Source organism: Janthinobacterium sp. YR213 (assembly GCF_900099875.1).
GTDB classification, from domain to species: domain Bacteria; phylum Pseudomonadota; class Gammaproteobacteria; order Burkholderiales; family Burkholderiaceae_D; genus Janthinobacterium; species Janthinobacterium lividum.
Window position 1 is genome coordinate 114,611 of the sequence record NZ_FNDA01000005.1, and the last position, 221,267, is coordinate 335,877.

At 63.4% G+C, this 221,267-nt stretch carries 222 protein-coding genes and 1 other RNA gene (2 of these 223 running past the window's edge); 91 read left to right on the top strand and 132 right to left on the bottom strand.

Annotation, left to right across the window (positions count from 1 at the left end; translation table 11 throughout):
• From ggt to BLT98_RS21520, 3 genes are all read right to left on the bottom strand, one after another.
• Window positions 1-596 carry the 5' end (the start) of a gamma-glutamyltransferase gene (ggt, locus tag BLT98_RS21510; protein WP_092611314.1) on the bottom strand. Its footprint begins 1,180 nt before the window's first position, so 596 of the gene's 1,776 nt are visible here — the first part of the coding sequence; the start codon lies at window positions 594-596; its stop codon lies off the left edge, out of view.
• A gap of 84 nt (window positions 597-680) precedes the next feature.
• Window positions 681-1,439, bottom strand: coding sequence for a 3-hydroxyacyl-CoA dehydrogenase (locus BLT98_RS21515; protein WP_092611317.1), 759 nt, complete (start codon window positions 1,437-1,439; stop codon window positions 681-683).
• A 150-nt stretch (window positions 1,440-1,589) separates the two neighbouring features.
• Window positions 1,590-2,003: a hypothetical protein gene (locus BLT98_RS21520; protein WP_139179347.1), complete on the bottom strand. Its 414-nt coding sequence runs from the start codon at window positions 2,001-2,003 to the stop codon at window positions 1,590-1,592.
• 300 nt (window positions 2,004-2,303) lie between these two features.
• Here BLT98_RS21520 and BLT98_RS21525 point away from each other — a divergent pair, with 300 nt between their 5' ends.
• The gene (locus BLT98_RS21525) at window positions 2,304-4,361 is read left to right on the top strand and encodes a TonB-dependent receptor domain-containing protein (RefSeq protein ID WP_092611324.1); all 2,058 of its coding nucleotides are present in this window, start codon (window positions 2,304-2,306) and stop codon (window positions 4,359-4,361) included.
• 110 nt (window positions 4,362-4,471) lie between these two features.
• Here BLT98_RS21525 and BLT98_RS21530 read toward each other — a convergent pair whose 3' ends face one another.
• The 8 genes from BLT98_RS21530 to BLT98_RS21565 all read right to left on the bottom strand — a co-directional run bounded on the left by BLT98_RS21530 (window position 4,472) and on the right by BLT98_RS21565 (window position 11,510).
• Window positions 4,472-4,906, bottom strand: coding sequence for a hypothetical protein (locus BLT98_RS21530; RefSeq protein ID WP_092611327.1), 435 nt, complete (start codon window positions 4,904-4,906; stop codon window positions 4,472-4,474).
• Between the two features lie 190 nt (window positions 4,907-5,096).
• Window positions 5,097-7,220 carry a sodium-translocating pyrophosphatase gene (locus BLT98_RS21535; protein ID WP_092611330.1) on the bottom strand — a complete coding sequence of 708 codons (2,124 nt, stop codon included), beginning with the start codon at window positions 7,218-7,220 and terminating at the stop codon, window positions 5,097-5,099.
• A gap of 180 nt (window positions 7,221-7,400) precedes the next feature.
• Entirely contained in the window at window positions 7,401-8,057 is a 657-nt protein-coding gene (gene adk, locus BLT98_RS21540) for an adenylate kinase (RefSeq protein ID WP_034782090.1), read from the bottom strand.
• Between the two features lie 320 nt (window positions 8,058-8,377).
• Complete coding sequence (gene kdsB / locus BLT98_RS21545; RefSeq protein ID WP_092611333.1) at window positions 8,378-9,136, bottom strand: 3-deoxy-manno-octulosonate cytidylyltransferase; 759 nt, start codon at window positions 9,134-9,136, stop codon at window positions 8,378-8,380.
• Window positions 9,137-9,138: 2 nt separating this feature from the next.
• Window positions 9,139-9,315: a Trm112 family protein gene (locus BLT98_RS21550; protein ID WP_010395789.1), complete on the bottom strand. Its 177-nt coding sequence runs from the start codon at window positions 9,313-9,315 to the stop codon at window positions 9,139-9,141.
• Window positions 9,296-10,351 carry a tetraacyldisaccharide 4'-kinase gene (lpxK, locus tag BLT98_RS21555; protein WP_092611336.1) on the bottom strand — a complete coding sequence of 352 codons (1,056 nt, stop codon included), beginning with the start codon at window positions 10,349-10,351 and terminating at the stop codon, window positions 9,296-9,298. The genes BLT98_RS21550 and lpxK overlap by 20 nt, the downstream gene beginning before the upstream one ends.
• Window positions 10,352-10,464: 113 nt before the next feature.
• Window positions 10,465-10,908 (bottom strand): ExbD/TolR family protein, encoded by a 444-nt coding sequence (locus BLT98_RS21560; protein WP_092611339.1) that lies wholly within the window; start codon window positions 10,906-10,908, stop codon window positions 10,465-10,467.
• A complete protein-coding gene (locus tag BLT98_RS21565; RefSeq protein ID WP_092611342.1) occupies window positions 10,905-11,510 on the bottom strand; it encodes a MotA/TolQ/ExbB proton channel family protein in 606 nt (201 codons plus the stop codon). Before BLT98_RS21565 ends, BLT98_RS21560 begins: the two co-directional genes overlap by 4 nt.
• 869 nt (window positions 11,511-12,379) lie before the next feature.
• Between BLT98_RS21565 and BLT98_RS29260 the strand changes: the two genes are divergently transcribed.
• Both BLT98_RS29260 and xseA read left to right on the top strand, forming a co-directional pair.
• Window positions 12,380-12,523: a hypothetical protein gene (locus BLT98_RS29260; protein ID WP_161789562.1), complete on the top strand. Its 144-nt coding sequence runs from the start codon at window positions 12,380-12,382 to the stop codon at window positions 12,521-12,523.
• Between the two features lie 315 nt (window positions 12,524-12,838).
• Window positions 12,839-14,200 carry an exodeoxyribonuclease VII large subunit gene (gene xseA / locus BLT98_RS21570; RefSeq protein WP_034782083.1) on the top strand — a complete coding sequence of 454 codons (1,362 nt, stop codon included), beginning with the start codon at window positions 12,839-12,841 and terminating at the stop codon, window positions 14,198-14,200.
• Window positions 14,201-14,284: 84 nt separating this feature from the next.
• On the opposite strand, the gene BLT98_RS21575 is transcribed toward xseA, so the two are convergent.
• The 6 genes from BLT98_RS21575 to BLT98_RS21600 form a co-directional block, all read right to left on the bottom strand.
• Window positions 14,285-16,735: a TonB-dependent receptor gene (locus BLT98_RS21575; protein ID WP_092611345.1), complete on the bottom strand. Its 2,451-nt coding sequence runs from the start codon at window positions 16,733-16,735 to the stop codon at window positions 14,285-14,287.
• A gap of 107 nt (window positions 16,736-16,842) precedes the next feature.
• Window positions 16,843-17,883, bottom strand: coding sequence for an ABC transporter ATP-binding protein (gene ugpC / locus BLT98_RS21580; protein ID WP_092611348.1), 1,041 nt, complete (start codon window positions 17,881-17,883; stop codon window positions 16,843-16,845).
• A 1-nt stretch (window position 17,884) separates the two neighbouring features.
• Window positions 17,885-19,249: a GH1 family beta-glucosidase gene (locus BLT98_RS21585; protein ID WP_092611351.1), complete on the bottom strand. Its 1,365-nt coding sequence runs from the start codon at window positions 19,247-19,249 to the stop codon at window positions 17,885-17,887.
• Between the two features lie 41 nt (window positions 19,250-19,290).
• Entirely contained in the window at window positions 19,291-20,139 is an 849-nt protein-coding gene (locus BLT98_RS21590; RefSeq protein WP_070253512.1) for a carbohydrate ABC transporter permease, read from the bottom strand.
• The gene (locus BLT98_RS21595; protein ID WP_244517632.1) at window positions 20,136-21,134 is read right to left on the bottom strand and encodes a carbohydrate ABC transporter permease; all 999 of its coding nucleotides are present in this window, start codon (window positions 21,132-21,134) and stop codon (window positions 20,136-20,138) included. Before BLT98_RS21595 ends, BLT98_RS21590 begins: the two co-directional genes overlap by 4 nt.
• Before the next feature lie 7 nt (window positions 21,135-21,141).
• Window positions 21,142-22,431, bottom strand: a complete 1,290-nt coding sequence (locus tag BLT98_RS21600; RefSeq protein WP_092611357.1) for an extracellular solute-binding protein — start codon at window positions 22,429-22,431, stop codon at window positions 21,142-21,144.
• 458 nt (window positions 22,432-22,889) lie between these two features.
• On the opposite strand from BLT98_RS21600, the gene BLT98_RS21610 reads away from it, so the two are divergent.
• The 5 genes from BLT98_RS21610 (at window position 22,890) to BLT98_RS21630 (ending at window position 29,353) form a co-directional block, all read left to right on the top strand.
• Window positions 22,890-23,909 (top strand): LacI family DNA-binding transcriptional regulator, encoded by a 1,020-nt coding sequence (locus BLT98_RS21610; RefSeq protein WP_034751748.1) that lies wholly within the window; start codon window positions 22,890-22,892, stop codon window positions 23,907-23,909.
• 330 nt (window positions 23,910-24,239) lie between these two features.
• Complete coding sequence (locus tag BLT98_RS21615) at window positions 24,240-24,818, top strand: superoxide dismutase (RefSeq protein ID WP_034751750.1); 579 nt, start codon at window positions 24,240-24,242, stop codon at window positions 24,816-24,818.
• Between the two features lie 118 nt (window positions 24,819-24,936).
• Window positions 24,937-27,909: a sensor histidine kinase gene (locus tag BLT98_RS21620; protein ID WP_092611363.1), complete on the top strand. Its 2,973-nt coding sequence runs from the start codon at window positions 24,937-24,939 to the stop codon at window positions 27,907-27,909.
• 117 nt (window positions 27,910-28,026) lie between these two features.
• Complete coding sequence (locus tag BLT98_RS21625; RefSeq protein WP_034782071.1) at window positions 28,027-28,398, top strand: lysozyme inhibitor LprI family protein; 372 nt, start codon at window positions 28,027-28,029, stop codon at window positions 28,396-28,398.
• Window positions 28,399-28,477: 79 nt separating this feature from the next.
• Window positions 28,478-29,353, top strand: coding sequence for a Kdo hydroxylase KdoO (locus tag BLT98_RS21630; RefSeq protein WP_092611366.1), 876 nt, complete (start codon window positions 28,478-28,480; stop codon window positions 29,351-29,353).
• Between the two features lie 49 nt (window positions 29,354-29,402).
• On the opposite strand, the gene BLT98_RS21635 is transcribed toward BLT98_RS21630, so the two are convergent.
• Complete coding sequence (locus tag BLT98_RS21635) at window positions 29,403-30,992, bottom strand: CYTH and CHAD domain-containing protein (protein ID WP_092611369.1); 1,590 nt, start codon at window positions 30,990-30,992, stop codon at window positions 29,403-29,405.
• Between the two features lie 121 nt (window positions 30,993-31,113).
• Between BLT98_RS21635 and mgrA the strand changes: the two genes are divergently transcribed.
• Entirely contained in the window at window positions 31,114-32,154 is a 1,041-nt protein-coding gene (mgrA, locus tag BLT98_RS21640) for an L-glyceraldehyde 3-phosphate reductase (protein ID WP_034782068.1), read from the top strand.
• A 5-nt stretch (window positions 32,155-32,159) separates the two neighbouring features.
• Here the strand turns inward: mgrA and BLT98_RS21645 are convergent, their stop codons facing one another.
• The 3 genes from BLT98_RS21645 to BLT98_RS21655 all read right to left on the bottom strand — a co-directional run bounded on the left by BLT98_RS21645 (window position 32,160) and on the right by BLT98_RS21655 (window position 33,478).
• Complete coding sequence (locus BLT98_RS21645) at window positions 32,160-32,630, bottom strand: DUF2244 domain-containing protein (protein WP_092611372.1); 471 nt, start codon at window positions 32,628-32,630, stop codon at window positions 32,160-32,162.
• Between the two features lie 74 nt (window positions 32,631-32,704).
• Complete coding sequence (locus tag BLT98_RS21650; RefSeq protein WP_092611375.1) at window positions 32,705-33,022, bottom strand: hypothetical protein; 318 nt, start codon at window positions 33,020-33,022, stop codon at window positions 32,705-32,707.
• 123 nt (window positions 33,023-33,145) lie between these two features.
• Window positions 33,146-33,478, bottom strand: coding sequence for a hypothetical protein (locus BLT98_RS21655; protein ID WP_092611378.1), 333 nt, complete (start codon window positions 33,476-33,478; stop codon window positions 33,146-33,148).
• Between the two features lie 285 nt (window positions 33,479-33,763).
• Here BLT98_RS21655 and BLT98_RS21660 point away from each other — a divergent pair, with 285 nt between their 5' ends.
• The 7 genes from BLT98_RS21660 to BLT98_RS21690 all read left to right on the top strand — a co-directional run bounded on the left by BLT98_RS21660 (window position 33,764) and on the right by BLT98_RS21690 (window position 40,399).
• On the top strand, window positions 33,764-34,081 hold the full coding sequence (locus BLT98_RS21660; protein WP_034782066.1) for a DUF4148 domain-containing protein: 318 nt from the start codon (window positions 33,764-33,766) through the stop codon (window positions 34,079-34,081).
• Window positions 34,082-34,209: 128 nt separating this feature from the next.
• Window positions 34,210-35,622, top strand: coding sequence for an efflux transporter outer membrane subunit (locus BLT98_RS21665; protein ID WP_092611381.1), 1,413 nt, complete (start codon window positions 34,210-34,212; stop codon window positions 35,620-35,622).
• A 73-nt stretch (window positions 35,623-35,695) separates the two neighbouring features.
• On the top strand, window positions 35,696-36,202 hold the full coding sequence (locus BLT98_RS21670) for a MarR family winged helix-turn-helix transcriptional regulator (RefSeq protein WP_034782299.1): 507 nt from the start codon (window positions 35,696-35,698) through the stop codon (window positions 36,200-36,202).
• Window positions 36,203-36,212: 10 nt separating this feature from the next.
• Window positions 36,213-38,357: an FUSC family protein gene (locus tag BLT98_RS21675; protein WP_070282677.1), complete on the top strand. Its 2,145-nt coding sequence runs from the start codon at window positions 36,213-36,215 to the stop codon at window positions 38,355-38,357.
• Window positions 38,347-38,547, top strand: a complete 201-nt coding sequence (locus BLT98_RS21680; RefSeq protein ID WP_092611384.1) for a DUF1656 domain-containing protein — start codon at window positions 38,347-38,349, stop codon at window positions 38,545-38,547. The genes BLT98_RS21675 and BLT98_RS21680 overlap by 11 nt, the downstream gene beginning before the upstream one ends.
• Window positions 38,548-38,585: 38 nt before the next feature.
• A complete protein-coding gene (locus BLT98_RS21685; RefSeq protein ID WP_092611388.1) occupies window positions 38,586-39,482 on the top strand; it encodes an efflux RND transporter periplasmic adaptor subunit in 897 nt (298 codons plus the stop codon).
• On the top strand, window positions 39,479-40,399 hold the full coding sequence (locus tag BLT98_RS21690; protein ID WP_092611391.1) for a LysR family transcriptional regulator: 921 nt from the start codon (window positions 39,479-39,481) through the stop codon (window positions 40,397-40,399). The genes BLT98_RS21685 and BLT98_RS21690 overlap by 4 nt, the downstream gene beginning before the upstream one ends.
• A 10-nt stretch (window positions 40,400-40,409) precedes the next feature.
• Here BLT98_RS21690 and BLT98_RS21695 read toward each other — a convergent pair whose 3' ends face one another.
• The 5 genes from BLT98_RS21695 to BLT98_RS21715 all read right to left on the bottom strand — a co-directional run bounded on the left by BLT98_RS21695 (window position 40,410) and on the right by BLT98_RS21715 (window position 44,498).
• Window positions 40,410-40,949, bottom strand: coding sequence for an ester cyclase (locus BLT98_RS21695; protein ID WP_092611394.1), 540 nt, complete (start codon window positions 40,947-40,949; stop codon window positions 40,410-40,412).
• Between the two features lie 131 nt (window positions 40,950-41,080).
• On the bottom strand, window positions 41,081-41,827 hold the full coding sequence (locus BLT98_RS21700) for an SDR family oxidoreductase (protein WP_092611397.1): 747 nt from the start codon (window positions 41,825-41,827) through the stop codon (window positions 41,081-41,083).
• An 80-nt stretch (window positions 41,828-41,907) separates the two neighbouring features.
• Entirely contained in the window at window positions 41,908-42,132 is a 225-nt protein-coding gene (locus BLT98_RS21705) for a hypothetical protein (protein WP_034782054.1), read from the bottom strand.
• 12 nt (window positions 42,133-42,144) lie between these two features.
• Window positions 42,145-42,816: a thiol:disulfide interchange protein DsbA/DsbL gene (locus BLT98_RS21710; protein WP_034782052.1), complete on the bottom strand. Its 672-nt coding sequence runs from the start codon at window positions 42,814-42,816 to the stop codon at window positions 42,145-42,147.
• A gap of 146 nt (window positions 42,817-42,962) precedes the next feature.
• Window positions 42,963-44,498, bottom strand: coding sequence for a TonB-dependent receptor domain-containing protein (locus tag BLT98_RS21715; RefSeq protein ID WP_092611400.1), 1,536 nt, complete (start codon window positions 44,496-44,498; stop codon window positions 42,963-42,965).
• 245 nt (window positions 44,499-44,743) lie between these two features.
• Between BLT98_RS21715 and BLT98_RS21720 the strand changes: the two genes are divergently transcribed.
• Window positions 44,744-47,032, top strand: coding sequence for a M1 family metallopeptidase (locus BLT98_RS21720; protein WP_170846460.1), 2,289 nt, complete (start codon window positions 44,744-44,746; stop codon window positions 47,030-47,032).
• Window positions 47,029-47,913, top strand: coding sequence for a hypothetical protein (locus tag BLT98_RS21725; protein WP_092611403.1), 885 nt, complete (start codon window positions 47,029-47,031; stop codon window positions 47,911-47,913). Before BLT98_RS21720 ends, BLT98_RS21725 begins: the two co-directional genes overlap by 4 nt.
• On the opposite strand, the gene BLT98_RS21730 is transcribed toward BLT98_RS21725, so the two are convergent.
• A complete protein-coding gene (locus tag BLT98_RS21730; RefSeq protein WP_092611406.1) occupies window positions 47,914-48,804 on the bottom strand; it encodes a LysR family transcriptional regulator in 891 nt (296 codons plus the stop codon).
• Between the two features lie 116 nt (window positions 48,805-48,920).
• Here BLT98_RS21730 and BLT98_RS21735 point away from each other — a divergent pair, with 116 nt between their 5' ends.
• The gene (locus BLT98_RS21735) at window positions 48,921-49,736 is read left to right on the top strand and encodes a DODA-type extradiol aromatic ring-opening family dioxygenase (protein WP_092611409.1); all 816 of its coding nucleotides are present in this window, start codon (window positions 48,921-48,923) and stop codon (window positions 49,734-49,736) included.
• Window positions 49,737-49,848: 112 nt separating this feature from the next.
• On the opposite strand, the gene ylqF is transcribed toward BLT98_RS21735, so the two are convergent.
• Entirely contained in the window at window positions 49,849-50,796 is a 948-nt protein-coding gene (gene ylqF / locus BLT98_RS21740; protein ID WP_071653691.1) for a ribosome biogenesis GTPase YlqF, read from the bottom strand.
• A 200-nt stretch (window positions 50,797-50,996) separates the two neighbouring features.
• Here ylqF and BLT98_RS21745 point away from each other — a divergent pair, with 200 nt between their 5' ends.
• Both BLT98_RS21745 and BLT98_RS21750 read left to right on the top strand, forming a co-directional pair.
• Window positions 50,997-51,794, top strand: coding sequence for a hypothetical protein (locus tag BLT98_RS21745; protein WP_092611412.1), 798 nt, complete (start codon window positions 50,997-50,999; stop codon window positions 51,792-51,794).
• A gap of 155 nt (window positions 51,795-51,949) precedes the next feature.
• Complete coding sequence (locus tag BLT98_RS21750; protein WP_092611415.1) at window positions 51,950-52,276, top strand: hypothetical protein; 327 nt, start codon at window positions 51,950-51,952, stop codon at window positions 52,274-52,276.
• 29 nt (window positions 52,277-52,305) lie between these two features.
• Here the strand turns inward: BLT98_RS21750 and BLT98_RS21755 are convergent, their stop codons facing one another.
• Complete coding sequence (locus BLT98_RS21755) at window positions 52,306-53,232, bottom strand: histone deacetylase family protein (RefSeq protein WP_034782036.1); 927 nt, start codon at window positions 53,230-53,232, stop codon at window positions 52,306-52,308.
• A 219-nt stretch (window positions 53,233-53,451) separates the two neighbouring features.
• Here BLT98_RS21755 and BLT98_RS21760 point away from each other — a divergent pair, with 219 nt between their 5' ends.
• From BLT98_RS21760 to BLT98_RS21780, 5 genes are all read left to right on the top strand, one after another.
• The gene (locus BLT98_RS21760; protein WP_092611417.1) at window positions 53,452-54,360 is read left to right on the top strand and encodes an AAA family ATPase; all 909 of its coding nucleotides are present in this window, start codon (window positions 53,452-53,454) and stop codon (window positions 54,358-54,360) included.
• Window positions 54,361-54,365: 5 nt separating this feature from the next.
• On the top strand, window positions 54,366-55,364 hold the full coding sequence (locus BLT98_RS21765) for a DUF58 domain-containing protein (protein ID WP_092611420.1): 999 nt from the start codon (window positions 54,366-54,368) through the stop codon (window positions 55,362-55,364).
• Complete coding sequence (locus tag BLT98_RS21770; RefSeq protein ID WP_092611423.1) at window positions 55,361-57,382, top strand: transglutaminase TgpA family protein; 2,022 nt, start codon at window positions 55,361-55,363, stop codon at window positions 57,380-57,382. The genes BLT98_RS21765 and BLT98_RS21770 overlap by 4 nt, the downstream gene beginning before the upstream one ends.
• An 8-nt stretch (window positions 57,383-57,390) precedes the next feature.
• Window positions 57,391-58,551 (top strand): lytic murein transglycosylase B, encoded by a 1,161-nt coding sequence (mltB, locus tag BLT98_RS21775; RefSeq protein WP_092611426.1) that lies wholly within the window; start codon window positions 57,391-57,393, stop codon window positions 58,549-58,551.
• 439 nt (window positions 58,552-58,990) lie between these two features.
• Complete coding sequence (locus BLT98_RS21780; RefSeq protein ID WP_034751784.1) at window positions 58,991-59,323, top strand: hypothetical protein; 333 nt, start codon at window positions 58,991-58,993, stop codon at window positions 59,321-59,323.
• 97 nt (window positions 59,324-59,420) lie between these two features.
• On the opposite strand, the gene cysM is transcribed toward BLT98_RS21780, so the two are convergent.
• Entirely contained in the window at window positions 59,421-60,323 is a 903-nt protein-coding gene (gene cysM / locus BLT98_RS21785; protein WP_034782030.1) for a cysteine synthase CysM, read from the bottom strand.
• A gap of 252 nt (window positions 60,324-60,575) precedes the next feature.
• On the opposite strand from cysM, the gene BLT98_RS21790 reads away from it, so the two are divergent.
• The 4 genes from BLT98_RS21790 to BLT98_RS21805 all read left to right on the top strand — a co-directional run bounded on the left by BLT98_RS21790 (window position 60,576) and on the right by BLT98_RS21805 (window position 65,943).
• Complete coding sequence (locus tag BLT98_RS21790) at window positions 60,576-62,339, top strand: FAD-dependent oxidoreductase (RefSeq protein ID WP_070282653.1); 1,764 nt, start codon at window positions 60,576-60,578, stop codon at window positions 62,337-62,339.
• A 125-nt stretch (window positions 62,340-62,464) separates the two neighbouring features.
• Window positions 62,465-64,030, top strand: coding sequence for a phospholipase D family protein (locus BLT98_RS21795; protein WP_092611429.1), 1,566 nt, complete (start codon window positions 62,465-62,467; stop codon window positions 64,028-64,030).
• 230 nt (window positions 64,031-64,260) lie between these two features.
• A complete protein-coding gene (locus tag BLT98_RS21800) occupies window positions 64,261-65,019 on the top strand; it encodes a PEPxxWA-CTERM sorting domain-containing protein (RefSeq protein WP_092611432.1) in 759 nt (252 codons plus the stop codon).
• 78 nt (window positions 65,020-65,097) lie between these two features.
• A complete protein-coding gene (locus BLT98_RS21805) occupies window positions 65,098-65,943 on the top strand; it encodes a sterol desaturase family protein (RefSeq protein WP_092611436.1) in 846 nt (281 codons plus the stop codon).
• 86 nt (window positions 65,944-66,029) lie between these two features.
• Here BLT98_RS21805 and BLT98_RS21810 read toward each other — a convergent pair whose 3' ends face one another.
• The 15 genes from BLT98_RS21810 to gyrA all read right to left on the bottom strand — a co-directional run bounded on the left by BLT98_RS21810 (window position 66,030) and on the right by gyrA (window position 83,007).
• Window positions 66,030-66,737, bottom strand: a complete 708-nt coding sequence (locus BLT98_RS21810; protein ID WP_092611439.1) for a ComEA family DNA-binding protein — start codon at window positions 66,735-66,737, stop codon at window positions 66,030-66,032.
• Window positions 66,738-66,903: 166 nt separating this feature from the next.
• On the bottom strand, window positions 66,904-67,857 hold the full coding sequence (rfaE1, locus tag BLT98_RS21815) for a D-glycero-beta-D-manno-heptose-7-phosphate kinase (RefSeq protein WP_052140095.1): 954 nt from the start codon (window positions 67,855-67,857) through the stop codon (window positions 66,904-66,906).
• Window positions 67,854-69,221 carry a UDP-glucose dehydrogenase family protein gene (locus tag BLT98_RS21820; protein WP_092611441.1) on the bottom strand — a complete coding sequence of 456 codons (1,368 nt, stop codon included), beginning with the start codon at window positions 69,219-69,221 and terminating at the stop codon, window positions 67,854-67,856. Before BLT98_RS21820 ends, rfaE1 begins: the two co-directional genes overlap by 4 nt.
• Window positions 69,222-69,300: 79 nt before the next feature.
• The gene (gene lapB / locus BLT98_RS21825) at window positions 69,301-70,476 is read right to left on the bottom strand and encodes a lipopolysaccharide assembly protein LapB (protein WP_034782020.1); all 1,176 of its coding nucleotides are present in this window, start codon (window positions 70,474-70,476) and stop codon (window positions 69,301-69,303) included.
• Window positions 70,477-70,522: 46 nt separating this feature from the next.
• Window positions 70,523-70,825: a LapA family protein gene (locus tag BLT98_RS21830; RefSeq protein ID WP_034751796.1), complete on the bottom strand. Its 303-nt coding sequence runs from the start codon at window positions 70,823-70,825 to the stop codon at window positions 70,523-70,525.
• A 254-nt stretch (window positions 70,826-71,079) separates the two neighbouring features.
• Entirely contained in the window at window positions 71,080-71,385 is a 306-nt protein-coding gene (locus BLT98_RS21835; RefSeq protein WP_008446215.1) for an integration host factor subunit beta, read from the bottom strand.
• Between the two features lie 17 nt (window positions 71,386-71,402).
• Entirely contained in the window at window positions 71,403-73,115 is a 1,713-nt protein-coding gene (rpsA, locus tag BLT98_RS21840; RefSeq protein WP_071650172.1) for a 30S ribosomal protein S1, read from the bottom strand.
• A gap of 141 nt (window positions 73,116-73,256) precedes the next feature.
• Window positions 73,257-73,925, bottom strand: coding sequence for a (d)CMP kinase (cmk, locus tag BLT98_RS21845; RefSeq protein ID WP_092611444.1), 669 nt, complete (start codon window positions 73,923-73,925; stop codon window positions 73,257-73,259).
• A 15-nt stretch (window positions 73,926-73,940) separates the two neighbouring features.
• Complete coding sequence (gene aroA / locus BLT98_RS21850) at window positions 73,941-75,296, bottom strand: 3-phosphoshikimate 1-carboxyvinyltransferase (protein WP_034782013.1); 1,356 nt, start codon at window positions 75,294-75,296, stop codon at window positions 73,941-73,943.
• A gap of 18 nt (window positions 75,297-75,314) precedes the next feature.
• Window positions 75,315-76,223, bottom strand: a complete 909-nt coding sequence (locus BLT98_RS21855; RefSeq protein ID WP_170846462.1) for a prephenate dehydrogenase — start codon at window positions 76,221-76,223, stop codon at window positions 75,315-75,317.
• A 4-nt stretch (window positions 76,224-76,227) separates the two neighbouring features.
• Complete coding sequence (hisC, locus tag BLT98_RS21860; protein WP_092611447.1) at window positions 76,228-77,334, bottom strand: histidinol-phosphate transaminase; 1,107 nt, start codon at window positions 77,332-77,334, stop codon at window positions 76,228-76,230.
• A gap of 44 nt (window positions 77,335-77,378) precedes the next feature.
• A complete protein-coding gene (gene pheA, locus BLT98_RS21865) occupies window positions 77,379-78,449 on the bottom strand; it encodes a prephenate dehydratase (protein ID WP_092612019.1) in 1,071 nt (356 codons plus the stop codon).
• An 82-nt stretch (window positions 78,450-78,531) separates the two neighbouring features.
• On the bottom strand, window positions 78,532-79,623 hold the full coding sequence (gene serC / locus BLT98_RS21870; RefSeq protein WP_092611450.1) for a 3-phosphoserine/phosphohydroxythreonine transaminase: 1,092 nt from the start codon (window positions 79,621-79,623) through the stop codon (window positions 78,532-78,534).
• A gap of 24 nt (window positions 79,624-79,647) precedes the next feature.
• A complete protein-coding gene (locus BLT98_RS21875; protein WP_070257570.1) occupies window positions 79,648-80,232 on the bottom strand; it encodes a DUF2059 domain-containing protein in 585 nt (194 codons plus the stop codon).
• A gap of 105 nt (window positions 80,233-80,337) precedes the next feature.
• Window positions 80,338-83,007 (bottom strand): DNA gyrase subunit A, encoded by a 2,670-nt coding sequence (gyrA, locus tag BLT98_RS21880; protein ID WP_092611453.1) that lies wholly within the window; start codon window positions 83,005-83,007, stop codon window positions 80,338-80,340.
• 655 nt (window positions 83,008-83,662) lie between these two features.
• On the opposite strand from gyrA, the gene ompA reads away from it, so the two are divergent.
• The 5 genes from ompA to BLT98_RS21905 all read left to right on the top strand — a co-directional run bounded on the left by ompA (window position 83,663) and on the right by BLT98_RS21905 (window position 87,198).
• The gene (ompA, locus tag BLT98_RS21885; protein ID WP_034782001.1) at window positions 83,663-84,373 is read left to right on the top strand and encodes an outer membrane protein OmpA; all 711 of its coding nucleotides are present in this window, start codon (window positions 83,663-83,665) and stop codon (window positions 84,371-84,373) included.
• Between the two features lie 127 nt (window positions 84,374-84,500).
• Complete coding sequence (gene ubiG, locus BLT98_RS21890) at window positions 84,501-85,196, top strand: bifunctional 2-polyprenyl-6-hydroxyphenol methylase/3-demethylubiquinol 3-O-methyltransferase UbiG (protein WP_092611456.1); 696 nt, start codon at window positions 84,501-84,503, stop codon at window positions 85,194-85,196.
• Between the two features lie 68 nt (window positions 85,197-85,264).
• The gene (locus BLT98_RS21895) at window positions 85,265-85,969 is read left to right on the top strand and encodes an HAD family hydrolase (protein WP_070257568.1); all 705 of its coding nucleotides are present in this window, start codon (window positions 85,265-85,267) and stop codon (window positions 85,967-85,969) included.
• Between the two features lie 82 nt (window positions 85,970-86,051).
• Window positions 86,052-86,412: a transfer-messenger RNA gene (ssrA, locus tag BLT98_RS21900) on the top strand.
• 483 nt (window positions 86,413-86,895) lie between these two features.
• Window positions 86,896-87,198, top strand: coding sequence for an HNH endonuclease (locus tag BLT98_RS21905; protein WP_070257596.1), 303 nt, complete (start codon window positions 86,896-86,898; stop codon window positions 87,196-87,198).
• A 242-nt stretch (window positions 87,199-87,440) separates the two neighbouring features.
• On the opposite strand, the gene BLT98_RS21910 is transcribed toward BLT98_RS21905, so the two are convergent.
• From BLT98_RS21910 to BLT98_RS21920, 4 genes are all read right to left on the bottom strand, one after another.
• Window positions 87,441-87,953 (bottom strand): hypothetical protein, encoded by a 513-nt coding sequence (locus tag BLT98_RS21910; protein WP_092611459.1) that lies wholly within the window; start codon window positions 87,951-87,953, stop codon window positions 87,441-87,443.
• Window positions 87,954-88,028: 75 nt separating this feature from the next.
• Window positions 88,029-88,439 carry a hypothetical protein gene (locus tag BLT98_RS28915; protein WP_139179348.1) on the bottom strand — a complete coding sequence of 137 codons (411 nt, stop codon included), beginning with the start codon at window positions 88,437-88,439 and terminating at the stop codon, window positions 88,029-88,031.
• Between the two features lie 43 nt (window positions 88,440-88,482).
• Entirely contained in the window at window positions 88,483-88,917 is a 435-nt protein-coding gene (locus BLT98_RS21915; RefSeq protein WP_170846463.1) for a hypothetical protein, read from the bottom strand.
• 160 nt (window positions 88,918-89,077) lie between these two features.
• A complete protein-coding gene (locus BLT98_RS21920; RefSeq protein ID WP_139179350.1) occupies window positions 89,078-89,350 on the bottom strand; it encodes a hypothetical protein in 273 nt (90 codons plus the stop codon).
• 44 nt (window positions 89,351-89,394) lie between these two features.
• Between BLT98_RS21920 and BLT98_RS21925 the strand changes: the two genes are divergently transcribed.
• Window positions 89,395-89,814: a hypothetical protein gene (locus BLT98_RS21925; RefSeq protein ID WP_070282632.1), complete on the top strand. Its 420-nt coding sequence runs from the start codon at window positions 89,395-89,397 to the stop codon at window positions 89,812-89,814.
• A 45-nt stretch (window positions 89,815-89,859) separates the two neighbouring features.
• Here BLT98_RS21925 and BLT98_RS21930 read toward each other — a convergent pair whose 3' ends face one another.
• Together BLT98_RS21930 and BLT98_RS21935 are read right to left on the bottom strand one after the other, a co-directional pair.
• On the bottom strand, window positions 89,860-90,309 hold the full coding sequence (locus BLT98_RS21930) for an HD domain-containing protein (protein ID WP_092611468.1): 450 nt from the start codon (window positions 90,307-90,309) through the stop codon (window positions 89,860-89,862).
• 12 nt (window positions 90,310-90,321) lie between these two features.
• Window positions 90,322-91,161, bottom strand: a complete 840-nt coding sequence (locus BLT98_RS21935) for a hypothetical protein (RefSeq protein ID WP_139179351.1) — start codon at window positions 91,159-91,161, stop codon at window positions 90,322-90,324.
• Between the two features lie 174 nt (window positions 91,162-91,335).
• Here BLT98_RS21935 and BLT98_RS21940 point away from each other — a divergent pair, with 174 nt between their 5' ends.
• Entirely contained in the window at window positions 91,336-92,490 is a 1,155-nt protein-coding gene (locus BLT98_RS21940; RefSeq protein ID WP_092611473.1) for a sensor histidine kinase, read from the top strand.
• 48 nt (window positions 92,491-92,538) lie between these two features.
• On the opposite strand, the gene BLT98_RS21945 is transcribed toward BLT98_RS21940, so the two are convergent.
• Window positions 92,539-92,781 carry a hypothetical protein gene (locus BLT98_RS21945; RefSeq protein ID WP_070282617.1) on the bottom strand — a complete coding sequence of 81 codons (243 nt, stop codon included), beginning with the start codon at window positions 92,779-92,781 and terminating at the stop codon, window positions 92,539-92,541.
• Window positions 92,782-93,053: 272 nt separating this feature from the next.
• Here BLT98_RS21945 and BLT98_RS21950 point away from each other — a divergent pair, with 272 nt between their 5' ends.
• The 3 genes from BLT98_RS21950 (at window position 93,054) to BLT98_RS21960 (ending at window position 95,129) form a co-directional block, all read left to right on the top strand.
• A complete protein-coding gene (locus BLT98_RS21950) occupies window positions 93,054-93,803 on the top strand; it encodes a hypothetical protein (protein WP_092611477.1) in 750 nt (249 codons plus the stop codon).
• A gap of 5 nt (window positions 93,804-93,808) precedes the next feature.
• Window positions 93,809-94,051: an Imm32 family immunity protein gene (locus tag BLT98_RS21955; RefSeq protein WP_092611480.1), complete on the top strand. Its 243-nt coding sequence runs from the start codon at window positions 93,809-93,811 to the stop codon at window positions 94,049-94,051.
• A 76-nt stretch (window positions 94,052-94,127) separates the two neighbouring features.
• Window positions 94,128-95,129, top strand: a complete 1,002-nt coding sequence (locus tag BLT98_RS21960; protein WP_244517634.1) for an SMP-30/gluconolactonase/LRE family protein — start codon at window positions 94,128-94,130, stop codon at window positions 95,127-95,129.
• On the opposite strand, the gene BLT98_RS21965 is transcribed toward BLT98_RS21960, so the two are convergent.
• Window positions 95,116-96,183 (bottom strand): SDR family oxidoreductase, encoded by a 1,068-nt coding sequence (locus tag BLT98_RS21965; protein ID WP_092611482.1) that lies wholly within the window; start codon window positions 96,181-96,183, stop codon window positions 95,116-95,118. The genes BLT98_RS21960 and BLT98_RS21965 overlap by 14 nt on opposite strands.
• A 98-nt stretch (window positions 96,184-96,281) precedes the next feature.
• Between BLT98_RS21965 and BLT98_RS21970 the strand changes: the two genes are divergently transcribed.
• Window positions 96,282-97,193 carry a LysR family transcriptional regulator gene (locus BLT98_RS21970; protein WP_092611484.1) on the top strand — a complete coding sequence of 304 codons (912 nt, stop codon included), beginning with the start codon at window positions 96,282-96,284 and terminating at the stop codon, window positions 97,191-97,193.
• Between the two features lie 28 nt (window positions 97,194-97,221).
• Here BLT98_RS21970 and BLT98_RS21975 read toward each other — a convergent pair whose 3' ends face one another.
• From BLT98_RS21975 to BLT98_RS22035, 13 genes are all read right to left on the bottom strand, one after another.
• Window positions 97,222-98,184 carry an ABC transporter substrate-binding protein gene (locus BLT98_RS21975; RefSeq protein ID WP_070257550.1) on the bottom strand — a complete coding sequence of 321 codons (963 nt, stop codon included), beginning with the start codon at window positions 98,182-98,184 and terminating at the stop codon, window positions 97,222-97,224.
• 54 nt (window positions 98,185-98,238) lie between these two features.
• The gene (locus BLT98_RS21980) at window positions 98,239-99,213 is read right to left on the bottom strand and encodes an ABC transporter permease (RefSeq protein ID WP_052140093.1); all 975 of its coding nucleotides are present in this window, start codon (window positions 99,211-99,213) and stop codon (window positions 98,239-98,241) included.
• 19 nt (window positions 99,214-99,232) lie between these two features.
• Window positions 99,233-100,765 (bottom strand): sugar ABC transporter ATP-binding protein, encoded by a 1,533-nt coding sequence (locus tag BLT98_RS21985; protein WP_244517636.1) that lies wholly within the window; start codon window positions 100,763-100,765, stop codon window positions 99,233-99,235.
• Window positions 100,766-100,846: 81 nt separating this feature from the next.
• Entirely contained in the window at window positions 100,847-101,713 is an 867-nt protein-coding gene (locus tag BLT98_RS21990; protein ID WP_092611488.1) for a fumarylacetoacetate hydrolase family protein, read from the bottom strand.
• Window positions 101,714-101,734: 21 nt separating this feature from the next.
• Complete coding sequence (locus tag BLT98_RS21995) at window positions 101,735-102,490, bottom strand: SDR family oxidoreductase (protein WP_092611490.1); 756 nt, start codon at window positions 102,488-102,490, stop codon at window positions 101,735-101,737.
• Window positions 102,491-102,586: 96 nt separating this feature from the next.
• Window positions 102,587-102,916 (bottom strand): L-rhamnose mutarotase, encoded by a 330-nt coding sequence (locus BLT98_RS22000; protein ID WP_092611492.1) that lies wholly within the window; start codon window positions 102,914-102,916, stop codon window positions 102,587-102,589.
• Window positions 102,913-103,755 carry an amidohydrolase family protein gene (locus BLT98_RS22005; protein ID WP_211615066.1) on the bottom strand — a complete coding sequence of 281 codons (843 nt, stop codon included), beginning with the start codon at window positions 103,753-103,755 and terminating at the stop codon, window positions 102,913-102,915. The genes BLT98_RS22000 and BLT98_RS22005 overlap by 4 nt, the downstream gene beginning before the upstream one ends.
• Window positions 103,752-104,780, bottom strand: a complete 1,029-nt coding sequence (locus BLT98_RS22010; protein ID WP_170846464.1) for an aldo/keto reductase — start codon at window positions 104,778-104,780, stop codon at window positions 103,752-103,754. Before BLT98_RS22010 ends, BLT98_RS22005 begins: the two co-directional genes overlap by 4 nt.
• A gap of 11 nt (window positions 104,781-104,791) precedes the next feature.
• Window positions 104,792-106,015 carry a UxaA family hydrolase gene (locus tag BLT98_RS22015; RefSeq protein ID WP_034781960.1) on the bottom strand — a complete coding sequence of 408 codons (1,224 nt, stop codon included), beginning with the start codon at window positions 106,013-106,015 and terminating at the stop codon, window positions 104,792-104,794.
• Complete coding sequence (locus tag BLT98_RS22020; protein WP_034781958.1) at window positions 106,012-106,347, bottom strand: UxaA family hydrolase; 336 nt, start codon at window positions 106,345-106,347, stop codon at window positions 106,012-106,014. The genes BLT98_RS22015 and BLT98_RS22020 overlap by 4 nt, the downstream gene beginning before the upstream one ends.
• A gap of 25 nt (window positions 106,348-106,372) precedes the next feature.
• Complete coding sequence (locus tag BLT98_RS22025; RefSeq protein WP_034781954.1) at window positions 106,373-107,290, bottom strand: GntR family transcriptional regulator; 918 nt, start codon at window positions 107,288-107,290, stop codon at window positions 106,373-106,375.
• A 114-nt stretch (window positions 107,291-107,404) separates the two neighbouring features.
• Window positions 107,405-108,541, bottom strand: coding sequence for a mannitol dehydrogenase family protein (locus BLT98_RS22030; protein ID WP_092611496.1), 1,137 nt, complete (start codon window positions 108,539-108,541; stop codon window positions 107,405-107,407).
• Window position 108,542: 1 nt separating this feature from the next.
• Entirely contained in the window at window positions 108,543-109,553 is a 1,011-nt protein-coding gene (locus BLT98_RS22035; protein WP_092612025.1) for a zinc-binding alcohol dehydrogenase family protein, read from the bottom strand.
• A gap of 338 nt (window positions 109,554-109,891) precedes the next feature.
• Between BLT98_RS22035 and BLT98_RS22040 the strand changes: the two genes are divergently transcribed.
• Together BLT98_RS22040 and BLT98_RS22045 are read left to right on the top strand one after the other, a co-directional pair.
• On the top strand, window positions 109,892-110,926 hold the full coding sequence (locus BLT98_RS22040; RefSeq protein WP_092611498.1) for a MerR family transcriptional regulator: 1,035 nt from the start codon (window positions 109,892-109,894) through the stop codon (window positions 110,924-110,926).
• Between the two features lie 67 nt (window positions 110,927-110,993).
• Entirely contained in the window at window positions 110,994-112,073 is a 1,080-nt protein-coding gene (locus tag BLT98_RS22045; RefSeq protein WP_092611500.1) for a hypothetical protein, read from the top strand.
• Here the strand turns inward: BLT98_RS22045 and BLT98_RS22050 are convergent.
• The 4 genes from BLT98_RS22050 to BLT98_RS22065 all read right to left on the bottom strand — a co-directional run bounded on the left by BLT98_RS22050 (window position 112,070) and on the right by BLT98_RS22065 (window position 115,546).
• Window positions 112,070-112,759, bottom strand: a complete 690-nt coding sequence (locus tag BLT98_RS22050) for a M24 family metallopeptidase (protein ID WP_034781944.1) — start codon at window positions 112,757-112,759, stop codon at window positions 112,070-112,072. The two genes, BLT98_RS22045 and BLT98_RS22050, sit on opposite strands and share 4 nt — an antisense overlap.
• A gap of 133 nt (window positions 112,760-112,892) precedes the next feature.
• Window positions 112,893-113,870 carry a GlxA family transcriptional regulator gene (locus BLT98_RS22055; protein ID WP_092611502.1) on the bottom strand — a complete coding sequence of 326 codons (978 nt, stop codon included), beginning with the start codon at window positions 113,868-113,870 and terminating at the stop codon, window positions 112,893-112,895.
• A 3-nt stretch (window positions 113,871-113,873) separates the two neighbouring features.
• A complete protein-coding gene (locus BLT98_RS22060; protein ID WP_092611504.1) occupies window positions 113,874-115,097 on the bottom strand; it encodes a D-amino acid dehydrogenase in 1,224 nt (407 codons plus the stop codon).
• Window positions 115,094-115,546, bottom strand: coding sequence for a winged helix-turn-helix transcriptional regulator (locus tag BLT98_RS22065; RefSeq protein ID WP_092612028.1), 453 nt, complete (start codon window positions 115,544-115,546; stop codon window positions 115,094-115,096). Before BLT98_RS22065 ends, BLT98_RS22060 begins: the two co-directional genes overlap by 4 nt.
• Window positions 115,547-115,637: 91 nt before the next feature.
• Between BLT98_RS22065 and BLT98_RS22070 the strand changes: the two genes are divergently transcribed.
• Entirely contained in the window at window positions 115,638-116,828 is a 1,191-nt protein-coding gene (locus BLT98_RS22070; protein ID WP_092611507.1) for an MFS transporter, read from the top strand.
• Here BLT98_RS22070 and BLT98_RS22075 read toward each other — a convergent pair.
• The 4 genes from BLT98_RS22075 to BLT98_RS22090 form a co-directional block, all read right to left on the bottom strand.
• A complete protein-coding gene (locus BLT98_RS22075) occupies window positions 116,825-117,520 on the bottom strand; it encodes a Crp/Fnr family transcriptional regulator (protein WP_034781930.1) in 696 nt (231 codons plus the stop codon). The two genes, BLT98_RS22070 and BLT98_RS22075, sit on opposite strands and share 4 nt — an antisense overlap.
• 155 nt (window positions 117,521-117,675) lie before the next feature.
• Window positions 117,676-118,323, bottom strand: a complete 648-nt coding sequence (locus BLT98_RS22080) for a response regulator (RefSeq protein ID WP_231958435.1) — start codon at window positions 118,321-118,323, stop codon at window positions 117,676-117,678.
• A gap of 33 nt (window positions 118,324-118,356) precedes the next feature.
• A complete protein-coding gene (locus tag BLT98_RS22085; RefSeq protein ID WP_092611510.1) occupies window positions 118,357-119,589 on the bottom strand; it encodes a GAF domain-containing sensor histidine kinase in 1,233 nt (410 codons plus the stop codon).
• Between the two features lie 64 nt (window positions 119,590-119,653).
• The gene (locus BLT98_RS22090) at window positions 119,654-120,235 is read right to left on the bottom strand and encodes a DJ-1/PfpI family protein (protein WP_034781925.1); all 582 of its coding nucleotides are present in this window, start codon (window positions 120,233-120,235) and stop codon (window positions 119,654-119,656) included.
• Between the two features lie 195 nt (window positions 120,236-120,430).
• Between BLT98_RS22090 and BLT98_RS22095 the strand changes: the two genes are divergently transcribed.
• Together BLT98_RS22095 and BLT98_RS22100 are read left to right on the top strand one after the other, a co-directional pair.
• On the top strand, window positions 120,431-120,769 hold the full coding sequence (locus tag BLT98_RS22095) for a hypothetical protein (RefSeq protein WP_092611513.1): 339 nt from the start codon (window positions 120,431-120,433) through the stop codon (window positions 120,767-120,769).
• Between the two features lie 67 nt (window positions 120,770-120,836).
• Entirely contained in the window at window positions 120,837-121,136 is a 300-nt protein-coding gene (locus BLT98_RS22100) for an antibiotic biosynthesis monooxygenase family protein (protein WP_034781921.1), read from the top strand.
• A gap of 8 nt (window positions 121,137-121,144) precedes the next feature.
• Here the strand turns inward: BLT98_RS22100 and pncB are convergent, their stop codons facing one another.
• The 3 genes from pncB to BLT98_RS22115 form a co-directional block, all read right to left on the bottom strand.
• Complete coding sequence (pncB, locus tag BLT98_RS22105; RefSeq protein WP_092611516.1) at window positions 121,145-122,335, bottom strand: nicotinate phosphoribosyltransferase; 1,191 nt, start codon at window positions 122,333-122,335, stop codon at window positions 121,145-121,147.
• Window positions 122,336-122,412: 77 nt separating this feature from the next.
• Window positions 122,413-123,276 (bottom strand): cysteine hydrolase family protein, encoded by an 864-nt coding sequence (locus tag BLT98_RS22110; protein ID WP_092611519.1) that lies wholly within the window; start codon window positions 123,274-123,276, stop codon window positions 122,413-122,415.
• 123 nt (window positions 123,277-123,399) lie between these two features.
• Complete coding sequence (locus BLT98_RS22115; RefSeq protein WP_034781908.1) at window positions 123,400-123,654, bottom strand: hypothetical protein; 255 nt, start codon at window positions 123,652-123,654, stop codon at window positions 123,400-123,402.
• Window positions 123,655-123,790: 136 nt separating this feature from the next.
• Here BLT98_RS22115 and BLT98_RS22120 point away from each other — a divergent pair, with 136 nt between their 5' ends.
• Window positions 123,791-124,090 (top strand): YciI family protein, encoded by a 300-nt coding sequence (locus BLT98_RS22120; RefSeq protein ID WP_092611522.1) that lies wholly within the window; start codon window positions 123,791-123,793, stop codon window positions 124,088-124,090.
• A gap of 17 nt (window positions 124,091-124,107) precedes the next feature.
• Here the strand turns inward: BLT98_RS22120 and BLT98_RS22125 are convergent, their stop codons facing one another.
• On the bottom strand, window positions 124,108-124,614 hold the full coding sequence (locus tag BLT98_RS22125) for a Cif family virulence factor (protein WP_167468637.1): 507 nt from the start codon (window positions 124,612-124,614) through the stop codon (window positions 124,108-124,110).
• Between the two features lie 153 nt (window positions 124,615-124,767).
• Window positions 124,768-125,373 (bottom strand): FMN-dependent NADH-azoreductase, encoded by a 606-nt coding sequence (locus tag BLT98_RS22130; RefSeq protein ID WP_092611525.1) that lies wholly within the window; start codon window positions 125,371-125,373, stop codon window positions 124,768-124,770.
• A 133-nt stretch (window positions 125,374-125,506) separates the two neighbouring features.
• On the opposite strand from BLT98_RS22130, the gene BLT98_RS22135 reads away from it, so the two are divergent.
• Window positions 125,507-126,421, top strand: a complete 915-nt coding sequence (locus BLT98_RS22135; protein ID WP_034781899.1) for a LysR family transcriptional regulator — start codon at window positions 125,507-125,509, stop codon at window positions 126,419-126,421.
• Between the two features lie 174 nt (window positions 126,422-126,595).
• Window positions 126,596-126,823: a hypothetical protein gene (locus BLT98_RS22140; RefSeq protein ID WP_034781896.1), complete on the top strand. Its 228-nt coding sequence runs from the start codon at window positions 126,596-126,598 to the stop codon at window positions 126,821-126,823.
• Window positions 126,824-126,826: 3 nt separating this feature from the next.
• On the opposite strand, the gene BLT98_RS22145 is transcribed toward BLT98_RS22140, so the two are convergent.
• From BLT98_RS22145 to BLT98_RS22170, 6 genes are all read right to left on the bottom strand, one after another.
• Window positions 126,827-127,138, bottom strand: coding sequence for a chaperone modulator CbpM (locus BLT98_RS22145; RefSeq protein ID WP_034759737.1), 312 nt, complete (start codon window positions 127,136-127,138; stop codon window positions 126,827-126,829).
• Between the two features lie 3 nt (window positions 127,139-127,141).
• Complete coding sequence (locus BLT98_RS22150) at window positions 127,142-128,062, bottom strand: DnaJ C-terminal domain-containing protein (RefSeq protein ID WP_092611527.1); 921 nt, start codon at window positions 128,060-128,062, stop codon at window positions 127,142-127,144.
• A gap of 132 nt (window positions 128,063-128,194) precedes the next feature.
• Window positions 128,195-128,884: a beta/gamma crystallin-related protein gene (locus tag BLT98_RS22155; RefSeq protein WP_070282568.1), complete on the bottom strand. Its 690-nt coding sequence runs from the start codon at window positions 128,882-128,884 to the stop codon at window positions 128,195-128,197.
• Between the two features lie 159 nt (window positions 128,885-129,043).
• Window positions 129,044-130,021 carry a beta/gamma crystallin-related protein gene (locus BLT98_RS22160; protein ID WP_170846466.1) on the bottom strand — a complete coding sequence of 326 codons (978 nt, stop codon included), beginning with the start codon at window positions 130,019-130,021 and terminating at the stop codon, window positions 129,044-129,046.
• A 102-nt stretch (window positions 130,022-130,123) separates the two neighbouring features.
• Entirely contained in the window at window positions 130,124-130,996 is an 873-nt protein-coding gene (locus tag BLT98_RS22165; protein ID WP_092611533.1) for a beta/gamma crystallin-related protein, read from the bottom strand.
• A 168-nt stretch (window positions 130,997-131,164) separates the two neighbouring features.
• Entirely contained in the window at window positions 131,165-131,842 is a 678-nt protein-coding gene (locus tag BLT98_RS22170; protein ID WP_092611537.1) for a beta/gamma crystallin family protein, read from the bottom strand.
• Window positions 131,843-132,044: 202 nt separating this feature from the next.
• Between BLT98_RS22170 and BLT98_RS22175 the strand changes: the two genes are divergently transcribed.
• The 3 genes from BLT98_RS22175 (at window position 132,045) to BLT98_RS22185 (ending at window position 136,696) form a co-directional block, all read left to right on the top strand.
• The gene (locus BLT98_RS22175) at window positions 132,045-133,439 is read left to right on the top strand and encodes an MATE family efflux transporter (RefSeq protein ID WP_092611540.1); all 1,395 of its coding nucleotides are present in this window, start codon (window positions 132,045-132,047) and stop codon (window positions 133,437-133,439) included.
• Window positions 133,440-133,457: 18 nt separating this feature from the next.
• Window positions 133,458-134,297, top strand: a complete 840-nt coding sequence (locus tag BLT98_RS22180) for a PhzF family phenazine biosynthesis protein (protein WP_092611543.1) — start codon at window positions 133,458-133,460, stop codon at window positions 134,295-134,297.
• A gap of 191 nt (window positions 134,298-134,488) precedes the next feature.
• Entirely contained in the window at window positions 134,489-136,696 is a 2,208-nt protein-coding gene (locus BLT98_RS22185; protein WP_092611547.1) for a S9 family peptidase, read from the top strand.
• 72 nt (window positions 136,697-136,768) lie between these two features.
• On the opposite strand, the gene BLT98_RS22190 is transcribed toward BLT98_RS22185, so the two are convergent.
• The 3 genes from BLT98_RS22190 to BLT98_RS22200 form a co-directional block, all read right to left on the bottom strand.
• Entirely contained in the window at window positions 136,769-136,954 is a 186-nt protein-coding gene (locus BLT98_RS22190) for a CsbD family protein (protein WP_034759763.1), read from the bottom strand.
• Between the two features lie 175 nt (window positions 136,955-137,129).
• On the bottom strand, window positions 137,130-137,765 hold the full coding sequence (locus BLT98_RS22195) for a class I SAM-dependent methyltransferase (RefSeq protein WP_092612031.1): 636 nt from the start codon (window positions 137,763-137,765) through the stop codon (window positions 137,130-137,132).
• A gap of 68 nt (window positions 137,766-137,833) precedes the next feature.
• Window positions 137,834-139,918: a M13 family metallopeptidase gene (locus BLT98_RS22200; protein WP_170846467.1), complete on the bottom strand. Its 2,085-nt coding sequence runs from the start codon at window positions 139,916-139,918 to the stop codon at window positions 137,834-137,836.
• A gap of 288 nt (window positions 139,919-140,206) precedes the next feature.
• Here BLT98_RS22200 and BLT98_RS22205 point away from each other — a divergent pair, with 288 nt between their 5' ends.
• Entirely contained in the window at window positions 140,207-140,458 is a 252-nt protein-coding gene (locus tag BLT98_RS22205) for a flagellar protein FliT (protein WP_306508864.1), read from the top strand.
• A gap of 417 nt (window positions 140,459-140,875) precedes the next feature.
• Here BLT98_RS22205 and BLT98_RS29270 read toward each other — a convergent pair whose 3' ends face one another.
• On the bottom strand, window positions 140,876-142,003 hold the full coding sequence (locus tag BLT98_RS29270; protein WP_170846468.1) for a type IV pilus assembly protein FimV: 1,128 nt from the start codon (window positions 142,001-142,003) through the stop codon (window positions 140,876-140,878).
• A gap of 172 nt (window positions 142,004-142,175) precedes the next feature.
• On the opposite strand from BLT98_RS29270, the gene fumC reads away from it, so the two are divergent.
• The 3 genes from fumC to BLT98_RS22235 all read left to right on the top strand — a co-directional run bounded on the left by fumC (window position 142,176) and on the right by BLT98_RS22235 (window position 144,297).
• The gene (gene fumC / locus BLT98_RS22225; RefSeq protein WP_092611559.1) at window positions 142,176-143,570 is read left to right on the top strand and encodes a class II fumarate hydratase; all 1,395 of its coding nucleotides are present in this window, start codon (window positions 142,176-142,178) and stop codon (window positions 143,568-143,570) included.
• A 96-nt stretch (window positions 143,571-143,666) separates the two neighbouring features.
• Window positions 143,667-143,888, top strand: a complete 222-nt coding sequence (locus BLT98_RS22230) for an RNA-binding S4 domain-containing protein (RefSeq protein ID WP_034781865.1) — start codon at window positions 143,667-143,669, stop codon at window positions 143,886-143,888.
• A gap of 124 nt (window positions 143,889-144,012) precedes the next feature.
• On the top strand, window positions 144,013-144,297 hold the full coding sequence (locus BLT98_RS22235; protein WP_034781863.1) for a hypothetical protein: 285 nt from the start codon (window positions 144,013-144,015) through the stop codon (window positions 144,295-144,297).
• Window positions 144,298-144,426: 129 nt separating this feature from the next.
• Here the strand turns inward: BLT98_RS22235 and BLT98_RS22240 are convergent, their stop codons facing one another.
• The 8 genes from BLT98_RS22240 to BLT98_RS22275 form a co-directional block, all read right to left on the bottom strand.
• On the bottom strand, window positions 144,427-146,049 hold the full coding sequence (locus tag BLT98_RS22240; RefSeq protein ID WP_092611562.1) for an MNIO family bufferin maturase: 1,623 nt from the start codon (window positions 146,047-146,049) through the stop codon (window positions 144,427-144,429).
• Between the two features lie 17 nt (window positions 146,050-146,066).
• The gene (locus BLT98_RS22245) at window positions 146,067-146,360 is read right to left on the bottom strand and encodes a BufA1 family periplasmic bufferin-type metallophore (RefSeq protein ID WP_092611565.1); all 294 of its coding nucleotides are present in this window, start codon (window positions 146,358-146,360) and stop codon (window positions 146,067-146,069) included.
• 241 nt (window positions 146,361-146,601) lie between these two features.
• Entirely contained in the window at window positions 146,602-146,802 is a 201-nt protein-coding gene (locus tag BLT98_RS22250) for a YjfB family protein (RefSeq protein ID WP_034781856.1), read from the bottom strand.
• Window positions 146,803-146,859: 57 nt separating this feature from the next.
• The gene (gene mobB, locus BLT98_RS22255; RefSeq protein WP_070282542.1) at window positions 146,860-147,384 is read right to left on the bottom strand and encodes a molybdopterin-guanine dinucleotide biosynthesis protein B; all 525 of its coding nucleotides are present in this window, start codon (window positions 147,382-147,384) and stop codon (window positions 146,860-146,862) included.
• A 95-nt stretch (window positions 147,385-147,479) separates the two neighbouring features.
• Complete coding sequence (locus BLT98_RS22260) at window positions 147,480-148,940, bottom strand: alkaline phosphatase family protein (RefSeq protein ID WP_092611568.1); 1,461 nt, start codon at window positions 148,938-148,940, stop codon at window positions 147,480-147,482.
• A 101-nt stretch (window positions 148,941-149,041) separates the two neighbouring features.
• A complete protein-coding gene (locus BLT98_RS22265) occupies window positions 149,042-149,749 on the bottom strand; it encodes a general secretion pathway protein GspB (RefSeq protein WP_092611571.1) in 708 nt (235 codons plus the stop codon).
• Window position 149,750: 1 nt separating this feature from the next.
• Window positions 149,751-151,385, bottom strand: coding sequence for an ExeA family protein (locus BLT98_RS22270; protein ID WP_092611574.1), 1,635 nt, complete (start codon window positions 151,383-151,385; stop codon window positions 149,751-149,753).
• Window positions 151,386-151,436: 51 nt separating this feature from the next.
• On the bottom strand, window positions 151,437-151,961 hold the full coding sequence (locus tag BLT98_RS22275; protein WP_092611577.1) for a hypothetical protein: 525 nt from the start codon (window positions 151,959-151,961) through the stop codon (window positions 151,437-151,439).
• A gap of 413 nt (window positions 151,962-152,374) precedes the next feature.
• On the opposite strand from BLT98_RS22275, the gene BLT98_RS22280 reads away from it, so the two are divergent.
• A complete protein-coding gene (locus BLT98_RS22280; protein ID WP_139144179.1) occupies window positions 152,375-152,647 on the top strand; it encodes a hypothetical protein in 273 nt (90 codons plus the stop codon).
• Between the two features lie 51 nt (window positions 152,648-152,698).
• Here the strand turns inward: BLT98_RS22280 and BLT98_RS22285 are convergent, their stop codons facing one another.
• A complete protein-coding gene (locus BLT98_RS22285) occupies window positions 152,699-152,986 on the bottom strand; it encodes a hypothetical protein (protein ID WP_034759823.1) in 288 nt (95 codons plus the stop codon).
• 336 nt (window positions 152,987-153,322) lie between these two features.
• On the opposite strand from BLT98_RS22285, the gene BLT98_RS22290 reads away from it, so the two are divergent.
• From BLT98_RS22290 to BLT98_RS22340, 11 genes are all read left to right on the top strand, one after another.
• Window positions 153,323-154,195, top strand: coding sequence for a glucosamine kinase nucleotide-binding domain-containing protein (locus BLT98_RS22290; protein ID WP_092611580.1), 873 nt, complete (start codon window positions 153,323-153,325; stop codon window positions 154,193-154,195).
• Between the two features lie 2 nt (window positions 154,196-154,197).
• Window positions 154,198-154,932, top strand: a complete 735-nt coding sequence (locus tag BLT98_RS22295; RefSeq protein ID WP_052140116.1) for a GntR family transcriptional regulator — start codon at window positions 154,198-154,200, stop codon at window positions 154,930-154,932.
• Entirely contained in the window at window positions 154,929-156,041 is a 1,113-nt protein-coding gene (gene nagA / locus BLT98_RS22300; RefSeq protein WP_034781839.1) for an N-acetylglucosamine-6-phosphate deacetylase, read from the top strand. Before BLT98_RS22295 ends, nagA begins: the two co-directional genes overlap by 4 nt.
• Window positions 156,031-157,044, top strand: a complete 1,014-nt coding sequence (locus BLT98_RS22305; protein WP_034781837.1) for an SIS domain-containing protein — start codon at window positions 156,031-156,033, stop codon at window positions 157,042-157,044. Before nagA ends, BLT98_RS22305 begins: the two co-directional genes overlap by 11 nt.
• 131 nt (window positions 157,045-157,175) lie before the next feature.
• Window positions 157,176-158,435, top strand: coding sequence for an ABC transporter substrate-binding protein (locus BLT98_RS22310; protein ID WP_092611583.1), 1,260 nt, complete (start codon window positions 157,176-157,178; stop codon window positions 158,433-158,435).
• A gap of 7 nt (window positions 158,436-158,442) precedes the next feature.
• Window positions 158,443-159,312 (top strand): carbohydrate ABC transporter permease, encoded by an 870-nt coding sequence (locus BLT98_RS22315; protein WP_034781832.1) that lies wholly within the window; start codon window positions 158,443-158,445, stop codon window positions 159,310-159,312.
• A gap of 13 nt (window positions 159,313-159,325) precedes the next feature.
• The gene (locus BLT98_RS22320) at window positions 159,326-160,162 is read left to right on the top strand and encodes a carbohydrate ABC transporter permease (protein WP_070257507.1); all 837 of its coding nucleotides are present in this window, start codon (window positions 159,326-159,328) and stop codon (window positions 160,160-160,162) included.
• 26 nt (window positions 160,163-160,188) lie between these two features.
• On the top strand, window positions 160,189-161,517 hold the full coding sequence (locus tag BLT98_RS22325) for an MFS transporter (protein ID WP_052140085.1): 1,329 nt from the start codon (window positions 160,189-160,191) through the stop codon (window positions 161,515-161,517).
• A 14-nt stretch (window positions 161,518-161,531) separates the two neighbouring features.
• A complete protein-coding gene (ugpC, locus tag BLT98_RS22330; RefSeq protein WP_092611586.1) occupies window positions 161,532-162,665 on the top strand; it encodes an ABC transporter ATP-binding protein in 1,134 nt (377 codons plus the stop codon).
• Between the two features lie 159 nt (window positions 162,666-162,824).
• Window positions 162,825-164,132 (top strand): tetratricopeptide repeat protein, encoded by a 1,308-nt coding sequence (locus BLT98_RS22335; RefSeq protein ID WP_070257505.1) that lies wholly within the window; start codon window positions 162,825-162,827, stop codon window positions 164,130-164,132.
• Between the two features lie 81 nt (window positions 164,133-164,213).
• Window positions 164,214-165,416, top strand: coding sequence for a DUF5009 domain-containing protein (locus BLT98_RS22340; RefSeq protein WP_092611589.1), 1,203 nt, complete (start codon window positions 164,214-164,216; stop codon window positions 165,414-165,416).
• Between the two features lie 2 nt (window positions 165,417-165,418).
• Here the strand turns inward: BLT98_RS22340 and BLT98_RS22345 are convergent, their stop codons facing one another.
• From BLT98_RS22345 to BLT98_RS22355, 3 genes are all read right to left on the bottom strand, one after another.
• On the bottom strand, window positions 165,419-166,531 hold the full coding sequence (locus tag BLT98_RS22345) for an acyltransferase family protein (RefSeq protein ID WP_092611592.1): 1,113 nt from the start codon (window positions 166,529-166,531) through the stop codon (window positions 165,419-165,421).
• Window positions 166,528-167,841: a glycoside hydrolase family 18 protein gene (locus BLT98_RS22350; protein ID WP_092611595.1), complete on the bottom strand. Its 1,314-nt coding sequence runs from the start codon at window positions 167,839-167,841 to the stop codon at window positions 166,528-166,530. The genes BLT98_RS22345 and BLT98_RS22350 overlap by 4 nt, the downstream gene beginning before the upstream one ends.
• 123 nt (window positions 167,842-167,964) lie before the next feature.
• A complete protein-coding gene (locus tag BLT98_RS22355) occupies window positions 167,965-170,616 on the bottom strand; it encodes a TonB-dependent receptor (RefSeq protein ID WP_170846469.1) in 2,652 nt (883 codons plus the stop codon).
• A 459-nt stretch (window positions 170,617-171,075) separates the two neighbouring features.
• Between BLT98_RS22355 and BLT98_RS22360 the strand changes: the two genes are divergently transcribed.
• Window positions 171,076-171,816, top strand: coding sequence for a GntR family transcriptional regulator (locus tag BLT98_RS22360; RefSeq protein WP_034781815.1), 741 nt, complete (start codon window positions 171,076-171,078; stop codon window positions 171,814-171,816).
• A 192-nt stretch (window positions 171,817-172,008) separates the two neighbouring features.
• Here BLT98_RS22360 and BLT98_RS22365 read toward each other — a convergent pair whose 3' ends face one another.
• The 10 genes from BLT98_RS22365 to rpsP all read right to left on the bottom strand — a co-directional run bounded on the left by BLT98_RS22365 (window position 172,009) and on the right by rpsP (window position 179,398).
• Window positions 172,009-173,478: a carbon-nitrogen hydrolase family protein gene (locus BLT98_RS22365; RefSeq protein WP_092611601.1), complete on the bottom strand. Its 1,470-nt coding sequence runs from the start codon at window positions 173,476-173,478 to the stop codon at window positions 172,009-172,011.
• On the bottom strand, window positions 173,475-174,293 hold the full coding sequence (locus tag BLT98_RS22370) for an AraC family transcriptional regulator (protein WP_092611604.1): 819 nt from the start codon (window positions 174,291-174,293) through the stop codon (window positions 173,475-173,477). Before BLT98_RS22370 ends, BLT98_RS22365 begins: the two co-directional genes overlap by 4 nt.
• Before the next feature lie 78 nt (window positions 174,294-174,371).
• Window positions 174,372-174,821, bottom strand: a complete 450-nt coding sequence (locus tag BLT98_RS22375) for a CBS domain-containing protein (RefSeq protein WP_035825422.1) — start codon at window positions 174,819-174,821, stop codon at window positions 174,372-174,374.
• 81 nt (window positions 174,822-174,902) lie between these two features.
• The gene (locus tag BLT98_RS22380) at window positions 174,903-175,238 is read right to left on the bottom strand and encodes a DUF3579 domain-containing protein (protein ID WP_029496213.1); all 336 of its coding nucleotides are present in this window, start codon (window positions 175,236-175,238) and stop codon (window positions 174,903-174,905) included.
• 225 nt (window positions 175,239-175,463) lie between these two features.
• Window positions 175,464-176,423: a CobD/CbiB family protein gene (locus BLT98_RS22385; protein WP_034759859.1), complete on the bottom strand. Its 960-nt coding sequence runs from the start codon at window positions 176,421-176,423 to the stop codon at window positions 175,464-175,466.
• 97 nt (window positions 176,424-176,520) lie between these two features.
• On the bottom strand, window positions 176,521-177,180 hold the full coding sequence (locus BLT98_RS22390) for a CoA pyrophosphatase (protein ID WP_034781809.1): 660 nt from the start codon (window positions 177,178-177,180) through the stop codon (window positions 176,521-176,523).
• An 81-nt stretch (window positions 177,181-177,261) separates the two neighbouring features.
• Window positions 177,262-177,645: a 50S ribosomal protein L19 gene (gene rplS / locus BLT98_RS22395; protein ID WP_010395528.1), complete on the bottom strand. Its 384-nt coding sequence runs from the start codon at window positions 177,643-177,645 to the stop codon at window positions 177,262-177,264.
• 133 nt (window positions 177,646-177,778) lie between these two features.
• Window positions 177,779-178,525 (bottom strand): tRNA (guanosine(37)-N1)-methyltransferase TrmD, encoded by a 747-nt coding sequence (gene trmD / locus BLT98_RS22400; protein WP_092611607.1) that lies wholly within the window; start codon window positions 178,523-178,525, stop codon window positions 177,779-177,781.
• Window positions 178,526-178,575: 50 nt separating this feature from the next.
• Window positions 178,576-179,133 (bottom strand): ribosome maturation factor RimM, encoded by a 558-nt coding sequence (rimM, locus tag BLT98_RS22405; RefSeq protein WP_092611610.1) that lies wholly within the window; start codon window positions 179,131-179,133, stop codon window positions 178,576-178,578.
• A 13-nt stretch (window positions 179,134-179,146) separates the two neighbouring features.
• Window positions 179,147-179,398, bottom strand: coding sequence for a 30S ribosomal protein S16 (gene rpsP / locus BLT98_RS22410; protein WP_010395524.1), 252 nt, complete (start codon window positions 179,396-179,398; stop codon window positions 179,147-179,149).
• Window positions 179,399-179,686: 288 nt separating this feature from the next.
• On the opposite strand from rpsP, the gene BLT98_RS22415 reads away from it, so the two are divergent.
• Both BLT98_RS22415 and BLT98_RS22420 read left to right on the top strand, forming a co-directional pair.
• Complete coding sequence (locus BLT98_RS22415) at window positions 179,687-180,121, top strand: NINE protein (RefSeq protein ID WP_092611613.1); 435 nt, start codon at window positions 179,687-179,689, stop codon at window positions 180,119-180,121.
• A gap of 137 nt (window positions 180,122-180,258) precedes the next feature.
• Entirely contained in the window at window positions 180,259-180,885 is a 627-nt protein-coding gene (locus BLT98_RS22420) for a glycine zipper 2TM domain-containing protein (protein ID WP_034781786.1), read from the top strand.
• Window positions 180,886-181,018: 133 nt separating this feature from the next.
• Here BLT98_RS22420 and BLT98_RS22425 read toward each other — a convergent pair whose 3' ends face one another.
• The 6 genes from BLT98_RS22425 to BLT98_RS22450 form a co-directional block, all read right to left on the bottom strand.
• The gene (locus BLT98_RS22425) at window positions 181,019-182,809 is read right to left on the bottom strand and encodes an acyl-CoA dehydrogenase (protein ID WP_070282497.1); all 1,791 of its coding nucleotides are present in this window, start codon (window positions 182,807-182,809) and stop codon (window positions 181,019-181,021) included.
• A 92-nt stretch (window positions 182,810-182,901) separates the two neighbouring features.
• Window positions 182,902-183,834 (bottom strand): electron transfer flavoprotein subunit alpha/FixB family protein, encoded by a 933-nt coding sequence (locus BLT98_RS22430; protein ID WP_034781780.1) that lies wholly within the window; start codon window positions 183,832-183,834, stop codon window positions 182,902-182,904.
• Between the two features lie 42 nt (window positions 183,835-183,876).
• A complete protein-coding gene (locus BLT98_RS22435) occupies window positions 183,877-184,626 on the bottom strand; it encodes an electron transfer flavoprotein subunit beta/FixA family protein (protein WP_034759884.1) in 750 nt (249 codons plus the stop codon).
• A 256-nt stretch (window positions 184,627-184,882) separates the two neighbouring features.
• Complete coding sequence (locus tag BLT98_RS22440; RefSeq protein WP_225317265.1) at window positions 184,883-185,140, bottom strand: sulfurtransferase TusA family protein; 258 nt, start codon at window positions 185,138-185,140, stop codon at window positions 184,883-184,885.
• Window positions 185,141-185,347: 207 nt separating this feature from the next.
• Window positions 185,348-187,960, bottom strand: coding sequence for an alanine--tRNA ligase (alaS, locus tag BLT98_RS22445; RefSeq protein ID WP_092611616.1), 2,613 nt, complete (start codon window positions 187,958-187,960; stop codon window positions 185,348-185,350).
• Between the two features lie 119 nt (window positions 187,961-188,079).
• The gene (locus BLT98_RS22450) at window positions 188,080-188,553 is read right to left on the bottom strand and encodes a Fur family transcriptional regulator (protein ID WP_034781775.1); all 474 of its coding nucleotides are present in this window, start codon (window positions 188,551-188,553) and stop codon (window positions 188,080-188,082) included.
• A gap of 157 nt (window positions 188,554-188,710) precedes the next feature.
• Here BLT98_RS22450 and BLT98_RS22455 point away from each other — a divergent pair, with 157 nt between their 5' ends.
• On the top strand, window positions 188,711-190,768 hold the full coding sequence (locus BLT98_RS22455; protein ID WP_170846470.1) for a TonB-dependent receptor domain-containing protein: 2,058 nt from the start codon (window positions 188,711-188,713) through the stop codon (window positions 190,766-190,768).
• A gap of 89 nt (window positions 190,769-190,857) precedes the next feature.
• Here the strand turns inward: BLT98_RS22455 and ugpQ are convergent, their stop codons facing one another.
• Window positions 190,858-191,595, bottom strand: coding sequence for a glycerophosphodiester phosphodiesterase (gene ugpQ / locus BLT98_RS22460; RefSeq protein WP_092611619.1), 738 nt, complete (start codon window positions 191,593-191,595; stop codon window positions 190,858-190,860).
• Between the two features lie 197 nt (window positions 191,596-191,792).
• Here ugpQ and BLT98_RS22465 point away from each other — a divergent pair, with 197 nt between their 5' ends.
• Both BLT98_RS22465 and BLT98_RS22470 read left to right on the top strand, forming a co-directional pair.
• Window positions 191,793-192,911, top strand: a complete 1,119-nt coding sequence (locus BLT98_RS22465; protein WP_092611622.1) for a sensor histidine kinase — start codon at window positions 191,793-191,795, stop codon at window positions 192,909-192,911.
• Entirely contained in the window at window positions 192,908-193,777 is an 870-nt protein-coding gene (locus BLT98_RS22470; RefSeq protein ID WP_092611625.1) for a LytR/AlgR family response regulator transcription factor, read from the top strand. Before BLT98_RS22465 ends, BLT98_RS22470 begins: the two co-directional genes overlap by 4 nt.
• Before the next feature lie 19 nt (window positions 193,778-193,796).
• Here the strand turns inward: BLT98_RS22470 and BLT98_RS22475 are convergent, their stop codons facing one another.
• Window positions 193,797-194,123 carry a hypothetical protein gene (locus BLT98_RS22475; protein ID WP_034781762.1) on the bottom strand — a complete coding sequence of 109 codons (327 nt, stop codon included), beginning with the start codon at window positions 194,121-194,123 and terminating at the stop codon, window positions 193,797-193,799.
• A 167-nt stretch (window positions 194,124-194,290) separates the two neighbouring features.
• Between BLT98_RS22475 and BLT98_RS22480 the strand changes: the two genes are divergently transcribed.
• A complete protein-coding gene (locus BLT98_RS22480) occupies window positions 194,291-194,944 on the top strand; it encodes a hypothetical protein (RefSeq protein WP_092611628.1) in 654 nt (217 codons plus the stop codon).
• A gap of 5 nt (window positions 194,945-194,949) precedes the next feature.
• Here the strand turns inward: BLT98_RS22480 and BLT98_RS22485 are convergent, their stop codons facing one another.
• Complete coding sequence (locus BLT98_RS22485; RefSeq protein ID WP_244517638.1) at window positions 194,950-196,227, bottom strand: MFS transporter; 1,278 nt, start codon at window positions 196,225-196,227, stop codon at window positions 194,950-194,952.
• A gap of 108 nt (window positions 196,228-196,335) precedes the next feature.
• Between BLT98_RS22485 and BLT98_RS22490 the strand changes: the two genes are divergently transcribed.
• Window positions 196,336-197,238 (top strand): LysR substrate-binding domain-containing protein, encoded by a 903-nt coding sequence (locus BLT98_RS22490; RefSeq protein ID WP_070282479.1) that lies wholly within the window; start codon window positions 196,336-196,338, stop codon window positions 197,236-197,238.
• A 31-nt stretch (window positions 197,239-197,269) separates the two neighbouring features.
• Here BLT98_RS22490 and BLT98_RS22495 read toward each other — a convergent pair whose 3' ends face one another.
• From BLT98_RS22495 to BLT98_RS22510, 4 genes are all read right to left on the bottom strand, one after another.
• The gene (locus BLT98_RS22495; protein WP_034781756.1) at window positions 197,270-198,142 is read right to left on the bottom strand and encodes a hypothetical protein; all 873 of its coding nucleotides are present in this window, start codon (window positions 198,140-198,142) and stop codon (window positions 197,270-197,272) included.
• A gap of 19 nt (window positions 198,143-198,161) precedes the next feature.
• Complete coding sequence (locus BLT98_RS22500; RefSeq protein ID WP_034781755.1) at window positions 198,162-198,962, bottom strand: hypothetical protein; 801 nt, start codon at window positions 198,960-198,962, stop codon at window positions 198,162-198,164.
• The gene (locus BLT98_RS22505) at window positions 198,952-199,464 is read right to left on the bottom strand and encodes a hypothetical protein (RefSeq protein WP_035828715.1); all 513 of its coding nucleotides are present in this window, start codon (window positions 199,462-199,464) and stop codon (window positions 198,952-198,954) included. The genes BLT98_RS22500 and BLT98_RS22505 overlap by 11 nt, the downstream gene beginning before the upstream one ends.
• Before the next feature lie 105 nt (window positions 199,465-199,569).
• Window positions 199,570-199,863 carry a DnaJ domain-containing protein gene (locus BLT98_RS22510; RefSeq protein ID WP_010395442.1) on the bottom strand — a complete coding sequence of 98 codons (294 nt, stop codon included), beginning with the start codon at window positions 199,861-199,863 and terminating at the stop codon, window positions 199,570-199,572.
• A gap of 161 nt (window positions 199,864-200,024) precedes the next feature.
• Here BLT98_RS22510 and BLT98_RS22515 point away from each other — a divergent pair, with 161 nt between their 5' ends.
• The 3 genes from BLT98_RS22515 (at window position 200,025) to BLT98_RS22525 (ending at window position 204,788) form a co-directional block, all read left to right on the top strand.
• Window positions 200,025-201,791 (top strand): glutamine--tRNA ligase/YqeY domain fusion protein, encoded by a 1,767-nt coding sequence (locus BLT98_RS22515; RefSeq protein WP_092611631.1) that lies wholly within the window; start codon window positions 200,025-200,027, stop codon window positions 201,789-201,791.
• Window positions 201,792-201,992: 201 nt separating this feature from the next.
• Window positions 201,993-203,852: a CHASE domain-containing protein gene (locus tag BLT98_RS22520; protein ID WP_244517640.1), complete on the top strand. Its 1,860-nt coding sequence runs from the start codon at window positions 201,993-201,995 to the stop codon at window positions 203,850-203,852.
• Window positions 203,853-203,996: 144 nt separating this feature from the next.
• Window positions 203,997-204,788: a glycine-rich domain-containing protein gene (locus BLT98_RS22525; RefSeq protein WP_244517641.1), complete on the top strand. Its 792-nt coding sequence runs from the start codon at window positions 203,997-203,999 to the stop codon at window positions 204,786-204,788.
• A gap of 87 nt (window positions 204,789-204,875) precedes the next feature.
• Here BLT98_RS22525 and BLT98_RS22530 read toward each other — a convergent pair whose 3' ends face one another.
• From BLT98_RS22530 to BLT98_RS22545, 4 genes are all read right to left on the bottom strand, one after another.
• Window positions 204,876-205,115 (bottom strand): hypothetical protein, encoded by a 240-nt coding sequence (locus tag BLT98_RS22530; RefSeq protein WP_029496207.1) that lies wholly within the window; start codon window positions 205,113-205,115, stop codon window positions 204,876-204,878.
• A gap of 242 nt (window positions 205,116-205,357) precedes the next feature.
• On the bottom strand, window positions 205,358-205,627 hold the full coding sequence (locus BLT98_RS22535; protein WP_139179352.1) for a hypothetical protein: 270 nt from the start codon (window positions 205,625-205,627) through the stop codon (window positions 205,358-205,360).
• A gap of 205 nt (window positions 205,628-205,832) precedes the next feature.
• Complete coding sequence (locus BLT98_RS22540) at window positions 205,833-206,093, bottom strand: hypothetical protein (protein ID WP_070257479.1); 261 nt, start codon at window positions 206,091-206,093, stop codon at window positions 205,833-205,835.
• An 84-nt stretch (window positions 206,094-206,177) separates the two neighbouring features.
• Window positions 206,178-207,095 (bottom strand): SDR family oxidoreductase, encoded by a 918-nt coding sequence (locus tag BLT98_RS22545; RefSeq protein ID WP_070282475.1) that lies wholly within the window; start codon window positions 207,093-207,095, stop codon window positions 206,178-206,180.
• A 12-nt stretch (window positions 207,096-207,107) separates the two neighbouring features.
• Between BLT98_RS22545 and BLT98_RS22550 the strand changes: the two genes are divergently transcribed.
• The 5 genes from BLT98_RS22550 to BLT98_RS22570 all read left to right on the top strand — a co-directional run bounded on the left by BLT98_RS22550 (window position 207,108) and on the right by BLT98_RS22570 (window position 211,981).
• A complete protein-coding gene (locus tag BLT98_RS22550) occupies window positions 207,108-208,133 on the top strand; it encodes a CDP-6-deoxy-delta-3,4-glucoseen reductase (RefSeq protein WP_092611637.1) in 1,026 nt (341 codons plus the stop codon).
• A gap of 80 nt (window positions 208,134-208,213) precedes the next feature.
• The gene (locus tag BLT98_RS22555) at window positions 208,214-209,485 is read left to right on the top strand and encodes an MFS transporter (RefSeq protein ID WP_092611640.1); all 1,272 of its coding nucleotides are present in this window, start codon (window positions 208,214-208,216) and stop codon (window positions 209,483-209,485) included.
• Window positions 209,486-209,523: 38 nt separating this feature from the next.
• The gene (locus BLT98_RS22560; RefSeq protein WP_092611643.1) at window positions 209,524-210,189 is read left to right on the top strand and encodes a DUF1345 domain-containing protein; all 666 of its coding nucleotides are present in this window, start codon (window positions 209,524-209,526) and stop codon (window positions 210,187-210,189) included.
• Between the two features lie 189 nt (window positions 210,190-210,378).
• Window positions 210,379-210,756, top strand: a complete 378-nt coding sequence (locus BLT98_RS22565; RefSeq protein ID WP_092611646.1) for an HPF/RaiA family ribosome-associated protein — start codon at window positions 210,379-210,381, stop codon at window positions 210,754-210,756.
• Window positions 210,757-211,015: 259 nt separating this feature from the next.
• Window positions 211,016-211,981 carry a GGDEF domain-containing protein gene (locus BLT98_RS22570; RefSeq protein ID WP_092612043.1) on the top strand — a complete coding sequence of 322 codons (966 nt, stop codon included), beginning with the start codon at window positions 211,016-211,018 and terminating at the stop codon, window positions 211,979-211,981.
• A gap of 106 nt (window positions 211,982-212,087) precedes the next feature.
• On the opposite strand, the gene BLT98_RS22575 is transcribed toward BLT98_RS22570, so the two are convergent.
• The gene (locus BLT98_RS22575; RefSeq protein WP_244517642.1) at window positions 212,088-212,702 is read right to left on the bottom strand and encodes a DUF5610 domain-containing protein; all 615 of its coding nucleotides are present in this window, start codon (window positions 212,700-212,702) and stop codon (window positions 212,088-212,090) included.
• A 146-nt stretch (window positions 212,703-212,848) separates the two neighbouring features.
• Between BLT98_RS22575 and sbcB the strand changes: the two genes are divergently transcribed.
• Window positions 212,849-214,297, top strand: a complete 1,449-nt coding sequence (sbcB, locus tag BLT98_RS22580) for an exodeoxyribonuclease I (protein WP_092611649.1) — start codon at window positions 212,849-212,851, stop codon at window positions 214,295-214,297.
• A 135-nt stretch (window positions 214,298-214,432) separates the two neighbouring features.
• On the opposite strand, the gene pyrF is transcribed toward sbcB, so the two are convergent.
• Window positions 214,433-215,257 (bottom strand): orotidine-5'-phosphate decarboxylase, encoded by an 825-nt coding sequence (gene pyrF / locus BLT98_RS22585; protein ID WP_034781724.1) that lies wholly within the window; start codon window positions 215,255-215,257, stop codon window positions 214,433-214,435.
• Between the two features lie 167 nt (window positions 215,258-215,424).
• Here pyrF and BLT98_RS22590 point away from each other — a divergent pair, with 167 nt between their 5' ends.
• From BLT98_RS22590 to BLT98_RS22610, 5 genes are all read left to right on the top strand, one after another.
• Complete coding sequence (locus BLT98_RS22590) at window positions 215,425-216,039, top strand: LemA family protein (protein WP_092611652.1); 615 nt, start codon at window positions 215,425-215,427, stop codon at window positions 216,037-216,039.
• A 1-nt stretch (window position 216,040) separates the two neighbouring features.
• Complete coding sequence (locus BLT98_RS22595) at window positions 216,041-216,871, top strand: TPM domain-containing protein (RefSeq protein WP_092611655.1); 831 nt, start codon at window positions 216,041-216,043, stop codon at window positions 216,869-216,871.
• Window positions 216,871-217,392 carry a TPM domain-containing protein gene (locus BLT98_RS22600; RefSeq protein WP_070282463.1) on the top strand — a complete coding sequence of 174 codons (522 nt, stop codon included), beginning with the start codon at window positions 216,871-216,873 and terminating at the stop codon, window positions 217,390-217,392. Before BLT98_RS22595 ends, BLT98_RS22600 begins: the two co-directional genes overlap by 1 nt.
• 84 nt (window positions 217,393-217,476) lie before the next feature.
• Window positions 217,477-218,241, top strand: coding sequence for an SDR family NAD(P)-dependent oxidoreductase (locus BLT98_RS22605; RefSeq protein ID WP_034784486.1), 765 nt, complete (start codon window positions 217,477-217,479; stop codon window positions 218,239-218,241).
• Window positions 218,242-218,800: 559 nt separating this feature from the next.
• Window positions 218,801-219,226 carry a VanZ family protein gene (locus BLT98_RS22610; protein ID WP_244517643.1) on the top strand — a complete coding sequence of 142 codons (426 nt, stop codon included), beginning with the start codon at window positions 218,801-218,803 and terminating at the stop codon, window positions 219,224-219,226.
• A gap of 22 nt (window positions 219,227-219,248) precedes the next feature.
• Here BLT98_RS22610 and BLT98_RS22615 read toward each other — a convergent pair whose 3' ends face one another.
• Window positions 219,249-219,536, bottom strand: coding sequence for a hypothetical protein (locus BLT98_RS22615; protein ID WP_034784487.1), 288 nt, complete (start codon window positions 219,534-219,536; stop codon window positions 219,249-219,251).
• A gap of 221 nt (window positions 219,537-219,757) precedes the next feature.
• Between BLT98_RS22615 and BLT98_RS22620 the strand changes: the two genes are divergently transcribed.
• Complete coding sequence (locus tag BLT98_RS22620) at window positions 219,758-220,237, top strand: hypothetical protein (RefSeq protein WP_092611658.1); 480 nt, start codon at window positions 219,758-219,760, stop codon at window positions 220,235-220,237.
• Window positions 220,238-220,278: 41 nt separating this feature from the next.
• On the opposite strand, the gene BLT98_RS22625 is transcribed toward BLT98_RS22620, so the two are convergent.
• On the bottom strand, window positions 220,279-221,267 hold the 3' portion of the coding sequence (locus BLT98_RS22625; protein WP_034784489.1) for a M24 family metallopeptidase. It continues 139 nt past the right edge of the window; 989 of the gene's 1,128 nt are visible here — the last part of the coding sequence; the start codon falls outside the window, past its right edge; its stop codon occupies window positions 220,279-220,281.

The window sequence follows — 221,267 nt, forward strand, 5'->3', positions numbered from 1 at the left end:
TCGCGCTTCAGGGCCTGGTCCCAATTCAACAGGCCGTTGAGGCGCTGGCTGACGGGAAAGCCGCCGTGCGCCAGCTTGATGGCAGGGCCGAACAGGGTCGCCCACGGCAGCTTGCCGTGTTCCTTGTGCGCCAGTTCCAGCATGCGCAGCACGCCAGGCGCGCCCACGGAACGCCCGCCCACCACGCCCGTGGCGCGCGAGACGGGGCTGCCGTCCGCATTCTGGAACAGGTGTTCATCGGCGCTAGCAGGGGCCGTTTCGCGTCCGTCGAACGCCTGCACGCCCTTGGCCGTGGAATACAGCAGGAAGGCGCCGCCGCCGATACCCGACGACTGCGGTTCGACCAGGGTGAGGACCAACTGCGTGGCGATGGCCGCGTCGATGGCGCTGCCGCCCTTTTTCAGCATCTGGTAGCCGGCATCGGCGGCCAGCGGATTGGCGGCGGCGACCATGAATTTCTGCGCTGCCCAACCCGATTTTTCCGCATACGCGGTAGCGATTTCCGGCGCCTTTTGCGGCACCTCGGCAAATACGGGACTGGCAGCCAGGGCTCCCAGCAAGGTCAGGCTCAGCGCCAGCGGCTTCAATGTGATCATGGATTCTCCGATAAAAAAAGGGCGCACAGCCAGGCAAGGCTGTACGCCCCATACGGGGGTATCCTACATCAAATCACGCCAGGCTTATTTCGGTTGCATGCGGATCGCGCCGTCCAAACGAATCGTCTCGCCATTGAGCATGACGTTTTCCATGATGGCTTTCACCAGTTGCGCGTATTCGCCGGGCTTGCCCAGGCGCGAAGGGAACGGCACCATCTTGCCCAGCGCATCCTGCACTTCGGCCGGCATGCCGAGCAGCATCGGCGTTTCGAAAATGCCGGGCGCCACCGTCATCACGCGGATGCCGTTGCGCGACAGGTCGCGCGCCATCGGCAGGGTCAGTCCCACCACGGCCGCCTTCGACGACGCATACGCGGCCTGGCCGATCTGGCCATCGTAGGCCGCCACGGAAGCCGTGTTGATGATGACGCCGCGCTCGCCTTCAACGGTGGCATCCTGCTTGGCCATGGCGTCGGCCGCCAGGCGGCACATATTGAAGGTACCCACCAGGTTGATGTTGACGACCTTCTGGAACAGGGCCAGCGGATGCGGGCCGTCCTTGCCCACGGTTTTCACGGCCGGCGCCACGCCGGCGCAGTTGACCAGGCCGCGCAAGGTACCCAGCTGGGTTGCCGCGGCCACCACGGCCAGGCCGTCTTCTTCCGACGTCACGTCGCACTGCACGAACACACCGTCCAACTCAACGGCCAGCGCCTGGCCCGCCTCCGTCTGCACGTCGGCCAGCACGACCTTGCCGCCGGCTGCCGTCAGCATGCGCGCCGTGGCCGCGCCCAGGCCCGATGCGCCGCCCGTGATGATGAATACATTGTCCTGAATCTGCATGAAATCTCCTGAGTGATAAGGGCCGTGTTCCCGGCGCCTGATGAGTGCATGGTGTCATGCATTACGTTTACGTAAACGTAATGTCGGCGACAATTGTAGCCATTTTTGCGGGCACCGAGCGAAAACTTGCAGCGCTGGCGTATGGAAAGGCTAAAAACACTGGATGAAAGCGCCGTTGCGGTGGCAGATGCGCCCGTTAGCATCGAGCGTGGCATTGCCCGCGCCGTTATAGCGCGCGCCGGCAGAGTCGCGGCAACCGCCTGTGTCGCATGCACCGATGGGCTGCGGCGCGCGCGGCATCGGTACGGCCGGGCTGGGCGGCAAGGGCGCCATGGGCACGACGGGCGGCACGGATTGCGCCGGCATGCGGCCGATCACCTGCGCCACGGAACGGCGCGGCTGCACGGGCGGCGCCGGGCGGCACGGTTCCACCGCCAGCTTGCTGCTGTCGCGCGGGTCGAGCTGGCACACGGGCAAGGACTCGGGCGCCTGCTGCTGCGCCCAGGCATGACCGCCAGCCGATACCGACATGCCGCAAGCCAGCACCACTATGCTTTTTGTCATCCGCTTCATGCCCTCTCCCAACGCTTCCATCGCCCGGTTTTCATTATTGGCACATGCCGCGCCAGATGCCAGCAAGGTAACAATTACTCACGCTTGCTGGTGCCGCACACCGCCGATGCGCGTCCTGTAACGGTGTTTTATTTCCTTTCAGTACTTTCTTTCTTGCCAGCATGGCATTACAATAAGAACGATTCTTATTCTCATTAGTGGAGTGAGAGCGCAATTTATTATCTTTTCACTCATTTATACCCGAGCCACCCGGAAGGCAGCCAGGAAATAACAATATCCGGAAAGTTCATCATGACCCAGCGTAGTTCCGTCTTCGTAGCCCCCGTCGCCACTCCCGCCCGCTCCATTCATTCCGCCGCCCTGCTCCTGCCCTGCCTGCTGTCGCTGGCCGTCAGCAATGCCTGGGCCGAAGGCAATGTGGCCGCCGATCCCACCATGAATACGGTGGTCGTCACCGCGTCGGGCACGGCCATCGATATCAAGGATGCGCCGGCCAGTATCAGCGTCATCACGCGCGAGGAAATCGAACGCCAGCCCGTGTATGACTTGAACACGCTGCTGCGCCGTATCCCCGGCGTGACGGGCGGCACCAGCCCTGAAGGCGAAGCGTCGAAGATCAAGCTGCGCGGCTTGCCCGATAAATACACGCTGATCCTGGTCGATGGCAAGCGCGTGGGCAGCTCGGCCGACACGGCTTACCGTCCCGACCTGGGCCGCCAGGACTTGAACTGGATTTCGCCCGACATGATCGAGCGCATCGAAGTGGTGCGCGGACCCATGTCCTCGCTGTACGGCTCGGACGCCATGGGCGGCGTGATCAACATCATCACGCGCAAGGTGCCGGGCAAGTGGAACGGTTCGGCCACGGCCAACTACACGCAGCCGCAGGACAGCGACCGCGGCACGGCGCACCAGCTGGGCGTGAATCTGGCCGGCCCCCTGTCGGACACGGTGGGCATGCGCCTGGGCGTGAGCCAGTCGCGCCAGAACGCCGATAAAAAATTCGACAAAGCGGGTGGCATGGGCGGCGAACGCAACCAGACTGTCTCGGGCCAGCTGAGCTGGGCGCTGGACAAGAAACAGAACCTGTCGCTGGACGCCAGCTATGGCAGGCAGGAAGCCAGCGATTCGAGCGCGCATGATGCGGATGGCGAGCCGCTGGTCTACAGCTGGGGCGCCAACAAACTGATACGCAAGAGCGTCAGCCTCGGCTACGAAGGCCGCTGGGACTTCGGCAAGGCGACGGTCAATTTGTACCACAACGATTTCGACAACGAAGTCGTCGGCACGGTGGCGAAATCCAAGGACAGCACCCTGGACGCCAGCCTGGAGAAACGGGTCGGCTGGGGCGGCATCGAGCAAATGCTGGTGATGGGCGGCCAGTGGAAGCACCAGGAGCTGACGAACACGGACACCATCGGCACCGTGCCCACCGATTACCTGGGCAATCCCGTAAGCGGCGCGACCCTGTCGGGCACCACCTCGGCCCTGTTTGCGGAAGACCAGCTGTTCCTGCGCGAAAACCTGACGGCCACGGCTGGCCTGCGCCTCGACCACCACAGCAAGTTCGGCAACCACTACAGCCCGCGCCTGTACCTGGTGTACCACCCTGCCCCGGCCTGGACCATCAAGGGCGGCATTTCGCAAGGCTTCCGCGCCCCGAGCCTGAAGGAAAACTCGCCGGCGGCAGCGACCAACTCGGGCGGACGCGGTTGCGGCAGCCTGAAACCGCTGGGCTACATCACCGGCTCCTGCTACATGGCTGGCAATGCGGACTTGAAGCCGGAAACGAGCACGGCCGGCGAGATCGGCGTGGCGTGGGAACAGAATGGCTGGGATGTGGGCCTGACTTACTTCCACACGGATTTCAAGAACAAGATCGACTATGCGCCGCTGGGCTTTTACCAGAAACGCTGGTGGACCAAGATGACGAATATCCAGAAGGCGCGCACCAGCGGCCTGGAAGCGACGGCCACCATCCCGCTGACGAAAAACCTGAACTGGCGTAACAACGTCACCTACATGGCGGAAGCGAAGAACCTGACCACGGGCGCCAACCTGCTGTCCACGCCAAAACTGTCGTGGTACTCGGCGCTGGGCTGGCAAGTCAACGACCAGCTGTTCGGCGAAGTATCGGCCCAGTACACGGGCAAGGAACTCGATGCCGGCAAGCTGGCCGAAAAAGCCTACACCATCGTCGACACCGTCGTGTCGTACAAGGTCACGCCACAGTGGACCGTGCGTGGCGGCGTGCAGAACCTGCTCAAGAAAGGCCCCATGGCCGATGGACTGGTCGACTATTACGTGCCGGGACGCCGCATGTTCGTCGGCCTGACGTCGCGTTTTTAAGGCCTGGTTGTAAGACTTGATGGCGGCAGCGTGCCGGCGTTGGCCCGCACGCTGCCAGCATGGGCGCCGCCCTTCACCACCCGTTCTTGTTCATGTCGACCTCCCGCGTCTCAGCGTCCGCCCAAGGACGTCACTGCGCGCCATGGAGTCAGGCAATTTTTCACATACGGATAATAGCCCTGCGGCCGCGCGCAGTAATACCACATCTGCGCCGTCGGTACGCCGCCCTGCTCGATATACACGGGCGGCAGCGGCACGATGAGCGTGCGGCCATACGGATAACGGTAGGGATAGCCATACCACGGGTCGCCATACCAGCCCGGCCCATAGCCCCACGACGATCCCAGCCATACGCCCACCTGCGGGCGGCCGTGAAAGTGGCCGTGATGACCATGGTGGCCATGGAATTGGCCGTGCCCGATGTGCGCGCCATGCCCGCCCCGTCCACCGTGTCCGCCAGGCCCGGCCGCGGCGGCGCCGCTGAGCGCCAGTCCCACCACCAGCAGCACCAGCCCCACGCCACGTCTCTTGTACTTGCTGTCCATGACATCCTCCCGCCATGCACCATCAACGGTGACTATCACTCCATTATTGGTCGCTGCGGCCGGAAGTCAAAGGCAGGGTAACAAATGCTCACCGTTGATACGCGAGGGATACGGATGGCAGGAAAGTTTCGCGTGTGCACAGAAAAACAGCCCCGCTGGCTGCGGGGCTGTCGAGCGTGAGTGCGCTGCCTTACTGCGCCGGCAAGACCTGCGCCGGTGTCGCCGGCGCCAGGATGGGTGGCACGGGCGCATGGATGGGTGCCGGCGCCTTGACCGCCAGCCAGCCCGTGGCCGGCAGCAACGGCACCAGCAGCAGGGCCACGATATTGATGATCTTGATCAAGGGATTGACTGCCGGACCGGCCGTATCCTTGTACGGATCGCCCACCGTGTCGCCCGTGACGGCCGCCTTGTGCGCATCGGAACCCTTGCCGCCGAAATGGCCATCCTCGATGTATTTCTTCGCATTGTCCCAGGCGCCGCCGCCCGTCGTCATGGAAATGGCCACGAACAGGCCAGTGACGATGGTTCCCATCAAGAGGCCGCCGAGCGCTGCTGGACCCAGCAGCATGCCCACCACGATGGGCACCACCACGGGCAGCAGCGAGGGCACGATCATTTCGCGGATGGCCGACGCCGTCAGCATGTCGACGGCCTTGTCGTATTCGGGCCGCGCCGTGCCTTCCATGATGCCCTTGATGTCGCGGAACTGGCGCCGCACTTCCACCACCACGGCGCCGGCCGCGCGGCCCACGGCTTCCATCGCCATGGCGCCGAACAGATACGGTATCAGGCCGCCGATGAAGAGGCCAACGATGACCATGGGGTTCGACAAATCAAAGGTGATGTGCTGGCCCACCGATTCGAGCGCATGCGTGTAGTCGGCAAACAGCACCAGCGCGGCCAGGCCGGCCGAGCCGATGGCATAGCCCTTGGTGACGGCCTTGGTGGTGTTGCCGACGGCGTCCAAAGGATCGGTGATGGCGCGCACGGAGTCGGGCAGCCCCGACATCTCGGCGATGCCGCCCGCGTTATCCGTGATGGGGCCATATGCGTCGAGCGCGACGATGATGCCCGCCATCGACAGCATGGCAGTAGCCGCAATGGCAATGCCGTACAGCCCGGCCAGCTGGTACGAAACGAGGATGGCGACGCAGACGGCCAGCACCGGATACGCCGTGGATTTCATCGACACGCCCAGGCCGGCGATGATATTCGTGCCGTGGCCCGTCGTCGACGCTTCGGCGATGTGGCGCACGGGCTTGAAATCCGTGCCCGTGTAGTACTCGGTGATGTACACCATCAGGCCCGTGAGGACGATGCCGACGACGGTGGCGCCCAGCATCTTGTAGCGCATGGCGTCATCGGGCCACAGCAGCCACGTGACGACGGCAAAGCCGACCAGCGACAGGCCGGCGGCCCACCACAGGCCCGTGTACAGGGCCGACATGATTTTCGCACCCGGCTTGGTCTTCACCATCGAGCAGCCGACGATGGAGGCGAGGATGGAGACAGCGCCCAGCAGCAGCGGGTAGATGATGGCCGTGCCGCTGGCCTCGGCCATCAGCAAGGCGCCCAGCAGCATGGTGGCGATCAGGGTCACGACATAGGTTTCGAACAAGTCGGCCGCCATGCCGGCGCAGTCGCCCACGTTGTCGCCCACGTTGTCGGCGATGACGGCGGGGTTGCGCGGATCATCCTCGGGTATGCCCGCCTCCACCTTGCCCACCAGGTCCGCGCCCACGTCGGCGCCCTTGGTGAAGATGCCGCCGCCCAGACGCGCGAAGATGGAAATGAGCGAGGCGCCGAAGGCCAGGCCGATCAGGGGCTTGATCAGGTCGTGCTGGGTCAGGCCGGGCGCGCCCGTCGTCACCAGCAGCCAGTAGAACAGGGTCACGCCCAGCAAGCCCAGTCCCACCACCAGCATGCCCGTGATCGCCCCGCCCTTGAAGGCCACGTTCAGCGCCTGGTTGATGCCCAGGGTGGCCGCCTGCGCCGTGCGCACATTGGCCCGCACGGAGACATTCATGCCGATGAAGCCGCAGGCGCCCGACAGCACGGCGCCGATCAGGAAACCCAGCGCCGTATGCAGGCCAAGCAACGCATAGATGGCGATCAGGAGGACCACGCCGACGATGGCGATGGTGCGGTACTGGCGCGCCAGATAGGCGGCCGCGCCCTGCTGGATAGCCAGGGCGATTTCCTGCATGCGCGCGTTGCCGGGATCCTGCCTCAGGATCCAGCTGCGCGACACCAAACCGTAAATGACTGCGACCACGCCGCAGGCTACCGCAAACCACAAACTGGCTGCCATATCGTCCCCTTCTGTTTTTATCCGACGTCATTGCCAACAGCTGCAGACCGCACCGGGTAGGCACGCGCAGCCAGGAAAACACGACCTGCAAAAAACCTGAACTACGAAAACGATGTGGCACCGCTGCTGAAAAGCGGGCACAAAAAAAGCGGACACTCAGGTCCGCTTTTCATAAACTGCTTATTCCGCCAGGGCGGCAAATGCGCTGTCGCGGATTTGCTCGACCGGACCGACGCCGGCGATGCGGCGGTATTTCGGTGCGCCTGGCAGGCCGGACTTGGCCCAGTCATTGTAGTATCCCAGCAAGACCTTGGTCTGGTTGTGGTACACGTCCAGGCGCTTCTTGACCGTTTCCGCCTTGTCGTCGTCGCGCTGGATCAGCGGTTCGCCGGTGATGTCGTCGATGCCGTCGACCTTGGGCGGATTGAATTTGACGTGGTAGACGCGGCCCGAACCCGGGTGGCTGCGGCGGCCATCCATGCGCTCGATGATCGACGCGTCAGGCACGTCGATTTCCAGCACGTAGTCGACATTGATGCCGGCATCTTTCATGGCATCCGCTTGCGCGATGGTGCGCGGGAAGCCGTCGAACAGGTAGCCATTGGCGCAATCGGCTTCCTGCAGGCGGTTCTTGACCAGGCCGATCATGATGTCGTCCGACACGAGGCCGCCCGCATCCATGACTTTTTTCGCAGCCAGGCCCAGTTCCGTGCCTTCCTTGATCGCCGCGCGCAGCATGTCGCCCGTGGAGATTTGTGGAATGTTGTATTTTTCTTTGATGAAATTAGCTTGGGTGCCCTTGCCGGCACCGGGTGCTCCTAAAAGTATCAGACGCATTGAAAAGTTCCTAAAAAACAGATTTTGGATGGTGGTATGTGTAATTATTTTTAGATGGTGTTGCTAAGGCTATCTTTCCCTACGAAACTTACCACAAAAAAACCCCGGAACGCCAGTTTGCTATCGAATTGCTATGCCCTGATTGATCAAAGCCAGCAATTCGCGCGACGCACGTTTCAAAATGTGGTTTTTTGTGGCAAGCCCCGCATAAAATTTTTCACGCGCACACACGGCGCCTGAAAAACGTTCAGGGCAAGGCGCCCCGCCGCAGACAGTACGCATGTACGGCAAGGCGGGGCAACGCAGCCATGGACGTTTTCTCAGGTGGCGTGACGGTAGTGCGCCTGGACCCTGGCAAGATCTTCCGGCGTGTCGACACCGGCGGCTGGCGCCAAGTCCGTGACATGCACGGCGATGGCCACACCGTGCCACAGCACGCGCAACTGCTCCAGCGCCTCGATGGCTTCCAGCGGCGAAGCGGACAATTGCGGATATTCTTGCAAGAACGCATTGCTGTACGCATACAGGCCGATATGGCGCAGCGGCACGTAGCCAGCCGGCAGGCTGTCTTTCGATTGCGCGAAACCGTCGCGGTGCCACGGGATGGTGGCGCGCGAGAAATACAAGGCGCGGCCATTCTTGTCCAGCACGACCTTCACCACGTTCGGGTTGAACGCATCCTGCACATCGTGCAGCGGATGGGCGCAGGTGGCCATGGGGACGGCAGCGCTGATCTGCGCCGCGCAGGCGGCCAGCAGGCCCGGATCGATCAGGGGTTCGTCGCCCTGCAGGTTGACGACGACGGCGTCCAACGGCAAATCGAGCGTGCGCGCCACTTCGGCGATGCGGTCCGTGCCCGACGGATGATCGCTGCGCGTCATGCACACTTCCACGCCATGCGCGGCGCAGGCGGCGCGGATGCTGTCATGGTCGGTGGCGACGATGACGCGCGCGGCGCCAGACAAGGCTGCCTGCTCGGCCACGCGCACCACCATGGGCTTGCCGCCCAGGTCAGCCAGCGGCTTGCCCGGCAGGCGCGTCGAGGCCAGGCGGGCCGGGATGATGACGATGAACGCCATCGTTATTCCACTGCGTCTTGCAGGGTGCGCGCTTCGTCCGCCCACATGATGGGGATGCCATCGCGGATCGGATAGGCCAGGCGGTCGGCGCGGCAAATCAGTTCCTGCGCCTTCTTATCGTGTTCAAGCGGACCCTTGCAAACAGGGCAGACCAGGATATCAAGCAGTCGAGCGTCCACGACATTTCTCCACAATTTGTTGGGCCAGCGCGCTATCGATGCGCGCACTGACGGGGACGACCCACAGTCTCGGGTCATCTTTGAGATGTTCAATTTGCGCACATTTTACTGCATCCTTCTCGGTGATCAAGATCACATCCGTGTCGAGCGCCGCAAATGGCTGGTCGAGGAAGTCGTGATGGTCGGGCAGAGGCAATTCCATGAAGTCCAATCCGGCCCCGCGCAGCATGGCAAAAAAACGCTGGGGGTTGCCGATGCCGGCCGCCGCCACGATGCGCTGGCCGCCAGCCGCCAGGGTCGCCAAAGGCATGCGCTCGCTGCGGTCGAGCAGGCGCTCGGCCACGCCACCGGCCAGCAGCATCTGCACCACCAGCCCGCCCTGCGGCGCGGCCCTGGCCACCAGTGCTGGCGCCAGCTCGGGCGCATTGATCACCGTCACATCGCGCCGGCGGCGCGGCGATTCGCGCAAAGGCCCCGCCGGCAGCAGCCAGCCATTGCCTGCGCCGCGGCCGTCGAACAGCACGATTTCCACGTCGCGCTGCAAGGCGTAATGCTGCAAGCCGTCGTCCGTCACCAGCACGTCGACGTCGGGATGCGCGGCCAGCAGCGCCCGGCCCGCTTGCGCGCGGTCGCGCCCCACCATCACGGGGCAGCCGCCGCGCTGGAAGATCAGCAGCGGCTCGTCGCCCACCTGCTGCGGCGTGGAAGCGGCGCTGACGGCGCGCGGCGCACGGTCGGCGCTGCCATGGCCGCGCGAAATGACGCCCGGGCGCATGCCCGCCTCGCGCAATGCTTGCACCAGCCAGATCGTCAGCGGCGTCTTGCCCGTGCCGCCGATAAAAATATTACCGACGACGACGACGGGCACGGGCAGGCGCGCGGATTTCAGGAGCTTGGCGCGGTACAGGCCGCGCCGCACGGCGCTCAGGGCGCCGAACAGCAGGGATACGGGCCACAGCGCGCACGCCAGCGGACCGCGCGTCAGCCAGGCGCGGGTAAGAGTGGTTTCAAGCTTGGCGGGAGAGGATGTGGGCATGAAGGAAGACGTAAAAATAGTGTAGGTCGGATTAGCGGCGCCGTCAGGCGCAGCGTAATCCGACATGCTCGGCTGCGGCTTTTGTCGGCTTACGCCGTTCCGGCTAAGCCGACCTACTTGCTACCACCCGCCTGCGCCGCAAACGTCAGCTTTTCATAGCCGGCCAGGCGCGCCGCTTCCATCACGTGGATGACCATCTGGTGCATGGCGAACTGGTCGGCGTTGACCACCACCACGGGCGTCTGCGCGGGTGCCTTGCCGCCATTGGCCGCCTTGGCCGCACTTTGCAGGGCGTCGGCCAGGCCGGCCACGTCGCGGAACGAGACGGGCTCGCGGTTGACCGTGTAATTGCCCTTGGCATCGATGGTGACGTCGATCTGCTGCGGCTTGTCCTTGGCTTGCTCGGCGTCGGCCGTCGGCAAGGTGATCTGCAGCTCCGTAAACTTGCTGTAGGTGGTGCTGACCATGAGGAAGATCAGGATCACCAGCAGCACGTCGATGAACGGGATCAAATTGATTTCGGGGTCTTCACGCCCCTTGCCTTTGCGGAAGTTCATTTGCGGCCACTGTGGACGATGTCGACGAACTTGACCGCTTGCTGCTCCATGTCAATGACGAAGCTGTCGACGAGGGCGCGGAAATGGCGGTAGAAGACCAGGGTCGGCATGGCGATGGCCAGGCCAAAGCCCGTGTTATACAGGGCCACCGAGATGCCGTGGGCCAACTGTGCGGGATTGGAGCCGCTGGCGTTTTGCGAGCCGAAGATTTCGATCATGCCCACCACCGTGCCAAACAGGCCCATCAGTGGAGCCAGGGTGGCGATGGTGCCCAGGGTCGTCAGGAAACGCTCCAGCGTGTGGGCCACGCCGCTGCCCGCCTCTTCGATCGATTCCTTCATCACATCGCGTGGCGCGTCGACGTTGCGCAGGGCGGCGGCCAGCACCACGCCCAGCGGCGAATTGTCTTCCAGCTTGGCCACCGTGTCCGGCGTGATCTTGCCGCTACGATACACCTGCACCACTTCATCAAACAGCTTGCGGGGCAGGATCTTGGCGCGTCGCAAATACAGCAGGCGCTCGATGATCAGGGCCAGGGCGACGATGGAAGCGATCAACAACAGCCAGATGGGCCAGCCAGCGGCTTGAAATATAGCGAGCAAAAGAAACTCCTGGAAAAGGGAAGGCGATGGACCGCCCGAACAGCCTGTATTGTACCGAGCGCCGAAGACCGATTGTACGTCCGCGCAGGAATGGCGCAATGTAGCGCGTTGCCGCGCCGGCGGCAAGTGGCGCCCGCATGGCAGTTGTCCACACGGCGCAGCGGACGCCCACCGCCAGTACCCGGTTTTGCACATTTTATGTGGATAAGATTGTGAGCAAGCATGAAGTCCATCAGGCAAGTCATTGATTTATATGCAGATTATAGAACTGCGCAAAATACAGGCATAGCAGCTTAACGGCAGTAGTCAATATCAATAAATCAACACCTGAAGAGTTCTGCACATTTACTGTGGACAAGATTGTGCGCAAAGCCCGGGAATTCAATTAAGCCATTGATTTTAAATGAAATTAAATCAATGAGTAAAAAAGTGGCAGCGGGCGTGCGATACGCGGCATAGTGGCCGTAAAAGTTCTGCACACAATCTGTGGACAAGATTGTGCGCAAGCTCAAAGATAGGCGCCAAGTACATTGATTTATATCGTTTTTATTGCCATGCATAAAAATGTAGCACGGCCTGAAAAGCAGGGTTTTCGGCGTCCGATTTCACTTCAACACGGCAGTTTTTAAGCGTGAAGGCAGTTCCACACATAAAGTGTGGATAAGATTGTGAGCAAGCGGATTGACTCCATGTAAGAGCATTGATTTTAAAGGAGTTTTTTTCAATGCTGAAAAATGAGGCAGAGGAATGCTCTGGTCGTGCAGTGGAAAAGCAGGTGAAAAGGCGAAACGGTTTATGCAGTTTTGCACACATTCTGTGGATAAGATTGTGAGCAAGGCGTACGGCGTGATGCTATACCCTTGATTTATATGGCTATTTTTATGCTGCGCAAAATTCAGGCAAGCCATGCCATGGGCGTTCCGGTGGATAAATCCGGCGCTGTGCCAGAGTTCTGCACATTTTTTGTGGATAAGATTGTGCGCAAGGCCATGCATGGCATACTAAGCGCTTGATTCCTATACACTTTATTTCCGTGCGCAAAAATGTAGCACGGCACTTTTATCGCTCAATGCTGGCTTGTCAGGCAACGTTTGTCCAAGGCAAAAAGTTCCGCACACTTTCTGTGGATAACTTTGTGCGTAAGTGGCAGAGGCTTTACTGATGTGCTTGATATTAAAGGTTTTTTTCCCTGTGCACGCAAATCAGGCATACAGGAATTCATCATGAAATCAAATACTTAGAAATAGAACTTGTTGTTTTGCACGATATATGACATAAGCATGACCTCGCCGATAATATGTGGACAGTTCCCTCCCCCATAGCACCAGATGATGACCGATACTCCAACTGACAGCGGCTTTGCCGCCCCGCCCGTGCTGACCGTCAGCGCCCTGAACCAGGCCGTCGCGCGCCTGCTCGAGCGCTCGTTTCCCCTGACGTGGATCGCCGGCGAGATTTCCAACTTCACGCGCGCCGCGTCCGGCCACTGGTATTTCACATTAAAAGATGATGGCGCCCAGGTGCGCGCCGTGATGTTCCGCGGCCGCGCCCAGTTTGCCGGCTTCACGCCGCGCGAAGGCGACAAGGTGGAAGTGCGCGCCCTCGTCACCCTGTACGGCGCGCGCGGCGATTACCAGATCAACGTGGAAGCCATCCGCCGCGCCGGCGTGGGGGCCCTGTATGAAGCGTTCCAGCGCCTGAAGGAAAAGCTGGCCGCGCAGGGACTGTTCGACCAGGAACGCAAGCGCGCCATCCCCATGTTCGCGCGCAGCATCGGCATCGTCACCAGCCCGCAGGCGGCCGCCCTGCGCGACGTGCTGATCGCGCTCAAGCGCCGCGCGCCGCACGTCTCCATCATCCTCTACCCCACGCCCGTCCAGGGCCAGCAGGCGCCGGAAAAGATCGCGCACGCCATCCGCACGGCATCCACAAGGGCCGAGTGCGACGTGCTGCTGGTGTGCCGTGGCGGCGGCAGTATCGAAGATTTGTGGTCGTTCAACGATGAAGCCGTGGCCCACGCGATTGCCGATTGTTCCATGCCCGTGATCAGCGGCGTGGGACACGAGACGGATTTCACCATCGCCGACTTCGCGGCCGACCTGCGCGCTGCCACGCCGACGGCGGCAGCCGAACTGGCGGCCACGCCGCGCGCCGACTGGATGGCTTCCCTGCGCGCCGATGCGGCCGACCTGCGCCGCGCCATGCGCCGCAGCCTCGACGATGCGGCGCAGACCCTGGACCGCCACAGCCGCCGCCTGCTCAACCCGAAGGCGCAGCTGCAGCAGCAGCGTTTGCAGCTGCTGGCCCTGTCGACAGCCATGACGCATGCGGCGCGCGCGCCCGTGAACCAGTCGCAGTACGCACTCGAACGCCTGCGTGCGCGCTGGGCGGCCTTGCGGCCCGACGTCGCGGCGCCGCGCGCGCGCCTGGAAGAAATGCAGCGGCGCGGCGGCGCGGCCATGGCGCAACAGTTGGGACAGCGGCGCCACCGCCTCGACGGCCTGGCGGCGCAGCTGGAGCTGTTGAATCCCCAGCGCACCCTGGAACGCGGCTACGCCATCCTGCGCGATGAAAAGGGAAATATCGTCCGCTCACCGGCGCAACTGCAGGCGCGCCAGAACGTCAATGTGCGCCTGGCCGAAGGCAGCGCGCAGATCGGCATCGCCAGCGTGCAAGCCACCCTGGAATAATAAAAAAGGCCGGGGAAGCTCCCCGGCCTAACACCTACCCTACTGAGTGGACTGCTACTGCGACTGCTCTTTCACCCTACGCCATCAGAACTTCATCGACACGCGCGCGCCAAAGGTGCGCGGCGCGTTGTAGAAGGCGCCGTATATCTGCTGCGTGGGCTGGCACGGCATGCCGACGTCCGTGCAGATTTCATTGACGTCAAGCTTGACCGCCTTGTCCGTGGCGTTCTGCACGAACGCTTCCACCGTATAGGCCTTGTTCGCCGGCTGGAAGCGCAGGCTCAGGTCCAGGGTCGTGTAGGCTTCCTGGCGCTTGACGCCGGCATGGCCCGGCACGTCGCCGTTGAACGCGCCCGCGCCCACATACGACATGGTTTCATAATGCACCGAGGCGCGCGGCGTGAGCTGGCCGCCGGCGACATTGAAATCATGCTCGTACTGGACGGTCGTGGAAAACTTCGGCGCATGCTTCATGGTGCTGCCGCCCACGTTCACCAATGGCGCCGTCGAACCGCAGGACTGGCCATTCGCGCGCGCCGCATCGACGTCGCACGACATGAAGTCGTCATACACGGCTTTCAGCCAGGTGGCGTTGCCCGTCAGGCGGTCGACCTTCGTTGGCCGCCACACCCACTCCGCTTCCAGGCCCTTGACGGTGGCGCCGGCCGCATTGAAGTTGGCCAGCACGCTGTTGACCACCTGCGACTCGAGCTTGTCCTTGTACTTCATCAGGAAGGCATCGAGGTTCAGCGTCAGTTCGCGGTTCAGCAGGTCGGACTTGAAGCCGATTTCATAGCTGGTCAGCTTTTCCGGCTTGGTGGTGGCGCCGCCGTCGCCGATGGCAGGCGAATGGAAGCCCGTCGTCACGGAGCCGAACAGCAGGATATCGGAGCGCAGCTTGTACTCGATGCGGCCCAGCCAGGTGGCCTGGCCGTATTTCAGGTCGGCCGTATTGTCACCCGGCGTATTGCCGCAGGTGGCCGCCGTGATGGCGCCGCCAGGACCGATATTGTGCGTGTTGGCCAGGCCCGTGCCCGGCGTGACCAGCTGCGCCAGTTGATCGGGCGTGAGCACGGTGGTGCCCAGCGGCGTGTTGGCAGGCCAGTTCGGGCAAGCCCAGTTCTTGCCACCGACGTCGAATTTATGGTCTTTCGTGTAGCGCGCGCCGGCCGTCAGCTTGATCTGGTCCGTCAACTGCTGACTGACCTGGCCGAACACGGCCTTTGATTTGAGCTGGCGGTCGCCCTGGATGAAGGACATGGCCGAGGCATACTGGCCCACGGTCGGCTGCACGAAGATCACGGCGCCGTTGGCGATATCCTGCTGCACGGCGGCCTGCGAAATCTGGCTGCGGTCGATATCGAAGCGCACCTTGTTCTTTTCATTGAACAGGAACAGGCCGGCCACCCACTGGAACGGCGCATCGTCGTCCGAGCGCGCCTGCAGCTCGTGCGAATAGCTGTCGAACTGCGCCCAGTCGGTGCGGTTTTCCGACTTGAAGCCGGGGAACAGGCCCGCATCGGCATCGTTGCTGTTCTGGCGCTTGTAGCGGCTCCAGCTGCCCAGGTAAGTGAAGTCCAGCGCATCGGTCGGCTTGTAATTGAGCTTGCCCTTGTAGGTCAAAATCGACTGGTCGAGGGTGCCCGGCGTGTCGATCAGTGCCGAGCGTAGCTTCTCGCCCCGTTTCGGTTCGGCCGCTAGGTACACGTTGCCGGCGCCCTGGTCGAGAAAGTAGTCGGCGATGAACGTGCCGCGCAGTTGCGGCGTGAACTTCCACAGCAGCGAGGCGCGCACGCCCAACTGGTCGCCGGCGCCATACTTGGCCGTGCCCGGCATGACGTTCGAGCCGCGGCGGAAATCCACCGTGCCATCGTGGCTATCCTTGATGGCGGCGATGCGCAGCGCCACGTCGTCGGAAAACGGGATATTGATCATGCCCTGCGTCTGCAAATGGCGCTTGTCGCCCACCGTGATGCCGGCCGAACCCATGAACTTGGCCGTGCTCGGCGCGGCCGACACGAGATTGACGGCACCTGCCGTGGAATTGCGGCCGTTCAGGGTGCCCTGCGGTCCGCGCGCCACCTCGACGTGCGACAGGTCATACATCAGCGCCGTGGCGCCCTGCGGACGCGGCGAATACACGCCGTCGACATAAAAGGCGACGGCCGGGTCGCCCAGCTCCGTGTGATTGGCCGAGCCGACGCCGCGCATGTAGACGTGCACGCCGCCCGAGTCGCCATGCTGCTCGACGACGAGGCTGGGCACCATGGTCGCCAGCGACGCCAGGTCCTTGACTTGATTGTTTTGCAGGGTGTCCTGGTTGAAGGCCGTGACGGCCAGCGGCGTCTCCTGCACGAAGGTATTGCGGCGCGTGGCCGTGACGACGATGCGGTCCATCTGTTCTGAGGCCGGTTTTGCCGCATCCGTAGCTGCCGCTTCCTGGGCCATGGCGGCGCCGCTGCCCAGCAAGATGAACTGGGCGAATGTCGCATGCGCCAGGCTGAGGGCGATGGTATTGCGTTTGAGCTGTTGCATTGTTGTTGTCTCCTGTACCGCTGGTTGAATGATGATCACATAGCTCTTTGGCTACTGCTGCACATTTTTTGGGTGTCAATCTGAAGTCATGTCGCCTCCGTGCGGGGTCAATGGGTAGCCACGGCGCGCCCGGCCGTGTCGAATAGAAAGGCATGGCCTTCTTCCGGCGCGAAGCCGATGGCGCTGCCCTGCGCCAGCGCGTGGCGCGCCTCGCCGTGCAGCTTGATGGCCACCGCATGGGGGCTAGCGTCCAGTGTGGCGTGGATGATTTGCGCATCGCCCAGCTGCTCGATCAGGGTGACGGTGGCGCCGTAGCCCTCCTCGCGCGGCACCAGGCGCAGGTGTTCCGGACGTATGCCGACCAGCATGCCCGCCTCGCCACCGAGCTGGCTGGCCAGCGCCGGGACGGCGGCGCACGGCAAAAAATTCATGCGCAGCGCGCCGATGAAGCCGGCCACGAACTGGCTGGCCGGATGGCGGTACAGGTCCAGGGGCGCGCCCACCTGCTCCAGGTGACCGCCGTGGAAGACGGCGACCCTGTCGCCGAGGGTCATGGCCTCGACCTGGTCGTGCGTCACGTAGATCATCGTGGTGCCCAGTTCCTGGTGCAGCTTGGCCAGCTCGATGCGCGTCTGCACGCGCAGCGATGCATCGAGGTTGGACAACGGCTCGTCAAACAGGAATACCTTGGGCTGGCGCACGATGGAGCGGCCGATGGCCACGCGCTGGCGTTCGCCGCCGGACAAGGCCTTGGGTTTGCGGTCGAGCAGGTGCGTGATCTGCAAAATCTCGGCCACCTTGCCGACGGCCGCGCGCACTTCGGCTTCCCCCTTGCCCGCCAATTTGAGGGCAAAGCCCATGTTGTCGCGCGCCGTCATGTGCGGATACAGGGCGTAGCTCTGGAAGACCATGGCGATGCCCCGCTCTGCCGGCGCCACGTCGTTGGCCAGCAGATCGCCGATGCGCAGCTGGCCCGCGCTGATGTCTTCCAGTCCCGCGATCATGCGCAGCAGGGTCGACTTGCCGCAGCCGGACGGTCCCACGAAGACCATGAATTCGCCGTCATGGATATCAAGGTCCAGGCCCTTGACGATTTCCGGGCCGTCGCCGTAGGTCTTGCGGATGCCGCGCAGGGAAATGGCGGCCATGTCAGTGCTCCCCGGCCAGGACAGCCGCATCGGCATGCGCGGCGCGCTGCGCGGCGATGAAGTCGCGGTACCACAGGGCGCTGTCCTTGAAACTGCGCTGCTGCGTGGCGTAATCGACGTACAGCATGCCGAAGCGCTTGGCGTAGCCGGAGTTCCACTCGAAGTTATCCATCAGGCTCCAGTAGAAATAGCCGCGCACGTCGATGCCCTGCGCGATCACGGCGCGCAAGGCGTCCAGGTGCAGTTGCACGTACTCGATGCGCGGTTCGTCATGAATCTTGCAGTCGACGGGCTTGTCGGCAACCGCCATGCCGTTTTCCGTGATGTAGACGGGCGGCAGCCGGTATTCGCGGTGCAGGCCCACGAGCAGCTCCGTCAAGCCTTGCGGATAGGTTTCCCAGCCCATGTCGTTGACCCCGAGCTTGCATTCGGGCTTGCGCGGCGGCGTCTCGGCGCTCATGAAAGCGCGCGTGTAGTAGTTCACGCCAAGGAAATCGATAGGCTGTTTGATATCTATGAAATCGTTTTCAAATATGGATAAAGCAGAAGCGTCGGCGTGTTTCAGGGCCAGGGCCGGGTAGCGGCCCTTGAAGATGGCGTCCATATACCACTGCACCGAGCGTGCATATTCGAGTTCGGCCAGTTCGCGGTCCTGGGCGCTGTCGGTGGCCGGTGTGGCCGTCCATTGATTGAGCACGATGCCCAGCTTCGCCGGCGCATTCACCGTGCGCATGGCCTGCATGGCCAGGCCGTGCGACAGCAGCAAGTGGTGCGACACTTGCACGGCGGCGGCCGGATCGGCCATGCCGGGGGCGAACTGGCCCGTGCCGTGGCCCAGCACGGCCGTGCACCACGGTTCGTTATGGGTGGCGATGCTGGCGACCTTGTGGCCGAAGCGGCGCGCCACCTCGGCCGCGTAGGCGGCGAAGTGGTAGCAGGTGGCGCGATTGAGCCAGCCGCCCTCGTCCTGCAGCGCTTGCGGCAAGTCCCAGTGATACAGGGTCAGGTGGGCGTCGAGGCCCTTGGCGGCCAGGGCGTCGAGCAGGCGCGCATAGAAGTCGAAGCCCGCTTCGTTCCAGGCGCCGGAACCGGCCGGCTGCACGCGCGACCAGGACATGGAAAAGCGGTAGGCGTTCACGCCCAGGTTGGCGATCAGCTCCACGTCCTCGGCATAGCGGTGATAGTGGTCGCAGGCCACGTCGCCATTGCTGCCGTCGATGATCTTGCCATCCGTGTGGCTGAAGGTATCCCAGATGGATGGTCCGCGACCGTCGATGGCGGCGGCGCCCTCGATCTGGTAGGCGCTGGTGGCCACGCCCCAGGTGAAGGTGGCGGGAAAGTTGCTGTCAATGTCGTCGTTATGCATGGTGGTGGTATCAGTGTGAGGGGTTGAAATAAGTGAGTGCATCAGCCTTTGACGGCGCCCTGGGTCAGCCCTTCGATCAGGCGTTTGGAGGCAACAAAAAACATCAGCAGCAGCGGCAGCACGGCGATGGCGGCGCCCGTCATCAGCGCGCCCCACTCCGTGTTGTTGGGCGCCTGCATGCTGCGCAGGGCCAGCGGGATCGTGTAGTTCTCGACCGAGCGCATGACGACCAGCGGCGTGATGAAATTGTTCCACGAGTTGATGAAGGTGATCAGGCCCAGGGTGCCCATGGCGGGGCCGATCAGCGGCAGCACGACCCGCCAGTAGATGGCGAATTCGCCGCAGCCGTCGATGCGCGCCGCCTCGATCAGGTCCTTCGGTATCGCCGTGCCGATGTACTGGCGCATGAGGAAAATCCCCAGTGCGCCGGCCGCTCCCGGCACGTACAGGGCGCGCGGCTGGTCCAGCCAGCCGAGGAAATCCATCAGCATGAAGGTGGGGATCATGTTCATGAACGACGGGATGATCATCGACGCCATCACCAGGGTAAACAAGGGCCGCTTGAAGCGGAACTCGTACATGGCGAACGCATAGCCGCCCAGCGAGCAAAAGAACAGGGTCAGCGCCGTCGTCATCAGGGCCACATACAGGCTGATGCCGATATTGCGCCAGAATGGCAGGCGCTCCTGCAGCAGCTCGATGTTGTTGAGCAGGGCCGTGCCGAACCAGCGCGGCGGCGGCAGGCTGTAGATCTCGGCGCTCGTGTGCGTGGCGAAGACGAACATGAAGTAGAACGGCGCGACCATGATCAGGGCGCCTATGGCCACCATGGCGTAGGCCGTCCAGCGGGTGCTGGCCGCGCTGGCGCGGCGGTTTGTCAATGCGCTCATTTGGCCTCCTTGCCTTCTCTACGCTCGTTGCGGCTGAAGATGCGGTTATTCACCCAGGTGGTGCTGGCGATGATGAGGAACAGCAGCCAGGAAATAGCCGATGCCGTGCCGAAGTCGCCCGAGGAAAACGCCGTCTTGTAGACGAAGATGGCCGTCGTCATCACCGACTGGCTCACGCCGCTCGATTCGGCCACCAGCACGAACGGCTCTTCGAACAGCTGCAGGTTGCCCATGATGGTGAGGGTCACGGCCAGGTAGATCATGGGGCGCAGCTGCGGCAAGGTGATGTACCAGAATTGCTGGCGTTTCGAGGCGCCGTCGATGGTGGCCGCCTCGTACAGGTCCTTCGGGATGACCTGCAGCGCGGACAGGTACAGCACCAGGTTCCAGCCCAGGTAGCGCCAGAAGATGACGAAGGCGACGGCCGGCTTGATGAACAGCGAGCTGCCCAGCCAGTCGATCGATTCCGCGGGGAACAGGCCACCGATCAGCGGCAGGCTGGCGCACCATTGGATCAGCACATTGATCTGGCCATAGTCGCGCGAGAACAGGGTGTTGAAGACCATGGCGATGGCCACGCTGGAGGTGATGAACGGTAAAAAGTAGATGCCGATCACCAGGTTGCGTGAGCGCTTGAAGCTGTTGTGGATGAAGGCCGCCAGTGGAATGGCCACCAGGTGCTGCGGCACGCCCGAGGCCAGCGCCAGCCACACGGTATTGCCCAGCGAGCGCAGGAACCACGGGTCGCTCAAGGCATACTTGTAGTTGTCCAGGCCCACCCACTGCATGGCTTCCACGCCGCTGGCCGCTTCCCACTGGTTGAACGACAAATAGATGGAAAACAGCAGCGGGAACAGGCTGAAGACGGCGAACAAAATGAAGAAGGGGCTGATGAAGATGTACGGCGCCCACTGCTTCATGTTGAAGCGTTTTTTTGCGGGCCGCGCTGCCGCAGCAGCGGGCGCGCCCTCGGTACAAGGCATGGAGGTAGTCATGCTGCTCCTAGCGCCGCGCGCGATGGGTGATCAGGGCCTTGGCGTCGGCCAGGGCCGTCTTGATATCCTTGTTTTGCGCCAGCACGCTTTCCAGTTCCATGTTGACGATGTCGCGCGCCACGGCGTCGAACTTGTCGACGCGGATGACGGGGATCTTCGCCGCCGTGTCGCGCGCCAGCAGGCGCGTCTTCTGGCCGCCGAAATACGCCTGCGGCTCGTCCATCATCGGGTCCGCATAGGCTGCCTTGAGGGCCGGAAAGGCGCCGATCTCTTTCAGGGAATGCAGCTGGATATCCTTGTTGACGGTCATGAACTTGATGAATTCCCAGGCCTGGGTTTTATTCGCCGCCTTTTTCGGAATGCCGTAGAAGGAGCCGCCGTACGACGCCAGCGCGCCGGCCGGCAAGTTCGCCGCGCGCCACTGGCCGGACGAAGCCGGCGCCAGCCACTTGGCCAGGTGGCCGCTGAGCCACGATCCCATCATCTGGCTGGCCACCTTGTCGCGTTTGAAGCCTTCGGCCCACTCGCCCGTCCAGGCCACGGTGCGCGCATCGATGCCGGCCACCCGCGCCGCCTTGGCCAGCTCGAACGCCTTCACGAAGCGGGGCGAGTCGACCAGCACCTGGCCCTTGTCGCCAAAGTAAATGCCTTCGCCATCTTTCAAATTGGCGCGGATATAGATGTCGGCCAGGTCGCTGGCGCCGGCCAGCAGATAAGTGCCGGTGGCGGCCTTGAGTTTCTTGCCGGCGGCGATATACGACTCCCACGATTGCGTCAGGTCCGTTTCCTTGATGCCCGCCTTGTCCATCAGGTCCTTGCGGTAGAACAGGGTGCCCGGTCCCAGGTCGGCCGGCATGGCGCCCAGGGTGCCGCGCGAACTGGTCGCCTGCACGAAGGTGAACGGCACGAACTGGGCGCGGTACTGTCCTGCCCCGTATGGCGCTTGCAGCAAATCTTCCATGCCCTTCGATTCGGCGAAGCTGCCGACATAGCGGAAGTCGATGGCCATCACGTCGGGCAGGCGCGCGCCGGCCGCCAGCGCCGTCGTCATTGAGTTATGGTGGTCGTCGATCTGCAGGCTGACCAGCTTGACCTTCACTTGCGGATACAGTTTTTCCCACAGGGGCAAGGCCGTCTTGACGGCGCGGTCCAGGTCGGGGAACGAGGCGACGGTAATCGTGGCCGGGGCCAGCGTCGGCAGGGCGGCAGCCGGCGGAACGGCTGCGGGCGCGGCGGCCACACTGGCGGCCAGGGTCAGCGCTGCCAGCGGGGCGGCGCCAAGGATGCTTGACTTCATTATTTCATCTCCGTTTATTGAGCGTCTTCTATCTTGAAAACGTTTTCACAACATGTGTCCATTTAACACCGCAAAGAAAATCAAGTCAACCGAAAAAGTTGTCATTTTTATTGAAGGCAGCGTGGCAAGCGGCACGCCGTGGCGCGTTTTCTCCTATGAAAAAGCGCAAAAAATCGTCATTTGCGCTGCCGTTGTTTTTTGTGAAAACGTTTTCATATGGAGGTCTGATTAGCGGGCCGCCGAGGTGCGCGAGCGCGTCATCCGACGCATTGCTGGCGGCAAAGGCATGGTTCCAAGGCATTGCTTGGCCTTGATGTGTCGGCTTACGCCCTGCGGGCTAAGCCGACCTGCACCGACCTGCACCGACCTGCGGTTGCTCGTGGCCATTTATGGTAATCTTCCGATGAAAAGGTTTTCAGAGCACTGAGAACCAGCCATCTTGATACCCAGGAATCACCTTGAACGATAGCGCCCACGCTGCTCCCCCTTCCACCCTGCTCGACGTGGCACGCCAGGCCGGCGTGTCGCCCAGCACCGTCTCGCGCATCCTGAATGGCACGGCCAGGGTCTCCGACGACAAGCGCGACGCCGTGCTGGCGGCGATCGCCCACATGAAATTCGCGCCGAACCAGATGGCGCAGGGGTTGAAAAAAGGCCGCTCGATGACCATCGGCATCGTGGTACAGGATATTTCCAGCCCCTTCTTCGACGAAAGCCTGCGCGGCGTGGACGATGGCTTGAAGGACACGGGCTATGCGTCCGTCATCGTCAGCGGGCACTGGAATGCGCAGGAAGAGGCGGACCGCATCCGCCTGCTGCTGGCAAGAAAGGTTGACGGCATCATTTTGCTGTCGGGACGCATTTCGGACGAGAGCGTGCTCGATTTCTCGCAGCAGCGCCCCATCGTCTCGACGGGCCGCCTGCTGGCCACGAAAAGCGCCATCGGCTTCAAGCTCGACAACGAATACGGCGCCTACCTGGCCGTGCGCCACCTGGTGGAACTGGGCCACCGCCGCATCGCCTTCGTGGCCGGCCCCGCCAACAACACGGATGCGGCCGAGCGCCTGACGGGCTACCAGCGCGCACTGCGCGAAGCGGACATCGCCATCGACCCGAAGCTGATGGTGGAAGGCGATTTCCACGAAGCAAGCGGGATGCTGGCCATGAACCATTTGTTCGATACGCAGCAGCAGTTCAGCGCCGTCTTCGCCGCCAACGACCTGTCCGCCTACGGCGTGCGCCTGTGCCTGTACCGCAAGGGCATCCGCGTGCCCGACGATATCTCGCTCGTCGGCTTCGATGACTTGCCCGGCTCGTCCTACACGACGCCGCCGCTCACCACCATCCATCAGCCCCTGTACGACATCGGCCGCATCGCCACGGAAGCGCTGCTGGGCCTGATCAATGGCGAAGCCGTGCAGGCAGCCATTCCGCCGCTGGAACTGATCGTGCGGGAAACCACTCGCCGCATCCGCTGAGGATTGCACCATGATAAACCTACTGCGCAGCCCACTCTCGGGTCGGCGTTGCTCGCTGTACTTTTTGTACAGCTGCGCTACTCAAACCCGATATCGGGCTTGCTCGCTACGGTTTCTCAAGGTGCTGACGCTTCACCATATACCACTATTTTCCTGAACGAGAATCAATACGCTACCAGTATCCGCAACGCATGCGGGAATCTGCAGCAATGGCGCATCCGCTTTACAATAGTGGCTCGTTCAGCAAGAATGCCTGCTTCAAGCAAGCTTGGCTCAACCCTCCGGCCGCAGGCTGGAAGACTCCGAACATTCACCACAAAGGGACATCACATGGAACATACTCTGCCACCACTGCCGTATGAAATGGACGCTCTGGCGCCGCATATTTCGAAAGAAACCCTGGAATACCACTATGCCAAGCATCACCAGGCGTATGTCACCAACTTGAACAACCTGATCAAGGGTACCGAGTTCGAGAACCTGTCGCTGGAAGAGATCATCAAGAAATCGTCGGGCGGCATCTTCAACAATGCAGCGCAAGTATGGAACCACACCTTCTACTGGAACGGCATGAAGCCGGCCGGCGGCGGCGCGCCTGCGGGTGCCGTGGCTGACGCGATCAACGCCAAATGGTCGTCGTTCGACAAGTTCAAGGAAGAATTCACCAAGTCGTGCGTGGGCAACTTCGGTTCGGGCTGGACCTGGCTGGTGCAAAAAGCCGACGGCTCCGTCGACATCGTCAACACCTCGAACGCCGGCTGCCCGCTGACCACCGGCGACAAGCCGCTGCTGACCTGTGACGTGTGGGAACACGCCTACTATATCGACTACCGCAACCTGCGCGCCAAGTACGTGGAAACGTTCTGGGGCCTGGTCAACTGGGACTTCGTTGCCAAGAACTTCGCGTAAGCAGTTCCTGTCAACGTAAGGAGAAAAAGCCTGCGCCGCCCCGCGCGGGCTTTTTTTTGCCTGCTGAAAGGCGAGGCGCTGCGCTACAATCAGCATCTTCCCACCCCGCCCTGCCCCGATGTCCGCTCGCCTGCTGCGCCGCCTGTTGATTTTGCCCCTGCTGGCGTGCCACCTGCACGCGTGCGCGGCCGCCCCCTCGCCCCTGCTGTCCGACTACACCCACAACGCCTGGGGCGCCCTGCAAGGCGCGCCCGTCGACGTACTGAAATTCGCCCAGGGCAAGGATGGCTGGCTGTGGATCGCCACGGCCACCGGTTTGTACCGCTACGATGGCGTGCGCTTCGACCGCGTCGACAGCGTGTACGGCCACCGCCTGCCGTCGAGCAATGTGCTGGGCCTGGCCACGCCACCTGACGGCGCCGTCTGGGTCGGCTACCGCCTCGGCGGCGTCAGCGTCTTTCGCAAGGATGGCGCGCGCACGTACGGGGAAGCGGACGGCTTGCCGCCGGGCGCCGTGTTCCATGTCGAGGCAGCGCCCGACGGCGCCATCTGGGTCGGCACGCGCGATGGCGCGGCGCGCCTGGCGCCGGGCGCCGACCGTTTCGTCGCGCAGGCCGCCAACGTGGGCCTGCCCGACAAGCGCGTGTACCAGATCCTGTTCGGGCGCGATGGCACGCAGTGGATGGGCACCATGCACGGCGTCTTTTTCCGCAGGCCGGGCGAGACGCGCTTTTCCCATGCCTGGCCGCGCACCATGCTCACCAGCATGGATGAAGCGCCCGATGGCGCCATCTGGGCTGTGGACGCGCAAAGCAATTACTATCGCGTGCGCACCAGCGCGCCGCGCGGCGACGCGCCCATCGGGCCCGACGCCAGGGGCAACGGCATCCGCTTCGACCGCGCCGGCACCATGTGGCTGATGCAGCCCGATGGCATTGAACGCAAGTTCGATCCTTCCGGCCCCAGCCTGCCGGCCCAGCGCCTGACGCGCCAGAACGGCATCAGCGGCCCGCTGCCGCAAACGTCGTTCCAGGACCGCGAAGGCAATCTGTGGTTCGGTACCTCGACGGGCCTGGACCGGCTGCGGCCGAACCGCCTGAAGACCCTGGCCGTTGCCGTGCCCTTCGACCATCCCGGCATGCTGCCGGGACCCGATGGCGACGTGTGGATCGGCGACTACGTCGGCGACGTGCGCAGCTTTACCGCCGACGGGGTGAAGAAAGTGATACTGAAAGGGGCACTGGCGGCCAGCCACTGGGCGCCCGACGGCACGCTATGGCTGGGCAACGAGCAAGAACTGCACCATCGCGCGCGCAACGGCGCCATGACGCGCGTGGTGCCGCCCGTGCTGGGACTCGATCCGCAGGCGCTGCAGCAGGACCGCTCGGGCGCCCTGTGGGCCTCGTTTTCCGGCGGCGGCCTGTTTCGCCTGAGCGAAGGAAAATGGATCGCCGACGGCGGCCTGTCCAGCCTGCCGGCGGTGCTGACCACGGCCATGGCGATGGATAGCGCCGGCACCGTCTGGCTGGGCCATGCCGACAATACGCTCAGCCTGGTGGCCGATGGCCAGCGCGCAGGCGCCGTCAGGCGGCTCGGCGCGCCCGAGGGCTTGCAGGTGGGCACCGTGCTGCAGCTGTACCGCGATGGCGAGGCGATGTGGGCCGGCGGCGAAAACGGCGTGGCCCTGTACCGCGCCGGCCGCTTCCAGATGCTGCGCGGCGCGCACGGGGCGGCGTTTCGCGGCGTATCGGGCATCGTGCGCCTGCCGGACGGCGACCTGTGGCTGCATGGCGCGGACGGCATCGACCATATCGCTGCCGCCAGCCTGGCCGCGTGGATGCGGGACGGCAGCGCTGTTACCTCGGAGCGCTTCGACGCGCTTGACGGCTTGCAGGGCCATGCCTCGCAACTGCGCCCCGTGCCTTCGCTGATCCATGCGCCCGATGGCAAGCTGTGGTTCTCCACCTCGGCCACCATCGCCATGCTCGACCCGCGGCACATCCGCCGCAACGCCCTCGCGCCGCCCGTGCAGATCCACAGCTTGCTGGCCGATGGCGTGCGTTACGCGCTGGACGATGGCAAGCCGCAGCACTTGCCGCAAGGCAGCAAGACCCTGCAGATCGGCTTCACGGCCCTGAGCCTGTCGATGCCGGAACGCGTGCGCCTGCGCTACCGGCTGGCAGGCGTGGACACGGGCTGGCAGGAGGCGGTGGGACGCCGCGAGGCCTACTACACCAACCTTGCCCCCGGCAGCTACCGCTTCGACGTCACGGCCGCCAACGAAGACGGCGTGTGGAACACGCAGGGGACAGGGCTCGACATCGTCATCGCGCCCACCTTCGTGCAAACGCCGTGGTTCGTGGTGCTGCTGGCGCTGGGCGCCGCGCTGCTGCTGTATGGCGGCTACGTGCTGCGCATCCGCCACCTGACGCGCAATATGCAGGAACGGTTGCAGGAACGCTTGCAGGAGCGCCTGGCCGAGCGCTCGCGCATCGCCCGTTCGCTGCACGACACGCTGCTGCAAAGCGTGCAAGGCTTGATCCTGTCGTTCCATGCGCATGCGGACATGCTGCCCAAGGGCACGCGCGAACGGGCGCGCCTCGATGGCACCCTCAACCTGGCGGACCAGCTTCTGATCGAAGGCCGCGACCAGATCATGGACTTGCGCGCCTCGGCCGAACCCGACGAACTGCGGCTGGCGCTGCAGCAATTCGGCAAGGGCCTGGCCGAGCACCGCGCGCACGCCTTCACGGTGCATGTCAGCGGCATCTGCCGGCGCCTGCAGCCGCGCGTGCATGACGAAATCTATGCCATCGCGCGCGAAGCGCTGTTCAACGCCTCGCGCTACGCCGAGGCGGCAAACATCGTGCTGGAACTCGACTATGCGGAGCGGGCATTCACCCTGCGCGTGCGCGACGACGGCTGCGGCCTCGATGACGCCGTGGCGCAGGCGGGCCAGCGGCCCGGCCACTGGGGCCTGGTCGGCATGCGCGAGCGCGCCGCCGCCATCGGGGCCAGCCTGCGCATCGACAGCCGGCCCGGCGCCGGCACGCAGATCGAAGTGAGCGTGCCGGGCCGCCTGGCCTATTGACGGCACGCTTGCGGGCGCGCCCGCAAGCGTCTGCGGCCCGGATGGAAAATGTTATACGATGCGCAAGAGCGCTGCCGTGCTCGCCTATCCTGCCACACCACTTTCTGAAAGCACTCCATGAAAAAATGCCTGCTCGCCCTATTGCTCTGCGCCTCCGGCTCCGCCTTCGCCAACTCGGCCTGCGACACGCCGCGCAACGACTTCGATGGCCTGTATTGCCTCAACAAGGTGTACCAGGAAGCGGACAAGGAACTCAACGCCAACTACAAGAAACTTAGCTCCCAGCTCGATGCCGGCGGCAAGCAAAAGCTGAAATCGGGCCAGCTTTCCTGGATCAGCGAGCGCAACGAGCGATGCTCGAAAAAGGATGGCTCGGGCTTCTATGTGAACCTCGATTGCGCCACGCGCACCACCATCGAACGCGCGCAATTCCTGCAAGACCGCGTGCGCGAATGCGTGAGCGCCGGCTGCCAGAACAGCAAACTGTGAGCTGAACCTGCGCTAGCGCAAACGGGAGCGGGCGACAGGCGCCCATACTGGCCGCTCCGATGTCTTCCCCGTTTGTGCCATGAGCAAACTCATCGACATTTCCCTGAACCAGTGGGACGCCAGTGGCAGCGCCGTGCAGCAGGCGGCGGCGCTGCAGGCACTCGAAGATGGGCAAGTGCTGCTGTTGCCCCGCCTGGGTTTCTCCCTGCGACAGGAAGAGCATGCGCTGCTGAACGGCGCGGTGGGTAACGCCAGCAGCGCCAAGAATATCAGTTGGGAACCGGCGCGCGGCGTGCGCGGCCACGGCGGTGCCTACGATGCGGCCCTGCTGGCCGCGCTGATGCAGCGCTACGCGCGGCACACGCAGCGCTTGCTGGGCGGCTTGCTGCCTGGCTATTCCTCCCATCTGCAGCAAGGCAAGGGCAGCTTTCGCCCCGTGGAAATCGCCGGCCGGGCGAGTTCCTGGCGCAAGGACGATACGCGCCTGCATGTCGACAGCTTTCCCTCCTCGCCCACGCAGGGCCGGCGCATCCTGCGCGTCTTCACCAACATCCATCCGCGCGACGCACCCCGCGTGTGGAAACTGGGCGCGCCATTCGAGCAGGTGGCGCAGCATTTTTTACCCGTTGCGAAGCGTCCGCAACCCGTGCTGGCGGCCCTGCTGCAATGGCTGGGCATCACCAAGTCGCGGCGCACGCCCTACGACCACTACATGCTGCAGCTGCACGACGCCATGAAGGCCGACCTGGGCTACCAGGCGCAGGTGGAACAGCACACCCATGCGTTCGCGCCGGGCCAGACGTGGATCGTCTTCAGTGACGCCGTATCGCACGCGGCCCTGCGGGGACAGCATGCGCTGGAGCAAACCTGGCTGCTGCCGGTGCACGCCATGGCCGCCCCGCACAAATCGCCGCTGGCCATACTCGAACGCCGGTTGCAGCGCCCGCTGGCCTAGCCGCGCCTGATCTGGCTTGGCCTGGCCTGATACTGCGGCAAGAGCGGGCTCAGGCCGGCAAGCGGGCCGCCTTGAAGCGCCGCCAGGCCTTGTGCATGCGGCCATCGCTGCCCTGCGCCTGCGCGCGCGCCGCCAGATAGCCGCGCACGAAGGCCGCGTGCAGCCGCAAGCCATCCCGGGCGGACGGGGCCGACTGGTCAGCCTGGCCAGTCTGAACCTCGGGCAATTGCTGCAGCAGCCGGTCCGCCACCTGCACATCGTTGAGCCAACCCAGTTCATCCTGCAGCAGCGACAGCCGCCCCACATACGGCTGCACGGTGCGCGCGGCAAACAGCGAGGCAAAGAATTCCGTCGCATACCGCGTCTTCTTGGCCGCGATGCGCACCCGATGGCGCTGCTGTGGCGTGGCATGCAGCAGGCGCTTGCCGCGTTTCATCAGGCGGCGCTGGTCCTTGCGCAGGGTCGCGCGGGCAAACGGCGAGACGTGCGCGTCCAGGCGCCGCAATTGGCGCGCGGAGCAATTGTCGCGCCAGGCGCACGCCTGCAGCCAGCGCTGCAAGCCCAGCATGCAGGCCGTGTAGCGCGCCGAGGTGACGGCCTGGGCCGCTTGCACGTGCTTGAGCCGCGCCTGCGCATGCGCCGCCTCCGCCAGCGCCGCCGCATCCGCGGCCGCCTCGCCATCGAGCTGCGCCAGGGTATTGCCAGCCAACACATCCCAATCGCGCGCCTCGCCCAGCGCGCCGCCCAGCCAGCCGAGTTCGCCCTTCAAGGCGTCCGGCAGCGCCAGCAGGGACTTGAACATGCCCAGCGCCGAGCGCAAGCGGCGCAGGCCCACGCGCATCTGGTGCACGCTTTCCACGTCCTCGCCCGCCGCCACGCCATCCTGGTTGCCGCTGACTTGCTCCAGGCAATTGCCGGCGATAGCCAGGAATACCTGCTCCACGGACATGGCCGCGTCCAGCGCCAGGGGCTGCGCCTTGACGGCTTGCAAGGGATAGGATGCCGCCAGCCGGTAACCGCGTTCCGCCTTGCTCATGTGGCCCAGCTGCAGCGGCACGTCCTGCAGCAGAGCCAGCGCCACGTCGAACAGGCTGGCCGCCTGCCCCTGCTTCAACTCCAGTTCGATTTCGCTGACGGGCACGCTGCGGACGGCGCCATCCGCCCCATCCGCACCGCTTTCAATGACACCCTGGTCCAGCACGCATTCGATCTGGTCGCCCTGCGGCGTGCGCAGCAGCCATACGGTGCGCTCGATACGCGTGGTAAACACGGGCTGCAAGGCGTCGCGGATGGCGTCCTGGCGCAGCAGCGCGCGGATCGGCTGCTTGCGGCCGATGGCCGCATCGAGCGCGGCAAGGTCCGGTTGCGGCCCGGGAACTTCGCCTTCCCACTCGTGGCGGCTGTGCAAGCCGCCGCTGACAGTGCCGCCCGCCTTCAGGGTTTGCATCCAGTGTCCATCCACGTGCCGCACGCGCAAGCCCGCCTGCTGGCGGCACAGCTGCAAATCGGGCGTATCGACATAGATATCGTGCATCTGCAGCAGTTGCGGCTCGCCTTGCGCAGACTGCGCCAGCAGGGGGTGCGCGCGCAAACGCAATACATCTTCCTGCGCCAGCAACAATTTCAATTCGATTTCCATGACCGCTCCTTGCGAGACTTCTCAACGCTTATTGTAAGGCGCGTCCCTTCGCGCGCAAGGCGCACGCACGCACACTTTGATTTTGCGCGAAAATAAGCACTTCATTCAACCAGGAGATGCCATGACCTACCACGCCGCCGAGAACCGCTACGACAGCATGCAATACCGCACCTGCGGGCGCAGCGGGCTGAAACTGCCGCTGCTGTCGCTGGGACTGTGGCACAACTTTGGCGACAGCAACAGCCTCGCTTCCCAGCGCGACATGCTGCGCACGGCGTTTGACCTGGGCATCACGCATTTCGACCTGGCGAATAACTATGGCCCACCATATGGCAGCGCGGAAAGCAATTTCGGCAAGCTGCTGCGCGACGATTTTTTACCATACCGCGATGAACTGATCATTTCCACCAAGGCAGGCTGGGACATGTGGCCGGGCCCGTACGGCCAGGGCGGCGGTTCGCGCAAATATGTGCTGGCCAGCCTGGACCAGAGCTTGCAGCGCCTGGGCCTCGACTACGTCGACATCTTTTACTCGCACCGCTACGACGCCGACACGCCGCTGGAAGAAACCATGGGCGCGCTGGCCACGGCCGTGCAGCAGGGCAAGGCGCTGTACGTGGGCCTGTCGTCGTATTCTCCGCAAAAGACGGCCGAGGCGGCCGCCCTGCTGAAAGAGTGGAAAGTGCCGTGTCTGATCCACCAGCCGGCCTACAACATGCTCAACCGCTGGATCGAGGAAGACGGCTTGCTCGACACCCTGCAAGAGCAAGGCATGGGCTGCATCACGTTCACGGCGCTGGCGCAGGGCCTGCTCAGCGACAAATACCTCGATGGCGTGCCGCAGGATGCGCGCGTCAACCGCCCCGGCGGCGGTTCGCTGCTGCAAAAGCACCTGAGCGCGGAAAACCTGGCCCGCGTGCGCGCGCTGAACCAGATCGCCGCGCAGCGGGGGCAAACCCTGGCGCAGATGGCGCTGGCCTGGGTGCTGCGCGATCCCCGCGTCACCTCGACCCTGATCGGCGCCAGCAGCAGCGCGCAAATCCGCGAAAACGTGGCAGCGCTGCAGCAATTGTCATTCACGGCCGACGAGCTGGCCGCCATCGACGTGCAGGCGCGCGAAGGCCATATCAATCTGTGGGAAGGCCCGTCGCGGGCCGTGTAAGGCGATTACGCTGGCGGTGGCAGCAGGGTCAGCAGTTCCTGCGCCACTTGCCGGCGCCGTTCGGGCGTGGCGAACACGCCCACATCCACATGCGCGCCAGCCTGGCCGACATCCTGGATGCGTATCAACTGGCGCGGCCCTTGCGGCATGGCGATGCGCGTGCGCCACGGCGAAAAGTGGTGGCGCCGGCAGTGCCCGGCGCTGACCTGTTCGATGATCAGCTCGCCGTCGCGCAGGGCGATGTGTTCATAGTCGCGCGCATGGCGCAGATAATGCAGCAGTGCAATGGCCACCAGGCCCAGCTCGGCGAACGAAAAGACGGGAATGTACCAGAGGCCGCGCAGCGCAAAGGCGGCGGCAATCACGAGGGAGAACAGGCATAGCAAGCCATAGGCGCGCAGCAGCTGGCGCGCCGTCAAGGCACTGTGGCGCGCCAGCAGCCATTGCGGCTGCTCGCGCGAGTGATCGCGTGGCATGGCGCCTCCCGCACTATCGCTCCATCACCGCAGCGGCCCCCGCCGCCGCCAGGTTCAGCCAGATCGCGCCAAGATCAGGCGCCCATGCGCACCAGCGCGTGGCCCACGTGCTGCCACCAGTGATCGCGCGACTTGACCTGCTTCAGGCAAGCCGTGTCGATTTCCGTGGGGAACACGTGATCCTGGCAAGCCTTCGTTTCCAGGGCATAACGCTGGTTTTCCGCCGCCGCCAGGGCCACGACAAGCCAGAACGCCAACGCCAGCAAGACCACCAGCAAACTCCAGGCCAGGTGATTGGTGTTACTTTTTTCGCCAAAAAACTCGCGCGGCCGCGTCTCGCGGTACATCGACATCAAGTCTTTTTCTTTCTCTTCCGACATCTGCGTTTGCATCCTCTGACATCCTATCCTGTGCCGGCCGGCTGGCCATGGCGGCGCGCACGCCGCCTTGACCACATTTTACGCTGATGGCGCAGGAGAGACAGTAATTCGTGGCGACCGTGCCGCCAGCAGCCGTCAGGGGCGCGGCGCAGCCCCCCGCGGACCGCCGGGTTCGCCCTCGCCCTCCTCCTCTGCCGGCCGCACGGGCGCCACGCTTTCCACATGGTCGACGTCGATATCGCCGCCATCGGGCGCCGTATCCTGCGGCTCCACGCCAGCCCGCTCGCCCGTGCCGGCCGCATCGCTGTCGTTCTCGAGCGCTTCCGGGTCCTGGCCCGGCACGCCCTGCATGTCGCTGCCGCTGTCGGAACTGTCGCTGGGCCCAAGCGCGCCCTTGCCATGGCCGCTGCCCAGGATACGGTCGGGCGTGACGGGCAAATTGTCCGGATCGAGTGAACTGCTGCTCATGGCTGGCTCCCGTTGATAAAAAAACCAGCTTACTCCCCTGGCCTGGCCAGCGGCGCACGCCTGCACGGCATTTTCCCTGGGGAAATGCGGCGGCGCACAACTATTTTCAAAAATTACTTCACAAATGTACTATTCATTGCTATAGTTAATTCAAGTAAGCATCTTCTCATCCAGAAACTGCTTCATCGGCGGCAGGGCACCCACCAGCGCCCTGCCGCCGAACCGACCGGTACGTGGCGATCCGGCCCATCCACCCAGCCATCATGCACATTTTGGAGTCTTATCATGCAAGCCAAATCACTCATCGCAGCATTGTTTGCCATTACCACCGCTACCTCGGCCTTCGCCCAAAGCGCCGCCCCAGCCGCTGCCAGCCAGCAACTGACGCGCGCCGACGTCACGGCCGAATACATCCGTGCCCGCAACGCCGGCGAAATCGCCACCAGCGAAGTCGACTACCCGAAAACGCCGGCCACCGCCGCCAGCAACGTGACGCGCGAACAAGTCATGGCCGAGTTCTACGCCGCCCGCAAGGCTGGCCTGATCCCGCAAACGGAAGCGGACTTTGATGTCGCGCAAACGGCAAAACACGTCGTGAAATAAGAAACCAGTCAGCCGGTTTCAGTCAGTCAGTAACACACCTCAGTTGCGGCGCAGCACCCGGGCCACTCCCGGCGCTCACCGCGGCGAGCTGTCAGCATCACCCCAACCCCACCTTCCGGAGTTCCTGCATGTCCCTGCACCGCCGTTTGTTTGCCGCCAGCCTGATCCTTGCCTTGAGCGCTTGCGCCGACATGGGCCATATCGCGCCGCAATCGGCCATGCTCGACGCCAACAAGCTGCAAGCGAGCCAGGCCATGGATGCCGCCGCCAGCGCCGCCATCCAATGGCCGCGCACGCAATGGTGGCAAGACTTGCACGATCCCCAATTGAACCGCCTGATGGAGCAGGCGCTGGCCGACAGTCCCACCCTGCGCGGCGCCCAGGCGCGCGTGCGCCAGGCCGAGGCGCTGGCCGGCGCGGCCGAGGACAAGACCCGTCCGCAGGCGGACGCGAATGTCTCCATCAACCGCGAACTGTATTCCCAGCACGGCAGCACCCCGGCGCCGCTGGCCGGCAACTACGCCTGGCGCAACCAGGCCACCGTCACGGCCTCGTACGACCTGGACCTGTGGGGCCGCAACCGCGCCGCCCTGTCCGCCGCGCTGGGCGACGTGCAGATGGCGTCGGCCGAATCGCAGATGGCGCGCCTGGCCCTGGAAACGGCGCTGGTGCGCACCTACATCCAGCTGTCGTATGAATTCCAGCTGCAGGACGTGATCGAACGCAGCCTGGCGCAGCGCGCCCGCATCCTCGACATCACGCGCCAGCGCAAGGCCGCCGGCATCGGCACGGACATCGACGTGGCGCAGATCGAAACCACCTTGCCGGCGGGACGCCGCCAGCTGGAACAGTCGGCCGAATCGCTGGCCCTGCTGCGCAACCAGCTGGCGGCCCTGGCGGGCAAGGGCCCGGCAGCCGGTGCGGCGCTCACGCGTCCCGTGCTGCGCCTGGACCAGCCGCTGGCCATTCCCGCAGCGCTGCCGGCCGACCTGATCGGCCGCCGTCCCGACATCGCCGCCCAGCGCTGGAGAGTCGAAGCGGCGGCGCAGCGCATCGACGCCGCCAAGGCCGAGTTCTACCCGAACGTCAACCTGGTGGCCTTTGCCGGCTTCCAGGCCTTCGGCTTCAGCCACTTTCTCGACGCCAATTCGCAGGTGCGCGGCGCCTCGCCCGCACTGAGCCTGCCCATCTTCGCCGGCGCCCGCCTGCGCGCCCAGCTAGGCAGCCAGACGGCCGTGTACGACGGCGCCGTGGAGCAATACAACGCCACCGTCATCAACGCCATGTCGGACGTGGCCAATGCCGTCACCCGCGCCCAGTCGCTGGCCAAACAGCACCAGCTGACCGTGCAGGCGCTGGCCACGGCGCAGCGCGCGCGCGACCTGGCGGAAAAGGCCTACAAGGCGGGCATGAGCGACGCCATCAACATGCTCAACACGCAAGTGGCGCTGCTGGCGGAAGAACAGCAGCAGGCGCAGAATGGGGCACGCGAGCTCGATCTGTACGTTTCCTTGATGAATGCACTGGGAGGCGGCATCTGAGCTTGCAATCCTGGCATTGCCCTAGCCCAACAAGATACAATCGGAACTTTATTCACACATGAAGGAATATGACATGACCGCTTTTGACGCCACCTCCAAGCGGCTGCAAAACATCCGCACGCGCATGCCAGGCTTCCCCATGGAACTGATGCGCCTGTTGCGCATGACGTACCACATTCAAAAAGGCATGAAGGACCTGACCAACGCGGCGCTGAAAAAGCATGACCTGGTCGATGCCAGCTACATGGTGCTGGCCGTGCTGTACGGCACGGACGACGAAACCTCGAACGCCTGCACCCTGGGCATGGCCTGCCATGAAAAGCCGGCCAACCTGACGCGCGTGTGCAACGACCTGGAAACGCGCGGCCTGATCCACCGCGGCACGCGTCCCGGCGACCGCCGCTCGGTGATGATCTCGCTGACCGACAAGGGCCGCGCACTGATCGAAACGGCACTGCCCGATGTGTACCAGGAAACCTCGGCCCTGTATGAAGGGTTCACGGACGAAGAGCTGCAAGTGCTCGACAAGCTGTACATGCGCCAGTTGCGCAACCTGAACAATCTCAACAACCAGAACTGATAGCCTATCGATGACGCCAGCCACAGCAACCAAATTCACACACGGCCCCCTGACCCGGGCGGCCCACTGGCTGGCGCTGGCGCTGCAGGACTGGCGCGCAACGGAAGGCGAACGCTGGATCTACGTCGGCAAGACCCTCATCGCGTCCTTCTGCGCCCTGTGGCTGGCCTACCGCCTGGGCCTCGATTCGCCCAGCACGGCGATGACCACCACCATCATCCTGGCCCTGCCCAGCAGCGGCATGGTGCTGGAAAAAAGCTTTTACCGCCTGTGCGGCACCCTGCTCGGCTGCACGGCCGCGCTGACCCTGATCGGCCTGTTCCCACAGCAGCCCGTGCTGCTGTTCGCCGGCCTGGCCCTGTGGGTGGGCCTGTGCACGAGCGGCTCGGCTCTGCACCGCAATGCGCAATCGTATGTGTACGTGCTGGCTGGCTACACGGCCTGCATGATCGTCTTGCCCGCCATCGAGCAACCGATGCAGGTGTTCGCGCTGGCCGTCACGCGCGTGGCCGAGGTGAGCCTGGGCATCATCTGCTCGGCGGCCGTCTCCAGCGTACTGCTGCCGCGCCACCAGGGCACGCAGGTGATGCGCACGGTGCAGGCGCGCTACGGCAAATTCCTCACCTTTTGCCAGGACGTGCTGCAGCAAAAACTCACGCCAGCGCAGGTGGAACTGACGCATTTGCAGTTTGCCGCCGACGTCGCGGCGCTGGAACTGGGCCGCTCGGCCGCCCTGTTCGAAGTCACCAGCAAGGTCAGCCACGTGCGCGCGCAAAACCGCAAGCTGCACGCCTTCAACGCCACCTTCATGACGGCGCTGACCACTTTCTACACCTTTCACCGCCTGTTCGACCGCCTGCAGCGCGATGGCGAAACCCAAGTCATGCAGGCCTGCGCGCCCCTGTACGCCATCGTCGCCGAAGCGCTGCAGGCGACGCCTTCGCAAGACTCGCTCGACACCATGCAGCTGCATCTGCAGACGGCCCTGGCGCAGGCCCGCTCGGACATCGATGGCGCGACCATCGCGCATGCGCAGCGCATCGATTTCGACACCGTGTGCGAACTGCTGGAGCGCTTCGCGCGCGACATGAGCCGCTTTCACGAAGTGTATTTCAGCCTGGCCCACGACACGCCCCTGGAAATCAGCACGCCGCAAGCGTATGCGCCGAAGACGCCGCCCGCGCTGGTGATCGCCAGCGGCGCGCGCGCGGCCATCAGCCTGGCCCTGCTGGCGCTGGGCGCCTACTTCCTCGCCTGGCCCTACGCCAGCACGGCGATGCTGATGGCGGCCGTGTTCTGCGCGCTGGCCTCGTCCTCGCCGCGCCCCATCATGATGATCCGCCAGGTGCTGGCGGGCTTCCTCATCGCCATGCCGCTGTCGCTCGTGTGCGTGTACTTCGTGCTGGTGCACGGCGACGGTTTCCCCATGCTGGTGCTCAGTTTTGCGCCCTTCCTGGCCGTCGGCCTGTACCTGATGACGAATCCCGCCAAGCTGGGCGTGGGCCTGGGCGTGTCGACCTTCATCACGCAGATGGCGCCGACGAATCTGATGCATGTCGATGGCGCGGCATTTTTGAACACGGGCATGGCCCTGATCGTGGGCCTGATGCTGGCGGCCCTCGTGTTTGCCGTGCTGCTGCCCGAGCACACGATGGGCCACAAGGACCACATCGGCCGTGCCCTGTGGCGCGAAGCGCTGCATGCGTGCACGGCGCCCGCGCGGCGCGTGAAACACCGTTTCGACAACCGCGTGCGCGACTTGCTCAGCCAGCTCAATGCGGCGGCCGGACCGGCGCCGGGCGAGGCTGCGCGCGCCGTCGTGCGCCAGGCCTTGACCTTGCTGGAAATCGGCCACTCGGTGATCGAATTGCGCGAACTGATCGCGACGGCCCGGCCAGGCGCCACGCGCCACGCGCTGCAGCAGTGCGTGGACCACATCGCCGCCTGGCTGCGCACGCGCAGCGACACGGCACTGCAGGCGGCGCTGGCAGCCACCCTGCAGGCGGGCGCCGTGGTGCGCGCCGCGCAAAACGAAGCTGGCATTGCACCGGAACGTAGCGCGCGCCTGCACACGGCATTGGCCGACCTGCATTCGATCTACACCTCATTACTCGACCATATGGCGCCTGGCGCCGGAGACCACCATGCCGCGTGAATTCGCCCTGTTCGGAATTCTGATTCCTACCCTGCTGCCCCTGTTCATCCTCAGCATCGGCCTGCAAACCCTGCTCGACCGCCTGCTGGGCTGGCTGGGCGTGTACCGCATGGTGTGGCACCCGTCGCTGGCGCGGCTGTGCATTTTCATCGCCATCTTTGGCGCGCTGGCTTTATCGCTTTACAAATAAAAAAAACTGTTCAACCCCATCAAGGAAAGGCTGCCGTCATGGTAAGCAAACTGACCCGCTATGCAATCACCTTGCTGCTCCTGGCCGCCGCGCTGTGGATAGGCAAGACCGTCTGGGACCGCTACATGGAGTCGCCGTGGACGCGCGACGGCCGCATCAAGGCCGACATCGTCAACATCAGCGCCGACGTCGCCGGCACCGTCACGGACGTGCTGGTACGCGACAATCAGGTGGTGCAAAAGGGCGACGTGCTGTTCGTCGTCGACAAGGAACGCTACACGAGCGCACTGGCGCAAGCCGACGCCGTGCTGGCCGCGCAAAGGACGGAACAGGGACGCCGCGGCAAGGAAGCCCAGCGCCGCGCAGGCCTTGACGCCAGCATCATCTCGACGGAAAGCCGCGAAAGCGCGGCGTTTGCCGCCAGCTCGGCCTCGTCGCAGGTGCAGGCCGCCATGGCCGCGCGCGCGCTGGCGCAATTGAACCTGGAACGCACCACCGTGCGCGCCCCCGTCAGCGGCTACGTGACGAACCTGAACGTGCACAAGGGCGATTTCGCCGCCGTCGGCGCGGCCAAGCTGGCCGTCATCGACAGCGCCTCGTACTATGTCGTCGGCTATTTCGAAGAGACCAAACTGGGCATGCTGGCGCAGGACGACAAGGCGGAAATGAATCTGATGAGCGGCGGCACCCTGCACGGCCACATCGAAAGCATCGCGCGCGGCATCACCGACCGCGACGCCGCCACGGGCCGCGAACTGCTGGCCGACGTCAATCCCACCTTCAACTGGGTGCGCCTGGCGCAGCGCGTGCCCGTGCGCATCCACATCGACGAGCAGCCGAAAGGGCAATTGCTGGTGGCCGGCACCACCTGCACCGTGGTGATCACGCCCCATTCTGCGCCGGCGCCGAAGCCCGCGGCCGCGCACCCGGCATGATCCGCAGCGGCGGCGCCGGGCGCCTGGCGGAAATCGCCCTGTTCCTCGACGCCGCGGTGCTGGGCAGTTTTTCCGCGGCGGGCCGCAAGCACGGCCTGTCGCCGGCCGCCGCCAGCGCCGCCATCGCGCGCCTGGAAACGGCGCTGGGCGTCACCCTGTTCGAGCGCACCACGCGCCAGCTGCGCCTGACGGAAGAGGGTTTGCACTACCGCCATTACAGCGAGCAGGCGCTGGACTTGCTGGCGCAGGCCGAAGACGGCTTGCACGCAGGCGGCGCCGGCGTACGCGGGGTGGTGCGCATCTCGGCGCCGTCCGACATCGGCCGCCAGCTGCTGCTGCCGATGCTCGACCGCTTTGCCGCCCAGCACCCGCAGGTGCGCCATGCGCTGACCTTGACGGACGCCACGGCCAGGCTGCTGCAGGACGACATCGACCTGGCCATCCGCTACGGCGAACTGCCCGACAGCGACATGGTGGCGCGTTTGCTGCACCCTGGCCGGCGCGTCGTGTGCGTGTCTCCCGCGCTGGCCGCCAGGGTGGGCGTGCCGGCCACGCCGCGCGACCTGGCGATGCTGCCGGCCCTCGTGCTGACGGCGGGCGACGGCGCGCCGCAGGAGTGGCGCTACCGCGAGGACGGCAAGCGCCACAGCCTGCGCCCGCAAGGCGCCTGGCACAGCAACGACGGCGAAATCATCCGCCGCTGGGCCGTGGCCGGCCATGGCTATGCCTACAAATCCCTGCTCGACATCGGCGGCGACCTGTCCGCCGGACGCCTGCAGACGGTGCTCGACGATTACTTTGCCGATAGCGTCCCCCTGAACCTGCTGTACCGGCGCAGCCGCTTCCAGCCGCCGCGCGTGGCCCTGCTGATCGAATTCCTGCTGCAGCAGTTCGCGGCCCTCCCGGCGCAACGCTAGCGGGCCGTCATCAGGGCGCCAGCACGCCCAGCTGGCGCAGCAGGGTCAGATTATCTTCCAGGTGCCAGTTGTCGCTGATGCGGCCCTGCGCATTCACCTGGTACAGATCGAAGGCATGGAAATCGATGGCTTGCCCCTGTCCCTGCAAGGGTCCCTGCGGCGTGGGAAAGACGCCCGTGAAGCGGCCCGTGAAATGCAGGCGCAAGGTGACACGGTCGCCCGCCACCAGCATGTCCTCGATGGTCACCTGCAAATCCGGCACGGCCGCATGGAACACTTGCGATGCCTGCAGCGGGCCTGCCGGCCCCTGCGGACGACCGGCGGGCAAGGTGCGGTCAATAAAATCGTCGGCCAGCGCCTGGCGCGCCAGGGCCGGATCGCCGCTCTGCCAGAACGCGGCGTAGCGGCGCGCCGCCAGCACCACCTTGTCGGTGGCAGCGGCGCCGGCCAGGTGGGCCGGCATGGGCAGATTTACGGCGGCATGGGCTGGCGCGGCAGCGGCCAGCAGAGAAAGGGCCAGGATGGCGGGGGCAAGAACAGGTGCGGGCATAAGGAATCCAGGTGGGTTGATCGGTGTGCCTGCTGCAATGGCACCCCGCCATTCTGGACTCGCTTGCCGTGCTTGATAATTGGCCCCGCGCTTGAATCACTTGCTTGCAGAAGTTGAAAATTCGTTAAAAATCAGCGACCGCCCGCCACGTCGAGGATGCTGCCCGTCACATAGCTGGCGCCCGGTCCCAGCAGGTACAGGATGGCGTCGGCGATTTCTTCCGGCTGGCCGCCCCGCTGCATCGGCACGCCGGACGCCAGGCGCGCCACCCGTCCCGGTTCGCCGCCGGAAGCGTGGATATCCGTATAGATGATGCCAGGGCGCACGCCATTGACGCGGATGCCCTCGGCCGCCACTTCCTTCGCCAGGCCGAGGGTCAAGGTATCGACGGCGCCTTTCGAGGCCGCGTAATCGATGTATTCGCCCGGGGAGCCGAGGCGCGCGGCTGCCGACGAGACGTTCACCATGCGCCCGCCCTGCCCGCCATTGGCCGTCGACATGCGCCGCACGGCTTGCTGGCAACACAGGAAATAACTGATCACGTTGGTGCGCAGCACGCGTTCCAGGCGCTGCACGGAGATATCGGCCAGCCGGCATTTCTGCTCCAGCACGCCCACATTGTTGACCAGCGCCGTGAGCGTCCCCAGGCGCGCATCGACTTCCGCAAACAGCCGTTCCACGTCTTGCGCGTCGCTGACGTCGGCCTGCACGGCGATGGCTTCGCCCCCATCGGCGACGATGCGCGCGCACAGCGCGTCGGCCGCCTGCGCATCGCGCACATAGTTGACGCACACGGCATAGCCCTGGCGCGCCGCCAGCTGTGCCGTCGCCGCGCCGATGCCGCGGCTGCTACCGGTAATCAAGATCACTTCCTTCATCGTTCCTCCTGAATGGTTGTGGTTCCATCATACGCGGACGAAAAAAAACCCGCGCATGGCGGGTTTTTCTGCAGTCGTTTTCAGTTCCTGAAGTGCGTCATGGCGTAAGTCAAGTGCTGCCACCAGTGCTCGCGCGACTGCACGGACGCCAGGCATTTCGCGTCGACCTCGTTCTTGAACGCGGGGTCCACGCACGCCTTGGTGACCAGCGCATTGCGCTGGTTTTCCACGCTGACGACGGCAATCGCCAGCCACGCCACGAGGGCAAGAGCCAGTGCGCACAAGGTCCAGGGCAGCTGTTTCATGATGCGCTCCGCTTACTTCTTCGCTGGCGCCGGGGCGCGCTCTTTCAGCACGCGCGCCACCAGTTCATCCATCACGCGCAGGGTCGCTGTCTGGGTCTGCGGCTCGGACTGCCCCGGACGCGACAGCTGCGCCGGCGACGTCACGAAGCGGCCATCGATGACGATGGTCGGCGCGCTGTCGATCTTGCTGGCGGTGATCAGCTGTTCATTGCGTTTCAGCTTGGTCTGCACGCCGAAGGAATTGAACATGTCCAGGTATTTCGCCTTGTCGATGCCATTTTTGACCAGCAGGTCGAGGATCGCGTCATCGCGGTTCAGGCGGTTGCGCTCGACGTGGATGGCGCGGAAGATCTTGTCGTGGAACTGGTCCAGCTGGCCCATCGCTTCCAGGGTGGCATAGGCGTGCGCCTGCGGATCCTTCGGGCCATTGAAGGCCAGGTGGATGCGGCGGAAGGCGATCTTGTCGCCCTGCTTCTTGACCCAGTCGTGCATCAGCGGATCGAGCGCGTAGCAATGCGGGCAGGAATACATGAAGTACTCGACCACTTCCACCTTCTTGCCCGTGTCCGTGCGCACTGGCGTCGGGAGCGTGGTAAAGCCGGTATCGGCCGCCATGGCGCCGCCGGTGGCCGCCACCAGGGTGACGGCGGCAAGCAGGGGACGCAAGAAACGCAGAAAACGCATAATAATCCTTCATCATAAATGGTCGTGAACGGGGCGAGATTACCACTTTTTGCGCCGGGCGATGAAGCCCGGGCGGAAAAAAACCGTCTTTATCGCCCCGGTTTGCGCCCGCTTAAGCCGCATTTAAGCCCCGCCGCGCCCGCGCCTCAAAAATGGTAGCGCGCCGACACGCGCAGCTGGCGCGCATCCTTGAGATAAATGCTGGAGCGGCAGCCTGGCGCATCGCCGTAATGGCGGCGGTTGGCCAGGTTGCTGCCGGCCAGTTCCAGCTCCCAGGCGCCCAGCTTGCGCACATAGCGCCCGTCCACGGTGGCAAACGCAGGCACTTGCGCCAGGCAGCTGCTAGCGAAATCGGGACCGTAGCGCAGCGCGCGCAGCCATTGCACGCCCATGTCGGCACTGGCGCCGGCCTGCCCCGTCCAGTACAGGCGCAGGCTGGCCAGGGTTTTCGGCACGAGGGCGATATCCGGGCCGTCATAGGCGTAATCGTCATAGCGCGCATGCACTTGCCGCAGTTGCCCGTCGAGGCGCCAGTCGCGCGCCAGCGCCATGCTGGCCTCGATGGCGATGCCGTCGCGGCGCGAGGGGTCGAGGTTGCCCGCAAAGCCCAGCTGGCCCAGGCTCTGGTCGAAAACGATCTGGTTGCTCAGGCGCTCGCTGAACACGCGCACGGAAGCGCTGCGTGCCGCGTCGCCGAAGGTGGCGCCCACTTCCATTTCGCGCCGCAGCTGTCCCGCCAGGGGGCGGTAGCCGGCGCGGGTATAGCCATCGTCGTCGATGCGGTAGCTGCGCGCGGCCTTGGCGTACACGCTCAGCTGCGGGCGCAATTGCAGGCTGCCCTGCACGTCCCAGGCATTCTGGTTTTCCCAGTCGCTGCCGCCGGCGGGCATGTCGGCTGGATCGAGCTGGAACTGTTCATGCCGCAGTCCCAGCAACAGGCGCGGCGCATACAGGCCGCCGAAGGCCAGCTCCTCGCGCAGCAGCAGCGCGCGCGAATACTGGCGGCGCTGCCCATCGCCATCGCTACCCGAGCGCCGCTGCCACTGCATCAGGTCCAGGCCCACTTCCGTATCCGTGCCCACGCCGCCCACCTTGCCGTAATGGCGCAGGCGCGGCGCCAGCTGCCGGCGGCGGCTGCTGTATCTCGATTCGCTGCTGCCCTCCTCGCCCGCATAGTGGGCAGTGGCGCGCTTTTCCCGCTGCGAAAGTTCCACGCCCAGCTCGAAACTGCCCACATAGCGCTGCACGAAGGCGCTGGCGCGCCGCACTTCATAGCGGTACAGGTCTTCCGGGCGGGCCGCCAGCATGGCCAGGAACGGCGCCTCGGGCGCGGGATAGCTGGTGTCCTGGTTCAGCTGGTCGGCGCTGAAGCCGAAGCGGCCCTGCCGCACCTTCCATTCCGCGCCGCCATTGAAGCCGCGCTGGTGAAACACGCTGCCATCGCGGTAATTGCCATTGCGCAGTCCGTCCATGGCCACATCGAGCGTCATGCCGCCCTGCTCGCGCGACAAGGCGCCGCGCACGCTGTGCTGGCCGCCCTGCGCCAGCTCGGCGGACAAGTCGCCATGCGTGACGCCGGCCGTGACGCCATCCACGCCATCCTGCGCGCACGCCGGCATGGCCAGGGCGCACAGCAGCAAGGCACGCGCGGCAATGGTCAGGACGGGAGGGGCAGGCATCATGGCGGCAGGCTTGAGGCGTCATCGCGGCGCGGACGCACGCTGGTGGGACGGGGGGATGGCAAAAGCGAATCATTATACGCACGGCGCGCGGCGCCGCAAGCGCCGGCCCGATGGTACTTTCCTTATGCCAATATTTTATTGGTGATTTGGCATTTTTGTAGGTATATTAAGCTGCGCCCGGCGATCCTGGGCGCAGCCGACTGCATTTGAAAATCAACAATAAGAAGTCACTGTGGGAGTCACGCATGGAAAGTCGTAGCACAACGCGCCAGGGGCCGCCAAGTCCCCGCGGCACGCGCCGCAGCATTGGTTTTTTCCCCATCTCGGGCAAGCTCAAAGCCCTCTCCATCGCCGCCCTGCTGCTGGCCGGCCTGGCCCTGCAGGCCGACCTGTTCGCCCAGCCGGGCCAAGGCAAGCCGGCCAGCGCGCCCACGCCGCTGGCGCCGTCCGCCGACGGCATCGCCCTGGCGTCGCCGCACGCTTCCGCCGTCAGCACGCCCAGCGCCAGCAACGCCTGGGGCGGTGCGCGCACGGGCGCGCAAGCGACCCTGTCGGACCGCGTGGTCGATTACCAGATCGAAGCGACGCTCGATCCCGTCAAGCACACCATCGACGGCCAGCAGAAACTGCGCTGGCGCAACCGCAGCGCACAAGCCGTCAGCAGCGTCTACCTGCACCTGTACCTGAACGCGTTCGAAGGCGAGCATTCGACCTTCTTCACCGAGAAGCGCAAGCTCGATACGGGCTTCCGCTCGGGCGTCGACACGCGCGACGGCGAGTGGGGCTACATCGAACTGCGCAGCATGACGCAGAACGGCGCCAAGGCGCCCTGGCATTTCGTCCAGCCCGACAACGGCCCGGCCACCGACCGCACCGTGGTGCGCGTCGACTTGCCGCAGGCCGTCGCGCCGGGCGCCGAGACGACGCTCGACATCCGCTTCTTCGACCAGCTGCCGCGCGTCATCGCGCGCACCGGCTATTTCGGCAGCTTCCACCTGGTGGGCCAGTGGTTCCCCAAGATCGCGGTGCTGGAATTGCCCGGCGAACGGGGCGCCACCGCGCCGCGCTGGAATGCGCATGAATTCCACCTCAATTCGGAGTTCTACGCCGATTTCGGCAACTATGACGTGAAGCTGACCGTGCCCAAGGAGTACACGGTGGGCGCCACGGGCGAGCTGCAAGGCGCGCCGCAGGAAAAGAACGGCATGCTCACGCATCACTATGTGCAGGGCGACGTGCACGATTTCGCCTGGACGGCCGACAAGCGCAGCGCGCAGCCGTTGACGGGCAGCTGGAGCGGCCCCGGCAGTCCGCCGGTGGCCATCAAGGTGCTGTACCCGCCCGAATACGCATCGAACGCGGCGCCGGCGCTGCAGGCGGCCAAGGATGCACTCACGTATTTCTCGCGCACCCTGGGCCCGTATCCGTACAAGACCCTGACGGTGGTGATCCCGCCGTTCAATGCGGCCGAAGCGGGCGGCATGGAATATCCGACCTTCATCACGGCCTCGAGCTACGCCAACCTGCAGCCGAAGACCATACCCGAATTCGGCCTCGACTTCGTCACCATCCATGAATTCGGCCATGGCTATTTCTACGGCATCCTGGCGTCGAACGAGTTCGAGGAACCCCTTCTCGACGAAGGCTTGAACGAGTACTGGGACCAGCGCATGCTGCGCGCGCGCGGCCAGCACATCCACGCCACCACGCCCCTGCTCAAGCGCCTGGGTTTCGATCCCGTCTTCAAGGTCTTCGAATTCGAGCGCATGGCCGCACCGCGCCAGGATGCGGCAGATCCGCTGGGCCAGAATGCGTGGGACCGCCTGCAGGGCGTGGGGCCCGTCTACAGCCGCACGGCCATCACCATGCGCGACCTGGAAGCGCGCATCGGCAGCGAAGCCATGGAACGGGGCTTCAAGGCCTACTACGAACAGTGGAAATTCCGCCACCCGAGCGTGGCCGACCTGCGCGAAACGTTGGCCGAGGCGACGGGCCAGCGGCGCATCGTGGAACAGGTCTTCGCGCAGCAAGTCTATGCCAGCGCGAATATCGACGACCGCATCGGCACCTTCACCAGCGAAGAGCAGACGCCGCTGGCCGGCATGGCGCTGGTGAACGGCAAACGCGTGGAGCATACGGCCGAAGCGCTGGAAAAAGAGGAAAAAAAGGTACGCGATGCATGGGACAAGGCGCATCCGGACGCCAAGCCGGGCACGGGACCGTACCCTTATCTCACCAGCGTGGTCCTGCGCCGCCGCGGCGCGCCCGTGCCGCAGGTGCTGCTGGTGAAATTCGCCGACGGCAGCTCCGAACGCGTGGTATGGGATAACGAGCAGCTGTGGCAGCGCTACACCTGGAGCAAGCCCGTGAAGGCCGTCTCGGCCGAACTGGACCCCGACCGCGTGCACTATCTCGACGTCAACAAGCTCGATGACAGCCGCACCCTGAAGGCAGACAAATCCGCCTCGCAGCGCTGGAGCTTCGACCTTGCGGCCGCCTTCCAATACCTCCTTTCCCTGATTGCCATCGTATGAGCGCCACTTCCACGACACGGGCCAGCGGCCTGACCCTGACCACGCGCGCCAGCCGCGCCGCCCTGCAATGGCGCTTGCTGCTGCTGTGGGCCGGCCTGCTGCTGATCCCCGCTATCCTTGCCGTCATTCCCCTCTGGCGCACCTTGAGCGCCAGCCTCGATAACGCCGTGCATGCGGCGGCCCTGGCGCACAAGCTCGATCTGATGACCCTGGCCGACCTGGTGGCCAATGCGGGACGCAACGGCGCCGCCATCAGCCAGGCCGCCATCACGGGCATCGTGCTGGCCTTGCTGCTGTCGCCGCTGCTGAGCGGCCTGGTGGTGACGGCCGCGCGCGCGCCTGCGCCACCCGGCTTCGGTCCCCTGCTGACGGGCGCCTTCAGCGAATACGGCCGCATGCTGCGCATGCTGCTGTGGAGCATCGTGCCGCTGGGCCTGGCGCTAACGATCGGCGCCGGCGCGCTGAAACTGGCCGACAAGCACGCGGCGAAAGCCATCCTGGAAGCCGATGCGGACCTGGCCCGCCACCTGGCCTTGCTGTTGACGGGTTTGCTGTTCCTGCTGGCCTGCGCCACGCTCGACGCCGGCCGCGCGGCCCTGGCCGTCGACCGTCGCCGCACCTCGGCCGTCAAGGCATGGTGGCGGGGCCTCGGCATGCTGCGCCGGCGTCCGCTGGCCAGCCTGGCCATCTACCTCGTCATCACCGTGCTGGGACTGGCGCTGTATGCCCTGCTGGGCGTGGCGCGACTGAACCTGGCCGCGCCCGGTCCACTGGCCATCGTGGCCGGCTTCTTGGTGACGCAGCTGGCGGCGCTGGTGCTGGCGTGGATGCGCAGCGCCCGCCTGTTCGCGCTGATCGACGTCAAGCGCTCGCTCGTGTAATCAACTCCCCAGGCGCCCTTCATCGGCGAGAAAGTCGATGAAGGTGCGCACCTTCGACGACAGGTAGCGGCGGCTCGTGTAGACGGCGTACACCCTGCCGCCCGCCAGCTTGAAATCGTCGAAGAGGCGCACCAGCCGCCCCGCCGCCAGGTCCGCATCCGTCTGCCACGACGGCAGCAGGGCGATGCCCATGCCATCGAGCGCGGCCGCGTGCAGCAGGCTTTCGTTATTGCATTGCAGGACGGGCGAGAACTTCACCGTCTCGCGCCCCTGTACCCCGTCGAAGGCCAGCTCATTGCCGTTCGCCAACAAGGAATAGCTGATCATGGCGTGCCGCGCCAGGTCCTGCGGCAGGTGCGGATGGCCCGCGCGCGCCAGGTAGGCGGGCGCGGCCACCAGGTGGAATTCGATGCTGCCGATGGGCCGTGCGATCAGGGTCTGCGATGGCGCCTGGCTCACGCGCAGGGCCAGGTCGAAACCTTCTTCCACCAGGTTCACCACTCTTCCGCTCAAATCGATGTCGAACGTGACTTCCGGAAAGCGTTCGCGGTAGGCGGCCAGGGTGCGCGTAAAGATGGCGTTGGCGAACCAGACGGGGGCGCTCAGGCGTAGCATGCCGCGCGGCACCACCGTCGTGCGGCCGACCGTCGCTTCCACCTCGTCGAGATTGTCGAGCATGTCGCGGCACTGTTCAAAATACACCTTGCCGATTTCCGTCAGGCTCAGGTGGCGGCTGCTGCGGTTCAGCAGGCGCGCGCCCAGGTGGCGCTCCAGGTGCATCACGTGCTTGCTGACCATGGCCGGCGACAGGTCGAGGCGCTCGCTGGCGCGCACGAAACTGTCGAGTTCCACGACGGCGCGGAACACGCGCATGCTGCGCAAGGTATCCATGACTATCCAATCATCAACAAATTGGAAATGATATATCAATAATAGCGATCTTGATCAACTGACTGCGCATGACTATCATGGTCCCATCGTTAGCCATTCCCCCCCCAGGAGCCGCCATGCAAGAGCACACCTTCCCCACGTATTTCCTGTCGCACGGCGGCGGCCCGTGGCCATTCATGAAAGACCAGTTCGGCGGCCGCTACGACGTGCTGGAAGCATCGTTGCAGGATATTCCGCGCCAGATCGGCGCGCGGCCGACAGCTGTGCTGGTGGTCACGGCACACTGGGAAGGGCCGCAATTTCTCGTCTCGGCCAGCCCGCGCCCGGGCATGATCTACGATTATTCGGGCTTTCCGCCGCATACGTACCAGATCCAGTACCCGGCGCCCGGCGCGCCGGAACTGGCGGCGCAAGTCAAACAGTTGCTCGACGCGGCTGGCCATCCGGCGCGCCTGGACCACGAGCGGGGTTTCGACCACGGCACCTTCAGCGCCCTGTTCCCCATCTACCCGCAGGCCGACATGCCGCTGGTGCAGCTGTCGCTGAAACACGGCTACGACCCGCTCACGCACATCGAGGTGGGCCGCGCGCTGGCCAGCCTGCGCCGGCAAGGCGTGCTGATACTCGGCAGCGGCCTGTCTTACCATAACCTGCGCCAGTTCGGCCAGGCGGGCGCCGTCGCCTCGCACCAGTTCGACGCCTGGCTGCGACAGGCCATGGCCTTGCCGCCAGAACAAAGGCTGGAGCAATTGCTGGCCTGGGACCAGGCGCCTGGCGCGCGCCAGGCCCATCCGCAGGAAGACCATCTGCTGCCGCTGATGGTGGCGCTGGGCGCGGCCGAGCAGGAAGCGGCGCAGGTGGTGTACCACGAGGAGGATTTCTTTGGGGCGCTGGCGGTGACCAGTTTCAGGTTTGGCAACGCAGCCCAATGAAACCCGAACGCGGAAATGCCGGGGTCGGACGGGGACGCCGAGTCCCTCAGGGTCCGACCCCAGTCGTCGCTATTGGGTTAAAAAAAAAGCCGCTAACTAGCGGCTTTTTTACTTACGTGCCGCGCTTGCCGCGCGCCGCATTCTTCGCCTTCTCGGCGGCGATCTCCGCCGCCTTGGCCGCTTTTTCCGCCATCTCGGCCGCGTGCTGGGCCAGCAGGGCCGCGCGCGTGTCCGGCGTTTCCAGCGAAATGCGCCCCAGGATGCCGCTGCGATAGTCGAGCAGCAGGGTGTGCGACGCTTTCTCGAAATCGTAATCGCCGCCCTTGATGCGGAAACCGCGCTTGGCGGCGATGCCCTCGACCACGCCGATGGCGTCGACTTCATCGACCTTGGTGCCGTAGCGGGTTGCCAGCAAGTCCGGGTAGCGCTTGAGCAATTCCTCGGCAAGGAATACGGCCACTTCCTCTTCGATCAGCGCGTTCGAGCCGATCGCGTGGCTGGCCGCCAGCATCAGGCCGTCGCTGGGGATGGCGATCTTTGGCCACAGCATGCCGGGCGTGTCGACGAGAATGGTGTTCTTGTCCAGGTACAGCTTTTGCTGCATCTTGGTGACGGCCGGCTCGTCGCCCACCTTGGCCACGCGCTTTTTCAGCAGCGCGTTCATCAGGGTCGACTTGCCCACGTTGGGGATGCCCATGATCATGATGCGCAGCGGCTTCGTCGGCACGCCGCGGTGCGGCGCCAGCGATTTGGCCAGGTCCGGAATGCGCGCCACGTCACCCGGCTTCTTGGTCGTCATCGCATATGCGGTCACGCCTTCCTGGGCATTGAAATAGGCTACCCAGGCGGCAGTGGCGGCAGGATCGGCCAGGTCGGTCTTGTTGAGGATTTTCAGGCAAGGGCGCTGGCGGAACAGGCGCAGCTCGTCCACCATGGGGTTGCAGCTGGCTGCCGGCAGGCGCGCGTCCACCACTTCAATCACCAGATCGGTGTTTTCCATGGTCTCGGCCGCTTTCTTGCGGGCCGCGTTCATGTGTCCTGGGTACCATTGTATCGCCATGCTCTTGCTTTCAAAATCGTTCGGTCAATCCGCTATTTTACGTGGTTGCCGCCACGACGTCCCATTTTCCGCCGCCAGCGCCAGCCGTGCGACACGAACGAGACAATTGGTGATAATTTGGCAGTTACATGAATGATAATATTCGCAGTCCGTCCAGCCTGGCCGGTTCCCCATCGCACGCTTAACCTGACACGCATTCCATGCACTTTTCCCGCTTTTGCCTCCTCGCCTCCCTGTATGCCTGCCTGCCGCCCGCCATGGCCCAGGAAAAACCGGCGGCACCAGGCGAGGCGGCGAACCAGGAAATGCAGCAGATCGTCGACGTGCAAAGCACGCGCGATCCCGACCTGCGTCCCTACCGCACCATGCTCAAGGGGCTCGATGCGTATGCCGATCACCAGCGCCTGGCACCAGGCGCGCCGCTGCGCTTCATGCTGATTCCCGCCACGCCCCAGGCCAGGCTCGATGGCGTGACCCTGCACCTGTCGGCCGATAATCTGTCGATCCCCGTGCCGCTGGCGGCGGACGGCGGCTTCACCTTGTCGCGCGACAAGACCGCCTACGATGCGAATGCCGACTTGATCAGCAACAAGAAGCGCGACACCTTGCGCTGGCGCGCCGACATCCACACGCCGGGCCTGCCACAGAATGTGCGCCGCCTGGGCGACCTGCGCCTGGAATGTGAAATCCGCTGGGCCGTCGAGCAGGATGAATTGTCCTTTGTCCGGCGCAACCTGTTCCGCCTGGCGGGCGGACCGTGCCACTCGTCGCTGATCCACGTGCCGTTTCCCGTGGCCCGCAAGCTGCTTGCCGTGCAGGCGCGCTCGGGCGAACGCACGCTGGACATCCGCGTCACGGAAGACCGGCAGCGCTATGTGCCGCCGCTGCATGACGTGAATTGGGACGACAATACCCTGCTGACCCTGACCTACGCCGACGACGGCAAAATGGCCGGAGCAGCCCCAGCTGCGCCCTTGCAGGCAGCGCAGCGCCAGTAAGGCGCGCCCGGAAAGTCAGGTCAATTATTTCCACATGGATTCTTATATTTACTGAAAGAAACAAAAAAGTATGCTCTAATATCGCCTCTTAAATGAAAAGCAATTATTTCCAGGCTGGCTCCCGCCAGGGAAATATGCGATGGGGATAGTTCGATATGATGATGGAACACACTGGCACGGCGCCCAAGCGCGTGCCGCGCAATGACTGGAAGAAAGAATGCCGGCAATTGCAGGGACAAGTGGCCCAGCTGGAAGAGCGGTTGAAGCGCCAGAGCGCCGACAGCTATGGCTTGCAAGTGCTGTATGACCAGCTGGTCAATGAAATCAAGCACCATCGCGACATGTTGCAGCTCGACAGCTTCGACGCGGATAAATCATCGCTCGTCTACACGCAAGCCTGGCGCCGCTTCATGGCTGGCGACGCGCTCGACTACCAGACGCACCGCCACACGAATTCCCGCAACCGGCCCACCTTGCTGTAGGCCCACCTTGCTGCAGTAACCCTGCCCCCTTACAGCTCCGCCAGCGCCTTCACGTGCGCGGCCACGCTGCGGCCCAGGGACGACAGGTTGTAGCCCCCTTCCAGGCAGCTGACGATGCGGCCCTTGCCATACTGCCTGGCCACGGCCATCATTTGCTGCGTCATCCACGTGTAGTCGGCCTCCACCAGGCCCATGCCGCCCACGTCGTCTTCGCGGTGGGCATCGAAACCGGCGGAAATGAAAATCATCTGCGGCTGCTGCCGGTGCAGCGCGGGCAGCCAATGGTCGAGCACCAACTGGCGCACGGCATCGCCTTTCGAGCGGGCCGGCACGGGCACGTTGACGCGCGTGTCCGTATACGATTCCACGTCGCTGTACGGATAGAACGGGTGCTGGAAAAAGCTGACCATCAGGATGCGCGGGTCGTGCGCCACGGACTCGGCCGTGCCATTGCCATGGTGCACATCGAAGTCGACGATGGCGACCCGTTCCAGCCCGCGCACGTCGAGCGCATGCTTGGCGGCGATGGCGATATTGTTGAACAGGCAAAAACCCATGGGTTCGCTGGGCCGCGCATGGTGGCCAGGCGGGCGGATCGCGCAAAAGGCGTTGCTGATCTCGCCATCGATGACGGCATCCGTGGCTGCCACGGCCGAGCCTGCCGCCGCCAGCGCCGCGTCGTAGCTGTGCGCGTTGAGCAGGGTGTCGCCGTCGAGCGGGTAATAGTCGCCCGCCGGCGGCACGTTGTCGCGCACGAGGCCGATGGCCGTGGCGCTGTGGTTGCGCTCGATATCGGACAATTGCGCGCGCACGCCGTCGCGGTGCTCGACCAGGTCGCTGATATGCGCCAGGATCAATTGATCGTTGATGGCCTGCAAGCGGGCCGGCGATTCGGGATGCCAGTCGCCCATTTCATGGCGCTGGCAATCGGGATGGGTATAAATGGCTGTGCTCATGCGCTGTACTGGTTACCTCTGTCTCTGTCCATTCTCTGTGCATACTGGAACACTGCATGGCATTCCTGTTCGCCCTGCGCGTTCTCGCATAAAATCACTGGCTGGTCTGTGCCGCCGCTGCACTAATCTACCACGTGCGCGGCACGGGCGGGCGGCACGGCTTGACCTGGCCAAAGCGATTGTAAATTAAATAATCCGTCTTACTGTGATAGAAATAGCATGTTTTCGAAAATACACCAGGCCGCACGGCAGATTGGCGAAGTTCTCGTCGGCAAACACTTGCAGATCCGCCAGGCCCTCGCCTGCGTGCTGGCAGGCGGCCACCTGCTGATCGAAGACGTGCCCGGCGTGGGCAAGACGACCCTGGCCCACGCGCTGGCCATCTCGCTGGGCCTGCAATGGAAGCGCCAGCAATTTACCAGCGACCTGTTGCCTGCCGACGTGGCCGGCATGAGCGTGTATGACCGGGGCAGTGGCAGTTTCATCTTCCACCCTGGCCCCCTGTTTACCCAGGTGCTGCTGGCCGACGAGATCAACCGCGCCACGCCGAAGACGCAATCGGGCTTGCTCGAAGCGATGGAAGAGCGGCAAGTGAGTCTCGATGGCGTCACGCGCGCCCTGCCGCAGCCGTTTTTCGTCATCGCCACGCAGAACTGCGCGCACCAGCTGGGCACCTTCCCCCTGCCCGAGTCGCAGCTCGACCGTTTTCTCATGTGCGTCACCCTGGGCTACCCCGATGCGGCCGCCGAACGGGAACTGCTGCTGGGCGCCGACCGCCGCGCCATGCTGCAAACCTTGCCGGCCGTGATGAACGCGGAAGAATTGCTGCAGGCGCAAGCGAACCTGCGCGCCATCCACGCCTCGCCTGCCGTCGTCGACTACGTGCTGGCCCTCGTGCATGCCACCCGTGCGCCGGGCGTGTTTGCCGATGGCCTGAGCCCGCGCGCCGCGCTGGCCTTGCTGCAGGCGGCACGCGCCTGGGCCGCCTTGGCCGGACGCGACCACGTCACGCCCGACGATGTGCAAGCCGTACTCATTCCCGTCTGCGCCCACCGCCTGCATGCCGCGCAAGGGTCCACGGACAGCCGCAGCCTGCTGCAGCAATTGCTGCTGGCGACACCCGTCTGACAGCCGTGCGCCTGCGCAATATCCGATGGCTGCCGGCGCGCCCCTGGCTGGGCGCGCAGCGCGTGCACATCCGTCCCTCGCGCGCGGGCCTGGCCTTTGCCGCGCTGCTGCTGGCGCTGTGGATCGCCGCCGTCAATTACCATCTGGGCCTGGGCTACGCGCTGACGTATTTCGCGGCCGCCTGCGCCATCGCCGACATGCTGTTTGCCAGCCGCAACCTGGCGGGCCTGGCGCTGGCCGCCACGCCGGGCGAGCCCGTGTTCGCGGGCAGCCAGGCCACGTTCACCTTGCGCCTGATCAACCGCAGCACGCGCCCGCGCCATGCGATCCGGCTGGCCGTGATCAATTCCACTGCAGCGCCCAGTCAGGCAGATATCGCCGCGCACGGGGAAACGGCCGTCAGCATCGTCGTGGCGGCGCGGCAACGCGGCTGGCTCGATGCGCCCTCCATGCGCCTGTCCGGAAGTTTTCCGCTGGGCCTGTTTATTGCCTGGTGCCATTGGCAACCCGAAGCGCGCTTGCTCGTATATCCGCAGCCCGAGCAGAACGCGCCGCCGCTGCCCTTGCCGGCCGGCACGGTGCAACAGGCGCAGCAAACACAACAATCACGCTCCTCCGGCGGCGCCCTGGAACTGGCGGGCGTGCACGCCTACCAGCCAGGCGATCCCTTGCACCGCCTGGCCTGGCGCCAGATCGCCCGGCATGATGGCGAGCATTTATTCAGCAAGCAATTCCAGCCTGCCGCCGACGCACAGTCGGGCGCAGCCCGTGGCAGCATCGTGTTCGATCATGCCGCCCTGCACGCGCTGGCGCCGGAAGCGCGCCTGTCGCGCCTGGCCGCCTGGGTGCTGCAGGCGGAACGCACGGGCTTGCCGTATGGTTTGCACCTGGGCACGCTGACTCTGGCGCCGGCCTTGGGCGCCAGCCAGCGCGACGCCTGCCTGCGCGCGCTGGCCCTGCATGATGTGCCGCACGATTTGCTACAGGATGAGGCCATGGCATGAGGCAATGGCTGGCCAACTTGCCGCGTGACAAGGCCGACATCCTGCTGCTGTTGCTGGCCGCCGCCATGGTGCTGGCGCCGCACGCGCTGCACCTGCCCCCGTGGCTGTCGGCCGCCGCTGCCGCGCCGCTGCTGTGGCGCGCCGTCATCACCGTGCGGGGCCGGCGCCAGCCGCAGCTGGCCGTGCTCGCGCCGCTGGCTTTGCTCGGCATCGCCGCCGTCTACGCCAGCTATGGCACGCTGCTGGGACGCGATGCGGGCGTGGCCATGCTGGTCCTGCTGCTGGCCTTGAAATCGCTGGAAATGCATGGCCGGCGCGACATTTTCGTCTTTGTCTTCCTCGGTTTTTTCCTCCTGCTGGCAAACTTCTTTCATGCGCAAGGCATCCTCAGCGCCGCCTGGATGCTGGCCACCGTCATCGTCTTGCTGGCCTGCCTGTTGTCGGCCCAGTACGGCGCCGTGCAGCCGCGCCTGGCGCAAAGGCTGGGCTTGCTGGGACGCATGCTGGCGCTGGCCATTCCCCTGTCGGCCGTGATGTTTCTTGCCGTGCCACGCATCGACGGCCCCCTGTGGGGCACGGCACAAGAAGACGCGCAGGCGCGCACGGGCTTGTCCGACAGCATGCAGCCGGGCGCCATCGCCTCGCTGGCCCTGTCAAGCGAACCCGTCTTTACTGCCGATTTCAGCACAGCTATCCCGCAACAGGACCAGTTGTATTGGCGCGGCGTGGTGCTGGGCGACTACGATGGCGCCACTTGGACACGCAGGGGCGCCGGCCGGCGCACGCCTGCCGGCGACAGCCGGATAGACATCGCGCTGGAAGGCCAGCCCAGCCAGTACGAAGTGACGTTGCAAGCGAGCGGCCAGCGGCGCATCTTCGCGCTCGATGTGCCGCGCAGCATCGAGCGCTTGCCCGGCAATCCGTATGTCGTGTCGTCCGCGCTGGAAGTGCTGACCGTACAACCCATTACTTCGACCGTGCGTTACCGCGCCAGTTCCCAGCCCAGCTACCGGCTGCAGGCAGGCTTGTCGGTCGCGCAGCAACAGCCATGGCTGGCCTTGCCTGCTGGCAGCAATCCGCGCAGCGTGGCCTGGGCCCGCGCATTGCGCGGCCATGGCGCGCAGGCGCTGGCGCCCGCCGACGCCATCGCTGCCGTGTTGCAGCACTTCCGCCGCGCGCCCTTCCGCTACACCTTGCAGCCACCGCTGCTGGGCAAGCATGGCGTCGATGACTTCCTGTTCACCACGCAGGCGGGTTTTTGCGAACATTACGCCGGCAGCTTTGTCGTGCTGATGCGTGCCATGGGCATACCCGCGCGCGTCGTCACGGGCTACCAGGGCGGCCTGCGCAACGGGACAGGCAACAGCTTGAGCGTGCGCCAGTCAGACGCCCATGCCTGGAGCGAAGTGTGGCTGGCGGGCCGGGGCTGGGTGCGCATTGATCCCACCAGCGCCGTCGCGCCCCTGCGCACGGAGCGCAACCTTGATGCCGCCCTGCCGCCGGCCCCGTCGCCGCTGACGGCATGGCGTGCCCTGGCCGGCCTCGATGGCGGCGCGCACGGGGCGGTTGCCGCGTGGCGCCAGCAATGGCAGCAAGCCGAGCACGCCTGGAGCAGCTGGGTGCTCGACACCTCGCCGCAACGCCAGCGCGCCATCCTCGATGGCTTGAAAAACGTGCCGGCGAAAAAGCTGGCACTCGCTTGTGCCGTATTGGCCCTGCTGTGCGCCGTGGCGGGCGTACTGGTCTGGTGGTGGCAAGCCCGGCAAGGCGATCCGCTCGACATCCTGTACGCGCAATTTTGCCGCCAGCAGGCGCGGCGCGGCTACAGCCGTGCGCCGCATGAAGGCCCGCACGGTTATGCTGCCCGGCTGGCCGCGGGCAAGGCCACACAAGAGGCGCACGCCGCCATCGCACAGTTTCTGGCAATCTATGCCGCGATGAAGTATGGTAATGCCAACCCAGACGAACAACTCCGCGCGCGGCGCAGCTTGCGCCGCCTGTTAACCCAATGCCGATGAGACGCTCCTTGTTACCGATCAAATACTCCGCCCTGTCCCTGCTCCTCTCCCTTCCCCTGTGCCTGTCCACCGCGCACGCTGGCGAAAACAGCAACATTTCCGCTGCCGACCGCGCCCGTGCCGTGCGCGCGACCAAGGCCCAGCCCGTCAAGAAGGTGGCCGGCAAACCGGCGGCGAAGAAAGCACCGGCGAAATTCGACTTCGAAGGCGAATTTGTCGACTATGCCAATTGGAAAGAAGTACGCGCCTTCCTCGATGACATGTCCGCCAAGCACGGCTTTGACCGCGCCGAACTCGATACCCTGATCGGCAAGGTGCGCTATGTCGAGTCGACCGTGCAACTGATGAAACCGGCGCCGCCGGGCAAGCCGAAGAACTGGCAAGCGTACAGCGCCCGCTTCATCGAGCCGGTGCGCATCAATGCGGGCGTGAAATTCTGGGAAGAGAACGCGGAAGCGCTGGCGCGCGCCGAACGCGAATATGGCGTGCCGGCCGAGATCATCGTCGGCATCATCGGCGTGGAAACCGTGTACGGCCGCAATACGGGCCGCTTCCGCGTGCTCGACGCGCTGACCACCCTGGCGTTTTCCTATCCGGAAAGCCCGACGCGGGCCGCGCGCATGGAGTTTTTCAAGGGAGAACTGGAAAACGCGCTGCTATACGCGCGCAAGGATGGCATCGATCCCTTGACCCTGCTCGGTTCGTATGCGGGCGCCATCGGCCTGCCCCAGTTCATGCCTAGCAGCATCATGAAATATGCGGTGGACTTCGATGGCGATAGTCACATCGACCTGCGCAATTCGACGGCCGACGCCATCGGCAGCGTTGCGCATTTCCTCGTCGAACACGGCTGGCGGCGCGACGATCCGGCCATCAGCACATATCCCGTCACCGTTTCGGCCAGCCGCGCGTGGGAAAAGTTCATCGGCCAGGGCTTGCAGGCGAAGTACCGGCTGGCGGAATTGCAGGAAGCTGGCGTGAGTGCCGCCCCGTCCACGCCCCAGAACATGTTGTTTGGCTTGATCGACTTGCAAAATGGTTCAGAAGCAACTGAGTATCACTTGGCAACCAATAACTTCTTTGCTATAACTCAGTACAACAGAAGTTATTTTTATGCCATGTCAGTGATTGACTTGGGCAAGGCCATCAGTCAAGTGCGCGCACGCTAACCGAAAGTCAGTGTAAAGTTATAATATTACTTGTAAGAAAGCGTAAGCGATATTGAAGCGACCAGAAAACAGGTCTATGGTAAGGGCCGATAACATGTGCCAGCCTTGCTCGCCAGCCTTTGTGCGGCACGGAATACGGAAATGGTTTTATACTTAACTTTTGTCAAAGTACAATTTTTGTTCTATCATAGAGCATAATAAAGAATAAATAGGTGTTGCAACTAGACAACACCGATTCTGTACCAGGCAAGATTATCGGGCTTTCCCGCCTGAAATTGAATCCTGTTGTACAATTGTGTATATATCATGAAAAACTGTATCCCGGATCGTACCGTGTGTGAATTCGTTCCTTTTAGTAAAGAATGAACATGAACGCAGCAAGAGCGAGCTCCGAGTGTTTTTTACTTTGCAGTGCAACTACAGAAGGAACAATAACATCATGACAAACCAAGTCGGCATTGATATGAACAGCGATTCGGACTCCGACGATCTGCTTCAATACAACCCAAACAGATTGCTCGATACCCTGATCGAAAACCTGCGCCTGAAAAACGATGCAGCCCTGTCCCGCGCGCTGGAAGTAGCGCCACCAGTCATCAGCAAAATCCGCCACCACCGCCTGCCGGTCGGCGCATCGCTGCTGATCCGCATGCACGAAGTCAGCGACCTGAGCATCCGCGACCTGCGTTACCTGATGGGTGACCGCCGCAACAAATTCCGCATCAGCGACAAGCAATTCAAGCCAAAAGAAGGCGAAACGCCACAAGGCTGATCCTGCCAGTTTCGCAGGTTTTCCCTCCCCGCCATGGGGAGGGGGTATTTCCAGCAGTTCTCAGGCCGTTCTGGCCGATATCAATTCAATTACACCATTACGCAGGGAAAACACCTGTGGACAGATAGCGGTCGCCACGGTCGCAGACGACAAACACGATCGTCGCGTTTTCCACCGTTTGCGAGATGCGCAGCGCGATTTCGCAGGCGCCGGCTGCCGAGATGCCGCAGAACAAGCCCTCTTCCGCGGCCAGGCTGCGCGCCATGCGCTCGGCCACGCCCTGGCTCACGTATTCCACCTGGTCGACGCGCGACTTGTCGTAGATTTTCGGCAAGTACGCTTCCGGCCACTTGCGGATGCCGGGAATCTGCGAACCTTCCTCGGGCTGGGCGCCGATGATCTGGATGGCGGGATTCTGCTCTTTCAAATAGCGCGACACGCCCATGATCGTGCCCGTCGTGCCCATGGCGCTGACGAAGTGCGTGATCCGGCCTTCCGTGTCGCGCCAGATTTCCGGTCCCGTGCTTTCATAGTGGGCGCGCGAATTGTCTTCGTTGGCGAACTGGTCGAGGATCACGCCGCGGCCATCCTTCTGCATCTGCTCGGCCAGGTCGCGTGCATATTCCATGCCGCCCGTCCTCGGCGTCAATAAAATGTCGGCGCCGTAGGCAGCCATGCTCTGGCGGCGCTCCACGCTGAGGTTATCCGGCATCAAGAGCAGCATCTTGTAGCCGCGCAAGGCGGCGGCCATGGCCAGTGCGATGCCCGTATTGCCGCTGGTCGCCTCGATCAGGGTATCGCCCGGCTTGATGACGCCGCGCTCTTCGGCGCGCTTGAGCATGGACATGGCAGCGCGGTCCTTTACGGAGCCGGCCGGATTATTACCCTCCAGCTTGCCAAGGATGACGTTGTTGCGCGCAAGCGCATCGGCACCCGGCAAGCGCGTCAGCTGCACCAGCGGGGTATTGCCTATCGTATCTTCAAGTGTCTTGTAAGCCATCGTGTCTGTTTGAGTGGATTCAACAAAGACCCATTCTAATATGAGATGCTGGACGGTGTATCGCTCATCGGCGCCGGCATCCGGGCCCGCGGGCGCGTCCGGCTGCGCCGCCACATGCCGCATGACGCCTGCCGCGCAGCCATTTCCGGGCGTGCGCCAGGGATATTGCGGCAGGCGCGCGCCGCATGCGCTAGACTCGTCACTGTTAGTTATTTTTGTTATTTGCTTATTCAGTCTTCGAACGGACTCGCCATGGCCAGCAGCACACCCGAATTCATTCCCGAAACGACGCAGGACGATCCCGTCCAATTCGCCACGCTCGACTTGCAGGGCCGCAGCCACCAGATCTCGCCCGTCTTCAATGCGCCCGAACTGCAGCGCTTGCAGCGCTATGGCACGCGGCAACACTTTGCAGATGGCGATACGCTGTTCGAGGCGGGCAGCAGCAGTTTCGGCATGCTGGTGATACTGTCGGGGCGGGTCAGCATCAAGCGCCACGAGGTGCTGGGGCAGGCGTCGCAGCTGCGCGAAGTGGGTGTCGGCCACTTCATTGCCGAGGTGGCGCAATTGTCCGGCCGCCCTACCCTCGTTAACGGCAGCGCCGTGGGCGCGGTGGAATTGCTCGACATCAGTTCGGAATCCTTGCGCGCGCTGATCGTGGCCGAGGCGGAGATGGGCGAACGCATCGTGCGCGCCTTGATCCTGCGCCGCGTGGCGCTGATCGAATCCAATTCGGGCGGCCCCGTGCTGGTGGGACCGCGCGGCAATGGCAATCTGTTCCATCTGCAAAGCTTTTTATCGAGCAATGGCCATCCGCACACAGTACTCGACCCGGCCACCGATGCGGCCGCCGCCGCGCTGGCCGAGCGCTACCAGCCCACGCCGCAGGAATGGCCGCTGGTGGTCTGCCCTGATGGCAAGATCATGAAGAATCCCGGCAATGCGGAACTGGGACGCTGCCTGGGCATGCTGCCCGATTTGTCCGGCGACAAGATTTTTGACGTGCTGGTGGTGGGCGCCGGTCCTGCCGGTCTGGCCACGGCCGTGTATGCGGCATCCGAAGGCTTGAGCGTGCTGGCGTTGGAACAGCGCGCGTATGGCGGCCAGGCGGGCGCCAGCGCGCGCATCGAAAATTACCTGGGCTTTCCCACCGGGATTTCCGGCCGTGCGCTGGCGGGACGCGCCTACGTGCAGGCGCAAAAATTCGGCGTCGAGATCGCCACTCCGGCCAGCGCCGCCAACTTGCTCTGCGACACCTGGCCGCTGCGCGTCAATCTGTGCGACGGCACGCAGGTGCGCGCCCGCACGGTGGTGCTGTCCTGCGGCGCGCGCTACCGCCGTCCCTCGCTGGCGAACCTGAAAACGTATGAGGGACGGGGCGTGTATTACTGGGCCTCGCCCATCGAAGCCAAGCTGTGCCGGCAGGAAGAGATCATCCTGGTCGGCGGCGGCAATTCGGCCGGCCAGGCGGCCGTGTTTCTCTCCGGCCACGCCGCCAAGGTCCACATGGTGATCCGCGGCGAGGGGCTGGCGGCCAGCATGTCGAGCTACCTGATCGAGCGCATCGCCGCCACGCCCAACATCACCCTGCATACGCACACGGAAATCATCGCCCTCGAAGGCGACGACGATGGCTTGACGGAGGTGCGCTGGCGCAACAACCGTACGGGCGAGGAAGCCGATTGCGCCGTGCGCCGCGTGTTTCTCTTCGTCGGCGCCGATCCGAACACGGACTGGCTGCACGACTGCGCCGTGGCCGTCGACGAGCAGGGTTTCATCCGCACGGGATTCGACGTCACGCGCGCCGAATGCCGCGCCCATGGCCACGGCCACGTGGTGTATCCCCCCGACTTGCCGGACCGGGCCGCGCTGGAAACGAGCGTGCCGGGCGTGTTCGCCATCGGCGACGTGCGGGCCGGCTCGACCAAGCGCGTGGCTGCCGCCGTCGGCGAAGGGGCGGCCGTGGTGTCGCAGATTCACGGCTTCCTGGCGCGGCTGCCGGCGGGCTCGGCCTGAAAATCGTGCATTGTAGAAACTGCTACAATCGGCTGTTGCCATCCAGCTGAAAGAGTCCGCATGCCCCACACCGCCAAGCTTTCCTCGCGCCGCAGCATGTCCGCGGCCCGCTGACGGTGCGCCGCATGCTCGTCAAATTGCTGCTGCTGGCCACCTTGTTTGCCGTGCTCAGCATCGGCGCCCTGTACAGCTATGGGCGTTTCGCCGAGCGGTCGCTGGGCGCGCCTGGCACGGCCCTGCCGGTGGCGGCAGACGCCACCCTGCTCGACCGCGTGCTGGCGCCGCAACTGGCGCAACGCCCGGGCCACAGCGGCACGGCCCTGATCGACGACAATCTGGAAGCCTTCGCCCTGCGCGCCCTGAGCGCGCGCGAAGCGGGACGCAGCCTCGACCTGCAGTACTACATCTGGCATAACGACGTCACGGGACGCCTGCTGGTGCGCGAACTGCTGCGCGCGGCCGACCGCGGCGTGCGCGTGCGCGTGTTGCTCGACGATATCAACGCGCGCGGCCAGGACGCCGCCATCCTCGCGCTCGACAGCCACCCGCTGATCGACGTGCGCATCTTTAACCCGGGCCGCAACCGCGACGGCATCTGGTTGCGCGCCGTGGAAATGGCCTTGCGCGCCGTCAGCCTGAACCGGCGCATGCACAACAAGGCCTGGATCGTCGATGGCAGGGTGGCCCTCGTCGGCGGGCGCAATATCGGCGATGAATACTTTGATGCCGCCGAGCAAGTCAATTTCCAGGATGCGGACTTGCTGCTGGTGGGACCCGCCGTGCAGCAGACGAGCGATATCTTCGACCGCTTCTGGAACAGCCGCGCCGTCATCCCCATCAGCGCCTTGCATGCTGGCAAGGACGCGGGCGCGCCGGAATTGCAGGCTGTGCGTGCCCGCCTCGACGCGCTCACGGGCGAACTGGGCGCCTCGCCCTACCTGCGGCAACTGACGGATACGGGCCAGCTGCAAGCCCACCTCGACGGCCGGATACGCCTGCACTGGAGCGGGCAAGTGCAAGTGCTGTCGGACCCGCCGGAAAAAGCCGCGCCCGTGGCCAGTTTGCAACGCAGCGAGCACTGGCTCATGCACAGTTTGCTGCCCCTGTTGACGGACGCGCGCGAAGAAGCGCTGCTGACCTCGCCTTATTTTGTGCCCGGCACGGCGCTGACGCAGACCCTGGCCGAAAAAGTCGCGGCCGGCGTCAAGGTCCAGGTACTGACCAACTCGCTGGCCGCCACCGACGTGGCCCTCGTGCATGCGGGTTATGCGCGCTACCGCCAGGAGCTGCTGGGTGGCGGCATCGAGCTGTATGAATTGAAGACCCTGCACCGCAAGCGCATCAGCCTGATGGGTTCGAGCCGCGCCAGCCTGCATACCAAGGCCGTGGTGGTCGACGGCCAGAGGGGCTTCGTCGGCTCCTTCAACCTCGATCCCCGCTCGGCCCAGCTGAATACGGAGATGGGCGTGCTGTTCAGCGACGCCGCACTGGCGGCCGACATGCGCACGCTGTTCCTGCGCTCGACGGCTAGCGACACGAGCTATCGTTTGCTCCTCGACAACGGCGCCCTGCGCTGGTCCGACGCCACAGAAGAGCCAGCCAAGGTGTGGACGCACGACCCGGAAGCAGGCATCTGGCGCCGCATGCTGGTGTGCGTGATGCGCTGGCTGCCGATCGAGTCGCAGCTGTAGCCGCGCATGGCATGCAAAAACTTTAATCCTTGCAAGATTGCCATCTAAAAATATTTGTTGTTTTCGAAACATGTTAGATGCCGTTTTACCAAACGCTGCTATAATCGCTTCAACGAGACACCACCGCTGTCTCCGCAATACCTTTCTCGCCCTTCCGCGATTGAATCCAACGTTGGCCAAAAGCTCGCCGACAGACTGCAACACTACCCTGTCACTTTTGGAGCTTTATCATGCGTAAAACATCTATCTTGCTGGCGCTGGCCGCCGCTTCCCTGTGCGTCACTGCTGCACAGGCCGCCACAACCAACCTGGTCAAGAATGGCGATTTCGAACTGACCAGCAACGGCACCTCGAAACAGCTGAACGAAGGCAGCTACGCCCGCGCGGACCGCACCTACCTGAGCGACTGGTCCAGCAAGGGCTATAACTTCGTCTTGAACGGTAACAACATCGACGACACCAACGCCGCGACGGCGCTTGCCTTGTGGGGCCCGAATTCGTATAGCGGCGCGGGACCGAAAAACGGCCTGGGTGTCAGCCCCACGGGCGGCAATGTGCTGGCTGCCGACTGGGATTATTTCCCTGGTCCCGTCACGCAGCTGGTCAGCGGCCTGGTGGCCGGCCATGCCTACACCCTGAGTTTTTCGTATGGCGCGGGCCAGCAAGTGGGCTTCCGCGGCGATAACCTCGTCAATTACTGGGACGTTGCGCTGGGCAGCAGCAAGCAGCAGACGGCATCGCTGGCCAACGTCAGCCAAGGCTTCACGGGCTGGCACCGGGCCAGCATGACCTTCACGGCCACGAACAGCAGCGAATTGCTGTCGTTCATGGCCAAGGGCAGCCCGACGGGCGCGCCACCGTTCATGCTGCTCGATGGCGTATCGCTGGTGTCGGCCGTGCCGGAACCATCGACCTGGGGCATGCTGATCGGTGGACTGGGCTTGCTGGGCTTCATGGCGCGCCGCCGCAAGGCTGTTGTTGCAGTCTGAGCCGCCTGCGCGCATAACAGAATCCGGACCAGCCCAGCTTTGTCCGGATTTTTTTTTGTTCTTACCTGATGGAATGAAATGAGCCTGCTGCATACCTTGCAAACCCACTTGCCCGGCATCGCCATCGATGTGCTGCGCCTGGTCCTGTGGCTGGTGCTCCTGGCCGTGATTTTCGTGCCGCTCGAGCGCTTCTTTGGCGAGCGTCACGCGGGGCGTGCCCGCACGGAACTGTTCAGCGACCTGGGCTTTTATTTCATCAGCAGTCTGCTGCCGGCCGCCTTGCTGGCCGCGCCGCTGGCCCTGCTCGCCGTCGCTGGCCAGCGCTTGCTGCCGGATGCCATCCCCGCCGCCCTGTCTGCCCTGCCCCTGTGGGGCAAGATACTGCTGGGCTTGCTGATCGGCGAAGTCGGCACTTACTGGGGCCATCGGCTCAGCCATGAAATTCCATGGCTATGGCGCTACCATGCCGTGCACCACAGCACGGAACAGCTGTATTTCCTCGCCAATACGCGCACCCATCCAGTCGACATGGTCGTCACGCGCCTGTTCGGCCTGACACCCCTGTATCTGCTGGGCCTGGCCGGCCCAAGTGCGGCAGGCAGCGCCGCCCCCGTGCTGCTGTTGCTGATCGGCACCGTCTGGGGCTTCTTCATCCACGCCAACCTGCGCTGGCGCTTCGGCCCGCTGGAATGGCTGGTGGCCACGCCCGCCTTCCACCACTGGCATCACAGCAAATTCGAGCACATCAACCGCAACTACGCCTCTACCTTACCCGTGCTGGACCGGCTGTTCGGCACATATCACCTGCCGCGCGCCTGGCCGGCCGCCTGCGGCATCGAGGCCGCCATGCCGCGGACGCTGGCGGGGCAACTGGCTGCGCCATTCCGGCGCACTGGCAAGCCGGAAGTCCAGGCTGCGGAATAAAAAAAACCCCGCGCGGCCGGTACCACGCGGGGTTTTCTTCTCGTGCTGCGCGGCACCACCACGCAACACGCTTCACAACGACACGCTTACTTTTTCTCGGCTTCGGCCTTCTTCGCGTCGGCAGCAGCCAGTTTGGCTTCCTTCTTCGCAGCCGCTTCCGCAGCCTTGGCTTCTTTCTTGGCGGCCGTTGCCGCTTTCTTCGCGGCAGCGGCTTCCTTCTTCGTTTCGGCAGCCGTTTTCACGGGGGCGGCATCGGCCGCTGCAGCAGGAGCAACGGCTGCTGCAGGCACTACCTTGGCGGCGGCGGCTTCTTTTTTCGCGGCAGCGGCGGCGGCCTTGGCTTCTTTCTTGGCGGCAGCAGCTTCCTTCCTCGTTTCAGCAGCTGTCTTGGCTGGCGCCGCAGCGGTGTCGGTCGCAGCAGCTGGTTTCGGTGCGGCTTCTTTCGCTGCAACTTCCTTCACAGCAGCGTCCTTTTTTGCCGGGGCAGCTTTCGCCGCCGGAGCGGGCGCCGCTGGCGCGCCGGACTTGGCCTGGCCATTCACCTGCAAGCCCGCTTCCGACAGCTTCACGGAACTTTTCGGGCCGATGCCCTTCACGCGTGTTTCGAAATCAGCCCAATCCTTGAAGGCGCCGCCCTTGGCGCGTTCATCGATGATGGCTTTCGACGTGACGGGGCCGATGCCCTTGACGCTGTCGAGTGCCGCCTGATCCGCCTTGTTGACATCGACCTGGGCAAAGGCAAAGCCCATCGTCGCGATCAGGGTGGCGATGGCCAGCAGTATTTTTTTGAACATGGGTATCTCTCCGTGATGTGGTTTCAAGATGACTCGAACGCAAAGGAGGAACAGCGCCTTAACGGCTTTAACGGCTGTGGCGTGATACGGTTGACAAGACGGGACAGCGAAACGGCGGGGAAACCTGCGCCAGATCAAACAGGCCGGCGCAGGTGATACAGCATATTTACTGCGGGAACAGCTCTTCTCGGGTGACGGTGGCCGTGCCCAGCTTGCCGACGACGATGCCGCCGGCGCGGTTGGCCGTGCGCACGGCGTCGCCCAGGCTCATGCCGGCGCCCAGCATGGCCGCCATGGTGGCGATCACCGTGTCGCCGGCGCCCGAGACATCGAACACTTCGCGCGCATCGGTGGGCATGTGCACCACCTCATCGGCCGTGTACAGGCTCATGCCCTCTTCCGAGCGCGTCAGCAGCAAGGCGTCCAGGCCCAGTTGCGCGCGCATCTGCTGCGCGCGCTCCGTGAGCTGCTCTTCCGTGTTCCAGCTGCCGATCACGCGGCGCAGTTCCGACTTGTTCGGAGTGAGCACTGACGCACCCGAATAGCGGCTGAAATCATCGCCTTTCGGGTCGACCATGACGATCTTGCCGGCCTTTCTCGCCGCCTTGATCATCTCGGCCACGTTCACCAGGCTGCCTTTGGCGTAATCGGACAGGACCACCACATCGTAGTGCGGCAAGAGGGCATTAAACTGCGCCAGTTTGTCGCGCAGCACCGTATCGCTGGGCGCATCTTCGAAGTCGATGCGCAGCATCTGCTGCTGGCGGCCGATCACGCGCAGCTTGATGATGGTGGAAATGGCCGCATCGCGCTGCAGATAGCTGTGGATGCCGCCGCCTTCGAGCAGGCGCTCGACCTGGCTGCCGGCCTCGTCGTCGCCCACCACGCCCAGCAAGCTCGTCTTCGCGCCCAGCGCGGCCGCGTTGCGCGCCACGTTGGCCGCGCCGCCCAGGCGCTCTTCGCGCTTCTCGATGCGCACGATGGGCACGGGCGCTTCCGGCGAAATGCGGCTGACATCGCCGAACCAGTAGCGGTCCAGCATCACATCGCCCACCACCAGCAGGCGTACCTGGGCCAATGCGGCCGGCGCCGTCAAGGCGACCACCTCTTGGGCGCTCATGCGCGCGTCAGGATCGAGCGACCGATCCCGTGATATTCGATGCCATTCTCGGCCATGACGACCGGCTCGAACAGGTTGCGCCCGTCAAAGATCACGGCCTGCTTCAGGCGCGCCTTGATCTGCTCGAAATCGGGACTGCGGAAGGCTTTCCATTCGGTCACGATGACCAGCGCATCGGCGTCCTGCAGCGCATCCTTCGGACTGTCGGCAAAGCGCACCTTGGCCAGTTGCTCCGGCGTCAAGTCCAGTTGCAGCACGCGGCGCGCCTCGGCCATGGCGACGGGATCATACACGGCCACGGTGGCGCCGCGTCCCAGCAAGTCCGCCAGCAGGACACGGGCCGACGCTTCGCGCATGTCGTCCGTATTCGGTTTGAAGGCCAGGCCCCACACGGCGAAATGCCGGCCCGTCAGGTCGGCGCCGAAGCGAGTGACCACTTTGCGGCCCAGCACCTGCTTCTGCTGGTCGTTGACGGCTTCGACGGCGCGCAGGATCAGCAGTTCCTGGCCGTGGCCGCGCGCCGTGCGCTCAAGCGCCTGCACGTCTTTCGGGAAACAGGAACCGCCATAGCCGCAGCCGGCGTACAGGAAGCTGTGGCCGATGCGCGGGTCGGAACCGATGCCGTGGCGCACGGCCTCGATGTCGACGCCCACCTTGTCGGCCAGGTTCGCCAATTCATTCATGAACGAGATGCGCGTGGCCAGCATGGCATTGGCCGCATACTTCGTGAATTCGGCCGAGCGCACATCCATCCAGTAGGTGCGCTCGTGGTTGCGGTTGAACGGCGCATACAGGCTTTTCAGCAATTCGCGCGCGCGCTCGCCGTCCGGCGTCGCATCGACACCGATGACGATGCGGTCGGGGCGCATGAAATCTTCGACGGCGGCGCCTTCCTTGAGGAATTCCGGGTTCGACGCGACCGAGAACGTGGCGGCCACGCCGCGTGCATCGAGTTCGCCCTGGATGGCGGCGCGCACTTTTTCGGCTGTGCCCACGGGCACGGTGGACTTGTCGACGATGACCTTGAAGTCCGTCATGTACTTGCCGATGCCGCGCGCGGCCGCCAGCACGTATTGCAGGTCGGCCGAGCCATCTTCATCGGGCGGCGTGCCGACGGCGATGAATTGCATCACGCCGTGCGCGGCGGCGGCCTCGACGTCGGTGGAAAAGGTCATGCGGCCGGCGGCGCGGTTGCGCGCCACGACTTCTTCCAGGCCAGGTTCATGGATGGGGATGCCGCCGCTGTTGAGCAAAGCGACCTTCTGTGCGTCCAGGTCGAGGCAAAAGACGTCGTTGCCCAGCTCCGCCAGGCAGGCGCCGGTCACGAGGCCAACATAGCCGGTGCCGATAATGGTGATTTTCATGGATGTACCGTATGGATAAAAAGCAGGTCTTACATAGAAGTACACGCCACATTGCTCAGGGCAAGGTGACGTGTACGAATCAGTTCATGACATTGAGTTCTTCTGTGCGGCGTGGTGGGTAAGTCTCCCACTTGTTGCAGCCAGGGCAGTGCCAGTAGAACTGGCGCGCCTTGAAGCCGCAGTGGCTGCACTGGTAGCGGGCCAGCTTCTGCGTGTAGCCGTGCACGAGGTTTTTCACCATCGACAGCTCGGACCAGATGGCGGCCGGCGCATCCATCATGCGCGCTTCCAGCAGTTTATCCAGGCCCAGCAGGGTCGGCGTGCGGCGCAGCTCGGCGCTGACCAGCTGCTTCGCCGCTTCCACGCCGTCGAGTTCGATGACGGCCTTGAAGACGACTTCGATCAGGTCGATCGACGACGCCTCTTCCAGATAGGAGCGCAGCAGGTTGACGCCTTCCTGCGCACGGCCGACCTTGGTATACCCGTCCATCAGGCGCTGCGCCACCAGGGCCACGTGCGGCACGCTTTGCTGCTCCACGCGGCGCCAGGTGGTCAACGCGCCTTCCACGTCGCCGCGCGCCAGCAGCACGTCGCCCGTCAGGATGGTGGCACGCACGCTCTTGCGGTCCGTCTGCAAGGCTTTTTCCAGCAGCGGCATGGCGTCGTCCGGCTTCATGTGCACGAGGGCGTCATGCGCCAGTTCGCAATAGAACTGGGCGATTTCCTTCTGGCGCGCGCCGGCGCCCGATTCCTGCAAGCCCACGGCCGCTTCGATGGCGCGCGGCCATTCCTTTTCGCGCTGGTAGATTTCCAGCAGCGCGCGGCGAGCCTGGGCCGCATATTGCGTGTCGACCAGGCTGTTGAAGGTTTCTTCGGCGCGGTCCAGCAAGCCCGCCTTCAGATAATCCATGCCCAGCTCATAGGCGGCATGGCCCTGCTGTTCCAGCGGCAGGTCCGGGCGCGCCAGCAAATTCTGGTGCACGCGGATGGCGCGCTCCGTTTCGCCGCGGCGGCGGAACAGATTGCCCAGCGCGAAGTGCATATCGGCCGATTCCGGGTCCAGCTTGACGACTTCGATGAAGGCATCGATGGCCTTGTCATGCTGTTCATTGAGCAGGAAATTCAAGCCCTTGAAGTAATTGCGCGGCAGGCTGCGCGATTCGGACACCAGTTGATGAATGTCCACACGCGCGGCGATCCAGCCCAGCGCGAAAAACACCGGGATACCCAAGAGCCACCAGAGTTCAAAATCCATGCGATTGTTTTTATTCGAGTAAGAGAGATAGGAGCGACGGCGCCGCTTACTGCGCGCTCACGCTGTCCGGTTGCGGCTGGACATTGCTGGCCACGCCAACGGTCTGCAGCGCGGCAATGGTGGTTTTTTGCTTGGTCGCTTCGCGGCGGTGACGGAACACGGTCGGCGTCAGGGCCAGTACGCCCAGGCTCGCGCCAGCGACAAAAAAGCCCAGCAGCATCAGGACCAGGGGACCGCGAATTTCATAATTGAGGAATACATGCAAGTCGACAACCTGCGCATTCTTCAGCGCAAAACTGAAGAACAGGACGAAAAGAACACAGCCAACGATGGTGGAGATGATTTTCATCGATAGGTCCAGAGTGAACAAAAAAAATGCCCGTGCCACATGACACAAACGTAGAGCGCTGATCAAACCGTAGCGAGCGTCAGCGAGGCTCGGCGCCCCCTTTGGTCCGAGAAGCGCAACCGTACTGAAGTACGGTGAGCATCGCAGGCCGCAAAGCGCGACGCGCAGTAGCTGATGTCAGGCATTCTCAGCATATTAACAAAAAAAAGCGGCATCCAAGGACGCCGCTTTCTATGTCGCCTTCCAGCAGACGATTAATCCTCGATAATCGGTTGCCCGACCATCGCGTCCACCCGCTCGCGCAACTGTTTGCCCGGCTTGAAGTGGGGTACCCGTTTTTCGGGAACCATCACCTTGTCGCCGGACTTCGGGTTGCGGCCGATGCGCGGGGGCCTGCTGTTCAGGGCAAAACTGCCAAAACCGCGGATCTCGATACGCTGACCGGTCGCCAGGGCGTTGGTCATCGCATCGAGAATGGTCTTGACGGCATACTCCGCATCTTTCGCCACCAGCTGAGAATAACGCTCAGCGAGGCGGTTGATCAGCTCGGACTTTGTCATCTGCCGTATCCGCAGTCTTAGTTCTTGTTATCGAACTTAGCTTTCAACAAGGCGCCCAGGCTGGTGGTGCCCGAAGCTGCGTTGTTGTCGGTAGCTGCCATTTTTTGCATAGCTTCCTGGGTTTCAACATTGTCTTTCGCTTTGATCGACAGTTGGATACCACGGGCTTTGCGGTCGATGTTCAACACCATTGCTTCGACGGTGTCGCCGACTTTCAGGTGCGTACCGGCATCTTCAACGCGGTCGCGCGAGATTTCGGAAGCGCGCAGGTAGCCTTCAACTTCTTCGGACAGTTGGATCACGGCGCCTTTAGGCTCAACCGATTTAACGGTACCGGTTACCAGCGAGCCTTTGTCGTTCATGGCTGCGAAGTTGTTGAATGGGTCACCTTCCAGTTGCTTGACGCCCAGGGAAACGCGCTCGCGCTCAACGTCGATGGCCAGAACGATGGCTTCCAGTTCGTCACCTTTCTTGAAGCGACGCACGGCTTCTTCGCCGGTTTCGGTCCAGGACAGGTCGGACAGGTGCACCAGACCGTCGATGTTGCCGGCCAGGCCGATGAACACGCCGAAGTCGGTGATCGATTTGATCGCGCCGCGGACTTTGTCACCTTTCTTATGGGTAACACCGAAGTCGTCCCATGGATTGGCTTTGCACTGTTTCATGCCCAGCGAAATACGACGACGCTCTTCGTCGATTTCCAGAACCATTACTTCTACTTCGTCGCCCAGTTGGACAACTTTGTTAGGAGCAACGTTTTTGTTCGTCCAGTCCATTTCGGAAACGTGTACCAGACCTTCGATACCCTGTTCCACTTCAACGAACGCGCCGTAGTCGGTCAGGTTCGTTACTTTACCGAACAGACGGGTGCTTTGTGGGTAACGACGGGACAGACCGGTCCAAGGATCGTCGCCCAGTTGTTTCACGCCCAGCGAAACACGGTTTTTCTCTTGATCGTATTTCAGGACTTTGGCGGTGATTTCCTGGCCAACCGTCAGTACTTCCGACGGGTGACGTACACGGCGCCATGCCAGGTCGGTGATGTGCAGCAGGCCATCGATACCGCCCAGATCCACGAACGCGCCGTAGTCGGTGATATTTTTGACGACGCCGGTCACGACCGTGCCTTCTTTCAGCGTTTCCATCAGTTTCTGACGCTCTTCGCCCATCGAAGCTTCGATGACGGCGCGGCGGGACAGAACCACGTTGTTACGCTTGCGATCCAGCTTGATCACTTTGAATTCGAGGGTTTTGCCTTCGAATGGGGTGGTGTCTTTGACAGGACGGGTATCAACCAGCGAGCCCGGCAGGAATGCGCGGATGCCGTTGGTCAACACGGTCAGACCGCCTTTGACTTTACCATTGACGGTACCGACGACGATTTCGCCCGATTCCATCGCTTTTTCCAGAGCCAGCCACGAAGCCAGACGCTTGGCTTTATCGCGCGACAGGATGGTATCGCCGAAACCGTTTTCCAGCGATTCGATCGCCACGGAAACGAAGTCACCAACTTTGACTTCCAGTTCGCCGTGGTCGTTCTTGAATTCTTCGACAGGGATGAATGCTTCGGATTTGAGGCCGGCGTTCACGATCACGAAATTGTGGTCGAGGCGCACGACTTCAGCGGAAATAACTTCGCCGGAGCGCATATCTTGACGCGACAACGATTCCTCGAAGAGCGCAGCAAAACTTTCCATACCGGTAGATTCGTTAGTTGTAACAGTAGACATAGGGTTCACACAGGTTATCCAGCAGAGATCGCACGATGCGACTTAAACTGGGTTAGGTTTTTGACACACCCGGACAGGCCAGGAGCCGTCAACGGGCACCACATAGCATGCACTACACATCAATACACGCTATTTTGCTGCTTATTTTGCAACTGCGGCATACCATTTCAACACGGTTTCGACAGCTTCATCCGCTGTCATGGCCGAGGTATCGAGGACATGCGCCCCTTCCGCGGGGACCAGCGGCGCAATCGCACGGTGAGTATCACGTTCGTCCCGCGCCTGCAAATCCATCAGAAGGTCTTCCATATTAGCAGAAAACCCCTTGTCTATCAATTGCTTGTAGCGCCGTTGCGCGCGCGCCTCGACGCTGGCCGTCAGGAAGACCTTCAATTGCGCATGCGGGAAGATCACCGTGCCCATGTCGCGCCCGTCGGCCACCAGGCCCGGCGTCTGGCGAAAGCCCAGCTGCAAGCCCACGAGGGCATGGCGCACCGTTGGCAATACGGCAATCTTCGACGCCGTATTGCCCACCTCTTCGGCACGGATCTGCTCGGTGACGTTTTCATGCGCCAGCAGGATCTCGCCGCCCGCAAAATGGCAGGGCAAGTGTTCGGCCAGCTTGGCCAGCGCGTGCTCATCGCGCAAGTCCGTGCCGCGGCGCAGCGCGCTCAAGGCCGTCAGGCGGTACAGCGCGCCCGAGTCCAGGTAATGAAAGCCCAGCTTGTCGGCCACGCGGTGCGCCACCGTGCCCTTGCCGGAAGCGGTGGGGCCGTCGATGGCGATGACTGGGATGTGGGAGGTCGGCATAGTATGAGCAATCAATTAAATCAGGGTGTCTTTTGCAATCCCCGCAAACGCGGCGAAATACTCGGGGAAGGTCTTGGCCACGCATTTCGGATCGTTGATGCGCATCTCATTGCCGCGGCGCGCGGCGCCGTCCAGCGAGGCGAGCGAGAAGCACATGGCCATGCGGTGGTCGTCATACGTGTCGATGGTGGCGGCCTGAATCTGCGCCGGCGGCGTCACGCGCAGGTAATCGGCGCCCTCTTCCACTTCCGCGCCGAGTTTACGCAATTCCGTCGCCATGGCGGCCAGGCGGTCCGTTTCCTTGACCCTCCAGCTGGCGATATTGCGCAAAGTGCTGGTGCCGTCCGCGTACAGGGCGGCCACGGCGATCGTCATGGCCGCGTCGGGAATATGGTTGAAATCCATGTCGACGGCTTTCAATACGCCGTTCGAACGGGCTTCGATCCAGTTCTCGCCCATGGTGATGGTCGCGCCCATCTGCTGCAAGGCTTCGACGAAGCGCACGTCGCCCTGGATGCTGTCGCGCCCCACGCCTTCCACGCGCACGGGACCGCCGCCGATGGCGCCGGCCGCCAGGAAGTACGAGGCCGACGACGCATCGCCTTCCACGTGGATCGTGCCCGGGCTTTGATATTGCTGGCCCGGCTGCACGGTGAACGACTGCCAGCCGTCATGCTCGACCGTCACACCGAAACGGCGCATCAGGTTCAGCGTGATCTCGATGTACGGCTTCGAAATCAGCTCGCCCGTCACATCGATGGTGACAGCATGGTCGCGCGCCATCAGTGGCGCCACCATCAGCAAGGCCGTCAAAAACTGGCTCGACACGTTGCCGCGCACGGCGATGCGCTGCGCGTGGATGTGGCCACGGCGGATGCGCAGCGGCGGGAAGCCCTGCTCGCCCGTGTATTCGATCTGCGTGCCGACGGCGTTCAGCGCGTCGACCAGGTCGCCGATGGGGCGCTCGTGCATGCGCGACACGCCATGCAGGGTATAGTCGCCGCCGATCACGGCCAGCGCCGCCGTCAGCGGGCGGATCGCCGTGCCGGCGTTCCCCATGAACAGGTCCGCCTCGTGGTGCGGGAACACGCCGCCACAGCCTTCCACGTGGTGGATCTGATGCGCCGTGGCCGGATCGCCCGTCAGCTCGTCCTGCGTCCATTTCACGCCCAGCGACGTCAATGCCGTCAGCATGACGAAGGTGTCGTCGGAGGCAAGCAAGTCGACGATCTTCGTCGTGCCCTTGGCCAGCGCTGCCAGCAGCAGCACGCGATTGGAAATGCTTTTCGAGCCGGGCAAGCGCACCGTGCCTTCGGCATGCATCACCGGCTTCAAATCGATATGGTGGGGGTAGTGCTTGGTCTGGGTCATGCTGGAATCCTTGAGTATTTATCGTGAGGGCAAGGCTGGTACTTCCGCCGTTTCAATCGCCTCGATCCATTGCTGCCGCGCGTGCTGGGCGTTCGCATACACGCCTTCGATGGCGGCGCCGTCATTCGCGGCCAGATGGGCGCGCAAGGTCGTCAACTGCGCCAGGTAGGCGTCCAGTTCGTGCAGCAGCGCCGGCTGGTTGGCCAGGCTGATGTCGCGCCACATTTCCGGCGATGAGCCAGCGATGCGCGTAAAGTCGCGAAAGCCGCTGGCCGCGTATTGGAACAGCAGGCCCGCGTGCGGTTTGTTGGCGATGTCGTCGACCAGCGCAAAGGCCAGCAGATGCGGCAGATGGCTGACGGCGGCAAACACCTTGTCATGTTCTTCGGGACTCAAAGTGTGCAGGATGGCGCCGCAGGCGCGCCACGCGGCCGCCACGCGCGCCACGTCGGCCGCGGCGTTTTCCGCCAGCGGCGTGAGCACCACTTTCTTGCCCTGATACAGATCGATGATGGCGGCGTCGGGGCCATTCGTCTCGCGCCCCGCGATCGGGTGGCCGGGCACGAATTGCCCGACTTTTCCACCCAGCGCCGCGCGCGCGGCCGCCACCACGTCGCTTTTCGTGCTGCCCGCATCGGTGACGATGGTGCCCGGCTGCAGGTGCGGCGCGATGGCTGCCAGAATGGCGCCCGTTTGCGCCACGGGCGCGGCCAGCAGCACCAGATCGGCGCCATGCAAGGCTTGCGCCATGTCGCCGCCGATTTCATCGATGATGCCCAGTTCGAGCGCGCGCACCATCGACGCCTGCGAGCGGCCCATGCCGACCACGGTGGCCGCCACGCCCGCATGTTTCAGGGCGCGCGCGAACGAACCGCCGATCAGGCCTACGCCAAAGATGACTACCTTGTTCAGTGCAGGCGTCGTCATATCGTCAGGCCAGCGCTTTCGTCAGCGCGGCGATGAAGATGGCGTTTTCCTGCGGCAGGCCGATGGAAATGCGCAGCCATTGCGGCAAGCCATAGCTGCCCACGGGACGCACGATCACGCCCTGCTTGAGCAGCGCCAGGTTCACGCGCGCGCCGGCGCCATCGTCGTCGCCCACCTTGACCAGCACGAAATTGCCGTGCGACGGCACGTATTCCAGGCCCAGTTGCGTAAACGCTTCCGTAAACTGCTGGTAGCCGGCCGCGTTGTTGCGCGCGCTTTGCTCGAGGAAGTCCTTGTCGTTCAGGGCGGCAATCGCGGCCGCCTGCGCCAGCGAGTTGACGTTGAACGGCTGGCGGATGCGGTTCATCAGGTCCGTCAGCACAGGCTGGGCGATGGCGAAGCCGATGCGCAGGCCGGCCAGGCCGTAGGCCTTCGACAGGGTGCGTGAGACCACTAGGTTCGGATACTGGCGCACCCACGCCGTCGACTCGTACTGGTCGTCGGCCGACAGGAATTCGTTGTAGGCTTCGTCCAGCACGACGACCACATGCGCCGGCACTTTCCGCAGGAAGGCTTCGAGCTGCGCCGCCGTCAGGAAGGTGCCGGTCGGGTTATTCGGGTTGGCGATGAAAACCAGACGCGTGTCGTCGGCAATCGCCGCCGCCATGGCGTCCAGGTCATGGCCGTAGGCTTGCGCCGGGACGACGATGTGGCGCGCGCCCAGGCCTTGCGTGGCCAGCGCGTACACGGCGAACGAATACTGCGAGTACACGACGGATTCGCCATGCTGCACGAAGGCGTGCGCGGCGATTTCCAGGATGTCGTTGCTGCCATTGCCCAGGGTGATCCAGTCGGCCGGCACGTCATAGCGCTTCGACAGCACGGCTTTCAAGTCAAAGCCGTTGGCGTCCGGGTAGCGGCCCAGGTCATCGATGGCGGCGATCATCGCCTGCTTGGCCGATTCCGGCATGCCGTACGGGTTTTCATTCGACGCCAGCTTGACGATGGCTGCCTCGTCGAGGCCGAATTCGCGCGCGACTTCCGCGATCGGTTTGCCGCTCTGGTAAGGGGCGATGGCGCGGACGTATTCTGGACCGATATTTTTAGACATGGTGTTCTTTAAAAAAGTGGGTGATTGTAAGAATAGCTACAGTTTCACAGGCTGACCGGATACGACCCCAGCACCTTGAAAAACGCCGCATTGCTTTGCAGCTCGGCCAGCGCCTGGGCGACGGCTGCGTCGTGCACGTGGCCCTCCACGTCGACATAGAAATAATACTCCCAGCTGCCCATGCGCGCCGGGCGCGACTCGAAGCGCGTCATCGACACGCCGTGTTTCGCCAGGGGCGCCAGCAACTGGTACACGGCGCCCGCCTTGTTCGGCACGGCCAGCACCAGCGACGTCTGGTCCTTGCCCGACGGCGCCGTCTGCAGGGTGCCCACGACGGCAAAGCGCGTGCGGTTATGCGGGTCGTCCTGGATATGGCCCTTGACCACGCCCAGCTTGTACTGCGCGCCGGCCAGTTCGCTGGCAATCGCGGCCACCGTGCCGTCTTCGCCGGCCATGCGGGCCGCCTCGGCGTTCGATGCCACGGCATGGCGCGCGATGTGCGGGTAGTTCTGGTTCAGCCACACCTGGCACTGCGCCAGCGCCTGCGAATGGGCGCAGATGGACGTGACGCCGTCCATGTTGCCGCTCTTCGTCATCAGGCTGTGGTGCACGGCGATCGCCACCTCGCCGCTGATGATGAGGCTCGTCTGCAGCATCATGTCCAGGGTGCGGTTGACGGCGCCTTCCGAGGAATTCTCGATCGGCACCACGCCGAAGTCTGCCGTTCCCGCTTCGGCGGAACGGAACACTTCATCGATGGATGCGCACGGCAAGCCTTCGACGGCGCTGCCGAACTGCTGATACACGGCCTGTTCGCTGAAGGTGCCGGCCGGGCCCAGATACGCCACGGTGACCCGCTTTTCCAGCGAGCGGCAGGACGACATGATTTCGCGGAAAATGGTCTGTACTTCGCGGTCGCCCATGGGGCCGGGATTGCGCTCGGCCACGCCGCGCAGCACCTGCGCCTCGCGCTCGGGACGGAACACGGGCGCCTGCGTCTCGGCCTTCACATGGCCCACTTGCTGGGCGATTTGCGCGCGGCGGTTCAGCAGTTCGAGGATTTGCGCATCGATCGCATCGATCTGTTCGCGCAGCGGTTTCAATTTATCGGTCATGGTGGTTTGTTTCGTCAGCTGTACTTCAATCATGGCCGCGCGGCCTGCGCCGGCGGCGGGCCGGCGCGGTCGTCTAGGCGACTCAGCGTCCGGCAAACTCGTTCAAATAGTTGACCAGGGCTTGCACGCCCTCGATCGGCATCGCGTTATAGATCGATGCACGCATGCCGCCGACGGACTTGTGGCCCTTCAGTTGCAGCAGGCCGCGCTGCTTGGCGCCAGCCAGGAATGCATCGTTCAGACTTTCGTCGCGCAGATAGAACGGGATGGTCATGCGCGAGCGGTATGCGGGGTCGACCCGGTTCTGGTAGAAGTCGTCCGCATCGAGCGCCGCGTACAGCAGCGCCGCTTTCTCAATATTACGCTGTTCCATGGCTGCAACGCCACCCTGGCGTTTGAGCCACTGGAAAACCAGGCCGGCGATATAGATGCCGTAGGTGGGCGGCGTGTTGTACATCGACTCATGTTCGGCAACGATGGTCCAGTCGAAGGCCGACGGGCAGATCGGCAAGGCCTTGCCCAGCAAGTCTTCGCGCACGATGACCAGGGTCAGGCCGGCCGGGCCGATATTTTTCTGCGCGCCGCCGAAGATGACGCCGTATTGCGACACGTCGATCACGCGCGACAGAATGTGCGAGGACATGTCTGCCACGATGGTGGTCCCTGCCGGCACGTCTGGCGCCTGCTGGAATTCCACACCGTCGATGGTTTCATTGGTGCAGATGTGCAGGTAGGCGGCGCCTGGCGTCAGCTTCCATTCGGAGACTGGCGGCACGCCCGTGAAACGGGCAGCCTTGGACGACGCGGCCACGTTGACGTTCGCATACTTGGCCGCTTCCTGGATCGACTTGCCCGACCATGAACCCGTGTGCACGAAGTCCACGGTGGCCGGCTGCTGCGCGGCCAGGCCCGCCAGGTTCATCGGGATGATGGCGTTCTCGCCCAATCCACCGCCCTGCAGGAACAGGATTTTGTAGTTCGCGGGCACGGCCAGCAGCTCGCGCAGGTCGGCCACGGCCTGCTGGTAGATGGAAATGAATTCGGGACCACGGTGGCTCATTTCCATCACCGACATGCCACTGCCATGCCAGTCCTGCATCTCGGCGGCCGCTTGCGCCAGCACTTCCTTGGGCAGGACGGCGGGGCCGGCGGAGAAGTTGTAGATATGGGTCACGATACGGTCCTTAGTAAAATGAAATTATTGGGGCGACTGCGTGGCCGCCCGCATGACCTGGTCAAGCACGGCATTCACGCGGGGGATCAGCACGCGCTGGCTGATGGCCATCGATTCGGCGGACAGTTGCGGCATGGTGGCCAGCATCTTGCGGCCCAGCGGCGTCTTGTAGAAGGCCGTCAGCTGCTCGACTTCCGGCACCGTGTAAAAGCGCGCGTACAGGGGCACCATTTCATCGCCCAGTTCATCGATCAGGGTCGGGTCGGCCAGCACCTGCGTCAGGGTGGCGATGGCCAGGGGAATTTCCTCTTCGGCGCTGGCCAGCGCGCGCGCCTTGCGCTGCTCGTCCAGCTTCGGGTTGCCGTTGATTTGCTGCTGCGCCGACTGGCGGATCATGGCGGGCACCGATTGCAGCATCTGGTCGAAGATATTGCGCGTCAATTGCGGGAACTGCATCGCGTCGAGCATGCGCCGCACGGCCACTTTCATGGCGGGGCTGGGCGCCGCCTGGCGCGAAGGCGTGGCTTGCGTGCTCTGGGCCAGGGCCGGCAGGGTCGCAAGGAAGGCCAGCGAAAACGCGGCAAAGAAGGTGGCAACGATTTTTCTCATGGCATGCGGGACTTTATAAAAGCGGGGAACAAATGGGACACGCAGGCTGGCGTCGCAACTGGCGCGCCAATAGCAATTGGGGCTCCCGAAAGAGCCCCAATCATCTTACTCCGGCTGGGCCGGATCGACCGGATCGGCCGCCGCCGGCGCGGCCTCCGTGCCCGCCTCCGTCGTCAGTTCGACTTCGTCGATATCCGTTTCCACCACGCGCTGCAGGCCGGACAGCTTGGTGCCATCTTCCACGGCGATCAGGGTCACGCCCTGCGTCGCGCGGCCCATCTCGCGGATTTCCGACACGCGGGTGCGGATCAATACGCCACCGGTGGTGATCAGCATGATTTCATCGCTGGTATCGACCAGGGTCGCGGCAACCACTTTACCGTTGCGCTCGCTGGTCTGGATGGCGATCATGCCTTTCGTGCCACGGCCATGGCGCGTGTACTCGGTGATCGGCGTACGCTTGCCGTAGCCGTTTTCCGTTGCCGTCAGCACCGATTGCTGCTCGTTCTCGGCCACCAGCAGGGCGATCACGTGCTGGCCTTCTTCCAGGTTCATGCCGCGCACGCCGCGCGCCGTACGGCCCATCGGACGCACATCGTTTTCATCGAAGCGCACTGCCTTGCCCGAATCGGAGAACAGCATCACGTCGTGCTGGCCGTCGGTCAGCGCCGCGCCGATCAGGAAGTCGCCGTCGTCCAGGTCGACCGCGATGATGCCGGCCTTGCGTGGATTGCTGAAGTCCTTCAGCGGCGTTTTCTTGACGGTACCGAGGCTGGTCGACATGAACACGTAATGGTCTTCCGGGAACGTGCGGTTCTCGCCCGACAGCGGCAGGATCACGGTGATCTTTTCGTTGTCCTGCAGCGGGAACATGTTGACGATCGGCTTGCCGCGCGAATTGCGCGAGCCTTGCGGCACTTCCCACACCTTCAGCCAGTACATGCGGCCACGATCCGAGAAGCACAGGATGTAGTCGTGCGTGTTGGCGATGAACAGCTGGTCGATCCAGTCTTCCTCTTTCGTCGCCATGGCCTGTTTGCCGCGGCCACCGCGCTTCTGCGCGCGGTATTCGGTGATCGGCTGGGCCTTCATGTAGCCGGTGTGCGACAGGGTCACGACCATGTCCTGCGGCGTGATCAGGTCTTCCGTTTCCAGGTCGGTCGCGTTCAACTCGATCTGCGAGCGGCGCGCGTCCTTGTTGCCAATGCCGTATTCATTCTTCGCCGCCGTCATTTCATCGGTGATGATGACGGTCACGCGTTCAGGCTTGGCCAGGATGTCGAGCAAGTCGGCGATATGCTCCATCACGTCCTTGTACTCGTTGACGATCTTGTCCTGCTCCAGGCCGGTCAGGCGCTGCAGGCGCATTTGCAGAATTTCCTGCGCCTGGTCGTCCGACAGCTTGTACAGGCCATCCGTTTGCATGCCATAGTGTTTCGGCAGGTTTTCCGGACGGTAGGCATCGATGCCGCCTGGCGTCGTGCCGTCGCCCGTGCGGGCCAGCATTTCGCGCACGACGGACGAATCCCAGGCCTTGGCCATCAGCTCGACCTTGGCGATCGGCGGCGTCGGCGCAGCCTTGATGATGGCGATGAAGTCATCGATGTTGGCCAGCGCGACAGCCAGGCCTTCGAGCACGTGGCCGCGTTCGCGCGCCTTGCGCAGTTCAAACACGGTACGGCGCGTCACCACTTCGCGGCGGTGCGACAGGAAGCACTGCAGCATCTGCTTGAGGTTCAGCAGCTTCGGCTGTCCATCGACCAGGGCCACCATGTTCATGCCGAAGGTATCTTGCAACTGGGTCTGCTTGTACAGATTGTTCAGCACCACTTCCGGCACTTCGCCCCGTTTCAGCTCGATCACCACGCGCATGCCCGACTTGTCGGATTCGTCGCGGATGTCGGAAATGCCGTCGAGCTTCTTGTCGCGCACGTTTTCAGCGATGCGTTCCAGCAAGGACTTCTTGTTGACCTGGAATGGCAGTTCGTCGACGATGATGGCGATGCGGCCGCCGTCCTTGCCGTATTCTTCGAAGTGGGTCTTGGCGCGCATGACCACGCGGCCGCGGCCCGTGCGGTAGCCGTCGCGCACGCCGGACACGCCATAGATGATGCCGGCCGTCGGGAAGTCCGGCGCCGGGATCAGCTCGATCAATTCATCGATCGTGCAATCGGGGTTGCGCAGCACGTGCAGCGCGCCGTCGATGACTTCGGTGATGTTGTGTGGCGGAATGTTCGTCGCCATGCCGACGGCGATACCGGACGAGCCATTGATCAGCAGGTTCGGGATACGCGTCGGCAAGACCGTCGGTTCCTTTTCCTTGCCATCGTAGTTAGGCTGGAAGTCGACGGTATCCTTGTCGATATCGGCCAGCAGTTCGCCGGCGATCTTGTCCAGGCGGCACTCGGTGTAACGCATCGCCGCGGCGCCGTCGCCGTCGACGGAACCGAAGTTGCCCTGGCCATCGACGAGCATGTAGCGCAGCGAAAAATCTTGCGCCATGCGCACCAGCGTGTCGTAGATCGAGGCATCGCCGTGGGGATGGTATTTACCCATGGTTTCGCCGACCACGCGGGCGCACTTGACGTAAGGGCGGTTCCACACGTTATTCATTTCATGCATCGCGAACAAGACGCGGCGGTGCACTGGCTTCAAGCCATCGCGCGCATCGGGCAAGGCGCGACCGACGATCACGCTCATGGCGTAATCGAGGTAGCTCTTGCGCATCTCTTCTTCGAGGGAAATAGGAATTGTTTCTTTTGCGAATTGATCCATTGGCGGTTCGACTGATCTCAGGCTGTGGTTAACTTATCTGTTACGCAATGTATGACGCAATACTGCATATCCTGGGTGGCTGTCGTCGTGGACGCCGCGCCGCGCGCTGCTGGCGCGGCCCGGCTTCCATGTCGCAGAGTGCCAGACAAATCGGCGGGCTGGCGGCACGGCCAGTACGGGTACCGCAAGGGTACGTCCTGGCCATGCAGTGCCGCCGTGGGCATTTGCTCGACACTCTTAACAGTCAAGCGCACGATTTTAGCATGCGCGCCCAGCTACCTGTACAAATTGGCCATACCAACAAGATTGGCAGTTTGCACCGGGGACGTGCACGTTGACCTGTCGATAATGCACAATGGCAATATCAGTTCAAGATACCTGCCCTTAAAAGAGGCAAAAAAAGCGATCAATTGTTACAGGCGCGTTACAAATGGGCATTTTCGTTGCGCAAAAACAACGCACGGTCTAAAATCGGGCAAGCTTTGATTTAACCACGGTCGTGTGCCCCTGATGCGTGTGGCAAAATGACTGGGAAGTTAATTGCTAGTTTCGCAATCTGAAACGAGCGCATATGGTCTACATGATAAAATCTTGGCACGTAGCACCAGTAGCGCAGTGTTGTTCTGCGGATATCACCCCCCGAAAGGAAAAAAGAATGAATAAATTTGTAACGCTGTTTTTCGCTGCATCCGCAGTGATTGCTGGCTCGGCTTCGGCCCAAACCCCAACCTCCCCACCATTCGCGCCAGTTACCACTGACATCAAAGCACCAAGCCCAAAAAGCGCTTACGTGCAAGATGCCCGCGGCGTAATCGTGCGTGACCCATTCGGCCTGTGCTGGCGTACCGGCTACTGGACACCTGCTGACGCAGTGCCAGGTTGCGACGTGCCACTGTGCGTAGAGCCAGAAACCCTGCAAGACGGCAAATGCGTGGCTCCTCCAGCACCAGTCGTACCAGCACCGGCACCAGTCGTTGTCGTACCAGTACCAGTCGTCGTTGCTCCTACCTCGGAAAAAGTCAGCTTCGCTGCTGATGCATTCTTCGATTTCGACAAAGCTACGCTGAAGCCAGAAGGTAAAGCCAAGCTGGACGAGCTGTCCGCACAACTGGGCGGCATCAACCTGGAAGTCATCATCGCTGTGGGTCACACCGACTCCGTCGGCACCGATGCTTACAACCAAAAACTGTCGGTACGTCGTGCTGATGCTGTCAAAGCCTACCTGGTCACCAAAGGCGTTGAAAGCAACCGCGTGTACACCGAAGGCAAAGGCGAGAAACAACCTGTTGCTGATAACAAAACTGCCGAAGGCCGTGCGAAAAACCGTCGCGTGGAAATCGAAGTTGTTGGTACCCGCAACAAGTAATAGCTGATTCCCTGGACTTGCCGCAAGTCATCGCGCAAGTCAAGAACAGCATGAAAAACCCCGCTACGGCGGGGTTTTTTTTCGTCCGTGGCTGCCCAATTGTAAAATTGCCGCTATTATTCGACCTATGAACGCCGACCCTCTTGAAATCCAAAAATTCAGTGAGCTGGCCCACCGCTGGTGGGACCCCACTTCCGAGTTTCGTCCCCTGCACGAAATTAACCCCCTGCGCCTGGAATGGATCAACGCGAAAGTGCCGCTGGCCGGCAAGCGCGTGATCGACATCGGCTGCGGCGGCGGCATCCTGGCCGAATCGATGGCCCGCAAGGGCGCCGACGTGACGGGCATCGACCTGTCCGACAAGGCATTGAAAGTTGCCGACCTGCACAGCCTGGAATCGGGCGCCAAGGTACGCTACAAGCTAATCGCCGCCGAAGCCATGGCCGAGGAAGAGCCGGGCCAGTACGACGTCGTGACCTGCATGGAAATGCTCGAGCACGTGCCGGACCCCGCCGCCATCGTCAAGGCCTGCGCCGCGCTGGTGAAACCGGGCGGCCACGTGTTCCTGTCGACCCTGAACCGCAACCCGAAAGCGTACCTGTTCGCCATCCTGGGCGCCGAATACCTGCTGCGCCTGCTGCCGAAAGGCACGCATGACTATGACAAATTCATCACCCCGTCCGAACTGTCGCAATACGTGCGCAGCGCCGGCCTGGACGTCAACAGCATGCGCGGCATGGGCTACAATCCGCTGACCAAGATTTACTCACTTAATAGCGATACCAGCGTCAATTATCTGGTGGCCTGCACCCGGCCGCTGTAACCATCACGCACAATACAAGGCGGCTGCGGCCGCCATTTTTCATTCCTACTTGACACACTTTGTCCGCCATGATCACTGACCATCTGCCAGCCCCGCGCGCCATCCTGTTCGACCTCGACGGCACCCTGGCCGACACCGCGCCCGACCTGGCAGCGGCCATCAACCTGCTGCGCGCGCGCGCCGGCCTGGCGCCGACCCCGTATGACATCCTGCGCCCCACGGCCTCGGCCGGCGCGCGCGGCATGATAGGCGCGTCGTATGGCGTCCAACCGGGCGAAAGCGGCTACGAAGCCCTGAAAGACGGCTTCCTGAACAATTACGAAGCGGCCCTGGCCGTGGAAAGCCGCTTATTCGACGGCATCCCCGCGCTGCTGGAAGGCCTGCAAGCCCTGGGCCTGGCCTGGGGCGTGGTCACCAACAAGGCCGCCCGCTTCACCGACCCGCTGGTCGGCCAGATCGGCCTGGGCGCCGCCGGCTGCGTGATCTCGGGCGACACCATGGCGCACCCGAAACCCCACCCCGCCCCCCTGCTGGAAGCGGCGCGCCGCCTGGAGCTGGCGCCGGAAGACTGCTGGTACGTGGGCGACGACCTGCGCGACATCCAGGCCGGCCGCGCCGCCGGCATGCGCACGGTCGCCTGCGCCTGGGGCTACTGCGGCCCCGTCGAGCCGCAGCACTGGAACGCCGACCATTTGCTGGACACGCCGCAAGCGCTGCTCGAGCTGGTCAGCGCCGTGGTGAAGGCGGCGCAGGCGCGGCAGCTGGCGGCATAAATGGCCTGCGCTTGATCTGGCACGCCTGCAAGCGAATGCATCATGCAAGAGTGGGCAGATTGCGCTACAATGAAGGTTCTGTGGGGACGACCTGGTTTCGACGTGGGTTGCAAAGCAGCGCAGGGCATACCGAGGGCGGGCTACCTCGTAAATACAACCTGAAAAAACTTAACTGCAAACGATAACTCGTACGCACTGGCAGCTTAATCGCTGTTAGCTCTAGAACACCTCGTCCCTGGGGTGGGCCGTCAAAAGCTCTAGAGTCATTTACAGGGACTCGTCGTATGCTGGGTTACTTAGCGTCCGACTAAATAATAGGTAACTCGCTTGCCCATAACGTGCACATCCGTGCTGGCTGAGTTAAATTAAATGATAGTGCTAAGTATGTAGAACTGTCTGTAGAGTGCTTGCGGACGCGGGTTCGATTCCCGCCGTCTCCACCACTGAATAAATAAAAGGGCTTCCCCGTTTTTGCGGGGAGGCCCTTTTTATTTATTCCATGCATGCAGAACGCCGGCGTCAAATCCGCGTCCGGTACGGGCGCGGGGGTTTTGCGGGACGTCGGCGAGCGCAGCTCGGTGCCGCAAAACCGGGTTGCGCTTGCAAGCGCAACCCTCTCCGATTCCTCTGACTAGCTCTTGCGCCGCAGGCGGTCTCCTAGCAACAACATCAGCTGCTCAGGCCATGTGCCAATGACGGACCTGCCCCTCTATGTGGGAAGCAAAACAGATGAGGCATGCTGGACGATGATTGCCAGAATGATTGCCAGAATATATGGGCGTTGGATGCCGGCTGCAAATCAGGCGGCCGGATCAACAGCGGAAATTGTGTTCGGTCTTTACTGATTAAATCTGGCGGCTGTCTGTCCTGCAACATCAGGGGCCAATGATATAGTGGCGGGAATGTACTCACTGAAGAAAACTGCCATGAAAAACGACACAAACGCTCGCCCGCAAGCAACCCAAGCACCTGCCAGGCTCAGCAAAGGGGACTTCGTCACCGCACTGCGCAAGCTGCTGCAAGAAGAAGGAAAGGCCGGCAAGTCCAGCGTGGACGTACGCGCTGCGAACCTGCACACCGACGTTGGCGTTTATCCGGCGCGCGGCCACTCGATGCCGACCTGCTGCACGGTAATGTATGAAGAGATGCAACCGGGTGACGAGATACTGCTGACGCCACCCGGCGGCAAAGGACCTACGCTCCTGGTACGGTATAAATTCCCGCGCTGAGAATCGCGGCCTTAGGCTACTGATGGCGATTCGCAGCGCTAATCGGCTCCGTCCGCTTCCCCCCCTGCAGCGGACATGGAGCGTCCGAGCAGGCCGGGTTTCACAACAGCGACCTCGGCAGCCCAGTCTCATTGTGTTTTTGGGGCATGACGATTGATGCCGCCTGGACTGCGGCAGTTTCAGCGTCGTTACCGCCCTCAGTATTACTTGATACGGCCACTTGGACAGAAAAACCCCATGCATCAATGCAGCCGCGCTGAAGGCGTCGAATTGAACGGCTGAGATCTCTTATGGAACATGAAATACGCAAATGGCACAAAGTAGAACACTAGCCAGTGTCCGGAGAAACCACGCACTTGATTTACCTTGAAAGTGGAATACTCCACGGCGGTCAGTTCGCGAATGAAATTTCCACGGTTCAATAGCACAAATTTCCCGTCAACGATCGAAGGATTGCCGCCCGCCGCGTTCATCATGAAGAGTGCAAAATTCACCAATGCGTAAGCAGCTATACAGAGTCCCAGTCTGACCACCCACTTCGGAAAAGCTGCGCGTAGTTCAGCGAACGTTGGTTTGGGGCCGAGTGACTTTCGACTGGAGAAGACAAACGGAATGAACACAAGGAAAATGCCGCCGTGCAGCCACCAGATCGCAGGAAAATTATCAGATACATTGACTCCCATCAATGCCGCAATGTGCACAATTAGTGCGGTTGCAAAGCCAATTAGTGAGGCAAAGCCAAGAATTTGGTTCATAGAATCGGATTACATATATCGTAAAGATGTCGGTCTGCAACTAAATTCGTAAGTGATGCAACTTCACAAAGTATATTAACTGTCCGGCTTGCGCCCTGGGAAAAAAGGCCAGGCAAACACCACAATGCCTGCAACGACACATCCGGCCAGGCTAACGGCGACACCAAAAATGTACCACGCCACATCGACTCCGTGACTGTAGAGCGTTCCGACAAATAGTCCACTCACCAGCCAGACTAACACCGCTAATTTAAGCAGAAAATATTTTACTTTACCGGTGGGACGATTCAGCCGCATTTGTTGAATAGCGGCCATGCCCATGACTAAACACGCCACACCAGCCGCAATTATCAAGCGTGAAACCGAATGCTCCATGTCGCAACCTGACTTGTAGTTGAGCCAGCGGGCCCAGAGATTAAAAGATCGAGGGCTTAAATCCAGCAGCCAATTATCGCTTGCCACTACATCGCCGGCTTGATTCTGCACTACGGAACCCGTGCGGCCAGAGAGCGGAGGCGCAGCGTTCACTTTACAAATTCCCGTCCTTAGCGCCATGGGTCGAAGTACTCGCAAGCAGAAGCCTTGCCTCCCTTATTGGAGTACCAAACCGAAATACGGTACCTGACGTTGACAGCACCACAACCCAGCCAGCCTTGATTGTTATTTGATCAAATGGATTGGATTGATCCGAAACAAACGTCCAAACAGGTTCATGATTTTGCAGCGATTCCAAAACGACTACGCCGATTGAGCCGTGTTCCATAGCCTCTCCGCACTTGACTATGTACTGTCCACCATACAGCTCTTCTTGCGCCAGAATCGCGACATTGAGCCAACTGCCAAGCTCCTGTTCTTCATGTACTTTGGCCATCCAGGTTTCGTGTACTTCGTAGATATCACCGTTGGTGCACACGAGGCCATTGTAGCTTCGCACCTCTTGGTTCTTCCACTTTTTTGCCATCACTGTGATTGATTCCATATTTAGAAATGGGCGACTGCACGCCCTGAATTAAACAACTTGTATTCTTGCCCGTAACGGAATGCAAGAAGCAGCGCAAGCTTATTCCACATCCGCTCTTGGCCGGTTAATTGTCTGCACTTTGCCAGCAAAACTTTCAAGACGCCTAATGCGCTGCAGCGCGGCGGCTCCCCCCAGAATTAAAACCAGCCTTACCCGGGCACCAGCTTAACGCTAATTCAATTAGTGAATATGCTATATTTACTAACACTGAAAATCTAGACTCAAGTCTGCGTCCGTTGTTATCGGTCACGCCGACCAGGCCAACCCGAACATCAATGGCGGCGGCGAAAAAAATAGCGAGCAGGATTACAGGCATGGCCAGCGAGTTATCTTCAGCAAAGGCAAGATTATCCAAGTCACCAAGCAGAAGCGCCATCTGGCCGAACGCGATCTCGAAGCATTGGCAAAGAAATCCCAACCATGAAAATTGCTCGCCTGCTTTCCTCCAGTTTCCTCGTGCTGGCTGTGGCCCTCGTCGCTTATGGTCTTTTCGGCTTCTCCCGTTTTGCCTGGTACACCGGCGCATACTATGATGAGCGCATGATCTTGTTCGATCACGGCTTCTATCCTTTTGCGTGGGGTATCGCGCTGCTGCTGATGGGGCAAATCGCCCGCTTGCACCATCGTCGACCGGCGATGCTGCTCGCCGCTGGCGCCGCCCTGGTGCTGCTTCTCTGGAAGCGTGCAACAGTGCCCGCCCCTATCGCCAATCAGCAACTTTTTCCTGATCCAGCTTTACTGGAGGGACTGATTGTTACCGCTGTCGTGGTCATCGTCCTGGCGCTGATAGACCGCCCCGTCGAGCAAGCCATCCGCAAGGCTCTTGCCCGTACCCCGTGATCCCGGGGGCCAGAGCCACTCGGATACGCTCTCGGCATGAAAGAATCATTGCTGCGATATGAGCTGCTGAATAGCCCTCCGATACTTTGCCACCCGCTCCAAATCCTTCTGCGTCGGATTCTCTATCCTCGACAAGTCGCTATTCTCTGCCAGATCAGCCAGCTTGACGGCCTTGCCAACGGGGTTCAATGCCGCGCGGGCGATGAACGCATCGTAGGACTCGCCTTCGATCTTGGTCACGGCGCGCACGCCGTCGATGACTTCCCGGGAAAATCCTTCGCGCGCCAGGTCGCCGAAGGTGACTTTTCCGTCGCTGTCTTCCACCACATCATGCAGCACAGCAACAATCTGCTGGGCGCCGGGGGCGACGCGCAGCATGACGCGCAAGGGGTGGAGGATGTACGGCGCGCCGCCCTTGTCCGTCTGGCCGGCATGGGTGGTGGCGGCGATTTCAATCGCGCGCTCCAGGGTGGCGCGTCTTGCGTTTTCACTCATGTGCACTCCTTTTCATTCCACTTTGATCGGTGACCCCGTTGCGCGCCAGCCGCGGCGCTGCAAATGGCAAACGCTGGTGCACAGCACGGCTGGCAAGAATAAATTGAGGACCGGTACGAGCATCAGCAAGCACAGCAACAGTCCCAGGGCAAAAATCGCCGGGCGCTGTTCGCGGCGCAACGCCGCTTGCTGTTCCGCTCCGAGCACCTCTTCAGCTGCCGCGCCGTAGATCATGTGGACATTCCAGGCCAGCAAGTACGAGATCAGCACGCACATGGCCCACACGGGGATCAGCAGGGAAAGCAGCAGCAACAGGCGACGCCGCCAGGCGGGACGCGCGGCGGACAGCTCCAGGCCGGCCGGTGCTTGCCACGCTGCATAGCGGCGCGCCGCCACAACCTTGGCGCGCTCCAGCAACAGCCAGCGCAGCGGCAAGTGCGCCGTACCGATGGCGCCGACGATAAAAACCACGACATAGAACAAGGCAGCCAGCGCCAGCAAGGCCAGGGCGATCTGGCCGATCGACAGCATGGCCTTGGCGGCACTGCCCATGCCGCCGGCGATATTACCCATCTGCGAGAGCGTGGCAGGCCCATTGGCCAGTGTCCCGATGCCATCCATCACGCCCAGGCCCAGCAAGCCGGTAACGGATACCAGCGCCAGCATGGCGCTCGGCTCGACAAAGAAGCGGCCGAAATAGCCATACAGTCCCAGCCACAGGGCCACGACGGCCATGCACCACAGCGCGGAGCGCCACCACAGCCCCGCATGACGCGCATCGCGCAATCCCAAGCCGATGCAGGTGAAGGCTTCCCGCCAGGCCAGCAGCCAGGTTTGCAATGTTTGTGTCACGCTCAGGCGTACTCCGCAATGAAGGGGCGGATACGTCGATCCGGATGTTGCCGATTGTACATGGACAAAGCCGGCACCCGCGCCGCCGGGAGCAAAGGACAAGCATGCGCGATCCCCCATACCCCGCCGCAACGGCGTACACTGGCTCCTCTTCCATCAACGCATTGGTCCACCGTGAAACTATCACGCTTTATTACCGGCCATCTGGAGCCGATCCTGGAAGAGTGGGAACTCTTCGCCAGGTCGCTTCCCATTCCTGGCGCCGCCATCTCGAAAGCAGAATTACGCGATCATGCCAAGCAGATGCTGCAAACCATCGTGCACGACATGGACGTGATCGAGAACGCGGCGCAGCGAAAGAAGAAATCGACCACGGGCGTGTCGGAAATCACGGGCAAGGAAACGGCCGCCGCCACGCATGGCTCGCTGCGCCAGCAGATCGGCTTCACGCTGCCGCAGCTGACGGCGGAATTTCGCGCGATGCGGGCCAGCGTTCTGCGGCTGTGGATGGCACAGGTGTCGGTGACATCGAAAACGGCAACGGACGACATCTTGCGCTTCAATGAAGCGATAGACCAGGCGCTGCAGGAATCGGCCATACGCTATTCGCAGCAGAGCGACCGCACCCGCAATACCTTTCTCGCCATCCTCAGCCACGATCTGCGCAGTCCGCTAAGCACCATGACGATGGCAGGTGCGCTGCTAAGCCGGCCGAGCGCGACCTCGTCTTCCACGGTGCAGATCGGTGCACGGGTTGCCCGCAGCGCAGCGACCATGACAACCATGGTGAACGACCTGCTGGAATTCGCCAGGACGCAGCTGGGGGGCCACATGCCCGTTTCACCCACCTTGGGCGACCTGGGGGAAATCTGCAAGACGGCCGTCGAGGATGCCTCGGCGGCTCACCCGGAATGCAAGTTTGAACTGAGTACCACGGGCGAAATGATCGGCGACTTCGATGCGCCCCGCCTGGCCCAGCTGTTTTCCAATTTGCTCAACAATGCTGCGCAATATCGGACCGACGCCCAGCCCGTGACCATCACAGCCTGCGGCGATGCCGATACAGCCGTGGTGCAAGTCAAGAATTTCGGCCGCCAGATCCCGGAAGCCTCGCTGAAGAGCATTTTCGATCCCCTGGTGCAACTGGCCATTTCCGACGAACACAAAGCGCCGAATGCCACCAGCATCGGGCTGGGTCTGTTTATCGCGCGTGAAATCGCCAGCGCGCACGGCGGCACCATCGGCGCCGAGTCCAGCCTGGAATGCGGCACGGTGTTTACCGTGCGCCTGCCCAGGGTGTCGCTGAACGAGGGAGCGAACGGCGGCTAGCCGTGCCCCCCCGCAGAAGACGACCTCCCCTACCGGGACAAACCCGCCTTACCTGCGGCTGAGCGGCACATACTCGCCCGGCAAGCCCGCCGCCTCCAGCGCATCGGCAAAGGCCAGCAAGAACTTGGCCGGACCATGCTCCGACACCAGCAGGGAGGCGCCCTTGTGGCGCAGCAGTTTCAATACTTCCTGCTGGTGCGCCTGGTATTCGCTGGAGTGGCCGTAAAAGGTTTGATACATCTCAAGCGTTTCCATGGCCTTGGCGGCCAGGATGAATTCGGGTTTGTCCATGATGTCTCCTCGTTGTCATTGCTGCCAAAACCACGAAAAAAACCTGCAAGACGTGCGGCCCATGCCGGTCGCACTGCATTGCGGCAACCACATCCGTATTTCCATCATACGCCTCAACCCGGCCATTGCGCCGTCCTGTCGCGCATCTTTTTCTATCCCGCCTCTGCGGCATCGCCACCTTGCATCCAGACTTGCGCCATTCCTCGCGTGCGCGCTAGCCGCACGCTCCCGCACATGGCATCATGCGCGTTGCCCATTCACTCTGGCGACACATGGACCAATATCACTTCCTGGTAGGCGAATTCAAGAAAAATACCCCCTTCATTGCCGCCGCGGCCAGCGCCAAGCTGTTCGCCTGGTTCGCACACATCGGCGAACCCGTCGAGCGCTACGGCAACAAGCGCGGCAAGATCGTCAAGTTCTCACAGAGAAATTACGAGAAGATGCTGTTCGCGCCAGAGACCAACAGCATCGAACTGCTTTCGCCGCGTATCGTGCCACCCGACGAAGCCTACGAGGCCGTCAACTGCGACGCGCAGGCCATGTATTCATCGGACGCGTCGCTGATTCTGTCCATACGCGCCAGCAAGCTTGCGCTGGCGCCGTTCTTCGACGCCGCGCGGGCCATACCCGGCCTGTTTGAGCATTGCGAATATGTGTACTGCTACGCTGAAACGCAGGGCTATGGCACCGGCTACGCACTCGGCTACCGGCAGATCGATGAGGCCCATCCGATGACCTTTGGCACTCCTTGCCCCGCAAATAACTGGGCCGCCATCAAGCGGCGCGGGTTGCAAGATTCGCACCTGCGCGATGTATATCCCATCAATGGTTTCACGCAAGCCAGACTGGATACGCTGCCGCCCGAGCGCCGGCAAGCGCTGCGCGACGCGATGCAGGCGTATGGCCGCTGCGAAGAGCATGCCGGCTTGACTATCTGGTACCTGCCACCCGAGGAACTGGACGCCGCCCGCGCCGCACTGAACGCACACGCCATGCTGGGCGCCTACATCAACAATTGATACCCATGACCACACATTTATCGCTGCACTGCTATCTGCAAGACGAGGCCGCAGAACGCCCCAAACGCTGTTCCGACGTCACCATCCAGGCCGACCCGGCCACCCTGCGCGCCATCGCCCACTTCCTGCTGGCCAGCGCGGACACCTTTGATCAGGCGCAAGACCGGGCCGGCATGCACGCCCATCTGCAAGACGAATGGGACGGCTGGCAGGACGACTTCCCCGACCTCGTCGTGGTAGCGGCCTGAGGTGAGGCTTAGAATGGCGCCCCGGCTGGCGCGCGTCGGGTAACATACGCCACCTTTGCCATACAGAGAACACTCGATGCTCCATTCCCGATACGCCCTGCCGTCGCTGCGCACGGCCGTGCTGGCCGCCGCGCTGGCCAACCTGTCCGCCTGTGCCAGTCCCCCCGCGCACGAAACGCTGTTCCTCGCCACCACCTTGACGGCCCCGCATTCCTTCACCAAGGGCATCGAAGGCCCGGCCGTGGATGCGGATGGCAATATCTATGCCGTCAACTTTGCGCGCCAGCAAACCATCGGCAAGGTCGGTCCCGGCGGCATGGGCGAGGTGTACCTGACCCTGCCCGGCACCAGCATCGCCAACGGCATCCGCTTCGGCAGCCGCGGGCAGATGTATTTGGCCGACTACATGGAACACACGATCTACCTGGTCGACCCGGCCACGCGCGCGCTGACCATCCACGCGCGCGAACCGCGCATGACGCAGCCTAACGACATCGCCATCACGGCCGATGATGTGCTGTATGCGAGCGACCCGAACTGGAAGGAAAACACGGGCCGCGTGTGGCGCATCGCGGCCGATGGCACGGTGACCCTGGCGCTCGACACCATGGGTACGGCCAACGGCATCGAGGTCAGCCCCGACGGCAAGATTTTGTATGTGAATGAAAGCGTGCAGCGCAATATCTGGATGTATGACATCGCAGCAGATGGCAGCCTGAGCGGCAAGCGCCTGCTGATCAAGTTCGACGATTTCGGCATGGATGGCATGCGCGTGGATGTCGATGGCAACCTGTACGTGACGCGCTATGGCAAGGGCAGCGTGGTGAAACTGTCGCCACAGGGGCGCATCCTGCGCGAAATCAGCGTGCCCGGCGCCAAACCCAGCAACATCACCTTCGGCGGCCCCGATGGCCGCACGGCGTACGTGACGGAAGTGGTGCAGGGACGGCTGCTGCAATTTCGCGTCGACCGCCCGGGGCTTGAGTGGCAGCGGGCACAGCAGCATAAGGCAAATGCGGCCAATGCGGCAGCGGCAGCCGCGCCACCGGCCGCAGCGGAGCAGGTCAGCGCGGAATGACGCGCTCCGCCTTCAGGCGCTCGAACAGGGCGATGAAGGCATCCTGCGTATCCTGGTAATCGAGAAAACCCGCCTTGCGGCTCTTGCCCATGTCCGTCATCACTTCCATCGGCCGCCCCAGGTCCGCATCCGTATGCCACCAGGAAGCGAGGCGGCTGATATCGGCTTCCACCAGGCCGTGCTGCTGCGCGATGGCGCGCCACTGCGCGGGCGCGTCCTGCATGCGCTCGGCCAGCGGCGCCATCGTCCCGGGCAAGTCCTCCGCCTCGACGCCAAAGTAGGCGGCCAGGCGCGGCCACAGCCACTTCCAGCGGAACACGTCGCCATTGACGATATTGAAGTCTTCGTTGCGCGCGGCGGGACTGTCGGCCGCCCACGCCAGGTGGCGCGCGATCTGGCCCGCGTCCGTCATGTCGGACAAGCCGTGCCATTGGGCGCTTGAACCGGGAAAGACGAAAGGCTGGCCGCCGGCCTTGCACAGGCTGGCATACACGGCCAGGGTGAGGCCCATGTTCATGGCATTGCCCAGCGCGTAGCCGATGATGGTGTGCGGGCGGTGCACGCTCCACGTAAAACCGTACTGCGCGGCCGCGTCGAACAGCCGGTCTTCCTGCTCATAGTAAAAATTGTCAACGTCCTGGCGGCCCTGCTCTTCACGGAACGGCGTGACAGGAACGCTGCCCTTGCCATAGGCATCGAACGGTCCCAGGTAATGCTTGAGACCCGTCACCAGCGCCGCATGGCGCAAGTGGCCAGTGGGGCCCAGGGCAGCCAGCACATTGGCCACCATGGCGCCATTGACGCGAATGTTTTCCTGCTCGTTTGCCTGGCGTGCCCAGGCCGTGAAAAAGACGTGGCTGGCGTCAAAGCCCGCTAGGGCGGCGGTGACGGCCGCGCCATCCGTGGCATCGAGCGGCAAGCATGCGCAGCCTGCGGGGACTGGCGTGCGGCCGCGCGAGACGCCCGTCACCTGCCAGCCCTGCGCCAGCAAGTGCGTGGCCAGGCTGCTGCCGATAACGCCGCTGGCGCCGATAATCAATGCGTGCTTGTTCATGCGTACTCCCCTGCCTGTGTAAAAAACCATGATATATCGGACAGAAATTCTTATCCGCGATAGTATTTCACCCTATTCGTGAATAAAATTCCTCAATCATGTTTTCATCGGAACATTTGAAGGGCATCACGCCCTTTCTCGCCACGGCGGATGCTGGCAGCTTTACGAGGGCGGCCGAGCACCTGCACCTGAGCAGTTCAGCCGTCAGCAAGAGCGTGGCGCGGCTGGAGGAGCGGCTGGGCGTGATCCTGTTCGAGCGCAGCACGCGCCGCCTGAAATTGAGCGAGGCGGGCCGCGCCTACTACGCCACCTGCAAGCGCGTGCTGCAGGAACTGGCCGATGCGGAAGACGTCCTGGCCGAACACGCGACGGAACTGGCGGGCAAGGTGCGCATCGGCGTGCCCGCCTCGTACGGCCGCCTGCGCGTCATGCCGGCGCTGCTGGCCCTGTGCGCGCAATATCCCGGGCTGCAGCCATCGATCGCCTTCAGCGACCGCTTCGTCGACCTGTTCGAGGAGCGCATCGATATCGCCGTGCGCATCGGCGCGCCATCGCACTGGCCCGCCGCGCTGGGCCAGATGCAGCTGGGGGCGGAACGCCTGATCCTGTGCGCGGCGCCCGCCTACCTGGCGCGGCGCGGCACGCCCGCCGCCATCGGAGAACTGGAGCGGCACGACTGCATCGCCTATGGCCGTGGCGACGGTTCGCCCATGCCGTGGCTGTTCCCGGATGAGGACAAGGGCGGCCAGCTGGAATACCGCGTGGCCGCGCCGCGCATGACGGTGGGCGACGCCGAGGCGCGCACCGCCGCCGTGCTGGCGGGCTTGGGCGTGGCGCAGCTGGCCACGTGGCTGGTGGAAGAACACCTGGCGTCAGGCGCCATCGTCACCGTGCTGCCGCAGCTGGCCACGCCAGGCCTGCCGTTGTATCTGGCATGGCCGCTGGCGCGCCAGTTGACGCCGAAGACGGGCACCCTGCTGCAGGAGTTGCGCCAGCGCCTGACGATCTGAGGATATGAGGACCTGAAGACGTAAAAAATCAGTACAGCACGTTCTTCGCTTCCGGCAGTTCGACATTGGCCTTGGTGACGATCACCACGCCCGTATTGACGAACGGCGCGACCTTCTTGCCTTCGATCAGGCTGACGAGGGTTTTCACGCCCAGCGCGCCCATCGAGTACGAGCCTTGCACGGCCGTCGCATACAGGGTGCCGTCCTTGACGAAGTTTTTCAGGTCTTCATTGCCGTCGAAGCCCACGGCGATCACCTTGCCAGCCTTGCCCGCCTGCGCGATGGCGCGGCCCATGCCCACGGCCGTCGGCTCATTGGCGCCGAAGATGCCCTTCAAGTCCGGATTCGAGGCCAGCACGTCGGTCGTCTGGTTCAGCGCCGTGGCCATCTGCGACTGCGAGTAATACGTGCCGACGATCTGCAGCTGCGAGTTCTTTTCGATATAGCGCTTGAAGCCGCCCACCCTGCCCGTTTCGGAACCGGCGCCCGCCACATACGACATCACGGCGATCTTGCCCGTCTTGCCGACCTGCGAAATGAGGGCCTTGGCGCTTTGCTCGCCGGCCGCCTCATTGTCGGTCGAGAGGAAGGACTGGTAATAGCGCTTGCCGCTGTCGGCCACCAGCGAATCGATCAGCACCACGGGAATCTTCGCTTCCCACGCCTTCTTCAGGGCAGGCACCAGCGCGTCCGGGTCGGACGCGGCCAGCACGATGCCGGCCACTTTGCGCGTGACGGCATTTTCCACCATGCTGACCTGGTCGGCGATGGCCGATTCCGAGGCCGGCCCCTGGAAGGTCAGGCTGTAGCCCTTGGCATCGGCGGCGCTGGCCGTGGCGCCCTTCTTGACGTTTTGCCAGTAGTTGGAATTGGTCGTCTTGACGATCACGGCGATTTCGCCCGGGGCGGCGAAGGCGGCGCTGGAGCTCAGGGCAAATACTGCGGTCGACAGACCGAACAGGATGGTGTTGAAGGCTTGGATGGTTTTCATTGTCGTCCTCATTTAATTATAGATTTATAGGTAAGACTGCGTTGCTGCACTGCCTCAGGCGCGGTTGCGCTTCTGATCGATCCAGACGGTCAGCAAGATGACCAGTCCGATAATGATTTGCTGGATAAAGCTCGATACCCCGTTCATGTTCAAGCCGTTGCGCAGGATGCCGATGACGAAGGAGCCGATGACGGTGCCGGAAATGGTGCCGATGCCGCCGATCAGCGAGGCGCCGCCGATCACGGCGCTGGCGATCGCATCGAGTTCGTACATCACACCCTCGTTCGGCTGCGCAGTCACCAGGCGCGACATCAGCACGCAGCCCGTCAGGCCCGACAAGGCCCCGGACAAGGTGTACACCAGCAGGGTCACGCGCCCCACCTTCACGCCCGACAGGCGCGCCGCTTCCGCATTCGAACCGACGGCATAGATATGCCGGCCAAAAGTGGTGCGGCTGAGCATGATGGACACGGCCACGGCGATCACCACCATCAGCACCACCGGATACGGAATGCCAGGGAAGACGACTTCGGGAAAAGTGCCGCCCGTGTCGCGCTCGATGCGCCACAGCACGCCGTTGCCCAGTTCGCCGAACGAGTCGCCGAGGCCGGAAATGGCGCGCGCGCCCGTCACCTGCAGCGCCAGGCCGCGTGCGATCAGCATCATGCCCAGGGTGGCGATAAAGGGAGGCAGTTTCAATTGGGTGATGCAAAAGCCGTTGACGGCGCCGCACATGGCGCCCACCACGACGCCGCCCAGCATGGCGAGCGGCACGGGCACGCCGCTCTTGACGAGCAACGCGGCGGCCACGCCGGCCAGCGCCAACACGGAGCCGGAACTCAGGTCGATGCCGCCCGTGATGATGACGCAGGTGGCGGCAATGCCCAGGTAGGCGATCGACGTCACCTGCAAGGCCACGCTCATGCCGTTGCTGACGGAGAAAAAGGCGTTGCTGGTCAGGGAAAACACCAGCAGCAACAGCGACAGGCTGCCCAGCGCGGCAAATTTTTGTATCAGTTCTTTATTCATTTTTTTAAGCTTTCTGTTTTTAATGGGCTGCCGCCTGGCCAGGTGCGGGACTGGCTACGCGCCCCGACGCCAGTTGCATGATCTCTTCCTGCGACGACTCGCGCGTATTGACGATGCCGCTGATGCGCCCTTCATGGAACACGGCCACCCGGTCCGTCATGCCCATGATCTCGGGCAGCTCGGACGTGATCAGCACCACGCCGATGCCTTCCGACGCGAGCTTGTCGAGCAGCTGGTAGATGGCGAACTTGGCGCCCACGTCGATGCCGCGCGTGGGTTCGTCGAAGAAGATGATTTTCGATTCGCGGTACAGCCATTTGCTGATGACGATCTTTTGCTGGTTGCCGCCCGAGAGGTTGCGCGCGACCTGTTTCGAGGTCGGCGTCTTGATGCCCAGCGCCGCGATGTACTGCTGCGCCACCGCCTCTTCCCTGGCGAAATCGATGAAGCCGAAACGGTTCGCCAGCCCCGAGACATTCGTCAGTGTCAGGTTGGCCGCCACCGACATGCGGATCGCCAGGCCGTGGCTCTTGCGGTCTTCCGACAGGTAGGCGATGCCGTGGCCGATGGCGTCGATGGGGCTGGCGATCGTCACCGCCATGTCGCCCAGGTGGATCGCGCCGCCGGTGAGGGGATCGGCGCCGAAGATGGCGCGCGCCACTTCCGTGCGCCCCGCGCCCATCAGGCCGGAAAAGCCGAGGATCTCTCCGCGCCGCAAATCAAAGCTCAGCGGGCCGAAGACATCCTTGCGGTGCAAATCGGTCACGCGCAGCAGCACGTCAGCGGTCGGCGTCGAGACGCGGTCGGGAAATTTTTCATCGAGGGTGCGGCCCACCATCTTGGCCACGATGGCATCCAGGGTGGTGGCGGCAAAATCGTCGGTGCAGACGAATTTCCCGTCGCGCAGCACCGTCACCCTGTCGATGATGTGCTGCATCTCTTCCAGGCGGTGCGAGATGTAGACCACGCTCACGCCGTTGCGCTTGAGTTCATTGATGATGTCGAACAGCTGGCCCGTCTCGCTTTCCGTCAGCGATGACGTGGGCTCGTCCATGATCAGCACTTCCGTATTGAGCGACAGGGCCTTGGCGATTTCCACCATCTGCTGCTGTGCGCACGACAGGTTCTTGACCAGCTGGCGCGGGTCGATGCGCAGTTTCAAACGGTCCAGCAGCGCCTGCGCGTCGGCACGCATTTTTTTGCGGTCGATGAAGATGCCGCGCACCGGTTCGCGCGCGAGGAAAATATTCTCCGCCACGCTCAGGTGCGGGATCAAATTCAATTCCTGGTGGATGATGGCGATGCCTGCCGCCTCTGCATCCACGCTGCAGGCAAAACTGCATACCTTGCCCTTGTAGACCAGTTCCCCCTCGTCGGCCTGGTACACGCCGCTCATCACCTTCATCAGGGTGGACTTGCCGGCGCCGTTTTCGCCGCACAGCGCATGCGCCTCGCCCTTGCGCAGGCTGAAACTGACATTGTCGAGCGCCAGCACGCCGGGAAAGCGCTTGCTGACCTTGTTCAGCGCCAGTATCTCTTCGGATTCATTCATGGTGTGTCTCCTCCACTCCACTGCCATAGGCCGGCGCGCCGATGTCTGAGCATCTTGGCGGCGCGCCGGTCTGCTACTTCATTAACTGTCGATCAGCTGCGGATTCCAGGCATGCACGGTCTGGTTCTGCTCACCAAGGCCGTTGATCCCCAGGCGCATGGTGTCGCCCGGCTTCAGGTACACGGCCGCGGGTTTCTGGCCCATGCCCACGCCCGGTGGCGTGCCGGTGCTGATGATGTCACCCGGGTACAGGGTCATGAAGCGGCTGATATAGCTGACCAGATTGGCCACGCCGAAGACCATCGTCCTGGTATTGCCGTCCTGCACACGCTTGCCGTTGACTTCCAGCCACAGGCCCAGGTTTTGCGGGTCCGCCACTTCGTCGGCGGTCACCAGCCAGGGGCCGATCGGGCCGAAGGTATCGCAGCCCTTGCCCTTGTCCCACTGGCCGCCGCGCTCCAGTTGATACTCGCGTTCGGACAAGTCATTGACGACGCAGTAGCCGGCCACGTGCGACAGCGCATCCGCTTCGCTCACATAGCGGGCGGTGGTGCCGATCACCACGCCCAGTTCCACTTCCCAGTCGCTTTTCTTCGAGTCCTGCGGCATCACCACGGCATCGTTGGCACCGATGATGGCGCTGGTGGCTTTCATGAACAGCACCGGTTCGGCCGGCACGGCCATGCCCGATTCGGCGGCATGGTCGGCATAGTTCAGACCCACGCACAAAAACTTGCCCACGCCTTTCCACGGCGGCGCGATGCGGCCGGGATGGTCCACCACCGGCAGGCTGGCGATATCGATGGCGGCCAGGGTCGCCAGGCCATCCTTGCCCAGGGTCGCGCCGGTAATGTCGGACAGCACGCCGGAGAGGTCGCGCACGGCGCCGTCAGCATCGATCAAGGCAGGTTTTTCAGCGCCCTTGGCGCCATAACGCATCAGTTTCATGGGGTTCTCTCGTTGTAGTGATTAATTTGACCAGCCACCGTCGATCACATGGACCATGCCGGTGGTAAAGGCGGATTCGTCGGAAGCCAGATAGACGGCCAGGGCGGCGATTTCCTCTGCCCTGCCCACTCTTCCCATCGGCTGGCGTGCCACGAAAGCGGCTTGCACTTCATCGACGCTCACGCCCGTCGCTGCCGCCTGCGCGGCAATGCGTTCCTTCAGCGAAGGCGACTCGATGGTGCCGGGGCAGATCGCATTGCAGCGGATGCCGCGCGTGACAAAGTCCGCCGCCACCGATTTCGTCATGCCCACCACGGCCGCCTTCGAGGTACCGTAGATAAAGCGGTTCGGCGCGCCCTTCACGCTGGACGCCACGGACGACATATTGACGATGGAGCCGGCGCCCCTGGCCAGCATGCCGGGCAGCACGGCGCGCATCAGCCGGTACATGGAGCGCGCGTTGATGTCGAAGGAACGGTCCCAGGCCGCATCGTCGCAGTCGAGGATGGTGCCGCCGTCGACGAAGCCGGCGCAGTTGAACAGGATATCGACGGAGCCGATCTCGTCGGCCAGCGCGGCGATCGCCGCGCCATCGGTCACGTCGAGCCGGCGGATGGCGCAACCAGTCGCCTCCTTCAGCGCGTCGAGCTGGGACTGGTTGATATCGGTGGCGATCACGGTGGCGCCTTCGCGCACGAACGCTTCGGCCGTGGCGCGGCCGATGCCCTGGCCGGCGGCGGTGAGCAGGGCGATTTTGCCTTGTAGTCTGGCGGTCATGTTGTCTCCTTTGTTTTATATTTATTACCCCAACACCTGAACTGCCGGGGTCAGACCCTCAGGGTCTGACCCCAGTCTTCGCTTTGGGATCTACGACTAATCCATATGAAAAACCTGTTCCATCATCGCCCAGTGCTCCCCCTCGGCGCGCGAGGCCAGCGGCTGCTGGCACGGGGCGCAAAAGGTCCACCAGCGCCGCGTTTCGGGGTCGGCGGCGATGGCCGCCATGTCGGCTTCGAAGTCCTCGCCGTGGTATTCCCAGTAACCGAACAGCAGGTTTTCCGGCTGGCGCAGGAAGATCGAATAATTGCTGACATGCGCGGCTGCCAGTTTGGCCAGCACCTGCGGCCAGACGGCGGCGTGCAGGGTTTTGTATTCGGCGATACGCTCCGGCGCGATGCCGATGACCATGCCCATTCTTTTCATGGCGTTTCCTCGTTGATACCGTAAAAGCGCAGTGCGTTGAGGCCGAAGATATCGTTCCTGTCCGCTTGCCCCAGATGCGCCAGCAGCGCTTCGCTGGCGGCCAGCCACGCCGCATAGCCGCGGGCCAGGTCCACCACGGGCCAGTCGCTGCCCCACATCACGCGCCGAGGGCCGAATACTTGCAGCACATGTGCTGCATAGGGACGCAAATCGTCCACGCACCAGCCGGGCCGCGCTTCCGTCACCAGTCCGGACAGCTTGCAATGCACGTTCGGCAGCGCGGCCAGCTGCGCCAGGTCTTCGCGCCAGGTGCCGAAGGCCGCATCGGCTATCGGCGGCTTGGCCGCATGGTCGATCACGATGGGAAGCCGCGGATAGTCGCGCGCGCATTGCAGCAGCGCGGGCAGGTGGCGCGGCAGCACCAGCGCGTCCAGCCGCAAACCGTGTTCCACCATGGCGTTCAAAGCTGGCGCCAGCGCGGGATCGGCGATCCATGCATCGTCATCGAGATCCTGCAGCATGGGACGCAAGCCTTTGAGCTTGCCGTGCGACGCCAGGCGGGCGATATTGGCCGGCGCGTCGGGCGCCCGCAGCTCCGTCCAGCCCACGACGGCGCGGATAAAGCTGCTTTCTTCGGAGAGCGCCAGCAGCCCGTGCGTATCGTCTTCGGACGGCAGCGACTGCACCAGCACTGTGCCGGCGATGCCGTGCGCAGCCAGCAGGGGCGCCAGGTCGGCGGGCGCAAAATCGCGGTGGATGGCGGCCAGGGATGGCGGCGGCCAGCTGCCGGCACGCGCGGCCAGCTGCCAGAAGTGCTGGTGGGCGTCGATGCGCATCATGCGGCCACTCCCGCAGGCAGCGGCGCGCGCGCATCGAGCAAGTCCGCGTCCCGCAGCGCCAGCCACAGGGCGTCAGGCAGCGGCGTGGCGAACCAGTCCAGATTTTGCCGCAGCTGCGCCAGGTCCTGGCCGCCCGGGATGCAGGAAGCGACGGCGGGATGGGCGAGCGGAAACTGCAGCGCGGCAGCTTGCAAGGGCACGCCAAAGTCACGGCAGACGGCGTCCAGGCGCGCCACGCGCTTGAGTATCGCGGCCGGCGCATCGGCGTAATTGAATTTGCCGTTCCCGGCCAGCACGCCCGAGTTGAACGGGCCGCCGATCACGATGGCGTTGCCGCGCCCCACGCAGGCGTCCAGCAATGGCGACAGCGAGGCCTGTTCCAGCAAGGTGTAGCGGCCGGCCAGCAGGGTGCAATCGAGGTCGAATTCCACCATCGCGCGCAGCACGATCTCGCATTCGTTGACACCGAGGCCCACGGCTTTCACTTGGCCGCTGGCGCGCAGTTCATCGAGGGCGCGAAAGCCGCCGCCGGACGTTAGCTGGCGCCAGTAGTGCTGATCGCGTTCGCCATGCGTGGCCTTGCCGATATCGTGCACGAACAGGATGTCGATGCGATCGAGCCCCAGCCGCTGCAGGCTGTCGTCGTGCGAACGCAGCACGCCGTCATACGTGTAGTCGTAATGGGGGCGGAACGGCAGCGGCGCGGCAAAACCGTCATCGCCTGGGCGCACGGAGGCGTCGGGCCGCATCAACCGTCCCACCTTGGTGCTGACAACAAAATGATCGCGGGGCCGCCCGCGCAGCGCAGCGCCGAGACGGTGTTCGGACCGGGTGTAGCCGTAGAACGGCGCCGTGTCGAAGAAACGCACGCCGGCATCCCAGGCGCCATCGAGGGTGGCGCGCGCCTGCGCGTCGCTGACCGGCTGGTACAGGCCGCCCAGCGGCGCGCAGCCCATGCCGATGCAGGGCAGCGAGAGGCCGCCGCGCGGCAAGGTACGGCGTCGCGTGGTATCCATGACATCCATCGCCGTGGCCCTCATGCTGCGCGCAGCGGGAAGCAGCCTGGCCCCACCGCCTCGAATTGTTTATAGGTCAGCACGAATTCCTGGTGGCCCAGGTCTTCCGAGCGGCTCAGTGCTCCATTGGCCACGTTCAGCACGGCGGCGACGATCTCCGCACCCACTTCTTCCAGCGTGGCCTCGCCCGTGAGGATCTTGCCGGCATTGATATCCATGTCGTCGGCCAGGCGCTCGAAGGTCTGCGGATTGGCGCACACCTTGATGACGGGCGAAATCGCCGAACCGACCACGGAGCCGCGGCCCGTCGTGAACAAGGTGATGTGGGCGCCGCAGGAAATGAGTTCGACGATTTCCGCGTTGTCCGACACGTTAGGGAAACCGAAGCGCGGCTCGCCGTCCGGCACCACGTCGAGCAGGTACAGGCCGCCGCCGGCCGGCTGATCGCCCGGTTTCAGAATGCCGACGATGGGCGAGGAACCGCTCTTGGCGTAGGCGCCCAGCGACTTTTCTTCCTGCGTGGTGAGGCCGCCATCGGCATTCCCCGGCGAGAAGCTGCCATGGCCCATGATGGTGTAGTAGCGGGCCGCCTTGGCCACGGTGTCGACGATGGCGTTGCCCAGGTCCGGGCTGACGGCGCGCCGCTGCATGTGGTATTCGCAGCCGACCAGTTCACCCGTCTCCTCGAAGATGCAGGGGCTGCCGGCCGCGATCAGCGTGTCGAACGCCACGCCGACGGCCGGGTTGGCGCTGATGCCGCTGGTGCTGTCAGAGCCGCCGCAGATGGTGGCCACCACCAGTTCATCGATCCCCATCGGCACGCGCTCCTGCTGCGCCAGGTGCTCGAGGGCCCAGCTGATCCACTCGACGCCGCTGCTCACGCTGGGGCGCGTGCCGCTGTTTTCCTGGATGGTAATCGTATGCACGGGGCGGTCGCTGTCAGCCACGGCGCTGGAGAGGCCATATTTGTTGAAGCCCTCGCAGCCCAGGGACACCAGCAGCACGGCGCCCACGTTCGGATGCGTCAGCAGGCGGCGCATCACCTGGTCCGCGTATTCATTGGGGAAGCAGCCAGTAAAGCCGATCAGGTGCACGGGCTGGCCGGGAAAGGCGTTGACCATCAGGCGCGCCACGTGGTGCGCGCATTCGACCATATAGGCCACCACCACGATATTGCGGATGCCCTTGCGGCCATCGGCGCGCAGATAGCCCGACAGGGCAGGTGTCGTTACGGGAGCGTTCATGCTTGGTCGTCCTTGTCCAGGAAATGGTGGCCGTCCTGGCCCAGGGTAAACGTGGGGATGTAATCGCTTGCCAGGTTGTGGGTGTGGATATGCTCACCGATGGCGACGGGGGCCGTGATGCTGCCGATCAGGGCGCCGTAGCGCAGCACCTTGTCGCCCACGGCCAGCGCGCGGCGCGCCACCTTGTGGCCGATGTGGATGTTTTGCGCCAGGGTGACGGGCAAGCCATCGATGGCGACGACGTCGCCGCAGGCCAATGCCGTCCTGGCGATCAGGCAGTTATCCTCGGGCGACATCAGCAGCAGGCTGGCAGGCTGGGAAGCGAGGCTCATGGCGCACCCTCCCCGGCAAGGATGGCTAGGCGCCCGGCTGGCTCAGTTTTTCGCGCGTGCCGATCGAGGACAGCATGGTGCGGCGCGAGGAATCCAGGTGCGAGCGCATGCCCTCGAGCGCCTTCGGTATGTCGTGCTCCGCCAACGCGCGCAGGATCGCCAGGTGCTCCTGCACCGCGTACTGGTTGCGGCCTTTTTCCTCGCCCTTGTCCCACTGGTAGTGGTAGTGGAAGACAAACGAGACGATATCGTAGAAGCCCTGCGCGAAGCGGTTGTTCAGCAAGCCGATCAGAAAGGTGTGGAACTCGCGATCCAGCGCCGGAAAGGCATTGTGGCGCGTGTCGATCCTGGCCGCCAGCTTCTCGTGCTGCTTGATCAGCCGCGCCAGTTCCGCATACGCCGGATCGCCGTGCGGCAGGTGCGCAAACTGCTCCACGGCCGCCATCTCGAACATGCGCCGCATGTCCGCCAGTTCGGTGGCGAACGAGCGGTCGAACGCGCACAGGCGCCAGCCGCCGCGCGGTTTCTTTTCGATCAGGCCGAAGCGCGAAAAGCCGATCAGGAATTCGCGCACGCTGACGGTACTGGCGCCCGCCTCGCGCGCCAGCTCCGCTTCCGAGAATTCCGCGCCGGGCGGCATATCGCGCTGGTACACGCGTTCCATCAGCACTTGCTGGATGCGCTCCGCCCCCGACTGCAATTCGGAGATATCGAAGTAGTCGCCCGGTATGGGCTTCCTCAGCAAGCGCCGGTCCGCCGGGCTGGCGATCAGCCGCCGCGTCGACAGGTAGGCGATCGCGCTGCGGATCGCCGTGCGGCTGCCCTGGCAGATGGTGGTCAGGAACTGCTCCGTCGGCAGCATCTCGCCCACTGCGGCATTCTCGGCAAGAAATTGCAACAGCAGATTGGTACTGCGCTTGAAGACGGTGGCGGGTTTGGACATGGATGAATGAACGCGCTATGCCAGCGAAGGGGAAAGTGGATGAGTGGGCCATTTTAGTCGATATCGGATTGGATCGGCATGCCGAAAAAGAAACAACTGCGTTGACCGGGGCGTTCATGGCAGCGCTCCCGGCGCCAGCATGGCGCGCAGGCGCGGCTGCGCCAGGGAGGGACAGAGCTGCCGCGCCAGCGATGCCACGGGCGCCATGCGGCGCGCGATCTTGCCGGCGTGGTGCTGAGCGATGTCGGCCAGGCGGTGCGCGAGGAAGGGGTTGCCGAAGCGCTCCCTGACCTGCGCCACGTAGGCCAGCGCGGCGTCCCCGTGCTGCGCCCCCATGGCGGCAAACACGGGCAGCACTTCCTCGTGCCATACCGCTTCCAGCGCGGCGCGCATGGCGCCGTCGTCCATTGCCTCGCGCACCGTCATGCCGGCCGGGCTGCCCCGCTCCATCCACAGCTGCGCCAGATAGGTGTGGCCCAGGTTGAGCAAGAACAGCTTGCGCTGTTCATATTCGCGCAGGCTGCCCGTCACCACCAATTGCGGGTGGCGGCACGGCAGCAGCATGCCTTCCTGCGCCTCGATGGCCCACAGGGCATAGGGCTCGGCCACCGCGCCTATCGGTTCGATCGGTTCGGAAACGATGCGGTCGACCAGGGAATTGATCCACAGGCAGCCCGTTTCCAGGTAGCCGATGAACGCGGCAGCGCAACGCCACTGCCGCGCCAATGTCACGATCACCTGGCGCAGTACATGGCCGTTGTCGGCCACCAGTTCGCACGGAAAAATCGAGATGGGCGCGGCGCCGGCCAGGAAGCGCCCGTGCAGCAGCACCAGCAGCTTGGCGGGAAAGCTGGCGGGAACGGCCGCGCCGTCGAGCATGCCGGCGTGGTCGGCGTCATCGAGCTTGTAGCCCGTGTCGCCCGTATTCGAGATGATCACGCGCGCGGCCACGGCCGCATCGCGCACCTGCCGCCAGTCGCTGCCGGCTTGCCACGCCTGCGTGACGGCGTCGGCACGGCGCTCTTCATCGACTTGCGCGCCGTCCTGCCAGCCGCGGATGCGCACGGGGTAGCCGTCGCTGCGGCGAAACGCCGCCACCCTCGCCGCGCCCTGCGCGCTGTGCGTGGTCTGTACGATGGTGATATTGCCCAGCGCCTCGCCTGTCTTGGCCGCTTCGCTGACGAACAGGTCGGCGTGCGCCTGCAGGAAGCGGCTGGTGCCAAATTGAAGTATCGGGTTGATGTCGCTCATCTCAGACCTCGACGATGGCCTTGATGACGCCCGCTTCCGGCTGCATCCAGCGATCGAGCACGCCGGTAAATTCGTCGAGCGTGGTGCGGTGGGTATTGAGCAGCGCGGTGGGTACCTTCCCCGCCTTCATGGCCGCCACCACTTCCTCGAAATCGTCGACGGTGGCGTTGCGGCTGCCCAGCAAGGTCGTTTCGCGCTTGTGGAATTCAGGGTCGGAAAAGGACAGGCGGTCGCGCACGATGGACACCAGCACATAGGACCCGCCATGGGCGACAAAGTCCAGGCCCCGCTCCATGGCGGCGATATTGCCGGTGGCGTCAAACACCACGTCGAAGAATTCGCCGCCGGTGGCGTCCAGCAGCTGCTCCTTGTCGCCCTCGCCCAGCGCCACCGTGCGGGCGATGCCCAGCGCGTCGCGGCAGAACTGCAGACGGTCGGCGCGGCCATCGAGCACCGTCACGTCGGCGCCCTTCAACAATGCGAACAGCATCACGGCCATGCCGATCGGGCCGGCGCCGACCACCAGCACGCGCTTGCCGGCATCGACCGCGCCGCGCTTGACGGCGTGCGCGCCGATGGCGAGAAATTCGATCATGGCCGCGTCGTCGAGCGAGATGCCCTCCGTCTTGAAGACAAAGCGCTCTGGCAGCGCCAGGTATTCGGTCATGCCGCCGTCGCGGTGCACGCCCAGCACTTCGATGCGGGTGCAGCAGTTGGTCTTGCCTTGGCGGCAGGCCACGCAGCTGCCGCACGACAGGTAGGGCATCACGTAGACCTGGTCGCCCACGGCCAGGCGCGAGCCGGCTGGCGCGCTGTCGATATGGCCGGACAGTTCATGCCCCATCACGCGCGGGTAGCTGAGGAAAGGCTGGGTGCCGCGGAAGATATGCATGTCGGTGCCGCAGATGCCGACGCGGCGTATGCGCAGCAGCACTTCACCCTCGCCGGGCACGGGCACGGGGCGCTGCTCCATGCGCAAACTGCCGGGCGTATCGCAAACGATACTTTTCATCATGGTCGTCCCTCTCGCCGCCCGGATCTTGTCGGTGGCATATTATATTTAACGTACAAACCAACTGTGAAAAAAATCCGTCTGCGCGGATTGTCTTTCCAGTCCTGCCAAGGGCGCTTCTTGCTGCGCCGCACAACGATCCATTCGTCATTCCATGTGGCTCGAACGCGCCGTTCATGCTGCAGTCGTCGTCGGTTTTATAAATATACCGTACAAAAAAATGAAGGTCAACGGATTCTTTTATCGGCTTTTTCAGTTCCTCTGCTACATTTCTGCTTGACCCTGACGTCACGTCAGGCGCCATCGTGGTTGCACGCACTAGAGACAAGGAGAAGGCGATGCTGTTGAAAATCGGGGAACTGGCCAGGCTCACGGGCCTGACCGTCCGCACCCTGCACCACTACGACAGCATCGGCCTGCTCTCGCCTTCGGCGCGCACGCAAGCTGGCTACCGCCTGTACCAGCACGGCGACATGGACCGGCTGCACCGGATCATGGCGCTGCGCAAGTTCGGGCTGTCGCTGGCCGATATCGCCAACGCCCTCGCCGGCCCGGATCTTCCTTTGCATACCATCGTGGCGCAGCAGATCGCCATGCTGGAACACCAGATCGCGCAGGCTTCCACCTTGCGCGAACGCCTGTGCAGCTTGCAGGCGCAACTGGTGCAGGGACAGGCGCCGGAACTGGCCGAGTGGCTCACCACTATGGAGTTGATGACCATGTACGACAAATACTTTAGTCACGAAGAACTGCAACAACTGCCGCTGCTGTCCGATGCGGCCGTGGAAGAGGAATGGAAAGCACTGGTGGCGCGGGTGCGCGCCGCCATGGAGGCAGGCGCCAGCCCCGGCGATGCGCCGGCGCAGGCGCTGGCCACGGAATGGATGGTCAAGCTGGTGCGCGACACGGGCGCCCATCCGGGCCTGTTCGCCCGCCTGAACGACATGCACGCGCAGGAGCCAATGATGCAGGCCACGACCAGCATCGATGCGCAACTGATGCAGTTCATCCTCGCCGCCTTCAATGCCTCGCGCATGGCGCTGTACCGGCCTTTCCTCGACGAGCAGGAATACGCGTACTTACTCGCAAACTACGGCAAGCGTTCGGGCGAATGGCCGGCCCTGATCGCCGCCGTGCGCGCCGCCATGGATGCGCGCACGCCGCCCACCGATCCGGCCGTGCTGCAACTGGCGCGGCAGTGGCTGGAACTGTTCCGCTCGTATGCAGGCACGGACCCGGCCACGCAGCTGAAATTCCGCCAGGCGCACCAGCAGGAACCGCGTCTGATGGAAGGCAGCTTTGTCGACGCGACCATGCTGCAATACCTGGGCGCGGCGATGGCCGTGGTGGCGCAGGAGCGGCCCGCCAAATAAGTTGACGTGTGGCATCTCGTGGGCGGGGCCATGTAGAATCGGCCTTCGCCCACGAGAGGAAAAACCGATGCGCCGCTTTCTGTTTGCTTGCCTGACCCTGCCCGCCCTGCATGCCGCCATGGCTGCCGAGCCGCCCGTGCAAGGCGTGTGGCAAGGCACCGTGGGCAAGGCCAGTATCGTGGCCTGCTTCAACCAGCCCAGCCCCACGCAAGGGTCTGATCGCAGCGGCAATTATTACTACACCCGCTACAAGACGCCAATCATGCTGTCCAAGCCGAACGGCAAGGCGCTGTGGCAGGAACTCAACGCCAAGGGCGACACGACGGGCACCTGGTCCCTGAATGCCCCGCAAGACGGCAAGGTCACCGGCACATGGACGGACCCGCAAAGCGGCAAGACCCTGCCCGTGGCCTTGACCCTGCTGGAAGCGGCGGGCGACCGCGAACACCCATCCTGCGCCAGCGATGCCTACAACCTGGCGCTGGAAGCGTTTCCCGGCACCAAGGTGAGCAAACCGATTGCCTTCGAAGGCAAGCAATACCGCAACCTGCAAGTGGGCGACACCATCACCGTGGAATTGATCGCGCCCGGTGATGGCGTGACAAAAATCAATGCGCAGCTGCGCGCCGTGCTGGCAAAAAACAAGAAAGACCTGGCCGACTTCTATGCCACTCGCCGCGAATACCTGGGCCGCAACGGTTTCACGACGGAAGACGAAGTGTATGCGGAGCCCACCTACTGGTCGCCACGATGGGTAACGGTCAAATTCTACCGCTGGGCTGCCGGTTATGGCGCCAACGGCATTTCCATCAAATTCCGTACCTGGGACGTGAAAACGGGCCAGGAAACGGACGTGTGGAACTGGTTTGGCGCCAGCGCCAGCGATGGCGACGACAAGGCCGAATTGCCGGACCGTTTGCGCCAGGCCCTCTTCAAGAATGTGACGATCGATGCCGAGTGCAAGGGCACGGATTACGACGGCCGTGGCCGCTTCCACCTGTCATTGAAACCCGAAGGCGTGTCCTTCTGGGAAGACTCGAACGGTAGCGGCTGTGAAAACGATTTTTTACTGCCGTACAGCAAGGTCGGCCCCTTCCTCACCGTCAAGGGCCGCGCCGCACTCAGCGATCTGCTGCCGAAGCACTAAGCATAGTAGCTGTCATCGAGCAGCATGTCCTCGAAGAAAGCGCCATACGGCAAGGTCGGATGGCGCAGATGGATTTCCAGTATCCAGCGCATCGGTGACGGTGAAAAATCCGCGTCGGCCAGCGCGCCAGCGTAGATCGTCGCGTGCGGGAAATCCGACACGCGGTGGCCGCCCAGGTCAAAGTTCAATTCCCAGCCCAGCTTGCGCGCTTCCTCTTCTGCGTAGGCATACAGGGCTTGCCCCGTCAGCCTGTCGCGCTGCCACACGGCGCGCACCTGGTGGAACAGGCATTCCGCATCGCGCGCGCAGCGGGCATAGTCCGCCTGCTGTTCGCTGGCGCCCACCGTAAACGTGGCGCCGCCATCGCCTTCCCACGCCTGCACACGCGGTGCGATATCGAGGAAGAAAATATCGCTCTCTTGCAGGATCACGCCGGGCTCGGAGGCGCGTTTCATCGGTTTCGTGGTATTGCGCCCGAAGCGCACGCGGGTGGGGTGCCAGCTCAGCGCAAGCCCCATGTCCAGCAACACCTGCTTCGCCATGGCGACGGCGTCTTCTTCCAGCATGCCGGGGCGGATGCGCGCGGCGATGGCGGCAATCGCCTCGCGCGTCTTGCGGCGCGCCAGCAGCATGCCGTCCTCGGTATAGGCGGGGCCGACCCGCTCGGCGTCCAGTGTGGTGTGCATGTTTGACCTTCCTCAAGGGCGCGGCCGAAGTGGCGCGCCAGCAGGAAAAGTATAGATTTACGCCCGGCACAGCGGGGGGGCTGGCTGCCGCGCTTTCCGGACAGCATGGCGGGGATTCCTGCCATGCGCGATGTCAGGCTTGCCGGTAACTGGAGAAATGTTGCCGGTATTGCTTGGCCGATACGCCCAGGCGCCGCAGGAATACCGTGCGCAACTGGTCGGCCGTGCCGAAGCCGCAGCGCCAGGCGACGGTTTTCAGCGGATCGCTACTCGCTTCGAGCAGGGCGCGCGCCGCATCGAGCCGGGCGCTTTCGATGAACTGGGCTGGCGTCACACCCAGCTCGCGCACGAAGACGCGGGCAAAGTTGCGCGGACTCATGGCCACCAGCCGCGCCAGGGTGTCCACGTCGAGCGCTTCGCCCAAGTGCGCCAGCACGTATTGCTGCGCCTGCGCCACGGGAGAAGCCGCATCCACCACGGGCGTCAGATACGGACTGAACTGCGACTGCCCGCCCTGGCGCTGCGTGTACACCACCAGGCGGCGCGCCACCTGCAGCGCCAGCTGCGCCCCGCCCACCCCGCCTGCTTCGGCCAGCAAGGAGAGCGACAGGTCGATGCCTGCCGTCACGCCAGCCGAGCTGACCAGATTGCCGTCATGCACATAGATGCTGTCCGCATCGACCTGCGCCAGCGGAAAACGCGCGGCCAGCGCGGCCGCATCGTTCCAGTGCGTGGCCACTTTTTTACCATCGAGCAAGCCCGCATGGCCCAGCAAAAACGCGCCATTGCAGATGGAACCGTGGCGGCGCGCCTTGCCGGCCGCACTGGCCAGCCAGGCGCTCAGGTCCGCGTCAACCGGTTGCGCCGGCAAGCCGGGGCCGCCCGCCACCAGCAACAGGTCATAGGCGTCGTGCGCCTGCGCATAATGCCGGTGCGCGGCCAGGCATAAGCCGTTGGAGCAGCGCAGCAAGCCTTCCTGCGTGCCCAGCACCTCGATCCGGTATTGCCGTTCTGGCGGCAGAAAGCTGTTCGCCTCGGCAAACACGTCCATGGGTCCGCTGACGTCGAGCGCCTGCACGCCGGGAAAGATCAGGATGGCGATCGTTGGCATGGCTCAACCCCGCGCCACGGCAGCCACTTGCTGCGCCACCATCTCCGCCGTGGCCGCCGCCAGGGTCCAGCCCAGGTGGCCGTGGCCCGTGTTGTAGTACACGCCCGGCGCCTTGCCCGGCCCCACTTTCGGCAGCATGTCCGGCAGCATGGGACGCAAGCCCGCCCAAGGGACCACCTTGCGCGTATTGATACTAGGAAAGCACTGCTCCACCCACTGCAGCAGTGGCCGGATGCGGTCGGCGCGGATATCGTGGTTGATGCCGTTGAATTCGGCCGTGCCCGCCACTCTGAGCCGGTCTTCGCCCAGGCGGCTGCTGACCAGCTTGGTGGCATCGTCGAGCAGGCTGACGCACGGCGCCGCCGCGCGGCTGGCAAGGTCATCGAGCTGCACGGTAATCGAGTACCCTTTCACGGGATACACATTCACATGGTCGCCCAGCGATGCCGCCAAGGTGCGGCTGGCCGTGCCCGCGCAAATCACGACGGCGTCGAACAGGGTGCTGTCCTCGCCCACGCCGTCTCCCACGCTAATGCGCACCTTGCCGTGTTCGCGCGCCAGCGCCGTGACCTCTGCACCGTAGCGGCAAGCCACGCCACGGCGCACGCAGGCGTCGGCCAGGCCGCTGGTGAATTTGTGGATGTCGCCCGTGGAATCGCTGTCCGTGTAATAGCCGCCGTAAAACTCGCCCTGCAAGGTCGGCTCGATGGCGCGCATTTCCTGCCGCGTGACGGCGCGCCGCTGCAAGCCGCCCTGCGCCAGCAGGCGCGACACGCCTGCCGCCCGCTCGAAGCCGGCACGCTCCCGGTACACATGCAGGATGCCGGCGCGGCGGTGATCGAAAGCTATATTTTCCTCTTTCGCCCACGCAAACAAATGTTCGCGCGCGGCGATCGCCATGCGCGCCGTGGCGATGGTGTTGCGCTCGTAGGCGGGCATGGCGGCAAGAAACTCCGCAAACCAGCTCAGCTTGTGCCAGCTGGGCCATGGATGCAGCAGCAGCGGCGCATCGCGCCGCGCCATCCATTTCAAGGCGTTGAGTATTGTTGCCTTGTGATTCCACACTTCCGCATGCGAGGCCGACAATTGCCCGCCGTTCGCGTATGACGTTTCCATGGCGGCATAGCGGTGGCGCTCGATCAGGGTCACGTCCACGCCCCGTTTCGCCAGCGCATACGCCGTCGTCACGCCCGTGACGCCTCCGCCCAGCACGGCCACGCGGCTCATTGCGGCAACACCTTGTGCACGACCGTGTCACCCGCCTGCAACACGTGCCCATCCGCTGCCAGCACATCCATGCGGCGCACAGGCAAGCCTGAACCGCGTTGCAGCAAGGTGGAATGCGCCTCACCCGCCTCGAACAAGTGCGCCTCGCTCCACTGGCGCAAGCCTACGACGACGGGAAACAGGGCCAGCCCCTTTTGCGTCAGCACGTATTCCTGGTACGCCGTGCCGTCCGAGGCGGGGGCAACCGTAAAGATGCCCTCTTCCACCAGGGTGTGCAGGCGGTCGGCCAGGATGTTCTTCGCCACGCCCAGGCTTTTCTGGAATTCGCCAAAGCGGCGCATGCCGTCGAAGGCGTCGCGCACGATCAGGAGCGACCAGCGCTCGCCGATCGCGTCGAGCGCGCGCGCCACGGGACAGGGGTCGGTTTTCAGGCTCTTGCGCTTGGCCACGGGCATTCTCCAGGATTAACTGGTTGCATTTTAAAACTTCTCGACGTAGACTCCAACTAGTTTTAATTTGAAACCACTTACATACAAGCCCATGCGCGATACCAACCCACCCATCACGACAGCACTTCCCTCTTCCCTCGTCTGGCTGTTTGCCACGGCGGCCGGCCTCAGCGTGGCCAATGTGTATTACGCCCAGCCTTTACTCGCCACCCTGGCGCACGAATTCGGCATGACGGACGCTGCCAGCGGCATGGTCGTCACGGCCACGCAGCTCGGCTGCGCGCTGGCCCTGCTCTTGCTGGTGCCGCTGGGCGACATGCTGAACCGGCGCCGGCTGACCCTGTTCCAGCTGGGTTTGCTGGCGATGACCTTGGCGGCGCTGGGCTGCGCCCGTTCCACGGCCGGTTTGCTGGGCGGCATGCTGCTGGTGGGTCTGCTGGGCACGGCCATGACGCAGGGCTTGATCGCCTATGCGGCCAGCGCGGCAGCCAGCCATGAGCGGGGCAGAGTCGTCGGCATGGCGCAGGGCGGCGTGGTGATCGGCTTGCTGCTGGCGCGCACCCTGTCCGGCGTAGTGGCCGATCTCGCCGACTGGCGCGCCGTGTATTTTGTTTCGGCGGCCATCGCTTGCGCCCTGCTGTTGCTGCTGTGGCGCAAGCTGCCGCCGGCGCAGCCGGCCAATCGACGGCTGGGGTACGATGCCCTGCTCGCCTCGATGCTGGACATGCTGCTGCACCACAAGGTGCTGCGCGTAAGGGGCATGCTGGCCCTGCTGATGTTTGCCGTCTTCAATATTTTCTGGAGCGCCCTGGTGCTGCCGTTGACGGCGCAAGGCTATTCGCATGCGGCCATCGGCGCGTTTGGCCTGGTGGGCGTGATCGGCGCGCTGGGCGCGGCGCGCGCCGGGGCGCTGGCCGACGGCGGACGTGCGCAATGGACGACGGGGGCGGCCCTGTTGCTGCTGCTGGCCGCATGGCTGCCGCTGAGCTTTGCGGGCGCGGCCCTGTGGCCCCTGGTCGTCGGCATCATCGCGCTGGACCTGGCGGGCCAGGCCATCCACGTGACGAACCAGAGCCTGATTTTCAAGCAGGACAGCGATGCGCACAGCCGCCTGGTGGCGTGCTACATGCTGTTTTATGCGGTGGGAAGCGGACTCGGTGCGATTGCCGCCACCAGCGTGTATGCGCTGGCGGGCTGGCATGGGGTATGCGCGCTGGGCGCGGCGGTCAGCTTGCTCGCCCTGCTGTTCTGGCGGCTGACCTTGCCTGCTGAAAAAGCTTAGTTCAGCATGGCCGCGGTAGAACCATGGCGGTAGGTTTTCAAGGCATCCGGCTGGATCTGGATCAGCGAACCGCTGACTTTAATCAAATGCAAGTCCGTCAGCTGGTGCAGCACGCGCGACAGGGTGGCGGGCGCCAGGTTCAAAAACGATGCCAGTAAACTTTTCTTCAGGTCCAGCTTGACCTCGTTCGAACGCTGCTGGTCCGACGCCTGCAGCAGGTACTCAACCACGCGCTGGGTGGCGTTCTGCACGGAGCAGCGCTCCACGTTGCGGATAAAACCCATCAGGTGGTGCGACAGGCTGTTCATCATCTGGCGCGCAATGCGTGGCGACTGGTCCAGCAGGCGCAGCAGCGCGTGCGGCGGGATGCGCAGCAGCAGGCAGTGCTCGAGCGCTTCGGCGCAGAACGGATACGGTTCATCGAGGAAAATCATGGCTTCGCCGAAACTCTGGCCCGGACGGATCAGTTCCAGTACCTTGTCCGTGCCTTCCATGGAAAACACGCTCAGCTTGACGAGGCCGAAGACCACCACATAGGCGCCTTCCGCCACTTCGCCCTTGCGGAACAGCACTTTGCCTTTTTCCACTTCGACGCGCACGACATCCTGGCGCAATTGCTCTAATTGCGAAGGGGAAATATGGCGGAACAGAGCCTGGCTCGATAGCAAGCCATCGACGTTGACCTTATGCATGACACTCTCTTATTAGATTAGCGAATGACTAAGAGTGTAATGCGCAGGCACGGTCAAGGCCATACGTCAAAGGAACTAGGGTTGTCTAGGCCAGAACGCCATGCAGATCAAACAATCGCGGATTCCTTGCGCACTATTTGCGCGTTGTTTGATCTTTATTTACTCAATTCGCGCTCGACGGCGTAGACGGCGATCTGCACGCGGCTGCTGAGCTTAAGCTTTTTGAGGATGTTTTGCACGTGGATTTTCACCGTGCTTTCGGCCACGTCCAGCTGGCGCGCGATTTCCTTGTTGCTCAGTCCTTGCGCCAGGCAGGCCATGGCTTCGCGTTCGCGCGGCGTCAGTTTGTCATAGTCGGCCTGGGGCGCATTCTGTCCCGCGCGGAACTGCGACACGAGCTTGGCCGTCATGGCGTCGGCAATCACGGATTCGCCGGCGGCGGCCCGGCAAATGGCCTGGCCCAGCTGCTCGGCTTCGATATTTTTCAGCAAGTAGCCGCGTGCGCCAGCGCGCAGGGCCGCGCCCAGGTCGGCCGCATTTTCCGACACGGTCAGCATCAGCACGACCATCTGCGGCAGGTCCTGCAAGATCAGTTGCAGCGCCTCGACGCCGGACACGCCGGGCATGTTCAAGTCCATCAGCACCACGTCGGGCCGCAGTTCGGCCGTCAGGCGCACGCCGTCAAGCCCGTTCGATGCCTCGCCCACCACCTGGAATTGAGGATTGCGCTGCAACAGCAGCTTGACGCCGCTACGCAGCAAGGTGTGGTCATCGACCAGCAGGATTTTGATTGGTGCGTTCACTATGTTTGTTGCCTGATAGGGATAAGTCATCTGTTACGCGGCCTGACGCCGGGCTGCCGGCAAGGCCAGCGAGATCGTCGTGCCGGCGCCGGGCCGGCTGTCGATGGCAAATTGCGCACCGAGCCGCTCGGCCCGTTCCTGCATGATACGCAAGCCGATCTGCAATTCCGTTTTCTTGTCGCGCAGGTTGGCGGCAAAGCCTTCGCCATCGTCGCGCACCTGCAGCGCAAAATCGCGCCCGTTTTCCACGCGCAGCGTCACGCTGCCCGCTTGCGCGTGCTTGCGGATATTCGACAGCGCTTCCTGCACGATGAACAGGATCTGCAACTGCTGTTCCGGCGCCAGCGGCGCGCCATTGCCGCTCATCTCCAGGGTTCCCGTGACGCCCGTCTGCAGCTCGAACTTGGCCAGCACTTCCGTGAGCTTGCTTTCGAGGTCGCTGCCATGCCAGCGCGTGCGGAAATTGACCAGCAATTCGCGCACGTCCTGGTAGCTTTGCTCGACGCCCATGCGCATCAGCGGCAACACTTCGGCCGCTTCGTCGAGCTGCCCCCGGCGCACGGAATCGTCGAGCATCTGCACTTGCAGGCTGATGAAATTGAGGCTTTGCGCGATGCTGTCGTGCAAGCCTTCGGCCAGCAGGCTGCGTTCGCGCGCCACGGCAAATTCCTTTTCGCGCGCAATCAGGCGCTGGTTTTCAATGGCGATGCCCAGGCTCTGGCCCAGGGTTTCCAGCCAGCCCTGCTGCTGCGCATGCACGGCTTGCGGCTGTGCAAAGTGCAGCGAAAAACTGCCCACCACCTGCTCGCGCGCGAGGATGGGAAAGACGGCGATGGCGATAAACCCTTCGTCCTGGCAACGGTAGCGCTGCAAGGCATCGACCTGGCGGAAATCGCGGATCTGGATCACGCCCTGCGCCACGGCCGCACCGCACAGGCAATCGTTGTTGCGGATGCAGTGTTCCTCTTCCACCATGGCGTCGGAAATGCCCTCGTGCACGATGATATGCACGGTATCGTGCTGCGGATCAAGGATGCGCACGGTGCCCCCTTCCGCCTGCGCGAATTGCATCACGTGGCGCAGGAAGCCGCGGCACAGCGCATCGATGGCGTGCTGCCCCGCCAGCAAGGTGGAAATCTCGTGCAGGGTGGCCAGCTGGCGTTCCTGCGCGGCGCTCAGGCCCGATGCGGCTTGCGCCAGGCGGCGCTGGCGCCAGCGCGAGGCTGGAAGTTGTTTGCGGGAAGATTGACTGCGCAGCGCATGCATGAAGAACTCGAATCTGAAAAGTGGTGCGCCCGGCAAGCGCTGCGGCCTGCCGGGCTGGTAAAGGTTACAAACGGATCTCGGTACCGAGCAGCTTGACGAACTGCGCCAGCCAGGCCGGATGCGCAGGCCAGGCGGGGGCCGTGACGAACTGGCCATCCGTGACGGCGTCCGTGACGGCGATGTCGGCATACGTGCCGCCCGCCAGTTTCACTTCCGGCGCGCAGGCGGGATAGGCGGAAATGCGCTTGCCGCGGATGACGTCGGCGGCGGCCAGCAATTGCGCGCCGTGGCAGACGGCCGCGACAGGCTTGCCCGCCTCGGCGAAATGGCGCACGGCGGCGATGACTTTCTCGTTCAGGCGCAGGTATTCGGGCGCGCGGCCGCCGGCGATCATCACGGCATCATAGTGGGCCGGGTCGATCTCGTCGAAGCTGGCGTTCAGGGTGAACAAATGGCCCGGCTTTTCCGTGTAGGTCTGGTCGCCCTCGAAATCGTGGATGGCCGTCTTGATCGTCTCGCCGCTCTTCTTGCCGGGGCACACGGCATGCACGGTATGGCCGAGCATCAGCAGGGCCTGGAACGGCACCATCGTCTCATAATCTTCTGCAAAATCGCCGGTCAAAAACAGAATTTTCTTCGCTGCCATTTGGTTCTCCTATGAAAGATTGATCCCATATCCTTGCCTGCAGGACACACCGCAAAGCGTATCTTAGCGCGACTTGGCAGCCATACTGGATATTTATCAAACTTTTGCGCCTTGATCGAGGATTTTACAGGCTGAGGCAGAATTTTTTACAGGCTCGCCGGTCAAATTCAAACGACACCTTCCGAGAGCCAGACCATGAGCACCGCCACGCACCCCCTTGCCCCATCTGCCCTGATCCGTATCTTCGACCATTTTGCCGATGCGCAGCAGGCCCGCAGCGCCCTGCTCGACGATGGGTTCCCCGCATACGCCGTGCAGCTCGACACGGTCGACGACGAGGCCGTCCCCACCGTCCCCATACAGGGCAAGGCCGCATGGCGCGGCATGTTCCGCCTCGTCGTCGCCATCGGCACCCCGCAGGAACGGGAACGGGCGCACGCCATCGTGCAGGCGCATCACGGCTGCGATATCGAACAGCGCACGGCCAGCCACGCGGGCGGCCAGCGCGCAAGCGCACAGGCGCTTGCAGGCTGACGTCCTCCCCCTGCGCGGCGAAATTATGGCAAGATCAGCATTCCTTCATTCCTCAGTGGAACTTGCCATGATTTTTGAAATTGCCCACATCCAGATCAAATCGGCCACGCATGCTGCCTTCGAAGCGGCCGTGACGAAAGCCATCCCCCTGTTCCAGCGCGCACGCGGCTGCGAATCGATGCGCCTGGAGCGCTCGATCGAAAACGGCGATGCCTACCGCCTGGTGGTGGGCTGGACGACCCTGGAAGACCATACCGTGCATTTCCGCGGCAGCGACGACTTCCAGGCATGGCGCGGCCTGGTGGGTGAATTCTTTGCCGCCCCGCCCCAGGTCGAGCACATGAACACGGTAGTGACGGGCTTCTAGCCAGGCACCTACACTGCCGGGTGGTGAAACACTTGCCGTAAATACGCGAGGAAGGTTTCATCCTTGCACAGGGTCTTGCCCGGCGAATCGGACAGTTTCGCCACGGACTGGCCATTGCAGCGCACCAGTTTCATGACGATGTTGAGCGGCGTCAAACCGACATCGTTGGTGAGATTGGTGCCGATGCCAAAGCCCGTCATGATGCGGTCGGCGAAGTGCTGGTACAGGGCAAACGCCTTGTCCAGGTCCAGGCCGTCGGAAAACACGAGGCGCTTGGTATTGGCGTCGATGCGCAGGGCCGCGTAGTGGGCCAGCGCCTTCTCGCCCCACGCGACGGGGTCGCCCGAATCGTGGCGCAAGCCATCGAACAGCTTGGCGAAATACAGGTCGAAGTCGGCCAGGAAGGCATCCATGCCCACCACGTCCGTCAGGGCGATGCCCAGGTCGCCCCGGTATTCCTGTACCCAGTCTTCCAGTGCCGCCTTCTGGAAGTCGCGCAGGCGCACGCCGAAGGACTGGAACGATTGCATGTATTCATGCGCCATGGTGCCGATCGGCACGATGCCCAGCTTTTTCGCCAGGTAGACATTCGACGTGCCCTTGAAATATTCGGGCACCTCGCGCGCCAGCCGTTGCACCACCTCGTCATGCCAGGCGCCGGAAAAGCGCCGGCGCACGCCGAAGTCGGAAAACTCGAACGGATGCTTGCGCCGCGGCAGCTTGCCGAATTCCTTCACGGCCGCCACTTTCAAGCCCAAGCGGTGGCGCCCTTCGCGCATGGCCGCATCGAGGTCGAAGCGGCGGAAATACAGTTCGTTGATGATGTACAGCACGAAAATCTCGAAGCCCATCACGTGCACCTGCGGCCCGGCCGCATGCACGAGCAAGGTGTCGCCATCCGTGCTGACGTCGATGAATTTTCGCTGGAAGCGGAACACCGTCAAAAAGTCGACGAAATCGCTCTTCATGAAGCGCAGGGTACGCAGATAGGCCAGCTCGTCGTCGGCAAACGACATCGAGCACAGGTGGTCGAGCTGTTCTTCCAGTTCGCCCTTCAGTTCGGCCAGGGGAAAGGCGGTGGCGTTGCGGCAGACAAATTCGTATTCGGTATGGGTATTCGGATGACCGTGCAGCAACGCTTGCCACATTGTAAATTTATACAGATCGGTTTCCAGCAAACTGCGCACTATCGGGGTCATGTGTGTTTTCTCCAACTTCCTGAAGCCAGAATAGTACGCCACCGCAAGCATTTCAGCAGGGCACGATTAATAATGGCTCAGGCAGCCGCGTTGGCCAACAATTCGGGCAAGACGTCGGCGGAGGTGGCCAGCCGCGCGCCGCGCGCATGCATGGCGGCAAGGAAGTCGCGCTGCTGCGATGCAAAACCCGTGACGGGGCTCATGCAGTCCGTCAGCAATACCAGGCGCGACAGGGCCGGCTTGCCTTGCTGCGCTTCCAGGTAATCGGCGATGTGCTCGGTGCTGGCTTTCACGCAATGGCTGCCCGCCTCGCCGGTGACATAAATCTGCTGCGCCGGCAGCAAGGTGGCAAGGAAATCCAGGTTCAGCTGGGTAGCCGCATCCTGAGGATCGGGCACTTCCGCCATGACGGCCGAGTAATGCTCGGTCCACGGGTTGGAACCCTTGCTCAGCTTGGCCACCACTTGCAGGTGATCCACTTCCCAGGCGTTGTAGGCGGCGCGCACGGCCGCATGGATATTCTGGCCCCAGCTGCCGATCTCGCAATGCACGGGCCACACCATCAATTGATAGCGTCCCGCTTGCTGCAAGGCATCGAGGTAAGCCAGCGCGCGCGGCAAGGCGCCGCTGGCGGCGGTCAGGAACAGGCGGTCGCGCACCTGCTGCGCGCTGATCTGCGTAAATGGCGGCACGGCGCCGCCATCACCCGTGCGCCAGAAGGCGGGGTGGGCGATATCGTAGCGATGGTGGGCATCGAGGGTCACGCTGATCTGCGTCAGGCCGCTGCCCCCTTCGCGGATCAGTTGCGCCACGCGCAGCATGTCGGCGTGGGCGCCAGGCACGGCCAGCGCCGGTGCCGTATCTGGCGGCAGCCAGGCGGCGGGCAAGTCGCAAAAATCGTTTTGCGGATCGATGACAAGCAGGTGCAACTGGCGTTTCATGGCGGTCCTCTGGCGTGGCAATAGTTCGCATGATACGGGCAACTTCGCCGGCGCGCCTGCACCGGCTACGCCAGGACTGTGCTCACTCGCAATAACTTGCGTCGAAACAAGCCACGCGACGGTTCAGGGATGGAAGACGTAACGGCGCTGGCGCCGCTCGACCAGCTTGACGGCCACCTCGCCCGCTTCGGCCATGGCGTCCGCTTCCGTTGTAAACTGGTGGTCGGCCGACACCCGGCGCTTGCGAACCAGATTCATCCGGTGCATGGGATTGGGCGAAGGAGCATAGATGGCGACGTAGGCGCCCCATAGCTTGCAGCCCGGCAAGCGCTCTGCCGTGTAATTCACCTCATAAAAATCAACATACTTTATCGGCACGATGTTCGCTCCAAAAATGACATGGCCGGACAGCTTGTCTCTACGGACTGACGCGGTGAGGGTAAAACCATGCGCTCGCGATTGCTCAGGATACTCAATTCAGCTCTCTTTTTATAACGCGGCACAGGAGAAAAAGATGAATGACTACATTATCTTCATGCACGACGACACGGAAACACCGGTGGACGTCGCCACCTCAGCCTGGGAAGACTACTTCGCCATGCTCAGGGCCAGTGGCCGCTTCTGCGGTGGCAGTTCCATCGGGCCCGGTATCTGCGTGCACCAGTCCGGCCAAGCCAGGCCGGTCACGCCACACTTGTCAGGCTATCTACGTGTGCAAGCTGAAAGTATAGACGATGCAAAAAAATTGTTAATCGGAAACCCCGTACTGAACGCAGGGGGAACGGTGGAAATTCGCGAACTGCCGCGCGACTGACGCGGCCTGTCTGGCGCCTATTTTCCCGCCTCGGCCGCGGGATGCATGGACCAGACGACGCTGAGGATTTTCCATTCGCCATCGCGCTTGACCATCTGCCACGCTTCCACGCCATAGTTGGACAATTTGTCGCCGACGAGGAATTCGTAGTCGAAGTTGACCCACGCCACATGGCGGTCCTGGGTGATCTTGACGTTGTAGAATTTTTCTTCCGTGCGCTGCGGTTCGCGCTTGATGAAGTTGGCGAATGCAACATAGCCGGCCGCCCCGACGCCGTCGAAGTGGACGTCCGTCGTGTCGCGCATTTTCTTGATGAAACCGTCGTCGGCCGGCGAGGCGAAAAGGATGTTCGTATGCAGCAGCAGCGACGACAGCAGCTTGACATCCTTGGCGATCAGCGCCGCCTGGAAGTCGGCGACGACTTTTTCGATGGCGCGGATATCCTCGGGCGTGGAGGCGTGGCGCCCCACGTGAGGCGGCGCAGGGGGCGCGGTCTGCGCCAGCGCCATGCCTGCTGAAAACAAGGAACATCCGAACAATACCGCGCTTGCCAACTTGTGCATGAGGGACTTTCATGGCGAACGGCTCGCCAGGCTGGCACGGGGCGTGCCGCTGGCAAGCTTATGTCAACCATGGCAGATTGGCAATCCCTCTTTGGAACTAGAGGAGAGCCTGACTCAGGCAGCCAGCGCCTCGATCGAGGCACGGCCCTTGGCGATCGCGCTGCTGACGGCTTCCTCGCCCATGGCCACGCCTTCGGCTTGCACGAACTCGATATCGGTGATGCCGATGAAGCCCAGCGCCGTGCGCAGATAGGTGCTCAGGTAGTCATATGCGGCGCCCGGGCCTTCGCTGTAGACGCCGCCGCTGGCCGTGAAAATAACCGCTTTCTTGCCCATGGCCAGGCCGACGGGGCCCGTCGCCGTGTACTGGAACGTGCGTCCCGCGCGCGCCACGTGGTCGATCCACGCCTTCAGGGTCGACGGCACGGAAAAATTGTACATGGGCGCGGCCAGTACCAGCACGTCGGCGGCCAGCAATTCATCGACCAGGATATCGGACAATTGCACGGCCGCTGCCGCCTGCGCGCTGCGCTGGTCGGCCGGCGTGAAGAAGGCGCCCATCACTTCTTCCGTCAGGTGCGGCACGGGCTGCGCCGCCAGGTCGCGTTCAACGACACTGGCGCCTTGCGCGGCCAGTTTGGCGACGAATTCGCCGGACAATTGACGCGACAGGGAACCGCTGTTGCGCACGCTGCTATTGATGTACAAGACCTTGCTCATGAAATGCTCCTTCGAAAACGGTAGACTGGAATGCCGCATCACGGCCCTTGCACACAGCATAGTTCGGGTCTACCATCGATGAAACCGTATAAATATAAATGATTAGCATCGAATTTTTAGATATGGAGTCACCATGAGAGAACCGGGCCAGCCTTCGCTCGACCAGTTGCGCGTGTTTGTCGCCGTCATCGACGCGGGCGGCTTCGCCCACGCGGCGCGCCAGCTGCACCGCACGCAATCGGTGATCAGCTACACCATCGCCAACCTGGAAGAACAGCTGAACGTGGTGCTGCTCGACCGCGGCAAGCGCAAACCCACCCTGACTGACGCGGGCAAGGCCCTGCTGGCCGACGCGCGCGCCGTGGCCCTGAAGGTCGACGGCATGCGCGCGCGCGCCAAGGCGCTGGCGGGCGGGCTGGAAGCGGAAGTATCGGTCGTGGTGGACGTGATGTTTCCCACCTGCGTGCTGGTCCGCGTCCTGGAAGCGTTCCAGGCGCAGTTCCCCACCGTCGCCCTGCGCCTGCGCATCGAAGCCATGGGCGCCGTGGCGCAGCTGGTGATGGATGGCAGCTGCCACATCGGCCTCGGTGGCTGGATGACGGCCACGGCCAGCGTCTTCGAGCGCCTCGCCGTCGGCCATGTGCGCCTGATTCCCGTGGCAGCCCCCAGCCACGCGCTGGCGCAGCAGGCAGGGCCGATTGCCTCCAGCGTGGCGCGCGAACACGTGCAACTGGTGCTCAGCGACCGCAGCGTGCTGACGGAGGGCCAGGATTTTGGCGTGCTGGGATTGCGCAACTGGCGCCTGGGCGACCTCGGTTCCAAGCACGCGCTGCTGCGCGCGGGCTTGGGCTGGGGCAACATGCCCGAAGCGATGGTGCGGGAAGACCTGGCCGAAGGCCGCCTGGTGCACCTGCCGCTGGCCGTCGACAATGGCGAGAATTACCCGATTTACCTGATCCAGCGCGCCGACACGCCGCCGGGCCAGGCTGGCAAGTGGCTGACGGAGCGGTTTGCGGAGCAGTTGCCGTTGCTGGCCCAAGGGTTTTAAACGCCAAACAAAACCTACTGCGCGTCGCGCTTTGCGGCCTGCGATGCTCACCGTACTAAAGTACGGTTGCGCTTCTTAGCCACAAATCGCTGCCGCTCGCTACGGTTTTGTTAGGCGTTGTGAGTTCACAATTGACACAGGTATGATGCGGGTAACACTTTAATAAGGAACCACATGGCCGGCATCGACGACTTCGTCAACAAACAAAAACCTGGCGCGCGCTTCGTCATCACGGCGCAGATGCTGCGCATGACGCCGCAGCAGTTCGACTCGCTGGCGCAGGAATGGATGGAAGACGGCGGCCCCGGCTTCGACGTGGCCGGCATCCCGCACCGGGTCGTCGTCAATGGGCAATTCTATATCGGCAGGCTCACCGTGCAGCGGCACGGCGAGCCTGCATAAGGGCTACTCGACACCCAGCACGTGCAGGCGGCGGCGCAAACGCGCCACTTCTTCCGACAGGTCGACCACCAGCGCGGCCAGTTCGGCGTTCGCGTCGAACACGGATTCGATTTCGTGCAGGCGGCGCGCGCGCACCAGGTCCAGGCTGGTGAAGCGCCAGGCCGTCAGCTGCCCCGCCGGCGGGCCATCCTGCAGCAGCACGCCCGTCTGCACGTGCTGCACCACCCAGTCCGGTTCCACGGCGCAGGCGCGCGCCAGTTCTTCCAGGCTCAGGGCACGGTCTTCGAGCAATTCGCCAATTACCTTGTTTGTCATGATTTACCCTCCCAGCTTCTGGCGCGGATTGAAAGCCATCTCGCGCGCCATGGTTGCATACAGTTCCCGCGCCTTGTCGTCGTTCGCCGGTGGCAGCACCACTTCCAGCAGCAGATACAGGTCGCCCGGCTGGGCGGCGGGAATGCCGCGCCCTTTCAGGCGCAGCTTGCGCCCCGTCTGCGAATTGGGCGGCACGCTGACGGACACCGTGCCAGATGGCGTGGGCACGTCGATCTCGCCGCCCAGCGCCGCTTCCCATGGCGTGACGGGCACCGTCTCGAACACGTCGCGCCCTTCCACCTTGTAGCGCGCATCGGGCCGGAAGCGGATCTCCAGGTACAAATCACCGGCGGGAGCGCCGCCACTGCCGGGATTGCCCTGCCCTTTCATGCGCAGCTGCTGTCCTTCCGTGACGCCTTTCGGTATCGTCACTTCCAGGGTACGCTCGCGCGTTACCACGTGGCCTTGCGCATCCGCTTCGGGCACGCGCATGACGATGTGGCGCTTGGCGCCCTGGTAGCTGTCCCGCAGGTCGATGGTGATGGCCGCGTGGCTGTCCTCGCCCTGCATCTGGAAGGTGCTGTTGGCGCGGCGCCGGCCGCCCACGTGGGCGAACAGGTCGGCAAAGAAATCGCTGTCGTCGGCGCCCGACGATTCGTAGCCCGAACCCCAGTCCGGCGGCGGACGGAAGGGCTGGCCCTGCGCGCCCTGGTTACGGCCCAGTTCATCGTAGGCGGCGCGCTTTTCCGCGTCGCCCAGCACGCCGTAGGCCTCGTTCAGGGCCTTGGTGCGCTTGTCGGCGTCCGGCTCCTTGCTCACGTCGGGATGGTATTTGCGCACCAGCTTGCGGTACGCCTTCTTGATCTCGGCCTCGGTCGCCGTCTTCTCGACGCCCAGCTCCTTGTAGTAGTCCTTGTATTCCACCGTGCTTGCTCCCCATGGTTGAACTGCCTATGGGAAGAGTACACGAATTGGCGCCGACAGCGCGTGCGCACAATACAACACCGCCCGCGGGGCACGGGGCGCGCGGGCGGTGAAAATGGCAGCGGAAAATGCCTAGCGCACGCGGCGCACCGAGGAAATGCGGCGGTCCAGGCCTCCATGCAGGCGGCCATAGCTGCCTGGCCCCATCACCACGCAGCGGCCGCGGAAATTGGCATCGACGCAGAACTCCCAGCGGCCGTAATTGACGACGATCGATTCGGCGCGGTCGTTGAAGCCATAGCGGTTCAAGTCATGCACTTCGCGGTCCAGGCGCACGGGCCGTCCGCGCATGCCGGCGTCAGGGAACATCAGCACGGCGCCATTCATGTCGGGACGGTGGCCGCCGCCGTGGCCGGGATAACCTGGATGGCCGGGGTAAGGACGCTCCGGCTCCGGACGCGGAGGGCGCGGCGGGTAGGGACGGTGGTGGTCGCCGCCATGGCCCGGGCGGCCCGCTTCGCGCACCGAAGAGATGGCGTCGTTCATGCCCGGCATGCTGCTGTAGCGGCCCGGTCCCAGGGTGCGGCAGTTGCCCCGGTAATTGGCGTCCTTGCACACTTCCCAGGTGCCCGAGCGCACGATCACGCTGGAGGTCTTGTCGTTAAAGCCCATGCGCGACAAATCTCCCGCATCGGAACGCAGGGTGACGGGACGGCCGCGGAAACCGGCGTCCTCGAACAGGGTGATTTCGCCCGCGGATGCGGCAAGGGGGGCGAGGAAGGTGGCGGCGCACAGCAGCGCGGGGCGGAAAGATCGAACCATGACAACTCCAATACTGAGACATTTTCGCCAGTGTAGTCCAGGCGGCAGGCGGCGAGTGTAACAAAGGGCAAGCAAATGTCAGCACACGGCTGGGAATGTAAAAGCCGCCTGGCGGGGCATTCCCGGCAGGCGGCCTGTCAGCACGGCGTCAGGACGCGGTCAGCGCACGCGGCGCAGCGAGGAAATCTGGTTTTCCATGCCATTCAGGCGGCCATATTCGCCCGGCCCGATCACTTCGCAGCGGCCGCGGAAGTTCGAATCGCTGCACACTTCCCACTGGCCCTCGTTGACGACGATGGACGAGGCGCGGTCATTGAAATTGAGACGCACCAGGTCTTCCGTGCTGCGATCCAGCGCCAGCGGTTCGCCGCGCATGCCCGCCTCGGGGAACAGCAGGACGGCGCCGCGCTGCTGGTACTGCGGCTGCTGGTATTGCGGATACGGCTGCTCGTACTGCGGCCGCTCATACTGCTGCTGGCGGCGCGCTTCGCGCTCGTCGACCATGCGCGCCGAGGAGACGCGCCCGTCAAGGCCGCGCCCCAGGTCGTCGTGACGGCCCGGGCCGAAAATGCGGCAAGTGCCCTGGTAGTTCGAGTCGCTGCACAGCTGCCAGTAGCCGTTATAGATGACGATGCTGCTGGTGCGGTCGTTGAAACCGATGCTGACGAAATCGTCCGTGTCGCGGTTCAGGCGCGCCGAGCCGCCATTCTGGCCCGCGCCCGAATACACTTCCAGGCTGCCGCCACGGCCATAGCCGCCATGGCCACGGTCTGGATCGCGCCCGGGGCGTCCCGGATTGTAGCCATCGCCGCGCCCCGTTTCGCGCACCGAGGTGATGGCGTCGTTCATGCCAGGCATCGAGCGGTATTCGCCTGGCCCCAGGCTGCGGCAATTGCCGCGAAAACCGGAGTCCGTGCACACATCCCAGGTACCCGAACGCACCATGATGCTGGACGCCTTGTCGTTGAAGCCCATGCGCGACAGATCGTCCGTCGTTTCGCGCAGGGTCACGGCGCGGCCACGGAAATTATCATCCTCGAACAGGGTGATTTCGCCCGCATGGGCGCCGGCATGGGCCGCCAGCGACAGCAGCAAGGTTGCGGTGCATGCCGCAGCATGTTTGAAAGGGCCCGTCATGATTAACTCCATTCTTCATTCTTTGGTGATGATTTGCCTGGCGCTTGCGCCAGGATGCTAGTGTAACAAATACAAGGCCACGGGCAAAACTCGATCACACGCTCAATACAGGCGGCGCAGCGAGGAAATGCGCTTGTCCAGCGTCGTGCCCAGGGTTTCATACTTGCCCGGGCCCATGCGCTCGCAGGTGCCGTTGAACTGCGAGTCCGTGCACACTTCCCAGGTGCCTTCATTGATGACCATGGAGCCGGCCTGGTCGTTGAAATTCAGGCGCACCAGGTCGCTGACGTCGCGGTTCACCTGCAGCCCCGGGCCCTTCAGGAAGGCGCGGCCGTACAGCACCACCAGGCCTTCGTCGTTTTGCGGCCGGTTTTCTTCGCGCGGATCGACCAGGCGCGCCGACGATACGCGCCCGTTCAGGCTGCCCAGGTCATCGTGGCTGCCAGGCCCGAACACGCGGCAGCTGCCACGGTAGTTCGAATCGCTGCACAGCTGCCAGTAGCCATGCTCGATGCGCGCGCTGCTGGCGCGGTCATTGAAGCTGATGTCGACCAGGTCGTCGCGGTCCGCATTCACGCCGGCCGAGGCGCCGCGCTGGCCACCGTCGGCATACAGTTCCAGCGCCGCGCGGCGACCACCGCTGCTACCGCTACCCTGCCCGCCGCCGATTTCGCGCACGGACGAGATCTTGTCGTTCATGCCCGGCAGCGAGCGGTAGTCGCCCCGTTCCAGCGTCTTGCAATCGCCCTTGAAATCGGCGTTCGTGCACACTTCCCAGCTGCCCGCATCGACCTGGATGCTCGACACGGTGTCATTGAAGCTGACGCGCGACAGGTCATCCGTCGTATCGCGCAAGACGACTACGCGTCCCTTGAAATTATCATCGGTGTACAGGCGGATTTCGCCGGCCTGCGCCGCGAGATGGACAAACAGCGAGCTGGCGCACAGCAGTGCAAAGGCGAATGGGCGATTCATGGGGCGGTCTCCGGTGGCGGCAAAGCTTAGTGATCGACATGACAACTGATGTCAGTGTAGCCATCCGTAGAAAAAACGGTGTAACAAAGTATGGGAAAAGCACAATAAATTGTTACCAAAAGCAATAACCGGCCCCGGCAGGGACCGGCCGTTCCTGCCCGCTTGGCGTCAGCGCACTTCGCGCACGGACGAGATGCGGTTGCTCATGCGCTCCAGGCTCGCGTATTCACCGGGGACCAGTGTCCGGCAACGGCCGCGGAAATCCACGTCCTCGCACACTTCCCAATAGCCGGAGCGCACGCGCACGCTTTGCACCGTATCGTTGAAATCGCGCTCGCGCAAATCGGCCGAGGCGTTGCGCACGGTCAAACTGCGGCCGGCGAAATCGTCGCGCGTATAGAAGGTCAGTTCACCGCCCAGCGAGCGCCCTGGCAAATGGCCGTGCTCACGGTCGCGGTCGCGGCGGCCGTCCCAGTCGCGCCCACGGTCACGATCACCGTCGCGATCGCGGCCCGGATGACCACCCCAGCCGCCGCGCACTTCGCGCAGCGAGGTGATTTTGTTGGCGCGGCCATCGAGCGAGGGATACTCGCCCGCCTCCAGCAGGAAGCAGGCGCCGCGGAAATCGGCTTCCTCGCATGCCTCCCAACGGCCCGAGCGCACGCGGATGCTTTGCGTCGTGTCGTTGAAACGGAGGTCTTCAAGGTCGGCGACGGCGTCGCGCACGGTCTGCGAGCGGCCGTGATAATCGTCGCGCGAATACAGGGTCAGTTCGCCGGCGCCGGCCAGTTCGGCCGTCATGGCGGCGCCCAGCAACAGGGCGCAATTCAAGGCTTTCTTCAACATGGTCTTACTCCATAGTCAGGGTACTGCGGTTGACTATTTGGTCATTTTGCCAAATAGAGCACGCAGTCTATCCGCGACCGGTCCACTTAGCTGTAACAAATGATTACCGCGCCCGGCGCCCCTCCGGACATCTCCCGGGAGCGGCGGCGGACAAGCACGGCGAATGCCGGTAGAATCTTGTGTTTAGTCAAGCTTGCCGCCCATGCCACACACTACCTCGTTCACCCTGCCCGCCATCCGCACTGAAGTCTCGTCTCTGTGGAAGCTGGCCTGGCCCATCCTGATCGGCCAGCTGGCCACCGTCGGCATGGGCGCGGCCGACGTGGCGATGACGGGGCATACGAATCCCGAGGAACTGGCCGCCGTGTCGCTGGGCGCGGCCATCTGGTCCATCGTGCTCGTTACCGTGAGCGGCATCATGATGGCGATCAATACCCTGGTGGCGCATGAAATCGGCGCCGCGCGCCACGACCGGGTGCCGCACATCGTGCGCCAGTCGCTGTGGAAGGCGCTGCTCGTGGGCCTGGTGGCTTGTTTGCTGACGAACATGGCGGCGCTGGTGTTCGACCACCTGATGCTGGAACCCGCCGTCGCGGCCAAGGCCAAGCTGTTCGTGCACATCATCAGCTGCGCGCTGCCGCCGTTCGCCGCCTACCGCGCGCTGTACGGCTACAGCACCAGCATCAACCAGACCAAGCCCGTGATGGTCATCGCGCTGGCCGCGCTGGGCCTCAATATCCTCGTCAACTACCTGCTGATCTACGGCCACTGGGGCATGCCGAAGATGGGCGGCGTGGGCTGCGCCGTGGCAACCACCTGCTGCGTGTGGATGATGCTGCTGGCCATGCTGGCCTGGATCAGGATCGCGCCCGCCTACCGCGCCACGTATCCGTTCACGCACTGGGAAGGGCCGCAGCTGTCGTCCATCGGCCCCATGCTGCGCCTGGGCCTGCCCATCGGCGTGACCTATTTTGCCGAAGTGAGCGCCTTTGGCGTCATCAGCCTGCTGGTGGCGCGCTTCGGCGTGATCCAGGTGTCGGCGCACCAGATCGCCCTGAATTTCTCGTCCGTCGTCTTCATGGTGCCGCTCACGTTCGGCATCGCGCTGGTCACGCGCGTGGGCCACGCCGTGGGCGAAGCCAATCTGCGCAAGGCCCGCTTCATTTCGTGGGTGGGCGTGGCCATGTCGCTGACGGCGGCCATCGTCTCGGCTGCAGTCATCACCATCTTCCGCCACCAGATCGCGCAAGCCTACACGTCCGACCCGCAGGTGCAGGCCCTGTGCGCGCAGCTGCTGCTGTTCGCCGCCCTGTTCCAGCTGTCCGACGCCACGCAGGTGGCCACTTCCTGCGCCATCCGCGGCTACAAGGTGACGCGCCAGCCGATGCTGATCCAGTTGCTGGCGTTCTGGGGCTTCTCGCTGCCGATCGGCTACGTGCTGGGCCTGGCGCCATCCGGCTTCATCTGGTCGCCGGCCGAGCCGATGGGCGCCGCCGGTTTCTGGATCGGCCTCGTCACGGGCCTGACGGTGGCGGCCGTGCTGCTGACCTGGTATTTGAACCGCTTGTCGCTGCAGCGCCTGCGCACAGCCCGATAAGCCAGCGAGGAAGCCACCATGCCGCAACAACGCCCCTTCAGACAAGTCGATGTCTTCAGCGCGGTGCCCTTCCTGGGCAATCCGCTGGCCGTGGTGCTCGACGCGAATGGCCTCGATGACGCGCAGATGCAGGCGATCGCGCGCTGGACGGGCCTGTCGGAAACCACCTTCGTGCTGGCGCCGTGCGATCCCGCCGCCGATTACCGCGTGCGAATCTTTTCGCCCGAGATGGAATTCCCGTTCGCCGGCCACCCGACCCTGGGCACGGCGCATGCCCTGCTCGATGCGGGCATGCAGCCCAAGGGCGCGCGCATCGTGCAGGAATGCGGCGTCGGCCTTGTGCAGATAGAACGCGGTGCCGGCGGCATGCTGGCGTTCCAGGCGCCGCCCTGCACCGCGCGCACGCTCCCCTCTGCGCTGCTGCCGCTGCTGCAAACGGCGCTGGGCGACGCGGCGGCCGCTGGCGGCACCATCGTCGACATGGGCATCCGCTGGCTGTGTGTGCCGCTGCTGGACGCCGCGGCCTGCCTGGCCGTCCATGCCGACATCGCGGCGCTGACGGCATTGCTGGCCGCGTCAAGCGCTGACGGACTGGCCCTCTACGGCGCGCACGGCGCCGGCGGGCCGGCCGATTACGAAGTGCGCGCTCTGCTCAGCGAGCACGGCGCACTGGTCGAGGATCCCGTCACGGGCAGCGCCAACGCCTGCATCGCCCACCTGCTGGCGGGTGCCGACTACCGCGTGCGCCAGGGTACCTGCCTGCAGCGCGACGGCCGCGTGTCCGTCAATTTCCGCGATGGCCACGCCTGGATAGGCGGCGCATGCCTGACCGTGGTCGCAGGGTCGATATTGGCCTGACCAGGCAAAGCGCCATGGAATGAGTGGCGATCGGATATTTCCATCGAAGGAAATACGGCCAGGAACGCCTTATTCCGTGGCCGGAGCTATCGCATAAACAGGCACGCTCTGGTATCGTCTTACGCTTAGGCAACGCTCAAGCGCGCCTTTTGCATGCAGAGCCATTCATTCCTCCAACTACCGAGACATCCATGCGTTTTATTCTTTGTTTTCTGGCCGCGATGGCCAGCGTTCCCGCATCGGCTGAAAAGCTGACCCTGGAACGCATCCACGCCGATCCGGCGCTGGCCGGCCCCGGCGTGCGCAACCTGAAGGTCTCGCCCGACGGCGAGCGCGTCACGTTCCTGCGCGGCCGCGCCGACAACCAGTTCCAGCTCGACCTGTGGGAATTCAAGCTGAAGGACAAGAGCACGCACCGCCTGGTCGACTCCAAGGCGCTGGTGCCGAATGAAACGATTTCGCCCGAAGAGCAGGCGCGCCGCGAACGCGAGCGCACGGCCAGCCTGAACGGCATTCTCAGCTACAGCTGGTCGCCCGATGGCAAGCAGCTGCTGGTGCCGCTGGCCGGCAATCTGTACCTGGTCGACGCGGCCCACCCTGACAAGGCGCGCCTGGTCGCCAAGGGCAATGTGCTCGACCCGAAAATCTCGCCGAAAGGCCGCTATGTGTCGTTCGTGCGCGACCAGAATATCTATGTGATCGACCTGAAGTCGGGCCAGGAACGCCAGCTGACGACGGACGGCAAGGGCACCATCCGCAACGGCGAAGCCGAATTCGTGGCGCAGGAAGAAATGGGCCAGCGCACCGGCTACTACTGGGCTCCCGACGATTCCGCCATCGCCTATAAACGCTATGACGAAGCACCCGTGCCCGTCGTGCGCCGCTTCGAAATCTTCGCCGACCGCACCGACGTCGTCGAGCAGCGCTACCCGGCTGCCGGCGACCCGAACGTGCTGGTGCAACTGCTGATCGTCTCGCCGGAAACGGGCGCGCAGCGCCAGGTGGACCTGGGCACGAACCCGGACATCTACCTGGTGCGCGCCGACTGGAGCGCGGACAGCAAGTCGCTCGTGTACCAGCGCCAGTCGCGCGACCAGAAGACCCTCGACCTGGTCGCCGTCGATGCGGCCACCCTGGCGCAGCGCACCCTGCTGACGGAAACGTCGAAGACCTGGGTCAGCATCCATGACGACCTGCGCTTCCTGTCGAACGGCACCTTCCTCTGGTCGTCCGAACGCACGGGCCGCAACCACCTGTACCTGTACAACATGGGCGGCAAGCTGCTGCACCCGGTCACTTCGGGCGCATGGGGCATCGACAGCGTGCTGGCCGTGAACCAGAAGACGGGCAAGGTGTTCGTCTCGTCGAACCGCGACGCGGTGATCGACAAGCAGACCTACGCGCTGGCCCTCGATGGCAGCACGGCCGACAAGCCGCTGCGCGTGACGAAAGCCGATGGCTGGCACGACACGACGTTCTCGCGCAATGGCGAAGTGTTTGTCGACACGTATTCCGACCCGGCCACACCGCCGCAAGTGAGCATCCGCCGCCCGGACGGCGCCATGGTGGGTTGGCTGGAAGAAAACGCGCTGAACGCCAGCCACCCATACGCGAAATACAAGGCGGACCACCTGCCGACGGAGTACGGCACCCTGAAAGCCAACGATGGCCAGACGCTGCATTACTCCATCGTCAAGCCGTCGAACTTCGACGCTGCCAAACGCTACCCCGTCTACCTGTCGACGTATGGCGGCCCGCACTCGCAGCACGTGGCTCGCCGCTGGGGCAACAACTTCGACCAGTACATGGCGCAGCAGGGCTTTGTCGTCTTCCGCCTCGATAACCGCGGTTCGTCGCGCCGCGAGCGCGCATTCACGGACGCCATCTACCACAACCTGGGCGCGGCCGAAGTGGCGGACCAGCTGGTCGGCATCGACTGGCTGGGCAAGCAAAGCTTCGTGGACGCGAAACGCATCGGCGTGTTCGGCTGGAGCTATGGCGGCTTCATGACCCTGCGTTTGCTGTCGGCGGCATCGGACAAGATCGCCATGGGCGTCTCGGTGGCGCCCGTCACCGACTGGTCGCTGTACGACACCCACTACACGGAGCAATTCCTCGGCATGCCGAAGGAAAACGTCGATGGCTACAAGGCCAGTACCGTGTTCGCCCACCTCGACGGCCTGAAGTCGCCGCTGCTGCTGGTGCACGGCATGGCCGACGACAACGTCCTGTTCAGCAACAGCACGCGATTGATCGACGCGCTGGTGAACCGCGGCGTGCAATTCGACCTGATGACGTATCCGGGCGCCAAGCACGGCATCTCGTCGCGCGCGGGCCAGCGCCACGTGTACAAGAAAATTGAAATGTTCTTCAAGCAGAACCTGGGCGTAGCGAAGTAAAACGTACCCACAAATAAAAACCGCCGCCTGTCTCGCGACAGGCGGCGGTTTTTTTATTGAGCGTGCGTCAGCTTAAGGTTTGCGCGTGACGGTTTCCACCGCGTCTTTCACATCGCCAACCTTCTTCTGCACTTTGCCTTCGACCTGGTTTGCCAGGCCCTTGGCTTGCTGTTCTTCGCTGCCGACGACTTTGCCAGCGGCTTCCTGGATTTTACCGCCGACTTCCTTCAGTTTACCTTCGACTTGATCTTTGTTCATGATGGATCCTCACTGTAGTTGGTACATCTGTTGTCCGGCCCCGAAGGGCCGGTACTGCGGCTCACACGCTGTTGCAAACTGCTTGCTGCGTGTCGATGTGTCCATACTACGGGGTGGGGGATCAAAGGCTCTGTACGGTTCCTAACACATGCTCAATTTGCGCCAATATCGGCGATCACACGGGCTTGCGCCACACGGTGGCCAGCCACGGCTGCTGGTCGCGCGGCAAGCCGGGCGGGCGGTAGTACTGCTCGACCAAGGTAAAACCGGCCGCCTGCACGTAGGCGGCCCACGTCGCTTCGTCGTGATAGCTGCCATAGCGCGCGCCATTCCAGCCTTCCTGATTCTGCCCGCGCGGGTTCGAGCTGAACAGCACGCCACCGGACTTCAGGCACGCGTACAAAGCGCGCAGCACGCCGGGCAAGGCGGCGCTGGGCACGTGGAACAGCACTGCATTCGCGAACACGCCGTCGAAGTGCGCTGCGGGCAGATCGAGGTCGACGAAATCCTGCTGCCATACGGTGCAGCCGCTGTAGGCGCGCGCCATCTCGACGAAGCGGGGACAGCCATCGACGCCGGTGGCATGGTGGCCCATGGCCGTGAACGCTTTCAGATCGCGGCCAGGGCCGCAGCCCAGGTCGAGAATATCCAGGGGCGCCGGCTTGCCGATGGCCCCCAGCAGCGCGGCGATGTTCTGGCTGACGTCGTGGTCACGCGTGCCTTCGAAAAACTGCTCGGCGCTGGCGTCGTAATGAGCCAGGGTGCGATGGGTGATGGCGTGGATGGGGTCTTGCGGTGGGGTTGGCTTCATGGCGGTCCTGTCGATATGTGCCGCCATTTTACGGTGCCAGCGCACTGCGCGCTGGCACCGCTTTATAACTACCAGACGCGCACGCGCTGTTCCGGCGCCAGGTACAGCTGCTGCCCCGGCTGGACGTCGAAGGCCGGGTACCAGGCGTCGAGGTTGCGCACGGTGGCGGCCCGGTATTGCGCCGGCGCATGGCCATCCGTGAGGATTTGCTGGCGCGCCGCCGCTTCGCGCGCCTTGCTGCGCCAGCTGACGCCATAACCCGTGAAGAAATCGCGGTCCGCATCCGCCTGCGCCGGCTTGCCCTGCTGCGACAAGGTGAACGCGTCATGCGCGGCCGCCACGCCGGCCAGGTCGGCCAGGTTTTCGCTCAGGGTCAGCTGGCCATTCACGCTCAGGTCGGGAAACGGCTTGTAGGCCGCGAACTGCGCCACCAATTGCTTGGATGCGGTCTGGAAATGCGCCAGGTCGGCTGGCGTCCACCAGTCGCGCAGCTTGCCCTGGGCGTCGAACTGGGCGCCCTGGTCATCGAAGCTGTGGCTGATCTCGTGGCCGATGGTGGCGCCGATGCCGCCATAGTTGGCCGCATCGGATGCCTGCGGGTCGAAGAATGGCGGCTGCAGGATGGCGGCCGGAAAGTTCAGCGCATTTTGCAGCGGCAGGTTGACGGCATTGACCAGCTGTGCCGGCATGGCCCAGGCCTTGCGGTCAGGCGACTGGCTCAGCTTGGCCAGCTCCTGCCGGTAATGGAACTGTTCCGCCCGCTGCACATTACCCAGCGCATCGCCGCGCACCACGCGCAAGCCCGCATAGTTGTCCCAGCGTTCCGGATAACCGACGCCCACGTACAGGGTCTTGAGTTTTTCCTGCGCCTGCGCCTTGGTGGCCGGCGCCATCCAGTCCAGCTTGTCGATGCGACGCGAGAAGGCGGCGACGATATTCGTCACCATGTCTTGCACGCGGGCTTTCGATTCAGGCGGGAAATAGCGCTCCACGTACAGCTTGCCGACGGCGTCGCTCAGGGCCGCGTTGGTTGCCGCCAGCGCGCGCTTGCTGCGCGGCGACTGCTGCGGCGTGCCGCTCAAGGCGCTGCCGTAGAAGGCGAAGCGCTGGTCGGCGGCGGCCTTCGGCAAGGTCGTGCTGAAATGGTTGATCGCGTGGAAGGCGAGGAAATCCTTCCATGTGGCCAGCGGCACGCTCGCCACCAGCGCCGCGCTGCCCGTCATGGCCGTCGGGTGCCAGACGATGAAATCCGTCTGCTTGCCCAGGCCCGCCGCCTGGAAGAAGGCCTTCCAGTCCAGGCCCGGCGCCTTGCTGGCGAAGTCGGCTGCACGCCACGCGTTATTGCCCTTGGCGACATCGGCCGAATCTTCGCGGCTGGCATGGCTGGCGGCAATTTGCTGCTCCAGCGCAAACACGCGCGCGGCGCGGGCCGGCGCATCGCGGTAGCCAGCCTGCTTGAGCATGGCGGCGATATGCGCCTGGTAGCCCGCGCGCAAGCCCTGCATGCGGGCGCTTTCCCCCTGGTAGAACGCGCGGTCGGGCAAGCCCAGCCCGCCCTGCAGCAGGTAGGCCACGTTGCGCGTGGTGTCGTTCAAGTCTTGCGCCACCCACAGGCCGAACAGGTTTTCCGTATAAAAATTGGTGGCATTGAGCGGATCGACATCGGCGCGCAAGCTCTCGCCCAGCGCGCGGGCCAGCCCCGCCTGGTCGCGTATGCCATCGATCTTCTTCAGCAGCGGCTTGATCGGCGCCCAGCCTTGCGCTTCGATAGCTGACTCATCCATCCAGGAACGGTAGAAATCGCTGACCTGGCGCGCCGATGCATCCGCCTGCGGCGCCGCCGCCAGGCCTTCGACGAGGGCGATGATGCGCTCGTTGGTCGCATTGGCGAGGATGGCGAACGAGCCCCAGCTGCTACGGTCGGCGGGAATCTCCGTGCCGCGCAGCCAGTCGCCATTCACGTAATCGTAAAAATCGTCGCCGGGCAAGACAGCCGTGGGTGCCGCCATCGCGGCGGCAGGACTGGCGGCCGCATCCTGGCCGTGCGCGTGGACGGGACCTCCGGCCAGGGTGATGCCGGACAGGGCCAGCGCCATGGCGCGCTTGCGCCAGGAAGCAGGGAAAGAGGAAGCGGCAGCAGTGACAACGCGCATGGTGATCCTTTCAGGCAAAGTAACGACAGTAGTATGCAAAATCATAACGCGTTTTGAAGCGCCGCAACACATTCCCCTGTCACCACGACGCCAGCAGGCATGCGGCTTGGGAGGCGATTCCGGCAGCAAGTAAGCAATCATCTAAATTATTTTCATTTTTTTTCAAAAACACCCTCAAGTTCCCGTTGCAGCTGCCGTTAATCTAGACAAGCGGTAATCCATTCACTAGTTACGGGTGTGCTCATGACCTCCAACGACGTTCTCTCGATGTATGAAAATATTGCAGGAATGACCAATAAAATGGTCGTGGCCGCACGTTCGAGCGACTGGGATGGCTTGGATACCCTGGAAAACCAGTGCGCCAGCGCCGCCAGCGCGACCATGACAGGCAAGGTACCCGCCCTGGCCGGCGCCTCGCGCCTGCGCAAGATCGACTTGCTCAAGCAAATCCTGGCAAATGACCGCGAAATCCGCAGCATCACGGAACCGTGGATGACGCAGCTGCCGAGCGCCATGCCGGGTTCGCGCGCCCGCATGTAAGAAACTTGCCGCACCAGAAACGACAAAAGCACCTGCGGGTGCTTTTTTTGCGTCTGCCTCCGTGCCAGGGAGCGCGCCATCTGCGGCACCAGGCAAGGAGGGGGGGGGAATTTGGAAGGCGAGCCCCAGGTATCTCCTGGCGTCGCCTCGCTGCCGGTTGCATCCGGCGTTCGCGAGCACATCGTCGGCATCGCAAACCGCTTCCAGACCCAGGCGTTTATGCAACGCTACACCTGTTTGCCGCGCCACACTATCGTTGGTGACTGCGCCAGGCTGGGGCTGTTTTATCGTAGAGCAAGTCCACTGAATTAATCATATCACCATCTTTAAGAAATAAGCAACGCGATTGGCAAGCGTTTCCATGTATTTTTTCAATATCTTTTTTTATATCAAATTGTCGTGCCGCCTTGCATCGCGTTAACGCGAAAACGGCTCCGGTTCCGGCTCGGCCCCTACCCCGCCTTCCACCGCTTCCGTCAGCACGGGCACATCCTTCTTCTTGCGGCTGAAGGGCTTGCGCAGCAAGACCCAGTATTTCGACGGCGCGCCCGGCCCGGCCGCCTGCTTGCGCTTGCGCGCGACATACACGATGACCGCCGTCAGCAACAGGAAGACCAGAGTGCCGATGCCGAGCCACAGCAAGCCATTGCCGCCCGCCGCCTTCTCGCCCGCTGGCGGCACCAGGGGCTTGGGCTTGGCATGCGGCACCCGCGCCTCGGCCGGCGCGGCAGCAGGCGCAGCGACGGCGGCAGCGATGGCAGGCTGAGCCAGCGCCTTTTGCAAGGCGCCGAGCTTGCCTTCCAATTCGCCGAGCTTCTCATTCAAAGCCGCGTTTTTCTCATCCAGCGCAACGCACGCTTGCGCCTGCTCCACATTGGCCTGCGGCGCGCAAGCGGCGACGGGCGCCGTCGCGCGGCGCAACGGCGCCGGACGCAGCGCGGGTACAGCCGGCGCGGGCGCGGCCGGCGGCACGAACACGCGCGCCGGGCGCACGAGGCCCTCGGCGCGCGCGCGGGCCGCCAGCGCGGCGGCATCGGGTGACGGCGCACCGGCCGCAGCCCGTGGCAGCGGTGAGGATACGGATATGGGTACGGGCACGGGAATCGCGGGCCGGACTGGCGCACTGACGGCAGCGGCAGCAGGCGGGGCCGCCGTCAGCCACACGGTGCCCAGGCGCACGACGGCGCCATTGCCACTGCCCAGCAACAAATACAGATGCACATGGCCCGCCTGGATCGCTTGCCGGGTACTCACGCGCACATAGTGGCGCCCGCCGCGTTCCAGCGGACTGATCGTCAAGGTTTGCAGGGCCGGATCCATGCCGATGCCGCCACCGCGGTACACATCGGGCGAAGCCAGGCGCACGGCCACGCCATTGGCTTCCTCGGGCGCCAGGGCCGTCAGTTCGATTTCGGCCAGCAGAGGCTGACCCACATGCGACAGCACCGCCATCTCGCCCAGTTCGGCCGCCATGACGGGCGGCAAGGCCAGGCTGGCGGCGGCGCACGCGATCAGGGACCAACGGGGAAGGCTGCTGCTCTGCATGGACTGATCACTTTGATAACAGGATAAATAAGGGGAACTCGCCTGTCTTTAACGGCAGGAAAACGCAAAAATATAGATAGGCCAGGGTAAAAATGATGCATTACAGCATCATCCTGTGCCTTTTTTGCGCCTGGAGTACACTCGATCCACCTCTATCGATGAAAGGGATGTCATGAGTAGCAGAATCGAACGCGACAGTTTCGGCCCGATCGACGTACCCGCCGACCGGCTGTGGGGAGCGCAAACGCAGCGCTCGCTCGAGCACTTCCACATTTCCACGGAAAAGATGCCGCCCGAACTGATCGCCGCCCTGGCCACCGTCAAGCGCGCGGCCGCCCACGTCAACCTGGACCTGGGTCTATTGGATGGCAAGAAAGCCATCGCCATCACGCAGGCGGCCGACGAAGTGCTGGCCGGCAAGCACGACGCGGAATTCCCGCTGGCCGTCTGGCAGACGGGCTCTGGCACGCAAAGCAATATGAACATGAACGAAGTGCTGGCCAACCGCGGCTCCGAGCTGATCGGCGGCTTGCGGGGCGCCGAGCGCCTGCTGCACCCGAACGACGACGTCAACCTGGGCCAGTCCTCGAACGATATCTTTCCGACCGCCATCCACGTGGCCGCCGCTCTGGCCGTTGCCAACACGGTCTTGCCGCCGCTGCGCCAGCTGCGCGCCACCCTGGATGCGAAAGCCACGGAATTTGCCGACATCGTCAAGATCGGCCGCACCCATTTGCAGGATGCGACGCCGCTGACCCTGGGCCAGGAATTTTCCGGCTACGTGGCGCAACTGGACTTTGCCGAGCACATCATCACGGCAGCGTTGCCGCCGCTGCTGCAACTGGCCGCCGGCGGCACGGCCGTGGGCACGGGCTTGAATGCCCACGTGGAATTTGCCGGCCGCATCGCGGCCGAGCTGGCGCGCCTGACGGGCCAGCCGTTCGAGACGGCCAGCAACAAGTTCGCCGCCCTGGCCGCCCACGACGCCCTGGTCGCCGCCCATGGCGCGCTGAAAACCCTGGCCACGGCCCTGATGAAAATCGCCAACGACGTGCGCTGGATGGCCTCCGGCCCCCGTTCCGGCCTGGGCGAAATCACCATCCCCGAAAATGAGCCGGGCAGCTCCATCATGCCGGGCAAGGTCAATCCCACCCAGTGCGAAGCGCTGACCATGCTGTGCTGCCAGGTCTTCGGCAACGACGTCGCCATCACGGTGGGCGGCGCCTCGGGCAATTTCGAGCTGAATGTCTTCAAACCCTTGATTGCGCACAACTTTCTGCAAAGCGCGCGCCTGCTGGGCGACGGCATGCGCAGCTTCGACGAGCATTGCGCCCACGGCATCGCGCCGAACCGCGAACGCATCGCCGAACTGATGGAGCGTTCCTTGATGCTGGTCACGGCGCTGGCGCCGCACATCGGCTACGACAAGGCGGCGCAAATCGCCAAGCAGGCCCAGCATGAAGGCACGACCCTGAAGGAAGCGGCGCTGGCCCTGGGCTTTGTGACGGAAGAGCAATTCGGCGCGTGGATCGTGCCCCTGGAGATGACGCGTCCCAACAAAAGTTAAGGCTCAGCCTGCATTCCTCCTGGCTTCATGTAAACTATGACCTTAGTTGACACCGTCATTAAGTGTTTAAAACACATCGTTGCAATAAGGGATACAATGCAAAAAGTAAGCTTTGATTTAACATCCGAGTTCGTCGAGCTGAACCAGCTGTTGAAGCTGGTCGGCCTGTGCGACAGCGGTGGCGCAGGCAAGGTCATGGTCGATAGCGGCGTGGTGAAGGTCGATGGCAAGAAGGAATTGCGCAAGACCGCCAAGATCCGCGCCGGCCAGGTCGTCAGCGTGGGCGATATCCGTATCACGGTCGTCGGCCCCGCTTGATGCCGGCATGGGGCGCGAAAGCAGCCCCATGCTTCCAGCCATCACCGCTGCCAGCCGGCTGCCTGGATCAAGCTGCAACATGTCGTTATTGCCAGATAAATATCGATTGCAGAAGGGAAGCGCCATGGACCATCCCGAACAAGGTACGCGCAGCCAGGAACGCCTGATCGGCGACTTGCGCCAGGTAATAGAAAACGCGGAAGAATTGCTGCGTAACACAGACAAATACACCAGCAGCCTGTACCAGGGGGCGCGCGCCAGGCTGGAACTGGCCCTCGTCGCGGCCACAGCCGAGCTGGCCCGCTTTGAAGAAGAGCAAGTGACGCGCATGATGGACGCCACCCTGGCCGCGAATACCCTGTACCGCGATCAGACGGGCGAAGCGCGCGTGCTGCGGGCCTTCGAATAACAACGCCTGACAAAACCGTAGCGAGCGGAAGGAAGTTGTGGTTGAGAAGCGCAACTGTACGAAGGTACAGTGAGCATCGCAGACCGCAAATTACGACGCGTAGTAGGTTTTGATAGGCGTACTAAACCGTCAGGTCGTCAATACCGCATGCGCCAGCCACTGGCGCAAGTATGCGGCCAGGTCAAATGCCGGATCTAGCTCGAACGCCGCGTCGAGCGCGGCGCCAAAGGTCTGCCCCTGCTGCAGGGCCAGCAATGCCGCATGCGCGGCCGCATCCAGTACCAGCACCTGCGCCTTCCAGCGCGCCCGGCATATCAGCGCGTAGCTGGCCACCTGCATCTCTTGCGGAAACGTCCCCTGCCCTTCACCATCCTGATGCGCCTGCCATAGGGCCGCCACCTGCCAGCCGGACGCCAGCAAAACGCAAGCGGGATGCAAGGTAAAACAGTGCGCTTCCAGTTGATCGGGATGCAGGGCGGCCAGCGCCTCTGGCGCCAGGCCCTGCGCATCGGCTGCGTAATGTGCTAGGTGCAAGGCCCATTCCAGGCGCGCCATGTCCGGCAGATAGGGCAACTCCGCCACGGGCGGGAACACAGCGAGAAAATCGGCGAAACGGGCGCCAAACTGATTCAAATCAGCGCTATCGGATGGCATCTGCCGGCCATACGCGTGCGCCAGGCCACCAAAGAATTCCTCCCCCACCAGCGCCAGCACGACGGGGTAGACCTGGCTCAGCGTGCGGCGCCAGTTGGCGCCCAGGCTGCCGCGGTACAGTGAAAAACGCTGTGGCACCGCGTCTCCCGCGAACGGCGGCAAGGCTGCCGCCGTATCCAGCAAGGCTGCGGCAAACGCTTGCTGGCCAGCCGCCAGCGCGTCAAGCGGCACTGGCGCTGGCGAGGACTGCAGCGCCGCTCCCTGCCATGGCGTCTGCGGCACATGCCGCGCCAGCATGGCCTGCGCCTTGTCCGCCTCGCCCAGCAGGATATCCAGCGGCGGTAGATCCGTATCCCATTCGACCAGGGTAGGCACGGCGCCAAAGCGCAGCAAGGCGGCCGCATACAAGTCCCAGACGGGATCGGCCACGGCGGCGCCATGGTGATCGACCACGGCATGCGGCGTCAGCAGGTGGCCGCCCAGGTGCAGCTCACCCACGCTGCCCGGCGCAATGGACTGCATGGCCGTCAAGGCGTCTTCGCCGTGGTTGCACTGGTTCACATACAAGTTATTGATATCGAGCAGCAGCCCGCAGCCGCTGCGACGCGCCAGCTCCGCCAGGAATTGCGCCTCGCTCATGGCATCGTCGGCAAAACGCAGGTAAGTGGAGACATTCTCCAGCAAGATCGGCCTTTTCAGCACATCCTGCACCCGCCCCACCCTGGCGCACAGCAAATCGAGAGCGGCGCCATTCAAGGCCAGCGGCAACAGATCGTTGAGTTGCCGCTGCGCCACGGCACCCCAGCACAGGTGTTCCGACACGAGGGCGGGCTCGATGCGCTCGGCCACGGCGCGCACGCGCTGCAGGTGCGCCTCGGAAAAACCGCGCGCGGAACCCAGGCCCAGGCCCACGCCATGCAGGCTGATCGGGTAATCCTGGCGCAGAGTCTGCAGCACATGATGATCCCAGCCCGACGGCTGCAGATAATTTTCAGTGTGTACTTCCAGCCAGCCCACCTTGGGCCGGCGCGCCAGGAAGTCGCGGTAGTGCGCGGCGCGCAGGCCGACGCCGGCAAGGGCCTGGATGTTCGGCGGCATGGGCAGGCGGCGGACGCTTACGGTTGCGTGGCCGGCTTGGCAGCCTTGATGGGCTTGACGGAACCGCCCGTCTGTTCGCACGTGCCCTTGGCAACATACGTCCATTCCGTGGGCAGGTTATCCGCTTCCGCCTGGCCGGCGCAGGAATGCGCGCCATCGGACGAGGCGCAATCGTTCTGCCCCGCCTTGGCCACGCCATAGCATTTTTCCTTGTCGCCGGGGGCGGGGCCATCGTGTGCGGCCGCGTTGATGGTGGTGCCGGCGCAGATGCCCGCGAGGGCGGCAGCGATGAGAGCTTGACGTTTGTTCATGGTGATTCCTCTTGCATGGGTCAAAGTGATGGCGCGCCCCGGGCTGCGCCATGGGCAATGCGAGGTGGTGGACATCATTTTACTGAATCGGCCGCGCCATGGCGAACCATGGTCAATTAGTCAATTTTACAGGAAGGAAGGGAAGGCAGAAAGACAGACAAAAACGCCCGCTCGCCACCGTCGATGACGGTGGTGTGGGCATAGCGATGGCGAGCGCCAGACCGGCGCCGCGGGACTGCGCTCAGGCTGTCGTGTTGATGCGGTTACCGAGGTGGGCCGGCAGGCTCGGCGCCGACTGTACCGGTGGCAGCGCTGCCAGCAAGGCTGTGGCGGTCGAGCTTTGGATATCCTGGGCTTTTTTGAGGACAGTCAAGCCGACGGCTTGCCGCGTGCCTGTCTCCGCCATTGTGGTTGACAGTTGAGCAATGCTTCCGACGTCCATACGTTTCTCCAATGAGGTTCTACCCTTGTTAACGGATGCCGCCGGCAAACCTTTAGCTTATTTTTCCAGTCTGTGCAGCAGCCAGGCCAATACGTGCTCGCGCGCATTCAAGTCCAGCCATGCTACGCCCTCGCGCAAATCGGCCGGCGCCGGGCTGTCGGACGCGACGGCGACCACATGCGGGTCGTGCGGATACAGGGGCGCTTGCCCCACTTCCGGGCGGAACACTTCCAGCTTGGGGATGGGGTCCGTCTTGAAACCTTCGACCAGGGTCAGGTCTGCCGGCCCCATGCGGGACAATTGCTGCGCCAGGCTCGGTTCCGGCGCGCCGCGCAGCTCATGCACGATAGCAAAGCGGTACGGCGACGCCACCAGCACTTCCGCCGCACCGGCCAGGCGCAGGCGGGCGCTGTCCTTTTGCGGCGGTTCCAGCGCCAGATCATGGTGGCTGTGCTTGACCAGGTTGACGCGCAAGCCGCGCGCCGCCAGCTCCTTCACCACAAATTCCAGCAGGGTCGTCTTGCCGCTACCGGAACGGCCGATCACACCAAGTACCGGGTGTGCGGGCATCGCATCGTGCATGGTCACTCCTTGATTGAGAAGGAATGATTATACGCAGCCCCACGGGCGCCACCGCCTGGCGCAGGCGCCGTGCATTGCCCACCTCATCGCCCAGGTCAAGCGCCTGTGGATTTCCCGCCATTCCCGGCGCCGGCGGACGCCGGCTTGCCGCCCTGCCGCCGGCGCCTGTCCGCTGTCCTGCCCGCCGTTTTATTCGCCGTTTGATTTTTCACCGCCTGCGCATTCCTGGCCATGCGCGCCAATTGCCGGTGGGCGGCGATCGCGCCCGCCTCGGCATCGGATTGAGACGGGGCGGCGGCAGCGGCGGCCACCTCGCCATCAGGCGGGCGGGCGGGCGCCAGCGGCATGAAATCCTGCGCCCGCACATCCGCCTCCCATGCGGCGCGCTGCGCCAGCACGACGGCGGGCACGGCAGGCGCCGCGCGCGGCTGCGCCAGGGTCAGCACGTTCCCCAGGCCGCTGGCGGCCGCCACGCGCGCGCCCATCTGGGGCAAGGCGCCATCGGCGGCTCGGCAAAAGCGCTGCAGGATGGTCTTGATGATCGACGTGTGGTCGACCACCTCGTGGCTGACGCTGCCCGGCGCGATCAGCGGCGACACCAGCAGCATGGGCACGCGCACGCCGTAGCGGCGAAACGCGGGGTCGTCGTCGATGGCGGGGCCAGGCGGCACATGGTCGAAAAAGCCGCCGTGTTCGTCATAGCTGAGGATCAGCAAGGTGCGCGCCCAAGCGGGACCGCGCGACAGGGCCTGGTAGACCTGCGCCACCAGCGCCTGGCCGGCGCGGATATCGGCCGGCGGATGGTCGTCATTCTCAAAGAAATGCGGATCGATCCAGCTGACCGAGGGCAAGGCACCCGCCAGGGCATCGCCGATGAAGCCATAGCGGCGCGCGCTGGAGCCGAACGGTTCGTACCATTCGGACGAGCGGTAATGGTCGTCCGTCAGCGCCAGGCTCCAGGGCTTCCAGGCGGAATAAAATTTCCAGCTGACCTGGGCACGCTCGAGGTGGCGCACGAAGGACTTGTTCGCATACAGGGGCACGCGCTTGCTGTCCTTGCTGCCGGCCGCCTTGCCGCTGAGCGCATACAGGCGGTTGGGCCAGGTAGCCCCCGGCACGGAACTGTAGCAGCGGTCGCAGACGCAGAACTGCTGCGCCAGGAAATCGTACATCGGCAAGTCGGCCCCATTGTAATAACCCATCACCAGGTCGATATCGGGGTCGCCCGGATGCGTTTGCGCATAGTCGCCGACAAAGCCGCCGTTATTGTTTTGCAATTGCTGCGCCACCGACATGCCCGTATGCGACGGGTCTTGCTGCGGCCCGAAGGCCGTGCGCCGCAAATGGTGCACGGGGTAGGTCACGCCCGCATGCACGTTGGCATGGCTGGCCTGCAAGCCATCGATGTCGGCGCGCCCGCCTTCCAGGCTCAGGTAGCCGAGCATGTGGTCAAACGAGCGGTTTTCCATCATCAGCACGACGATATGGTCGATGTGCGCCAGGTTTCCAGGCACACCCACATCAAGGACACCCTCACCAGCTGCGGCAGCAATCATCGGAACTCCCCCGGCCGCGCACACGGTCGCAGCGACCCTGGTTCGACCAGGCCTGGCCAGTATGGTTCAGCGATGGCGGTCCGGTCTTGATGCGCAACAGCTCAATACGGCACGCGGTAGCGGTAGCCCTTGAAACTGAAGATGGCTGCCTTCGGCTGCAACTTTTCCAGCACCAGGCCGGGCGCCAGCTCCTCGCCTTCGTGGCGCAGGACCTTGTCGATCAACAACAGGCGGTCGGCCGGATTCTTCGAGTAGATATAGCCGCCGATGGCGACCGGGGGGATTTGCCGCTGTATCGGCTCTGGCAAGTCGCGCATGCCGGGCACCGTCTCTTCGGCTGACGGCGCGGGCGCGGGCATGGCCGGCGCCGCAGCGGGGACGGGGACAGGCGCAGCCGCCTGCCCTGGCGACTCTTGTTTCGGCTCCGGCACCGGTCTGGCATGGTGCACGGGGGCGGCGGTGACCGCCGCCGGCACGGGGGGGACTTGCGCGACGGGAACTGGCGCAGGCGCGGGGGCCGCTGGTGGCGGAGCTGCCGGCACCGGCGCGGGCACAGCCTGGGCCAGCACGGCTGGAACGACAGGAATCGCCGCAGGCGCGTTGGCCGCTGCCTGCCAAGGCTGCCACAGCAGCAGCGCGACAGCCACGGCCACCGTCACGCCGCCCAGCGCCAGCCAGACGGGCGCGCGCCGCGCCACGCCGGACGCGGCGGTGTCGTGCAGCTGCACCTGCGGTGCGTGGATCGACGGCAACTCGCCCAGCTGGCGCTCGGCTTGCGATTTTTTCAGTGCTTCAAGTATGTAGGACATCTTATTTCCCCGCCACCAGCGCCGTCGCAGCGGGCGCCGCCACGGCAGGAGCTGCGCTGCTCAGGCGCGGCTCCGAATTGTCACCCAGCTGCATCAGGCGTATGAATGTTTTCGGGCCTGCCAGGCCATCGGCCCGCAAGTTCTGGCGCTGCTGGAAGGCGCGCAACAGGCCTTGCATCTCGGCATCAAGCGGCTGATTGGCCGCCGGCGCCGGCAAGCCCTGCTGTTGCGCCAGGCGCTGCGCCAGCCAGTCCACGTCGGCGCCGCGGGCGCCCAGCGGCACTTCGTCGCGCCAGTTGCGCGGGGCGCGCCAGAAGGTCGTGAAACTGCCATCGCTGCGCTGTGCCAACTGGGCCAGCGGCAGGCTTTGCTGTTTGCCATCGAGCATCAGTGTGGCCGTCTCGTCCTGCAAGCGCGTCAGCAGCGCCAGCTGTTCCACACCCTCCGCACCGCGCAAGGCCAGCATGGCGGGACGGTCCAGCACGCGCAGTTCGGCGATGCCGCCCCGGCTGTGCAGGCAGCGCAGGCCGGCGCGGGCGCCCGCCTGGCAAGCTTCGCCGGCCGGCAACTGCTCGCCCCACAGGCTGGCCAGCTGACGCAGCACGGCATTGCGGTCCGGCACGCTGACGGGCGCGGGCGCGGATGCGGCGGCAACCACCACGCTGGATGCGGCCGGCGCAGAGGCAGCCACGGCAGGTACAGCGGGCACAACAGACAGGCGCGGCATGAAATGCCAGGCCAGCGCGGCCGTGACCACGGCGCCAGCCAGCACGCCGCCCGTCACGTGGACCCAGCGCAGGCCCCGTCCGGCAGCCGGCTTGCCCTCTTCCGCAAACACTTCCTCGGCGGCACGGCGCAGGATCTGGCGCGTCACCTGCGGCTGGTTTTCCACGTAGGCGCCCAGCAACGCGCGGTCGCACAGCAGATTGATGCGGCGCGGCACGCCGTGGCTCATGGCATGGATGGGCGCCATCAGGCGCGGCGCGAACGGCGTCTGCGCCGTGCTGCCCGCCACGGCCAGGCGGTGGCGGATATAACTGGCCGTCTCGTCCGCCGTCAGCGACCCCAGGTGATAGCGGGCGATCACGCGCTGCGCCAGCTGCTCCAGTTCCGGCCGGGCCAGCATGGCGCGCAATTCCGGCTGGCCGATGAGGATGATCTGCAGCAGCTTGCGCTCGCTCGTCTCCAGGTTGGTCAGCAAACGCAACTGCTCCAGCACGGCGGCGGACAGGTTTTGCGCCTCGTCGATGATCAGCACATTGTTCTTGCCCTGCGCATGGCTGGCCAGCAGGTGCGCATTGATGGCGTCGACATAGCCTTTCACGCTGGCCACGCCGGGCGCCACGGCGATGCGGAATTCCTCGCAGATCGACAGCAGCAATTCCTCGACGGACAGTTTCGGATTGAAGATATACGCGAGCTGGCAGTTTTCCGGAATCTGCTCCATGAAGCAGCGGCACACGGTGGTCTTGCCGGCGCCGATTTCTCCCGTCAGCAGCACGAAGCCACCGCCGCTGCCCACGCCATACAGCAGGTGCGCCAGCGCTTCGCGGTGGCGTTCGCTCATGAACAGGTAGCGCGGATCGGGGGCGATCGAGAACGGCGATTGCTTGAGCTGGAAATAATGCGTGTACATGGAGACCCTGCGGATGAAACGATCAAAATGCGCGGCGCCAAGCCGAACCCCTCATCGGGTGCGGGCGGGCGGCAACGGCTTGTATTTGGCGCAATACACTTTCGCCTTGCTACGGAAGTAGACGATTTTACTGCCAGGCACGGAACCACGGACAGGAAAGGCGGAATTGTCGAGTTTATTGAAACGCAGGCCCGAGGCGCCGCGGATGGCGGGTTCCAGCTTTTCCGGCGTCGAGTCCGCCACCACGCCCATGAAGACGAGGGGGCTGGTGTCGTCGCTGACGATCACGTCGGTAATCGGCGCGCCCCACAAGGTGGCGTCCGTGCGGAACCAGTAGGCGCCCCCTTCATGCTTGTAGGCCGGGCCGAAGGCCGTCAGCAAATAGGCATAGAAGGCCTTGTTGTCGATCTGGTCGATACACAGCACGGCATTGCCCACCACTTGCCCGAACGTGGACGGCGGCGGCTTTTGCTGCGCCAGCACGCCGGACACGGGCACGCCAATGGCCAGCAAGGCGAACGCCGCCAGCAGGGCCGGCGCACGCCACGGGCGCATCAATGCACGGCGCACGCGCATGATCAGTGCTTGCGCTCTTCTTTCTTCACCTTCTTGGCTTCCTTCTTTTCCTTCATGGTCTTGGCCGGTTCCTTCTTGGCTTCCTTCTTGCTGTCCTGTGCCTTGCTCATCATCTACTCCATGCCTGGGCGGAAATGCCTGGGCCATTATGACACTCCCCCATGAAAATGCCACGTCATTTCCCCCATGCAATGAATCCCGCCCGGCAAGCACAGGCAGCGTATGCACTTATTTGCAAAAAGACGTTTGCATTTCTATTTTATTATGTTTTAATACACGAAATTTATAAATAGATATCATTTCGGTGCGGCACGAGCAGCGCCGGAAAGCATACCAACTGGGGACAGGACATGGGCCGGCATACGGCGGGACCATGTGTCATCGACTTACAGCCCTCGGCGGAAACAGACAATATGATGAGAAAGATGATCTTGCTGGGCGCGGCCCTGTCACTCTGGGCCGCTGGCAACATGCATGCGGCAGACACGCCGCCGATTCAAGTGGCCGCCTACCAGGCGGCGCCCGCCACCCTGGCCATGCAGTTGGCCAGCTTCCAGTCACCGAACGCCAGCCGGCACGCCTCTGGCCCGCATGAACCGGGCACCCATTCGCTGCTGCTGGTCGCCATCTTGCTGCTGAGCCTGCGCATGCGCGCGCGCCCGAGCAGCGAAAAATTCAGTACCTGACGTGAAAACGGCCGCGCAAGGCGGCCGTTCCATTCACACGTCAGCGCACTATCAGTGCAGGCACAGGCGGCGGCGCGTCTTTTCGATCAGCGCCGCATCGTAGGGATACAGGTTCTCGATAAAGAACAATTCCGTTTCCGCCTCGTCTTCCAGGCACATTTCGATCATGACCGGGCCATCGCTTTCGCGGCCCAGGAAATCCTTCGGCCAGCGGTTCTTGCGGTGCGTGCGCATCATTTCCATGCCCAGCGCGGCCAGCGGCGCCGACACGCCGGCGGCCAGCGCCTCTTGCTGCCAGTCGTCCCAGTACTCGCTCTTTGCTGCCTTGTCGTTCATCATGCTCTTCCAACTCAGATGTAAAAGGCGGACTTTACTCTTCATGGCGTCCCTTGCCAAGCAATACTGCAGCGCGCGGCACAGACCAGTCTGAAAAAATTGGCATTAAACAAGGCCAATTTCAATACCATTCACGACGCACAAAAACTCCTTTATTAACAAACACTTGCAATCACGCCCTCGGGCACGGCGCGCTATCGCGCAACGCATTTGTTAATACCACTTAAATACCTGTTGACAAGCCATCTGGGCGACAATATAGTGCCTTCAGCTTTTTCGCCGCCCGACAAATAAAAGAACCGAGACAGGCGCATTCAACCAAACGCGGGACTGCACAACATGATCGAATACATAATCGGCGTCGACGGCGGGGGCAGCGGAACCCGCGTACGCCTGGCGCGCCTCGACGGCCAGGAACTGGCGCAGGGACAAAGCGGCCCTTCCGGCCTGGGACTGGGCATCGAACGGGCCTGGACTTCCGTGGCGCATGCCGTCACCCTGGCCTTCCGCGCCGCCGGCCTGGAACAGCCGCCGCTGCAGCGCATGGCCATCGGCCTGGGCCTGGCCGGCGTGCACAACAAGCAGTGGGCCGCCAGCTTCGTCGAACACAATCCCGGCTATGCCTTTGTGGCACTCGAATCCGATGCCCTGACCACCCTGCTGGGCGCGCACGCGGGCCAGCCGGGCGCCATCGTTGCCATCGGCACGGGCAGCGTGGGCGAAGTGCTGCACGCGGACGGCAGCCGCCATGAAGTGGGCGGCTGGGGCTTCCCCTCGGGCGACGAGGCGGGCGGCGCCTGGATCGGCATGCGCGCCATCAACCACGCGCAGCAGGTGGTCGACGGGCGCGTGCCCGGCAGCGCCTTCGCCACGGCCATCATCGATGCCTGCGGCGGCCAGCGCGACGCCATGCAGGTGTGGCTGGCCGCCGCCAGCCAGACCAATTTCGCGCAACTGGCGCGGCTGGTGCTCGAACACGCGGCCAGCAATACGGTGGCGCGCACCATCCTGACGGATGCGGGGCAGCAGATCGCCCTCATCGCCAGGGCCCTCGATCCGGCTGGCACCTTGCCCGTGGCCCTGTGCGGCGGCCTGGCGGCGCCCTTGTCGAGCTACCTGCCGGCGGACTTATTGCAACTGGTCGTGCCGGCACAGGGCGACTCGGCCGCAGGCGGCCTGCGCCTGATACGCAAGTACTTGCAGGAGCAATGACCATGCTGGCCAAACTGTCCGCCTTCAAACCCAATCCGGCCAGCGACACGCCGCTCTACATGCAGCTGGCGAACATGCTGTCGGACGGCATCGCCAGCGGCGACTGGCGCGCCAACCAGGCCTTGCCTTCCGAGCGCGTGCTGTCGGACATCCTGGAAATTTCGCGCGTCACGGCGCGCAAGGCCATCGACATGCTGTGCGACCGGGGCATGCTGACGCGCAAGCGCGGCTCGGGCACCTACATCACGCCCAAGCTGGAACAGCCGCTGTCGCGCCTGACGAGCTTTTCGGAAGAGTTGCGCCAACGGGGGTTTACCGCCGGCTCGCGCTGGCTGCAGCGCGATATCGGCTCGGCCGCGCCGCTGGAGCTGCTGTCGCTGGGATTGTCGCCGCACATGCCGGTGGCGCGCTTGCGCCGCCTGCGCACGGCCGACGAAGTGGTGATGGCGATCGAAACGACCACCATCCCCGCGCTCTACATGCCGGACCCGCAGCAGGTGACCGATTCGCTGTACGGCTACCTGGAGTCGCGCGGCACCATCCCGATGCGCGCGCTGCAGCATATCCGCGCCGTCAACGCCACGGCGGAACAGGCCAAGCTGGCCAATATCAAGACGGGTGAAGCCATGCTGCACATCACCCGTGTCAGTTATCTCGACAACGGCGCAGCGGTGGAACTGACCCACTCGTATTGCCGCAGTGATTATTATGAATTCGTAGCGGAGTCGCGCAGATGAGCAGCACTATCAAAGGCAATATCCTTACCCCCGGCGGCTGGATCCACGGCGCCATCGCCTTCGGCGAGCGCGTCGACAGCATCACGGGCGAATCCCTTCACCCGTCGGGCAACAGCGACGACTATATTTTGCCGGGCTTTATCGACCTGCACGTGCACGGCGGCGCCGGCAAGGACATCATGGAAGGCGGCGAAGCCGTCTACACCATCGCGGCCATCCATGCGCGCCACGGCACCACCAGCCTGCTGGCCACCACCATGACGGCGCCGCCGGAAGATATCGACATGGCCCTGACGGCCATCGGCATCGCCGCCAACCACCGCCGCCCGAACACGGCGCGCGTGCTGGGCGCCCACCTGGAAGGTCCGTACATCAATTCCGGCAAGCTGGGGGCGCAGCCGAACTATGCGCGCGCCGCCAACCTGGCCGAAATCGAACGCCTGCAAACCCTGGCCAAGCTGCGCGTCATCACCGTCGCGCCGGAAATCGCCGGCCACCTGGACCTGGTGCGCGCCCTGGCCGATGCCGGTGTGCGCGTGCAGATCGGCCACACGCTCGGTTCCTATGAAGACGGCGTGGCCGCGCTGGAACACGGCGCCATGGGTTTCACGCATCTGTTCAACGCCATGAGCGGCCTGCACCACCGCGAGCCTGGCATGGTCGGCGCCGCCCTGGCGCACGCCGAATACGCCGAACTGATCCCCGACCTGCTGCACGTGCATCCGGGCGCCATCAAGGTGGCCCTGCGCGCCATCCCGCGCCTGTACTGCGTCACCGATTCGACCGCCGCCACCGGCATGCCGGACGGCGAATACATGCTGGGCCGCCACGCCGTGCAGAAATGCATGGGCGGCGTGCGTCTGCCCGACGGCACGCTGGCGGGCAGCACCCTGACCCTGGACCAGGCGCTGCGCAACCTGGTGGGACTGGGACTGGACCTGGCCGACGCGTCCAAGCGCGTGTCGACCAACGCCGCCGATTACCTGGGCCTGGAAGAACGCGGCCGGCTGGCCCCCGGTACTTACGCCGATCTGGTGGTACTCGATCGCGATCTCAAACTCAAAGCTGTGTATATAGAAGGAGAAATCTGTGACCTCAATGATGCTTAAAGAAGCCATTTCCGCCGCCGAATGCGTCGCCCTGCAACTGGCCAGCGACACGGAACGCTACGCGGAACTGGGCCGCAAATTGAGGAGCACCTCGTTCTCGACCGCGCTGACCATCGCGCGCGGCAGCTCGGACCACGCCTGCAACTACGTCGCCTACCTGATCATGGCGCGCCTGGGCCGTGTCGTCGCGTCCCTGCCGATGTCGCTGGTGACCCTGAACAAGTCGCCGCTGGTGACGCGCGACACGCTGGCCATCTCGATTTCGCAATCGGGCCAGAGCCCTGACGTGGTCGAGCCGATCCGCTATTTCCGCGACGGCGGCGCCACCACCGTGGCCCTGGTCAACGATATCGAGTCGCCGCTGGCGCACGCCGCAGAATGGGCCATGCCCCTGCGCGCCGGCAAGGAACAAAGCGTCGCCGCGACGAAGAGCTTCATCACCAGCCTGGTCGCCGGCGCGCGTATGGTGGCCCAGTGGCAGAACGACCCTGAACTGCAGGCGGGCCTGGAAGCGCTGCCTGAAGCGCTGCTCGAAGCGACCCGCGTCGACTGGTCGCCCGCCATCGACGTGCTGGCTCCGGCCCGCAACATCATGGTCGTGGGACGCGGCATCAGCTTCCCCGTGGCGCTGGAAGCGGCGCTGAAATTCAAGGAAACCTCGGCCCTGCAGGCGGAAGCCTTCAGCGGCGCCGAAATCAAGCACGGCCCGATGGCCCTGATCGAAGACGGTTACCCGCTGCTGATTTTCGCCACGCGCGGTCCGACGCAAGCCGGCCTGCTGCAGCTGGCAACGGAGATGCGCGGCCGTGGCGCCAAGGTCTTGCTGGCGGCGCCAAGCGATGTGGCCGAGCGCGACCTGACCCTGCCCGTGGCGGCCACGCCGGACCTCGACCCGATCGTCGCCATCCAGTCCTTCTACGTGATGGCGGCGAAACTGTCGGCCGCGCGCGGCATGGACCCGGATGCGCCGCGTCACCTGAGCAAGGTCACGAAAACCAATTAAGCAGTACCCGGCAACCCGCCCCCGGCACGGGGCGGGGCTGCCGGCAGAAGCACCCGAATATAAGCGACGGCAAGGGCATGTACCCGCGCCGCGGACTCATGGACATTGGAGCGCCACGCTCCAGGATAAAAATGACGATCAAGAGACTGTTGGCGGTTGTTGCCTGCGCGGGCCTGCTCGCGCCGCAGGCATGGGCTGCCGAGAAAATCGAATTCTGGACCTTCAGCATGAAGCCCAAGTTCACGCCGTATTTCAATGCGGTGGTGGCGCGCTATGAGGCGCAGAATCCCGACGTCAAGATCGAATGGATCGACTTCCCGTGGGACGTCATCCAGACCAAGCTGGTCACGCGCATCGTGGCCGGCACGCCGCCCGCGCTGGTCAGCCTGAACGTGCCCTGGGCCGACGAATTTGCGCGCGACGGCTTGCTCACGCCCGTCGATGGCCTGATCAAGGAAGCGCGCGCCAGCTACATTCCCAGCGCCCTGGACGACTTGCGCTTCAAGGGCCGCACCTACGGCTTTCCCATGTACAGCAATGTCGCGGTGATCGCCTTCAATACCGCCATTTTCAGGCAGGCGGGACTCACGCGCGGCCCCGCCAGCCTCGATGAACAGCTGGCGTACGCGCGGCAGATCGCGCAACGCACGGGCAAGGCCGGCATCGCGCCCGCCCTGTCGAAGATCGATGGCCTGTTCATGCAGCAGGGCCTGGCCGTCATCACCGGCAACCGCGCCGTCTTCAATTCGCCGCAGCACGTGGCGCTGGTGCAGAAACTGGCCGACACCTATAAAGTGGGCGGCCTGCTGAAGGAAAGCCTGTTCGCCGAAGACAATTTCCCCGCCGTGATCGACGCCTACAAGGGCGGCCGCCTGGGCATGCTGCTGGCGCCGCCCACGGCCATGCAGCGCATCCGCGGCGATGCGAAAGACATCTACGCCATCACCGACGTGGCGCCCGCGCCGCTGGGCCCGACCGGCATCGCCGACGGCGGCTGGCTGGTCCACTTCGCCATTCCGAAAGGCGTGCCGGCGCGCCAGCTGCCATCGGTCGGCAAGTTCGCGCGCTTCCTGACGAACGACGAAAACCAGCTGGCGTTCGCGCGCCAGGCCAGCGTCTTCCCCACCACGGTGAAAGCGGCGGCCGACCCGTTCTTCCTCGCCACGCCGCAGAACGCGGGTGCGGCCGAAAAGGCGGTGGCCGCCGGCGCCCTGTCGATGGGCCACTCGCGCACCCTGTACGTGGCCGGCATCGACGACTACGACGAGTTGCGCCGCTCGCTGGTGAAAGCCGTCGAGGCGGGCGTGACGGGCAAGCAGGATGTGAAGCAGGCGCTGGACCAGGCCGTCGCCATCTGGAACCGCAAGCTGGCCACCCTGCCGCGCCACTGAGGACGCCATGAAACTTACCCACCGCCATACCGTGCAAGCCTGGCTTTTCCTCACCCCCGCCCTGCTGCTGCTGGCCGCCTTTTCCTTCTGGCCCGTCGGCTACGGTTCCGTACTGGCCTTCACCGATTACAGCCTGATACGCGAGACGCGCTTTGTCGGCCTCGATAACTTCCGCTACATCTTCAACAACGAGATGTTCGTCTCGGGCCTGAAAAACTCGCTGATGTTTTTGCTGATGGTGCCCTTCGTGCAAGTGGGCGCCATCGTGCTGGCCGTGCTGGTGAACAACCGCCTGCCCGGCATCCGCCTGTTCCGCGCCGCCTTCTACGTGCCCGTGGTGACCACCGTTTCCGTGGTCGGCATCATGTGGGGCTTCATGTTCCACGAACAGGGCGCGCTGAACTACGTGATGATGACCTTGAAGCTGGTGAACGCGCCCGTGGGCTGGCTGTCGAACGACAGCCTGGCCCTGTTTGCCGTGATGTTCGTCACCTTGTGGCGCGGCCTGGGCTGGTACATGGTGATGTATCTGGCGGCCCTGCAATCGATCCCGTCGGACATGCAGGAAGCGGCCATGCTCGATGGCGCCAACCGCTGGCAGCGTTTCTGGAAGATCACCGTGCCGATGCTGCGCCCCACCATCATGCTGTGCTCCATCCTGTCCGTGCTGGCGGCCCTGAAGGCTTACCAGGAAGTCGATGTGCTGACCCAGGGCGGCCCGATGAATTCCACCTTCACGGCGCTGTACTACGCGTATGACCAGGGCCTCAAGCACTTGAAACTGCCGCGCGCGCTGGCGGCCAGCTTCGTCGTCTCGCTGTTCTGCATCGGCATCGCCCTGCTGTGTCTGCGCTACCTCAAACCCAAGCACCGCTGACAGGGGAATGACCATGAAAACCCGTTCCCGCTCCCTGAAAACGCGCCTGCACATACTGGGCCACTATGCCGTGCTGTGCGCGATCGCCGTCGTCTGCGTCTTCCCCTTCTGGTGGACCCTGGTGACGGCCATTTCCACGGAAGGCAATATCTTCGCCTTCCCGCCCACCTTCTGGCCGAAGGCGCCGTCCTTCGACAACTTCATCGAAGTGTTCAATGCGATCCCGATCTGGTCGTTCTTCAAGAACTCCGTGCTGATCGCCGTGTTCACCGTATTCTGGAAACTGCTGCTGTGTTCACTGGCCGCGTATCCGCTGGCGCGCCTGAAATTCCGTGGCCGCAAGCTCGTGTTCGGCCTGATCCTCGCCACCCTAGTGCTGCCATCGGAAGTGAACTTCCTCGTCAACTTCATCACCATCACGCAAATGAGCCTGGTCGACACCTACACGGGCGTGATCCTGCCCAACGTGGTGACGGCCGTGGCCATCTTGCTGCTCAAGCAGGCGTTCGAGGAAGTGCCGCAAGACCTGATCGACGCGGCGCGTGTCGATGGCGCTACCGAGTGGGTCATCTTCAGCCGCATCATGCTGCCGCTGATTACGCCATGGCTGGCCACCGTCGGCATCCTGACGGCTGTCGAATCGTGGAATGAATACATCTGGCCCTCCATCGTCATGAGCAAACCCGATGAATTCCCCCTGTCGGTGGGCGTGCTGTACTTGCGCGGCACCTTCGGCAGCAGTACGCGCGTGATCGCCGCCGGCACCCTGATCACCATCGTGCCGACCCTGCTCGCCTTCCTGTTTACCCAACGCTTCTTCATGCGCGGCATGGACGGCGCAGTCAAATGAAAACGTCTCTCGATAAGGAAGCCCCCATGCACGACCAGCGCATCAGCATCAGCAAAAAAGTCCGCAGCCCGATTTCCTGGGTGCCCACCTTGTACTTCGCCCAGGGCTTGCCGTTCTACGCCGTGGCCCTGGTGGCCGGCCTGATGTTCAAGAGCATGGGCGTGCCGAACGACCAAATCGCCCGCTGGACGGGCCTGATCGGCTTTGCCTGGGTCTTCAAGTCGCTGTGGAGCCCCTTCCTGGAACTGGCGTCGAGCAAGAAGACCATGGTGGTGCTGTTCCAGTTCGCCGGTGGCCTGAGCCTGGGCCTGATCGCGCTGGCCCTGCAAACGCCGCTGTGGTTCGCCGCCTGCATCGCCGTGCTGTTCGTCGCCGCGCTGGCCTCGTCCACGCACGACATCGTCTGCGACGGCCTGTATATCGCCAGCCTGTCGGACAAGCAGCAGGCGGCCTACGCGGGCTGGCAAGGCGCCTTTTTCAATGCGGGCAAGTTCATCTCGCTGGGCGGCCTGGTGATCCTGGCCGGCTACCTGGAGAAAAAAATCGGCATCAAGCCCGCCTGGTCGGTGATCTTCCTGATCATCGGCGCCATGATGCTGTCGCTGGCCGCGTACCACCTGTGGGCGCTGCCGCAGGTGCGCAATGCGGCCGTGGCCGACAAGAGCGTGGCCGGCATCAGCCGCACCCTGTGGGACGTGCTGGTGGACTTCCTGAAAAAGCCCGGCATCTGGGGCATGATCGCCTTCATCATCCTGTTCCGCGCCGGCGAGGCGCAAGTGCAGACCATCGGCCCGCTGTTCCTGCGCGAAGCGCGCGAACTGGGCGGCCTGGGCCTGTCGACGACGGAAGTGGGCGCCGTGTACGGCACGGCCGGCACCGTGGCATTCCTGCTGGGCAGCATCGGCGGCGGCTACTTCACTTCGTGGCTGGGCCTGAAGCGCGCCATGTTCTTCCTGATCCTGGCCATGAACTTGCCGAATCTGGTGTTCTATTACCTGAGCCACAGCATGCCCACCGACCTGACCCTGATCACGGCCGCGCTCAGCGTGGAGATGTTCGGCTATGGCTTCGGCTTCGTCGGCCTGATCCTGTTCATGATGCAGGTGGTCTCCGTCGGCAAATACCAGACGGCCCACTATGCGTTCGCTACCGGCGTGATGCAGCTGGGCTTCGTGCTGTTCAAGATGATCAGCGGCGACATCCAGACGGCGCTCGGCTACAAGACGTTTTTCCTGTGGGTGCTGGTGTCGGCCGTGCCCGTATTGATCCTGTCGCGCTTCATGCGCATCGGCCCGAAGGATACCTCCGACCAGTCTGACGCCGGCGCCACGTCCGCGCCGGCCAGCGCAAGCTAGGAATCGCACAGTCCATGGCACACATCGCATTAAAGAATATCGTCAAGCTGTATGACGACAAGCACCCGGTCATCCACGGCATCGACCTCGATATCCGCGACGGCGAATTCGTCGTCTTCGTGGGGCCCTCCGGCTGCGGCAAATCGACCCTGCTGCGCATGATCGCCGGCCTGGAAGACATCACCGACGGCGAGCTGCATATCGGCGGCAAGCTGGCCAACGATATCGCGCCGGCCGAGCGGGGCCTGGCCATGGTCTTCCAGAGCTACGCCCTGTATCCGCACATGACGGTGTACGAAAACATGGCCTTCGCCCTCTCCCTGGCGGGACACAAGAAGGCCGAGGTGCGCGCCGCCGTCGAGCGCGCGGCCGACATCCTGCAGATCACGCCACTGTTGAAACGCAAGCCGAAGGACCTGTCGGGCGGCCAGCGCCAGCGCGTGGCCATCGGCCGCGCCATCGTGCGCAAACCACAGGTTTTCCTGTTCGACGAACCGCTGTCGAACCTCGACGCGTCGCTGCGCGTGCAGATGCGCGTGGAAATCTCGCGCCTGCACCAGGAACTGAAAACCACCATGATCTACGTCACGCACGACCAGGTCGAGGCGATGACCCTGGGCGAGCGCATCGTCGTCTTCAATGGCGGGCGCATCGAGCAGGTGGGCAGTCCGCACGCGCTGTATAACAATCCCGGCAACCTGTTCGTGGCCGGCTTCCTCGGCGCACCGAAGATGAACTTCATCGCTTGCACGGCCGTTGCCAGCGGCCCCGGCTCGGTGGCCGTGCGCCTGCCCGGCGGCGCCGTCATCGACGTCGAAGCGCAGGGCGGGAGCGTGGCGCCGGGCGACGGGCTGACCCTGGGCGTGCGCGCCGAGCATGTCAGCCTGCAGCACGGGGACAATGCGGACGGCAACGTAATCGACGCGGCCGTCAGCCATGTCGAATACCTGGGCGACGTGGCCATCGTCTACGCCAGCATGCCGGGCGTGGCCGAGATGCTGGCCGTCAAGCTGCCGGCCGAGGAAGGCTTGCGCCAGGCAGGCGACGCCATGCGCCTGCACCTGCCAGCGCAGCGCTGCCTGCTGTTCGATGCCGCAGGGCAAGCCCTGGCACGCACGTTTGCCGCACCCGCTCAGCCGTTTATGTGACAATAGCCGTTTTGTATCATGCCGCTTCTGTTTGACCTATGCAGGCAGAACGGCAGAAATGTGTTTTTCGAGCTTCCTTGCCCCTCTGGCAATGCCACTGCACGATGTTGCGGTTGCCAGTGCAGGTGCGTATTTTTGTTATTGATTGAAGGATTGACCATGTCCCAATTCCGTCTTGCCCGTCTTAGCCTGCTCCTGGCCGCCATCGGCCTGAATGTCCTGCCATCCCTGTCGCACGCGCAGGATGCCAAGCCAGCCGCCGCCGCGGCTGCCGCTCCGGCCGAATCGGTGCGCCCTGAAGTGTTCAAGCTGCTCGATCCGACCGCCGTGAAGGCATCGATGGATGCCAAGAACTACGCCGACGTGCAAAGCCGCATCGACCAGGCTGCCGCCATTCCGGCCCTGACGCCGTATGAAACGTTCGTGCTGAACCGCCTGCGCGTGGCATTGGCATCGGCCACCAACAATGCGCCCATGGCCATGACGGCACTGGAAGCGGTGATCGAATCGGGCAAGCTGGAAAAGAACGTCAAGGGCGATTTCATCCAGGCGCTGGCCAACTACCACTACAACGCCAAGGATTACCCGAACGCCATCAAATGGTTCACCCGCTACCAGACGGAAACGGGCGATGTCGCCAGCGTACGCAAGTACATCGTGCGCGCCTATTACCTGGGCAATGACTTTGCGCGTGCAAAGCAGGAATTGTTGGCCGATATCACGGCACAACAGCAAGCGGGCAAGACACCTAGCCTGGAAGAATTGCAATTGCTGGCCAACACGGGCTCGAAAAGCAAGGATCCGGCCACCTACCTGATCGCCATGGAAAACCTGGTGCGCTACTACCCGTCGGACGACTACTGGACCGACCTGCTGGGCCGTTTGCAGGGCAAGGCCGGCTATTCCGACCGCTTCGCGCTGGACGTGCTGCGCCTGCAATTCCAGGCCGTCGGCACCATGTCGCCGCAAGATTACAGCGACATGGCTGAAATCGCCTTGCAAAACGCCTTCCCGACGGAAGCGAAAAAAGTCCTCGACGCCGGCTTTGCCAAAGGCGTGCTGGGCACGGGCGCGAATGCGGCCAAGCACAAGAAACTGCGCGACCAGGCCAACAAGGCTGCCGCCGACGATGCGAAAAACATCGCCAGCGGCGAAGCGTCGGCCATGAAGAGCAAGGATGGCACGGGCTTGATCAACCTGGGTTACGCCTTCGTGACGATGGACCAGTTCGACAAAGGTATCGACCTGATCCAGAAAGGCATCGCCAAGGGCGGCCTGAAACGTGCTGAAGACGCCAAGCTGCGCCTCGGTTACTCCTACGCCATGGCTGGCAAGAAAGATGACGCCATCAAGGTCCTGGAAACGGTCAAGGGCGGCGACGGCGTGGGCGACCTGGCCCGCTACTGGATCCTGTGGCTGAACCGTCCTGCCACGGCAGCGGCGGCACCGGCAGCAGCGGCACAGTAATTCCCGCTCCGTCCAGCATGCGCAAGGCAGTTCCCGGCTCAGGCCGGGGCTGCTTTTTTTTCGACCTTTTTTCATCCTTCCATGCCGCCAGCCACTGTCGCCACCGCCACCGCCGCCGAACGATTGACCAGCCTGGACGCCTTTCGCGGCTTCGTGATCGTCACCATGATCTGGGTCAACTACCTGGCCGGCATGCCCGGCATTGCCTGGTGGCTCGAACATGCGGGGCCGCGCGCCGACGGCATCACCGCGCCGGACCTGGTCTTTCCCGGCTTTCTGTTCATGGTCGGCATGGCTATTCCGCTGGCATTGCAGCGCCATTGCGGCCACGTCACGCCAGCCCTGCTGGGACGCCTGCTGTGGCGCTCCGCCAGCCTGATGCTGGCGGGCGTGGTGCTGGCGAACGCCTACCGCTACGATGCGCAGGCGGCGCTGCTGCCGCACGCCGTGTATTTCCTGCTGTTTTACGTGGCCATGATCCTGCTGTGGCGCCAGGGTGCGGGCAAGCTTGAGCTGGCTGCGGGCGGCGCCCTGATGCTGTTCCTGCTGGCGACGTTCCGCGGTGAATTGAATGCGGAATTTTCCAGCACCTGGCTGCAACCGTCCTGGTGGGGCATCCTCGGCATGATCGGCTGGTCTTACCTGCTGTGCAGCCTGCTGTACCTGGCATGCCAGGGCAGCGGCACGGCGCTGATGGGCGTGCTTTCCCTGCTGATCGCGCTGTACATGGGCGGCACGGCGGGCAGCCTGGATTTCCTGCCGGCGGGTATCAACGGGGTTGTCAACGTGCCGCAAGTGCTCGGTTCGACGGCGGCCAATGTGCTGGCCGGCACCCTGGTGGGCCGGCTGTTCCTGCGCGGCGCGGCATTGAACCATGCCCAGAGGATACGTTTCATGGCGTGGTTCGCGCTGGGCCTGCTGGTGGCCGGCCTGCTGCTGCGGCCGTATCACCACATCAACAAGATCGCGGCAACGGAATCCTACACGCTCGTGTGCAGCGCCATCATCCTGGCCCTGTTCCTCGTGTTTTATGTCGTCATCGACGTGTGGCGCTGGCGCGCCTGGGCGGTGGTGTTATTGCCCGCCGGCACCAATGCCCTGTTCGCCTACATCGTGCCCGACCTGTGGCAACAACTGGCAACCGTGCTGCACCTGCCGCACTTCTGGTGGCCGTATCTGGAAACGGGCGGCGCGGCCGGCCTGTGGAATGCCGCCGCCGTCACCGCCCTGATGCTGCTCTTCACGGCCCTGGCCACACGCTATGGCCTGAAGCTGAAGTTCTAGCGCTAGACCTTGATATAGATCTTGCGCTTGTCCATGCCGTAGGCGATCAGCCAGCACAGCAGCATGAAGCTGACGGCAAACAGCAAGGAGCACACGCGCGCCGGCGCCCAGCCCGTAAACCACTGCTGGTACAGCCACTGGTACAGGTTGCCGCCACCGATGCGCACGGTAAACGCAATGATCACCAGCACTTCCGACACCAGGTAGATGAACAGGGTGTTCTTGCCGAAGACTTCAAAAAAATACGTCCAGCCCGTGATCTTGCGCACGTCGATGATGAACATCAGCAGCGCCAGCAGCAGCAAGTCCAGGCCGATACCCAGCATCACGTAAGAGCTGGTCCACAGCTTCTTGTTGATCGGAAACACTTCATTCCAGCACAGGGCCACCGCCACGCAAATGGCGCCGGCCACGGCCAGCTGATACAGGCTCGAGCGCAATTGCACCGGTGCCGCCTGGCGCAGGAAGCTGCCCGCCAGGTAGCCGGCAATCACATTGACAATCGAGGGCAAGGTACCGAGGATGCCTTCCGGATCGAAGGCGATGCCTTCGCCGTGGTACAAATGGCTGTCGCCCAGCAGGATCAGATCCAGCTTGGCCGGCGCGTTGCCGTGCAAGCTGTAGTCGCCCCAGGTCGCCAGGATGGCCCAATAGCCAAGCAAGGCGCAGGCGCTGAAGACCAGCGCGCCCCGCGTCTTCCAGTAATGGAGGATCAGGGCGGCGGCCAGGTAGCACACGGCGATGCGCTGCAGCACGCCGGGGATGCGCGTGTGCGACAGGGGCGACCAGGCGAACTGGCCCGCATCGTCGAGCTTGAAGAAGGGAAACCAGTACAGCAGGAAGCCCAGTAAAAAGATCAGCGCGCTGCGCTTGCACAACTTGGCCAGCACGGCGCCATGGCCCAGGTTTTCATACTTGCCCAGCGCAAAGGCCAGCGCATTGCCGACCACAAACAAAAAGCTGGGAAAGACCAGGTCCGTCACGGTAAAACCATGCCATTCGGCATGCAGGAACGGCGCATACACGCTGCCCCAGTCGCCCGGCGTATTGACGACGATCATCAGGGCGACGGTCAGGCCGCGCAGGACGTCGAGGGCGAGGTAACGCTGGTTCATGGCTGCGCCCCCTTCAGAATAGGCGCCAGGGCCGTGCCCAGCACCTGCTGCGCATCGCCGCTCAATTCCCAGAACATGCCACCGCGCAAGCCCTTGTCGCGGATATAGCGCACTTTACGGGCCACCGATTGCGCATCTTCATAGCTGATGAAAACGCCGCTGTCGCGGTTATACAGATACGGCACTTGCGATGCAGCATGCCAATGGCGCTGGAAACCGCGCGCGCCCTTGCCATCGACCAGGTAACCCTGCTCGAGCAGATGCCGGTACGTGAATGTCGGCGTACCGTCATTGCCGCTGGCCGCGCCCTGGCAAGGCTGGTACAGGCCGTCACCGCGGGGACCGGCGGCGCACTGCTTCCAGCCATAGCCATAGAAAGGCACGCCCAGCACCAGCTTGGCGGCAGGCACGCCGGCGCGCAGGAAGCGCGTCACGGTGGCGTCCGCGTGCAGCGCCTTGTCGCGCTGCGGGTCGGCGGGATCCGCATACAGGGGCGCCAGCTGGCCATTCTCGGCATCCCACACGCCACGGTAGTCATACGTCATCAGGTTGATCCAGTCCAGCTGCGCCGCCAGACGGACGATCCAGCCGGGCGCGGCGTCGCTGTCACCGGTCAGGCTGGCATGCGCGCCAGCGGCGATGGTGATCAGGTAATGGCGGCCGGCCGCCTGCTTGCCAGCCTGGTCGAAGGCGCTGCGCAATTCGGCAACCAGGCGCACATAGTTTTCCTTGTCATCGCCGCGGTGGCAGACCTTGCCTTCGATGCAGGGAATTCCCCCCGTGGCCGGATGCTCCCAGTCGATATCGACGCCATCGAGGCCATGCCGGCGCACCAGCTCCAGCGCGGAGGCGATGAATGCCCGGCGCGCGGCAGGCGTGGCGGCCACGTCCGAAAAGCGGTTCGACCAGATCCAGCCGCCCACCGACAACAGGACGCGCAGCCGCGGATTGCTGTGCTTGAGCGCATTGAGTTTGCGCAAGTTGTCGGCATCGGCTTGCGGTGCCGGCAGCACGATGCTGCCATTGGCCGGTCGGGACGGCTTGCCGTCCGCATCCAGGCAGGCGCTCACGCCGCCGCCATCGGGCGCGGGATTGCCATGTTCGCCATCCCAGCAGATGTCGGCGAACGCGTACTGGATCAGGCTGACATTGCCAGCGCGAATATTGTGCTCGTTAACGGGAAAATCGGCCGATTTCCAGCCGGGATAATAAGCCACCACTTCCGGCGCAAAGGCCGGTGCGGCAGGCGCGGCGGAGGCGGCCAGTGGCAGCGCGCAGGCGAAGCAAGCCAGCATTGCGTGTAATGTCATCGGATGTGTCCCACCATGTAAAGAAAACCATCTTGCAATAAAAAAATGGCGGAGCCAGCTGCGCTCCGCCATTGTCATGCCATCCCGGGTGTCCGCCGGGAGGCATCAACTACATAAAACGTCTTACATCTTGCCTTGCAGTGCCAGGTAGATCTGACGGCCGTTCTTGTAGAACGCGCCTGGCATGTCATCCGAACCTGGGGTCTTGATGGTCGAACGCGACAGTGGATTGTTCAAGTCCTTGCCGTCCAGGGTGATGGCCAGGTTTTCCGTCAACTGGTAGGCGATCGATGCGGACAGTCCGCCGATGCCAGCCTGGTAGGCGGCGCTGCGACGCGAGGTGCCGTTCAGGAATTCCGAACGGTAGCTGTACGTCAGGCGTGCGCTGAACTTGTCGTTTTCAAAGAACGCGCCAATGTTATACGCATTTTTCGAGGTGCCGATCATCGTGCATTCGCCGAAATCACCGCATGGCGAACCCTTGACGTTGCCCGTTTCCTTGCCATCGGTATAGGTGTAGTTGGCGTTCACGCCGAAGCCTGCTGGCAACGCTTGCACATACGACAGTTCCAGGCCTTTGACTTCCGCCGTGGTATTGGTTGGCGTGCCAACTTCATACTGGGTGAACTTGTTCTGCAACTGGTTGTAGAACGTCGTCACACCTTTGCCGTAGGTCACATAACCATCAAGCGACGAGTAGAAGATACCAGCCGAGACCATCGATTTTGGCGCGAAGTACCATTCCACGCCGATGTCGGCATTGTTCGAACGGATAGGACGCAGGTTAGGATTGCCGGCGTTGCCGTCGAGCTGGTTGTCGCGCAGATCCAGGCCAGCCATCATGCCCAGTTCAGGACGGGCCATGGTGCGGCTGATACCGAAACGGCCGATGATATCCTTCGTCACATCCAGGCGGAAGTTGGCGCTAGGCAAGAAATCGTTATACGTGTTGGTGTAGTTCTTGATTTCGTACTGGGCAGCCGGGTTCAGCTCGTAGCGGTTGACGTCTTCCTTGGTATGCACATAGCGCACGCCAAAGTTACCCGACAGGCCTTCCGTGCTGAAGTTCGCCATCGCGTACACCGACTGGGTCGGTTCCTTGATGTTGAACTCGGACTGGCGCAGGTTGCCTTCGTAGGTGGCGTTATCCTTGAGCCACTTGTTGACGCTCGCTTGCGAGAACGTCCAGTAGCCGGCGCCGTTCACGCCCAGGTCCTTGAAGTTGCTCGGGAACGAGGTCAGGCCATCCATCGGCAGGTTGGCGGTGACGCCCAGCGATGGCTTGGCGACGATGCCGATGGCGGTCAGGTCACGCTTGTGTTCCGCGACGCGGGCACCGAATTCCACCGACGAGATCGCTGGCAAGTCCAGTTTCAGGATACCGTCGATCTGGCCATAGGTTTCCTTGTCGTTCGCGGTGACGTGCGAACCGTAGGTGTAAGGCGTTGCCTGACGGCCGCCGATCGAGAACTTGTTCGCGCCCGGGGTATCGTAGATCACGCCATGGCTGGCGCCGTTCTGGGTGTAGCCGCCGCCCGTCCAAGGCATCCAAACGCCCAGCGCGCCGCTTTCCGTGTTGCCCACGCCTTTGGTCGTGCCGACTTTGCCCGAGAAGGTCAGGCGGTCATTGACGCGGTATTTGGCATCGATGTTGAAGAAGTCGGACTTGCTTTCCGCCACAGGACGGCTGAACTCTTCCTGCACTGCGCTGGAATAGCCGGCGCAGATGGCGCCGCAATTGGCTGGCACGGTGGTGTGCAGGCCGGTAACGATACCACCCTTGTAGGTGCCGCTGACGTTGCCGACAGGATAACCGCCCTTGCTGCCCGTTTCCAGGCCTACGGTCTGGATGAAGTTATGGTTGATGTTAGGCGCGTCGAGTTCGGAGTGGAACAGGGTGAAGTCCAGGGTCAGCGCGCTGCTCGGCTTGATCTGCACGTCGATCAGGCCGCCCTTGCGGGTGCGTTCCTGTTCGAACCAGGCGGTGCCGCCCATGTAGTTGACGCGGCCACCGGCCGAACCTGGCAAGGCGCCAGCGACTGCCGAATCCGCGGCAACGCCGTCATACCAGACGCCATTTTCCTGGCCAACACGGCTCAGTTTGCGCTTCTGATAGAAGCCCTGCAGCATCACACCCATGGTGTTGTTATCGTTCTTCCAGTTCAGCATGCCGCTCACTTGCGGATCTTTCTTGCCCGAGTTGGACGAGTACACGGCGCCCAGGCTGACCTGGCCCGTAATTTGTTTCTTGAAGTCCAGCGGTTTGCGCGATTCGATATCGATCACGCCCTGTGCGCCGCCTTCCAGCAGGTTCGCTTGCGAACCTTTGTGCACGGTGACGCGGCCGATCAGTTCGGAGGGGAACAGCGAGAAGCTGACGCTGCGGCCACCGCCGATGATGTTGTCGGCAAACCAGTCGCCGCTGCTGACCGAGTGGCCATTGAAGGTGGTCAGGGTCAGGCCGAACGGTGTGCCGCGCAGTGCCACGCGGTCATTTTCGCCAAAGCTGCCTTCGTTGCCGCCTGCGGCGGCGACGCTGACGCCGGGCACGCGTTGCAGCGAGTCGGCGATATTTTTGTCAGGCATCTTGCCCACGTCTTCAGCCGTGATCACTTCGACCAGGCTGTCGGAATTGCGTTTTTGGTTCAAGGATTGTTGCAGCGATGCACGGATACCCGTCACGACGACGGTCTGGCCTTCGTCAACTTCGGCCGCTGCTGCCGGCTTGGCTGCCACGGCTTCCTGCGCATGCGCCGAGAAACTCGCACCTGCCATCAACATAGCCACAGCAGCGGCGATAGGCGTCAAATTGCGTGCTGCAGAGCTAGCTGTCAAATTGCGTTTCATGTACTCCCCCTTGATTTAGGCTCCAGGATTGGATCCTTTTCATTTTTAATGTAGGTCTTCTTTCCAGCCGCCCACTCTCGCCGGCATGCTGCAGACCCTTCGGCACAACCACTTACAAAACCAATTCAACGCCAATATACTACTATCCAATACCAGAACACTACCAGTTGCAACTTTTTTTTTATAACGTTGCTTGAATCACACAGACCACTTTATCTAAATCAATCCGTAGCCCGTATGAGCGGACTAAATCCCGGCGAAGCCAGGCATAAATTGCTGGCATGACAATTCAAATTGGTTTTATAACGGCCTTTTTTGGTATTATCCAGCGACACAAAACAGATACAGAGCGCGTCTGCAACGCGCCGTAACGGAGACCCTCAGCGTATGACAACCCTGGCTCACATCATGCAAGGCCTGGGGCAGACGAGTAGCCTGCCCCTGTACCAGCAACTGCAGCGCGCGCTGCGCGAAGCGATCGACAAGCGCATCCTCGGCCCCGAGGAAGCCCTGCCGGCCGAGCGCCAGCTGGCCAGCGACCTGTCCGTCTCGCGCATCACCGTGCGCAAGGCCATCGATGGCCTCGTCAACGAGGGCTTGCTGGTGCGGCGCCCCGGCTCGGGTAATTTCATCAATACGCGCATCGAGAAAAATTTCGCCAAGCTGACCTCGTTTTCCGAGGATATGCGGGCACGCGGACGCACGCCGCGCAGCGTGTGGCTCAAGCGCGCGGAGGGCACCGTCACGCCGGAAGAGGCCTTGCGCCTGCGGCTGTCGCCGGGCGCGCCCGTGTACCGCTTCCACCGCATCCGCTATGCGGACGAGGTGCCGATGTGCCTGGAATACGCGACCATCGTCGCCAGCTGCCTGCCGAACCTCGACGCTGTCGATATCTCCATGTATGACGCGCTGGAACAGGCGGGCAACCGGCCCGTGCGCGCCTTGCAACGGCTCAGCGCCTTGTTGTTGACGGGGGAGCAGGCCAGCCTGTTGCAGGCGGAGGAAGGCGACGCGGGATTGTCGGTGGAAAGACTGGGCTTTTTGCGCGATGGCCGCGCCGTGGAATTTTGCCGCTCCTACTTCCGCGGCGATATGTATGACTTCGTGGCTGAATTAAGTACCAATTAATACCAGCTGCCCGAATTTCTGAATACCAGATAAAACCACTTATTGCAGTGCAATATATATGCCGGCATCGCGGCTATATATGCACGGCAATGGTGCAATCATCGGCGGCGATTATGTGGCTGCCTGCGCGGAATATAAAATAAGAGCGTGCAATACGCTTTTTGCGCATTGCAGCAAAACGGAGATTACCCGTCAGGAAGCGGGGGCGGCGCGGCGGCCCACGCCCAGCAAAATCACGCCCAGCACCACGCACAGCCAGCCGAATAGCGGCCCCAGCCATCCGGCCCAGGTAGCGACGCTCGGGTGCGCCGGCAGCGGCGCGAGCAAGGTACTGCCCGGCATGGCGCTGCTGGCCCGCTCCGCCAGCACGCGTCCATACGCATCGCTGACCGTCAGCACACCCTCGCGCGCCGCGCGCAGCACGGCATAACCGTTTTCCACGCCGCGCACCACCGTCATGCGCGCCCCCATCCAGGCGTCCAGCTGGAAATCCCAGGCCGGCACCAGCATCGCCTGCGCCCCGGCCGCGCCATACGCCTGTCCCAGGGGTGCGAAATGCATGTCCTTGCAGATGGCCAGTCCCATGGCCATCCCCGCTACCGGCTGCACGGCATAGGCGCTGCCAGCAAGAAACTCGCGCTCGGGCGGCGCCAGATGATGTTTTTGATAGCTGACAGGCGCGGCGCCATCGGGCGCGAACAGCCACGCCAGGTTGCGCCGGCCGGCAGCGTCCTGCACGCCGAGCCCCAGGGTGATCCACACGCCCGTGCTGCGCGCCAGCGCCTGGAAACGCTGTTGCACGGCGTCCGCCTGCGCTGGGGCCAGCACGGCTATTTTTTCCGGCAACAGCACCAGCCTGGCGCCCTGCCCGGCCAGTTCTTCGACATGGCGCGCGTACTGGTCCCAGATGGCTTGTGTGCGCGCTGGCGGCGTGGCCGGGCCGATAAAGTCATCGATAGCCACCAGCCCCGCCAGCGGCCCTGCCGGCGCCAGTGCCGGCGCGCCCTGCACGCGCCAGGCGCCGCCTGCCCAGGCGGCCGCCAGCAGCAGCGCGGCGGCACCGGCCGCCGGCACATACGCGCGCCCGCCGGCCAGCAGCAAGGCCAGCGCGGATGGCGCCAGGCACAGCAAAAACAGCAGGCCAGGCACGCCCGCCAGGGCCGCCACCTGCAGCACGGCAAGGTTATCCGCTTGCGAATACGCGAGGCTGCCCCAGTTACCGTCCGGCAGCAAGGCCGCCATCAGCGTATCGATGGCCACCCACAGCACGGGATAGGCCAGCACCGTCCAGGGCGCCCGGTAGCGCAGCACGAGGCGCCGCGCGGCCAGCACCACCAGCAGCCACAACAGTGCCTTGACGGCGATCACGGCCAGCACGGCCGGCAAGGGCATGAGCAGGCGGAAATAGGCATAGTTCGATGACAGGCCGAACACAGCGGCCAGGAACGTCATCCAGGCCGCATCGCGGCGCGACGAGCGCAGGGCCAGCCACAGCACGGGCAGCGGCGCGCACCAGGCCAACCAGCCCAGCGGCTGCGGTCCCAGCACCCAGTACAGGGGCAGGCCCGCCGCCAGCGCGGCGGCGGTTTGCAACAGGCGCTGGCGCAGCGCGGTGCCGCCGGCAAACGCAGCCGATGTAGTCAAGGTCGGGAACATGCTCATGCTTTCAAGGGGAGCCAGATTTCCACGCCGCCGATGCCGCTGGCGGGATCGAAATGCTGGTCGTAGCGTTCAAAATCGGGCGCGTCGGCCACTTCCAGCCCGGACTGGGGCAGCCATTCGTTCCACACCGTGTGCCAGGTGGCGCGGATGGTGGAAATATGCCCGCGGTGATGAAACACGGCGTAGCGCTGCGGCGCGATGCGCAGCCGCGTCCAGTTCTCGGAGGCCTGGGAAAAGTCGCTTACGGCAATGGCGCACAGGTAATCGAAATTGCCCGCGTCGTCATTATTGCAGCACACGCCATACACCAGCTGGCCGGGCGCCACATGGGGCAGGAAGCGCTGCCACAGGGCGGGGATGCCGGCAGCCGTTTCTGCGCGATAACGTTCGACTAAGCCCGCCACCAGCAAGGCGGGGCCCCGCTCGAAACGGGGCGCTTCCAGGGCCACGCCCGGCGCCACATCCATTTTGATGGCGTCCACCAGCGCGAGGTTGGCGACATGGCGCTGGGCGCGTACCCGCTCCGGCGTGATCTGGAACTGCTCGCGAAAGGCCCGCGTAAATGCCTCGTGGGAACTGTAGCCCGCTTCCAGCGCGACGGCGAGGATGTCTTGCGCGCCCTGCGCCAGCGCACGCGCCGCCTCGCTGAGCCGGCGCGCCCGCACATAGCGCATCACGGAATGGCCCGTGGCCAGGCCAAACGCACGCGTCAGGTGACACGGCGAGGCACCGCCCACATTGGCGATGTCACCGAGCGAGATATTCTCCGCATAGTGCGATTCGATATACCAGAGTGCCTTGGCCAGATAGTGCATGAACGCTTCCCGTTGAACGAGCAGCGACTGTAGCATTTTCGGGGGAAGTGGATTTGACTGGAATTGCGCAATACGGGCTTATTTCCGGGTGCGCTTTTCGTACACCAGCTGGCCGCTGCTGATGCGCGCCAGCTCGGCCATTTCCTGGGCCAGGAAGGCGAGCAGGTCGTCGATGCTGACGACGCCGGAGAGCGCGCCCAGGCTGTTGACCACGGGCAGGCGGCGGATGCCGTTGACGCGCATGCGTTCGATGATGTCATAGACGTCCTCGTCTTCGCTGGCGGTCAGCAGCTGCGCGCTCATGATGTCGCCCACCAGCAGGCTGGCGGGGTCGAGGCCCAGGGCAATGACGGAAATGACGATGTCGCGGTCGGTGAGGATGCCGATGGGGACGCGCTCGCCGTTCGGCTGCTCGGCCACGATCAGGTCACCCACGTGGTGCTGGCGCATCAGCAGCGCCGCGTCCTGCACGCTGGTGTCACGCTGGCAATGGATGGTGTGCAGGGTACAGATGTCGCCGATGCGCATGTCGCCACTCCGTTTGAGGCAGAGTGTCCACGCTACGCCAGCCCGCCGTGGCGGGCTTGAGGCACATCAATGAAACGGGTCTTACTTTTCTTCGGGGGGCGGCAGGAAGCAGGCTTCGACGATTTGCAGGTCGTTATCCTTGGCAAATTCGCGCACGAAGTGAAACGCCATCGGCTCGATCTCGCGCAACTTCGTGTTGACCACCACCGACTTGACGCCATTGACGACGGTCGGGCGCACGTAGGGCGAATACTGGAGGTGCGCATTGCGCCCGCCACCTTCGGGATTGAAACAGGACATCACTCCGCAAAGGCGCTCGGCCCAATCGCTGGGTCGGAATTGCTTGCCATTGCTGGTGAGACCAAGGATGAAGAACTCGTCTGAGAGTTCCCCTGTTTTTTGAGATAACTCGGCCATGTGGCTTGTCGGGACTGGATTGCGTGAATGGCCCCGGCGGGTAAGCCGGGCTGGTAATTCAACTACGTTTGCTGCGGTAAGCCAGTATTATATCTTATAGAAGACTTGGGTTCTACCTCGATCTGCCCTGACGATGCAAACAGGGGCCGGCACGCCTTGCGCGCCAGCCCCTATTTTAACCTTGTTCCACGCGCAAGGCGCATGGATGGCGCATGTGCGCCCGCGTCAGCCGAGGAAAACGGCGCCCGACATCAACAGCAGCAACAGCATCCACAGCAGCAAGGCGCGCCACACGAGGCCCACCGTACTCTGCAAGGCGCGCGCGCCCGGCTCTTCGCCTGGCAGGATATCGCTTTCGCTGTCGCTGTCATCGACGGCCATGTCCGGCGTGACGAGCACGCGGGCCGCCGTTTCCGCTGGCGTGCCCAGGCGCACGCCCATGGCGCCGCCGCCGGCCGTCAAAATGATGCCGATGGCCTCATCCTGCCAGCGCTGGGCGAAGTTGCGCCAGGCGTAGATGGCATCCTCGAAATTGCCGACCACGGCAAACGCCACGGCCGTCAGGCGCACGGGAATCCAGTCGATCCAGTAAAAGGCGCGCGCGGCGAACTGGCCGAAGGCTTCATTGCGCATGTGCTCGGGCTCGTTCCAGGCGCGCGCCAGGTATTCGGCCACGCGGTACATCACGGCACAGGCAGGGCCCAGCGGCATGAGGAACCAGAAGAACACGCCAAATACATTGCGGTGCGTGGTGACCAGGGCTTTTTCCACGGCGATGCGGGCGATTTCGCTCGCTTCCATGCCCACCGTGTCGAGCTTGGTCCACTCGGCCAGCAAGGTGCGCGCGGTCGCTTCGTCGCCGGCGCTCAGGGCCAGCTGGATCGACGTGAAGTAATGGCTGTAGTGGCGGAAGCCCAGGGTCAGGTAGACGATGAGGACGTTCCAGGCAAAGGCCAGCAGGGTCAGCTGATAATGCTGCAAGAGCCAGTAAATGCCGGCCGTCGGCACCATCAGCACGCCGATCATGAGGAACCAGCCCATGCGGCCATGGTTGGCGTGGCCAGCATTGAACCAGGTCTCCATGCGCATTGCCAGGCTCTTGATTTCGGCGTAGATCGGATTGTCCGCGCGCAAAGGTTTGAGCTGCTCGATCAGCAATGCGCAAAGTATGGAGAGAAATGTCATCAAACGTCCTTTTTGTCTTTTTCAGCAATACCGCAATGCCCGCTACGATAGCGCAGTGCAGTGCTGGAATCAAACTTATTACGTGCGGGGCGCCATTTTACGCGCGCAAGAGGTGAAACAGATTGCGCAGCATGCCGGCGGTGGCGCCCCAGATGTAGAAGCGCTCGTACGGCATGGCGTAGAACGAGCGCCGTCCGCCGGGCAATTCCACCGACAGGCGCTGATGGTTGAGGCCATCCATGAGGAAGACCAGCGGCACTTCGAAGATTTCCGCCACTTCGGACGGGTCGGCGCGCAGCTCGAACGGCGGCGTCACCAGGCCCACCACGGGCGTGACCTGGTAGCCGGTACCCGTCAGGTAATCGGGCAGGCAGCCCAGCACTTCGATATGCTCGCGCGCCAGGCCCACTTCTTCTTCCGTTTCGCGCAAGGCCGTGGCGATGGGCGACGCATCGAAGGCTTCGCTGCGCCCGCCTGGAAAGCTGACCTGGCCCGCATGGCTGCTCAGGTGGTCCGTGCGCATGGTCAGCAAGATGGTCAAGCCCTGTGGCCGTTGCACCAGGGGAATGAGCACGGCGGCGCGCACGGGCACGGCACGGGCGGAAAGAAAATCCTGGGTAATCTCGGGCTGCCAGTCAGGCTGTTCGGCCAGGCGCTGGCGCAGCCAGGCGGGCGTCAGGCGCACGGCGTCCAGCGCCGCCTCGCCGGCGATCGAATCGATGGCGAGTTGTTTTGGATCAAATGCGATAGTGGCCATGGCAGCTTGCCTCAATAGCAATTCAGAATAAAAAAAGGGGCACCATAACAGGCACCCCTTTTCCCAACGCAGACGCTGATATTACGCGCTTGCTTTCGCCACAACGCGGCGATTTGGCAATTTTTCTTTGATACGCGCCGATTTACCCGAACGCTCACGCAGATAGTACAGCTTGGCGCGGCGAACGTCACCACGGCGTTTCACTTCGATCGAAGCGATCAGCGGCGAGTACAGTTGGAACGTACGCTCAACGCCTTCGCCGGACGAGATCTTGCGAACGATGAAGTTCGAGTTCAGGCCACGGTTACGACGGGAGATAACGACGCCTTCGTAAGCCTGGGCGCGCTTGCGCGTACCTTCGACTACGTTGACGCTGACGATAACGGTATCGCCTGGTGCGAATTCAGGAATGGTTTTACCCAGACGAGCAATTTCTTCCTGCTCTAATTGTTGAATCAAGTCCATTTTTATAACTCCGAAAACCATCATGCCGGCGCACTGTGGATAGCAAGTATCCGCCCGGTAGAGGATGGGTATTACCAATTTGGGCAACATGCCCGGCACTGCAAGGCCACCCTGCTTGCCGTCCGAAAACGGCTTACAGGCTGGCCAGGAATTTTTCGTCGGTCTTGCTGAGCAAGCCGGCGGCACGCGCACTGACCAGCAGGTCAGGCCGCTTTGTCGCGGTCGCTTCCAGCATGCGCTGGCGGCGCCACTTGACGATCTCGGCATGGTTTCCACCCATCAAGACGGGCGGCACGGCCATGCCTTCATATGTTTCCGGCCGCGTGTAGTGCGGCGAATCGAGCAAGCCATTGACGAAGCTGTCCTCGACGGCCGATGCCTCGGTGTTCAAGACACCCGGCAACAGACGGATCACCGCATCCATCAGCGCCATGGCAGGCAATTCACCGCCCGACAGGACAAAGTCGCCGACGCTGATTTCTTCGTCGACGCAACGGTCCAGCAAACGCTGGTCCACGGCTTCATAGCGGCCACACAGGATCACCAAACCAGGTTCGGCTTTCAGTTGCGTGACGCGCTCGTGCGTCAACGGACGGCCTTGCGGCGACATGAACACCACGCGGGGCGCCGCCAGACCGAGGTCAAGCTGACGCTGCTTCGCGGCAGTAATTGTCGCTTCAAGGGGACGGGCCATCATCACCATGCCGGGGCCGCCGCCATACGGGCGGTCATCCACGGTACGGTGATTGTCGGTCGTGAAATCACGGGGATTCCACAACGACAAGCCACATTTCCCCTGCTCGAAGGCGCGCCGGGTCACACCCGACTGCGTCAGCGCGGCAAACATTTCCGGGAACAGGGTCACGACATCAAATTGCATCGTTCACCATCCTGCAAAGTTTGCCCGGCGCAAAGTTAAGCGCAGGCGGTTTAATAATCGAGGCCCCAGTCGACCGTGATCTTGCTGGCAGCCTTGTCAACGTTAATGACAAACTGGCCAACAAACGGGATCAGGCGCTCAGGCGCCTTTTCAACGGTCTCATCGGCAGTGGCGACGGGCGTGACGCGCAAGATCGACTGCGGACCATTGCTCATCATGTCGTGCACTGTGCCGAGGCACTCGCCTTGCAAATTCTCGACTGTCAGTCCGATCAGATCGGACCAATAAAATTCATCGGCCGTCAGCGTCGGGAAATGGCTACGCGGAATTTGCACAGAGACGCCTTTCAGCGCTTCTGCGGCATCCCGCCCGACCACACCCACCAGCTGGGCCACGACGTCGCCGCCGTGTAACTTCGCTTGCCTGACTTGAACATCATGCAAGGTCGGTTTATCAAACCACCAAGTTTTGACGTTTAATAATGCATCCGCATCTTCGGAGAAAGGAGTGACCCTGACTCCGCCAGCAATGCCATAAGCACCGGAGACATAGCCTACCTGTACCAGGTCATCGGGGACTTTCACCCCGGATGCAGTCTTGACCGTCAAACCAGTGATCTAATTAAGCTGCTGCTTTGTTGTTGCTGGCTACCAGGCGAGCAACGGTTGGCGACAATTGTGCGCCAACGCCTTGCCAGTAGGCCAGACGGTCTGCGGTGATACGCAGTGGAACTTCGCCACCTTGCGCCATCGGGTTGTAAAAACCGATACGCTCAATGAAGCGACCATCGCGGCGATTGCGCGAATCAGTAGCGACGATGTTGAAGAACGGGCGCTTCTTGGCGCCTCCACGAGCTAAACGAATAACGACCATAATATTTCCAAAAAGTGTGCTGAGGCGGAAAAAGCCGCAAATTATAGCGCGCTTTACCGCCAGGCAGCAAGCGTTATGATGACGGGCGTGTAATTTGGGCTAATCAAACATTATGACCAGTCATGGCCGAAGACGCAATAGGCGCGTGCGTCTATCGTGCCTGCCATGCCACGTCCAGACGATGATATTGCGCGACAGCATCGCCTGAACGCCGTCTGAAAGTGCTATCGTTGCGGCAAGCAATGACCGATACTGGCAATCTTTACCGATGAGCAACTCTGGAGTCCCATGACCACCGCTACCATTTTGCAACAGTCGCACAAGAACAAGGCATTCACGACACTACTGGCCTTCCTGCTGGGCATGCTGGGCGCCCACCGCTTCTACCTGCATGGCAGCAAAGACCGCTGGGGCTGGCTACACCTGGCCGCCCTGCCCGCCTCCTTGCTGCTGCGCCAGCTGTTTCCCGAGGCCGACTGGTTTTACCAGATTTTGCCGCTGACCCTGTCCGCCCTGGGCGGCTTCCTGGAAGCGCTGGTACTGGGCCTGATGCCGGACGACAAGTGGGATGCGCGCTACAACGCCGCCTCCCGCCGGCTGTCGGACACGGGCTGGCCCCTGGCCGTGGTGCTGGTCGCTACCTTGATGCTAGGCGCAGGCGTGCTGATCGCCACCATGGCGCGCCTGTTCGACTTGCTGTATACAGGCGGTGCCTACGGTTAATTTCCATACGGAAAATGACTTCAGATATGGCGCGCCACACGCACATGTAAGTGTTGGTAAGCAATCATGATTTTCCTCTATACTGCATTCACAATGCCGACATTACTGGCACATTTAACACCCCCTAGGAGAAGATCATGATTCGTCGCCCACTCATCCTCGCAGTCGCCATCACGGCCCTGTTCAGCACCTCCGCCTTCGCGCAAAACCTGTCGCCGAAGGCGCAATACGCCTACGACACGAAGCAAGCCAGCACGCGCTATGCGGACGACAAGAAACTATGCGCAGAAGAAAGCAGCTCGAAAGCCCGCATGCAATGCCTGCGCGACGCCAAAGGCGAATACGACCAGGCCATCATCAACGCCAAGGCCGCGCAAAAGGCCGGCAATTCGTACGCAGGCCAGAACAACAAGCCAGCCCAGCAACAGATCTGCGCCGAGTGCGGCAAGGTGCTGGCAGTCAACGTCGCTGAAAAAGCGGGCGAAGGCGGCGCGCTGGGCATGATCGGCGGCGGCGTGGCCGGCGCCCTGCTGGGCCGCCAGGTCGGCGGCGGACGCGGCAAAGACCTGGCCACCCTGGCCGGCGCCGCCGGCGGCGCTTTCGCAGGCAAGCAAGTCGAAGGCCACATGAAAAACAGCAAGGTGTGGACTGTCACCGTGCAATACGAAACAGGCGCCAAGGCTGACTTCGCGTTTGACCAGGATCCAGGCCTGGCCGCTGGCGACCTCGTGCGCAATTCGGGCAACGGCATCGCCCGCCGTTAAGAACGCAGCGTCAATCTGGGGTCAGACCCGGCGGGTCTGACCCCGGTATTTGTCTTTGGGGTTAAAAAAAGCGCTGGAGAGTGATCTCCAGCGCTTTTTGCATTCAGCCAGCTTGCACTGGCCAAGTTTCAACTTAAAACTGCTCTTCCGACAAGGCCATCACGCCGGCGCTGCCATCGATGATGGTGGCGCGCAGTCCTGGCGCTTGCGACAGGATGTGGTCGGCAAAGAAGCGCGCCGTGGCGATTTTTGCCTTGTAGAACGAAGCGTCGCCGCTGCCCTCGCCCAGCTTTTGCTGCGCCACCACGGCCGCGCGCGCCATTTGCCAGCCGCCCAGCACGATGCCGGCCAGCTTCAGGTACGGCACGCTGCCCGCGAACACGGCCTTGATGTCCGTCTTCATGTTCGCCACCACGTACTCGACCACGGCTTCCAGCGCGGCGCTGCCTTCGGCCAGGTGGCGCTGCATGGCCTGGAAGTCGGCGCCGGTCAGCTCGCCCAACTGGGCTTCCGTGGCGCGCACCTGGGCGATGATGGCTTTCGCCACGGCGCCGCCGTCGCGCACCGTCTTGCGGCCCACGAGGTCGTTCGCCTGGATGGCCGTGGTGCCCTCATAGATGGTGAGGATCTTGGCGTCGCGGTAATGCTGGGCGGCGCCCGTCTCTTCGATAAAACCCATGCCGCCATGCACTTGCACGCCGTCGCGCGTGACGTCCTGCGACATTTCCGTGGCCCACCCCTTGATCACGGGCACCAGGTATTCATACGTCGCCAGGCTTTCCGCGCGCACGTCCGCCTCCGGATGGTGGTGCGCCACGTCGCTGATGGCCGCGCCCACGTAGGCCAGCGCGCGCGCCGCTTCCGTCTGCGAGCGCATGGACATCAGCATGCGGCGCACGTCCGGGTGGTGGATGATGGACACCGGGCCGGGCGAGCCCGCCAGGTCGCGCGACTGCACGCGGTCCTTGGCGAACGCCACGGCCTGCTGGTAGGCGCGCTCGGCCAGGCCGATGCCTTGCAAGCCCACGCCGAAGCGGGCCGCGTTCATCATGATGAACATGTATTCGAGGCCGCGGTTTTCCTCGCCCACCAGGGTGCCGATGGCGCCGCCGTGGTCGCCAAACTGCAATACCGCCGTCGGACTGGCCTTGATGCCCAGTTTATGCTCGATGGAAACACAGTGGGCGTCGTTGCGCGCGCCCAGGCTGCCATCGGCGTTGACGAGAAATTTCGGCACGATGAACAGCGAGATGCCTTTCACGCCAGCGGGCGCATCCGGCGTGCGGGCCAACACCAGGTGGACGATATTTTCCGCCATGTCGTGTTCGCCGTAAGTGATGAAAATCTTCGTGCCGAACACTTTATACGTGCCATCGTCCTGCGGCACGGCGCGCGTGCGCACGGCGGCCAGGTCGGAACCGGCTTGCGGCTCCGTCAGATTCATGGTGCCCGTCCACTTGCCCGACACCAGGTTTTCCAGGTAGACCGCCTTTTGCTCGTCGCTGCCGGCCGTCAGCAGCGCTTCGATGGCGCCGTCCGACAGCAGGGCGACCAATGCGAACGAGATGCTGGCCGAGTTGAGCATTTCGATGCACGGCGTGGCCAAGAGCTTGGGCAAGCCCTGGCCGCCGAACTCGGTCGGATGCTGCACGCCCTGCCAGCCCGCTTCGCCATACGCCTTGAACGCTTCCTTGAAGCCTTTCGAGGTGGTGACTTGGCCGTCGTGCCAGAAGCTCGGTTCCTTGTCGCTGGGGCCGTTCAAGGGGGCCACCACGCCGCCGCAGAACTTGGCGTTTTCTTCCAGCACGGCTTCGGCCGTGTCGGGCGTCGCGTCTTCGCAACCGGGCAAGGTGTGGATTTCGGCCAGGCCGGCCAGTTCGTTCATCACGAACAACATGTCTTTCAGCGGGGCTTGATAGCTCATCTTCTTTTCTCCAAGAAAAAAGCCACGCGCGGCTCGCCGTGTGGGGCGGGCCGGCGTGGCTTTGTCAGTAACAAAACCGGAAGGGGTGTGACTTAACCCAGTTCTTTGACCAGTTGCGGCACGATCTCGAACAGATCGCCCACGATGCCGTAGTCGGCCACGGCAAAGATCGGCGCTTCAGGATCCTTGTTGATGGCGACGATGGTTTTCGAGTCTTTCATGCCGGCCAGATGCTGGATCGCCCCCGAGATACCGACGGCGATGTACAGCGATGGCGCGACGATCTTGCCCGTCTGGCCCACTTGCCAGTCGTTCGGCACGAAGCCGGCGTCGACGGCGGCGCGCGAAGCACCCATGGCGGCGCCCAGCTTGTCGGCCAGCGGTTCCAGGATGTGGAAGTTCTCGGCCGAACCCATGCCACGGCCGCCCGACACGATGATTTTCGCGGCGGTCAGTTCAGGGCGGTCGGACTTGGCCAGCTCGCGGCCCACGAAGGCCGATTTGCCATTGTCGGCAACGGCGGCGACGGTTTCCGTGGCAGCCGAACCGCCGGTTGCGGCAGCCGCGTCGAAACCGGTGGTGCGCACGGTGATGACCTTGATCTTGTCGCCAGATTGCACGGTAGCAATCGCGTTACCGGCGTAGATCGGACGCTCGAAGGTGTCAGGGGAATCGACCTTGGTGATTTCCGAGATTTGCGCGACGTCCAGCTTGGCGGCCACGCGTGGCAGGATGTTCTTGCCGTAGGCGGTGGCTGGCGCCAGGATATGGCTGTAGTTGCCGGCGATGGCCAGCACTTGCTCGGCCACGTTTTCGGCCAGGCCGTCGGCAAAGTATGGCGCGTCGGCCACGATGACTTTCGTCACGCCGGCGATTTGCGCGGCGGCAGCGGCAGCGGCCGATGCGTTCGAACCTGCGACGAGCACGTGCACGTCGCCGCCGCACTGGGCGGCCGCGGTCACGGTGTGGTGGGTGCTACCCTTTAAGGTAGCGTTGTCGTGTTCAGCAATAACTAATGCGACCATGATGTGTCCTGTAATTGTTCTGGATAAACGGCGGGGCCGCGCTTAGATGACTTTGGCTTCGGTACGCAGCTTGGCGACCAGGGTAGCGACGTCAGGCACCTTGATACCGGCCGAGCGCTTGGCTGGCTCGACGACTTTCAGGGTCTTCAGGCGTGGCGCAACGTCGACGCCCAGGTCTTCCGGCTTGACGGTCTCGAGCGGCTTTTTCTTCGCCTTCATGATGTTCGGCAAGGTCACATAGCGTGGCTCGTTCAAACGCAGGTCGGTGGTGATAATCGCTGGCAAGGTCAATGCTAGGGTTTCCAGGCCGCCGTCAACTTCGCGGGTAACGGTGACTTTACCGTCTTCCAGCACGACTTTCGAAGCGAACGTGGCTTGCGGCCAACCCAGCAGGGCTGCCAGCATCTGGCCGGTCTGGTTGCTGTCGTCATCGATGGCTTGCTTGCCCAGGATGATCAGTTGCGGCTGCTCTTTCTCGGCCAGGGATTTCACCAGCTTGGCGACGGCCAGCGGTTCCAGTTCAGTCGTCGTTTCCACCAGGATGCCGCGGTCGGCGCCGATGGCCATGGCCGTGCGCAGGGTTTCCTGGCACTGCGTCACGCCGCAGGAGATGGCGACCACTTCAGTGACCTTGCCAGCTTCTTTCAGGCGCATCGCTTCTTCCAGTGCGATCTCATCGAAAGGGTTCATCGACATTTTGACGTTGGCGGTATCGACGCCAGTGCCGTCACTCTTGACGCGGACTTTGACGTTGTAGTCGACCACGCGTTTGACGGGTACCAAGACTTTCATAGCTATGCCTTTGGGAAATTATAAAAATGACGGATCAAGTGCTGATTGTGCGTTCGATTATAAGAGAAATTTGAATCCTGAACCGAATTTAAGCACGATCGTGCGATTTTTTGTTAGAGCAATCCATCTAAACTGTCCAGCTTTGAGGATTTCAGGGGGCTCGGCCGCTACGCTGCAGGGCAGCAAAAGGGCCTGAAAGTGACGCGGCACGGCAAGGAGAAACCAGGCCGCACCACGGCGGCCCCAGCTGGCAGAATTATTTGCGTTGCATCAGGAAGACGAACTCGGTGCCCGTCTGCACATGCGACAGCAGGGCATTGCCCGTTTGCTTGGCGAAAGCCTGGAAGTCGCGCACGGAACCGGGATCGGTTGCCATGATGCGCAGCACTTCCCCGCTCTGCAGCTCTGACAAAGCCTTTTTCGCCTTCAGAATCGGCAACGGGCAATTCAAGCCCCGCGCGTCGAGTTCTTTGTGAAATTCCATAATCTCGGTATCAAGTAGTGTGTCGCTCATCATCAATATCCCACCATTGTTTTGTTGTACTGATTTTCGACATACTACTCTAAATCAGGGGCATTGACGCGCTGCACCAAAATAGTTCATCGGCTGTTGTGGTGTCACAACGAGATTCCACACGGCAAAACGGCCCACAAACAGTGTCTGCGGGCCGTTTTCAAGGGGCTGTGGGACGAAAACCCCGCATGCCCTCTAGCTTACGCCTTATTTTGCGCGTTCGCCGACCCAGGCCGGCACGCCAGCCAGGGCATTCGCCAGGCCGCTCGGATCGGTGCCGCCAGCTTGCGCCATATCGGGGCGTCCGCCGCCTTTTCCGCCCACTTGCTGTGCAACGAAGTTCACCAGCTCGCCCGCTTTGACCTTGGAAGTCGCATCCGCCGTCACGCCGGCGATCAGGCTGACCTTGCCGTCCGCCACGCTGGCCAGCACGATGGCGGCCGTTTTCAGCTTGTCCTTCAGCTTGTCCATGGTTTCGCGCAAGCGGGCCACGTCGGCGCCGTCCAGCACGGCTGCGAGCACCTTGATGCCGTTGACATCGACGGCTTGCGTGACCAGTTCATCGCCCTGGCCCGAGGCCAGTTTCGATTTCAGCGCGGCCAGCTCCTTCTCCAGCGCCTTCACATGGTCCTGCACCTGGCCGATGCGGGCAGTCAGCTCTTCCGGCTGCGCCTTCAGGGCGTTGGCCGCTTCGACCAGGCGGCGGTTGATGGTTTGCACCAGCGCCAGCGCACCCTCGCCCGTCACGGCTTCCACGCGGCGGATGCCGGCGGCAACACCGCTTTCGCCGATGATCTTGAACAGGCCGATATCGCCCGTGCGCTGCACGTGGACGCCGCCGCACAGCTCTTTCGAGCTGCCGATGTCAAGCACGCGCACTTCGTCGCCGTATTTCTCGCCGAACAGGGCCATCGCGCCATGCTTGACGGCATCGTCAAACGACATCAGGTGCGCTTGCGTGGCGCGGTTTTCCAGGATCTCTTTGTTGACGATGGTTTCCACGGCGGCGATCTGCTCGGCCGTCATCGGCGCATTGTGGCTGAAGTCGAAACGGGTCTTGTCCGGGTCGACCAGCGAACCCTTTTGCGCCACGTGGCTGCCCAGCACTTCGCGCAAGGCCTTGTGCATCAAGTGCGTGGCCGAGTGGTTGCGGATGGTGCGCGCGCGCTTGGCCGTGTCGACTTGCGCCGAGACGGCGTCGCCTACCTTCAGCACGCCCGATTCGAGCACGCCGTGGTGGCCAAACACATCGGCCTGGATTTTCAGGGTATCGCTGACGGCAAAGCTGCCTGCGCCCGAGGAAATCACGCCCTGGTCGCCCACCTGGCCGCCCGATTCCGCATAGAACGGCGTGGTGTCGAGCACGACGATGCCATCCTGGCCCGCCTTCAGTTCCTGCACTGGCGTGCCGGCCGCGTACAGCGCCACGACCTTGCTGCTGAACGTCAATTGATCGTAGCCGACGAAGGTGTTTTTCTCGCCCGTGTACTCGACCTTGCTGTCCTTGTGCGTCTTGCCGCCCTTGCGCGACAATTCCTGGCTTTCCTTCAGGGCCGCGTCGTAGCCGGCCTGATCGAAGGTGATATTGCGCTCGCGGCAGATATCGGCCGTCAGGTCTGGCGGGAAGCCATAGGTTTCGTACAGGGTGAAGGCGGTGGCGCCATCGATGCCCGTGGCATCCTTGGCCAGCTGCGCTTCCAGCACTTTCATGCCCGTTTCCAGGGTTTCGCCGAAACGCTCTTCCTCGGCTTTCAGCATGCTGGCGACGTTGTCTTTCGCTTCTTCCAGCTCGGGATAGGCGCCGCCCATCTCGATGGCCAGGTCGGCCACCAGCTTGTAGAAGAACGGTTTCGTCTGGCCCAGCTTGTGGCCATGGCGCAGGGCGCGGCGGATGATGCGGCGCAGGACATACGCGCGGCCTTCGCTGCCCGGAATGATGCCGTCGACGATCATGAAGGCGGCGGCGCGGATGTGGTCGGCGATCACGCGCAGCGACTTGTTTTCCAGGTCGGTGGCGCCCGTTTCGCGCGCGGCGGCCTTGATCAGGTGCTGGAACAGGTCGATTTCATAGTTCGAATGCACGTGCTGCAGCACGGCGGCCAGGCGCTCCATGCCCATGCCCGTGTCGACGCACGGCTTCGGCAGCTTGTGCATGACACCGGCTTCGTCGCGGTTGAACTGCATGAACACCAGGTTCCAGATTTCAATGAAGCGGTCGCCATCTTCGTCAGGCGAGCCCGGCGGGCCGCCAGGAATGTCGGCGCCATGGTCGTAGAAGATTTCCGTGCATGGACCGCATGGGCCCGTGTCCGCCATCTGCCAGAAATTGTCCGATGCGTAGCGCGCACCCTTGTTGTCGCCGATGCGGATGATGCGCTCGGTCGGCACGCCGATTTCCTTGGCCCAGATATCGTACGCTTCGTCATCTTCGATGTAGACGGTGACCGTCAGCTTGTCAGCAGGCAAGCCGTACACCTTGGTCAGCAGTTCCCACGCGTATTGAATCGCATCGCGCTTGAAATAGTCGCCGAAGCTGAAGTTGCCCAGCATTTCAAAGAAAGTATGGTGGCGCGCCGTGTAGCCGACGTTTTCCAGGTCGTTGTGCTTGCCGCCAGCGCGCACGCAGCGCTGCACCGAGGTGGCGCGCGTGTACGGACGGCTGTCCGTGCCCGTAAACACATCCTTGAATTGCACCATGCCGCTGTTCGTCAACAGCAAGGTCGGATCGTTGCCTGGCACCAGGGAGCTGGAACGGACGATGGAATGGCCCTTGGACTCGAAAAATTTGAGGAACTTGTCGCGGATTTCAGTTGATTTCATGTTTTTTTGGCAAAGAGTGGCGGCAGCTTTAAAGGGAAGATTATACGTGATATGGGGTGCGGCAATGACGGCTGGCCAGGGCATTGTTGCGCCCGTGCCAACATCGACGACCTGCCCGCTCAGGCCGGGTCGTGGTGGCTGGCGCAGGCGTGCGGTGCAGGCGCGGCCTTGGCCCCGGCAGCGGCACCTTTGGCCGCAGAGCCTGTGGCGCCGGCGGCGGCATTGCAGTCGGCGCAGCGGCCGTACAGGGTCAGCTCGTGGCGCTCGACAACAAAGCCTTGCGGCGCCATGCGCTTCAAGTCGCCCGGGCAATCATGCACGTCGAACACACGCTGGCATGTGGTGCACTGGAAATGGTGGTGGTGGTGATTGGCGACCGTGTTCGACTCGTAGCGCGGGTTTTCACCCGGCAAGGTCACCACGTGCACTTTTTCTTCCAGTACCAGGGACTTCAAATTGCGGTAGACGGTGGCGATGCCCAGCTGCGTCACTTGCAAGCTGGCCTGTTCGAGGATTTCCTGCGCCGACAGGGGGCGCTGGGCCGACTCGATGGCGGCTTGAATAGCGGTTTTTTGACGTGTTGTGCGTTCCATAGCCGACAGAATACACCATCCGACTATATCTACCGTCCGGAAAAACTGTCACACAGTAATGATAATGGGTTATCATTATCATCTTAGGGCAGGCTATTTCCTTTTCACGCGCTGCCCCAACCCTGCCAACACTGATAGCCGATAAGGAACCTTGCCCATGTCCGTCCGTCCTCACCAACCCACTCCCCTCGCGCTGGCCATCATGCTGGCCTTTGCCGCTCCCGCCAGCGCCCTGGCGCAGCAGGCCGCCACCTTGCCTGCCGTCACCGTCTCGGCCAGTGCGCTGGCCCTGGGCAGCGACGACATGAGCACGCCCGTGACCGTACTCGAAGGCGAGGCACTGGTGCGCGCCCGCGAAGCGACCCTGGGTGAAACCCTGGCCGGCCAGCCCGGCATCACGTCCAGCCATTTCGGCGCCGGCGCCAGCCGCCCCATCATCCGCGGCATGGATGGCCCGCGCGTCAAGGTGCTCTCCGATGGCGCCGAAGTGCAGGATGCATCGACCATCAGCCCCGACCATGCTGTCGCGGCCGAACCGATGCTGTCGGAACAGATTGAAGTCTTGCGCGGCCCGTCCGCGCTGGCCTACGGCGGCGGCGCCGTCGGTGGCGTGGTCAATGTGATCGACAAGAAAATCCCCACGCGCGTGCCGGCAAAAGGTTTTGAAGGCAGCGCGGAAGTGCGCGCCAACTCGGCCGCGCGCGAAAAGGCGGGCGCCTTTGAAGTGACTGGAGGCTCCGGCAACATCGCCTTCCACGCGGAAGGCGTCAAGCGCGACGCGAAGGAATACAAGGTCGGCAGCGGCTGGGAAGGCGGCTCGAAAGTAGGCGGCAGCTACAACAAGACGGACACGGGCAGCGTGGGCGTGTCGTGGGTGGGATCGCGCGGCTTCCTGGGCCTGGCCTTCACCAGCCAGCACGCGGAATACGGCTTGCCTGGCCACAACCACGAATTCGAAAGCTGCCACCCGCACGGCACGCACCTGCATTGCGGCGGCCATGAAGGCCACGACCATGGCGATGAAGAGGAACACGACCACGATCACGGGCATGAAAGCGTGCCGTACGTGAAGCTGAAGAGCGAACGCTGGGATGTGCGCGGCGAGTTGCGCGACCCCGTGCCCGGCTTCGCCAAGCTGCGCCTGCGCGCCGCGTTCACCGATTACAAGCACGATGAAATCGAAGGCACGGAAATCGCCACCACCTTCAAGAACAAGGGCCACGATGCGCGCCTGGAAATGGAACACCATCCCGTCTTTGGCTGGCGCGGCGTGGTCGGCCTGCAAACGTCGAAACGCGATTTCTCCGCTCTCGGTGAAGAAGCGTACGTGGCGCCGACGGTAACGAAGAAACACGCGGCCTTCCTGGTGGAAGAATACAAGCTCGACCAATGGCGTTTCGAAGCGGGCTTGCGCCACGAATGGCAGGACATCACGGTCGACAGCGCCACCTTGCAAGACCGCAGCGCCAAGGGCACGTCCGTGTCTCTGGGCGCCGTGTGGAAATTCGCGCCCCAGTATTCGCTCGGTTCGACCATCTCGCGCACGCACCGCCTGCCCAGCGCCGAGGAACTGTATGCGCACGGCGTGCACATGGCCACGGCCACGTATGAGCTGGGCAATGAAAACCTGGGCAAGGAAACGTCGAACAATATCGACTTGACCTTGCGCAAATATGCGGGCGCCACGACCTTCTCGGCCAGCGCCTACCGCAACAAGGTCGACAACTACATCTTCGGTTCCACGCTGGACAACCACGAAGGCTTCCAGCTGATCCAGTACGCCCAGCGCGACGCCACGTTCACGGGCGTCGAAGGCCAGATCCGCCAGCAATTGAACCCCATGTTCGGCGCCAGCGTGTTCGGCGACTACGTGCGGGCCAAGCTGGCCAACGATGGTGGCAACTTGCCGCGCATCCCGGCCCAGCGCGTCGGCGTGAAGTTCGATGCCAACTGGCAGGCATGGAGCGGCGTGGCCGAGTTCTACCGCGTGGGCAAGCAGGATAAAGTGGCAGCGTTCGAAACGGCAACCCCGGGCTACAACATGCTGAACCTCTCCGCCAACTACGACACGCGCATCGGCACGACGCCGGCCCAGTTCTACATCAAGGCAAACAACTTGACGAATGAACTGGCGTACAGCCACACCTCGTTCATCAAGAATGCGGCGCCGTTGATGGGGCGCAATGTCACCGTCGGCATGCGCGTGACGTTCTAAGGATGGAAGCGTAGGTCGGCTTAGCGCGTGGCGCCTAAGCCGACGTTGCCACGGCACCATGAAGTCGGATTACGCTACGCTAATCCGACCTACGCCTTGATCAGATCGATCCTGTCCGTGCAAAAACCGTCCACACCCCAGGCCAGCAGCTCGCTGGCCCGCTCGGGCGTGTTGACGGTATAGCAGAACAACCCGTATCCCGCCTCCTTTACCTCTCGCGCCAGCTCCGACGTCAGTTGCTGGTGATCGCAATGGAGCGCCACCACGCCCAGTTCGCGCGCCTGTCGTTCCCAGCCATCCGGTATCTGTTCGACCAGCCAGCCGCGCGCCAGTTCCGGCGCTGCCTGGCGCGCCGCCTGCAAGGCTTCGATGCTGAACGATGACAGCAGCGGCAGCAATTCCCCTGCCGCGATTTCCTGCGCAAAGTAACCGCGCGTGGCGCGCGCCACCGCCTCGCCCGTGGGCACGTCGAAGCCGGGCGCCGGCTTGATTTCGATATTCATCCAGATGCGCTGTGCCTTGCAATACGCCACCACGGCCTCGAACGTGGGCACGCCTTCACCGGCGAATGCGGCGCCGAACCAGGCGCCCGCTTCCATCGCGCCCAGCTGCGCGGCAGTGTAATCGCTGATATGCCCGCTGCCGGTCACGGTGCGCCCCAGTTCGGGGTCGTGCACGACGACGGGCACGCCGTCGGACGCCAGCATGACGTCGAATTCCACGGCATGGTAGCCGTAGGCGAGGCCGCAACGCAGGGCGGCCAAGGTATTTTCAGGCGCCAGGGTGCCGCCGCCGCGGTGCGCCAGGGTACGTGGATAGGGCCACATGATGCTTCCTTTATAGCAATTCCATGGATACAGACTGTCTTGCCATACTATTGCGTGCCTGTCCTGAAAAGTAAAGCGGCCCTGTTTGGCGACCCTCCGCGGCGAATGGCGGCGCGCCAGCCCCGTTTCGTCGCAGCCCGGTTGCGCCCTGGCTTGCGCTGGCACACAATGCCCCATCGCTACCAGCAGACAACAACATGAAAACCGACGCTCCCTCCGCCGCTGCGCCAGCAGCCAAGGCCAGGTCTCCGTACTACCGCATGGTGCACGATGCGCGCTACGCACTGGCGCTGAACGTGATCTGCGCGCTGGTCATTACCTTCATCCTCAACCCGGGCAGCCATTTTGGACAAAACCTGGTCGCCTCGATGTGCATCGGCACGATCGCCTTCCTGCTGATCGACGGCATGCGCCTGACGTTATGGGGCGCTGACCAGCGGCCCAAATTCCTGCCCTTCATGCTCATCATCCTGATTTCCGTGCCTGTGGCGCAAGTGCTGGGCCTGACCCTGTTCAGCTGGCTGACGGGCGTGGACGTGGGCGGCTTCGAAAACCTGCTGCCCACGCAGATGGTCAGCACCCTCGTGTTCACCTTGCTGGCCACGGGCGGCGCCGTGCTGTTTTTCTCCAGCCGCGAAAAGATTACCCGCCTGCAAATGGCGGCAGCCCAGGAAAAAGCCCGCGCCGAATCCGTGGCGCGCCAGGCCATGCAGGCGCAGCTGCAATTGCTGCAAGCGCAGATCGAACCGCACATGCTGTTCAACACCCTGGCCAACCTGCAGGGCCTGATCAGCTTTGATCCAGACCGCGCCCAGTTACTACTCGACCAGCTGATCCAGTATTTGCGCGCCACCCTCTCTTCCTCGCGCGCCGAATCGACCACTCTCGAGCAGGAGTTTTCCCTGATGCAAGCCTACCTGGGCCTGATGTCCATCCGCATGGGCGCGCGCCTGAGCTTTGCGCTGGACTTGCCCGAGGCTTTGCGCCAGATCAAGGTACCGCCCATGCTGCTGCAGCCGCTGGTGGAAAACGCCATCCAGCATGGCCTGGAACCAAAGATCGAAGGCGGCCATATCCATGTGCAAGCCTCCACGGACGCTGGCGTGCTGATTCTTACCGTCAGCGACGATGGCCTGGGCCTCGACCATCCGGGCCAGACCAAGGGCACGCACCTGGGCGTAACAAATATCCGCGAACGCCTGCGCGGCATGCACGGCGATGCCGCCAGCCTGTCGCTGGCCGCCAACCATCCGGCAGGCGCGACCGCCCGCCTGACATTTCCCCTTCCACCCACCATCACGAGTCCCCTCGCATGAGCCAACACACGCCACGCGCGCCACGCGCCCTGATCGCCGAAGACGAACCGATACTCGCCGCCGCCCTCGCGCACGCCTTGCAGCGGCTGTGGCCGGAACTCGACATTGTCGCCACCTGCCCCAATGGAGTGGAAGCCTTGCGGCAAGGCCTGGCGCTGCAGCCCGACATCCTCTTTCTCGACATCAAGATGCCAGGCAAGACGGGCCTGGAAGCGGCCGAGGAACTGGCAGAGCAATGGCCGTACGGCGTCCCTTTTCCTCACATCGTATTTGTTACCGCCTACGACGAATACGCGCTGGCCGCCTTCGAGCACGCAGCCGCAGATTACGTCTTAAAACCCGTCAACGATGCGCGCCTGGGCAAGACGGTGGAACGCCTGCAGCAGCGCTTGCGCGACAGCGGTGGCAATGCTGCGGCAACGCCGGCGAACACGACAGCAACAGCGACAGCCGCCACGGTGACACCGGCAGCCGGATCCGCCAGCGACGACAACATGGCCCGCCTGCTGAGCCAGCTGCAAGCCATGCTGCCACCCGCGCCGCGCCTGCAAATGATACGGGCGGCCGTCGGCAACAGCGTGCGCATGATCGCCCTGGCCGACGTCGTGTATTTCGAAGCGCTGGACAAATACATCAACGTCGTGTGCCAGGACAGCGAAGCGCTGATACGCACGAGCCTGAAGGAACTCTTGCCCCAGCTGGACCCGCAACAATTCTGGCAAATTCACCGGGGCACCATCGTCAACGCCAGCGCCATCGCCACGGCCGTGCGCGACGAGGCGGGCAAGCTGTCGCTGACCCTGCGCCAGCACCCGGCGCAGTTACGCGTCAGCCCTCTATATGCCCATCTGTTCCGCCAGATGTGAAGCGGTCAAAAGGTAGGGCCTAGTGCAGCTGGTGCTTCAGGTCCGACAATTCATCGTGCACCTTGAGCACGGCGCTCTTCATTTCCGGCGTCACGCTGGTCGCCGTGCCGCACGCCCGCTTGGCGCGGTCGCCCAGTGATTCCATCTGGTCGACGGCTTGCCGGATGCGCGCATCGTCTTGCGTGTCGATGGCTTGCCGCACGGCGTTCTTTTGCTGGTCCAGCTGGTTGATGCAATCCTTCAAGTCCATCGGCATGCCCTGCTGCTTGCCGCACAGCTGGGCTGCCTGGCCGATCGCGTGTTCGATGGCGCCAAAGCGCCGTGCCACTTCCTTTACTTGCATCATGATGATCTCCTGTTCGCGTGGTGTCCGGGTTGGATCACCAGACTGGCGCAGGGTTCCCCGCCAGCCGCCATGGCATCGAAATTTCCATGTGGCACTTTTTTGTAAGCGCTTGTGACATTTTAGATAATTATCAAATCCTTCAGATACATTGGCGTACCTGAACCATCATGCCCTCCATGACCTCGCTGACTACCTTGCCCCGCCGCGCTCCCGGCCTGCTGCTGATTGTCCTGCTGCACGTGGGCCTGGCATATAGTGTCTTGCAGTCGCGGCCCCGCGCTATCACGGACGAACACCTGCCGCAGGGCCCGGCCATCGCCTGGCTGCGCTACACGCTCCCGGCGCCGCCCAAGCCTGTCCCCATACCATTGCCCAACGTAAAACCAGCCGCCGCGCGCCTGCCGCGCCTGCCCGTGCCGGCGCCCGTCAGCCGCCCCTTGCCCGTTCCCGCCGCCGAGCAGGCGCCGGCGCCAGCAACGCCGGAAGCGATCACACTCGTCGCGCCACCCAGCGCGGCCGATATCCTGGCGCAAGCCAAGCGCGACGTGGGCAAGATCGACAGGGAGTTGCGCAAGGAATTCCCGCAGCGGGGAGAGCAAAAACTGGACGACACAGCCTTCAAGCGCATGCAGCAAGGCTTTGCCGATGCCTACGCAGCCGTGCCGCCGAAATGGTATGAAGCGTCCAGAATCGAGGAGATCGGCGCCAATGAAGCCAAAGGCAGCCGCACGTATAAGATCACCAGCGCGCTGGGTACCTTGTGCGTGACCACGCGCGCGGGCAAGCAGGGGGAAACGATGATCGGCATGTGTCCCAAATAGCTGCCTCAGCCCACAGCTTCGCGCGCCCCCAGCGGCTGCAATTGGCGCAGGCGCAAGGCGATCAGCAGGCCGCCGCCCAAGCACAGGCCCAGCATGATGACCACGCCCGTCCAGCCGTCGAAGCCCCACATCATGCCCGAGGCGGAACCGATCAGGCTGGAACCCAGGTAATAGAACAGCAAATAAAAGGCCGAGGCCAGGGCCTGCGGTGCGCGGGCACGGCGGCTGACCCAGCTGCTGGCGATCGAATGCGAGGCAAAGAAGCCGAAGGTGGCCAGCGCCATGCCGATGACGATCAGCGGCAGGGAATCGAACAGGGTCAATAAAATGCCGGACAGCATCACCGACAGCATGATCCACAGCACGCCCCGGCGCCCCAGGCGGTCCACCAGGCGGCCTGCCCAGACGGAACTGAAGATGCCGATCAGGTACAAGAAGGCCAGCAAGCCGACCGTGCTCTGGCGCAGGCCGAAGGGCGCGGCCAGCAGGCGGTAGCCGATGTAGTTGTACAGGCTGACGAAGCAGCCCATCAGCACGAACGCCAGGCAGAACAGCCATGGCAAGCCCTTATCCGAAAAATGCTGCTTGATGGCGTGCGGCAAGGCGTTCCAGCCCTTGGTGCTGGGCACGAAGTTCTTCGATGCAGGCAGGCTGCGCCAGAATTCGGCCGCCGCCAGCACGCCGGCCACGCCCAGCACGCCCAGGGCCCAGCGCCACGACAGGAAATCGCTGAGCATGGACGCCACCAGCCGCCCCGACATGCCGCCAAACGCGCTGCCGGCAATATACAAGCCCATCGACAGGCCCAGCGATGGACCCTCGATTTCCTCGCCCAGGTAAGCCATGGCCACGGCCGGCATGCCACCCAGGGCAATGCCCAGCGCGGCGCGAATCGCCAGCAGCTGTGCATAATCCTGCGCGAACGCAGACAAAATGGTCAATATTGCGGCGGAAAACATCGACGCCACCATCAGCGGCTTGCGCCCGACCCTATCCGACACGGCGCTCAGCAGCACCAGCGAGATGGCCAGCAAGCCGCTCGACACGGACAAGGACCAGCTGCTTTGCGCCGGCGTCAGATGAAACTGGTGCGACAGCAGCGGAAACAGAGGCTGGATGCAATACAGCAGGCTGAAGGTGGAAAAGCCGCCAAAAAACAGGGCGCGGTTGCTGCGCTTGAATTCCGCCGTACCTTTGGCGATGGCCGAACGGGGAGCGGGAGGAGCGACAGGAGCAAGCGCCGGAGTGGCGACGGAGGCAAAAGCGAGCGATGAATCAGACATGGCCGTGTTTCGAAGAGGAAGCGAGTCTTCATCTTAGGATTGCCAACTCATATCGTCCAATATATATTCAAGGCCCAACTCATACTTTAAAACGATTACTGGACAAACATGGAACTGCGCCACCTGCGTTATTTTGTCGCCGTCGCCGAGGAGCTGCACTTCACGCGCGCTGCCGAGCGCCTGCATATCGGCCAGCCGCCGCTGAGCCAGCAAATCCAGGCGCTGGAGGCGGAATTGGGGGCGCAGTTGTTCGAGCGCAACAAGCGCTCCGTGCGGCTGACGCAGGCGGGCACGCTGTTCCTCGACGATGCGCGGCGCATCCTGGCCCTGTCGGAACAGGCGGCCGTCACGGCGCGCCGGGCGCAGCGGGGCGAAGCGGGCGAATTACGCATCGGCTTTACCTTTTCCACGCCGTTTACGCCGTATTTTGCCACCGTCATCAACCGCTACCGCCAGCAATTCCCGCACGTCACCTTGACCCTGCATGAAATGGCGACCCTGCATCAACTCGAGGCGATCTCGGGCAGGACCATGGACCTGGGCTTCGTGCGCCCGCCGGAAACGACGTACCCCTCCGATATCAAGCTGACGCAATTGCGGCAAGACCCGTTGTTCCTCGTGCTGCCCGTCGCCCACGCGCTGGCGGCCAAGAAGGCGATTGCCATTGCCGACATGGCGGGCGAAGGCTTTGTCATGTACCCCAAGGATGCGGGCACGGGGATTTATCCGCAGATCTTCCGCCTGTGCAAGGCGGCCGGCTTCGTGCCCCAGGTCGCGCAGGAAGCGGGCGAGGCGTCGACCATCATCGGCCTGGTGGCGGCCGGCTGCGGCATTTCCGTGCTGCCCGCCTCGTTCGACCGCATCCGCATGGATGGCGTGTGCTACCGCCCGATCGCCGACCCGCAGGCGACGACCAGCTTACTGCTTGCACAAAGGGAGGAAGAGACATCGCCACTGGTGGCGGCATTCGTGAAACTGGCCGAGGAAGCGGCGCTGGAAGAAAAAGAATAGGCCGGCAAGTGCCGGCCCACGTTGACATGCGTCAGGAGTAATCCGCGTCCAGCTCGGAACCCGCGTAGTTTTCCAGGTCCTCGAACAGGCTCTTCATGCTGGCCCGCGTGAGGATTTTATGCACGACGGTGCAGCTGCGGCGGTACGAGTCTATGCGGTCGAGCAACACGGGATGGTGCTGCACAGGCACCTTGGCCACCAGGGCGGCCCAGCCTTCCTCGAAGTCGGGCTTGTTCTTGCGCACGGAACGCACAAAGCGTTCAAACTCCTTTTGACCCGTGCGCGCGATGATGCGCCCGCCGCCTTCGATGGCGAAGATGATGGCCAGGGCGATGACGCCCTCGGCATTCAAGTCGCTGTCGCTGACGGGGCCGTTGTCATGGTGGCGGCGCAGCCAGCCGGCCAGACGCACGACGGCTTGCACTTCCTTGCGCTGTTGCAACTGCAACGCATACTTTTCATAGCCGGCCCAGTTCTGGTTCGGGTCGGCCTGGCAAATATCAATGAACAGCTCGCGCAGACGGCGCTGCAGGTAGACGGGGTCCTGGTCGTACTCGCCGACGAGGGCGTCTTCCGGCAACTGCGACAGGTCCTTGATCAGGCGAAAGCCCACCTGGAACGCGTGCTCGGCGCCGTGCTCGACGAGGAAATCGAGCGCGGCCTGGTCGCCTTCATGCGTGACGGCCTGCTCCAGTCCCAGCGACACGCCACCCACCGTCAGATACAGCGCTTTCTGGATGCCATCGGCCGTGCGTTCATTCGTGAACTTCTCGGCCACCATGGCCGTGATGCCCGTCAATTCGTCGGCCAGGTTCAGCGCCGCGTCCTCGCGCGGGTCGCGCGGCAACAGTTTGATGGCGCGCACCAGGCGCGGAAGATTCTCTACAACAATTGCTGGCAGCATTAGACGTTCCCTGCTTTCACTACGAGAAAATGCCGGTGCCCAGGCTGCGGCGCGTGCTGGAGCGTGGCGCGCTGCGCGTGCTCGGCACTTGCTTGCGCAGGCGGTACAGCAATTCCTTGGTGCTACGCTGCAACATGGTCGGCTCTTCGTCCGGGTCGTCCGAGTATTCCGCGTCGGCCAGGTCGGCGCTGTGGCGGAAGTCGGGGAACAGTTCGAACAACGAGCGGTCCCAGCCGTCTTCATTCGCTTGCGCCAGTTCGATGGCCAGCGGCACGACGTCATTGTCGGACGAGGTCACGCCCGTCACGTACGGTCCCTTGATGACGATCTCGCCCGCCACTTCGAGGATTTCCTTCGGCGCCATCGAGAACAGGATCGCAAACGCCGTGGCGCCCCAGTCGGTGGCCGATGCTTCCAGCAGCAGCTCGCGGCGGCGCTCGGCGTCGTCGGTGGAAAACACCACGCCGTGGATGTGCGCGAACAGGGCTTCGGCGATGCGTTCAGGATCGTCCTCGATCTGGTCGTCGCTCCAGGTGGCGGCGATGAAGGCCAGGCTGTCGGCCCAGGCTTTCGGCGGCACCAGCAAGGTCGCCAGCGACATCTTGCCGCCATCGAAACCGGCCAAATGCAGGGCCGTCACCTGTGGCGGGATGGCATTCAACACTTCCACCACGGCCAGGTCGCCGTACTGGTCGGCCGCGTCGGCAAACGCCTGCTCGGCGTGGCCCAGCGAACCGGACAGCACCAATTCCGTGACCTGTTTCGTCAGCGCGGGAAGATTGCTCTTTTGATCCGCATTTTGCTTGTCATTATCTGCCATGGTCATCTCCATCCTGGTCAAACATCTGGGCGAAATCGTCGGTGGCTTCGTCTTCGTCGTGATCGTCGTCGCCGTCGTCATTGGCGGCCAGCTGGTCGAGCGACTGGTCGTCGTCGTCCCACAGGCGCGGATTCTTGTGCAGGAAGGCCGTGATGATGGCCTGGCGCGCCAGGTCGGGGAAGCTCTCTTCGATGGCGGCGTACATCTTTGCCGCTTCCGGCGCGGCGCATGCGGCCATGGAAAACACGCGGGCAGTATCGCCGAATTCGTAGTCTTCGCTTTCGGCCAGCAAGCCCTTCGGGTCGCTGAAGGTGATGTGGTCGACCAGCGCGAAGGCCAGCATGTTCACGTCTTCGATGCCGCCGCCGCTCGCGTATTCACCGACCAGGGCGTCGACCATGCTTTTGTAGTTCTTGCGGTTCGGCGGGTCGCCGAGGATGCCTTCGATCTGGCCTTCCAGCTCGCGCGACTGGTACGCGAATTCAGGGTGTACTCTTCTCATGCTGTGCTTTCCAATGTGGTGCGCGGCACTTTTACTTAAAAGCAAAAGCACCATTGTTTGTTGTTTTTCAAATCATTCAGGCTGGCCGGACAGCCGCCAGCAGGCTTAATCTGCCGGTAGGACGGTGCCATGCAGGCGGAACACGCCGCACCACAGGGCATAGGCTTCCGCTTCCGGGTCGATGATGATGCGGTGGTTCACGCTCTGGTCGTATTCGGCGCGCTTGGCCGGGTCGGCCAGGATTTCATACGCCTTGGTCACGCTCTTGAAGCGCGCCTCGGCGCCGGGGGCCTGGTTGCGGTCGGGGTGGAAGCGCATGGCCAGCGAACGGTAAACCTTCTTGATTTCATCGTCGCTGGCATTGGGCGCGACACCGAGGACGTTATATAAATTTTCCATAAAAGGCTCCGGGGTCACGTTTTTCTACTAATTAAAGGCGAATTATCCTATAGAACGGCGCCCGCGTCGCTTGCATGCTGGGATATGGGGGCAAATACGTGCTTATAAAGCGCTTGCGGTACGGTAAAATGCTTTTTACTGTCACTCTTCCGCATTGATCAATGAGCAACGATAAACCGAATACCGCCGCGCCAGCGCTGGCGCCCAATTTCTTGCGTAACATCATCGAAGCCGACCTGGCTGCCGGCGCCCACGTGCGTCCCGGCCTGCCCCAGGTGATCACGCGTTTCCCGCCGGAGCCGAACGGCTACCTGCACGTGGGCCACGCCAAGTCGATCTGCGTCAACTTCGGCCTGGCGCGCGATTACGCCGGCCAGTGCAACCTGCGCTTCGACGACACCAATCCGGCGAAGGAAGAGCAGGAATACGTCGACACCATCATGGACAGCGTGAAATGGCTGGGCTTTGACTGGGAGCCGAAGCATGCCGATGGCCAGAGCCACCTGCACTACGCGAGCGACTATTTCGACCAGCTGTACGCGATGGCCGAATACCTGATCACGGCCGGCTTTGCCTATGTGGACAGCCAGAGCGCCGAAGACATGGCCGCCAACCGGGGCAATTTCGGCCAGGCCGGCAAGAATTCTCCGTTCCGCGACCGTCCGCGCGACGAATCGCTGGCCCTGTTCCGCGCCATGAAGGCGGGCGAATTCAAGGATGGCGAGCACATCCTGCGCGCGAAGATGAGCGAAGATGCCATGAGTTCGCCGAACATGAACTTGCGCGATCCGGCCATCTACCGCATCCGCCATGCGCACCACCACCGCACGGGCGACGCCTGGTGCATCTATCCGATGTACGACTACACGCACCCGATCTCGGACGCGCTGGAAAACATCACGCATTCGATCTGCACGCTGGAATTCCAGGACCACCGCCCATTCTACGACTGGCTGCTGGAAACCCTGTCGGCCGGTGGCTTCTTCGCCAAGCCGGTGCCGCACCAGTTCGAATTCTCGCGCCTGAACCTGACCTACATCGTTACCAGCAAGCGCAAGCTGCGCCAGCTGGTGGAAGAAAAAATCGTCGACGGCTGGGACGACCCGCGCATGCCGACCCTGGTGGGCATGCGCCGCCGCGGCTACACGCCGGAAGCGATCCAGCTGATGTGCGAACGCACGGGCGTGACGAAATCCGACGGCTGGATCGACTACAGCGTGCTGGAAGGCTGCCTGCGCGAAGACCTGGATCCGAAGGCACCGCGTACGGTGGCCGTGCTGCGTCCGTTGAAACTGATCATCGATAATTTCCCTGAAAACGAAAGCGTGGAATGCACGGCGCCCGTGCACCCGCACTTCCCGGAACGTGGCTTGCGCACCTTCCCCATCTCGCGCGAGCTGTGGATCGAGGAAGACGACTTCATGGAAGTGCCGAACAAAGGCTATTTCCGCCTGTATCCGCCGATCGACGACAAGCCGGGCAGCAAGGTACGCTTGCGCTACGGCTACGTGATCGAGTGCACGGGCTTTGACAAGGATGCGGACGGCAAGGTCATCGCCGTGCATTGCACCTATTTCCCGGACAGCAAGTCGGGCACGGAAGGCAGCGCCAATTACAAGGTCAAGGGCAATATGCACTGGGTCAGCGCGCCGACGGCCATTCCCGCCGAAGTGCGCCTGTACGACCGCCTGTTTACGGACCCGCAGCCGGACGCGGGCGGCAAGGACTTCAAGCTGGCCTTGAATCCGCTGGCCAAGGAAGTGGTGCAGGCGTGGCTGGAACCGGGCGCGGAACTGGCCCAGCCGGAACAGCGCTTCCAGTTCGAGCGCCACGGCTACTTTGCGGCCGACCGGGTCGACAGCCAGCCTGGCAAGCCCGTCTTCAATCGCATCGTCACCCTGAAAGACAGCTGGCAGCCCGCCAAGTAAGCCACCGGGACGACCCACAAAAAAACCGCTGCGGCGGTTTTTTTTCGTTTCAACGGGAAATATTGCCTGTTGACTATAATAACGATAATTTTGTATATTAGGCAGCTATTGAGCAATTTGCAATTTTAATAGTGCTTGTACAACCTAGCCTAGCCTCCGCCACCAGGCGGCACCCGATTCCTCTTCCTGATGCGGATGGCAATGCCTTCTACTGCCGGCGAACACCCCTTAGCTGCTGAAAAAAGACCGCTGTGGCTGTTCGGCTTTGTCGTGTCGACGATGGTGGGCCTGCTGTTCTACATGGCCGCTTCGCTGTCGATCGAAAGCGATGCCAGCGAAGAATTCAACAATCTGGCGCACAACACCCAGAAAAACATCGAATCGCGCACCAAGTCGTATGCCAACCTGCTGCGCGGCACGGCCAGCCTGTTCCAGGCCAACGAACACGTGAGCCGCGAGCAATTCCACCGCTACGTGGCTAACATCGCCCTGCAACAGAACTACCCGGGCGTGATGAACCTCAATTACAGCCAGGAACTCGACGAGACGCAGCGCGCCGCCTACGAAGCGGCCATGCGGCGCGACTATCCGCCCGGGCGCGACGGCTATCCGGCGTTTGCCATCCACCCGCCCGGGCCGCGCGCCCAGTATTCCGTGCTCGTATACATCGAGCCGATCGCCAGCGCCCCGGAAAAGTATGGCCATGACATCGCCTCGCGCCCCCAGATCGCGGAAGCGCTGGCGGAGTCGCGCGATTCCGGCCGCATCAGCAATTCCGGCGTGCCCGTGCCGATGGACGGCCGTCCCCAGCTGACGGGCATGGCCATGCGCCTGCCCGTGTACCGCTTCGGCATGCCCGTCGATACGGTGGAGCAGCGGCGCGCGGCTTACCAGGGTTCCGTCGGCATCGGCTACGACCTGGTGACGATGATGCGCAGCGCGCTGGCCGACATGCCGGTACGCAACGTCCGCCTGACCCTGTTCGATATCGGCCCGCAGGCGCTGCAACAGCGGGAGGTGCCGCTGCAGTTGCCGCACGACATGCGCCCCATCTTCGACAGCACGGCGGCAGGCATGCATGCACCATGGTGGCAGCCCGGCAGTTCGGGCCGCTACCTGAGCAGCACGCTGCTGATCGAGCACAATGGCCGCGCCTGGCAAGCGCTGTTCAGCGTGCGCAAGAGCGACCTGTATTCGCGCTTCGACGCCTTCCTGCCGTGGCTGGCCCTGCTGATCGGCTTTGCCAGCACCATGCTGCTGTATGTGCTGTTCCACACCCTGGCGTCGTCGCGCCGACGCGCCATCCAGATGGCAACAGGCATGACGGAGGAATTGCGCGCCAGCCAGATCCGCCTGCAGCTGTCGCACCAGAAACTGCGCCGCCTGGCGGCCCATGCCGACCAGATCAAGGAAGAAGAGCGCAAGCGCATCGCGCGCGAAATCCACGACGACCTGGGGCAGAACCTGCTGGTGCTGCGCATCGACGCCGACATGCTGGCCTCGCGCACGCAGCGCCGCCACCCGCGCCTGAACGCCCGCGCCCGCTCAACCCTGGAGCAGATCGACGCCACCATCAAGAGCGTGCGGCAGATCATCAACGACTTGCGCCCTACCGTGCTGGACCTGGGCGTGAATGCGGCCGTCGAATGGCAGGTGGCGCAATTTCGCCAGCGCACGGGCATCGCCTGCGAAGTGAGCGAAAGCCATGACGACATTTGCCTCAGCGACCAATGCGCGACGGCCCTGTTCCGCATCCTGCAAGAGTCGCTCAGCAATATTTCCCAGCATGCGAATGCCAGCCGCGTCCAAGTCAAATTGGAAAAGTGCCGTGATACGGTGTCGATGAGCATCAGCGACAACGGCGTGGGCGCGGCCATCGACGGGCGCAACAAGCTGGGCTCGTTTGGCCTGGTGGGCATCGAAGAACGTATAAAGTTGCTGGGCGGCACTTTTTACATTGAAAGCAGCCCAGGCGCCGGCATGAGCGTGCATGTCAGCGTACCGCTGGGCGCGGACGCCACCGCGTTTCCCTACCAGGAAGAAAGCCGGGCCAGCAGCTGAGCGGCGCGCGTTCCGCATGAAACAAGCTCAGCTTGCGTATTTTGTAATTAGATGCAATATTGATGTAGAACAACTTAGCGCCTGCCCGCCATCGGCCAGGCATTCCCCGACTACTTGCCAGGAGTACACAGCCACCGCTTTCCCTTGTTTTACCGCAGTTCCCACAACGCTCTTTACCAAAGGACATTCATGGATACGAACGACAGTTTCAAGGCAATTGCCGATTTGAATTTGGACGCGATCAAGGTCAAGCTGATGCACCGGGAGTCCGGCGAAGGATGGAGCCTCGAAAAGGCCAATGCAGTGGAATTCGAATACCGCCGCTTCCTAATCCTGATGAAACAGTTTCCGCAGGAAGAAACGGCGCCGCTGATGGACGTCGATACCTTCTGGCACTACCACATCCTCGATACCCTCAAATATGCGGCGGATTGCGAACAGGTGTTCGGCTACTTCCTGCATCACTTCCCATACATCGGCTTGCGCGGCGAAGACGACGAAGCGGCGCACCACCGCGTGGGCGAACGCATGAAGCAGTTGTACGAGCAGACATTCGGGGAAGATTATCTCCGCGCGGAGACGGCATATTCGGGACGCGCCGTGCAGGCGGCATTTTCCAGTGCAGCAGTACAGGCGACGGCATTTTCCAGCGCGGCCGTGCAGGCGACGGCGTATTCGGGGCGCGCCGTACAAACGGCGTTTTCCAGTGCCGCGGTACAGGCAACGGCGTATTCTGGCCGGGCCGTGCAGACGGCGTTTTCCAGTGCTGCGGTGCAAGCGACCGCGTATTCGGGCCGCGCCACCGGTGCTGCCCAGACCGCATTTTCCAGCGCGCCCGGCAAAGTGGCCGCAGCGCTGGTCGAGTCATCCCCGACTGGCCTGGAAACAGGGCGCTTCTATACGGATCGTCCGACGCTGAGCCCGGACACGCAATAGAAAACGGGAAGGCAGGTATGGCTGCCGCACGCGGCAAGCTTGACTAACGCAGACGGCACCTCTCAGTTTGCCGTCTGTCAGGCGCTCTTAGGCAGCCATCAACTCGCGCAGTTCACGAATGCTGAAATCGCTGATTTCATGCATGCGGATGAGGATCGTGGCGCCGATCGGCAAGGTGTTGTGACGAATCTTGCTGATGACCGGTGGCGCCACTTCCAGTGCTCGCGACAGGGCGGCATCGTTCTTCAGTTGCAGCTTGTCGATGATCGCATCGAGGACGCGATTCGGGTTGTAGGTAGGCAAAGAGGTAATTTGTTTGAGAGACATGATCGAAAATCCGTACTTGTTGTATTAAGGCAAAAAGAAACCGAATGTCTCTTCTGCAATAATTCAGGGTAAACACACTAAAAATCGCCATCACTTATGCGGCTTTTACGCCGCAAACAATATAATACACGCTATTGTTGATTTTTGCGTAACTTAAAGCAAAATTGTGATAATTGAAGAGAATTGACGCACTTGGAATGTGCTAGAGGATAACTCAAATTGGAAAAATTTGCTGCACGTCATCAATTTTTACGATGAGCAACACCGCTATGCATGAGCCAGGCTATGGCCATGAGGGTGCTCAGGCGGGCCATTTCCGCTGATAAATGCCAGCCTTGCGCAGCCACGCCGGCCGGGGTGGCAAGCGGGCAAGTGCCCGGAATGGCATCCACGCGGCACCAGGCCAGTTGCCGGCGGATTTCATCGGGCGGCGGCGGCGGCTGCAGCGCGCGTTCGCGCCGGCGCATATAGGCGCGTACCTGTTCCTTGCTGGGGTGACTCGTAGCTCGCATGGCTCGCTCCTGCTGACGGGAAACAACGCCACGCTCATTGTAGATGCCGAGCCCGCCACAAGAGCCCGGACGCGTGACGACATTGCTCACCATATCGCCAGCGTGCCATGGCACGTTTGCGCTGCATCAAATGGCCGGGCCCCGGCATTGCGCCGAAGCCCATGTTGCCTCACGGCCAGGCGGCCAGAAGCCCGGTGATCCGTTCTTATTTCTTTTGCTGGCGCACGCGCTGCTGCTGTTTTTCCTGCGTTTGCTGGCGATTCTGCTTGCGCTCGAACAAGGTGACCGCATCCTTCTTGGCTTGTTCGGCGGTACGCATTTCTTCATGGGCGTCGTGCGGGACAAAAAATTCGGCGTCCTGCGCCGCCACGACCAGCTTGATGGCGGCGTCGTCGTCGAGGTCGTACAGTTCCGTCAGAACGGTGGTGACCTCGTCCAGGTATTCTTCGTAAGTGAGGGTGCTCATGCGGTATTCCTTAAGTGAATGGCGCACCGCCGGAACGGCGCGCTGCGCGCCGGCCCAGGAAAAGTGCGCAGATAACCGGCCATTTTACCCGATGCCGGCCCCGTCGGCAGACAGCGGCCGCAAGGCATCGGCCACGCGTGCGTAGCGCAGGCGCACGCCCAGCTCGCGCTTGATGCGCGTATTGTGCAGGCGGCGCGATTCGGACATGAATGACAGCAGCATCGGCGTGACCACCTGCTGCAGTTCGGCGCGCGGCAGGCGCGGCGGGCGCGGCAAGCCGAACGTGTCGGCCACGGCATCGAAATACTCCGCCATTTTGAGTTCGCTGTCATCGCTGGCGTGATACACGCGCCCCGGCTTGCCCCGCCACAAGGCCCGTTCGATGATGCGCGCCAGGTCATCGGCATGGATATGGTTGGTGTATACATCGTCATCCGCGGCCAGGGCTGGCGTGCCCTCGCGCAGGCGCTTCAGCGGCAGGCGGTCATCCGCATAGATGCCGGGCACGCGCAGGATGGCCACGCTGGCGCCGCGGCGCGCGCCCCAGCCGCGCAAGACCTGCTCGGCATCGACGCGCCGCTTCGCGCGCGCATTCGCCGGCGCCGTCGGCCGCGTCTCATCGACCCAGGCGCCGCCGCAATCGCCATACACGCCGCTGGTACTCACATACACCATGCGTGCGTGCTCGGGTAAAATGGCGGCCAGATTGCGCGTGCGCCGGTCCAGCAAGCCCGACGACCGGGGCGGCGCCAGGTGCACGATCATCGTCGCCAGTCCCGCCAGCCGTTTCAGGCTGGCGCGCTCGTCGAGGTTGGCCACGATGGGCACGGCGCCGGCCGCCCGCAGCTGCGCGCAGCGCGCCGGCTGGCTGGTGACGGCAAAGACGCGAAAGCGCGTACGCAGCAAGGGCAGCAACCGCATGCCGACGTCGCCGCAGCCCAGGATCAGCAGGCGCGGCAAGCCTGACGGCTTGCGCAAAGAGTGCATTAACATATTTTTCATCTCAAGGATTGTATGACTTTTCAAGTTACTGTTCAGCCCAGCGGCCACCAGTTCAGCTGCGAAGCGGACGAAACCGTGCTGGCGGCGGCGATACGCGCCGGCGTCGGCCTGCCGTATGGCTGTAAAAATGGCGCCTGCGGTTCCTGCAAGGGCAAAGTGCTTTCCGGCACCGTCCAGCACAAGGCGCACCAGCAGCGCGCCCTGACGCCGGAAGAGGAAGCGGCCGGCTTTTCCCTGTTCTGCTGCGCCACCACCAACGCCGACCTCGTCATCGAAGCGCGCGAAGTGGCGGGCAGCAGCGACTACCCGATCAAGAAAATGCCGTCGCGCGTGACCACCATCGAGAAAGTCGCGCCCGACGTCGTCGTGCTGACCCTGCAATTGCCAGCCAGCGAACGCCTCAACTACCGCGCCGGACAGTATATCGAAATCCTGTTACGCGACAACAAACGCCGCAGCTACAGCATGGCCAGCGCGCCCGCCGATGGCGGCCCGATGACCCTGCACATCCGCCACCTGCCGGGCGGCCTGTTCACCGACCAGGTGTTTGGCAGCATGAAGGAGCGCGACATCCTGCGCTTCGAAGGCCCGATGGGCACTTTCTTCCTGCGCGAAGATTCCGACAAGCCCGTCGTGCTGCTGGCCTCGGGCACGGGCTTTGCTCCCTTGAAAGCCATCGTCGAGCACATGATCAACGAGCAATCCACGCGCCCGATCACCCTGTACTGGGGCGGCCGGCGTCAGCACGATCTGTACATGGATGCGCTGTGCCGCCAGTGGGCCGCCGACTTGCCGCAGTTCACCTATGTGCCCGTCGTTTCGGACGCCCTGCCGGAAGACGCGTGGCAAGGCCGCACGGGCTTCGTGCACCAGGCCGTCATCGCCGACTTGCCCGACATGTCCGCGTATCAGGTGTATGCCTGCGGCGCGCCCGTGATGGTCGATGCGGCCCACCGCGACTTCGTGCAACTGTGCCAGCTGCCAGCCGACGAGTTCTACGCGGATGCCTTCACCACGGAAGCCGACCTGGCCAAGTAAGCATCCAGACAGCGGGGTGCTGCTGGCGCGGCATCCGCTGCCGCCACCCGCCTCACCCCGTCGTGTCCTGGAAAGTATTCATGTCTCTCGCCTCTGCCGGCAACGGCTTCAGTATCCTGCGTCACCGCAACTTCGCCTTTTATCTTTCCGCCCGCGTGCTGGGCACGGTGGCCGTGCAGATGCAAAGCGTGGCCATCGGCTGGCAGGTGTACCAGATCACGGGCAGCCTGTTCGACCTGGGCTTGATCGGCCTGGCGCAATTCGCCCCCTTCCTGGTATTGATTTTGCCTGCCGGCCACGTGGCCGACCGCTATAACCGCCGCAATATCATCGCCTGGTGCCTGGCGGCGCAACTGGCTTGCGCGCTGGCCCTGCTGGCGTTCACCCTGAGCGGCCTGTCCATCGTCTGGCCCGTGTTTGCCGTGCTGGTGCTGTTCGGCAGCGCGCGCGCCTTCATGATGCCGGCCACGCAAGCCGTGCTGGTCAACATGGTGCCCACGCAACATTTCAGCCGCGCCGTGGCGCTCAGTTCGTCCAGTTCCCACGTGGCCATCATCCTGGGGCCTACCTTGGGCGGCTTGCTGTACTACTTCGGCCCCAAGGTGGTGTATCTGATCTCGTCCGCGCTGCTGGTCGTGTCCGTCCTGCTGATGCGCGCCACCACGCCCGCGCCGCAAGTGGTCAAGCGCGAACCCGTCAGCTGGCATACCCTGCTCGAAGGCTTGCGCTTCGTCTGGTCGAAACCCATCGTACTGGGCGCCATTTCGCTCGACCTGTTTGCCGTGCTGTTCGGCGGCGCCACGGCGCTGCTGCCGGCGCTGGCGCACGACGTGCTGCATATCGGCCCCAGCGGCCTGGGCTTGCTGCGCACGGCGCCGGGGGCCGGCGCGGCCCTGTGCTCGATCGCGCTGGCCATCTTCCCCATCACGCGCCGCGTGGGCGCCTGGATGTTCGGCGGCGTGGCCGTCTTCGGCCTGGGCACCCTGGTGCTGGGCAGCACCAGCTATTTCCCGCTGGCGCTGGCGGCGCTGTTCCTGATGGGCGCCGGCGACATGGTCAGCGTCTACATCCGCCACCTGCTGGTGCAGTTCGAGACGCCGGACGAGATCCGCGGCCGGGTCAGCGCCGTGAATGCCGTATTCATCGGCGCTTCGAACGAACTGGGCGAATTCGAATCGGGCCTGACGGCCGGCTGGTTCGGCCTCGTGCGCGCCGTGCTCTTCGGCGGCGCCGCCACCCTGGCCGTGACGGGAATCTGGGCCGTGATATTCCCCGTGCTGTCGCGCATGGACCGCTTCCCCCACCATGAGAAGGAAGCGGCCGCCAGGACGGCCACCACGGCCAGCGCATAAGGTCTAAGATGCGCTATCGCCACTGACGAACCCGCACCATGAAAATCACGCTTCCGTTCCACAGCTTCATCCGCAGCCGCCCCCACCTGAGCATGGCCACGGCCATCGGCGTGGCGGCCGGCCTGCTGTTGCCCGCATCCTGGCAACAGATGACGCGTTTGCTGACGGCGTGGAACGTGGCCGTCTGGTTCTACCTGGCGACGATGGCCTGGATGATGATGCGCGCCAACCATCACAAGGTCAAAGCCATGGCGGCGCGCCAGGACGAGCGGGCGGCAACCGTCCTGTCGGCCCTGTCTGTCGCATCCGTGATGAGCCTGGTGGCCATCGTCTCGCAGCTGTCCTCGATGAAAGACATGGCGCCGGACGAGCGCGCGCTGCACTACGGCCTGACGATCCTCACCCTGGTCGGTTCCTGGTTCCTCGTCGGTACCCTGTTCTGCTTTCATTACGCCCACCTGTATTACCAGGCCGACCCCGCACTGCGCCCCCTGAAGTTTCCCGACGATGAGCAAGACCCCGATTACTGGGATTTCCTGTATTTCGCCTTCACCATCGCCGTGGCCGTGCAAACGTCGGACGTTTCCGTGCAGACGCGCGTGATGCGGCAGATCGTGCTGGGACAATCCGTGCTGAGCTTTTTCTTCAACCTGGTCGTGCTGGGGCTGTCGATCAATATCGCGGCCGGTCTCATCAATGGCTGAGGGTAAATAATTTCGTAGTGGAAACTTGACCTGGCTGAAGGGTTAAGCCCATCTTAATCGTGCGCACCCTCTTGAAATACTGGAAAGAGGAGTAAGATAAGTTCCATGCACGAGGTCATGTGCATGAGGCAGCAACCAGGCCGCATCACGCCTGAGATGGGTTTTTTTTGAATTGACAGGAGTAAGCATATGCAAATCAATATTCATACCGACAGCACCATCGCCAACACCGCTGGACTGAACGAACATGTGCAATCCGTACTTGAAAGCGCACTGAACCGCTTCCGCGACAACCTGACCCGCATCGAAGTCCACATCAGCGACACGAATGGCCCGAAAGGCGGCGCCGACGATATCCGCTGCGTCATGGAAGCACGCGTTGCTGGCTATCAACCGATTGCCGTGACCGAACAGAACGCCACCGTGCATCAATCCGTTGCCGGCGCCACCGATAAACTGAAACGCGCCATCGATAGCGCCCTGGGCCGCCGGCAAGACAGCAAGCGCCACGCCACCGGCAAGAATGCCGTGATCGATACGGCCGAAGCGGAAGAAACCGCCGAGTAACTCCCCACCCGCAGGATTTCCAGAGACTGAGGCAGCCGTTCAAGGCTGCCTTTGCACATCTGCCCCGCCGTTCACGCGCGGCAACATCCATACTAAAACAGCAAGTGTTCCAGCGTATTAACGCGGCAATGAAATAATTGTCGTATTTCTCACAGTAAGTGACCTCAAGCAAGCCTTTGCCGTTACAGCCAAGGCTGCTTTACGCTATCATGAAGATACCGGCACCCTGCTCGCGCGCCGGCTTTTTGAAAGTGTGATTGTGGAACAGATCGGCAACTTCGGCGCTTCAGGCTGCAACATCGGCGATTTACAGCTATTTCGCGATGGGGCGGATAGCCAGACGGCTGCCATGCTGGCGCCCTGCCCCGTCATGCGCCTCGAAGCGGGCGAAGCCATTGCCGACACGCAAGGCGCCAGCCTGTACATCGTCCTGCGCGGCTCGCTGGCCGTGGCCGCCGACACCCACACGGGCATGGATGACGGCACCGTCAGCAAGGTCTTGCCCGGCGAAAGCGTGGGCGAACAATCGGTGCTCGATGAAGCGAGCAACCTGGCCGCCATTTCCGCCCTGGAAGAAACCGATTTGCTGGTGATCGACGCGGCCATCGTCTGGGAATTGATCGAGCAGTCGAACGGCCTGGCGCGCAACCTGCTGCGCTTGCTGTCCTTCCGCATCCGCGCCGCCAATGCCCTGCTGCGCCGCCGGCAGAAACTGGGCGAATTCTACCGCCAGCTGTCGATGGTCGACAGCCTGACAGGCTTGTACAACCGCGCCTGGCTGACGGATTTACTGCCCAACATGATCGTCACGGCCCACGCCAGCGGCTCGCCCCTGTCGCTGGTGATGATCGACCTCGACCATTTCAAGCGCTTCAACGACACGCACGGCCACCAGGCTGGCGACCAGGCACTGCGCATCGCCGCGCAAGTGCTGGGCGCGGCCCTGCGGCCCACGGATTTTGCCGTGCGTTATGGTGGCGAGGAAATGATGGTGATCTTGCCCGACACCAACGAACACGTGGCCCTGCGGGTCGCCGAGCGCTTGTGCGAGCGCATGCAGCTCGCCGTCATCTTCGCCGACATGCGCAGCGCCTTGCCGCACATCACGGGTTCCTTCGGCGTGGCCAGCCTGGCGGCCGAACAGGACGACCATGCGCTGATTGCCGCCGCCGACGCGGCGCTTTACCGCGCGAAAGCCGGCGGCCGCAACCGCGTAAGCACCTGATAAAAAGCCCATGGCGTCGTTGCATTGCCTCGCCGTACATTCGTACTGTCTTCGGCAATGCGCCTAGCCCTGGACATTTTCTCAGGCGCTTCCGGCGTAATAATGATCAGGCAGCCTTGCTGTCGGCCGGCTTGGCGGCGTCATCCTTCTTGCTGCTGTGCGCGGCGATGAAGTCCGCATAGCCTTTCTGCACCAGTTCATACGTCTTGTCGATATTGCCGGCGATATCGCCTTGCAACACTTTCAAGCCGCCCAGGATGTCGCGCGCTTCCTTGAAGCCTTTTTCCATGCCGCCGCTGATGGTGTCCATGAACTTGCTCAGGGCTGTATCGTCGTCCAGGCCGGGATTCTGTTTCTTGAACGCGTCAAAAAACCCCGTCGACAGCGATACAATGCGGTTCGCCGTCGCTTCGGCACTGTTATCCTGCGAAGCCGCGTTCTGGATCGCGTCTTCGCCGTACTGGCCCTTCAGCGCTTCATTGATGTTGGTGATGGCCGTCTTGTACAGCAGTGCCAGCGGTTCGTTCTCGGAACCGATCGATACGTTCAGCGACGCCTGCATGATGGACGCGTTCAATTGCAGCTTGGTACGGTCATTCACGCTCATTTCAGTGTTGACGCCGTCCTTTTGCTGGACTTTATCGTCCTTGCCGGCAACGCCCGTACTGACGGAAGTCACGGAAGGGTTGGAATTGCCGCTTGCGGCGATGGGAATTGACACGATAGACCTCCTTGAACGGGCAATGTATGCCACCATGCGGGAAACGCGATGATGACCATCCTCTCGTGTAGTATCGGCAGGTTTTCAGAAAACTGTAGCAGCGGCCCTTTCACGGGCCCGGATAACCCATCAAGTAACGACCATCAATGACTAACCAGACCTTTCTTTGGCACGACTACGAAACCTTTGGCGCCCAGCCGCGCCGCGACCGCCCGGCCCAGTTCGCCGCCATCCGCACGGATGCAGACCTCAACGAGATCGGCGAACCGATCATGCTGTATTGCCAGCCTGCTAATGATTTCCTGCCCGACCCGCAATCGTGCCTGATTACGGGCATCACGCCGCAGCAATGTCTGCAGCTGGGCGTACCCGAACACCAGTTCGCCGCCACCGTCGAAGCGGCCTTTTCGGAACCGGGCACCATCGGCGTGGGCTACAACACCATCCGTTTCGACGATGAAGTCACGCGTTTCCTGTTCTGGCGCAACCTGATCGATCCATATGCGCGCGAATGGAAAAACCATTGCGGCCGCTGGGACATCCTCGACGTCGTGCGCATGACGCACGCGCTGCGCCCGGAAGGCATCGAATGGCCGAAGCGCGACGATGGCCAGACCAGTTTCAGGCTGGAACACTTGAGCAAGGCCAATGACCTGGCCCACGAAGCGGCGCACGATGCGCTGTCCGACGTGCGCGCCACCATCGCCCTGGCACGCCTGATCAAGGAAAAACAGCCGAAACTGTTCGAATTCTGCCTGGCACTGCACAAGAAGGACAGGGTCGCCAGCGAAATGGGCATGCACCTGGCCGCCGGCGAGCGCCAGCCTTTCCTGCACGTGTCCGGCATGTTCCCCGCCGAACGGGGCTGCCTGGGCGTCGTCTGGCCGCTGGCCACGCATCCGAGCAATAAAAACGAAATCCTCGTCTGGGATTGCGCCTACGATCCGCGTGAACTGTTCCAGCTGGACGCCGACACCATCCGTACGCGTTTGTTCACGCGCAAGGAGGCCATGCCGGAAGGTATGACGCGCCTGCCCGTGAAAAGCGTGCACCTGAACAAGTCGCCCATGCTGGTTGGCAATTTAAAGACCCTGTCGCCGGCCATGGCCGCGCAATGGGGCATCGACCTGGACGCGGCGAAGGTCAACGCGCAATTGGCCGCCACGGCGCCGAACATGGATGCCATCTGGGCCGAAGTGTTCCAGCGCCCGGGCGCGAATGTCGCGCTGGACGTGGATGAAGATTTGTACAATGGTTTCGTCAGCAACGACGACCGCCGCCTGCTCGAATCCCTGCGCCGCGACACGCCGGCCAAGCTGGCCACGGCCCGCCCTTCGTTTGCCGACGAGCGCCTGCAGGAACTGCTGTTCCGCTACCGCGCCCGCAATTTCCCGCAAACCCTGAGCGAAGCGGAAAGCCTGCGCTGGGAGCAGCACCGCGCTGCCCGCCTGTTCGACGGCGACGGCGGCGCCCGCACCATCGAAATGCTGTTTACGGAAATCGACGTGCTGTCGGAATCCGTGGATGAGCGTGGCGAGGAAATTCTGGGTGAGTTGTACGATTACGTGGAGATGGTGGCGCCCATGCGCGACTGAAAGTCGGGTAGGTCGGATTAGCGAAGCGTAATCCGACAAGTGCCGACGACGACTCATGTCGGCTTACGCCATGCGGCCAAGCCGACCTAGCAATGAAAAATGCCGGGCTAGCCCGGCATTTTTTATGCATGCAACTTAAACCGAACGATGCGCATTGATCGCATCGCGCGTTTCAATGGCCACGCGGCGTGCCGCGTCGGCGTAGTCTTCGCCAGCCTGCGGCGTGGCATAGATGATGGCGCGCGAGGAGCTGATCATCATGCCCATGCCGTTGGCCGTCTGGCCCGCGCCGACGGTGGCGGCAATGTCGCCGCCCTGGGCGCCGATGCCGGGCACCAGCAGCGGCATGTCGCCGACGATGGCGCGCACCTGCGCCAGTTCTTCAGGGAAGGTGGCGCCGACGACGAGCGCGCACTGGCCATTCTTGTTCCATTTGTCGGCCACCAGGCGCGCCACGCGCTGGTACAAGGGCACGCCATCCGTGTCGAGGAATTGCAGGTCCGAGCCGCCCGGATTCGAGGTGCGGCACAGGATGATCACGCCGCGGTCTTGCCACGCCAGGTAGGGATCGAGCGAATCCTCGCCCATGTACGGGTTCACGGTGACGGCGTCGGCGCCGTAGCGCTCGAACGCTTCGCGCGCGTACTGCGTGGCCGTCGCGCCGATGTCGCCCCGTTTCGCGTCGAGGATCAGCGGGATGTGCGGATAGTTTTCGCGCACGTAGCGGCAGATGTCTTCCAGCTGCTTTTCCGCGCCCAGCGCGCCAAAATACGCGATCTGCGGTTTGAAGGCGCAGGCCAGGTCGGCCGTGGCATCGATGATGCGCGTGCAAAAGGTGGTGATTCCATCAGGCAGATCGCGCAGTTCGGCCGGCAGTTTCGCCAGGTCGGGGTCCAGGCCCACGCACAGCAGGGAATTATTGGCCGTCCACGCGGCGGATAATTTATTGATGAAATTCACGGCACACCTTCTCTATATTCAGTTGCAAACCCCGTATTGTAACGCGGCGCAGGCTTGCCACGGCGTGGCAACGCGGCCAGACGCGGCGGCCAGCGCTTATTAAACCGACATTACGGGCCGTTTCAGGTATATTTGCCTCACCTCCCTTACTCTGCACGGAACCCATCATGCAAATCACCAATCAATTCACCAAATGGCTGCGCCTGGCCCTGAGCGTCACCGTCCTGGCCGGCATCCTGACGGGCTGCGGCTACAACGACTTCCAGAGCAAGGATGAAGCCACCAAGGCAGCCTGGGGCGAAGTGGTCAACCAGTACCAGCGCCGCGCCGACCTGATCCCCAACCTGGTCAACACCGTCAAGGGCTATGCCACGCACGAGCGCGAAACCCTGGAAGCGGTGACCAAGGCGCGCGCCGCCGCCACCAGTTTCCAGATCACGCCCGAAGTGCTGAACGACCCGGCCGCGTTCGAAAAATTCCAGCAGGTGCAGGGCCAGCTGTCGTCGGCCCTGTCGCGCCTGATGGTAGTGTCGGAGAAATACCCGGACTTGAAGGCCGACACCAGCTTCCGCGACTTGCAGTCGCAGCTGGAAGGCACGGAAAACCGCATCACCGTGGCGCGCCAGCGCTACATCGTGGCCGTACAGGATTACAACGTGCATGCGCGCAGCTTCCCGAACAACCTGACGGCCATGGTCTTCGGCTACAAGGTCAAGCCATCGTTCACGGTGGAAAATGAAAAAGCCATCTCGACCGCACCGACCGCCAACTTCGGCAAATAAGATGAAAGCCTGGTCTTATCTGGCGGCGCTGGCGACGGCGCTGCTGCTGTGGACGATGCCGCCAGCCGGCGCACAGGGCTTGCAGCCCGTGCCGCCGCTGGCCGCGCGCGTGACGGATGACGCCGGCATGCTGGACGCCAAGCAAAAGGCGGCGCTGGAAGGCGTGCTGGCCGATTACGAAGCCAAGACGGGCAGCCAGATCGCCGTGCTGCTGGTCAAGAGCACGGAGCCGGAAGCGATCGAGCAATACAGCATCCGCGTGACGGATGCCTGGAAGCTGGGCCGCAAGGGCGTCGATGACGGCGTGCTGCTGATGGTGGCAAAGGACAACCCATCGTCCCTGCGCCGCCTGCGCATCGAGGCGGGCCGCGGCGTGCAGGGCGTGCTGACGGATGCGCAATCGAAACGCATCCTGCAAGACGTGATCGCGCCGCATTTCAAGCAGAATGATTATTACGGCGGCCTGGTGGCCGGCGTGGGGTCGATTGCCACCCTGCTGAACCAGGAGCAATTCCCCGCCCTGGCGCAGCAGAAAGCGCCGGCCACCGTGGAAGCGGGCGGCATGACCTTCTGGCTGCCGCTGCTGTTCTTCGGCTTTCTCGTCGTGCTGACCCTGTTCCGCTCGCGCGGCGGGCCCACGCGGCTGCAGCGCGGCAGCAACTGGTCCAGCGGCGCCACCGGCGTCGTGCTGGGCAGCATTTTGAGCCAGGCCCTGAACAACCGCGGTGGCGGCGGAGGCTTCGGCGGCGGTGGTGGTTTTGGCGGTGGCGGCGGTGGTTTCGGTGGCGGCGGCGGCGGTTTTGACGGCGGCGGCGCCTCGGGAGATTGGTAATGACGAAACAACTGACATTCGGACAGCGCTGCGGACGGGCCTTGAAACATTTGCGGGGCACGCCGGCGACGGCACGCCAGGCCTTTCCGGAACGCACCCTGAAAGCCATCGAGACAGCGATTGCCGACGGTGAAGCGATGCACCAGGCGGAAGTGCGCCTGATCGTCGAAGCGGCCCTGACGCCGGGCATGGCTTACCAGGGCGTGAGCAACCGCGAGCGGGCGCGCGAACTGTTCGCCCAGTATGGCGTGTGGGATACGGAAGACAACGTCGGCGTACTGATCTATATCAACCTGGCCGAGCACCAGGTCGATATCGTCGCCGACCGCAACGTGGGCCGGCGCGTCACGCCGGAACAATGGCAAGCCGTGTGCCGCACCATGACCAAAGGCTTCAAGGACGGCAATTACCACGACAGCACGCTGGATGCCTTGCAGCAGTTGAATACCTTGTTGCAAAGCCACTTCCCTGCCGATGGCACGCGCGGCAACCAGTTGCCAAACGAACCCATCCTCCTCTGATTCCCGCCCAGGGATTAAAATCTGCCCATTGCCGCGCGGGCCGGTGGCCCGGGCAGCGGCCCCTATTACCGCCGAGGAGCATACATGAGACTGATCAATAAAACCGCCATCGTCACGGGCGCCACGCAAGGCATCGGCCTGGCTTGCGCCACCCGCCTGATCGCCGAAGGGGCGCAAGTGATGCTGGTCGACATCAAGGAAGAAGGCGCACAGGCGGCCGCCGCCCTCGGCCCGCAAGCGCGCTTCTTTTGCGCCGACGTCAGCCAGAAGGCGGACGTCGATGCCTTGCTGAAGGAAACCCTGGCCCAGTTCGGCCACATCGATATCCTCGTCAACAATGCGGGCGTCACGCACGCGGCCGATTTCCTCGATGTGTGCGAAGACGATTTCGACCGGGTCATGCGCATCAACCTGAAATCGATGTTCCTGTGCGGCCAGGCCGTGGCGCGCGAAATGGTCAAGCGCAATACTGGCTGCATCATCAACATGTCCAGCGTGAATGCGGAACTGGCGATCCCGAACCAGGTACCGTACGTGGTGTCGAAGGGCGCCATCAACCAGTTGACCAAGGTCATGGCCTTGAACCTGGCCTCGCATGGCGTGCGCGTGAACGGCATCGGGCCGGGCACCATCCTGACGGAACTGGCCAAGCAGGCAGTGCTGTCGAGCCCGGAGGCGCGCCACACGATCCTGTCGCGCACGCCGCTGGGCCGCTGCGGCGAACCGGAAGAAGTGGCTGGCATCGCCGCCTTCCTGGCCAGCGACGACGCCACCTACATGACGGGCCAGACCATCTATGTCGATGGCGGGCGCATGGCGCTCAACTACACGGTGGCCGTGAAGGAATGAAGGCAGCGACAGGCAGAACTACAGGCAGTTATATCAAAAAACGATAATGGTTATCTGAAAAGACCATTAGACACATATCGTGCGACGCAGCATAATGCACCTGTCTCCACTATTCTCCTCCAAGAAAATAGTTTTAAGCCCGCTTTCACCAGCGGGCTTTTTTTTGCTATCACTGCTGAAACATGGACATTCTTGCCATGACAGACGTTCTTCACTGTCCTTCTGCTCGCCGCAAAAAAATGTTGCGGCGTGTCATCAGCCCGTCATCTTCGCCCCCTATACTTGCTTCATCTGCTGTACAGGCAACCGATATGCCTGACTACAGACAGGTGTGCCGCGATGGCACACCACTCCCCTTTCATGACCGTGGCGGGCGCCGGCAAGGCGCGCGACATGGTGAGTACCGAGCAACTCTCAACTCTTGACCCATTTCATTTGGGTTTTTGGCCCGCCTCCCCGCGGGCCTTTTTTTGCCTGCACGGCAAGCTCTTGCGCAAAAACATGGCGGCCCGCCATCCCCATGATATTGTGACGGCCTTTCCACCTGTCCTGACGCATCATGCCTGCACCACTGCTCGAACTCTGTTTTGCCGACCGCCACGAACGCCTGCGCTACCGCACTGCGCTGCTGCTGTATGTCCTGGTGATCCTGATCGGCGACATTCCCGGCGTGCGCGCGGATGTGGGCCAGTATGCATCGGGCGGCGTGCTGCATTCCGTCGGCTATGGCGTGCTGGCCCTGATCCTGTTCAGCGGCACGGGCGGCGGTATGGCGCGCCGCGCGCTGCTGTCGGTGCTGATGGTGGCGGCCATGGGTGCGCTGGACGAATTCATCCAGAGTTTCCTGCCCTACCGCCGTGGCGCCGTCAGCGACTGGGTGGTCGATATCACGGCCGCCGCGGCGGTCTGCCTGCCGCTGTATTTCCTCTGGCCGAAAATGGTCGCCGCTGCCCTTGGCAAGGGCGTGCCGCGGCCTGAAGCCTGAACGGGGAGATGACTCGCGCCCGTCAGGCGCGGTCCGCTTCGCTATCTTGCAATTCCAGCCGCAACTGTCCCTGGCCGCGCGCGCTGCGCGTGCCCAGGCGGCGCATCAGGGCGCGCGCCTCGCGCCGGCTGCCAGCCCCCATGGCGCGTGCCGCATCGCGCTGCATGTCAAGCAACTGTTCCGAGCGCGCCAGCCGCACCAGGCCATGCAAGGCCTGGGCCAGGACATGGCGCGCGCGGGCATCGCGCGCGGTGCCGCCGACGGCCAGCACCAACTCATCGATCAGTTTTGCGGTAGGGCCAGATGACATTTTTTCTCCCGATTCAACAGTGAGGAAGCGTGCAGCCGCACGAAGTGGTAATTGCCAGCATCTTTTATACCAAGCACGGCAATTGGACTCTTGATCTAGCTCAATCGACAATGACGGGCGCCGAACATACCTGCTCCGCCATGCTCTTACATGCAGCAATCGCGGCTATCCGCAATCACCGCGGGTGCCGATCCTGAGTGTGCGACCATGAGGAGACCAAGATGAGATCGAAAACAACCCTGCTGCTGACCGGCCTGACATGCGCCTTGCTGGCGGCCTGCCAGTCCACGGACAAAACCAGCCTGGCACGCAGCAATAGCGGCGAAACCTATGCCGCACCGGCCGGCACGACGCCGCCAAGCAGTACGGCCAGCGCCACCAGCAGCACGGCCACCGATACCGGCAACGCCATGAGCAGCGACATGCGCAATGACGCGAACCAGTCCACCCTGAACATCAGCTACGCCACGGTGCAGTCGATAGAAACCGTGCCGCGCAGCATGGACCAAGGCAGTGCCGACATGCAGGCGGGCACGTCGGGCACGGCCGGCAGCACCTCGGGGGCGGCGGGCAATATGCTGTATCGCGTCACCTTGCGCCTGGACGACGGCACGACGCGCACCTTTGTGCAAAATACCCAGCCCGCCTTCCAGATCGGCGAGCGGGTCAGCGTGCAAAAAGGCGTGATGCAGCGCTATTGATATGTACCGGCACTGGCCGATGCTGGTCGCAACTGACCGCATCAAGCCAGCGCCAGGGTCAACGGCCGGCTGCGCCCCTGCACCACGGCCGAAGGCCAGGCCGGGTCGTGCGTCAGATTGTGCAAATGGCTGCCGTCGAGCAAAAACGTGTCTTCCACCGTGCTGCCGGGCAGGCTGGGGTGAAAGGCCAGCGCCATGCCCCGCTTGAGGATGATTTCCGTGTGCGCGCCGGCCGCCACTTCGGGCGCCAGGTAGCCATGGATACCGCCCTGCCGGCTGGTGCGCACCGTGTCGGGCTGGCCGGCATAGGCGTAGGCGCTGTCGAGCGCGTGATACACCATGCTCAGCGCATGGCCCGTTTCGCAAGCGTCGAGCGCCACCGCTTCCAGCGCCAGCATGGCCGCATCGGCATCGTCCATGACCACCGCCGCGCCGTCGGCCCGATGCAGCGCCGGGCCGAAGCGCCGTTGACGGCTGAGACTGGCACACAGGCCGAAACGCCGCGCGCACAAGGCCAGCACGGCTTGCTTGCCCAGCACCGCCTGGGCCGGCGGCGCGCGCCGATAACGGTGCTGGCGCTCCCCACCGCTGGCCAGCACGTACACGGCTTGCAAGCCGCGCAGCCACAGCGCGCGCGCACACGCGGCAGCCAGTTCCAGCTCGCTCCAGTCGGGGCGGGCCTGGCGCAGCGCATCCGCGGCCGCGCCAGCTGCCAGCAGCCCCACCTGCCGGTAGCGTAACTGCTCCGATTCCAGCAGCACCAGCCGCTCTTCGCGCAGGGCCACAGGCAGGCTGCGTTCGTGCAAGCCGGGCCGGTCGGACAAGACAGGCGCGCCGCCGGCCGCATGCTGCACGAAATGCTCGCGCAATTCATACAGCTGCGGCTGCATCCAGGGCGACACCTGCCACGTCCATGGCCCTCGCACTTCTTCCTCGCGCATGCGCATGGCTTCGGCTTCGTCCGTCAGGATGTAGGCGGCATCGCGCGTCACCAGCACTTCCGCGCAGCCGCACTCGGTCGTATGGCAAT

What these genes read in the sequence shown, in the direction of transcription:
- BLT98_RS21515 (WP_092611317.1), bottom strand. Translation starts at nt 1,439, where the DNA reads ATGCAGATTCAGGACAATGTATTCATCATCACGGGCGGCGCATCGGGC.
- BLT98_RS21520 (WP_139179347.1), bottom strand. Translation starts at nt 2,003, where the DNA reads ATGACAAAAAGCATAGTGGTGCTGGCTTGCGGCATGTCGGTATCGGCT.
- BLT98_RS21525 (WP_092611324.1), top strand. Translation starts at nt 2,304, where the DNA reads ATGACCCAGCGTAGTTCCGTCTTCGTAGCCCCCGTCGCCACTCCCGCC.
- BLT98_RS21530 (WP_092611327.1), bottom strand. Translation starts at nt 4,906, where the DNA reads ATGGACAGCAAGTACAAGAGACGTGGCGTGGGGCTGGTGCTGCTGGTG.
- BLT98_RS21535 (WP_092611330.1), bottom strand. Translation starts at nt 7,220, where the DNA reads ATGGCAGCCAGTTTGTGGTTTGCGGTAGCCTGCGGCGTGGTCGCAGTC.
- adk (WP_034782090.1), bottom strand. Translation starts at nt 8,057, where the DNA reads ATGCGTCTGATACTTTTAGGAGCACCCGGTGCCGGCAAGGGCACCCAA.
- kdsB (WP_092611333.1), bottom strand. Translation starts at nt 9,136, where the DNA reads ATGGCGTTCATCGTCATCATCCCGGCCCGCCTGGCCTCGACGCGCCTG.
- lpxK (WP_092611336.1), bottom strand. Translation starts at nt 10,351, where the DNA reads ATGCCCACATCCTCTCCCGCCAAGCTTGAAACCACTCTTACCCGCGCC.
- BLT98_RS21560 (WP_092611339.1), bottom strand. Translation starts at nt 10,908, where the DNA reads ATGAACTTCCGCAAAGGCAAGGGGCGTGAAGACCCCGAAATCAATTTG.
- BLT98_RS29260 (WP_161789562.1), top strand. Translation starts at nt 12,380, where the DNA reads ATGGCTATTTTTATGCTGCGCAAAATTCAGGCAAGCCATGCCATGGGC.
- xseA (WP_034782083.1), top strand. Translation starts at nt 12,839, where the DNA reads ATGATGACCGATACTCCAACTGACAGCGGCTTTGCCGCCCCGCCCGTG.
- BLT98_RS21575 (WP_092611345.1), bottom strand. Translation starts at nt 16,735, where the DNA reads ATGCAACAGCTCAAACGCAATACCATCGCCCTCAGCCTGGCGCATGCG.
- ugpC (WP_092611348.1), bottom strand. Translation starts at nt 17,883, where the DNA reads ATGGCCGCCATTTCCCTGCGCGGCATCCGCAAGACCTACGGCGACGGC.
- BLT98_RS21585 (WP_092611351.1), bottom strand. Translation starts at nt 19,249, where the DNA reads ATGCATAACGACGACATTGACAGCAACTTTCCCGCCACCTTCACCTGG.
- BLT98_RS21590 (WP_070253512.1), bottom strand. Translation starts at nt 20,139, where the DNA reads ATGAGCGCATTGACAAACCGCCGCGCCAGCGCGGCCAGCACCCGCTGG.
- BLT98_RS21595 (WP_244517632.1), bottom strand. Translation starts at nt 21,134, where the DNA reads ATGACTACCTCCATGCCTTGTACCGAGGGCGCGCCCGCTGCTGCGGCA.
- BLT98_RS21600 (WP_092611357.1), bottom strand. Translation starts at nt 22,431, where the DNA reads ATGAAGTCAAGCATCCTTGGCGCCGCCCCGCTGGCAGCGCTGACCCTG.
- BLT98_RS21615 (WP_034751750.1), top strand. Translation starts at nt 24,240, where the DNA reads ATGGAACATACTCTGCCACCACTGCCGTATGAAATGGACGCTCTGGCG.
- BLT98_RS21620 (WP_092611363.1), top strand. Translation starts at nt 24,937, where the DNA reads ATGTCCGCTCGCCTGCTGCGCCGCCTGTTGATTTTGCCCCTGCTGGCG.
- BLT98_RS21625 (WP_034782071.1), top strand. Translation starts at nt 28,027, where the DNA reads ATGAAAAAATGCCTGCTCGCCCTATTGCTCTGCGCCTCCGGCTCCGCC.
- BLT98_RS21630 (WP_092611366.1), top strand. Translation starts at nt 28,478, where the DNA reads ATGAGCAAACTCATCGACATTTCCCTGAACCAGTGGGACGCCAGTGGC.
- BLT98_RS21635 (WP_092611369.1), bottom strand. Translation starts at nt 30,992, where the DNA reads ATGGAAATCGAATTGAAATTGTTGCTGGCGCAGGAAGATGTATTGCGT.
- mgrA (WP_034782068.1), top strand. Translation starts at nt 31,114, where the DNA reads ATGACCTACCACGCCGCCGAGAACCGCTACGACAGCATGCAATACCGC.
- BLT98_RS21645 (WP_092611372.1), bottom strand. Translation starts at nt 32,630, where the DNA reads ATGCCACGCGATCACTCGCGCGAGCAGCCGCAATGGCTGCTGGCGCGC.
- BLT98_RS21650 (WP_092611375.1), bottom strand. Translation starts at nt 33,022, where the DNA reads ATGCAAACGCAGATGTCGGAAGAGAAAGAAAAAGACTTGATGTCGATG.
- BLT98_RS21655 (WP_092611378.1), bottom strand. Translation starts at nt 33,478, where the DNA reads ATGAGCAGCAGTTCACTCGATCCGGACAATTTGCCCGTCACGCCCGAC.
- BLT98_RS21660 (WP_034782066.1), top strand. Translation starts at nt 33,764, where the DNA reads ATGCAAGCCAAATCACTCATCGCAGCATTGTTTGCCATTACCACCGCT.
- BLT98_RS21665 (WP_092611381.1), top strand. Translation starts at nt 34,210, where the DNA reads ATGTCCCTGCACCGCCGTTTGTTTGCCGCCAGCCTGATCCTTGCCTTG.
- BLT98_RS21670 (WP_034782299.1), top strand. Translation starts at nt 35,696, where the DNA reads ATGACCGCTTTTGACGCCACCTCCAAGCGGCTGCAAAACATCCGCACG.
- BLT98_RS21675 (WP_070282677.1), top strand. Translation starts at nt 36,213, where the DNA reads ATGACGCCAGCCACAGCAACCAAATTCACACACGGCCCCCTGACCCGG.
- BLT98_RS21680 (WP_092611384.1), top strand. Translation starts at nt 38,347, where the DNA reads ATGCCGCGTGAATTCGCCCTGTTCGGAATTCTGATTCCTACCCTGCTG.
- BLT98_RS21685 (WP_092611388.1), top strand. Translation starts at nt 38,586, where the DNA reads ATGGTAAGCAAACTGACCCGCTATGCAATCACCTTGCTGCTCCTGGCC.
- BLT98_RS21690 (WP_092611391.1), top strand. Translation starts at nt 39,479, where the DNA reads ATGATCCGCAGCGGCGGCGCCGGGCGCCTGGCGGAAATCGCCCTGTTC.
- BLT98_RS21695 (WP_092611394.1), bottom strand. Translation starts at nt 40,949, where the DNA reads ATGCCCGCACCTGTTCTTGCCCCCGCCATCCTGGCCCTTTCTCTGCTG.
- BLT98_RS21700 (WP_092611397.1), bottom strand. Translation starts at nt 41,827, where the DNA reads ATGAAGGAAGTGATCTTGATTACCGGTAGCAGCCGCGGCATCGGCGCG.
- BLT98_RS21705 (WP_034782054.1), bottom strand. Translation starts at nt 42,132, where the DNA reads ATGAAACAGCTGCCCTGGACCTTGTGCGCACTGGCTCTTGCCCTCGTG.
- BLT98_RS21710 (WP_034782052.1), bottom strand. Translation starts at nt 42,816, where the DNA reads ATGCGTTTTCTGCGTTTCTTGCGTCCCCTGCTTGCCGCCGTCACCCTG.
- BLT98_RS21715 (WP_092611400.1), bottom strand. Translation starts at nt 44,498, where the DNA reads ATGATGCCTGCCCCTCCCGTCCTGACCATTGCCGCGCGTGCCTTGCTG.
- BLT98_RS21720 (WP_170846460.1), top strand. Translation starts at nt 44,744, where the DNA reads ATGGAAAGTCGTAGCACAACGCGCCAGGGGCCGCCAAGTCCCCGCGGC.
- BLT98_RS21725 (WP_092611403.1), top strand. Translation starts at nt 47,029, where the DNA reads ATGAGCGCCACTTCCACGACACGGGCCAGCGGCCTGACCCTGACCACG.
- BLT98_RS21730 (WP_092611406.1), bottom strand. Translation starts at nt 48,804, where the DNA reads ATGGATACCTTGCGCAGCATGCGCGTGTTCCGCGCCGTCGTGGAACTC.
- BLT98_RS21735 (WP_092611409.1), top strand. Translation starts at nt 48,921, where the DNA reads ATGCAAGAGCACACCTTCCCCACGTATTTCCTGTCGCACGGCGGCGGC.
- ylqF (WP_071653691.1), bottom strand. Translation starts at nt 50,796, where the DNA reads ATGGCGATACAATGGTACCCAGGACACATGAACGCGGCCCGCAAGAAA.
- BLT98_RS21745 (WP_092611412.1), top strand. Translation starts at nt 50,997, where the DNA reads ATGCACTTTTCCCGCTTTTGCCTCCTCGCCTCCCTGTATGCCTGCCTG.
- BLT98_RS21750 (WP_092611415.1), top strand. Translation starts at nt 51,950, where the DNA reads ATGATGATGGAACACACTGGCACGGCGCCCAAGCGCGTGCCGCGCAAT.
- BLT98_RS21755 (WP_034782036.1), bottom strand. Translation starts at nt 53,232, where the DNA reads ATGAGCACAGCCATTTATACCCATCCCGATTGCCAGCGCCATGAAATG.
- BLT98_RS21760 (WP_092611417.1), top strand. Translation starts at nt 53,452, where the DNA reads ATGTTTTCGAAAATACACCAGGCCGCACGGCAGATTGGCGAAGTTCTC.
- BLT98_RS21770 (WP_092611423.1), top strand. Translation starts at nt 55,361, where the DNA reads ATGAGGCAATGGCTGGCCAACTTGCCGCGTGACAAGGCCGACATCCTG.
- BLT98_RS21780 (WP_034751784.1), top strand. Translation starts at nt 58,991, where the DNA reads ATGACAAACCAAGTCGGCATTGATATGAACAGCGATTCGGACTCCGAC.
- cysM (WP_034782030.1), bottom strand. Translation starts at nt 60,323, where the DNA reads ATGGCTTACAAGACACTTGAAGATACGATAGGCAATACCCCGCTGGTG.
- BLT98_RS21790 (WP_070282653.1), top strand. Translation starts at nt 60,576, where the DNA reads ATGGCCAGCAGCACACCCGAATTCATTCCCGAAACGACGCAGGACGAT.
- BLT98_RS21795 (WP_092611429.1), top strand. Translation starts at nt 62,465, where the DNA reads ATGCTCGTCAAATTGCTGCTGCTGGCCACCTTGTTTGCCGTGCTCAGC.
- BLT98_RS21800 (WP_092611432.1), top strand. Translation starts at nt 64,261, where the DNA reads ATGCGTAAAACATCTATCTTGCTGGCGCTGGCCGCCGCTTCCCTGTGC.
- BLT98_RS21805 (WP_092611436.1), top strand. Translation starts at nt 65,098, where the DNA reads ATGAGCCTGCTGCATACCTTGCAAACCCACTTGCCCGGCATCGCCATC.
- BLT98_RS21810 (WP_092611439.1), bottom strand. Translation starts at nt 66,737, where the DNA reads ATGTTCAAAAAAATACTGCTGGCCATCGCCACCCTGATCGCGACGATG.
- rfaE1 (WP_052140095.1), bottom strand. Translation starts at nt 67,857, where the DNA reads ATGAGCGCCCAAGAGGTGGTCGCCTTGACGGCGCCGGCCGCATTGGCC.
- BLT98_RS21820 (WP_092611441.1), bottom strand. Translation starts at nt 69,221, where the DNA reads ATGAAAATCACCATTATCGGCACCGGCTATGTTGGCCTCGTGACCGGC.
- lapB (WP_034782020.1), bottom strand. Translation starts at nt 70,476, where the DNA reads ATGGATTTTGAACTCTGGTGGCTCTTGGGTATCCCGGTGTTTTTCGCG.
- BLT98_RS21830 (WP_034751796.1), bottom strand. Translation starts at nt 70,825, where the DNA reads ATGAAAATCATCTCCACCATCGTTGGCTGTGTTCTTTTCGTCCTGTTC.
- BLT98_RS21835 (WP_008446215.1), bottom strand. Translation starts at nt 71,385, where the DNA reads ATGACAAAGTCCGAGCTGATCAACCGCCTCGCTGAGCGTTATTCTCAG.
- rpsA (WP_071650172.1), bottom strand. Translation starts at nt 73,115, where the DNA reads ATGTCTACTGTTACAACTAACGAATCTACCGGTATGGAAAGTTTTGCT.
- cmk (WP_092611444.1), bottom strand. Translation starts at nt 73,925, where the DNA reads ATGCCGACCTCCCACATCCCAGTCATCGCCATCGACGGCCCCACCGCT.
- aroA (WP_034782013.1), bottom strand. Translation starts at nt 75,296, where the DNA reads ATGACCCAGACCAAGCACTACCCCCACCATATCGATTTGAAGCCGGTG.
- BLT98_RS21855 (WP_170846462.1), bottom strand. Translation starts at nt 76,223, where the DNA reads ATGACGACGCCTGCACTGAACAAGGTAGTCATCTTTGGCGTAGGCCTG.
- hisC (WP_092611447.1), bottom strand. Translation starts at nt 77,334, where the DNA reads ATGTCTAAAAATATCGGTCCAGAATACGTCCGCGCCATCGCCCCTTAC.
- pheA (WP_092612019.1), bottom strand. Translation starts at nt 78,449, where the DNA reads ATGACCGATAAATTGAAACCGCTGCGCGAACAGATCGATGCGATCGAT.
- BLT98_RS21875 (WP_070257570.1), bottom strand. Translation starts at nt 80,232, where the DNA reads ATGAGAAAAATCGTTGCCACCTTCTTTGCCGCGTTTTCGCTGGCCTTC.
- gyrA (WP_092611453.1), bottom strand. Translation starts at nt 83,007, where the DNA reads ATGGATCAATTCGCAAAAGAAACAATTCCTATTTCCCTCGAAGAAGAG.
- ompA (WP_034782001.1), top strand. Translation starts at nt 83,663, where the DNA reads ATGAATAAATTTGTAACGCTGTTTTTCGCTGCATCCGCAGTGATTGCT.
- ubiG (WP_092611456.1), top strand. Translation starts at nt 84,501, where the DNA reads ATGAACGCCGACCCTCTTGAAATCCAAAAATTCAGTGAGCTGGCCCAC.
- BLT98_RS21895 (WP_070257568.1), top strand. Translation starts at nt 85,265, where the DNA reads ATGATCACTGACCATCTGCCAGCCCCGCGCGCCATCCTGTTCGACCTC.
- BLT98_RS21905 (WP_070257596.1), top strand. Translation starts at nt 86,896, where the DNA reads ATGAAAAACGACACAAACGCTCGCCCGCAAGCAACCCAAGCACCTGCC.
- BLT98_RS21910 (WP_092611459.1), bottom strand. Translation starts at nt 87,953, where the DNA reads ATGAACCAAATTCTTGGCTTTGCCTCACTAATTGGCTTTGCAACCGCA.
- BLT98_RS21920 (WP_139179350.1), bottom strand. Translation starts at nt 89,350, where the DNA reads ATGGCGCTTCTGCTTGGTGACTTGGATAATCTTGCCTTTGCTGAAGAT.
- BLT98_RS21925 (WP_070282632.1), top strand. Translation starts at nt 89,395, where the DNA reads ATGAAAATTGCTCGCCTGCTTTCCTCCAGTTTCCTCGTGCTGGCTGTG.
- BLT98_RS21930 (WP_092611468.1), bottom strand. Translation starts at nt 90,309, where the DNA reads ATGAGTGAAAACGCAAGACGCGCCACCCTGGAGCGCGCGATTGAAATC.
- BLT98_RS21945 (WP_070282617.1), bottom strand. Translation starts at nt 92,781, where the DNA reads ATGGACAAACCCGAATTCATCCTGGCCGCCAAGGCCATGGAAACGCTT.
- BLT98_RS21950 (WP_092611477.1), top strand. Translation starts at nt 93,054, where the DNA reads ATGGACCAATATCACTTCCTGGTAGGCGAATTCAAGAAAAATACCCCC.
- BLT98_RS21955 (WP_092611480.1), top strand. Translation starts at nt 93,809, where the DNA reads ATGACCACACATTTATCGCTGCACTGCTATCTGCAAGACGAGGCCGCA.
- BLT98_RS21960 (WP_244517634.1), top strand. Translation starts at nt 94,128, where the DNA reads ATGCTCCATTCCCGATACGCCCTGCCGTCGCTGCGCACGGCCGTGCTG.
- BLT98_RS21965 (WP_092611482.1), bottom strand. Translation starts at nt 96,183, where the DNA reads ATGAACAAGCACGCATTGATTATCGGCGCCAGCGGCGTTATCGGCAGC.
- BLT98_RS21970 (WP_092611484.1), top strand. Translation starts at nt 96,282, where the DNA reads ATGTTTTCATCGGAACATTTGAAGGGCATCACGCCCTTTCTCGCCACG.
- BLT98_RS21975 (WP_070257550.1), bottom strand. Translation starts at nt 98,184, where the DNA reads ATGAAAACCATCCAAGCCTTCAACACCATCCTGTTCGGTCTGTCGACC.
- BLT98_RS21980 (WP_052140093.1), bottom strand. Translation starts at nt 99,213, where the DNA reads ATGAATAAAGAACTGATACAAAAATTTGCCGCGCTGGGCAGCCTGTCG.
- BLT98_RS21985 (WP_244517636.1), bottom strand. Translation starts at nt 100,765, where the DNA reads ATGAATGAATCCGAAGAGATACTGGCGCTGAACAAGGTCAGCAAGCGC.
- BLT98_RS21990 (WP_092611488.1), bottom strand. Translation starts at nt 101,713, where the DNA reads ATGAAACTGATGCGTTATGGCGCCAAGGGCGCTGAAAAACCTGCCTTG.
- BLT98_RS21995 (WP_092611490.1), bottom strand. Translation starts at nt 102,490, where the DNA reads ATGACCGCCAGACTACAAGGCAAAATCGCCCTGCTCACCGCCGCCGGC.
- BLT98_RS22000 (WP_092611492.1), bottom strand. Translation starts at nt 102,916, where the DNA reads ATGAAAAGAATGGGCATGGTCATCGGCATCGCGCCGGAGCGTATCGCC.
- BLT98_RS22005 (WP_211615066.1), bottom strand. Translation starts at nt 103,755, where the DNA reads ATGATGCGCATCGACGCCCACCAGCACTTCTGGCAGCTGGCCGCGCGT.
- BLT98_RS22010 (WP_170846464.1), bottom strand. Translation starts at nt 104,780, where the DNA reads ATGGATGTCATGGATACCACGCGACGCCGTACCTTGCCGCGCGGCGGC.
- BLT98_RS22015 (WP_034781960.1), bottom strand. Translation starts at nt 106,015, where the DNA reads ATGAACGCTCCCGTAACGACACCTGCCCTGTCGGGCTATCTGCGCGCC.
- BLT98_RS22020 (WP_034781958.1), bottom strand. Translation starts at nt 106,347, where the DNA reads ATGAGCCTCGCTTCCCAGCCTGCCAGCCTGCTGCTGATGTCGCCCGAG.
- BLT98_RS22025 (WP_034781954.1), bottom strand. Translation starts at nt 107,290, where the DNA reads ATGTCCAAACCCGCCACCGTCTTCAAGCGCAGTACCAATCTGCTGTTG.
- BLT98_RS22030 (WP_092611496.1), bottom strand. Translation starts at nt 108,541, where the DNA reads ATGAGCGACATCAACCCGATACTTCAATTTGGCACCAGCCGCTTCCTG.
- BLT98_RS22035 (WP_092612025.1), bottom strand. Translation starts at nt 109,553, where the DNA reads ATGAAAAGTATCGTTTGCGATACGCCCGGCAGTTTGCGCATGGAGCAG.
- BLT98_RS22040 (WP_092611498.1), top strand. Translation starts at nt 109,892, where the DNA reads ATGCTGTTGAAAATCGGGGAACTGGCCAGGCTCACGGGCCTGACCGTC.
- BLT98_RS22045 (WP_092611500.1), top strand. Translation starts at nt 110,994, where the DNA reads ATGCGCCGCTTTCTGTTTGCTTGCCTGACCCTGCCCGCCCTGCATGCC.
- BLT98_RS22050 (WP_034781944.1), bottom strand. Translation starts at nt 112,759, where the DNA reads ATGCACACCACACTGGACGCCGAGCGGGTCGGCCCCGCCTATACCGAG.
- BLT98_RS22055 (WP_092611502.1), bottom strand. Translation starts at nt 113,870, where the DNA reads ATGCCAACGATCGCCATCCTGATCTTTCCCGGCGTGCAGGCGCTCGAC.
- BLT98_RS22060 (WP_092611504.1), bottom strand. Translation starts at nt 115,097, where the DNA reads ATGAGCCGCGTGGCCGTGCTGGGCGGAGGCGTCACGGGCGTGACGACG.
- BLT98_RS22070 (WP_092611507.1), top strand. Translation starts at nt 115,638, where the DNA reads ATGCGCGATACCAACCCACCCATCACGACAGCACTTCCCTCTTCCCTC.
- BLT98_RS22075 (WP_034781930.1), bottom strand. Translation starts at nt 117,520, where the DNA reads ATGCATAAGGTCAACGTCGATGGCTTGCTATCGAGCCAGGCTCTGTTC.
- BLT98_RS22085 (WP_092611510.1), bottom strand. Translation starts at nt 119,589, where the DNA reads ATGCATGCGCTGCGCAGTCAATCTTCCCGCAAACAACTTCCAGCCTCG.
- BLT98_RS22090 (WP_034781925.1), bottom strand. Translation starts at nt 120,235, where the DNA reads ATGGCAGCGAAGAAAATTCTGTTTTTGACCGGCGATTTTGCAGAAGAT.
- BLT98_RS22095 (WP_092611513.1), top strand. Translation starts at nt 120,431, where the DNA reads ATGAGCACCGCCACGCACCCCCTTGCCCCATCTGCCCTGATCCGTATC.
- BLT98_RS22100 (WP_034781921.1), top strand. Translation starts at nt 120,837, where the DNA reads ATGATTTTTGAAATTGCCCACATCCAGATCAAATCGGCCACGCATGCT.
- pncB (WP_092611516.1), bottom strand. Translation starts at nt 122,335, where the DNA reads ATGACCCCGATAGTGCGCAGTTTGCTGGAAACCGATCTGTATAAATTT.
- BLT98_RS22110 (WP_092611519.1), bottom strand. Translation starts at nt 123,276, where the DNA reads ATGAAACGCCAGTTGCACCTGCTTGTCATCGATCCGCAAAACGATTTT.
- BLT98_RS22120 (WP_092611522.1), top strand. Translation starts at nt 123,791, where the DNA reads ATGAATGACTACATTATCTTCATGCACGACGACACGGAAACACCGGTG.
- BLT98_RS22130 (WP_092611525.1), bottom strand. Translation starts at nt 125,373, where the DNA reads ATGAGCAAGGTCTTGTACATCAATAGCAGCGTGCGCAACAGCGGTTCC.
- BLT98_RS22135 (WP_034781899.1), top strand. Translation starts at nt 125,507, where the DNA reads ATGAGAGAACCGGGCCAGCCTTCGCTCGACCAGTTGCGCGTGTTTGTC.
- BLT98_RS22140 (WP_034781896.1), top strand. Translation starts at nt 126,596, where the DNA reads ATGGCCGGCATCGACGACTTCGTCAACAAACAAAAACCTGGCGCGCGC.
- BLT98_RS22145 (WP_034759737.1), bottom strand. Translation starts at nt 127,138, where the DNA reads ATGACAAACAAGGTAATTGGCGAATTGCTCGAAGACCGTGCCCTGAGC.
- BLT98_RS22155 (WP_070282568.1), bottom strand. Translation starts at nt 128,884, where the DNA reads ATGGTTCGATCTTTCCGCCCCGCGCTGCTGTGCGCCGCCACCTTCCTC.
- BLT98_RS22160 (WP_170846466.1), bottom strand. Translation starts at nt 130,021, where the DNA reads ATGACGGGCCCTTTCAAACATGCTGCGGCATGCACCGCAACCTTGCTG.
- BLT98_RS22165 (WP_092611533.1), bottom strand. Translation starts at nt 130,996, where the DNA reads ATGAATCGCCCATTCGCCTTTGCACTGCTGTGCGCCAGCTCGCTGTTT.
- BLT98_RS22170 (WP_092611537.1), bottom strand. Translation starts at nt 131,842, where the DNA reads ATGTTGAAGAAAGCCTTGAATTGCGCCCTGTTGCTGGGCGCCGCCATG.
- BLT98_RS22175 (WP_092611540.1), top strand. Translation starts at nt 132,045, where the DNA reads ATGCCACACACTACCTCGTTCACCCTGCCCGCCATCCGCACTGAAGTC.
- BLT98_RS22180 (WP_092611543.1), top strand. Translation starts at nt 133,458, where the DNA reads ATGCCGCAACAACGCCCCTTCAGACAAGTCGATGTCTTCAGCGCGGTG.
- BLT98_RS22185 (WP_092611547.1), top strand. Translation starts at nt 134,489, where the DNA reads ATGCGTTTTATTCTTTGTTTTCTGGCCGCGATGGCCAGCGTTCCCGCA.
- BLT98_RS22190 (WP_034759763.1), bottom strand. Translation starts at nt 136,954, where the DNA reads ATGAACAAAGATCAAGTCGAAGGTAAACTGAAGGAAGTCGGCGGTAAA.
- BLT98_RS22195 (WP_092612031.1), bottom strand. Translation starts at nt 137,765, where the DNA reads ATGAAGCCAACCCCACCGCAAGACCCCATCCACGCCATCACCCATCGC.
- BLT98_RS22200 (WP_170846467.1), bottom strand. Translation starts at nt 139,918, where the DNA reads ATGCGCGTTGTCACTGCTGCCGCTTCCTCTTTCCCTGCTTCCTGGCGC.
- BLT98_RS22205 (WP_306508864.1), top strand. Translation starts at nt 140,207, where the DNA reads ATGACCAATAAAATGGTCGTGGCCGCACGTTCGAGCGACTGGGATGGC.
- BLT98_RS29270 (WP_170846468.1), bottom strand. Translation starts at nt 142,003, where the DNA reads ATGCAGAGCAGCAGCCTTCCCCGTTGGTCCCTGATCGCGTGCGCCGCC.
- fumC (WP_092611559.1), top strand. Translation starts at nt 142,176, where the DNA reads ATGAGTAGCAGAATCGAACGCGACAGTTTCGGCCCGATCGACGTACCC.
- BLT98_RS22230 (WP_034781865.1), top strand. Translation starts at nt 143,667, where the DNA reads ATGCAAAAAGTAAGCTTTGATTTAACATCCGAGTTCGTCGAGCTGAAC.
- BLT98_RS22235 (WP_034781863.1), top strand. Translation starts at nt 144,013, where the DNA reads ATGGACCATCCCGAACAAGGTACGCGCAGCCAGGAACGCCTGATCGGC.
- BLT98_RS22240 (WP_092611562.1), bottom strand. Translation starts at nt 146,049, where the DNA reads ATGCCGCCGAACATCCAGGCCCTTGCCGGCGTCGGCCTGCGCGCCGCG.
- BLT98_RS22245 (WP_092611565.1), bottom strand. Translation starts at nt 146,360, where the DNA reads ATGAACAAACGTCAAGCTCTCATCGCTGCCGCCCTCGCGGGCATCTGC.
- BLT98_RS22250 (WP_034781856.1), bottom strand. Translation starts at nt 146,802, where the DNA reads ATGGACGTCGGAAGCATTGCTCAACTGTCAACCACAATGGCGGAGACA.
- mobB (WP_070282542.1), bottom strand. Translation starts at nt 147,384, where the DNA reads ATGCACGATGCGATGCCCGCACACCCGGTACTTGGTGTGATCGGCCGT.
- BLT98_RS22260 (WP_092611568.1), bottom strand. Translation starts at nt 148,940, where the DNA reads ATGATTGCTGCCGCAGCTGGTGAGGGTGTCCTTGATGTGGGTGTGCCT.
- BLT98_RS22265 (WP_092611571.1), bottom strand. Translation starts at nt 149,749, where the DNA reads ATGTCCTACATACTTGAAGCACTGAAAAAATCGCAAGCCGAGCGCCAG.
- BLT98_RS22270 (WP_092611574.1), bottom strand. Translation starts at nt 151,385, where the DNA reads ATGTACACGCATTATTTCCAGCTCAAGCAATCGCCGTTCTCGATCGCC.
- BLT98_RS22275 (WP_092611577.1), bottom strand. Translation starts at nt 151,961, where the DNA reads ATGCGCGTGCGCCGTGCATTGATGCGCCCGTGGCGTGCGCCGGCCCTG.
- BLT98_RS22280 (WP_139144179.1), top strand. Translation starts at nt 152,375, where the DNA reads ATGATGAGAAAGATGATCTTGCTGGGCGCGGCCCTGTCACTCTGGGCC.
- BLT98_RS22285 (WP_034759823.1), bottom strand. Translation starts at nt 152,986, where the DNA reads ATGATGAACGACAAGGCAGCAAAGAGCGAGTACTGGGACGACTGGCAG.
- BLT98_RS22290 (WP_092611580.1), top strand. Translation starts at nt 153,323, where the DNA reads ATGATCGAATACATAATCGGCGTCGACGGCGGGGGCAGCGGAACCCGC.
- BLT98_RS22295 (WP_052140116.1), top strand. Translation starts at nt 154,198, where the DNA reads ATGCTGGCCAAACTGTCCGCCTTCAAACCCAATCCGGCCAGCGACACG.
- nagA (WP_034781839.1), top strand. Translation starts at nt 154,929, where the DNA reads ATGAGCAGCACTATCAAAGGCAATATCCTTACCCCCGGCGGCTGGATC.
- BLT98_RS22305 (WP_034781837.1), top strand. Translation starts at nt 156,031, where the DNA reads ATGATGCTTAAAGAAGCCATTTCCGCCGCCGAATGCGTCGCCCTGCAA.
- BLT98_RS22310 (WP_092611583.1), top strand. Translation starts at nt 157,176, where the DNA reads ATGACGATCAAGAGACTGTTGGCGGTTGTTGCCTGCGCGGGCCTGCTC.
- BLT98_RS22315 (WP_034781832.1), top strand. Translation starts at nt 158,443, where the DNA reads ATGAAACTTACCCACCGCCATACCGTGCAAGCCTGGCTTTTCCTCACC.
- BLT98_RS22320 (WP_070257507.1), top strand. Translation starts at nt 159,326, where the DNA reads ATGAAAACCCGTTCCCGCTCCCTGAAAACGCGCCTGCACATACTGGGC.
- BLT98_RS22325 (WP_052140085.1), top strand. Translation starts at nt 160,189, where the DNA reads ATGCACGACCAGCGCATCAGCATCAGCAAAAAAGTCCGCAGCCCGATT.
- ugpC (WP_092611586.1), top strand. Translation starts at nt 161,532, where the DNA reads ATGGCACACATCGCATTAAAGAATATCGTCAAGCTGTATGACGACAAG.
- BLT98_RS22335 (WP_070257505.1), top strand. Translation starts at nt 162,825, where the DNA reads ATGTCCCAATTCCGTCTTGCCCGTCTTAGCCTGCTCCTGGCCGCCATC.
- BLT98_RS22340 (WP_092611589.1), top strand. Translation starts at nt 164,214, where the DNA reads ATGCCGCCAGCCACTGTCGCCACCGCCACCGCCGCCGAACGATTGACC.
- BLT98_RS22345 (WP_092611592.1), bottom strand. Translation starts at nt 166,531, where the DNA reads ATGAACCAGCGTTACCTCGCCCTCGACGTCCTGCGCGGCCTGACCGTC.
- BLT98_RS22350 (WP_092611595.1), bottom strand. Translation starts at nt 167,841, where the DNA reads ATGACATTACACGCAATGCTGGCTTGCTTCGCCTGCGCGCTGCCACTG.
- BLT98_RS22355 (WP_170846469.1), bottom strand. Translation starts at nt 170,616, where the DNA reads ATGGCAGGTGCGAGTTTCTCGGCGCATGCGCAGGAAGCCGTGGCAGCC.
- BLT98_RS22360 (WP_034781815.1), top strand. Translation starts at nt 171,076, where the DNA reads ATGACAACCCTGGCTCACATCATGCAAGGCCTGGGGCAGACGAGTAGC.
- BLT98_RS22365 (WP_092611601.1), bottom strand. Translation starts at nt 173,478, where the DNA reads ATGAGCATGTTCCCGACCTTGACTACATCGGCTGCGTTTGCCGGCGGC.
- BLT98_RS22370 (WP_092611604.1), bottom strand. Translation starts at nt 174,293, where the DNA reads ATGCACTATCTGGCCAAGGCACTCTGGTATATCGAATCGCACTATGCG.
- BLT98_RS22375 (WP_035825422.1), bottom strand. Translation starts at nt 174,821, where the DNA reads ATGCGCATCGGCGACATCTGTACCCTGCACACCATCCATTGCCAGCGT.
- BLT98_RS22380 (WP_029496213.1), bottom strand. Translation starts at nt 175,238, where the DNA reads ATGGCCGAGTTATCTCAAAAAACAGGGGAACTCTCAGACGAGTTCTTC.
- BLT98_RS22385 (WP_034759859.1), bottom strand. Translation starts at nt 176,423, where the DNA reads ATGACATTTCTCTCCATACTTTGCGCATTGCTGATCGAGCAGCTCAAA.
- BLT98_RS22390 (WP_034781809.1), bottom strand. Translation starts at nt 177,180, where the DNA reads ATGGCCACTATCGCATTTGATCCAAAACAACTCGCCATCGATTCGATC.
- rplS (WP_010395528.1), bottom strand. Translation starts at nt 177,645, where the DNA reads ATGGACTTGATTCAACAATTAGAGCAGGAAGAAATTGCTCGTCTGGGT.
- trmD (WP_092611607.1), bottom strand. Translation starts at nt 178,525, where the DNA reads ATGCAATTTGATGTCGTGACCCTGTTCCCGGAAATGTTTGCCGCGCTG.
- rpsP (WP_010395524.1), bottom strand. Translation starts at nt 179,398, where the DNA reads ATGGTCGTTATTCGTTTAGCTCGTGGAGGCGCCAAGAAGCGCCCGTTC.
- BLT98_RS22415 (WP_092611613.1), top strand. Translation starts at nt 179,687, where the DNA reads ATGACCACCGCTACCATTTTGCAACAGTCGCACAAGAACAAGGCATTC.
- BLT98_RS22420 (WP_034781786.1), top strand. Translation starts at nt 180,259, where the DNA reads ATGATTCGTCGCCCACTCATCCTCGCAGTCGCCATCACGGCCCTGTTC.
- BLT98_RS22425 (WP_070282497.1), bottom strand. Translation starts at nt 182,809, where the DNA reads ATGAGCTATCAAGCCCCGCTGAAAGACATGTTGTTCGTGATGAACGAA.
- BLT98_RS22430 (WP_034781780.1), bottom strand. Translation starts at nt 183,834, where the DNA reads ATGGTCGCATTAGTTATTGCTGAACACGACAACGCTACCTTAAAGGGT.
- BLT98_RS22435 (WP_034759884.1), bottom strand. Translation starts at nt 184,626, where the DNA reads ATGAAAGTCTTGGTACCCGTCAAACGCGTGGTCGACTACAACGTCAAA.
- BLT98_RS22440 (WP_225317265.1), bottom strand. Translation starts at nt 185,140, where the DNA reads ATGAGCGACACACTACTTGATACCGAGATTATGGAATTTCACAAAGAA.
- alaS (WP_092611616.1), bottom strand. Translation starts at nt 187,960, where the DNA reads ATGAAATCAACTGAAATCCGCGACAAGTTCCTCAAATTTTTCGAGTCC.
- BLT98_RS22450 (WP_034781775.1), bottom strand. Translation starts at nt 188,553, where the DNA reads ATGGAACGCACAACACGTCAAAAAACCGCTATTCAAGCCGCCATCGAG.
- BLT98_RS22455 (WP_170846470.1), top strand. Translation starts at nt 188,711, where the DNA reads ATGTCCGTCCGTCCTCACCAACCCACTCCCCTCGCGCTGGCCATCATG.
- ugpQ (WP_092611619.1), bottom strand. Translation starts at nt 191,595, where the DNA reads ATGTGGCCCTATCCACGTACCCTGGCGCACCGCGGCGGCGGCACCCTG.
- BLT98_RS22465 (WP_092611622.1), top strand. Translation starts at nt 191,793, where the DNA reads ATGAAAACCGACGCTCCCTCCGCCGCTGCGCCAGCAGCCAAGGCCAGG.
- BLT98_RS22470 (WP_092611625.1), top strand. Translation starts at nt 192,908, where the DNA reads ATGAGCCAACACACGCCACGCGCGCCACGCGCCCTGATCGCCGAAGAC.
- BLT98_RS22475 (WP_034781762.1), bottom strand. Translation starts at nt 194,123, where the DNA reads ATGATGCAAGTAAAGGAAGTGGCACGGCGCTTTGGCGCCATCGAACAC.
- BLT98_RS22480 (WP_092611628.1), top strand. Translation starts at nt 194,291, where the DNA reads ATGCCCTCCATGACCTCGCTGACTACCTTGCCCCGCCGCGCTCCCGGC.
- BLT98_RS22485 (WP_244517638.1), bottom strand. Translation starts at nt 196,227, where the DNA reads ATGTCTGATTCATCGCTCGCTTTTGCCTCCGTCGCCACTCCGGCGCTT.
- BLT98_RS22490 (WP_070282479.1), top strand. Translation starts at nt 196,336, where the DNA reads ATGGAACTGCGCCACCTGCGTTATTTTGTCGCCGTCGCCGAGGAGCTG.
- BLT98_RS22495 (WP_034781756.1), bottom strand. Translation starts at nt 198,142, where the DNA reads ATGCTGCCAGCAATTGTTGTAGAGAATCTTCCGCGCCTGGTGCGCGCC.
- BLT98_RS22500 (WP_034781755.1), bottom strand. Translation starts at nt 198,962, where the DNA reads ATGGCAGATAATGACAAGCAAAATGCGGATCAAAAGAGCAATCTTCCC.
- BLT98_RS22505 (WP_035828715.1), bottom strand. Translation starts at nt 199,464, where the DNA reads ATGAGAAGAGTACACCCTGAATTCGCGTACCAGTCGCGCGAGCTGGAA.
- BLT98_RS22510 (WP_010395442.1), bottom strand. Translation starts at nt 199,863, where the DNA reads ATGGAAAATTTATATAACGTCCTCGGTGTCGCGCCCAATGCCAGCGAC.
- BLT98_RS22515 (WP_092611631.1), top strand. Translation starts at nt 200,025, where the DNA reads ATGAGCAACGATAAACCGAATACCGCCGCGCCAGCGCTGGCGCCCAAT.
- BLT98_RS22520 (WP_244517640.1), top strand. Translation starts at nt 201,993, where the DNA reads ATGCCTTCTACTGCCGGCGAACACCCCTTAGCTGCTGAAAAAAGACCG.
- BLT98_RS22530 (WP_029496207.1), bottom strand. Translation starts at nt 205,115, where the DNA reads ATGTCTCTCAAACAAATTACCTCTTTGCCTACCTACAACCCGAATCGC.
- BLT98_RS22535 (WP_139179352.1), bottom strand. Translation starts at nt 205,627, where the DNA reads ATGCGAGCTACGAGTCACCCCAGCAAGGAACAGGTACGCGCCTATATG.
- BLT98_RS22540 (WP_070257479.1), bottom strand. Translation starts at nt 206,093, where the DNA reads ATGAGCACCCTCACTTACGAAGAATACCTGGACGAGGTCACCACCGTT.
- BLT98_RS22545 (WP_070282475.1), bottom strand. Translation starts at nt 207,095, where the DNA reads ATGAAAAATATGTTAATGCACTCTTTGCGCAAGCCGTCAGGCTTGCCG.
- BLT98_RS22550 (WP_092611637.1), top strand. Translation starts at nt 207,108, where the DNA reads ATGACTTTTCAAGTTACTGTTCAGCCCAGCGGCCACCAGTTCAGCTGC.
- BLT98_RS22555 (WP_092611640.1), top strand. Translation starts at nt 208,214, where the DNA reads ATGTCTCTCGCCTCTGCCGGCAACGGCTTCAGTATCCTGCGTCACCGC.
- BLT98_RS22560 (WP_092611643.1), top strand. Translation starts at nt 209,524, where the DNA reads ATGAAAATCACGCTTCCGTTCCACAGCTTCATCCGCAGCCGCCCCCAC.
- BLT98_RS22565 (WP_092611646.1), top strand. Translation starts at nt 210,379, where the DNA reads ATGCAAATCAATATTCATACCGACAGCACCATCGCCAACACCGCTGGA.
- sbcB (WP_092611649.1), top strand. Translation starts at nt 212,849, where the DNA reads ATGACTAACCAGACCTTTCTTTGGCACGACTACGAAACCTTTGGCGCC.
- BLT98_RS22590 (WP_092611652.1), top strand. Translation starts at nt 215,425, where the DNA reads ATGCAAATCACCAATCAATTCACCAAATGGCTGCGCCTGGCCCTGAGC.
- BLT98_RS22595 (WP_092611655.1), top strand. Translation starts at nt 216,041, where the DNA reads ATGAAAGCCTGGTCTTATCTGGCGGCGCTGGCGACGGCGCTGCTGCTG.
- BLT98_RS22600 (WP_070282463.1), top strand. Translation starts at nt 216,871, where the DNA reads ATGACGAAACAACTGACATTCGGACAGCGCTGCGGACGGGCCTTGAAA.
- BLT98_RS22605 (WP_034784486.1), top strand. Translation starts at nt 217,477, where the DNA reads ATGAGACTGATCAATAAAACCGCCATCGTCACGGGCGCCACGCAAGGC.
- BLT98_RS22610 (WP_244517643.1), top strand. Translation starts at nt 218,801, where the DNA reads ATGCCTGCACCACTGCTCGAACTCTGTTTTGCCGACCGCCACGAACGC.
- BLT98_RS22615 (WP_034784487.1), bottom strand. Translation starts at nt 219,536, where the DNA reads ATGTCATCTGGCCCTACCGCAAAACTGATCGATGAGTTGGTGCTGGCC.
- BLT98_RS22620 (WP_092611658.1), top strand. Translation starts at nt 219,758, where the DNA reads ATGAGATCGAAAACAACCCTGCTGCTGACCGGCCTGACATGCGCCTTG.